The 230,686-nt window shown below is 68.8% G+C and carries 192 protein-coding genes, 4 tRNA genes and 4 pseudogenes (1 of these 200 running past the window's edge); 87 read left to right on the top strand and 113 right to left on the bottom strand.

Features of this window, described 5'->3' with window-relative positions; genetic code table 11:
* Nucleotides 1–7 precede the first annotated feature (7 nt).
* Nucleotides 8–1,231, bottom strand: coding sequence for a cytochrome c peroxidase (locus QNA08_RS01665; RefSeq protein ID WP_283738937.1), 1,224 nt, complete (start codon nt 1,229–1,231; stop codon nt 8–10).
* A gap of 146 nt (nt 1,232–1,377) precedes the next feature.
* Nucleotides 1,378–2,280, bottom strand: a complete 903-nt coding sequence (locus QNA08_RS01670) for a hypothetical protein (RefSeq protein ID WP_283738938.1) — start codon at nt 2,278–2,280, stop codon at nt 1,378–1,380.
* 134 nt (nt 2,281–2,414) lie between these two features.
* Here QNA08_RS01670 and QNA08_RS01675 point away from each other — a divergent pair, with 134 nt between their 5' ends.
* On the top strand, nt 2,415–3,071 hold the full coding sequence (locus QNA08_RS01675; RefSeq protein ID WP_283738939.1) for a Fe2+-dependent dioxygenase: 657 nt from the start codon (nt 2,415–2,417) through the stop codon (nt 3,069–3,071).
* 13 nt (nt 3,072–3,084) lie between these two features.
* Here the strand turns inward: QNA08_RS01675 and QNA08_RS01680 are convergent, their stop codons facing one another.
* Nucleotides 3,085–4,299 (bottom strand): MFS transporter, encoded by a 1,215-nt coding sequence (locus tag QNA08_RS01680; protein WP_283738940.1) that lies wholly within the window; start codon nt 4,297–4,299, stop codon nt 3,085–3,087.
* A gap of 248 nt (nt 4,300–4,547) precedes the next feature.
* On the opposite strand from QNA08_RS01680, the gene QNA08_RS01685 reads away from it, so the two are divergent.
* Nucleotides 4,548–4,925: a glyoxalase superfamily protein gene (locus QNA08_RS01685; protein ID WP_283738941.1), complete on the top strand. Its 378-nt coding sequence runs from the start codon at nt 4,548–4,550 to the stop codon at nt 4,923–4,925.
* A gap of 306 nt (nt 4,926–5,231) precedes the next feature.
* Here the strand turns inward: QNA08_RS01685 and parC are convergent, their stop codons facing one another.
* Both parC and recO read right to left on the bottom strand, forming a co-directional pair.
* Entirely contained in the window at nt 5,232–7,478 is a 2,247-nt protein-coding gene (parC, locus tag QNA08_RS01690) for a DNA topoisomerase IV subunit A (protein WP_283738942.1), read from the bottom strand.
* Nucleotides 7,479–7,705: 227 nt separating this feature from the next.
* Nucleotides 7,706–8,437: a DNA repair protein RecO gene (gene recO / locus QNA08_RS01695; RefSeq protein ID WP_283738943.1), complete on the bottom strand. Its 732-nt coding sequence runs from the start codon at nt 8,435–8,437 to the stop codon at nt 7,706–7,708.
* Nucleotides 8,438–8,597: 160 nt separating this feature from the next.
* Here recO and QNA08_RS01700 point away from each other — a divergent pair, with 160 nt between their 5' ends.
* The gene (locus QNA08_RS01700) at nt 8,598–9,230 is read left to right on the top strand and encodes a pyridoxamine 5'-phosphate oxidase family protein (RefSeq protein ID WP_283738944.1); all 633 of its coding nucleotides are present in this window, start codon (nt 8,598–8,600) and stop codon (nt 9,228–9,230) included.
* Between the two features lie 20 nt (nt 9,231–9,250).
* On the opposite strand, the gene era is transcribed toward QNA08_RS01700, so the two are convergent.
* From era to QNA08_RS01725, 5 genes are all read right to left on the bottom strand, one after another.
* Entirely contained in the window at nt 9,251–10,189 is a 939-nt protein-coding gene (era, locus tag QNA08_RS01705; protein WP_283738945.1) for a GTPase Era, read from the bottom strand.
* Nucleotides 10,182–10,895, bottom strand: coding sequence for a ribonuclease III (rnc, locus tag QNA08_RS01710; RefSeq protein ID WP_283738946.1), 714 nt, complete (start codon nt 10,893–10,895; stop codon nt 10,182–10,184). The genes era and rnc overlap by 8 nt, the downstream gene beginning before the upstream one ends.
* Before the next feature lie 4 nt (nt 10,896–10,899).
* Nucleotides 10,900–11,670, bottom strand: coding sequence for a signal peptidase I (gene lepB, locus QNA08_RS01715; protein ID WP_283738947.1), 771 nt, complete (start codon nt 11,668–11,670; stop codon nt 10,900–10,902).
* Nucleotides 11,671–11,761: 91 nt separating this feature from the next.
* Entirely contained in the window at nt 11,762–12,184 is a 423-nt protein-coding gene (gene acpS / locus QNA08_RS01720) for a holo-ACP synthase (RefSeq protein ID WP_283738948.1), read from the bottom strand.
* Nucleotides 12,181–12,942: a pyridoxine 5'-phosphate synthase gene (locus QNA08_RS01725; RefSeq protein ID WP_283738949.1), complete on the bottom strand. Its 762-nt coding sequence runs from the start codon at nt 12,940–12,942 to the stop codon at nt 12,181–12,183. The genes acpS and QNA08_RS01725 overlap by 4 nt, the downstream gene beginning before the upstream one ends.
* Nucleotides 12,943–13,241: 299 nt before the next feature.
* Here QNA08_RS01725 and rpsF point away from each other — a divergent pair, with 299 nt between their 5' ends.
* The 10 genes from rpsF to purF all read left to right on the top strand — a co-directional run bounded on the left by rpsF (nt 13,242) and on the right by purF (nt 23,742).
* Entirely contained in the window at nt 13,242–13,709 is a 468-nt protein-coding gene (rpsF, locus tag QNA08_RS01730) for a 30S ribosomal protein S6 (protein WP_283738950.1), read from the top strand.
* 2 nt (nt 13,710–13,711) lie between these two features.
* Nucleotides 13,712–13,951 (top strand): 30S ribosomal protein S18, encoded by a 240-nt coding sequence (rpsR, locus tag QNA08_RS01735; protein ID WP_283738951.1) that lies wholly within the window; start codon nt 13,712–13,714, stop codon nt 13,949–13,951.
* A 188-nt stretch (nt 13,952–14,139) separates the two neighbouring features.
* The gene (locus tag QNA08_RS01740; RefSeq protein ID WP_283738952.1) at nt 14,140–15,114 is read left to right on the top strand and encodes a DUF2232 domain-containing protein; all 975 of its coding nucleotides are present in this window, start codon (nt 14,140–14,142) and stop codon (nt 15,112–15,114) included.
* A 29-nt stretch (nt 15,115–15,143) separates the two neighbouring features.
* The gene (gene rplI, locus QNA08_RS01745; protein ID WP_283738953.1) at nt 15,144–15,707 is read left to right on the top strand and encodes a 50S ribosomal protein L9; all 564 of its coding nucleotides are present in this window, start codon (nt 15,144–15,146) and stop codon (nt 15,705–15,707) included.
* Between the two features lie 142 nt (nt 15,708–15,849).
* Complete coding sequence (locus QNA08_RS01750) at nt 15,850–17,103, top strand: cyclopropane fatty acid synthase (RefSeq protein WP_283738954.1); 1,254 nt, start codon at nt 15,850–15,852, stop codon at nt 17,101–17,103.
* Nucleotides 17,104–17,276: 173 nt separating this feature from the next.
* Nucleotides 17,277–18,767 carry a replicative DNA helicase gene (locus QNA08_RS01755; protein WP_283738955.1) on the top strand — a complete coding sequence of 497 codons (1,491 nt, stop codon included), beginning with the start codon at nt 17,277–17,279 and terminating at the stop codon, nt 18,765–18,767.
* Nucleotides 18,768–18,813: 46 nt separating this feature from the next.
* Entirely contained in the window at nt 18,814–19,962 is a 1,149-nt protein-coding gene (gene alr, locus QNA08_RS01760) for an alanine racemase (protein ID WP_422679833.1), read from the top strand.
* Nucleotides 19,963–19,965: 3 nt separating this feature from the next.
* The gene (gene radA, locus QNA08_RS01765) at nt 19,966–21,384 is read left to right on the top strand and encodes a DNA repair protein RadA (protein WP_283738956.1); all 1,419 of its coding nucleotides are present in this window, start codon (nt 19,966–19,968) and stop codon (nt 21,382–21,384) included.
* A gap of 90 nt (nt 21,385–21,474) precedes the next feature.
* Nucleotides 21,475–22,182, top strand: coding sequence for a CvpA family protein (locus QNA08_RS01770; protein ID WP_283738957.1), 708 nt, complete (start codon nt 21,475–21,477; stop codon nt 22,180–22,182).
* Between the two features lie 66 nt (nt 22,183–22,248).
* Nucleotides 22,249–23,742, top strand: a complete 1,494-nt coding sequence (purF, locus tag QNA08_RS01775) for an amidophosphoribosyltransferase (RefSeq protein ID WP_283738958.1) — start codon at nt 22,249–22,251, stop codon at nt 23,740–23,742.
* Nucleotides 23,743–23,805: 63 nt separating this feature from the next.
* On the opposite strand, the gene QNA08_RS01780 is transcribed toward purF, so the two are convergent.
* Complete coding sequence (locus QNA08_RS01780) at nt 23,806–24,468, bottom strand: L,D-transpeptidase (protein WP_283738959.1); 663 nt, start codon at nt 24,466–24,468, stop codon at nt 23,806–23,808.
* A gap of 45 nt (nt 24,469–24,513) precedes the next feature.
* Nucleotides 24,514–24,936, bottom strand: a complete 423-nt coding sequence (locus QNA08_RS01785; protein WP_283738960.1) for a hypothetical protein — start codon at nt 24,934–24,936, stop codon at nt 24,514–24,516.
* Nucleotides 24,937–25,273: 337 nt separating this feature from the next.
* On the opposite strand from QNA08_RS01785, the gene QNA08_RS01790 reads away from it, so the two are divergent.
* A complete protein-coding gene (locus QNA08_RS01790) occupies nt 25,274–26,023 on the top strand; it encodes an SDR family NAD(P)-dependent oxidoreductase (RefSeq protein ID WP_283738961.1) in 750 nt (249 codons plus the stop codon).
* Nucleotides 26,024–26,049: 26 nt separating this feature from the next.
* Here the strand turns inward: QNA08_RS01790 and der are convergent, their stop codons facing one another.
* From der to QNA08_RS01805, 3 genes are all read right to left on the bottom strand, one after another.
* Nucleotides 26,050–27,414 (bottom strand): ribosome biogenesis GTPase Der, encoded by a 1,365-nt coding sequence (gene der / locus QNA08_RS01795; RefSeq protein WP_283738962.1) that lies wholly within the window; start codon nt 27,412–27,414, stop codon nt 26,050–26,052.
* Between the two features lie 31 nt (nt 27,415–27,445).
* Nucleotides 27,446–28,105, bottom strand: a complete 660-nt coding sequence (locus QNA08_RS01800; RefSeq protein WP_283738963.1) for a tetratricopeptide repeat protein — start codon at nt 28,103–28,105, stop codon at nt 27,446–27,448.
* A gap of 172 nt (nt 28,106–28,277) precedes the next feature.
* Nucleotides 28,278–28,913 (bottom strand): LysE family translocator, encoded by a 636-nt coding sequence (locus QNA08_RS01805; protein WP_283738964.1) that lies wholly within the window; start codon nt 28,911–28,913, stop codon nt 28,278–28,280.
* Nucleotides 28,914–29,048: 135 nt separating this feature from the next.
* On the opposite strand from QNA08_RS01805, the gene QNA08_RS01810 reads away from it, so the two are divergent.
* Nucleotides 29,049–29,804: an AraC family transcriptional regulator gene (locus tag QNA08_RS01810; protein WP_283738965.1), complete on the top strand. Its 756-nt coding sequence runs from the start codon at nt 29,049–29,051 to the stop codon at nt 29,802–29,804.
* Between the two features lie 10 nt (nt 29,805–29,814).
* Here QNA08_RS01810 and panB read toward each other — a convergent pair whose 3' ends face one another.
* Nucleotides 29,815–30,687 (bottom strand): 3-methyl-2-oxobutanoate hydroxymethyltransferase, encoded by an 873-nt coding sequence (panB, locus tag QNA08_RS01815; protein ID WP_283738966.1) that lies wholly within the window; start codon nt 30,685–30,687, stop codon nt 29,815–29,817.
* Between the two features lie 11 nt (nt 30,688–30,698).
* A pseudogene (locus tag QNA08_RS01820) lies at nt 30,699–31,279 on the bottom strand (NnrU family protein).
* Between the two features lie 243 nt (nt 31,280–31,522).
* Between QNA08_RS01820 and QNA08_RS01825 the strand changes: the two are divergent.
* Complete coding sequence (locus QNA08_RS01825; protein ID WP_283738967.1) at nt 31,523–31,897, top strand: hypothetical protein; 375 nt, start codon at nt 31,523–31,525, stop codon at nt 31,895–31,897.
* The gene (locus QNA08_RS01830) at nt 31,870–33,372 is read left to right on the top strand and encodes a methyl-accepting chemotaxis protein (RefSeq protein WP_283738968.1); all 1,503 of its coding nucleotides are present in this window, start codon (nt 31,870–31,872) and stop codon (nt 33,370–33,372) included. The genes QNA08_RS01825 and QNA08_RS01830 overlap by 28 nt, the downstream gene beginning before the upstream one ends.
* 43 nt (nt 33,373–33,415) lie before the next feature.
* Here QNA08_RS01830 and QNA08_RS01835 read toward each other — a convergent pair whose 3' ends face one another.
* Nucleotides 33,416–34,879 (bottom strand): catalase, encoded by a 1,464-nt coding sequence (locus QNA08_RS01835; protein WP_283738969.1) that lies wholly within the window; start codon nt 34,877–34,879, stop codon nt 33,416–33,418.
* A gap of 121 nt (nt 34,880–35,000) precedes the next feature.
* Between QNA08_RS01835 and QNA08_RS01840 the strand changes: the two genes are divergently transcribed.
* Nucleotides 35,001–35,924, top strand: a complete 924-nt coding sequence (locus QNA08_RS01840; protein WP_283738970.1) for a hydrogen peroxide-inducible genes activator — start codon at nt 35,001–35,003, stop codon at nt 35,922–35,924.
* Between the two features lie 10 nt (nt 35,925–35,934).
* Here QNA08_RS01840 and QNA08_RS01845 read toward each other — a convergent pair whose 3' ends face one another.
* The 5 genes from QNA08_RS01845 to bioB all read right to left on the bottom strand — a co-directional run bounded on the left by QNA08_RS01845 (nt 35,935) and on the right by bioB (nt 39,808).
* A complete protein-coding gene (locus QNA08_RS01845; RefSeq protein ID WP_283738971.1) occupies nt 35,935–36,810 on the bottom strand; it encodes an MBL fold metallo-hydrolase in 876 nt (291 codons plus the stop codon).
* A gap of 134 nt (nt 36,811–36,944) precedes the next feature.
* The gene (locus QNA08_RS01850; protein WP_283738972.1) at nt 36,945–37,187 is read right to left on the bottom strand and encodes a hypothetical protein; all 243 of its coding nucleotides are present in this window, start codon (nt 37,185–37,187) and stop codon (nt 36,945–36,947) included.
* Nucleotides 37,184–38,053, bottom strand: a complete 870-nt coding sequence (locus tag QNA08_RS01855) for a sulfurtransferase (protein WP_283738973.1) — start codon at nt 38,051–38,053, stop codon at nt 37,184–37,186. The genes QNA08_RS01850 and QNA08_RS01855 overlap by 4 nt, the downstream gene beginning before the upstream one ends.
* 318 nt (nt 38,054–38,371) lie before the next feature.
* Nucleotides 38,372–38,719, bottom strand: coding sequence for a hypothetical protein (locus QNA08_RS01860; protein ID WP_283738974.1), 348 nt, complete (start codon nt 38,717–38,719; stop codon nt 38,372–38,374).
* Between the two features lie 102 nt (nt 38,720–38,821).
* Entirely contained in the window at nt 38,822–39,808 is a 987-nt protein-coding gene (gene bioB, locus QNA08_RS01865; RefSeq protein ID WP_422679834.1) for a biotin synthase BioB, read from the bottom strand.
* A gap of 326 nt (nt 39,809–40,134) precedes the next feature.
* Between bioB and QNA08_RS01870 the strand changes: the two genes are divergently transcribed.
* From QNA08_RS01870 to QNA08_RS01920, 11 genes are all read left to right on the top strand, one after another.
* Nucleotides 40,135–41,328 carry an 8-amino-7-oxononanoate synthase gene (locus QNA08_RS01870; protein ID WP_283738976.1) on the top strand — a complete coding sequence of 398 codons (1,194 nt, stop codon included), beginning with the start codon at nt 40,135–40,137 and terminating at the stop codon, nt 41,326–41,328.
* Entirely contained in the window at nt 41,325–41,951 is a 627-nt protein-coding gene (bioD, locus tag QNA08_RS01875; protein ID WP_283738977.1) for a dethiobiotin synthase, read from the top strand. Before QNA08_RS01870 ends, bioD begins: the two co-directional genes overlap by 4 nt.
* A gap of 12 nt (nt 41,952–41,963) precedes the next feature.
* Nucleotides 41,964–43,250, top strand: coding sequence for an adenosylmethionine--8-amino-7-oxononanoate transaminase (locus QNA08_RS01880; protein WP_283738978.1), 1,287 nt, complete (start codon nt 41,964–41,966; stop codon nt 43,248–43,250).
* Nucleotides 43,247–44,233: a beta-ketoacyl-ACP synthase III gene (locus QNA08_RS01885; RefSeq protein ID WP_283738979.1), complete on the top strand. Its 987-nt coding sequence runs from the start codon at nt 43,247–43,249 to the stop codon at nt 44,231–44,233. Before QNA08_RS01880 ends, QNA08_RS01885 begins: the two co-directional genes overlap by 4 nt.
* Before the next feature lie 124 nt (nt 44,234–44,357).
* The gene (locus tag QNA08_RS01890; RefSeq protein WP_283738980.1) at nt 44,358–45,038 is read left to right on the top strand and encodes a GntR family transcriptional regulator; all 681 of its coding nucleotides are present in this window, start codon (nt 44,358–44,360) and stop codon (nt 45,036–45,038) included.
* 405 nt (nt 45,039–45,443) lie between these two features.
* Nucleotides 45,444–47,915: a nitrite reductase large subunit NirB gene (nirB, locus tag QNA08_RS01895; protein WP_283738981.1), complete on the top strand. Its 2,472-nt coding sequence runs from the start codon at nt 45,444–45,446 to the stop codon at nt 47,913–47,915.
* Nucleotides 47,916–47,926: 11 nt separating this feature from the next.
* On the top strand, nt 47,927–48,265 hold the full coding sequence (gene nirD / locus QNA08_RS01900; protein WP_283738982.1) for a nitrite reductase small subunit NirD: 339 nt from the start codon (nt 47,927–47,929) through the stop codon (nt 48,263–48,265).
* A gap of 55 nt (nt 48,266–48,320) precedes the next feature.
* On the top strand, nt 48,321–51,011 hold the full coding sequence (locus QNA08_RS01905) for a nitrate reductase (RefSeq protein ID WP_283738983.1): 2,691 nt from the start codon (nt 48,321–48,323) through the stop codon (nt 51,009–51,011).
* A gap of 100 nt (nt 51,012–51,111) precedes the next feature.
* Nucleotides 51,112–52,368, top strand: coding sequence for a nitrate/nitrite transporter (locus QNA08_RS01910; protein ID WP_283738984.1), 1,257 nt, complete (start codon nt 51,112–51,114; stop codon nt 52,366–52,368).
* 144 nt (nt 52,369–52,512) lie between these two features.
* Entirely contained in the window at nt 52,513–54,213 is a 1,701-nt protein-coding gene (locus QNA08_RS01915; protein WP_283739300.1) for a bifunctional protein-serine/threonine kinase/phosphatase, read from the top strand.
* Between the two features lie 48 nt (nt 54,214–54,261).
* Complete coding sequence (locus QNA08_RS01920; protein ID WP_283738985.1) at nt 54,262–55,101, top strand: uroporphyrinogen-III synthase; 840 nt, start codon at nt 54,262–54,264, stop codon at nt 55,099–55,101.
* Between the two features lie 32 nt (nt 55,102–55,133).
* Here the strand turns inward: QNA08_RS01920 and QNA08_RS01925 are convergent, their stop codons facing one another.
* Complete coding sequence (locus tag QNA08_RS01925; RefSeq protein WP_283738986.1) at nt 55,134–55,868, bottom strand: VIT1/CCC1 transporter family protein; 735 nt, start codon at nt 55,866–55,868, stop codon at nt 55,134–55,136.
* 216 nt (nt 55,869–56,084) lie between these two features.
* On the opposite strand from QNA08_RS01925, the gene QNA08_RS01930 reads away from it, so the two are divergent.
* Nucleotides 56,085–56,483 carry a DUF3775 domain-containing protein gene (locus QNA08_RS01930; RefSeq protein ID WP_283738987.1) on the top strand — a complete coding sequence of 133 codons (399 nt, stop codon included), beginning with the start codon at nt 56,085–56,087 and terminating at the stop codon, nt 56,481–56,483.
* A 9-nt stretch (nt 56,484–56,492) separates the two neighbouring features.
* Here QNA08_RS01930 and QNA08_RS01935 read toward each other — a convergent pair whose 3' ends face one another.
* Both QNA08_RS01935 and QNA08_RS01940 read right to left on the bottom strand, forming a co-directional pair.
* Nucleotides 56,493–57,857: a nicotinate phosphoribosyltransferase gene (locus tag QNA08_RS01935; RefSeq protein ID WP_283738988.1), complete on the bottom strand. Its 1,365-nt coding sequence runs from the start codon at nt 57,855–57,857 to the stop codon at nt 56,493–56,495.
* A 128-nt stretch (nt 57,858–57,985) separates the two neighbouring features.
* Nucleotides 57,986–58,447 carry an NUDIX hydrolase gene (locus tag QNA08_RS01940; RefSeq protein ID WP_283738989.1) on the bottom strand — a complete coding sequence of 154 codons (462 nt, stop codon included), beginning with the start codon at nt 58,445–58,447 and terminating at the stop codon, nt 57,986–57,988.
* 108 nt (nt 58,448–58,555) lie between these two features.
* Here QNA08_RS01940 and QNA08_RS01945 point away from each other — a divergent pair, with 108 nt between their 5' ends.
* The 4 genes from QNA08_RS01945 (at nt 58,556) to QNA08_RS01960 (ending at nt 61,896) form a co-directional block, all read left to right on the top strand.
* Nucleotides 58,556–59,380, top strand: coding sequence for a universal stress protein (locus tag QNA08_RS01945; RefSeq protein ID WP_283738990.1), 825 nt, complete (start codon nt 58,556–58,558; stop codon nt 59,378–59,380).
* 206 nt (nt 59,381–59,586) lie between these two features.
* Nucleotides 59,587–59,949: a GYD domain-containing protein gene (locus QNA08_RS01950; RefSeq protein WP_283738991.1), complete on the top strand. Its 363-nt coding sequence runs from the start codon at nt 59,587–59,589 to the stop codon at nt 59,947–59,949.
* 60 nt (nt 59,950–60,009) lie between these two features.
* Nucleotides 60,010–60,600, top strand: a complete 591-nt coding sequence (locus tag QNA08_RS01955) for a malonic semialdehyde reductase (RefSeq protein ID WP_283738992.1) — start codon at nt 60,010–60,012, stop codon at nt 60,598–60,600.
* 84 nt (nt 60,601–60,684) lie between these two features.
* Nucleotides 60,685–61,896 (top strand): low temperature requirement protein A, encoded by a 1,212-nt coding sequence (locus QNA08_RS01960; protein ID WP_283738993.1) that lies wholly within the window; start codon nt 60,685–60,687, stop codon nt 61,894–61,896.
* 52 nt (nt 61,897–61,948) lie between these two features.
* On the opposite strand, the gene QNA08_RS01965 is transcribed toward QNA08_RS01960, so the two are convergent.
* Nucleotides 61,949–63,151, bottom strand: coding sequence for an amino acid aminotransferase (locus QNA08_RS01965; RefSeq protein WP_283738994.1), 1,203 nt, complete (start codon nt 63,149–63,151; stop codon nt 61,949–61,951).
* A gap of 201 nt (nt 63,152–63,352) precedes the next feature.
* On the opposite strand from QNA08_RS01965, the gene QNA08_RS01970 reads away from it, so the two are divergent.
* Complete coding sequence (locus tag QNA08_RS01970) at nt 63,353–66,184, top strand: AMP-binding protein (RefSeq protein WP_283738995.1); 2,832 nt, start codon at nt 63,353–63,355, stop codon at nt 66,182–66,184.
* Nucleotides 66,185–66,292: 108 nt separating this feature from the next.
* On the top strand, nt 66,293–67,261 hold the full coding sequence (locus QNA08_RS01975) for a dihydrodipicolinate synthase family protein (protein ID WP_283738996.1): 969 nt from the start codon (nt 66,293–66,295) through the stop codon (nt 67,259–67,261).
* Nucleotides 67,262–67,283: 22 nt separating this feature from the next.
* Here the strand turns inward: QNA08_RS01975 and QNA08_RS01980 are convergent, their stop codons facing one another.
* Nucleotides 67,284–67,868: a dihydrofolate reductase family protein gene (locus tag QNA08_RS01980; RefSeq protein WP_283738997.1), complete on the bottom strand. Its 585-nt coding sequence runs from the start codon at nt 67,866–67,868 to the stop codon at nt 67,284–67,286.
* Nucleotides 67,869–67,880: 12 nt separating this feature from the next.
* Entirely contained in the window at nt 67,881–68,594 is a 714-nt protein-coding gene (locus tag QNA08_RS01985) for a hypothetical protein (protein ID WP_283738998.1), read from the bottom strand.
* Nucleotides 68,595–68,959: 365 nt separating this feature from the next.
* On the opposite strand from QNA08_RS01985, the gene xth reads away from it, so the two are divergent.
* Entirely contained in the window at nt 68,960–69,745 is a 786-nt protein-coding gene (gene xth / locus QNA08_RS01990) for an exodeoxyribonuclease III (RefSeq protein ID WP_283738999.1), read from the top strand.
* Between the two features lie 39 nt (nt 69,746–69,784).
* Here xth and QNA08_RS01995 read toward each other — a convergent pair whose 3' ends face one another.
* Together QNA08_RS01995 and QNA08_RS02000 are read right to left on the bottom strand one after the other, a co-directional pair.
* Nucleotides 69,785–70,636, bottom strand: a complete 852-nt coding sequence (locus tag QNA08_RS01995) for a FecR family protein (protein ID WP_283739000.1) — start codon at nt 70,634–70,636, stop codon at nt 69,785–69,787.
* 230 nt (nt 70,637–70,866) lie between these two features.
* Nucleotides 70,867–71,742 (bottom strand): FecR family protein, encoded by an 876-nt coding sequence (locus QNA08_RS02000; protein ID WP_283739001.1) that lies wholly within the window; start codon nt 71,740–71,742, stop codon nt 70,867–70,869.
* Between the two features lie 189 nt (nt 71,743–71,931).
* Here QNA08_RS02000 and QNA08_RS02005 point away from each other — a divergent pair, with 189 nt between their 5' ends.
* Entirely contained in the window at nt 71,932–74,145 is a 2,214-nt protein-coding gene (locus QNA08_RS02005; RefSeq protein WP_283739002.1) for a CHASE2 domain-containing protein, read from the top strand.
* Between the two features lie 4 nt (nt 74,146–74,149).
* Here QNA08_RS02005 and QNA08_RS02010 read toward each other — a convergent pair whose 3' ends face one another.
* The 8 genes from QNA08_RS02010 to QNA08_RS02045 all read right to left on the bottom strand — a co-directional run bounded on the left by QNA08_RS02010 (nt 74,150) and on the right by QNA08_RS02045 (nt 85,223).
* Nucleotides 74,150–74,986, bottom strand: a complete 837-nt coding sequence (locus tag QNA08_RS02010) for a tetratricopeptide repeat protein (protein WP_283739003.1) — start codon at nt 74,984–74,986, stop codon at nt 74,150–74,152.
* Nucleotides 74,973–76,703 carry a dihydroxy-acid dehydratase gene (gene ilvD / locus QNA08_RS02015; protein WP_283739004.1) on the bottom strand — a complete coding sequence of 577 codons (1,731 nt, stop codon included), beginning with the start codon at nt 76,701–76,703 and terminating at the stop codon, nt 74,973–74,975. The genes QNA08_RS02010 and ilvD overlap by 14 nt, the downstream gene beginning before the upstream one ends.
* Nucleotides 76,704–77,173: 470 nt before the next feature.
* Entirely contained in the window at nt 77,174–78,787 is a 1,614-nt protein-coding gene (locus QNA08_RS02020; RefSeq protein ID WP_283739005.1) for an alkaline phosphatase D family protein, read from the bottom strand.
* A gap of 84 nt (nt 78,788–78,871) precedes the next feature.
* Nucleotides 78,872–81,586 carry a valine--tRNA ligase gene (locus QNA08_RS02025; RefSeq protein ID WP_283739006.1) on the bottom strand — a complete coding sequence of 905 codons (2,715 nt, stop codon included), beginning with the start codon at nt 81,584–81,586 and terminating at the stop codon, nt 78,872–78,874.
* Nucleotides 81,587–81,743: 157 nt separating this feature from the next.
* Nucleotides 81,744–82,352, bottom strand: coding sequence for a PopZ family protein (locus QNA08_RS02030; RefSeq protein ID WP_283739301.1), 609 nt, complete (start codon nt 82,350–82,352; stop codon nt 81,744–81,746).
* Between the two features lie 488 nt (nt 82,353–82,840).
* Complete coding sequence (locus QNA08_RS02035) at nt 82,841–84,226, bottom strand: TolC family outer membrane protein (RefSeq protein ID WP_283739007.1); 1,386 nt, start codon at nt 84,224–84,226, stop codon at nt 82,841–82,843.
* 214 nt (nt 84,227–84,440) lie between these two features.
* Entirely contained in the window at nt 84,441–85,112 is a 672-nt protein-coding gene (locus tag QNA08_RS02040; RefSeq protein ID WP_283739008.1) for a protein-L-isoaspartate O-methyltransferase family protein, read from the bottom strand.
* A gap of 37 nt (nt 85,113–85,149) precedes the next feature.
* Nucleotides 85,150–85,223, bottom strand: a tRNA-Cys gene (locus QNA08_RS02045).
* Nucleotides 85,224–85,355: 132 nt separating this feature from the next.
* Between QNA08_RS02045 and QNA08_RS02050 the strand changes: the two genes are divergently transcribed.
* Nucleotides 85,356–85,431 (top strand) — tRNA-Asn (locus tag QNA08_RS02050).
* 392 nt (nt 85,432–85,823) lie between these two features.
* On the opposite strand, the pseudogene QNA08_RS02055 reads toward QNA08_RS02050, so the two are convergent.
* Nucleotides 85,824–86,118, bottom strand: a pseudogene (locus tag QNA08_RS02055) (IS110 family transposase); the annotation flags it as partial.
* A gap of 446 nt (nt 86,119–86,564) precedes the next feature.
* Here QNA08_RS02055 and QNA08_RS02060 point away from each other — a divergent pair.
* The 6 genes from QNA08_RS02060 to sseA all read left to right on the top strand — a co-directional run bounded on the left by QNA08_RS02060 (nt 86,565) and on the right by sseA (nt 98,097).
* The gene (locus tag QNA08_RS02060) at nt 86,565–87,599 is read left to right on the top strand and encodes a helix-turn-helix domain-containing protein (protein WP_283739009.1); all 1,035 of its coding nucleotides are present in this window, start codon (nt 86,565–86,567) and stop codon (nt 87,597–87,599) included.
* Nucleotides 87,569–89,554, top strand: a complete 1,986-nt coding sequence (locus QNA08_RS02065) for a ShlB/FhaC/HecB family hemolysin secretion/activation protein (RefSeq protein WP_283739010.1) — start codon at nt 87,569–87,571, stop codon at nt 89,552–89,554. The genes QNA08_RS02060 and QNA08_RS02065 overlap by 31 nt, the downstream gene beginning before the upstream one ends.
* Before the next feature lie 17 nt (nt 89,555–89,571).
* Nucleotides 89,572–95,184, top strand: coding sequence for a YDG domain-containing protein (locus QNA08_RS02070; RefSeq protein ID WP_283739011.1), 5,613 nt, complete (start codon nt 89,572–89,574; stop codon nt 95,182–95,184).
* Between the two features lie 89 nt (nt 95,185–95,273).
* The gene (locus QNA08_RS02075; protein ID WP_283739302.1) at nt 95,274–95,756 is read left to right on the top strand and encodes an invasion associated locus B family protein; all 483 of its coding nucleotides are present in this window, start codon (nt 95,274–95,276) and stop codon (nt 95,754–95,756) included.
* Nucleotides 95,757–96,473: 717 nt separating this feature from the next.
* Complete coding sequence (locus QNA08_RS02080; RefSeq protein ID WP_283739012.1) at nt 96,474–97,190, top strand: alanyl-tRNA editing protein; 717 nt, start codon at nt 96,474–96,476, stop codon at nt 97,188–97,190.
* A gap of 43 nt (nt 97,191–97,233) precedes the next feature.
* On the top strand, nt 97,234–98,097 hold the full coding sequence (gene sseA / locus QNA08_RS02085) for a 3-mercaptopyruvate sulfurtransferase (protein WP_283739013.1): 864 nt from the start codon (nt 97,234–97,236) through the stop codon (nt 98,095–98,097).
* 125 nt (nt 98,098–98,222) lie between these two features.
* Here sseA and QNA08_RS02090 read toward each other — a convergent pair whose 3' ends face one another.
* From QNA08_RS02090 to QNA08_RS02110, 5 genes are all read right to left on the bottom strand, one after another.
* Nucleotides 98,223–98,726: a hypothetical protein gene (locus QNA08_RS02090; protein WP_283739014.1), complete on the bottom strand. Its 504-nt coding sequence runs from the start codon at nt 98,724–98,726 to the stop codon at nt 98,223–98,225.
* Nucleotides 98,727–99,128: 402 nt separating this feature from the next.
* Nucleotides 99,129–99,908 (bottom strand): amino acid ABC transporter ATP-binding protein, encoded by a 780-nt coding sequence (locus tag QNA08_RS02095; protein ID WP_422679845.1) that lies wholly within the window; start codon nt 99,906–99,908, stop codon nt 99,129–99,131.
* 30 nt (nt 99,909–99,938) lie between these two features.
* On the bottom strand, nt 99,939–101,099 hold the full coding sequence (locus QNA08_RS02100) for an amino acid ABC transporter permease (protein ID WP_283739015.1): 1,161 nt from the start codon (nt 101,097–101,099) through the stop codon (nt 99,939–99,941).
* 10 nt (nt 101,100–101,109) lie between these two features.
* Nucleotides 101,110–102,291, bottom strand: coding sequence for an amino acid ABC transporter permease (locus QNA08_RS02105; protein WP_422679846.1), 1,182 nt, complete (start codon nt 102,289–102,291; stop codon nt 101,110–101,112).
* Between the two features lie 444 nt (nt 102,292–102,735).
* Complete coding sequence (locus QNA08_RS02110; RefSeq protein ID WP_283739017.1) at nt 102,736–103,752, bottom strand: amino acid ABC transporter substrate-binding protein; 1,017 nt, start codon at nt 103,750–103,752, stop codon at nt 102,736–102,738.
* Nucleotides 103,753–104,089: 337 nt separating this feature from the next.
* On the opposite strand from QNA08_RS02110, the gene metC reads away from it, so the two are divergent.
* Complete coding sequence (metC, locus tag QNA08_RS02115; protein ID WP_283739304.1) at nt 104,090–105,289, top strand: cystathionine beta-lyase; 1,200 nt, start codon at nt 104,090–104,092, stop codon at nt 105,287–105,289.
* A gap of 64 nt (nt 105,290–105,353) precedes the next feature.
* Here metC and QNA08_RS02120 read toward each other — a convergent pair whose 3' ends face one another.
* The 12 genes from QNA08_RS02120 to arsC all read right to left on the bottom strand — a co-directional run bounded on the left by QNA08_RS02120 (nt 105,354) and on the right by arsC (nt 114,240).
* Entirely contained in the window at nt 105,354–105,701 is a 348-nt protein-coding gene (locus tag QNA08_RS02120) for a lipid-A-disaccharide synthase N-terminal domain-containing protein (RefSeq protein WP_283739018.1), read from the bottom strand.
* Nucleotides 105,701–106,441 (bottom strand): glycosyltransferase family 2 protein, encoded by a 741-nt coding sequence (locus QNA08_RS02125; protein ID WP_283739019.1) that lies wholly within the window; start codon nt 106,439–106,441, stop codon nt 105,701–105,703. The genes QNA08_RS02120 and QNA08_RS02125 overlap by 1 nt, the downstream gene beginning before the upstream one ends.
* A 132-nt stretch (nt 106,442–106,573) precedes the next feature.
* Entirely contained in the window at nt 106,574–108,286 is a 1,713-nt protein-coding gene (locus QNA08_RS02130) for an ArnT family glycosyltransferase (protein ID WP_422679835.1), read from the bottom strand.
* A gap of 115 nt (nt 108,287–108,401) precedes the next feature.
* Nucleotides 108,402–108,478: transfer RNA gene (locus QNA08_RS02135), tRNA-Arg, on the bottom strand.
* A 24-nt stretch (nt 108,479–108,502) separates the two neighbouring features.
* Entirely contained in the window at nt 108,503–108,808 is a 306-nt protein-coding gene (locus QNA08_RS02140) for an ETC complex I subunit (RefSeq protein ID WP_283739020.1), read from the bottom strand.
* A gap of 43 nt (nt 108,809–108,851) precedes the next feature.
* Nucleotides 108,852–108,928, bottom strand: a tRNA-Pro gene (locus QNA08_RS02145).
* A 94-nt stretch (nt 108,929–109,022) separates the two neighbouring features.
* Entirely contained in the window at nt 109,023–109,496 is a 474-nt protein-coding gene (locus QNA08_RS02150; protein ID WP_283739021.1) for a DUF192 domain-containing protein, read from the bottom strand.
* Nucleotides 109,496–110,125 (bottom strand): cold-shock protein, encoded by a 630-nt coding sequence (locus tag QNA08_RS02155; protein ID WP_283739022.1) that lies wholly within the window; start codon nt 110,123–110,125, stop codon nt 109,496–109,498. The genes QNA08_RS02150 and QNA08_RS02155 overlap by 1 nt, the downstream gene beginning before the upstream one ends.
* Before the next feature lie 138 nt (nt 110,126–110,263).
* Complete coding sequence (locus QNA08_RS02160) at nt 110,264–110,983, bottom strand: SIR2 family NAD-dependent protein deacylase (RefSeq protein ID WP_283739306.1); 720 nt, start codon at nt 110,981–110,983, stop codon at nt 110,264–110,266.
* Nucleotides 110,984–111,181: 198 nt separating this feature from the next.
* Nucleotides 111,182–111,826, bottom strand: coding sequence for a bifunctional 4-hydroxy-2-oxoglutarate aldolase/2-dehydro-3-deoxy-phosphogluconate aldolase (gene eda / locus QNA08_RS02165; RefSeq protein ID WP_283739023.1), 645 nt, complete (start codon nt 111,824–111,826; stop codon nt 111,182–111,184).
* A 267-nt stretch (nt 111,827–112,093) separates the two neighbouring features.
* Nucleotides 112,094–113,587 (bottom strand): glucose-6-phosphate dehydrogenase, encoded by a 1,494-nt coding sequence (zwf, locus tag QNA08_RS02170; RefSeq protein WP_283739307.1) that lies wholly within the window; start codon nt 113,585–113,587, stop codon nt 112,094–112,096.
* Nucleotides 113,588–113,841: 254 nt separating this feature from the next.
* A complete protein-coding gene (gene arsC, locus QNA08_RS02175; RefSeq protein ID WP_283739024.1) occupies nt 113,842–114,240 on the bottom strand; it encodes an arsenate reductase (glutaredoxin) in 399 nt (132 codons plus the stop codon).
* On the opposite strand from arsC, the gene QNA08_RS02180 reads away from it, so the two are divergent.
* Both QNA08_RS02180 and QNA08_RS02185 read left to right on the top strand, forming a co-directional pair.
* Nucleotides 114,239–115,252, top strand: a complete 1,014-nt coding sequence (locus tag QNA08_RS02180; protein WP_283739308.1) for a heparan-alpha-glucosaminide N-acetyltransferase — start codon at nt 114,239–114,241, stop codon at nt 115,250–115,252. The genes arsC and QNA08_RS02180 overlap by 2 nt on opposite strands.
* A gap of 431 nt (nt 115,253–115,683) precedes the next feature.
* The gene (locus tag QNA08_RS02185) at nt 115,684–116,295 is read left to right on the top strand and encodes a transglutaminase-like cysteine peptidase (protein WP_283739025.1); all 612 of its coding nucleotides are present in this window, start codon (nt 115,684–115,686) and stop codon (nt 116,293–116,295) included.
* Between the two features lie 103 nt (nt 116,296–116,398).
* Here QNA08_RS02185 and QNA08_RS02190 read toward each other — a convergent pair whose 3' ends face one another.
* The 7 genes and pseudogenes from QNA08_RS02190 to puuE all read right to left on the bottom strand — a co-directional run bounded on the left by QNA08_RS02190 (nt 116,399) and on the right by puuE (nt 125,059).
* On the bottom strand, nt 116,399–117,448 hold the full coding sequence (locus tag QNA08_RS02190) for a TRAP transporter substrate-binding protein (protein ID WP_283739026.1): 1,050 nt from the start codon (nt 117,446–117,448) through the stop codon (nt 116,399–116,401).
* Nucleotides 117,449–117,567: 119 nt separating this feature from the next.
* Nucleotides 117,568–119,019 carry an aldehyde dehydrogenase gene (locus QNA08_RS02195; protein ID WP_283739027.1) on the bottom strand — a complete coding sequence of 484 codons (1,452 nt, stop codon included), beginning with the start codon at nt 119,017–119,019 and terminating at the stop codon, nt 117,568–117,570.
* A 50-nt stretch (nt 119,020–119,069) separates the two neighbouring features.
* Entirely contained in the window at nt 119,070–120,782 is a 1,713-nt protein-coding gene (locus QNA08_RS02200) for a thiamine pyrophosphate-requiring protein (protein WP_283739028.1), read from the bottom strand.
* A 35-nt stretch (nt 120,783–120,817) separates the two neighbouring features.
* The gene (locus tag QNA08_RS02205) at nt 120,818–121,321 is read right to left on the bottom strand and encodes a MarR family winged helix-turn-helix transcriptional regulator (RefSeq protein WP_283739029.1); all 504 of its coding nucleotides are present in this window, start codon (nt 121,319–121,321) and stop codon (nt 120,818–120,820) included.
* Between the two features lie 497 nt (nt 121,322–121,818).
* Nucleotides 121,819–122,244, bottom strand: a complete 426-nt coding sequence (locus QNA08_RS02210; protein ID WP_283739030.1) for a c-type cytochrome — start codon at nt 122,242–122,244, stop codon at nt 121,819–121,821.
* Between the two features lie 90 nt (nt 122,245–122,334).
* Nucleotides 122,335–123,606 (bottom strand): allantoate amidohydrolase, encoded by a 1,272-nt coding sequence (locus QNA08_RS02215; RefSeq protein WP_283739031.1) that lies wholly within the window; start codon nt 123,604–123,606, stop codon nt 122,335–122,337.
* Nucleotides 123,603–125,059, bottom strand: a pseudogene (gene puuE, locus QNA08_RS02220) (allantoinase PuuE). Before puuE ends, QNA08_RS02215 begins: the two are co-directional and overlap by 4 nt.
* Nucleotides 125,060–125,343: 284 nt before the next feature.
* On the opposite strand from puuE, the gene uraH reads away from it, so the two are divergent.
* The 9 genes from uraH to QNA08_RS02265 are packed head-to-tail and all read left to right on the top strand — an operon-like array spanning nt 125,344 to nt 136,357.
* Complete coding sequence (gene uraH / locus QNA08_RS02225) at nt 125,344–125,724, top strand: hydroxyisourate hydrolase (protein ID WP_283739032.1); 381 nt, start codon at nt 125,344–125,346, stop codon at nt 125,722–125,724.
* Nucleotides 125,725–125,759: 35 nt separating this feature from the next.
* Nucleotides 125,760–127,244, top strand: a complete 1,485-nt coding sequence (xdhA, locus tag QNA08_RS02230) for a xanthine dehydrogenase small subunit (protein WP_283739033.1) — start codon at nt 125,760–125,762, stop codon at nt 127,242–127,244.
* Complete coding sequence (xdhB, locus tag QNA08_RS02235; RefSeq protein ID WP_283739034.1) at nt 127,237–129,597, top strand: xanthine dehydrogenase molybdopterin binding subunit; 2,361 nt, start codon at nt 127,237–127,239, stop codon at nt 129,595–129,597. The genes xdhA and xdhB overlap by 8 nt, the downstream gene beginning before the upstream one ends.
* The gene (xdhC, locus tag QNA08_RS02240) at nt 129,594–130,520 is read left to right on the top strand and encodes a xanthine dehydrogenase accessory protein XdhC (RefSeq protein WP_283739035.1); all 927 of its coding nucleotides are present in this window, start codon (nt 129,594–129,596) and stop codon (nt 130,518–130,520) included. The genes xdhB and xdhC overlap by 4 nt, the downstream gene beginning before the upstream one ends.
* Nucleotides 130,469–132,040, top strand: a complete 1,572-nt coding sequence (locus tag QNA08_RS02245; RefSeq protein WP_283739036.1) for an ABC transporter ATP-binding protein — start codon at nt 130,469–130,471, stop codon at nt 132,038–132,040. The genes xdhC and QNA08_RS02245 overlap by 52 nt, the downstream gene beginning before the upstream one ends.
* On the top strand, nt 132,030–133,115 hold the full coding sequence (locus QNA08_RS02250; RefSeq protein ID WP_283739037.1) for an ABC transporter permease: 1,086 nt from the start codon (nt 132,030–132,032) through the stop codon (nt 133,113–133,115). The genes QNA08_RS02245 and QNA08_RS02250 overlap by 11 nt, the downstream gene beginning before the upstream one ends.
* The gene (locus tag QNA08_RS02255) at nt 133,115–134,038 is read left to right on the top strand and encodes an ABC transporter permease (RefSeq protein ID WP_422679847.1); all 924 of its coding nucleotides are present in this window, start codon (nt 133,115–133,117) and stop codon (nt 134,036–134,038) included. The genes QNA08_RS02250 and QNA08_RS02255 overlap by 1 nt, the downstream gene beginning before the upstream one ends.
* A gap of 44 nt (nt 134,039–134,082) precedes the next feature.
* Nucleotides 134,083–135,162 (top strand): BMP family ABC transporter substrate-binding protein, encoded by a 1,080-nt coding sequence (locus QNA08_RS02260; protein ID WP_283739039.1) that lies wholly within the window; start codon nt 134,083–134,085, stop codon nt 135,160–135,162.
* Nucleotides 135,163–135,217: 55 nt separating this feature from the next.
* Nucleotides 135,218–136,357: a cysteine desulfurase family protein gene (locus QNA08_RS02265; protein WP_283739040.1), complete on the top strand. Its 1,140-nt coding sequence runs from the start codon at nt 135,218–135,220 to the stop codon at nt 136,355–136,357.
* Here the strand turns inward: QNA08_RS02265 and QNA08_RS02270 are convergent.
* Entirely contained in the window at nt 136,335–137,246 is a 912-nt protein-coding gene (locus QNA08_RS02270) for a LysR family transcriptional regulator (protein WP_283739041.1), read from the bottom strand. The genes QNA08_RS02265 and QNA08_RS02270 overlap by 23 nt on opposite strands.
* Nucleotides 137,247–137,406: 160 nt before the next feature.
* Between QNA08_RS02270 and QNA08_RS02275 the strand changes: the two genes are divergently transcribed.
* The 7 genes from QNA08_RS02275 to QNA08_RS02305 all read left to right on the top strand — a co-directional run bounded on the left by QNA08_RS02275 (nt 137,407) and on the right by QNA08_RS02305 (nt 146,041).
* Entirely contained in the window at nt 137,407–138,621 is a 1,215-nt protein-coding gene (locus QNA08_RS02275) for a urate hydroxylase PuuD (RefSeq protein ID WP_283739042.1), read from the top strand.
* Nucleotides 138,622–138,642: 21 nt separating this feature from the next.
* On the top strand, nt 138,643–139,983 hold the full coding sequence (guaD, locus tag QNA08_RS02280) for a guanine deaminase (protein ID WP_283739043.1): 1,341 nt from the start codon (nt 138,643–138,645) through the stop codon (nt 139,981–139,983).
* Nucleotides 139,984–140,073: 90 nt separating this feature from the next.
* Nucleotides 140,074–140,862 (top strand): IclR family transcriptional regulator, encoded by a 789-nt coding sequence (locus QNA08_RS02285; protein ID WP_283739044.1) that lies wholly within the window; start codon nt 140,074–140,076, stop codon nt 140,860–140,862.
* 288 nt (nt 140,863–141,150) lie between these two features.
* Nucleotides 141,151–142,926: a glyoxylate carboligase gene (gene gcl / locus QNA08_RS02290; RefSeq protein ID WP_283739309.1), complete on the top strand. Its 1,776-nt coding sequence runs from the start codon at nt 141,151–141,153 to the stop codon at nt 142,924–142,926.
* 26 nt (nt 142,927–142,952) lie between these two features.
* Nucleotides 142,953–143,738 carry a hydroxypyruvate isomerase gene (hyi, locus tag QNA08_RS02295; protein WP_283739045.1) on the top strand — a complete coding sequence of 262 codons (786 nt, stop codon included), beginning with the start codon at nt 142,953–142,955 and terminating at the stop codon, nt 143,736–143,738.
* 45 nt (nt 143,739–143,783) lie between these two features.
* Complete coding sequence (gene glxR, locus QNA08_RS02300) at nt 143,784–144,692, top strand: 2-hydroxy-3-oxopropionate reductase (RefSeq protein ID WP_283739310.1); 909 nt, start codon at nt 143,784–143,786, stop codon at nt 144,690–144,692.
* Nucleotides 144,693–144,802: 110 nt separating this feature from the next.
* On the top strand, nt 144,803–146,041 hold the full coding sequence (locus QNA08_RS02305; RefSeq protein WP_283739311.1) for a glycerate kinase type-2 family protein: 1,239 nt from the start codon (nt 144,803–144,805) through the stop codon (nt 146,039–146,041).
* Nucleotides 146,042–146,087: 46 nt separating this feature from the next.
* Here the strand turns inward: QNA08_RS02305 and QNA08_RS02310 are convergent, their stop codons facing one another.
* Complete coding sequence (locus QNA08_RS02310; RefSeq protein ID WP_283739046.1) at nt 146,088–147,686, bottom strand: CYTH and CHAD domain-containing protein; 1,599 nt, start codon at nt 147,684–147,686, stop codon at nt 146,088–146,090.
* Nucleotides 147,687–147,774: 88 nt separating this feature from the next.
* Nucleotides 147,775–149,931: a beta-glucosidase BglX gene (bglX, locus tag QNA08_RS02315; RefSeq protein ID WP_283739047.1), complete on the bottom strand. Its 2,157-nt coding sequence runs from the start codon at nt 149,929–149,931 to the stop codon at nt 147,775–147,777.
* Between the two features lie 297 nt (nt 149,932–150,228).
* On the opposite strand from bglX, the gene QNA08_RS02320 reads away from it, so the two are divergent.
* Both QNA08_RS02320 and QNA08_RS02325 read left to right on the top strand, forming a co-directional pair.
* Nucleotides 150,229–151,509: a glucoamylase family protein gene (locus QNA08_RS02320; RefSeq protein WP_283739048.1), complete on the top strand. Its 1,281-nt coding sequence runs from the start codon at nt 150,229–150,231 to the stop codon at nt 151,507–151,509.
* A gap of 79 nt (nt 151,510–151,588) precedes the next feature.
* Nucleotides 151,589–153,025 carry a glycoside hydrolase family 15 protein gene (locus QNA08_RS02325; RefSeq protein ID WP_283739049.1) on the top strand — a complete coding sequence of 479 codons (1,437 nt, stop codon included), beginning with the start codon at nt 151,589–151,591 and terminating at the stop codon, nt 153,023–153,025.
* Between the two features lie 39 nt (nt 153,026–153,064).
* Here the strand turns inward: QNA08_RS02325 and QNA08_RS02330 are convergent, their stop codons facing one another.
* The 4 genes from QNA08_RS02330 to QNA08_RS02345 form a co-directional block, all read right to left on the bottom strand.
* Nucleotides 153,065–154,966, bottom strand: coding sequence for an ABC transporter ATP-binding protein/permease (locus QNA08_RS02330; RefSeq protein WP_283739050.1), 1,902 nt, complete (start codon nt 154,964–154,966; stop codon nt 153,065–153,067).
* A gap of 424 nt (nt 154,967–155,390) precedes the next feature.
* Nucleotides 155,391–156,887, bottom strand: coding sequence for a mannose-1-phosphate guanylyltransferase/mannose-6-phosphate isomerase (locus QNA08_RS02335; protein ID WP_283739051.1), 1,497 nt, complete (start codon nt 156,885–156,887; stop codon nt 155,391–155,393).
* A 111-nt stretch (nt 156,888–156,998) separates the two neighbouring features.
* Nucleotides 156,999–158,462: a polysaccharide biosynthesis/export family protein gene (locus tag QNA08_RS02340; protein ID WP_283739052.1), complete on the bottom strand. Its 1,464-nt coding sequence runs from the start codon at nt 158,460–158,462 to the stop codon at nt 156,999–157,001.
* A gap of 39 nt (nt 158,463–158,501) precedes the next feature.
* A complete protein-coding gene (locus tag QNA08_RS02345; protein WP_283739053.1) occupies nt 158,502–159,374 on the bottom strand; it encodes a glycosyltransferase family 2 protein in 873 nt (290 codons plus the stop codon).
* A 495-nt stretch (nt 159,375–159,869) separates the two neighbouring features.
* Here QNA08_RS02345 and QNA08_RS02350 point away from each other — a divergent pair, with 495 nt between their 5' ends.
* Nucleotides 159,870–161,081, top strand: a complete 1,212-nt coding sequence (locus QNA08_RS02350; protein ID WP_283739054.1) for a glycosyltransferase — start codon at nt 159,870–159,872, stop codon at nt 161,079–161,081.
* Nucleotides 161,082–161,117: 36 nt separating this feature from the next.
* Here QNA08_RS02350 and QNA08_RS02355 read toward each other — a convergent pair whose 3' ends face one another.
* Both QNA08_RS02355 and QNA08_RS02360 read right to left on the bottom strand, forming a co-directional pair.
* Nucleotides 161,118–162,254, bottom strand: a complete 1,137-nt coding sequence (locus QNA08_RS02355; protein WP_283739055.1) for a glycosyltransferase family 4 protein — start codon at nt 162,252–162,254, stop codon at nt 161,118–161,120.
* A 29-nt stretch (nt 162,255–162,283) separates the two neighbouring features.
* Nucleotides 162,284–163,483: a glycosyltransferase family 4 protein gene (locus QNA08_RS02360; RefSeq protein ID WP_283739056.1), complete on the bottom strand. Its 1,200-nt coding sequence runs from the start codon at nt 163,481–163,483 to the stop codon at nt 162,284–162,286.
* A gap of 346 nt (nt 163,484–163,829) precedes the next feature.
* On the opposite strand from QNA08_RS02360, the gene QNA08_RS02365 reads away from it, so the two are divergent.
* Entirely contained in the window at nt 163,830–164,120 is a 291-nt protein-coding gene (locus QNA08_RS02365) for a hypothetical protein (RefSeq protein WP_283739057.1), read from the top strand.
* A gap of 50 nt (nt 164,121–164,170) precedes the next feature.
* Here QNA08_RS02365 and QNA08_RS02370 read toward each other — a convergent pair whose 3' ends face one another.
* Complete coding sequence (locus QNA08_RS02370; RefSeq protein WP_283739058.1) at nt 164,171–164,950, bottom strand: sugar transferase; 780 nt, start codon at nt 164,948–164,950, stop codon at nt 164,171–164,173.
* A gap of 501 nt (nt 164,951–165,451) precedes the next feature.
* Nucleotides 165,452–166,390 carry an aminotransferase class IV gene (locus QNA08_RS02375; protein WP_283739059.1) on the bottom strand — a complete coding sequence of 313 codons (939 nt, stop codon included), beginning with the start codon at nt 166,388–166,390 and terminating at the stop codon, nt 165,452–165,454.
* A 481-nt stretch (nt 166,391–166,871) separates the two neighbouring features.
* Here QNA08_RS02375 and QNA08_RS02380 point away from each other — a divergent pair, with 481 nt between their 5' ends.
* From QNA08_RS02380 to QNA08_RS02390, 3 genes are read left to right on the top strand one after another with little or no spacing between them, the layout of a single operon-like run.
* A complete protein-coding gene (locus tag QNA08_RS02380) occupies nt 166,872–168,383 on the top strand; it encodes an oligosaccharide flippase family protein (protein WP_283739060.1) in 1,512 nt (503 codons plus the stop codon).
* A gap of 23 nt (nt 168,384–168,406) precedes the next feature.
* Entirely contained in the window at nt 168,407–169,450 is a 1,044-nt protein-coding gene (locus QNA08_RS02385) for a GNAT family N-acetyltransferase (RefSeq protein WP_283739061.1), read from the top strand.
* Between the two features lie 14 nt (nt 169,451–169,464).
* Nucleotides 169,465–170,859, top strand: coding sequence for a polysaccharide pyruvyl transferase family protein (locus tag QNA08_RS02390; RefSeq protein ID WP_283739062.1), 1,395 nt, complete (start codon nt 169,465–169,467; stop codon nt 170,857–170,859).
* Between the two features lie 459 nt (nt 170,860–171,318).
* Here QNA08_RS02390 and QNA08_RS02395 read toward each other — a convergent pair whose 3' ends face one another.
* Nucleotides 171,319–172,347 carry a glycosyltransferase family 2 protein gene (locus QNA08_RS02395; protein ID WP_283739063.1) on the bottom strand — a complete coding sequence of 343 codons (1,029 nt, stop codon included), beginning with the start codon at nt 172,345–172,347 and terminating at the stop codon, nt 171,319–171,321.
* Nucleotides 172,348–172,799: 452 nt separating this feature from the next.
* Here QNA08_RS02395 and QNA08_RS02400 point away from each other — a divergent pair, with 452 nt between their 5' ends.
* From QNA08_RS02400 to QNA08_RS02410, 3 genes are read left to right on the top strand one after another with little or no spacing between them, the layout of a single operon-like run.
* Nucleotides 172,800–173,816: a glycosyl hydrolase gene (locus QNA08_RS02400; protein WP_283739064.1), complete on the top strand. Its 1,017-nt coding sequence runs from the start codon at nt 172,800–172,802 to the stop codon at nt 173,814–173,816.
* 52 nt (nt 173,817–173,868) lie between these two features.
* The gene (locus tag QNA08_RS02405; RefSeq protein ID WP_283739065.1) at nt 173,869–174,936 is read left to right on the top strand and encodes an NAD-dependent epimerase/dehydratase family protein; all 1,068 of its coding nucleotides are present in this window, start codon (nt 173,869–173,871) and stop codon (nt 174,934–174,936) included.
* Complete coding sequence (locus QNA08_RS02410; protein ID WP_283739066.1) at nt 174,936–176,312, top strand: DUF4910 domain-containing protein; 1,377 nt, start codon at nt 174,936–174,938, stop codon at nt 176,310–176,312. The genes QNA08_RS02405 and QNA08_RS02410 overlap by 1 nt, the downstream gene beginning before the upstream one ends.
* Nucleotides 176,313–176,352: 40 nt before the next feature.
* Here the strand turns inward: QNA08_RS02410 and rfbC are convergent, their stop codons facing one another.
* On the bottom strand, nt 176,353–176,898 hold the full coding sequence (gene rfbC, locus QNA08_RS02415; protein WP_283739067.1) for a dTDP-4-dehydrorhamnose 3,5-epimerase: 546 nt from the start codon (nt 176,896–176,898) through the stop codon (nt 176,353–176,355).
* Nucleotides 176,899–177,485: 587 nt separating this feature from the next.
* Here rfbC and QNA08_RS02420 point away from each other — a divergent pair.
* The 3 genes from QNA08_RS02420 to QNA08_RS02430 are packed head-to-tail and all read left to right on the top strand — an operon-like array spanning nt 177,486 to nt 180,236.
* Nucleotides 177,486–178,778 carry a class I SAM-dependent methyltransferase gene (locus QNA08_RS02420; RefSeq protein WP_283739068.1) on the top strand — a complete coding sequence of 431 codons (1,293 nt, stop codon included), beginning with the start codon at nt 177,486–177,488 and terminating at the stop codon, nt 178,776–178,778.
* Entirely contained in the window at nt 178,775–179,572 is a 798-nt protein-coding gene (locus QNA08_RS02425; RefSeq protein WP_283739069.1) for a glucose-1-phosphate cytidylyltransferase, read from the top strand. Before QNA08_RS02420 ends, QNA08_RS02425 begins: the two co-directional genes overlap by 4 nt.
* A gap of 10 nt (nt 179,573–179,582) precedes the next feature.
* The gene (locus tag QNA08_RS02430; protein WP_283739070.1) at nt 179,583–180,236 is read left to right on the top strand and encodes a PIG-L deacetylase family protein; all 654 of its coding nucleotides are present in this window, start codon (nt 179,583–179,585) and stop codon (nt 180,234–180,236) included.
* On the opposite strand, the gene QNA08_RS02435 is transcribed toward QNA08_RS02430, so the two are convergent.
* From QNA08_RS02435 to QNA08_RS02445, 3 genes are all read right to left on the bottom strand, one after another.
* Nucleotides 180,223–181,671, bottom strand: coding sequence for a hypothetical protein (locus QNA08_RS02435; RefSeq protein ID WP_283739071.1), 1,449 nt, complete (start codon nt 181,669–181,671; stop codon nt 180,223–180,225). The two genes, QNA08_RS02430 and QNA08_RS02435, sit on opposite strands and share 14 nt — an antisense overlap.
* A gap of 131 nt (nt 181,672–181,802) precedes the next feature.
* Nucleotides 181,803–184,046 (bottom strand): GNVR domain-containing protein, encoded by a 2,244-nt coding sequence (locus QNA08_RS02440; RefSeq protein ID WP_283739072.1) that lies wholly within the window; start codon nt 184,044–184,046, stop codon nt 181,803–181,805.
* A gap of 197 nt (nt 184,047–184,243) precedes the next feature.
* Nucleotides 184,244–185,023, bottom strand: coding sequence for a response regulator transcription factor (locus tag QNA08_RS02445; protein WP_283739073.1), 780 nt, complete (start codon nt 185,021–185,023; stop codon nt 184,244–184,246).
* A gap of 700 nt (nt 185,024–185,723) precedes the next feature.
* Here QNA08_RS02445 and QNA08_RS02450 point away from each other — a divergent pair.
* On the top strand, nt 185,724–186,617 hold the full coding sequence (locus QNA08_RS02450) for a hypothetical protein (protein WP_283739074.1): 894 nt from the start codon (nt 185,724–185,726) through the stop codon (nt 186,615–186,617).
* 79 nt (nt 186,618–186,696) lie between these two features.
* Here the strand turns inward: QNA08_RS02450 and petA are convergent.
* The 7 genes and pseudogenes from petA to QNA08_RS02485 all read right to left on the bottom strand — a co-directional run bounded on the left by petA (nt 186,697) and on the right by QNA08_RS02485 (nt 193,212).
* Nucleotides 186,697–187,258, bottom strand: a pseudogene (gene petA, locus QNA08_RS02455) (ubiquinol-cytochrome c reductase iron-sulfur subunit).
* Between the two features lie 183 nt (nt 187,259–187,441).
* Entirely contained in the window at nt 187,442–187,777 is a 336-nt protein-coding gene (locus QNA08_RS02460) for a cytochrome C oxidase subunit IV family protein (RefSeq protein ID WP_283739075.1), read from the bottom strand.
* Nucleotides 187,778–187,788: 11 nt separating this feature from the next.
* Nucleotides 187,789–188,496, bottom strand: a complete 708-nt coding sequence (locus QNA08_RS02465) for a heme-copper oxidase subunit III family protein (protein WP_283739076.1) — start codon at nt 188,494–188,496, stop codon at nt 187,789–187,791.
* An 85-nt stretch (nt 188,497–188,581) separates the two neighbouring features.
* A complete protein-coding gene (locus QNA08_RS02470) occupies nt 188,582–189,247 on the bottom strand; it encodes a cytochrome c oxidase subunit 3 (protein WP_283739077.1) in 666 nt (221 codons plus the stop codon).
* A gap of 93 nt (nt 189,248–189,340) precedes the next feature.
* Nucleotides 189,341–191,122, bottom strand: a complete 1,782-nt coding sequence (gene ctaD / locus QNA08_RS02475; RefSeq protein ID WP_283739078.1) for a cytochrome c oxidase subunit I — start codon at nt 191,120–191,122, stop codon at nt 189,341–189,343.
* 87 nt (nt 191,123–191,209) lie between these two features.
* Complete coding sequence (locus QNA08_RS02480) at nt 191,210–192,040, bottom strand: cytochrome c oxidase subunit II (RefSeq protein ID WP_283739079.1); 831 nt, start codon at nt 192,038–192,040, stop codon at nt 191,210–191,212.
* A gap of 737 nt (nt 192,041–192,777) precedes the next feature.
* The gene (locus tag QNA08_RS02485; protein ID WP_283739080.1) at nt 192,778–193,212 is read right to left on the bottom strand and encodes a CBS domain-containing protein; all 435 of its coding nucleotides are present in this window, start codon (nt 193,210–193,212) and stop codon (nt 192,778–192,780) included.
* Nucleotides 193,213–193,624: 412 nt separating this feature from the next.
* Here QNA08_RS02485 and QNA08_RS02490 point away from each other — a divergent pair, with 412 nt between their 5' ends.
* The 4 genes from QNA08_RS02490 (at nt 193,625) to QNA08_RS02505 (ending at nt 198,109) form a co-directional block, all read left to right on the top strand.
* On the top strand, nt 193,625–194,359 hold the full coding sequence (locus QNA08_RS02490; protein WP_283739081.1) for a hypothetical protein: 735 nt from the start codon (nt 193,625–193,627) through the stop codon (nt 194,357–194,359).
* Between the two features lie 151 nt (nt 194,360–194,510).
* A complete protein-coding gene (locus tag QNA08_RS02495) occupies nt 194,511–196,931 on the top strand; it encodes a transketolase (RefSeq protein ID WP_283739082.1) in 2,421 nt (806 codons plus the stop codon).
* Nucleotides 196,932–197,176: 245 nt separating this feature from the next.
* Nucleotides 197,177–197,590 (top strand): DUF4864 domain-containing protein, encoded by a 414-nt coding sequence (locus tag QNA08_RS02500; RefSeq protein ID WP_283739083.1) that lies wholly within the window; start codon nt 197,177–197,179, stop codon nt 197,588–197,590.
* A gap of 93 nt (nt 197,591–197,683) precedes the next feature.
* Nucleotides 197,684–198,109 carry a DUF4864 domain-containing protein gene (locus QNA08_RS02505; protein ID WP_283739084.1) on the top strand — a complete coding sequence of 142 codons (426 nt, stop codon included), beginning with the start codon at nt 197,684–197,686 and terminating at the stop codon, nt 198,107–198,109.
* Here QNA08_RS02505 and tgt read toward each other — a convergent pair.
* The 6 genes from tgt to gyrA all read right to left on the bottom strand — a co-directional run bounded on the left by tgt (nt 198,084) and on the right by gyrA (nt 205,198).
* On the bottom strand, nt 198,084–199,244 hold the full coding sequence (gene tgt, locus QNA08_RS02510) for a tRNA guanosine(34) transglycosylase Tgt (protein ID WP_283739085.1): 1,161 nt from the start codon (nt 199,242–199,244) through the stop codon (nt 198,084–198,086). The genes QNA08_RS02505 and tgt overlap by 26 nt on opposite strands.
* Before the next feature lie 86 nt (nt 199,245–199,330).
* Nucleotides 199,331–200,455 carry a tRNA preQ1(34) S-adenosylmethionine ribosyltransferase-isomerase QueA gene (queA, locus tag QNA08_RS02515; RefSeq protein WP_283739086.1) on the bottom strand — a complete coding sequence of 375 codons (1,125 nt, stop codon included), beginning with the start codon at nt 200,453–200,455 and terminating at the stop codon, nt 199,331–199,333.
* Nucleotides 200,456–200,698: 243 nt separating this feature from the next.
* Nucleotides 200,699–201,169: a peptidylprolyl isomerase gene (locus tag QNA08_RS02520; RefSeq protein ID WP_283739087.1), complete on the bottom strand. Its 471-nt coding sequence runs from the start codon at nt 201,167–201,169 to the stop codon at nt 200,699–200,701.
* Nucleotides 201,170–201,242: 73 nt separating this feature from the next.
* Nucleotides 201,243–201,806, bottom strand: a complete 564-nt coding sequence (locus QNA08_RS02525; RefSeq protein ID WP_283739088.1) for a peptidylprolyl isomerase — start codon at nt 201,804–201,806, stop codon at nt 201,243–201,245.
* A gap of 33 nt (nt 201,807–201,839) precedes the next feature.
* Entirely contained in the window at nt 201,840–202,340 is a 501-nt protein-coding gene (gene coaD, locus QNA08_RS02530) for a pantetheine-phosphate adenylyltransferase (RefSeq protein WP_283739089.1), read from the bottom strand.
* A gap of 98 nt (nt 202,341–202,438) precedes the next feature.
* Nucleotides 202,439–205,198 carry a DNA gyrase subunit A gene (gyrA, locus tag QNA08_RS02535; protein ID WP_283739090.1) on the bottom strand — a complete coding sequence of 920 codons (2,760 nt, stop codon included), beginning with the start codon at nt 205,196–205,198 and terminating at the stop codon, nt 202,439–202,441.
* Nucleotides 205,199–205,600: 402 nt separating this feature from the next.
* Between gyrA and QNA08_RS02540 the strand changes: the two genes are divergently transcribed.
* Nucleotides 205,601–206,227: a MarC family protein gene (locus QNA08_RS02540; protein WP_283739091.1), complete on the top strand. Its 627-nt coding sequence runs from the start codon at nt 205,601–205,603 to the stop codon at nt 206,225–206,227.
* Between the two features lie 73 nt (nt 206,228–206,300).
* Here QNA08_RS02540 and QNA08_RS02545 read toward each other — a convergent pair whose 3' ends face one another.
* Together QNA08_RS02545 and ssb are read right to left on the bottom strand one after the other, a co-directional pair.
* On the bottom strand, nt 206,301–207,449 hold the full coding sequence (locus QNA08_RS02545; RefSeq protein WP_283739092.1) for a M20 family metallopeptidase: 1,149 nt from the start codon (nt 207,447–207,449) through the stop codon (nt 206,301–206,303).
* Between the two features lie 359 nt (nt 207,450–207,808).
* Nucleotides 207,809–208,324, bottom strand: a complete 516-nt coding sequence (gene ssb / locus QNA08_RS02550; protein WP_283739093.1) for a single-stranded DNA-binding protein — start codon at nt 208,322–208,324, stop codon at nt 207,809–207,811.
* 241 nt (nt 208,325–208,565) lie between these two features.
* Between ssb and uvrA the strand changes: the two genes are divergently transcribed.
* From uvrA to trmFO, 3 genes are all read left to right on the top strand, one after another.
* A complete protein-coding gene (uvrA, locus tag QNA08_RS02555) occupies nt 208,566–211,493 on the top strand; it encodes an excinuclease ABC subunit UvrA (protein ID WP_283739094.1) in 2,928 nt (975 codons plus the stop codon).
* A gap of 435 nt (nt 211,494–211,928) precedes the next feature.
* Nucleotides 211,929–212,084, top strand: coding sequence for a DUF1127 domain-containing protein (locus QNA08_RS02560; protein WP_283739095.1), 156 nt, complete (start codon nt 211,929–211,931; stop codon nt 212,082–212,084).
* A 137-nt stretch (nt 212,085–212,221) separates the two neighbouring features.
* The gene (gene trmFO / locus QNA08_RS02565; protein ID WP_283739096.1) at nt 212,222–213,637 is read left to right on the top strand and encodes a methylenetetrahydrofolate--tRNA-(uracil(54)-C(5))-methyltransferase (FADH(2)-oxidizing) TrmFO; all 1,416 of its coding nucleotides are present in this window, start codon (nt 212,222–212,224) and stop codon (nt 213,635–213,637) included.
* Between the two features lie 35 nt (nt 213,638–213,672).
* On the opposite strand, the gene QNA08_RS02570 is transcribed toward trmFO, so the two are convergent.
* From QNA08_RS02570 to yajC, 5 genes are all read right to left on the bottom strand, one after another.
* Entirely contained in the window at nt 213,673–214,551 is an 879-nt protein-coding gene (locus QNA08_RS02570; protein WP_283739097.1) for a phytoene/squalene synthase family protein, read from the bottom strand.
* Between the two features lie 49 nt (nt 214,552–214,600).
* Nucleotides 214,601–214,990, bottom strand: a complete 390-nt coding sequence (locus tag QNA08_RS02575) for an Mth938-like domain-containing protein (protein ID WP_283739098.1) — start codon at nt 214,988–214,990, stop codon at nt 214,601–214,603.
* A 25-nt stretch (nt 214,991–215,015) separates the two neighbouring features.
* Nucleotides 215,016–215,963 carry a protein translocase subunit SecF gene (gene secF / locus QNA08_RS02580; RefSeq protein ID WP_283739099.1) on the bottom strand — a complete coding sequence of 316 codons (948 nt, stop codon included), beginning with the start codon at nt 215,961–215,963 and terminating at the stop codon, nt 215,016–215,018.
* Nucleotides 215,964–215,977: 14 nt separating this feature from the next.
* Entirely contained in the window at nt 215,978–217,591 is a 1,614-nt protein-coding gene (secD, locus tag QNA08_RS02585; RefSeq protein ID WP_283739100.1) for a protein translocase subunit SecD, read from the bottom strand.
* A gap of 82 nt (nt 217,592–217,673) precedes the next feature.
* A complete protein-coding gene (yajC, locus tag QNA08_RS02590) occupies nt 217,674–217,949 on the bottom strand; it encodes a preprotein translocase subunit YajC (protein ID WP_283739312.1) in 276 nt (91 codons plus the stop codon).
* 255 nt (nt 217,950–218,204) lie between these two features.
* Between yajC and QNA08_RS02595 the strand changes: the two genes are divergently transcribed.
* The gene (locus QNA08_RS02595; protein ID WP_283739101.1) at nt 218,205–219,116 is read left to right on the top strand and encodes an ATP-binding protein; all 912 of its coding nucleotides are present in this window, start codon (nt 218,205–218,207) and stop codon (nt 219,114–219,116) included.
* A 99-nt stretch (nt 219,117–219,215) separates the two neighbouring features.
* On the opposite strand, the gene QNA08_RS02600 is transcribed toward QNA08_RS02595, so the two are convergent.
* The 13 genes from QNA08_RS02600 to argS form a co-directional block, all read right to left on the bottom strand.
* Nucleotides 219,216–220,160 carry a M23 family metallopeptidase gene (locus QNA08_RS02600; protein ID WP_283739102.1) on the bottom strand — a complete coding sequence of 315 codons (945 nt, stop codon included), beginning with the start codon at nt 220,158–220,160 and terminating at the stop codon, nt 219,216–219,218.
* A 413-nt stretch (nt 220,161–220,573) separates the two neighbouring features.
* The gene (locus QNA08_RS02605) at nt 220,574–221,272 is read right to left on the bottom strand and encodes a protein-L-isoaspartate O-methyltransferase family protein (protein ID WP_283739103.1); all 699 of its coding nucleotides are present in this window, start codon (nt 221,270–221,272) and stop codon (nt 220,574–220,576) included.
* The gene (surE, locus tag QNA08_RS02610; protein WP_283739104.1) at nt 221,253–222,014 is read right to left on the bottom strand and encodes a 5'/3'-nucleotidase SurE; all 762 of its coding nucleotides are present in this window, start codon (nt 222,012–222,014) and stop codon (nt 221,253–221,255) included. Before surE ends, QNA08_RS02605 begins: the two co-directional genes overlap by 20 nt.
* A gap of 4 nt (nt 222,015–222,018) precedes the next feature.
* The gene (gene serS / locus QNA08_RS02615) at nt 222,019–223,302 is read right to left on the bottom strand and encodes a serine--tRNA ligase (RefSeq protein WP_283739105.1); all 1,284 of its coding nucleotides are present in this window, start codon (nt 223,300–223,302) and stop codon (nt 222,019–222,021) included.
* A gap of 55 nt (nt 223,303–223,357) precedes the next feature.
* A complete protein-coding gene (tatC, locus tag QNA08_RS02620) occupies nt 223,358–224,146 on the bottom strand; it encodes a twin-arginine translocase subunit TatC (RefSeq protein WP_283739106.1) in 789 nt (262 codons plus the stop codon).
* Nucleotides 224,143–224,727, bottom strand: a complete 585-nt coding sequence (tatB, locus tag QNA08_RS02625; protein WP_283739107.1) for a Sec-independent protein translocase protein TatB — start codon at nt 224,725–224,727, stop codon at nt 224,143–224,145. Before tatB ends, tatC begins: the two co-directional genes overlap by 4 nt.
* 74 nt (nt 224,728–224,801) lie before the next feature.
* Nucleotides 224,802–225,053: a twin-arginine translocase TatA/TatE family subunit gene (locus tag QNA08_RS02630; protein ID WP_283739108.1), complete on the bottom strand. Its 252-nt coding sequence runs from the start codon at nt 225,051–225,053 to the stop codon at nt 224,802–224,804.
* Between the two features lie 74 nt (nt 225,054–225,127).
* On the bottom strand, nt 225,128–226,327 hold the full coding sequence (locus QNA08_RS02635) for an ABC transporter ATP-binding protein (RefSeq protein ID WP_283739109.1): 1,200 nt from the start codon (nt 226,325–226,327) through the stop codon (nt 225,128–225,130).
* Nucleotides 226,328–226,339: 12 nt separating this feature from the next.
* On the bottom strand, nt 226,340–227,050 hold the full coding sequence (gene scpB, locus QNA08_RS02640; RefSeq protein ID WP_283739110.1) for an SMC-Scp complex subunit ScpB: 711 nt from the start codon (nt 227,048–227,050) through the stop codon (nt 226,340–226,342).
* Nucleotides 227,047–227,880: a segregation and condensation protein A gene (locus QNA08_RS02645; RefSeq protein ID WP_283739111.1), complete on the bottom strand. Its 834-nt coding sequence runs from the start codon at nt 227,878–227,880 to the stop codon at nt 227,047–227,049. Before QNA08_RS02645 ends, scpB begins: the two co-directional genes overlap by 4 nt.
* A gap of 45 nt (nt 227,881–227,925) precedes the next feature.
* On the bottom strand, nt 227,926–228,945 hold the full coding sequence (gene nagZ / locus QNA08_RS02650; RefSeq protein ID WP_283739112.1) for a beta-N-acetylhexosaminidase: 1,020 nt from the start codon (nt 228,943–228,945) through the stop codon (nt 227,926–227,928).
* Nucleotides 228,946–228,994: 49 nt separating this feature from the next.
* Nucleotides 228,995–230,551, bottom strand: coding sequence for an SPOR domain-containing protein (locus tag QNA08_RS02655; RefSeq protein WP_283739113.1), 1,557 nt, complete (start codon nt 230,549–230,551; stop codon nt 228,995–228,997).
* Between the two features lie 125 nt (nt 230,552–230,676).
* On the bottom strand, nt 230,677–230,686 hold the end of the coding sequence (argS, locus tag QNA08_RS02660; protein ID WP_283739114.1) for an arginine--tRNA ligase. It continues 1,751 nt past the right edge of the window; only the last 10 of its 1,761 coding nucleotides appear in the window; the start codon falls outside the window, past its right edge; the stop codon is at nt 230,677–230,679.

Genomic DNA, 230,686 nt, shown 5'->3' on the forward strand with positions numbered 1-230,686 from the left:
CTTGTGGTCACTCGGCGCGGCTCACCTCGACGGTGAGCCGCATCTGCGGATGGATGCCGCAGGTGACCGTATAGAACCCAGGCTCGCCGAAGGTGAGCACCACCTTGTCGCCCGGTTCCTGCGCAGCCGAATTGTAGGCGAGCCGCGGGTCGTCGACGCGCACGTTATGGGTGCGCGTGTCATCATTGACAATGGTGAGCCCCGTGCCGGCCACGAGCCTGATGCTGCCGGGGGCGAAGGTCTTGTTCTTCTGGCTCACCGTCGTCGCGCTCACGCCCGGCTCCGGCGCGCTCGCCTGCACGGTCGGCGGCAGGCTCGCGGCACGCGGCGGATCGTCGCTCGACAGGGCGTTGAGGAAGGCGACCAGCTGCGCGCGCTCCTCCGCCGTCAGGGAGAGGCCGCGCGGCAGGTCGGCCGAGAGCGTCGGCCGATCCCGCACCCCGCTCACGTAATGGTCGACGACCTCCTCCAGCGTGGCGAGCGAGCCATCGTGCATGTAAGGGGCCGTCCAGGCGAGCTCCCGCAGGCTCGGCGTCTTGAAGGCGTGGTCGGCGGCGGCGAGCCCGAGGATCGCCCCACGCCCCTTGTCCTCGCCGGCCAGGCCGATGTCGTGGAACGCCTCGTCCGTGAAGCGCCATCCGGAGTGGCAGGAGACGCAGCCGGCCTTGCCGGTGAAGAGACGGAAACCGGCCAACTCCTCCGAGGTCAGGGCGCCGTCGTCGCCTTTCACCCAGTGGTCGAAGCGCGTTTCAGGGGAAACGAGCGTGCGCTCGAAGGCGGCGAGTGCCGCGAGCAGGTTGTCTTCCGACACCTGCGGCCGCTCGGGGAACGCCGCGGCGAAGGCCGTGCGCATGGTGGCGTCGGAACTGACTCCGGCCACAGCCTTCGTGACGGTCGACCCCATCTCGAGCGGGTTCTCGATGGGCCCGCGCGCTTGCTCCTCGAGACTTGCGGCGCGCCCGTCCCAGAAGAGTGTGCGTCCCCAGGCGAGGTTCCAGAGCATCGGCGTGTGCCGCGCCAGCGGCGTGCCGGCGATTCCCTTGCCCAGCGCTACGCCGTCGGCGAAGGACAGCTTCGAATCGTGACAGCTCGCGCAGGACAGGAGGCCGTTGGCGGAGAGCCGAGGATCCTCGAAGAGCCGCCGCCCCAGTTCGATGCGGGCCGGCGACAGGTCCGCCGCATCAGCGACCGGCACACTCGCCGGCCGCGCGAAGGCGGCGCGCCACGCCAAGAGGTCTTCCGGTACGACGTCCTTGTCCCCCGATCGGGCGGGGGGCACGCCCGCGACCGCCGCGCTCAGGGCGAGCGCCAAGGCTGCCCGGCGGACCGACGTCCGCCGGGCGTGCGCCGTTGCCGATAAAGGAACAGCCCTGTTGGTCACATCAGTCGGCCGGCGTGGAGCTCGACCTTCGAGATGCCCGAGAGCACGGACGCGACATCCTTGGCAGGCTTCTTCGGCGGCACGGCCGCCGGCCAGGCCTGCTTGAGCTCGGCGAGGTCCGCCTTGAGCGACTTGAATGCCTCCGCGTCCTTCTTCTGCAGATCAGTGGAGATGCCGTCGAGCAGCCTCTCGGCGTACCAGACGAAGCCGCGCGAATCCTGATACTCGACGGTCTCCCTGATCTTGTTGCCGTCGACCGCGGCCTCATACTCGTGGCCGGCAGTGCCGAGAAGCTCCAGCACCGTCTCCACCGTGAGACGGGTATAGTCGTCGGACTTCGCCTTGACCGCGGCCTCGGCAGCGGTAAGGCGCTGGTCGACGGCCTTGAGGGCGCCCTCGTAGGCGTCCTTGTTCTTGGCCTTGACCGTCTGCGCCAGAGCCTTGAGGGCGGCGGCGAAGGGGGCGACGCCGTAGGTCTTCAGGTCTCCCTGGATGTTGCCGTAGATCTCCTCGGCCGGGTGCAGGAAGTGCACCATGGCGTCGTTCCACTTGCCCTCCTTCACCAGCTCGTCGCCGACGAGGAGATGCCCGCGGATGAGCGCAAGATTGTGGTTGAACTGCACGGCGGGGGCGACGCTCGCCTTCTTGCCGCCTTCGCCGCCCTCACCCTCGCCTCCGGCCGCCGCCGCCGTCTTCACGGCGCCGTGGCCGGCATGATCCGCGTTCGCCGCGAACCGGAGGCGCGCATCCGCCTTGTTGCCGGCGGACGCGACGAGTGCCGCCTCCGGCGTGCGAGCCGAGACCTGACCCGCCTCCAGTGCGGCCGCACTCGCCGCGCCGCCACCCACCATCGCCGCGGCGCCGAGGCCGAGCCAGATCTTCCTGCGCTTCATCATCATCTTTCTGCCCCCGAGAGACCTTGTCGCGTTGTTCAAGACGGTGCAGTTTCAAATTATTACAACTTGAAACTTTAAGTATTTTCAGCCACTTAGCTACCTGATACGCGCAGGTAAGGTCAACGCCGGCGGATCCCATGCTCATCACCATCGCAAACGTCCTGTCGCAGGAAGACGTTATCGAACTGCGCGACAAGCTCGCCGCCCTCCGCTTCGAGGACGGGCGCGCCACGGCGGGTTGGGGCGCCAAGCTCGTCAAGGCCAACCAGCAGATGCGCGACGGGGTGACCGCGCGGCTCCTGCGCGAAGAGGTCGCGGCCAAGATCCGCGGCCATGCCGTCTTCGACCTCGCCGTGCGCCCAAGGGCGCTCACCCCGCTCCTCTTCAGCCGCTACGGCGTCGGGGACGCCTATGGCACGCATGTGGACAATCCGATGATGGACGGGCTGCGCACCGACGTGTCCTTCACCCTCTTCCTCAGCGATCCCGAGAGCGACGACGGCGGCGAACTCGTCATCGAGACGCCAGCGGGCGAGGATGCGGTCAAGCTGCCCGCCGGCCATCTCGTCGCCTATCCCTCCACCACCCTGCACCGGGTGGCCGAGGTGACCCGGGGCGAGCGGCTCGTCGCCGTGGGCTGGGCGCAGAGCCACATCCGCGATGCCGCCCGACGCGAGCTGCTCTTCGATCTCGACACCGCTCGCCGGCGCCTGTTCGACCGCCACGGAAAGACCGAGGACTTCGACCTCCTGGCGAAGACCTCGGCCAATCTGATGCGCATGTGGGCGGAGTAACACCCGCCCAGGTTCACGCGACCACCGGCTCCGGCATTGCCCGCAGGCGCGCCAGCGCCGAGGTCGCAATGGCAGCGAAGGACAATGCGAACCCCGCGAAGACGAGCCCGACGGCTGCATCGAGCCCGAATGACGAGGCCACGAGGCCGCCGGCGAGCGCGCCGAGCGGCCGCACGCCGTAGATCGCGACCTGGATCGTCGCCCCGACGCGGCCGAGGAGGCCCGCCGGCGTCACAAGCTGGCGCAGGCTGGTCTGGCAGATGAGCCAGCACATCGGACCGAAGCCGATGAGGAATTCGGCCGTCGCCATCCCTGCGAACCCGGCCCCGCGCGGGGCGAGCCAGACGAGAAGGGCCGCGACGACCGAGACGGCCGGCCCGCCGAGGAGGACGAGGTTCGGCGACAGCCGGGAGAGAAGGACGGGCGCGCCGAGGGCGCCGGCGACGAGGCCGATGCCGTAGGCCGACTGCGCGAGCCCCGTCGTGCGCGCGTCGAAGCCGAGACGGTCGAGCGCGAGGGGAACGAATACCGCCGTCAGGGCGAAGAAGGCGAAGTTCCAGAACACCGCGCAGAGCACGATGGCGCGCAGGTAGGGATGGCCGGCGACGAAGCGGGCCCCCTCGCCGATGGCCGTGAGGATCGGCAGCCGTTGCGCCGCATCGATGACGGTGGCCTGCCCGGGCAGGCGCGCGGCCGTGCCCGCCGCAAGAGCCGCCGAGCAAGCGGCGAGCGCATAGCCGAGATTGGGGCTTCCCGCCTGTGCGAGGAAGCCGACGAGCGCGGGCGCCGCGAGCGTCACGATCGCGCGGGCGAACTCCACGGTCGCATTGGCGCGCGCGAGATCGCCGCGAGGCACGAGCCCCGGCAACCAGGACTGCGTCGCCAGCACGAAGACCACGGTTCCGCTCGCCGCGAGGAAGGTCGCAAGGCCGAGCCCGGCGATGCTGCCCGCAACCGCGGCAATGGCCACAGCCGTGAGGATCGCGACCATGATCGATTGCGAGGCAATCAGGATCGTCCGCTTGCTCAGCGCGTCGACCAGGATGCCGGCCGGAAGCGAGACCAGGAGCCAGGCGAGGCTCTGCAGGGCCACCAGCGTTCCGACGGTGGCCGGCCCCGCGGCGAGGAGGAGCACCGCCGACAGCGGCAGGGCTGCGAGGGCGAGCTGATCGGCAGCATGGGCGCCGGCCGAGGCGAGAGCAATGGAGCGAATGGGCGTCGAGGACATGTGCGGTCACCGGGAGATCCAGGGTCCGCACGTTTCCGCATGCGCCCGTTCCCGCCCACCCGTTTCCTCCGATGGGGGCATCGCCTGCAGACCCGCATCGCAGACCCGGCGGGACCTGTCATTTCCGGGCGACGACGACCATGCTAGAGAGAGTACGTGAGCACCGTCTCATCGAGCGTCCCAGGAGGTCGCCGTGGCTGCCGCACCGTCGGGGGCCGATGTCTCGGCCTCCCAACGGAACCCCTGCCATGAGCGACATTCCTGCTCACACGATCCGCTTCGGCCGGATCGCCGCCACGCTGCCCGTCCGGGATATGGACCGTGCCCAGACCTTCTATGTGAACGTGCTCGGCTTCCGCAAAGTCTTCGAGAATGGAAATCCCGTCGGCTTCGCCATCCTGAAGAAGGACGAGGCGGAGCTCCATCTCACGCTGCAGCGCGACCATGCATCCGCGCCCTTCAACGTCGCGCATCTGATGGTCGATGACGTGGATGCCCTCCATGCGCTTTGCCAGCGCGAGGGCCTGCGCATCGTCAAGGGCATCCGCGACAAGGACTATGGCCTCAGAGCCTTCGTCCTCGAAGACCCGGACGGCAACCGCATCGACGTCGGCCAGCCGATCTGAGGGCCTTCAGGGACCGGGAAGGTCCGGAGGGCCCTGCACGCGTTTGCGTCGACCGCTCGCGCAGCCCGAGCAGTTCCGAGATCGGTCAAGAAGGCATGGCCGGGCCCCCCGGCCATCCCGGTTGCCGAGGCGCGGCCAGGACGCACGGGCTGTTCGTCCAGCATCGAATCGACGACCGGAACAGGGGCAGGCAGAAGGGATGGGCCGACCAGTCCCCGACCTTCTCGGGAACCAGCGCCGCGCGCCGGAGACAGGGGGCGGGCAGATTGACGGGCTGCGGCCTGCGCACGGCGTGCCTGCCGCGACCTACCCGCCGAACTTGTTGTTCTTCGGGAAGCCCTTGGGCGGCAGGCGGCCGGCGTCGGCACGGTTGCCGAGCCAGTCCGTGAGATCACCCGCCGCCACCGTCCAGGTGCGGTCGGAGGTGTCCTTCCAGGTCAGGCCGTCGGCGAGGCGGAAGACCTTGGCGTCGGACATGCCGCCGTCCTTGTACTTCTGCAGGCGCACGCCGCGGCCGCGGCCCATCTCGGGCACCTGGACCAGCGGGAAGACGAGGAGCTTGCGGTTCTCGCCGATGGTCGCGACGTGGTCCCCCTCCGCCGGCACGCAGAGAAGCGCCGTCGTCCTGTCGTCCATGTTGAGGACCTGCTTGCCCTTGCGCGTGTTGGCGACGACACTCTCGGCCGGCACGACGAAGCCGCGGCCTTCCCTGGTGGCGACGAGCAGCTTCATCTCAGGCCTGTAGGGGAAGGCCGTGACGATGTCCGCCCCCTCGTCGAGATCGGCCATGAGGCGCACGGGATCGCCGAAGCCGCGGCCGCCCGGCAGCTTCGAGGCGTCGAGGGTGAAGATCTTGCCGTTGGTGGCGAGCACGAGGATCTTCGCCGTCGTCTCCGTGTGGAAGGAGAGCTTCAGGGCGTCGTCGCCCTTGAACTGCAGCGACGAGAGGTCCTGCACGTGGCCCTTGAGCGCCCGGATCCAGCCCTTCTCCGACAGGACCACGGTGATCGGCTCGCGCTCGACCATGGCCGCCGTCAGGTCGATGTCGCCGTTGTCAGGAGCCTCAGCGAAGACCGTGCGCCGCTTGCCGAGCGGCGTCTCCGGCCCGAAGGTCTTCTTCACCTCGCGGATTTCCCAGGCGACCGTCTTCCACTGCCGGTCCTCGGAAGCGAGCAGCGTCTCGATCTCGCCCTTCTCCGCGGTGAGCTGGTCGAACTCCCGGCGCAGCTCCATCTCCTCGAGCTTGCGCAGGGAGCGCAGGCGCGTGTTCAGAATGGCGTCGGCCTGCACCTCGGTGAGCGCGAAGACCGTCATGAGCTCGGCCTTCGGCTCAGCCTCCTCGCGGATGATCTTGATCACCCGATCAAGGTCGAGATAGACGATGAGCAGGCCGCCGAGGACTTCGAGCCGTTTCTCGATCTCGCCCAGGCGGTAGCGCGAACGCCGCTGCAGCACCACGCGGCGATGGTCGAGCCATTCGCGCAGGGCCTCGGCAAGGCCGAGCACCTTCGGCACCTGACCGGCCGTGAGCACGTTCATGTTGAGCGGCACGCGCGCTTCGAGCTCGGTGAGCTTGAAGAGCGTCTCCATCAGCAGCGCGGGATCGACCGTGCGCGAGCGCGGCTCAAGCACGATGCGGATATCCTCGGCCGACTCGTCGCGCACGTCGGCGAGAATCGGCAGCTTCCTCTCCTGCAGAAGCTCGGCGATCTTCTCGATGAGCCGGGCCTTGGCGACGCCGTAGGGGATCTCGGTGACGACGGCGACCCAGGTGCCGCGGCCCGTCTCCTCCCTGGTCCACCGGGCGCGGGTGCGGAAGGAGCCGCGGCCGGTGCGGTAGGCCTCGGCGATGCTCTCGCGGCTCTCGACGATGACGCCGCCGGTGGGGAAATCCGGCCCCTGGACGAAATGGAGGAGCTGGTCGGACGTCGCCCTGGGATGCGACACGAGATAGAGCGCCGCATCGCAGAGTTCCGCCACATTGTGCGGCGGGATAGACGTCGCCATGCCGACCGCGATGCCCTGCGAACCGTTGGCGAGCAGGTTCGGGAAGGCCGCCGGCAGGACGATCGGTTCTCTGTTGGCCTCGTCGTAGGTCTCGCGGAAATCGACCGCGTCCTCGTCGATGCCCTGCAAGAGAAGGCGCGCGACCTCGGTCATGCGCGCTTCGGTGTAGCGCATGGCGGCGGCGTTATCGCCGTCGATATTGCCGAAGTTCCCCTGCCCCTCGATGAGGGGGTAGCGCTGGGCGAAGTCCTGCGCGAGGCGCACGAGGGCGTCGTAGATCGCCTGGTCGCCGTGCGGGTGGAACTGACCCATGACGTCGCCCACGACGCGGGCCGATTTCTTGAAGGCGGCGCCGGGGTCGAGCCGCAGGAGGCGCATGCCGTACAGGATACGCCTGTGCACCGGCTTCAGGCCGTCGCGTGCGTCGGGCAGCGCCCGGTGCATGATGGTGGAGAGCGCATAGGCGAGGTAGCGCTCCTCGAGCGCCGCCTTCAGATTGACGTTCTCGACGCCGTCCCCGGACGGCGGATCGACCGGCTTGCCCATGCGCGTCGTCTATCCCCTCTCGCTGGCGGAACGGATAGCGAACCAACCTCCCCGGCGCAAGCACGGCTGGCGCCCGCCACGCCCTCAGCGAGTGCTGCCGGTGATGATGTCATCGTCGGCGTCGCTCGCCGGCCGAGCCTGTCCGCCATCCGTGGCGGTGACATATCGCCCGATCTCGCACGAGGCGGGCAACCCAAGATTGGGATAATGTGCCTTGTGCGCAGCCCTCAACCCTCCGACCGAAGCGCGAGGTCCACGAAGCGGGCCCGCGCCTCGGGCAGGGAGAGGCCGCGCGGCTCGAAGACGCGGCGATTCAGGAAGAAGCCGGTCAGTGCGAAGCCCGCGGCGATGTCCGGCGGCGTGGGGGGCGCGAGCACCGGGCCCTCGCGCAGGAAGGCGGGCAGGGCGAGCAGCTTGTCCCTGTAGGGTTCGCCTGCAGCCGCCGAAACGGCGCGCCCGGACCTGGGCGAGACGTAGACGAGCTCCTGCGTCGCGCCGGTGGCGGCGCATTCACCGAGATCGAGCCCGAAGCCGAGCTCGGCGAGCATGGCGAGCTCGAAGCGCGCCATGAGCGCGGGGGCGATGTCGGGATCGTCGAGCTTGTCGACGAGGACGCTCAGTGCCTCGAAGATCGGCGGATGCGGATCGCGCTCGGGCAGAAGACGCAGCAGCGCCGTCAGATTGGCGAGCCCGTAGAGCGCCAGCGCAGAATCGATGAAGCGCGCGGCGCGCATCTCGGAGCCTTCGATGGCGAAATGGCCGAGATGCTCCTCGATGCGGGCGCGCCAGGCGACGGTCACGCCGTTGCCGGGCTGCAGGGCCGGCTGCAGCCGCGAGGACCGGCCGCCCCGCACGAGGCCGAGGTGGCGCCCGTGGTCGCGCGTCATCAGTTCAAGGATGACATTCGCCTCCCCGTGCCGCTTCACGCCCAGGATGATGCCGTCGTCACGCCACTCCATGGTCGTCCATGCCGCAGCCTCTCCCCCTCGCGCTTCGGCCCCGACGAGCGATAGGATGCCGCCCTCGTCCTGTCGAGCGGTCCCGTGCAGCCGGGCTGGGCGCTGCCCGAGGCGCGGGCAAATCCGGGTGCGACCCTTTTATTGCGCGGAGGAGATTGGGATGGGCGCTGACGACGCGGATGTGGATACGGTCACGAGCCTCGGCGGGCTGCGGCGCATCTATGCCGCACCGCGGGAGGTCATCGAGAAGAAGCGGCTCGCCCGGCTCGACGCCCACGCCCGAGCCTTCATCGCCCATTCGCCCTTCCTCGTGCTCGCCACCGCGGACGCCCAGGGCCGCGCCGACGCCTCCCCGCGCGGCGACAGGCCGGGTTTCGTCAAGGTATTCGGCGATACGACGCTGGAGCTCCCCGACAGACCCGGCAACAATCTGATCGACTCGTTGCGCAACATCCTCGCCAACCCGAGGGTCGGCCTCGTCTTCCTGGTGCCCGGCCGCGACGAGACCCTGCGCGTCAACGGCCGCGCCCGCATCCGTGCGGGACGGGAGACGCTGGAGCGGCACGCGGTCGACGGCAAGCTGCCGCGCAGCGTCCTCGAGATCACGGCGGAGGAGGTCTACTTCCATTGCGGCAAGGCGCTGATCCGCTCGAGACTCTGGGAGCCCGAGGCGCAGGCGGGGGCCGAAGCGCTGCCGAGCCTGGGCCGAATCCTCGCCGACCAGATCGCGGGCGAGAACGCCGAGGCGCTGGAGAAGGGGCTGCGGGAATCCTACGAGAAGCGGCTCTACTGAGCCGCGCCCTTCGGGGCCCGTCAGCGCCCCTTCGGGAATTCGAGCCCCATCTCCCGATAGCGCTCCGGATCGTCGCCCCAGCGCTCGCGCACCTTCACGAAGAGGAAGAGGTGCACCTTGGCTTCGGCGACCTCAGCGATTTCGGCGCGGGCTGCCGAGCCGATGGCCTTGATCGTCTGGCCGGCCTTGCCGAGCACGATCTTCCGCTGGCTCTCGCGCTCGACGAAGATCGTCTGCTCGATGCGCACGGAACCATCCGGCAGTTCCTTCCACTGGTCGGTCTCGACCGTGGAGGCATAAGGCAGCTCGTCGTGCAGACGCTCGAACAGCTTCTCGCGCGTGATCTCGGCCGCCAGCATGCGCAGCGGCGCATCCGAGATCTGGTCCTCGGGGTAGAGCCAGGGCCCCTTGGGCATGAAGCCCGCGAGCTTGTGCAGCAAATGCGGGACGCCATCGCCGTTGGCGGCCGCGATCATGAAGGTCTCGTCGAAGGCAAGCCGGGCGTTGAGATCGGCCGCGAGCTTCAGGAGCGAGGAGCGTTCGACGAGGTCGATCTTGTTGAGAATCAAAATCTTGCGCTGCTTCAGCTCGGGCAGTTTCGCAAGAATGCGCTCGCTCTCCTCGTCGAGCCCCCGACGGGCATCGACGAGCAGGCACACGACATCCGCGTCGCCCGCTCCGCCCCAGGCTGTCGTCACCATGGCGCGGTCGAGGCGGCGCTTGGGCTGGAAGATGCCGGGCGTGTCGACAAAGACGATCTGGGCCGTCCCCTCCATCGCGATGCCGCGCACGAGGGCGCGCGTCGTCTGCACCTTGCGCGAGACAATGGAGACCTTGGTGCCGACGAGCGCGTTGATGAGCGTCGACTTGCCGGCGTTCGGAGCGCCGATGAGCGCGACGAAACCGCACCGGGTTTCCGCCGTCGCTTCCCGGGCGGCGGTGGTCGAATCGTCAGCCATGACTGTCAGCTTTCCAGATGCCTTCACGCTGCAGGAAGCCGGCGGCGGCGGCCTGCTCCGCCACGCGCTTGGAAGCGCCCTCACCCACGGCGTCGGCCAGTCCCTCGACCTTCACGGCGATGCGGAACATCGGTGCATGGTCGGGCCCCGACCGCGTCACGAGATCGTAGGTCGGCGCCGGCAGGCCCCGCCCCTGCGCCCATTCCTGCAACGCGGTCTTCGCGTCGCGGAGCGGCCGGCGGGGCGCATGCATGCGCTCGGTGAAGGCGCGCTCCACGACGCCCCTCGCCGCCCCGTAGCCGCCGTCGAGGAAGACCGCGCCCACGATCGCCTCGCACACGTCGGCAAGGATCGCCCGGTTGCGCCGCCCGCCGGAGGCGACCTCACCGTCGCCGAGCTTGAGATGCGGGCCGACTTCCCAGGCGGTGGCGACTTCGGCGCAGCTCTCCTTGCGCACGAGTTCGGCAAGGCGCCGCGAGAGCTCGCCCTCCTCCGCACTCGGGAAGGCGGCGAAGAGCATGTCCGACACGCATAGCCCGAGCACCCGGTCGCCGAGGAATTCGAGGCGCTGATAGGTGCGCGTCTTGTCCGAATGCACCGCGCTGACATGCGTCAGCGCGCGCTCGAGCAGATCCGCATCGGCGAAACGATGGCCGATCCTCGCTTCCAGAAGCGCCCGATCGGGCGCACGGCGTCTGGCGCTCATCGCCTTACTTCACCGGTGTGAACAGGCGGCTCCAGCGCACTGTCCACGGCCATTCCCACACCTTCCAGCCCGACGCGCCCTCGTCGATCGAGAAGAAGATGATCTCGGCCCGGCCGACGAGATTCGCGAAGGGGACGTACCCGACCGAGCTCTCATCGCGGCTGTCGGTGGAATTGTCGCGGTTGTCGCCCATCATGAAGTAGTGGCCGGGAGGCACCTTGTAGACGTAGGTGTTGTCCCAATAGCCCCTGTCGCCGTCGCGCTCGACGATGACGTGGCTGACGCCGCCGGGAAGCGTCTCGCGGTACGCCGGGACTTCGACATCGCGCCCCCAGGCGTCCTGCGACCGGTAATTGCCGATGCGCTCGCGCTTCACCGGCTGGCCGTTGATGTGCAGGACGCCGTCGATCATCTGCACGGTGTCACCCGGCAGGCCGATGACGCGCTTGATGTAGTCGGTCGAATTGTCCTTCGGCAGCTTGAAGACGGCGATGTCGCCGCGCTTCGGCTCCGACGCCCAGACACGCCCCGACAGTGGCGCCAGACCAAAGGGGAAGGAGTAGCGCGAATAGCCGTAGGAATATTTCGAGACGAAGAGATAGTCGCCGATGAGGAGCGTCGGAATGAGCGAGCCGGAAGGGATGTTGAACGGCTGGAACAGGAAGGTGCGCACCACGAGCGCGATGAGGAGCGCCTGGATGACGACTTTGACCGTCTCGAGGACCCCGCCCTCGGATGTCTTCTTGGCGCTCTGGTCCACGCGGGCTCGCTCCATGGGAAAAACTTCCTTGCCGGTTTCTTCCGGCCTCGCGAGGGTCTAGCCGATGCCGTGAGGCGCCGCAACGCATGCGGCCGCCACGGCCCCCTCAGGTGGGGGCTTGCCCTCCCCGCGGCAACGGTCGCGCCTCGATGACGACGAAGGCCTGCGCGATCGGCGGATCGTCGGTCAGCGTCACATGCACGACCGCCTCGTGCCCAGCGGGCGTCAGCGCTTCCAGCCGGGCGAGCGCGCCGCCGGTCAGCCGCATCGTCGGCCGGCCGCCCGGCAGGTTCACGACCTCCATGTCGCGCCAGAAGACGCCATGGCTCATGCCGGTGCCGAGCGCCTTGGCGCAGGCCTCCTTGGCGGCGAAGCGGCGGGCGTAGGAAGGGGCGCGCGCGGCCCGGCGGTCACTCTTCAGCCGCTCGCCCTCGGTGAAGACGCGATGCGTGAAGCGTTCGCCGAAACGCTCCAGCGAGCGGGCGATGCGCGTGATGTCGCACAGGTCGGAACCGATGCCGATGATCATGGGTCGCGGGCCGCCCTTCTCCCCTCCTCCATGGCCGCGCGCATGGCGGCGATGGACGCCTCGAGCCCCACGAAGATGGCCTCGCCGATCAGAAAATGCCCGATGTTCAGTTCGACGATCTGCGGAATCGCGGCGACGGGCCCGACGGAGCCGGTCGTCAGGCCGTGCCCCGCGTGGATCTCGAGGCCGCAGGCCGCGCCGTGCGCCGCGGCGCGGCGCAGGCGTTCGAGCTCGCCGGCGACGCGCTCGGCCTGCCCCTCGATCACCGCCTCGCAATAGGTGCCGGTGTGCAGCTCGACGACGGGGGCGCCGAGCGCGGCGGCAGCCTCCATCGCCCGCTCCTCCGGTTCCACGAACAGCGATACGCGGATGCCTGCATCCTTGAGCCGGGCGATCACCGACGGCAACTGCGCCCGCGCGCCGACGATGTCGAGGCCGCCTTCGGTCGTGCGCTCCTCGCGCTTTTCCGGCACGAGGCAAGCGGCGTGTGGTCGGGTGGCGAGCGCGATCTCCACCATCTCGGGCGTGGCCGCCATCTCGAAATTGAGCGGGACGGAGAGTTCAGCCTTGAGGCGGGCGATATCGTCGTCACGAATGTGGCGACGATCCTCGCGCAGATGCGCCGTGATGCCGTCCGCGCCAGCCCTGACGGCAAGGTGAGCCGCCTGCACGGGATCCGGGTGGGCGCCGCCGCGCGCGTTGCGCACGGTTGCCACATGGTCGATGTTCACGCCGAGTCGCAGGGGGGAAAGTGCCATGGCCGTCAGCTCCTGAGCCTTCCGCCGGATGTAGAGGAAGCGGGGCGCCGGCGCCAGAGCGCATTGCCCGGCGGCAAAGGCTTGCCTTTCCGGCGCCGAGAGCGTATGGACGCGGCCTCGCGTTCGCTCCGGCCGGGGGCTGAACGGACGGCGGTTCGCCCGAGCGGCGGCCGCAGGGCCATCAGGTCCGACGTCCCGTGTCTCCGCCTTCGAACATTCCGCTCGGGCCTTGGCGACGAGGCTCGAAGGGCTTGGCGCCGCTGCGAACGCTGATCGAGAACGCAAGGAAAAGGCCACACATGCCTCTCTATGAGCACGTGTTCCTGGCGCGCCAGGACGTGACCTCGCAGCAGGTCGATGCCCTCGTCGAGCAGTACAAGGGCGTCATCGAGGCGAACGGCGGCAAGGTCGAGAAGACCGAGTACTGGGGCGTGAAGTCCCTCGCCTATCGCATCAAGAAGAACCGCAAGGCCCATTTCACGCTCCTCAACATCGACGCTCCGCACCCGGCGGTTGCCGAGATGGAGCGCCAGATGCGCATCAACGAGGACGTGCTGCGCTTCCTGACGGTGCGCGTCGAGGAGCTCGAGGCCGGTCCCTCGGCCATGATGCAGAAGCGTGACCGCGACGACCGCGGCGAGCGTGGCGAGCGCGGCTTCGGCGGCGACCGCGGCTTTGGTGGCGGCCGCTTCGGTGGCGACCGCGGCCCCCGCGGCGACCGCCGTCCGCGTGACGTTGCCGGCGACTCCGCCTCGGAGGAGAACTGACCATGACGACCGCTGCTCCCCGCCGCCCCTTCTTCCGCCGCCGCAAGACCTGCCCGTTCTCGGGCGTCAACGCGCCGAAGATCGACTACAAGGACACTCGCCTGCTCTCGCGCTACATCTCCGAGCGCGGCAAGATCGTGCCCTCCCGCATCACGGCCGTCTCGGCCAAGAAGCAGCGCGAACTCGCCCAGGCGATCAAGCGCGCCCGCTTCCTCGGCCTGCTGCCCTACGTGATCAAGTGAGGCCGGCGCCCCGCGATTGCGCCGAGGCGATGTCCGGGGTACTGACCTAGAGAACGGTCCGGGCGGGCGCCGCCCGGGCATTCCGACGCGAAACGTCGCCTCCCGGACCACCGCCAAGGCCGGGGGGTATGTTGGGGCGGGCCCCGATCCGCCTCTAACCCTGCAGGAAGCAGCGGGACAGCAGGACGATGACGACGATCCTTGCAATCGGCACCGGAGCGGGCCTCGTCTCGGCCCTCCTGTTCGCAGTGGTGATCACCGGATCGCCGCTGGCCGTTCTCCTGTCTTACATTGCGCCGCTGCCCGTCCTCATCGCCGCGCTGGGCTGGAACCACCGGGCCGGAATCGTCGCGACCGCCGCCGGCGCCCTCGCGACGGCCTTCGCCTTCAGCCTCACCGCCGGCGTCACCTTCGCACTCGGCGTCGGCATTCCCGCCTGGTGGCTCGCCTATCTCGCGCTGCTCGGCCGTCCGGCGAGCGCGGGCGAAGTCGAGTGGTACCCGCTCGGGCGCCTGCTCGGCTGGATCGCCGCGGTCGCCGCACTGGTCACGCTCGCCGGCGCCCTTGCCCTCGGCGGCAGCTACGACAGCTATCTCTCCACCATGCGCCAGGCGGTCGAGACGATCCTGAGTGGCCGTCCCGGCGCGCCCGCCAGCGGAACGACCGAACTGCCCGGCGGCATGCCGATGGCCGACCTCGTCAGGATCATCGTTGCCCTGGTGCCGATCATGACCGCGGCCTCCCTGGTGCCGATGCTCGCCGCCAATCTGTGGCTCGCGGCCAAGGTCGTGTCCGTCTCGGGCCGGCTGCCGCGGCCCTGGCCCTCGATCCCGGATCTCGCACTGCCGCGCGAGGCCCTGCCGGCGCTCGCCGTTTCCATCGTGGCGGCACTCGTCGCCGACGGCTTCCCCGCCCTGTTCGCCCAGGCGTTGGCGGGGGCGCTCAGCACCGCCTTCGCCCTGCAGGGCCTGGCGACCGTGCATGCGCTGACGCGCGGCAAGACGAGCCGCGGGGCGCTCCTCGGGGCCGTCTACCTGCTCGTCGTCGTCTTCCTCGTCTGGGTGCTGCCACTGCTCGCGCTCGGTGGCATCGCCGAAGCCCTCTTCCGCCTGCGTGAGCGGTGGGGAGAAGGACTGCCCCGCTCGCGCGACCTGACATCCTGAACGATCCGAACCGACAAAGGAGAACCACCATGGAAGTGATCCTGCTCGAGCGCGTCGCCAAGCTCGGCCAGATGGGCGAGACCGTCCGCGTCAAGGATGGCTTCGCCCGCAATTTCCTGCTGCCGCGCGGCAAGGCCCTGCGCGCCACGAAGGCCAACAAGGAGCGCTTCGAGGCCCAGCGCGCCCAGCTCGAGGCCCGCAACCTCGAGCTGAAGAAGGAGGCCGAGGGCGTGGCCGCCAAGCTCGACGGCGAGAGCTTCGTCGTCATCCGCCAGGCCGGTGAGACCGGCGTGCTCTACGGCTCGGTCGCGGCGCGCGACGTCGCCGAGACGCTGACCGCGGGCGGCTTCACGGTCGGCCGCAACCAGATCGTCCTCAACGCGCCGATCAAGACGCTCGGCCTGCACAACGTGCCGGTCAGCCTGCACCCGGAGGTCGAGGTGAAGGTGACGATCAACGTCGCCCGCAGCCCCGAGGAGGCCGAGCGCCAGGCCCGCGGCGAGGCCGTCACCACGCGCGAGGAGTTGAGCCTCGACGATCTCGGCCTCGAGGTGGGCGCAGCCCTCGCCGAGTCGGCGGAAGGCGAAGCCTGATCTCTCGCATCCCGCAGCTCATGCGTTTCGTGACGGGCGCCGTTTCGACGGCGCCCGTTGCTTTTTGGCCTGCCCGTTCCATATCTTCTTACCGATGCCGGGTGCCGCCCCGAAGCGGCATCGCCCAGAGACGGAGCGGCCCATGGAGGGTTTGCTGCGGTTCGTGCTCGGTCGGCTGATCGGCCGGGGAACGCTTGATGTGGCGGTCGGGGCCGGACGGCCCTTTCGCGTGGGCGACGGGACAGGCGAGCCGCTGGCTGTTCGTCTGTCGGGACGGCGTGCGGCCCTGCGCCTGATGCTCAATGCCGATCTCGCCTTCGGCGAACTTTACATGGACGGCGACCTCGCGGTGGAGCGTGGCGACATCGCCGACGTCATCACCCTCGCCATGACCAATCTCAGGGACTTCCGCCCCAACCTGCCGATTCGCCTGGCGCGCTCCTGGCGAACCGCGGTTCGCTTCCTGCAGCAGCGCAACGTCGCGCGCCGCGCGCGCCGCAACGTGGCGCACCACTACGATCTCGACGGGCGCCTCTACACGTTGTTCCTGGACGCCGACCGTCAGTATTCCTGCGCCTATTTCGAAACGCCCGACCAGAGCCTCGACGATGCCCAGCTCGCCAAGAAGCGGCATATCGCGGCCAAGCTCCTCGTCGAGCCGGGCCAGCGCGTCCTCGACATCGGTTCGGGCTGGGGCGGTCTGGCGCTCTACCTTGCGGAACGCTGCGACGCACGCGTCACCGGCATCACGCTGTCCACCGAGCAGCTCGCCGTGGCGCGCAACCGGGCCAAGGAGCGGAAGCTGCAGGATCGCGTCGATTTCCGCCTCGAGGACTATCGCCACGTGACGGACAGGTTCGACCGCATCGTCTCCGTCGGCATGTTCGAGCACGTCGGCGTGCCCTACTACCGGACCTTCTTCGACACGGCGGCGCGCCTGCTCACCGACGACGGCGTGATGCTCCTGCACTCCATCGGCCGCATGGGCGAGCCGGGCGCGACCAACCCGTGGATCGCCAAGTACATCTTCCCCGGCGGCTACATCCCGGCCCTGTCGGAGGTGCTGCCGGCGATCGAGAAATCGGGCCTCGTCGTCACCGACATCGAGATCCTGCGCCTGCACTATGCCGAGACCCTGAAGGCCTGGCGCGAGCGCTTCCATGCCCGGCGCGAGGAGGTGCTCGCCCTCTACGACGAGCGCTTCTTCCGCATGTGGGACTTCTATCTCGCCGCCTCGGAGATGTCGTTCCGGCACGACGGCATGATGGTCTTCCAGATCCAGCTCGCGAAGCGTCAGGAGGCTGTGCCGCTGACGCGCGATTACATCGGCGCGCGCGAGAACGCGCTCAGGGCGCGCGAGGGCCACCGGCCGGATCTGCGGCTCGCGGGCGAGTAGTCCACCCCGGGGGCGTGACCGGCGCGACACGGTCAATCCGGGTGGCGGCACGGCTGTCAAAGTTTCGTTAACCCTGTGAATCATGGGTGCGCCGGCCGGGCTCGCGCAGGCCATGCGCCGTTCCGCCGGGGCGGCATGCTAGGCTCGCCACATCCGGAATCACGGTTCAGCGAATGTCGTCCGCCAACTCCCTCGTCGCGCGCTTCGAGACGGGGCACGAGCCCGAATATCGCCAGGCTCCCGCCAATATCGACGCCGAGCAGGCCCTGCTCGGCGCCGTCCTCGTCAACAACGAGGCCTATTTCCGCGTGTCCGACTTCCTGGCGCCGGAGCATTTCCACGAACCGGTGCACCGGCGCATCTTCGAGGTGGCGACCGCCCTGATCAAGGCGGGCAAGATCGCCACGCCGATCACGCTCAAGACCTATCTCGGCGACGCCGACCTCGGCGGCGTGACCGTGTCGCAATATCTGGCGCGGCTCGCGGCCGAAGCGACCACCATCATCAACGCCGAGGACTACGGGCGCACGATCCACGACCTCGCGGTGCGGCGCAACCTGATCAGCATTGGCGAGGACCTCGTCAACACGGCCTACGACGCGCCGGTGGAATCCTCCCCGCGCGACCAGATCGAGGAGGCCGAGCGCAAGCTTTATGCCCTTGCCGAGACCGGCCGCTACGACGGCGGATTCCAGCGCTTCGCCGACGCGCTGACGGCGGCGATCGACGTCGCCGCCGCCGCCTACAAGCGCGAGGGCAAGCTCTCCGGCATCGCCACCGGCCTCATCGACCTCGACCGGCAGATGGGTGGCCTGCAGCCCTCCGACCTCATCATCCTCGCGGGCCGCCCGGCCATGGGCAAGACCTCGCTCGCCACCAACATCGCCTTCAACGTCGCCAGGGCCTACCGCGGCGAGAAGCAGCCTGACGGCTCGACGAAGACGGTGAATGGCGGCATCGTCGGCTTCTTTTCGCTCGAAATGTCGGCCGAGCAGCTCGCCACCCGCATCATCGCCGAGCAGTCGGGCGTACCCTCCTACAGGATCCGCCGTGGCGACATCCGCGAGGAGGAGTTCTACAAGGTCACCGAGGCGGCACGCGAAATGCAGATGCTGCCCTTCTACATCGACCAGACGGGTGGCCTCTCCATCGCCCAGCTCGCCGCCCGCGCGCGCCGCCTGAAGCGCCAGCGCGGCCTCGACCTCCTCGTGGTCGACTACCTGCAGCTCCTCTCGGGCTCACAGAGGAAGGGCGACAACCGCGTCCAGGAACTCACCGAAATCACCACGGGCCTCAAGGCACTCGCCAAGGAGCTCGCGGTTCCGCTCATCGCACTCTCGCAGCTCTCCCGCCAGGTGGAAGCGCGCGACGACAAGCGGCCGCAGCTCGCCGATCTGCGCGAATCAGGCTCCATCGAGCAGGACGCCGACGTCGTCATGTTCGTGTATCGCGAGGAATACTACCTGAAGAACAAGGAGCCGAAGCCCGGCACGGAAGAGCATTTCAAGTGGCAGACGGAGATGGATCAGGCACACGGCAAGGCAGAGGTGATCATCGGCAAGCAGCGTCACGGCCCCACAGGCACCGTGCAGCTCTCCTTCCAGGCGGACGTGACGCGCTTCGGTAACCTCGCACAGGAAGACCATCTGCCCGAACAGATGTAATGATCGCGCCAGCAAGGTCCCATCAGACGCGAAGCTGAGAGCCGCATTGACCCACGTCCTCGATCTGCCCCCGCCCGCAACGAGCATCCCCGAGGCCGAGGCCGGCGGCATCCTGACCATCGACCTCGCGGCGCTCGCCGCCAACTGGCGCCTCCTGCGCGACCGGGCGAGAGGTGCCGAATGCGCGGCGGTCGTGAAGGCGGATGCCTACGGCATCGGCATCGAGGCCGCCGTACCGGCGCTGTTCGCTGCCGGCTGCCGCACCTTCTTCGTGGCGCATCTGCAGGAGGCGACGCGGGCGCGCGCCGTCTGCCAGGACGCGACGATCTACGTGCTCAACGGCCTCCTCGTCGGAACGGCGCCGGCCTATGCGACGCATGGCCTGCGGCCGGTCCTCGGCTCCCGGGAGGAGATCGAGGAGTGGGCCGCCTTCTGCCGCGCGGCGGGACGGAGGCTCCCGGCCGCAGTTCATGCCGACACGGGCATGAACCGCCTCGGCCTCAGGGCGGAGGAAGCAGCCGCCCTGGCCGCCGAGGGAGCCCTGCCGGATTTCGAGCCGGCGCTCCTCATGAGCCACCTCGTCTCCGCCGACGAGCCGGACCATCCGGTCACGGCACGGCAGATCGCCGCTTTCCTCGCCCTGCGCGAGCGCTTCCCCGGGGTGCCGGCCTCGCTGTGCAACTCCTCGGGCATCTTCCTGCGCCTGCAGCCACATCTCGACCTGGTGCGCCCGGGCTACGCCCTCTATGGCGGCAATCCGATGCCAGGGGCCGACAATCCGATGCGCCCGGTCGTGCATCTCGCCGGCCGCATCATCCAGCTGCGCTGGGCTGCCGACGGAGAGACGGTCGGCTACAACGCCCACTGGACGGCGCAGGGCCGGCGGCGGATCGCCACCATCTCGGTCGGCTATGCGGACGGCTACCTGCGCGCCGCCAGCGCCACCAACCTGAAGGCCGGCGGCGAGGCCGTGGTGGCAGGGGTCCGCTGCCCCTTCGCCGGTCGCGTGTCCATGGACCTCATCACCATTGACGTGAGCGGCGTGCCCGAAGACAGCATCGCGCGCGGCGACCTCGTGACGCTGATCGGCGACGGTATCGGCATCGACGAGGTGGGCGCCCGCTGCGGCACCATCGGCTACGAGGTGCTGACGAGCCTCGGACGGCGCTACGCGCGCCGCTACGTCGGGTCCTGACGCGTGGCGCGCCGTGGCCCCACCTTCGTCTGCCAGAGCTGCGGCGCCGTCTACGGTCGCTGGCAGGGCAAGTGCGACGCCTGCGGCGCCTGGAACAGCCTCGCCGAGGAGGCGGCCGAAGCGCCCCTGCCCGCGGCAGGCGCCGTGCGCGCGGCGGGGCGCGTCAAGGGGCGCATCTTCGCCCTCGAGGGGCTGAAGGGCGACAGCCGCGAGGCGCCACGCGTCGCCTCGGGCATCGGCGAACTCGACCGGGTGACCGGCGGCGGCTTCGTGCACGGCTCCGTCATCCTGATCGGCGGCGATCCGGGCATCGGCAAGTCGACCCTGCTGATGCAGGCCTGCGCCGCGCTTGCGCGGCGTGGCCTCCGCGTCGCCTACATCTCGGGCGAGGAGGCGGTGGCGCAGGTGCGCCTGCGCGCCGAACGGCTCGGCCTCGCCGACGCTCCCGTCGAGCTGGCGGCCGAAACCAATGTCGAGGACATCGTCGCCACGCTGTCGCAGGGCGCGACGCCGCGGCTCGCCGTCATCGACTCGATCCAGACGATGTGGACCGGCACGGTCGAGGCTGCGCCCGGCACGGTGACCCAGGTGCGCGGCAGCGCGCAGAGCCTCATCCGCTTCGCCAAGACGAGCGGCACGGCCATCATCCTCGTCGGCCACGTCACCAAGGACGGGCAGATCGCTGGCCCGCGCGTCGTCGAGCACATGGTGGACGCGGTCGTCTCCTTCGAGGGCGACAGCGGGCATCACTTCCGCATCCTGCGCGCCGTCAAGAACCGCTTCGGCCCGACGGACGAGATCGGTGTCTTCGAGATGACGGGCCGGGGCTTGTCGGAGGTACCCAATCCCTCCGCCCTCTTCCTCGCCGGGCGCGACCTCTCCGCCCCGGGCACGGCCGTTTTCGCCGGCATGGAGGGCACCCGGCCGCTGCTTGTCGAGATCCAGGCCCTCGTCGCGCCGACCTCGCTCGGCACACCGCGACGCGCCGTCGTCGGCTGGGACCCGGCGCGTCTGTCCATGGTGCTCGCCGTGCTCGAGGCCCACGGTGGCCTCAAGCTCGGCATGCACGACGTCTATCTGAACGTCGCCGGCGGCCTGCGCATCGCGGAGCCGGCAGCCGACCTTGCCGCCGCGGCGGCGCTCGTCTCCTCGCTCGCCGGGGTGCCCCTGTCGCCCGAGACCGTGCATTTCGGCGAGATCGGCCTCTCCGGTGCCATCCGCCCGGTGGCGCAAGCCCCGGCCCGGCTGAAGGAGGCGGCGAAGCTCGGTTTCGCCCGCGCCGTCGCCCCCCCGACGGCGCGCGAGCCGGGCGATGCGCCGCCGCTCGCGCTTGCCGGTGTCGGCCACATCACCGACCTTGTCGCCGCCATCGCGGCGACCGCGCCGCGGGCGCGGCCCGTCTTGCGGCAGGCGGACAGGTGACGCAGCGGTTAACGCGAGCTATACACCGGGCGCCGCCGCTCGATGCGGGCGGCGCCTCGATTCCGTCCTGAGCTGCAGGCCGCGTCCTCCATGCCCGTTGCGCTTCTCGACCTCATCGTCCTCGGCATCGTGCTGATTTCGGCGCTGCTCGCGGCGGTTCGCGGCTTCACCCGCGAGGTGCTCGCCATCGCGTCCTGGGCGGTCGCCGCCGTGGCGGCGCTCGTTCTGCATCCTTACGCACTGCCCTACGTCCGCGAGCACATCTCCAACGCCAATATCGCGCTCGCTGTGGCGATCGCCGCCATATTCCTGGTGACGCTCGTCGTCGTCTCCTTCATCACCGTGCGGCTGTCGGACATCGTGCTCGATTCGCGCATCGGCGCGCTCGACCGCACGCTCGGATTCCTGTTTGGCGCGGCGCGCGGCCTCCTGATCTGCATCGTCGGCTTCATGTTCTTCAACTGGCTCGTGCCGGAGAAGATGCAGCCGGAATGGGCGCGCAACGCCCGGGCCCGCCCCTTCCTGCAGGCGAGCGGCGATCGCCTGATGGCGATGTTGCCCGACGACCCCGAAAGCACCATCTTGCAGAAGCTGAAGCGGCCGAAGACGGACGGGGAGCCGTCCGAGCCGCCCGCCGAAGCGGAGCCGCGCGCCCCCGGCACATCGCCGGCGACACCGGGTCAGCGTTCGGACAACGGCACGCGGCCGGGTTACAATCAGGCCGACCGGCGGGGGCTCGAGCAGCTCGTCGGCGGCACGGCCAGGGGACATGTGCAAGGGGCTGCGACCCAACGGTGACGGCAACCCGCCTTCGGCGAGTGCTGCGCGACGGATGACGGTGGTGGGCGACCGTCGGAGGAGGCCATGGCCCGCGAGGCGGGCGATGGCGAGGTGCTTGCGAGCGAGACGATGAACGAGTTCGATCTGGACGGCGATACGCTGCGCGAGGAGTGCGGCGTTTTCGGCATTTTCGGCCATCCCGACGCGGCGGCGATCACCGCCCTCGGCCTGCACGCCCTGCAGCACCGCGGACAGGAGGCGGCCGGTATCGTCTCCTTCGACGGCAAGCGTTTCCATTCCGAGCGCCGTCATGGCCTCGTCGGCGACAATTTTTCCGACCGCAGCACCATCGAACGCCTGGCCGGCTCGGTCGCCATCGGCCACGTGCGCTATGCCACCACGGGCGAGACCGTCCTGCGCAACGTGCAGCCGCTTTTCGCCGAACTCGGCGGCGGCGGGTTCGCCGTGGCCCACAACGGCAACCTGACCAATGCGCTGACGCTCAGGCGCGAGCTTGTACGGGACGGTGCCATCTGCCAGTCGACGAGCGATACGGAGGTCATCCTCCATCTCGTCGCGCGCAGCCGGCGCACGCGCTTCGTCGACCGCTTCATCGACGCGCTGCGCCAGATCGAGGGAGCCTATTCCTTCGTCGGGCTGACCAACAAGAAGCTCGTCGGCGCGCGCGATCCGCTCGGCATCCGCCCGCTGGTGCTCGGCGAGCTCGACGGCCGCTACATCCTCGCCTCCGAGACCTGCGCGCTCGACATCATCGGCGCGCGTTTCATCCGCGATGTCGAGAACGGCGAGATCGTGGTCATTTCCGACACGGGGCTCGAATCGATCAAGCCCTTCCCGCCGCAGCCAATGCGGCCCTGCATCTTCGAGTACATCTATTTCGCCCGGCCGGATTCCATCGTCCACGGCCGCAATGTCTATGAAGTGCGCAAGCGCATGGGCGCGGAACTCGCGCGCGAGGCGCCCGCCGCGGCCGACGTGGTCGTGCCCGTGCCGGATTCCGGCGTGCCGGCGGCCATCGGCTATGCGCAGAGCTGCGGCATTCCCTATGAGCTCGGCATCATCCGCAACCATTATGTCGGCCGCACCTTCATCCAGCCGACGCAGTCGGTGCGCGAGCTCGGCGTGCGCATGAAGCATTCCGCCAACCGCGGCGCCGTCGCCGGCAAACGCATCGTCCTCGTCGACGATTCGATCGTGCGCGGCACGACGTCGGTGAAGATCGTGAAGATGATGCGCGATGCAGGGGCTACGGAGGTGCACTTCCGCATCGCGAGCCCGCCGATCGCCTATCCCGACTACTACGGGATCGACACGCCGGTGCGCGAGAAGCTGCTCGCCGCCACGCACAGCCTCGAGGAGATGCGCGCCTATATCGGGGCCGATTCCCTCGCCTTCCTGTCGGTCGACGGCGTCTATCGCGCCGTCGGCTACGAGGGCCGGGACCCGGTATGTCCGCAGTTCACCGACCACTGCTTCACTGGCGACTATCCGACACCGCTGACCGATATCAGCGGCGAGGCGACGCCGCAGGTGTCGCTGCTCGCCGAGGCAGGCTGAGGCGGCTCCCAAGAGTGCCCCCGGCCCGCCTCCGCGGGCCGGGGGCTTTTTCCTGCAGTTCTCTCAGATCACGAGGACGCGCGTGCCGACCGGCACGCGTTGGTAGAGGTCCATGACCTCGTCGTTCATGAGGCGCACGCATCCCGAAGAGACGGCCTGGCCGATGGAAGCCGCCTCCGAGGTGCCGTGGATGCGATAGAGCGTGTCCCGGCCGTTCTGATGGAGATAGAGCGCACGCGCGCCCATCGGGTTGTCGATGCCGCCGGCCATCATCAGCGGCAGTTCCGGCTGGCGCTTGCGCATGTCCGCCGGCGGATACCAGTTCGGCCACACGGCCTTGCGCGCCACGTCGGCGCGTCCGGACCATGAGAAACCCTCGCGCCCGATGCCGCAGCCGTAACGCAGCGCCTGCCCTCCCTCGAAGACGAGGTAGAGGAAGAAGTTGTGCGTGTCGACGACGATGGAGCCGGGCCGCTCCCTCCCCTCGTAGGCGACGAGCTGGCGCCGGTAGATCGGATCAAAGGGCTCGGCATTGGCAGCGAGATGAAGCGCCTGGGCGTCGAGCGCCTTGTGGTCGATGGCAGCAAGAGCCGCCGGGGCGGACAATGCCAGGCTCGCCGCCGGCAAGGCCGCCAGGGCGGAACATTTGAGGAAAAGTCTGCGATCGAGCGTCATGATGGTCCTGTCGAAGGAATGGCCCGACGGCGCCTCGGCGCGAGCGCGCACGAGCGACCATCGTTGCCGGGTGCGGGATGGGTCGGTGGGGACGGGTCAGCCGCGCAGCGGCCCCTTCGGCGGTTCGAGCGGCGGCGACCGATCGGCCGACGGCGGCATGGCCGCGGCCCTCGCCGGCGCGAGGCGCATCGCCCCGCTGCCAGGCGCGCAAGCGGGAGCGGTCGGCAGGATGCCGTGCAGGCAGGGCCGCTTGTCACCCGCCGGCGCAGGTAACGTCTCGCCCCTCTCCGCGGCGTCGGCCGAGAGCGCGAAAACGTGCTCCGTCGCGGCGACGATGGCCGCCGCGCGGGCTGTGCTGCCCGCGATCACATAAGCCTTGCCGAGGCCAAGGCCGAGGACGAGCGCGATGCTGATCGCCACCGCCAGCAGACGGCGCCGCGCAAACCAGGCCGCTGCCCCGGCGGAGCGCGGCGTGCGGCGCAGGGATCGCAGGCTCGCAGCACCAAACATCTTGCGCACTCTCTCGACCATCCGCTGCCGGCGCCGAGCGGGAGCGGCATGAAAATAGCCATAACATCAACAACTTAGGCACGATCCCCGGCTCGCGAGCACCGAGGCTGAGCGGCGGCTCGCATCCGGGCCGGGCACCGGCTTGCCCGCCGCGGGGTTTGCTCGCACGGGATGAGAGTGAATCGCGACGCAATGGGGCAAATTTGGGCAGGCACCGCGGTATCATATGCATTCCCGGCGCCTGTTGCCGATATCACACAGTCCCGTGCCTCACGGCCCTCGCCTCGGCCTCCCGGAGGTGGTAGGTCGAGCGCCGGCCCTTTCCAGAAGAGCAAGCAGTCCCGCAATGTCCCGACCTCTCGACGAACGCATCGCCCTGGTCACCGGCGCGTCCCGCGGCATAGGCCGCGCCGTGGCACTCGAACTCGCGCGGGCAGGCGCCCATGTCATCGCGCTCGCCCGCACGGTGGGTGCCCTGGAAGAGCTCGACGACGATATCCGGGCGGTCGGCGGCCAGGCGACGCTCGTTCCTCTCGATCTGAAGGACTACGAGGCGCTCGACCGCCTGGGTGCGGCGATCTACGAGCGCTGGGGCAAGCTCGACGTCTTCGTGGCGAACGCCGGCATCCTCGGCAGCCTGTCCCCGATCGGCCACATCGACCCGAAGACGTGGGACGACGTCATGGCCATCAACGTGACGGCGAACTGGCGCCTCGTCCGCTCGCTCGACCGGCTGCTGCTCGCTTCGGACGCCGGCAGGGCGGTGTTCCTGTCCTCGGGGGCAGCGCACAGCTGCCGCGCCTACTGGGGCCCCTACTCCGCCTCCAAGGCCGCGCTGGAGGCCATCGCCCGCACCTACGCCGAGGAAACCCGGACGACCCCGGTGCGCGTCATGATCGTCAATCCGGGGCCGTTGCGCACCGCCATGCGGCGCTCGGCCATGCCGGGCGAGGACCCGATGACGCTCAGGACGCCTGAGGAACTCGCCCCGCGCATCCTGGAGCTCGTGACGCCGGCCTGGAAGGACAGCGGCCTCATCTACGATTTCCCGCAGGATGCGCTGCTGCGCCCGCAGATGCCCGTCCCCGTCGCGTGACGGACGCCCCGCCCTGCCCGCGCGCCTCAGCGCCGCTCGCCCTTGTCGTAGGGGTTCTTGCCCATGCGCAGCGCGAGCCGGATCGGCACGCCGGGCAGGTCGAAGGCTTCGCGCAGGCCGTTGACGAGGTAGCGCGTGTATGATTTCGGCAGGGCGTCGAGCTGGTTGCCGAAGATGGCAAAATGCGGCGGCCGGCTCTTCACCTGGGTCATGTAGCGAATCTTGATGCGCCGGCCGGCCACGGCCGGCGGCGGGTGCATCTCCAGCACGTCGCCGAGCCAGCGGTTGAGCTGCGCCGTCGCGATCCTCCGGTTCCAGACGTCGTGAGCCTGCAGGACGGCCTGCATCAGGCGGTCGACGCCCTCGCCCGCGAGCCCCGAGACGGGCACCACCTCGACGCCCTTGACCTGCGCGAGGAGGCGTGAGGCCTCCTCCTTCAATTCCTTGAGCAGGCCGGGCTTGTCGGCGACGAGGTCCCACTTGTTGAGGCCGACGACGAGCGCCCTGCCCTCGCGTTCGACAATATCGACAATCGTCAGGTCCTGCTTCTCGAAGGGAATGGTGGCGTCGAGCAACACCACGACCACCTCCGCGAAGCGCACGGCCCGCAGGCCGTCGGCGACCGAGAGCTTCTCGAGCTTGTCGTCGACGCGCGCACGCTTGCGCATGCCGGCGGTATCGAAGAGCTTCACGGCACGCCCGCGCCACTTCCAGTCGAGCGAGATGGAATCACGGGTGATCCCCGCCTCGGGCCCCGTGAGCAGCCGTTCCGCACCCACCATGCGATTGATCAGGGTGGACTTGCCGGCATTGGGCCGCCCTACGATGGCGACGCGGATGGGACGATCGGCCTCCACCCCGTCGGTCTCCTCGCCGGCTTCCTCCGCATCGTCCGGCTGGGGCAGCACAGCGGCGAGCGCATCGTAGAGCTCCCCCATGCCCTCCCCGTGCTCGGCGGAGATCGGCACCGGATCGCCCAGGCCGAGGGCGAAGGCCTCATAGGCGCCTTCGATGCCGCCGCGCCCCTCCGCCTTGTTGGTGAGGAGAATGACCGGCTTGCCGGAGCGCCGCACGAGATCCGCGAACTGGCGGTCCATCGGCGTCAGGCCGGCGCGCGCGTCCACGACGAACAGCACCACGTCCGCTTCCGAGATCGCGGCCTCGGTCTGCGCACGCATGCGGCCGACGAGGGTGGTCTCGTGCGCGTCCTCGAGCCCCGCCGTGTCGACGATGGTGAAGGCCAGGTCTCCGAGCCGCGCCGCGCCCTCCCGGCGGTCGCGCGTGACGCCCGGCCGGTCGTCGACAAGCGCCAGCTTCTTGCCCACGAGGCGATTGAAGAGCGTCGACTTGCCGACGTTCGGGCGGCCGACGATGGCGACGACTGGAGCCATGGAAAACGTGCCTGACCGGCCTTTGGCCGGTTTACTGCTTCGTGACGGGGCCGCCGCGCACGAGGCCGAGATAGATCTCGGCCCGCTGACGCAGACTGCCCTGGGTTTCGCGATCCGCGACGATCTGGTCGAACCAGCGACCGGCCGCCTCGTAGTCGCCGGCCTTCAGCGCGGCGAGGCCGAGGAGTTCGCGAGCCGAGTGGCGCCATGCGCTGGACGGAGCCGCCAGCGGCTCGAGCTTGGCCGACACCGCCCTGGGGTCGAGGCCGTCGAAGCGCAGCATGACGGCGCGCAGGCGTGCCAGATCCTGCAGAAGACCGCCAACCGTCGTGTCAGCCGCCAGCGCGTCGAAGGCCGCGGCTCCCGCCTCGGGATCGCGCTTGCCAACCTCGGCGGCGAGGCGGAAGCGGGCCAGGGTGCGGTAGCCGTTCGGCGCGTCCTTGGCGACGGCCTCCAGTGTGCGCTCGGCCTCCTCGCCCTTGCCGTCGCGGGCCAGCGTCAGGGCTTCCTCGAAGCGCGCGCCGGCGGCCTCGGCCTTCTGCGTTTCGCGATGCTGCCAGTAGCGCCACGCGCCTGTGGCGATGACGAGGAGGATCGCCAGGCCGATGACGATGTTGCCGTACCGGGCCCAGAGCGCGGCTGCCTTGTCGCGCCGCAGTTCCTCGTCGATTTCGCGAAAGATGTCGGTCATCGAGCCGTCAACCGCTGCCCCGCGCCTGGCGCGGATGAATTTCGTCCGGACGGTCGCCTAGCACAGTCACCGCCCAAAGGCGAGCGTCCTTGCCCCCTCTCCTCACCGCGTGGCCAGCGCGGGAGCGATCCGCCAGCCATTCGGCGAGGCACGACGTTCTCGCAAGGCGGGCTCAGAATGACAGCAAGCCGACCTGCACCGCCGTGGTGACGACGAGGAGCGTGGCGAGCGCCACGTGTACGGCCCTCGCTCCGACCGGGCTGCGCAAGATGCGCGCCAGAGAGGTGCCCACCAGCAGCCAGGCGATGTGGATGGCGACGATCATCGCCGTCAGGACAGCCGTCTTGACGACGGCATCGAGCGTTGCGGCACCGTCCACGACGCCCGTGCCGGTGAAGACGGCAGTGATGGCGAACCAGGCCTTGGGATTGGCAACGGCGAGCAGAAAGCCGCCGGTGAAGGACGGTGCCGAAAGGTTCGCGCCCGCTTCAGCCAGCGGAGGCGCGGTGGCGATCCTGAACGCCAGATAGAGGATATAGGCGGCCGAGGCCGCGACGAGCACCGGTGCGACCTGGGGCAAGGCCTGCAGCAGGGCGACGACGCCGGCGGCGATGCCGAGCAACACTGTCGTCGTGCCGGCGACGAGGCCACTCACATAGCCCAGGGAGCGGCGAAAGCCGAAGGCCGCACCGACCGCCGTAACGCTGATGGTCGAAGGTCCGGGACTGCCCATGACGATGCTGGCCGAAAGCACGAGCGGCGGAAGGGCATGCCAGGCCTCCGACGGCAAGGCCCCCTGTTCGATCATCGGTTTTCCCCTATTTTTCGCGATGTCGCAGAAAGGCTATTGCGAGGCGGGATGCCGCGTCTTGAACGGCTGTGCGGGCAGGCTGGCTGTGCGAACCGCATCAGGATCGCCGGCGGCGCTGCGGGCATAGAGCGTATGGAGGCCCATTTTTACGGGCGGGCCTATGCGCCGCACCGGCACGACACCTACGCCATCGGCATCACGCTTTCGGGCGTGCAGAGCTTCCGCTACCGGGGCGAACAGCGGTACAGCCTGCCCGGCCAGTGCCATATCCTGCACCCGGACGAAGTGCACGACGGCAGCGCCGGTACCGAGGCGGGCTTCGGCTACCGCATCGTCTACATCGACCCGGGCCTCGTGCGGGAGGCGCTCGGGGGCGGCGCGCTGCCTTTCGCATGCGAGCCCGTCGTCGATGTGGCACGCCTGCCGCCGGGCTCGGTCCAACAGATCTGGGATTTCGATCGCGCCGTCGACGAAGCCGAGCGCACCGACATCACGGTTGCGGCCCTTGCGGTGCTGGCCCCCCTCTCCCTGGGAGCCGAGACATCACCCGGCCCGCTCGCCCTGCCGGCGCTGGCGCGCGTGCGCGAGGCGATCGCCGTCGCACCGGCGCGACGTCTTTCGCTGGAGCGGCTCGAACACCTCTCCGGCCTCGACCGCTGGACCCTGGCGCGCCAGTTCCGCGCCGCCTACGGCACCAGCCCCAGCCGTTTCCGGACGATGCGGCAGCTCGACGAGGTGCGCCGCCTGTTGAGGGCCGGCACGCCACCCGCCGAAGCCGCGCTCGCCGCCGGCTTCGCCGACCAGAGCCACATGACGCGACATTTCAAGAGCGCCTACGGCATGACGCCGGTGCGATGGCTGGCTGCCGTGACGGCGCGTCGTCGGTGAGTGCAATCCGCTACTCGGCCCTCGTGCCCTTCTCGCCGTCGTGGAGGCCCTGTTCGGGACCGCTGGGGCGGGGGCCGCCGTAAGTGTGCGCAGCGGACGGGAAAGCGCGGGCGCGTACCTCGGCAGCGTAGGACCCGACGGCCTCGCCGACGGCCCGCCCGAGCTCGGCGTAGCGCTTCACGAATCTCGGCACCCGCTCGCTCAATCCCAGCATGTCCTCGAGCACGAGGATCTGGCCGTCGCAGGCGGCGGAGGCGCCGATGCCAATGGTGGGTACCGCAAGCGCGCGCGTGATGTCCGCCGCCAGAGGCTCGGCCACCGCCTCTATCACGACGCAGAAGGCCCCCGCCTCCGCCACGGCGCGGGCATCGGCCGCAATAAGCTGCCGCTCGGCTTCGTCCCGCCCGCGCGCGCGGAAAGAGCCGAGCTGATTGATCGCCTGCGGGGTGAGGCCGACATGGCCGATGACGGGCACGCCGCGCGCGACGAGAAACCGGATCGTCTCGGCCATGCCCACGCCCCCCTCGAGCTTCACGGCCGTACAGCCCGTCTCCTTCAGCACACGCGCGGCCGTGCGGAAGGCAGCCTCGGGACTCTCCTCGTAGCTGCCGAAGGGCAGGTCGACGGCAACGAGCGCCCGGCGCGAGCCGCGCACCACCGCCTGGCCCTGCAGGATCATGAGGTCGAGCGTCACGGGCACCGTGGACTCGAGCCCCTGCGCCACCATGCCGAGGGAATCCCCGACGAGCAAAATGTCGCAATGCGGATCGACGAGCCGCGCCATGTGGGCGTGGTAGGCCGTGAGCGCCACGATGGGTTCTCCACCCTTGCGGGCGCGGATGTCGGGCACGCTGACGCGGCGGATATCAGCCGAAACGGACATGGGGGCCCCCTTTACCCGATGACCGGCACGCCGATGAGAAGGGGGTGCAGCCATCGCACGATGGCGGCATAGGCGACCACTCCCACGACGACCGCAATCACGTCGTTGCGCACACCGCCATAGGGAATGGGCAGCCCGCTCGGCTCGTCCGGCGCTTCACCGCGATGCGGTCGACGATGGCCCAGACGAGGAAGGCCCCGAAGAGGACGATCGAGCCGACGTCACCATTGGCGAGCAGATGGGCCGCGGCCCAGATCTTGATCGCCGCCAGCATGGGATGCTTCAGGCGCTGCCTGATCTCCCCCGGGACATAGGCTGCGACCAGCAGGATCATGGCCGGCAGCATCAGCGCCAGGGCCAGATGCCGCGTCCACACCGGGGGATCCCAGACGGCGACGTAGCCGGCGGCGCGATAGCGTCCGTAACCCCAGACGATCAGGACGAGCCCGACGGCCGAGACCAGCGAGAAGAGGATCTTGTATGTCCCTTCGCCAAGGCGGCCGACCAGCGTGGCGCGCGCGCCCCGCGCCATGACGAGGCTATGGGACAGGAAGAAGACGACGAGGCCGAGAAGCAGAATCGTCATGAGCATGCCGTGTCCGTGGAACGGGTCCAGACAGTCTGCGAAGGCGCGCCCGGATGCAAGGCGGTACCCGCATACGCCCTGGTCCGACTGGGGATCACGAGCTCGTGAAGCTGCCACAACCTCTGCGAGCTATGAAGAATCGAAACATCTTCAGGCGTTGTTAAACCGCGGCCCACACTCTCGACGGGCTCCAGAGCGTTCCTGGCACTCGGCGTCGTCTCCGTCGCCCGAGACGGCGGGAAGCGGCGGATGACGGCGAGAGAACAGGCCATGACACATCGCGAGCGGCTTGAGGTGAGCCTCGCATGCGTCGCCTTCGCCCTCGGTCTCGCGGCCGTCGTCGTCCTTCCCTCTGATCCGACGGAGGTGGCGGTTGTCGCCGGCCCCTTCGCCCCGCGGGGCGAAGCAGTCCGCATTGCGGTGGCGGCCGGTGGCCTTCTCGTGCGCGACGGCGGTTTCCAGGCGGTCGTCATCACCCGTGGCAACGGAAGCGATTTCGTCGGGCGCCTGCGCGCGGCCGGGGCATGGCTCGTGCTCGATCCGCGCGTGGTCGCCGGTTGTTCCGGCATTTCAAGGATCATCGCCAGGGGATGGACATGCAGGCTCTCGACGATCTGCGCTTGAAGTTCAGCCGCGTGTTGATCGTCTGGATCTGGATCAACGCACTCGTCATCCCCATCATCGCCGTGCTACGCGGCGTCACGCCTGTTTCTACCGTCGCACCCGTCGGCTTCGGCTTCGCCGTCGTCACCACGCTGCTGTGGCGCCGGGCCCCGATCGGGGCGGCGACGCGCATCGTCTCGAGCCTTGCTTTGGCCGGCTACGCGGCACTCGCGCTGTATGGATTCGCGCGGAGCGACCTGCAGATGGACGTCCACATGTACTTCTTTGCCATGCTGGCCTTCACCGCCGGCTGGTGCGACTGGCGTCCGCTGGTGGCCGAAGGCACGGCCATCTCCTTGCACCATCTCGCTTTCAACTACCTGCTGCCGGCGGCCGTCTTTCCCGGGCAGAGCGAACCGGGCCGCGTCCTGCTGCATGCATTCCTCGTGTTCATCCAGGTCATCGCGCTCGTCTGGCTGTGCCAGCGGCTGCGCGAGGCTTTCATCGCCACCGAGACCGCGATGCGCGAGGTCACCATCGCCTCCGAGATGGCGCGACGCGCCGAGGAGCGTCGCCAGCAGGCCGAGGCCGAGGCCGAGCGCGGAGCCGAGATCGCACGGCTCACCTCCAGGTTTCGCCACGACGTCGACCGCCTTCTGCACTCGGTGGTTTCGGACATGCGCTGCATGGACATGACGGCCCAGGGGCTCGCCGCCATCGCCCGCGAGACGGCCACCCGCGCCACCGGACTGTCGAACGCGTCTGACCGCATGGCCGTGATGGTCGGCGAGGCGTCGACGAGTGCCGAGGGCCTCAATGCCGTGGTGCGCGAGGTCACCGGCCGCGTCTGCCATACGACGGACATCCTCAGGCACGCGCGCGTCACGGCGCAGGATACGAACGCCTCCGTGGGCCACCTGTCGGCCGAGACGGAACGCATCGGCGAGGTGGTGCAGATGATCCGGGCCATCGCCGACCAGACCAATCTCCTCGCCCTCAACGCCACGATCGAGGCGGCGCGGGCCGGCGACGCGGGGCGCGGCTTCGCCATCGTCGCGAGCGAGGTCAAGTCGCTCGCCACCCACACGGCGCAGGCGACCCATGACGTGGCGCAGCGCATCGACGCCGTGCGGACTTCGAGCGAGACCGCCGTGGGCGCCATTCGCGTCATCGCCGGGACCGTGGACGAAGCCGCGGCGTCGATGACTCAGATCGCCGGCAGCCTGCACACCCAGGACGCCTCGGCCGAGAACATCGTGCAGTCGATCCGGACGGCGACGAACGAGACGGAGGTCGTCGCGCAGGATGCGACGGCCCTCGAAAGGGCCGTTGCACGCATGACCGTCGTCGCCGAACGGGTGCTCTCCACCTCGAGCTGCGTGACCCGCGCCACGGAGGAGCTCAATCAGCACATCGAGCAGTTCCTCGGGCGGATAAGGCCCGTCGCGGCGCTCGTCGACGTCCCCGTGGAAACGGACGGCCAGGCTGCGGCCTGAGGCCCGCCGAAGCCCGCCAGGCCGCCCGCCGAGCTGGCCGCGCCTATTCCGCAGCGGCGGCGAGCGTCGCGGGATCGAGCCCCATGCGCCGCGCGACCCCTTCCCCGTAGGCGGGATCGGCCTTGTGGAAATGCGCGATCTGGCGGCGCACGATGTGCTCGGGCACGCCGGCCATGGCGACCGCGATATTGTCGATGAGTTGCCGCCGCTGGTCCGCAGTCATGAGGCGGAAGAGATCGCCGGCCTGGGTGTAGTCGTCGTTGCCCTCGCGATGGTCGTAGCGATCGGCGTCGCCCGAGATCTTCAGGGGAGGCTCGGCGAAGCGCTCGTCCTGAGCTGGACCGCCGACGGAGTTCGGCTCGTAATAGGCGTCCGGATTGGCGGGCCCGTCGAGCCGCATGGCGCCGTCGGCGTGATAGGCATGCACCGGGCAGCGCGGCCGGTTCACCGGGATCTGGTGGTGGTTGATGCCGAGCCGGTAGCGGTGGGCGTCCGCATAGGAGAAGAGCCGCGCCTGCAGCATCTTGTCCGGCGAGAAGCCGACGCCGGGAACGATGTTGGCGGGCGTGAGGCCGGCCTGTTCCACCTCGGCAAAATAGTTCTGCGGATTGCGGTTGAGCTCGAGGATGCCGACCTCGATCAGCGGGTAGTCGGCGTGCGGCCACACCTTCGTCAGGTCGAAGGGATTGTAGCGGGTCTTCTCGGCATCCGTCTCCGGCATCACCTGCACGCAGAAGCGCCAGCGCGGATAATCGCCGCGCTCGATCGCCTCGTAGAGATCGCGCTGGGCGGATTCGCGGTCCTTGCCCACCACGGCTTCCGCCTCGGCATTCGTCCAGGTGGCGATGCCCTGCATCGACTTGAAGTGGAACTTCACCCAGAAGCGCTCGCCCGCGGCATTGATGAAGGAGAATGTGTGCGAGCCGTAGCCGTTCATCTGGCGATAATTCTGCGGCAGGCCGCGATCCGACATGAGGATCGTCACCTGATGCAGGCTCTCCGGCGACAGCGACCAGAAATCCCACATGGCCGTCGGCGAGCGCAGATTCGTGCGCGGATGGCGCTTCTGCGTGTGGATGAAGTCTGGGAACTTCAGCGGATCGCGCACGAAGAATACCGGCGTGTTGTTGCCGACGATGTCCCAGTTGCCCTCCTCCGTGTAGAAGCGCAGGGCGAAGCCGCGCACGTCGCGCTCGGCGTCCGCCGCTCCCCGCTCGCCGGCAACGGTGGAGAAGCGCAGGAAGGCCTCGGTCGTCTTGCCGACCTCGGCGAAGACTCTCGCCTTCGAGTAGCGGGTGATGTCATTGGTGATGGTCAAGGTGCCGTAGGCGCCGGAGCCCTTGGCGTGCACGGTGCGCTCGGGGATGCGCTCGCGGTTCTGGTGGGCGAGCTTCTCAAGGAGCTGGAAATCCTGCAGGAGCACCGGCCCGCGCGGCCCCGCGGTGAGCGAATTCTGGTTGTCTGCGACCGGAGCGCCGTTGGCAGTGGTCAACATCGGCCTGGACATCGGCTCTTCTCCCTTCCTGAGCGGGATTCGCATGGCGGTATCGATGTCCACATTGGAATGGTGACAGACAATAAGGTCCAATCGGATTGCCTTGGCCTCTCGATCAGATAATCTGATCTTCATGATCACGATGCGGCAGTTGCGCTATTTCGAGGCCCTTTCGCGCCATCGCCATTTCGGCCGCGCGGCCGAGGAATGCGCCGTCACGCAGCCGGCCCTGTCGATGCAGATCCAGGAGTTCGAGGCGGCGCTCGGCACGCCCCTCGTCGAACGGCGGCGCGGCGAGGCGCAGATCACGGAGGTCGGGCAGGAGGTGGCGCGTCGCGCCCGCGACATCCTCGCCGAGGTGCGCGATCTCGCCGAATATGCCCGAGCGGCGAGCGGCGTGCTCGCCGGCCCCTTCGCGCTCGGGGCCATCCCCTCGGTCGCGCCCTATCTCCTGCCGACCGCCCTGCCGCGCATCCGCGAGAGCTTTCCGGCGCTCGAACTGGCCCTGCGCGAAACGCAAACGGCGACCCTCGCTGGCGAGCTTCTGGGCGGCCGTCTCGATGCGATCCTCGTTTCGCTGCCGATCGACCACCCGGATCTCGAGACGATGCCGCTGTTCGAAGATGTCTTCCTGCTCGCCGCGCGGGCGGACAGCCGCCTGGCCCGGGCCGGCCCGGTGGAGCCCGCGCTGCTCGGGGGGGAGCGCCTCCTTCTGCTCGAAGAAGGGCATTGCCTGCGCGATCAGGCGCTCGCCTATTGTGGAGGGGTCTCCGCGTCGGCACGCGAACAGTTCGGCGCGACGAGCCTGTCGACCGTCGTGCAGCTCGTTGCCAACGGCTATGGGGTGACGCTCGTGCCGGAGATCGCCGTGCCGGTTGAAGTGGCGGGCGATGCCCGCGTCGCCCTCGCCCGGTTCGGCGCGCCGCAGCCGCAGCGCGTCATCGGCCTCGCCTGGCGCAAGAGCTCGCCGCGTACGCGCGACTTCGCCGCGCTCGGCGAGGTCATCGCCGCGGCCGGCCGCGCGGTCGTGGCCGAGGCCCGGGTGGCACAAGCCTGAGCCGCGGCCCTCAGGGCTCGAGCGAGACCGGGATCTTCAGGTAGTGAATGCCGTCGCGTTCGGGCGGCGGCAGCTTGCCGGCACGGATGTTGACCTGGATCGACGGCAGCAGGAGGAGCGGCGTCGGCAGCGTGGCATCGCGCCTCTCGCGCATGGCCACGAATTCCTCCTCCGTAACGCCCGCATGAACGTGTACGTTCTTGGCCCGCTCCTCGGCGACTGTCGTTTCCCAGGCGAAATGGTCCCGACCGGGGGGTTTGTAGTCGTGGCACATGAAGAGCCGCAGGTCGTCCGGCAGGGACAGGAGCCGCTGGATGGAGCGATAGAGCGCCCGTGCGCTGCCGCCGGGAAAATCGGCCCTAGCAGTCCCGTAGTCGGGCATGAACAGGGTGTCGCCGACGAAGACCGCGTCGCCGATCCGGTAGGACACGCAGGCCGGCGTGTGCCCCGGCGTATGGATGACCTCCACCTCGATCGCCCCGAGCAGGAAGCGTTCGCCATCCTTGAAGAGATGGTCGAATTCGCTGCCGTCGCCGCTGACGTCCAAGGCGTTGAAGACGGGGCGGAAGATCTTCTGCACGTCGCGGATATGCTCGCCGATCCCGACCTTGGCGCCCGTCTTGAGCTTGATGTAGGGGGCCGCCGACAGGTGGTCGGCATGCGCGTGGGTTTCCAGCACCCAGGCGACGGAGAGGCGCTTCGCCTCCGCCGCCTTCAGGATCGCGTCGGCCGACCGGCTCGAGCCGCGGCCCGTGCGGTGGTCGAAGTCGAGCACCGGATCGATCACGGCGGCCACGCGCATGCCGGGATCGTGGACGAGATAGCTCACCGTGTTGGTCGCCTCGTCGAAGAACGCCTCGATCTCGGGCCTGGCAAACGTGGTCATGATCCGAATCCCCAACCGACCCGGACGGCTTGCCGAGCCGGTCGCCCGCCTGCGGGTCGGGGCCCCGCCCGCCGCCTCGGAGCGCCGTTCGCTCCGCGCCACGGCGCCCCGGCAGCGAACCAGCCGGCCGCGGTTCAGCCGACGTCGACGATGCGGGTGCGCGACAGCCGCTCCCGCGCCTTGTCGAGCGCCTTCGCCTCGGCTTCTTCCCGGGTTGCGCCCTCGCCGCGCGCGATGCGCGCGCCGGGGCTCACGTTGTCCACCTCGCAGAGAAAGTGCTCGCCGAGACGGTAGGACACGACGCCGACCGCCCAGCCGGCGAGCGCATCGTGCCGGCGTCGATAGTCCTGCGGGCGTTGGACGGACCGGGTGCTCATGCGGCCCCCGTGCCCATGCGCTCGGGGCCCCGCTCGACGGGCGCGCGCACCATGTTGCCCCACTCGGTCCAGGAGCCGTCGTAGTTCTTCACGTCCTTGAAGCCGAGCAGGTACTTGAGCGCGAACCACGTGTGGCTCGACCGCTCGCCGATGCGGCAGTAGGCGATCGTCGGCCTGTCGGCCGTGACGCCCTTGCCCCCGTAAAGCGCGGCGAGTTCGTCCGCCGACTTGAAGCTGCCGTCCTCGTTGCAGGCCTGGCCCCAGGGTATGTTCTTCGCGCCCGGGATATGGCCGCCGCGCTGGCAGGTTTCGGGCAGGCCGGGAGGCGACAGGATCTTGCCGGTGAACTCGTCGGGGCTGCGCACGTCGACCAGGGCGCAGCCGTCGGCCTCCAGGGCGCGCTTGACGTCCGGCAGGAAGGCCCGCAGCGAGAAGTCGGGCTCCATGGCGCGGTAGGTGGCCCCGGCCACCTTGGGCACGTCGCTCGTCAGCTCGCGTCCTTCCGCGAGCCATTTCTTGCGTCCGCCGTTCATCAGGCGCACGTCGTCGTGACCGTAGATCTTCATCTGCCAGAGCGCCCAGGCGGCGAACCAGTTGTTGTTGTCGCCGTAGAGAATGACGGTGGTGTCGTTGCCGACGCCGGATTCAGCCATCAGCCGCTCGAAGGCGTCCTTCGGGATGATGTCGCGCTCGACGGTGTCGCAGAGCTGCGTCGTCCAGTTCCAGGCGATGGCGCCCGGCACGTGGCCCTGGTCATAGGCCGTGGTGTCGACGTCGACCTCGACGAGGCGCAGACCGGGATCGGCCGCGTGCTCGGCAACCCAGGCCGTCTCGACGAGCATTTCAGGATGAGCATATTCGGACATGCCACGCCTCCCGTACTGACCCGATGTCTGGGATCAGGCGGCGCCGGCCACGAACGGGAAAGACGCTTCACCCCGCGGCCGTTCCGTCTATTTCCATGCCTTCATGCCCCTCGGCCCGCGGGAGGTGACTCTAGCACCGAGCAATGGCCGGTTGGAGTCGCTAGTGCCGCGCAAACCGGCCGCTCCCGTCGAGCCAGGTCCCGGGCGGGCGGCGCCGGCGTGAGCGCAGGCGCAAGCGAGTTCCCCGTCCTTCCCGCTCCCTCCCCCGCGGCCCCGCGCGCAGCGGGCCGTGGATCATGGCCGCCGAGGTGCACGCCGCTAGGCCGAACAGGCGTAGGCGAACTCGTGCTGCATCGGCGAGACCTCGGCCTGGCTCGTGACATGGCACTTCTCGCCGATCTGCTTCTCCACGACGAGCCTAGCCCGGGTGGCGAGCGGCTGAGTCTCGCCCGCGGCGCAGGCGGCATAGGCCATCTCGCTGATGAGGTAGGGCACGACCACCGCTTTCTTCGCCTTCGCGTCGTTGTAGACCATGTAGCCGTCGTGGCATTCGAGCTGCACACTGCTGTACGGCAGCGCAAGGTAGTCGATCGAGGGCCTTGACGAGCAGCCGAGGGCCACCAGGCAGGCGGCGCTCGCGAGGCAGGGCTTGAGAACGCGGGCCATGCAAGCATGGTCCGGCAGGCCCGGAGCCCGGTCAAGCGGTCCCGAGGCGCACGGCCGCGCCGTCCGACCCTTCATGCCGCGAAGACCGCCCGGCGCGTCCGGTCAGGCCCGGCCGTTCCCTGTCCTCATGCCAAGGCGGGCGAGGAGGTCCGCGTCGCGCTGCCGCTCGGGGTTCTTCGTCGTCAGCAGGATGTCGCCAAGGAAGATCGAGTTCGCCCCGGCGAGGAAGCAGAGCGTCTGCAATTCGTCGCTCATGTACTGCCGTCCCGCCGAGAGGCGGATGACGCTCCTCGGCAGCATGAGGCGCGCCAGCGCGACGAGCCGCACGAAGGCGATCGGGTCCGGGCGCTCCGCCTGCGCCTTGACGGGCACGCCGTCGACCTCGTTCCAGAGGTTGAGCGGCACACTCTCGGGGTGCTCCGGCAGACTGGCGAGAAGGAGCAGCATGCCGACGCGGTCGTCCTGCCCCTCTCCAAGCCCGACGATGCCGCCACAGCACACCTTGAGGCCTGCCGCACGCACGTTGGCGAGAGTTTCGAGCCGATCGTCGAGCGTGCGGGTGGTGATGATCTCGGCGTAGTACTCCGGCGAGGTATCGACGTTGTGATTGTAGTAGTCGAGCCCGGCGTCCTTCAGGCGGCCGGCCTGCTCGGGCGTCAGCATGCCGAGCGTGGCGCAGGTCTCCAGGCCGAGCGCCTTCACCGCTGTGACCATGGCCGCTACCCGCTCCAGATCGCGGGGTTTCGGGTTGCGCCACGCGGCCGCCATGCAGAAGCGGGCGGCGCCTGCGGCCTTGGCGGCTGCTGCGGCCGCAAGCACGGCATCCTGGTCCATCAGGCGCGTCGCCTTCACGCCCGTGCGATAGTGCGCGCTCTGCGAGCAGTAGCCGCAATCCTCCGGGCAGCCGCCCGTCTTGATGCTGAGGAGGCTCGCCGTCTCGACCCGGGTGGCATCGAAATGTCGGCGGTGGACCTGCTGCGCCGCAAAGAGCAGGTCAGGAAGCGGCAGGGCATGCAGCGCCTCGGCCTCGGCGCGCGTCCAATCGTGGCGCGCCTCTTCATGTTGGATCGGCCCTTCGGTTCGGGTCATCTCGGTCATCTCCATGAGGCCTCGCCAGGCTGGGGTTTCGATCGCCCTAGAATAATAGATAATTATTCACAGCGATCTATTTTTCGCGCACAATCGCGATGCATATCAACTGCAAACGCGAGTGTCTTGCACTATTATAATAGATTATCTATTAAATCCTCTTGCGTAGCACCCTGCGAGACCCTAGCCTCCTCGCGGCTGGGCCTGGCCCCTCATCGGCGAACCTCGCCGGCAAGGAGCCGCAACGAGCGGCCATGACCAGACCACGCCGCGCGGCCCGCCCACCTTCCGGGCGGCCTGAGCACCCTCTGCGACATGGATCCGCCATGCACGAAGCACCCGCCGTCGCATTCGCAGCCACCGAAGCCCCGCACCGAAGCGCGCGGCCGCTCGCACGCATCGAGGCGACGTTGCGCGGGCTCGCCCGCAAGGGGCGGCAGCGGGAGCTCGCAGCCGCCGACGGGGTGGACTTCACCTCCAACGACTATCTCGCCCTTGCCCACTCGGCGCGCCTGACGGATGCGGCGCGCGACGCGCTGGCGCGCGGCGTGCCGGTCGGCGCCGGCGGCTCGCGCCTCCTCAACGGCAACCACCCCGAGCACGCGGCGCTGGAGGCCGAGGCGGCCCGCTTCTTCGGGGCCGAGAGCGCCCTCTTCTTCGGCTCGGGCTACGCCGCCAACCTCGCCCTTTTCGCAAGCCTGCCGCAGCGGGGCGACCTCGTGGTGCACGACGCCCTCGTGCATGCGAGTGCGCGCGACGGCATCAGGGCAGGGCGAGCGGAAGCCCACGAAGTGCCTCACAACGACGCGGCCGCCGTCGACGAGGCCATCCGCCGCTGGCGCGCCGCAGGCGCCACGGGTACGCCCTGGATCGCGGTCGAAAGCCTCTACAGCATGGATGGCGACCGCGCGCCGCTCGACGACCTGTGGGCCGTGGCCCGGCGGCACGATGCCATGCTCGTCGTCGACGAAGCCCACGCGACGGGCGTGCACGGGCCGCTGGGCCGGGGCCTCGCCACCCATCTCGAAGGGCAGGAGCAGGTGATTACCCTGCACACCTGCGGCAAGGCGCTGGGGGCGAGCGGCGCGCTCGTCCTCGCGAGGGCGACCGTGCGTGACTACCTGATCAACCGCGCCCGCCCCTTCGTCTATGCCACCGCCCCCTCCCCGCTCATGGCGGCGGTCGTGCGCGCGGCGCTCGTCGCGCTCGCCGAGGAGCCGGAACGCCGGGCACGCCTCGCGGCCCTCGTCGACATCGCCAACCGGACGCTCTCCGCACGCCTCGGCCTGCCAGAGAGCGGCTCGCAGATCCTGCCCGTCGTCGTGGGCGACAACGGCCGGGCCGTCCACCTCGCCGCGCGCCTGCGGCAGGCAGGCTTCGACGTGCGCGCCATCCGCCCCCCGACGGTGCCCGAAGGCGGCGCGCGGCTGCGCATCACAGTGACGCTCCATGCCGACGAGGCAGCGATCGCAGGCCTGTTCGACGTGCTCGGCGCGGCCATCGCGGAGGGCCGGCCGTGACGGAGCGCTTCGTGATCGCCGGAACGGACACGGGCGTCGGCAAGACGATCCTCGCCGCCGCGCTCGCATCCGCGCTCGGTGCCGCGTACTGGAAGCCGATCCAGTCCGGCCTCGACGGAGAGAGCGACAGCGAGGCCGTGTGCCGCCTTGGCGGGCTTTCCCCGGAGCGGATCGTGCCGGAGGCCTGGCGCCTCACCACGCCCGCTTCCCCCCACCGCGCGGCGGAGATCGACGGCGTCGCCATCACGCCGGAGCGGCTGCAGCCGCCCGTGGACAAAGGCCGCCTCGTCATCGAGGGAGCCGGCGGGGTGCTCGTGCCAATCACGCGCTGCGTCACTTTCGCCGATGTCTTCGCCCGCTGGCACCTGCCGGTCGTCCTCGTGGCGCGCACCACGCTCGGCACGATCAATCACAGCCTCCTCTCCATCGAGGCCCTGCGGTGCCGGGATGTGCCCCTTCACGGCATCGCCTTCGTCGGCCCCCCGGCCGCCGACAGCGAGCACACCATTGCCGAAATGGGGGGCGTGCGCCGGCTCGGCCGCCTGCCCGTGCTCGACCCGCTCACCCCGGCAACGCTCGCGGCCGCCTTCGCCACGCATTTCGACGCGACCAACTTCCTCTGAACGGCAACCGACATGACAGTTCCGAAGGCCCCGCTCTGGCATCCCTTCACCCAGCACGCCACCGAGCCCGTTCCGCTCCCCGTCGCGCGCACGGAAGGCGCATTCCTCGTCACGGAAGACGGACGGCGTATCCTCGATGCCATCTCGTCCTGGTGGGTGATCACCCACGGCCACCGGCATCCCGCGATCGCCGCCGCGATCCGCGCGGCGACGGAGCGGCTCGACCAGGTGATCTTTGCCGGGTTCACGCACGAGCCGGCGGAACGGCTGGCAGAGGCCCTCGTTCGTCTCGCCCCCCCGGGCCTCGCCCGCGTCTTCCTCTCCGACAGCGGCTCCACCAGCGTCGAGGTCGCGCTGAAGATGGCGCTCGGCTATTTCCGCAACATCGGCGCGCCGCGCCGGCGCATCGCCGTGATGGAGCACGGCTACCACGGCGATACCATCGGGGCGATGTCGGTGGGCGCGCGCGGTATCTTCACGGCCGCCTACGAGCCGCTCCTGTTCTCGGTCGACCCCATCCCCTTCCCCGAGGAAGGGCGCGAGCAGGCGACCCTCGATGCTCTCGAGGCCGTCTGCCGCGAGGGCGACACGGCGGCGCTCGTGGTCGAACCGCTGGTGCTCGGCGCGGGCGGCATGCGCACGTACCGCCCCGCCGTTCTCGCCGAGCTGCGGCGCATCTGCACATGCCATGGCGTCCTCCTGGTCGCGGACGAGGTGATGACCGGCTGGGGGCGGACCGGCACGCTCTTCGCCTGCGAGGCGGCGGGGATCACACCCGACATCCTGTGCACGTCGAAGGGGCTCACCGGCGGTTTCCTGCCGCTCGCGGCCACCCTCTGCCGGGAGGAGATCTTCGCCGCGCATCTGTCGAGCGACCGCGGCCGCACCTTCTTCCATTCGAGTTCCTTCACCGCCAACCCGATCGCCTGCGCCGCCGCCCTCGCCAATATCGCGGTGTGGGAGCAAGAGCCGGTTGCCGAGCGGGTCACCCACCTCGCCAGGATGCAAGAGGAGCGCATCGCACGCTTCCGCGGCGATCGCCGCTTCACCGGTGTGCGCCGCACGGGTACGATCGCGGCGCTCGACCTCGCCGTGCCAGACGCCGGCTATCTCGCCGAGGCGGGTCCGCGTCTCAGGGCCTTCTTCCTCGCGCGCAACATCCTGCTGCGGCCCCTCGGCAACGTCATCTACGTGCTGCCGCCCTACTGCGTGACGGGGGCCGATCTCGACCGCATCTACGACGCCGTGGCGGAGGCGCCCGAGGTGCTGGCGGTCAGGTCCGGCGCGGTGGCCGCATGAGTGCCGCGACAAGCCGCATCGTCGGCTTCGGCCACCATGTGCCGCAGCGCCGGGTGGAGAATGCCGAGATCGAGGCGCGGCTCGGCCTTGAGCCGGGCTGGATCGAGCGCCGCACGGGCATCCGCACCCGCCGCCACGCCGCGCCGGACGAGACCCTGAGCGAGCTTGCCGTGCGCGCAGGCGACATGGCGCTCGCGCAGTCAGGTGTCGCGCGTGGTGACGTGGCTCTGACGCTCCTCGCCACCTCGACGCCCGACCACCTCCTGCCGCCGTCCGCGCCGCTCGTCGCGCACCGGCTCGGCCTGAGCCGCTCCGGCGCCGTGGATCTCGCGGGGGCCTGCGCCGGCTTCGTCTATGCGCTCGCCCTGGCCGACGGCTTTGTGCGGGTGCAGGGACGACCCGTCCTCGTCATCGCTGGCAATATGCTCAGCCGGCGCATCGCCCGGGGCGACCGCGCCACCGCCGCGCTCTTCGCCGACGCGGCTGGCGCCGTGATCCTCGCCCCCAGTGCGAGCCCGGACGCAGGCCTTCTCGGCGTCGCGCTCGGCAGTGCCGGAGCACACTACGGCCTCCTCGGCATCGCAGCCGGCGGCAGCGCCCGCCCCTTCGCCCCCGGCATCCCGCCGGAAGAGACCGCGATCGCCATCGGCGACGGGCGCCGGCTGTTCACGGAGGCGGTGCGACTGATGGCGGACTTCGCGCACGAAGCCCTGTCGCGCGCTGGGCTCACGATTGCGGACGTGAGCCGCTGCGTGCCGCATCAGGCCAATGCCCGCATCACCACCGCCCTCGCGCAGGATCTCGGTCTTGACGCGCACAGGATGGTCTCGACCATCGCCGACTACGGCAATTCCTCCGCCGCGACGATCCCCCTGTCGCTGTCGCTTGCGAACCGCGCGGCACCCTTCATGCCGGGCGAGCGCATCCTGCTCACCGCGGCCGGCGCCGGGCTGACGGGCGGGGCAGTAGCGCTCGGCTTCTGACTGTCCGTCGGGGCCCGCCGCGCGCCGCTGATCGGTATTTCCCCGCGCCCGGCAGCGCGCTATCTCGATCGGGCCCAAGCGTTCGCGTCGACAGGGCATGGCAGGGGCCGCGGGACCAAGGCACATGAAGAGAGCGACGGGCGAAGGAGACGACAACCGCACGGTGGCGGAGCGCATCGCGCGGGCGCTCGGGGAGCGCATCGTCGCCGGCGACCTCGCCCCCGACACGCGCCTGAGGCAGGATCGCATCGCCTCGGAATTCTCTGCGAGCCACGTGCCGGTGCGCGAGGCCTTCCGGCGCCTAGAGGCCCAAGGCCTCGTCATCAGCGAGCCGCGGCGGGGCGTGCGCGTGGCGCCCCTCGACATGGCGGCGATCAAGGAGATCGCCGAGATGCGCGCGGCGCTGGAAGTGCTCGCTCTGCGTCACGCGGCGCCGCGCCTCGGGCCCGCGGACCTCGCGCGCGCCGACGCCGCGATCCGGGAGGGCGACGCCGCGCAGAACATCCTCGACTGGGAGACGGCGAACCGCGCCTTTCACCGCGCGCTGACCGCGCCCTGCCGCATGCCGCGGCTGCTCGCCGCCATCGACGAGCTGCAGGTGGCGAGCTCGCGCTTCCTCTTCGTGACCATGAGGCCGACGGGATGGCGGCCGCGCTCCAACACCGACCATCGCCTCATCCTCTCAGCTCTTGAAGAGCGCAATGTCGAGAAGGCGGCGAGCCTCCTCGCCCGCCACATCCAGAGCATGGAGCGCCTTGCCGGCCTGCCGGCGGAAGGTGAGGCCGGCGCCATGGCAGCGCGCTGACATCGCCCCGGCTGCCTGCGCATCTTCTGTGCAGCCTTCTTGAGCATCCTCGCCGGTGCTCATGCATTGGGCGCCTGCCGCCCGTTTGGGCAGACCTTTCGGCACGCACGCCGAGGCTGCCAGCCGCAGGTCGCCGTCCAACCCCCGGCGAAATCGGCCGTTTCGCAAGCGCGAGACGAGCTGGCACGTCAATTGCTGGAAGGCTGTCGGATCAAAGGCGATCCTCCGTCCATCGGAAAGGGGCCCAACGATGGGTCCTCGTCGGATGGCACCGGTTCGCGCGCCCGAGGCGGGGCGGCTGCGGCGGTGCCAAGGTCGCCGTCGGTCCCGTGAGACTAACGCTCCATGTGATCGCCGCCGTGACCCCGTGGCCGATGGATCTGCATCGCACAACGGGGAAACACGATGTCGGAATCGACCTCGCGCATTCACACCGAGCGGCTGGTGGTCGTCGGCAACGGCATGGCTGCGGGCCGCGCGCTGGAGGAACTCTTCGCCAAGGCGCCCGGCCGCTACGCCGTGACGGTGTTCGGCGCCGAGCCGCGCGTGAACTACAACCGGATCATGCTCTCGCCCGTGCTGTCGGGCGAGAAGGCCTTCGAGGACATCGTCATCCATGACGATGACTGGTATGCGCGCCACGCCGTCACCCTGCACAAGGGCAAGACCGTCACGGCCATCGACCGCGACGCCAAGACCGTAACGACGGCCTGCGGTCATATGGAGCCCTATGACAAGCTCCTCATCGCCACCGGCTCGCAGCCGATCGTCATCCCGATCCCCGGCGCCGCCCTTCCCGGCGTCGTCACCTTCCGCGATCTCGACGACGTTGCCGCCATGCAGGCGGCGGCCGGCAAGGGCGGCCGCGCCGTTGTCATCGGCGGCGGCCTCCTCGGCCTCGAGGCGGCGGCCGGGCTCAAGGCAAAGGGCATGGAGGTGACCGTCCTGCACCTGATGCCGACGCTCATGGAACGCCAGCTCGATCCCTCCGCCGGCTACCTGCTGCAGCGGGCGATCGAGGCACGCGGCATCGAGGTGCTGACGCGGGCCAACACCCACGCCGTGCTCGGCGAGGACAAGGTGGAGGGGGTCAGGCTCGACGACGGGCGCGTCATCCCCGCCGACATCGTCGTCATGGCCGTCGGCATCCGGCCGAACGCCGCCCTCGCCAAGGCGTCGGGCCTCGAGGTCAACCGCGGCCTCCTCGTCGACGACGCCATGCGCACGAGCGACGCGGACATCTTCTCCGTCGGCGAATGCGTCGAGCATCGCGGCCAGTGCTACGGCCTCGTGGCACCGCTCTACGAGATGGCGAAGGTCGCTGCCGCCCAGCTCGCCGGCGAGACGGAGGCCGCCTACACGGGCTCCGTCACCTCTACGAAGCTCAAGGTTACGGGCATCGACCTCTTCTCCGCCGGCGACTTCTCGGAGGGTGACGGCAAGGAGGACATCGTCCTGCGCGATCCCTCGCGCGGCATCTACAAGCGCATCGTGCTCGCGGACAACCGCATCGTCGGCGCCGTGCTCTACGGCGAGACCGGGGACGGCGGCTGGTTCTTCGACCTTCTGAAGAAGAGCAGCGACGTCGCGACCATGCGCGACACGCTGATCTTCGGCCAGGCCTATCAGGGAGGGTCCCCCCTGGACCCTACGGCGGCCGTTGCAGCCTTGCCGGATGATGCGGAGATCTGCGGCTGCAACGGCGTTTGCAAGGGTGCGATCGTCACGGCGATCAATGCCAAGGCCTTGACCACACTCGACGAGGTCAGGGCGCATACGAAGGCCTCGGCCTCCTGCGGCCAGTGCACCGGCAAGGTCGAGCAGCTTCTCGCTGCGACGCTCGGTGACGGCTACCGCGCCGCCGCACGCAAGCCGATGTGCAAGTGCACCGACCTGACACACGAGGAGGTGCGCGGCTTCATCCTGGCGAAGTCGCTCAAGTCGATCCCGGCCGTCATGCAGGAGCTCGGCTGGAAGAGCTCGTGCGGCTGCTCCTCCTGCCGGCCGGCACTCAACTACTACCTGCTCTGCGCCTGGCCGACCGAATACGAGGACGACGCGCAGTCGCGCTTCATCAACGAGCGCGTCCACGCCAACATCCAGAAGGACGGCACCTATTCCGTCGTACCGCGCATGTGGGGCGGCCTGACCTCGCCGGCCGAACTGCGCGCCATCGCCGACGTCGCCGAGCGCTACGCCATCCCGACCGTCAAGGTGACCGGCGGCCAGCGGATCGATCTCCTTGGCGTCAAGAAGGAGGATCTGCCGCTCGTCTGGGCGGACCTGAACAAGGCCGGCCTCGTCTCGGGCCACGCCTACGCCAAGGGCCTGCGCACGGTGAAGACCTGCGTCGGCCGGGAGTGGTGCCGCTTCGGCACGCAGGACTCGATGGGCCTCGGCATCAAGCTCGAGCGGCTGCTCTGGGGCTCCTGGACACCTGCCAAGGTCAAGCTCGCGGTCTCCGGCTGTCCGCGCAACTGCGCCGAGGCCACGGTGAAGGACGTCGGCGTCATCTGCGTCGACTCCGGCTACGAGATCCACATTTCGGGGGCCGCCGGCCTGCACGTGCGGCCGACCGACCTGCTCGGCCGCGTCGAGACCGAGGAGGAAGTGCTCGAACACGTCGCGGCGGTGATCCAGCTCTACCGCGAGGAGGCCGCCTATCTCGAGCGCATGTACAAGTGGAGCGAGAAGGTCGGGCTCGAGCGCATCCGCTCCGTGATCATGGACGACCACGCGGCGCGCAAGGCGCTCTACGAGCGCTTCCTCCTCTCCCAAAGCACCATACAGAAGGACCCCTGGGCCGAGCGCGTCGCCGGCGCCGAGGCCCATGAATTCAAGCCCGTCGCGGTGGTCATGCCGCTCGCAGCCGAGTGAGGAGCCCAACCATGAACTCCGTTACGCCGAACTGGGTCGACATCGGACCAGTGGATGCCATCCCGAAGCGCGGCGCGCGCACGGTGCGCACGCCGCGCCGGGAGATTGCCGTCTTCCGCACGGCCGACGACGAGATCTTCGCCCTCGAGAACCGCTGCCCGCACCGCGGCGGCCCGCTGAGCGAGGGCATCGTGCACGGACGCAAAGTCGCCTGCCCCCTGCACAACTGGATCATCGACCTCGAAAGCGGCTCCGCCACCGGGGCGGACGAGGGATGCGCCGACATGATCCCCGTCAAGGTCGAGAACGGCCGGGTCTATCTCGAGCTCGCCATCGCGGTGGCGGCCTGAACCGCGGGCGGAGCGCGAGGCGGAGCGCGAGGCGGAGCAGCGACGAGAGGGTGCGATGGGCGAAACGGCTCGCACGGTGCGAACCACCTGTCCCTACTGTGGCACGGGTTGCGGGGTGAAGGCGCGCGTCGCGCCGGACGGCTCCGTCTCCATCGAGGGCGATCCCGACCACCCGGCCAATTTCGGGCGGCTGTGCGTCAAGGGCGCGGCGCTCGGCGAAACGCTGGGGATCGAGGGCCGCCTGCTCCATCCCGAGATCGGCGGACGTCGCGCGAGCTGGGACGAGGCACTCGATCTTGTTGCCGCACGCTTTGCCGCGACCATCGCGGAGCACGGACCGGATTCAGTCGCCCTCTACCTTTCGGGCCAGATCCTGACCGAGGACTACTACATCGCCAACAAGCTGATGAAGGGCTTCATCGGCACGGCGAACATCGACACCAACTCGCGCCTGTGCATGGCCTCCTCCGTCGCCGGCCACAAGCGCGCCTTCGGCACGGACACCGTTCCCAATGCCTACGAGGACCTCGAGAAGGCCGATCTCGTCGTCCTCGTCGGCTCCAATCTCGCCTGGTGCCATCCGATCCTCTTCCAGCGCCTGTCGGCGGCCAAGGCGGACAGGCCGGGGCTCACCGTCGTGACAGTCGACCCGCGCCGCACGGCGACAAGCGAGATCAGCGACCTGCACCTCGGGCTCGCCCCCGGGTCGGACGTCGCCCTGTTCGCGGGCCTCCTGCGCCACCTGGAGGCCAACGGCCGGCGCGATGCCGACTTCGTCGGCCGACATACGAGCGGCCTCGATGCGGCGCTCGCGGCGGCCGAGCCATGGACCGTTGCCGCCGTCGCCACGACGACGGGGCTCGACGAGGCAGCGGTCGCGCACTTCTACGCGCTCTTCGCCGCCATCGAGCGGGTCGTCACGGTCTATTCGCAGGGCGTCAACCAGTCCTCCGCCGGCACGGACAAGGTCAACGCCATCCTCAACTGCCATCTCCTCACCGGCCGCATCGGCCGGGAGGGCTCCGGCCCCTTCTCGGTGACGGGCCAGCCCAACGCCATGGGCGGGCGCGAGGTGGGAGGGCTTGCCAACCAGCTCGCCTGCCACATGGAGATCGCGGACCCGGCGCACCGCGCACTCGTGCAGGCATTCTGGCAGGCGCCACGCATGGCTGAGCGCCCCGGGCTCAAGGCGGTCGAGCTCTTCGAGGCGGTGGCGCAAGGCCGCGTCAAGGCCGTCTGGATCATGGGCACCAACCCCGTGGACAGCCTGCCGGACGCCGACGCCGTGCGCACGGCGCTCGCCGCCTGCCCCTTCGTCGTCGTCTCGGACGTGATGCGGACGACGGACACGACCGCCCTCGCCCATGTCCTCCTGCCGGCACAAGCCTGGAGCGAGAAGGACGGTACGGTGACCAATTCCGAGCGCCGCATTTCGCGCCAGCGCGCCTTCCGCGCGCCGCCGGGCGAGGCGCGGCCCGACTGGTGGGCGCTCGCCGCCGTGGCGCGCCGGCTCGGCTTCGGCGCCGCCTTCTCGCACGAGAGCGCTGCCGAGATCTTTGCCGAACATGCTGCGCTCTCGGGCCGGGAGAACGGCGGCACGCGCGACTTCGACATCTCGGCGCTCGCCGGCATCGATCGCGCCGGCTACGACGCGCTTGCGCCCTTCCAGTGGCCCTGGCGTGCAGGCGAGGCGGCCACGGCCGAAGCCAAACGCTTCTTCGCCAACGGGCGCTTCTACACGTCCGACGGGCGCGCCCGGCTGGTGCCGACGCCCTTCCGAGCCCCCGCGGCGACGGTGAGCGAGGCCTTCCCCTTCGTCCTCAACACGGGCCGCGTGCGTGACCAGTGGCACACCATGACGCGCACGGGCGTGGCCCCGCGCCTGTCGCAGCACATCGCCGAGCCATACGTCGAGCTCGCGCCCGAGGACGCGGGTGCCCTCGGCATCGCGCCCGCCGCGCTCGTCTCGGTGACGAGCCCGCGCGGCTTGATCGTCGCACGTGCCCTCGTCACCGAGCGGCAGCGGCGCGGCAGCGTCTTCGTCCCCATCCACTGGACAGACCAGTTCGCAGGCAACGCGCGCGTGGACGCGCTCGTGGCACCGGTGACCGATCCGCTCTCGGGCCAGCCGGAGCTGAAGGCCTCCGTTGCACGCGTCGCGCCGTGGCCGGCCACCTGGTACGGCTTCGCCCTTGCGACGCAGCGCCCGGACGACATGCCCGCCGACTACTGGGCCCTGGCGCGGACCGGGCGCGGCTGGCGCATGGAGCTCGCCGGGCTCGACCGGCCGGCCGACTGGGAAGCGCTCGCCCGCGTCCTCCTCGACGACAGGAAGGGCGAGGGCCTCGCATTCGCCAGCTACTGCGACGCGACGGCTGGCGGGTTCCGCGCCCTCGCCATGCGCGACGGGCGCGTGGTCGGGCTGCTGATCGCCGCGCGCGAGCCCGTCACGGCCTCGCGCGACTGGCTGTGCAGCAGCTTCGCGGCCGAAGAGCCGGTGGATGTTCTCGGCTTCCTGGCGGGGCGGCCCGGCGGCGGATGCCGCGACCAGGGCCGCAAGATCTGCGTCTGCTTCGACGTCGGCGCCGCCACGATCGAAGAGGCGATCCGGCGCGAGGGGCTCGGGAGCGTGGACGAGGTCGGCCGGGCGACGGGGGCCGGCACCGGCTGCGGCTCCTGCCGACCCGAGATCTCGACCATCCTGGCGCGGCAGGCCGCGAAGGAGGCCGCCGCCGCCTCCACGTGAGAAGAGCCAGCCGCACAGAGCCCCCGAAACGCTCGGGACGCGCCGCGATCGACGCGGTCGATCAACGATAATTTTCTCAATAAAAACAAGGCATGACAGGATGAACCTCAAGGACTTCAAGAAGGCAGGTCACTGGCCGACGCTGCTCGCGGCCTTCCTGTATTTCGACATCAGCTTCATGGCCTGGGTCGCGCTCGGCCCGCTGATCATCTACATCACCGCGGGCATGAACCTGCCTGTCGAGGACAAGTTCACCCTCGTCGCCATCCCGGTGCTGGCGGGCGCGCTGCTGCGCGTGCCGCTCGGCACGATCGCCGACCACATCGGCTCCAAGCGCACCGGCGTCATCGCGCAGGTCCTCGTCATCCTGGCGACCGCATGGGTTCTCTTCTTCGGCCTCGGCAGCCCGGCAGCCATCGCGATCTTCGGGCTCACGCTCGGGATCGCGGGCGCCTCCTTCGCCGTCGCCCTGCCCCAGGCGAGCCGCTGGTACCCGCCGCATTATCAGGGCGTGGTGATGGGCATCGCCGGCGCGGGAAACATGGGCGTCGTGCTCGACACGCTGTTCGCCCCCTGGCTCGCCGAGACCTACGGCTGGCAGAGCGTGTTCGGCGTCCTGCTCGTGCCGATGATCGCCATCCTCGCCTTCTACATCTTCGCCGCGAAGGACGCGCCCGACGCGCGCAAGCCGGTGTCGTGGGGCGCCTACAAGGCCCTCCTCGGCGATGCCGACAGCCGCTGGTTCATGTTCTTCTACTTCATCACCTTCGGCGGCTTCGTCGGGCTCGCCAACGCCCTGCCCCTCTATTTCACCGTGCACTATCACCTGTCGGGCGTGGCGGCCGGCCTGCTCGTCGCCTTCATCGTCGCCTGCGGCTCCGGCTTCCGGCCCGTCGGCGGCTATATCGCCGACCGGGTGGGCGGCATCCGTACCTTGTCGGTTCTCTTTGCCGTCGTCGCCGCCTGCTACTTCGCCATCGCCACCTTGCCTGCGGGCCCGGCCGGCCCCGCCGACGGCTTCGGGCTTACGGGTCTGCCGGCGGTCGCCTGGACGGCCGTCCTCCTCTTCTCGGTCGGCGTGCTCGCGCTCGGCATGGGCAACGGCGCGGTATTCCAGCTCCTGCCGCAGCGCTTCCGCCGGGAGATCGGCATCATGACCGGGCTCGTCGGCTGCGCAGGCGGCGTCGGCGGCTTCTTCCTCGCCAAGACGCTCGGCGTCGCCAAGGGCATGACAGGAAGCTTCGCCTCGGGCTTCATATTCTTCGGCGTGCTCGCCCTTCTCGGCTTCGCCGGCCTCGCGCTCGTCAAGGCGCGGTGGCGGACGACCTGGGGCGCGGTATCGGGGGCCAGGATCTGAGCCAGAGCGGGATGAGGAAGGGCGGAAACCGGTTTTCCCTCCTATCCCGCTCCAACTTGTTAAGATTGGTCACATTCGCGGCTCTGGATCGGGCCGGTCCAGAGCCGTGAATGTGGTCCGGGAGCGAGGCCTCGGCCCTTGCTGATGCGGGACGACCATAGACTGCGCGTCGACCTCGGCTTCGCAAGCGACGCCGGCAGGCGGGCTGAGAACGAGGACTATATCGGCGCCTGTATGGGGCCGCCCGCCGTCAACATGCGCCACGGCATCGTCGCCGCCGTGGCGGACGGGGTGGGCGGCCACAAGGGCGGCCGCACGGCCTCCGAGCTTGCCGTGCGCACCTTCATCGAAGGCTACTACGCCCAGCCCGAGACACTCGGCGTGCAGCGGGCTGCGGCCCGGGCACTCGAGGCGATCAACGGCTGGATCGCCGCGCAGTCACGGGTCGATCCCGCGCTCGAAGGCATGGGCACGACCTTCACGGCCGTCGTGCTTGCGCGTCGCTCCTGCCACATCCTGCACGTGGGTGACAGCCGCCTCTACCGCCTGAGCGAAGGCCGGCTCGAACGTCTTACGAAGGACCACACGGTCGGTCGCGGCGACTTCGCGCATGCGCTGAACCGCGCCGTGGGTTTCGAGGATGACCTGCGCATCGATCACGCCGTGCACGGCCTGCGCCTGCACGACCGTTTCCTTCTCTGCACCGACGGCGTGCATGGAGCCCTCGCCGACGGGGCGCTCGGCGCCCTCCTCGGCAAGGGAGGCTCGCCCGCCGAGACAGCGCGCAACATCGTGGCTGCAGCAGTCGCGGCCGACGGAAGCGACAACGCCACGGCCCTCGTCATCGACGTCGTCGATCTCCCGCCCGCAGACGAGGCCGAGATATCCCGTCTCGTCTCGTCGCTGCCCATCGGCAAGCTGCCCGAGATCGGCGAGACGGTGGACGGCTTCCGCCTTGACGACATGCTGTCGGACGGGCGCTACAGCCGCCTCTTCCGCGCGACCGATCTCGCCAACGGCGAGCAGGTGGCGCTGAAGTTCCCGCATCCGCGCGTGGCGCAGGAGGCGTCCTATCGCCTCGCCTTCGTCAGCGAGGCCTGGGTGTCGGCACGGGTCAGAAGCCCCTGGATCGGTGAGATCATCGAGGTCGCGCCGGGCCGGCGGACGCGGCTCTACTCGGTCATGCCCTTCTACGACGGCGAGACGCTCGAGCAACGGCTGAAACGGGCACCACCCCTCTCGCTCGCCGAGGGCGCCGAGATCGCCACACGGCTTGCGCGCGCGGTCGCGACCCTGCACCGCTCCGGCATCATCCATCGCGACATCAAGCCCGACAACGTCATCCTCCTCAAATCGGGAGGCCTGCGCCTCGTCGACCTCGGCGTGGCGCGCGTGCCCCGGCTCGAGGATTTCCCCGAGCAGGATATCCCGGGAACGCCGAGCTACATGGCGCCAGAGGTCATCAACGGCAATCCGGGGGACGAGGCCTCCGACCTCTTTGCCCTGGGCGTCACCATCTACCGCGCCTTCAGCGGCGCCTACCCTTACGGCGAGATCGAGCCCTTCAGCCGCCCGCGTTTCGGCAAGCCCGTGCCGCTCACGCGGCACCGGCCCGACCTGCCGGCCTGGATCGACGCGGTGCTGTCGCGGGCGATCGCCGTCAAGCCCTCCGACCGCTACTGCGACGTCATCGAATTCGCCTTCGAGATCGAGAACGGCGCAGCGCGCGCGCGACCATCACCGCCGCAGAGGACGTCGCTCCACGAGCGCAATCCACTCCTCTTCTGGCAGGTGGTTGCGGCGCTCCTCGGCGTTCTGCTGATAATTTCCCTGGCGACACGCTGAGCATGACCGATTCATGATCGAGGCTGACGACGGGCGGAGATGACGCGTATGGCCGGAGCACTGGAGGGACGGCGCATCGTCGTGCCCGAAACGCGGGAACTGGCGCTTTTCGCCAGCATGCTCGAGGAACAGGGCGCCATCGTCGAGCGCTGCCCGATGATCGCGATCCGCGACGTCAGCGATCCGGCCCCCGTCGAGGCCTGGCTGGCACGCTTCTGCGGAGGCAGCTGCGACGATCTCATTCTGCTCACCGGTGAAGGCCTGCGCCGGCTCCTCGGCTTCGTGCGGCGCGCCGGCATGGAGGAGGCTTTCGTCGCGGCGCTCGGCCGCGTGCGGAAGTTCGCCCGCGGCCCCAAGCCGGTGCGTGCCCTGCGCGAGATCGGCCTCAATGCGGAGGTGATCGCCGACGAACCGACCTCGCAGGGCGTCATCGATACCCTGGCGCGCCACAACCTCGCCGGGCGGCGGGTCGGCGTGCAGCTCTACCCCGACAAGGAACACCGCGAACTGCTCGACGCCATCGCGACGGCGGGCGCGACAGCCGATCCGATCCTGCCCTACGCCTATGATCCCGAGGCCGCCGATGCGCGTGTCTTCGCCGTGATAGGAGCCATGGCCGCCGGAGAGATCGACGCCATCGCCTTCACGAGTTCGGGGCAGGTGAGGCGCTTCGTCGAGGTCGCCCGCGCCGCCGGCCGCGAGGCGGACTTGCGTCAGGCCTTTGCATGCACGAGCGTCGCAGCCGTCGGCCCCGTCGTCGAGGAGGAACTGCAGGCCCTCGGCCTTCAGGTCGACATCAGACCGAGCGGGGATCGCTTCTTCATGAAGCCGCTCGTCAGGGCCATGGCGATCGCGTTCGCGGACGGCGACGGCCCGCGCTCCGCCTGAGTGCCACCGCCTCCCTCGCCCGCGGGCTTGCCTCATCCAGCGGCGGTAGGGCCCAGGATCTCCCGCAGGCCGAAGCCCACGAGGAAGGCAAGCGCGGCTGCGCCGAGGCCGATGAGGAAGGTCTCGAGGCCGGAGCGCCACCAGGGAATGACGGACCATCGGCTCTTCGCCGAGCCGATGCCGAAGAAGGTGAGACCGGTGGCAAGGGTCGAGGCCACGAGGCCGCCGCCAACGAGATAGGGAACGAGGGGCACGAGCCCGCAAAGGAAGAAGGCGGCAAAGGTGCTCGCCGCCGCCTTCCACGGCGAGCGGCGGCTGTCGGCGAGCCCGTATTCCTCAACGAGCATGGTGTGGATCCATCCCGGCTCGTTCGCCGTAATCGTCGCCACGATGCGTTCGAGGTCTGCGCCGGCAAAACCCTTCGCCGCGAAGATCTGGCGGATTTCCTCGCGCTCGCCCTCCGGGACGAGCGCCACGTGGCGCCGCTCCACGGCGAGAAGGCGCTCGTACTCCTCCTGTTCCACCTTGGTACCGCTGAAGTTACCCGCCGCCATCGAGAAACCGTCGGCGAGCAGGTTGGCGAGCCCGAGAATCAACACCACGCTCGTCGACAGATTGGCGCCGGCAACGCCCGCGACGACCGCAAAGGTCGTCACCGCGCCGTCGATCCCGCCATAGACCCAATCGCGGATATAGCTCGCCTCCGGTCCGGCGGTGAGCCGCGTGCGGATCTCTTCGGCGCTGTGACCATGTTCGAGCTGGGCCATGACATGTCGCCTCGGCGTGCCTCGGAAGGCCGAGTTTTCTCACCATATCTCGCGAAGACGGCCGGCTGTATGACCGAGCGCAAAGCCTCCAACGGGGCCGCGAAGCCGCCGACGGCCGCGCCGCGAGCCTGCGGTGCCTTCTCTTGCGATGGATCAAATCGCCGGGAAGGAAATGGCGATCAAATTGAAGACGAGGGGCATGCGGGAGTGACGCCCATGCTGACCATTCCGTTGGACACGCTCGCGTTCATCATCGCCAAGGCGCGTGAATACGGCGTCGAGGTTTCCCCCGTCGACGAGGATACGGGTTCCAATCCCACCGACGACGGGAGCCTCGATATCCTGGAGGCAACGCCCGACAACCCTTCCCGTCGGGAGCTTCTGGGCGCCATCCGTGCGCTCAATGAGGACGAGCTCGTCGAGCTTCTCGCATTGACCTGGCTCGGGCGCGGCGACTATGCCGCCGAGGAATGGCCGGCGGCCCTGGAGCAGGCACGCGAGAGACGCGACCGCCGCGAGCCGGACTATCTCGCCGGCACGCCGTTGCTCGCCGACTATCTCGAGGAAGCACTGTCCCAGCTCGGCTATGCGCTCGAGGATCTCGAAGTGCCCTGAGTGAGCGCTCTACGAGGCCGGACGGTTCGACCGCCCCGGTCCGACGGTTTCGCGATCGAGACGCGCGGCGAGTTCGCGCAGGGGCATCGTGATCTCGACCGGATAGGTGAAGGGTTCGAGCCGCCGCAGCGGCTCCGGCAGACGTGCGAGCTCGGCCGCCGCGCGCGCACGCAGCTCGGCGAGATCGGCAGGGTCCGACAAGCGGCGCCCATCGCGCATGACAGGATGCAACAGCGCTTCGCCAGGGTGGCTCTCCCATTCCAGGGCGACGACGTCGCCGCAGGATCGGCCCACCGCGTCACGCCGCCGCCAAACCTGCTTGCGTCCCGGCCAGGTCGCCTTTCCCTCTGAGCGCTTGCGCCGCGGCGTGCCGGCGTATTCCTGCAGTTTGTAGGCGCAGTCGAGGGCGGGCGCATCGACGGCCGTCGTCAGGCTCGTGCCGATGCCGTAGGCGTCGATGGGAGCGCCCTGCCGCGACAATCGCAGCAGTTCCTCCTCGTCGAGCCCACCGCTCGCCACGATGCGCGTCGTGCGCAACCCGCCTTCGTCCAGGATCGCCCGGACCCGGCGGGCATGGCTGCCGAGATCGCCGCTGTCGATGCGTACGCCGCTGATCGGAATGCCCTCCTCGGCAAGGCGAGGCGCGAGCGCAACGACGCGCCGTGCTGCCTCCTCGGTGTCATAGGTGTCGATGAGCAGCACGAGGTTCCTCGGGCGCGACCGCGCGAAGTTCTCGAAGGCCGCCACCTCGCCCGCATGCGCCTGAACGAAGGAATGGGCCATCGTGCCGTAGAGGGGGATGCCGAAGGCGGCGCCGGCCGCCACCGTCGCCGTGCCGGCAAAGCCCGCAATGTAGCTCGCCCGCGCAGCGAGCACGCCCGCCTCCGCGCCGTGCGCGCGTCTCAGGCCGAAATCGACCAGCGCCTTGCCCGGCGCAGCGAGCACCATGCGCGCCGCCTTCGACGCGATGACCGTCTGGAAGTGGATGAGATTGATGAGCCGCGTCTCGACGAACTGGGCCTCCGGCAACGGCGCCGTTACGCGCAGCACGGGCTCGCTCGCATAGAAGACCGTGCCCTCCGGCATGGCGTCCACATGGCCAGTGAAGCGGAACTGCGCGAGATAGTCGAGAAAGTCCGCACCGAAGTCGCCGCGCTCGCGCAGGAAGCGCAGGTCCTCGGGCGAGAAGCGCAGGGTTTCGAGGAAGGTCAGCGCCTGTTCGAGGCCGGCGGCGACGAGGAAGTCCCGTCCCGGCGGCAGCGTGCGTACGAAGAGCTCGAAGACCGCCGTCTCGCCGAGGCCATGCTCGCGATAGGCCGACATCATGTTGAGCTGATAGAGATCCGTGAAGAGTGCGCTTTCACCGCCGAGCATGGCTGCCCCCGGGTGCCCACGCGCCCCGCGCCGCGACGACGGGGCAAACATCTCGCTCCAGATACTACGTATGTACGTCTGGACGATCGGCGCAATGCACATCGCCGATGTCGTGTCCCCGAAGCGGGTCAGCCGCGGCTCAGCGTCTCCAGGCGGTCGATCAGCGGGCGCTGGGCGACGATTATCTTCTCCCGCGCCTCCGCCAGGGGAAACCATGCGGCGCGATCGATCTCGGGGAAGGCGCACATCCGCCCGCTTCCCGGAGGCCATTCCAGCGTGAAAGTGTTGCTGCGCACGGCGCTTACGTCGAGGTCCCCCTCCAGGGCGAAGGCGACAACGCGCTTGCCGCCGGACTGCACGACCCCGCCGAGCGGCGTCAGGCGTCCGGCCGGCACTTGTCCCACTTCCTCCGCGAACTCCCGCCGGGCGGCGGCTTCCGGTGCCTCGCCCGCGCCGCATTCGCCCTTCGGGATCGACCAGGCCCCGGCGTCCTTGTTGCGCCAGAACGGCCCGCCCGGATGGACGAGCAGCAGGAAGAGGCCGTCGCTCCGGCGGCGATACAGCATGATGCCGGCACTCGTCGCGGGCACGGGCCGCCTCCCTTGCGAAAGATCAATGCCGCACGGGCAGTGTTCGCGATTCTACCGGAAATCACGGATCATCGATTGCGCTCCGTCGCCTTGTCCGGGAGAAATGCCATGCTCAAGAACCTCCTTGTACTTTTCAATGCGGACAACGTTGCGGTCGGCCCCTACGCGCTTTCGCTGGCCGCATTGCATCGCGCGCATCTTGTTGTCGCCTCTCCCGTGGTCGATCTGGCGCTCGCGCCCTACATGATCGCGGAAATGCCATCCGCCACCTGGGAATCCCTCCAGCAGGACACCGAACGGACCGTCCGCCGGAGGCTCGATGATTTTGTCAGCCAGGCGAAAGCCATGGGCGTGGAGGCAACCGCCCACGCAATCCCCGTGTCTCTCGGCATGGGGCCCGAACATCTCTGCAGCCGGCTCGCGCGCCATTTCGACCTCACGCTGATCGAGCAGGCGAACCCCGATGTGAAGGGCCTCCAAGGGGAGATCATCGAGGCGATCCTGTTCGAATCCGGGCGGCCGATGCTCGTCGTTCCCTACGTGCACCGGACACCGGCAGCCTTCGACAGGGTGCTCGTCGCCTGGGACGGCAGCGCGCCGGCAGCGCGAGCGGTCAATGATGCTCTCCCCCTGATCACAGGCGCGGCGGAGGTGGAGATCGTGACCGTCGTCGACGGCGGCAAGGAGCCGGAGGACGAGTCCGGCCTCGACGTCGCGCAGCATCTCGCCCGCCACGGTGTCGCGGCCAGGCGCAACCGCCTCACGAGCGCCGGCGATGTCGCGAGCACGCTCCTGTCGCACATGGCCGATAGCGGCACCGACCTCCTCGTCATGGGCGGCTACGGGCATTCGCGCCTCAGGGAAATGATGCTCGGCGGGGCAACGCGCGACATCCTTGCGTCGATGACGGCGCCGGTGCTCATGGCGCACTGACCGGCGCGCCGCGGGCCACCTCCCGACGATGCCCATCAACTGGGCGGGAGCCTGCGTTCTCGCCCCGGGCGCCTCCTCGCGGCCTATGGTATTTTCGAGTGCCACCGGTCGCTGCTGCGAACGCGGGATGACGGCCGGCAAGGCGGCGAAGCCGGTGGCGACGGCAGCGGGGGCGGGCTGGGGCGAAGCATGCGGGAGGAGGCCCCATGGCTCTCTATGCCTTGCAATGCGCCTATGCACCCGTCGGGTGGGCGGCGCTCATCAAAGATCCGCAGAACCGTCTCGAGGCCGTGAGGCCCGTCGTCGAGAGGCTCGGCGGCAGCGTCGTGCACGGATGGCTCACCTTCGGACCCTACGACGTCCTCCTTGTCTGCGAGCTGCCGGACAACGTCAGCGCCGCTGCCCTCTCCATGGCGATCTCGGCGGGCGGCGCAGTCAGGGCCATCGAGACGACGGTGCTCATGACCTTCGACGACGGCATCACCGCGCTCGCCAAGGCGAAGGCCGCCGAATATGCCCCGCCGCCGAGCGAGGTGCCCTATTTCGGGGTGTATCGCGGGCACGGGTGAGCCGAATGCAGAAGGCCGCCCGTTTCTTGCTGACGAGACTGCCAGGCTGAGGAGGCGCCCATGGGAACGCCGCTCGATGATGCCGCACTCGACACCATGTTCCGCACGGCGCGCACGCAGAACCGATGGCTCGACAAGCCGGTCTCGCGGCAGCAGCTCGTTGCCCTCTACGATCTCATGCGCTGGGGACCGACAAGCGCCAACTGCTTCCCCATCCGCATCGTCTTCGTGACGACCACGGCCGCGAAGGAACGCCTGAAGCCGCTCGTCCTCGAAGGCAACCGCGAGAAGGTCATGACCGCGCCCGTGACGGCGGTCATGGGCTACGATACACAGTTCTATGACTGGCTGCCGCGGCTCTTTCCCCATGTCGACGCCCGCGCCTGGTTCGTGGACAAGCCCGACCTCGCCGAGACGACCGCTTTCCGCAACAGCAGCCTGCAAGGCGCCTATCTCATCCTGGCGGCGCGCGCCATCGGGCTCGACTGCGGGCCGATGTCGGGGTTCGACAACGAGGCCGTCGACCGGGAGTTCTTCCCCGGCGGACGCATCAAGTCGAACTTCATCTGCGCCCTCGGCTACGGCGACCCCGCCGGCCTGTTCGACCGGCTGCCGCGACCCGATGTCGACGAGGTGTGCCGCTTCGTCTAGGTGCTGCTGGGCCAGGACCGGTCCCGCCTCGCTGACGGCGCGGGATCCTCCGTGCGCAGGATCGGCAATAGCGGGGACGGCGGCATGGCGCGCGATCATCGGCGAGGCAGTCTTCTGCGGACCAGGGAGGGGGGCGGGCACGGGCGGGTCACCTTCGTCGAGCTGTTCTTCGACCTCGTCTTCGTCTTCGCCGTCACGCAGCTCTCCCACTCCCTGCTCGCGCATTTCACGCTCGCGGGCGCCGCGCAGACGGCGCTGCTCATGCTCGCCGTCTGGTGGGTGTGGATCTACACGTCCTCGGTCACCAACTGGCTCGACCCGGAGACGATTCCCGTCCGCCTCATGCTGTTCGTGCTGATGCTGGCTGGCCTCGTGCTTTCCACGGCGATCCCCAAGGCCTTCGAGACGCGGGGCGCGGCCTTCGCCGCGGCCTACGTGTTCATGCAGGTCGGGCGCAGCCTGTTCATGCTGCGGGCGCTGAAGCCGCACAGCCCGGGCAACTACCGCAACTTCCAGCGCATCACCGCCTGGCTCGTGCTGGCCGGCCTGTTCTGGACGGCGGGCGCCTTCGCCGAGGGCAGCGCCCGTTTCGGGCTGTGGGCCGTCGCGCTCGCCCTCGAATACGTCTCTCCCTCCCTCGGCTTCTGGACGCCAGGGCTCAGCCGCTCGACGACGGCGGACTGGGACGTGGAGGGCGGTCACATCGCCGAGCGCTGCGGCCTGTTCATCATCATCGCGCTCGGCGAATCCCTCCTCGTCACGGGCGCGACCTTCGGCAATCTCGCCTGGGCGCCGGCGACGGTCGCCGCCTTCCTCACCGCCGTCGTCGGCAGCATCGCCATGTGGTGGATCTATTTCGCCATCGGCGCCGAGCGGGCGAGCCGGCTCATCGCCGGCTCGCCCGACCCCGGGCGGCTGGCGCGCCTCGCCTATACCTACATCCACCTGCCGATCGTCGCGGGCATCATCGTCGCCGCAGTGGGGGACGAGTTCACCCTCGCCCATCCCGATCAGCCAACCGACACGAAGACCATCCTCGCCGTGCTCGGCGGCCCGGCGCTCTTCCTCGTCGGCAACCTGCTCTTCAAGCGCGTGACGGCGGGATGGTTTCCCCTCTCCCACCTCGTCGGCCTTGCCCTCCTCGCCGGGCTGGTGCCGCTGTCGTTCTTCATGTCCGCAGCAGCCGCCGGCGCGACAGCGACGATCGTCCTCGTCGTCGTCGCGGTGTGGGAATGGCGGTCACGCGCGCCGCGCCGGGGCGCAACATCGCACGACGCACCCGATGCCAGCGCCTGAAGGTGAGGCTCGAAGGCGCTTCCACCCCGCGAATGATGCCGCGCGTGGACGATCAGCCTCGCAGCGTCTCTCCGGCGCAGCGTCCGAGCGCCTCGACGACCGGCGCGACGTCCTCCAGCGTGAGGCCGGCGACGTTGATGCGCCCGGAGGGGGCGGCGTAGATCGCGTGGTCCCGGCGTAGCCCCTCGACGGCAGCCGGGGTCAGCGGCAGGGTCGAGAACATGCCCTTCTGCCGGGCGATGGCATCGAGCTTCAGGCCCGCGGCCCGTCCTGCGGCGGCGAGTGCCTGGCGCAGGCCGGCGATGCGCGCCCGCATCGTGTCGAGCTCCGCCCGCCACTCCGCGCGCAGTTCCTCGTCCTCGAGCACGAGCCGCGCCGCCGCCGCGCCATGGTCCGGCGGCATGGACCAGAGCACCCGCGCTGCGCTCTCGAGCACGCTCTGCACGACGCGCGCCTCCTCGGCACTCTCCGTCACCACCAGGATCGCGCCGACGCGGTCGCGATAGAGGGCGAAGTTCTTCGAGCAGGACACGCACAGGATCGCCCGCGGCAGCCGCGCCGCGATCCCGCGGGCGGGCGCGAGGTCCTGCTCCAGCCCGTCGCCGAGCCCGTGATAGGCGAGGTCGATCACCGGCACGAGGCCGCGTGCGGAAAGCGCCTTCTCGACGCGGGCCCAGCCTTGCGCGTCGAGATCCGCGCCCGCCGGGTTGTGGCAGCAGCCGTGCAGAAGGACCGCATCGTTCGCCCGCCCCTCGCCGAGTGCCGCGACCATCACGTCCACGAGCACGCTCTGCATCGCCACGTCGAAATAGGGATGGGTCCGGCAGTCGATGCCTGCCGTCGCCATAATGGGCACGTGGTTGGGCCAGCTCGGCGTGCCGACGAAGATGCGCGCGTCGGAAGCCGAACGGCGCACAAGATCGGCCGCGAGCCTGAGCGCCCCGGTCCCGCCCGGGGTCTGAACACCGGCGACCCTGCCCGCCACGACGGCCGGATGGTCGGCACCGAGCACGAGATCGCGGAGCCGCGCGAAGAAGGCGAGGTCCCCGCCCGGCCCGAGGTAGCTCTTCGTCCGCTGCTCCTGCCACAGGCGCTGTTCCGCCTTCTTGACGGCCTGCATCACCGGGGTCTCGCCGCGCTCGTCGCGATAGACGCCGACGCCGAGATCCACCTTGCGCGGACGCGGATCGGCGCGATGCAGGTCGATCAGCGCAAGGAGGGGATCGGGCGGAAGCGGAGAGAGGCTCTTGAACACCGGTTAGGCTCCTTGCTCGTGCATTTTCCTCGGGGGCGAGCGGCCCTCCGCTCCTTCCTCACCTCAGCGCGCGCGGAAAGCAAGGGCGACAGCACGCGGTACGACGGCCCACGTAACGGGCCTGCCGGCGGTACATGACGCAACGGCAAGTGGGCGGTATGATTGTTTTACAGCGGTGATCGTTGCAGCGAGGCACGCGGCATGCCGAGCGCGCCCCCCACTCCCGTGTCGCCCGAAACGGCGCATCTCAGCGACCTCATCCTACGCATCGTCGACGAATTGGTGCAGGAGTCGGGAGCGCGCTGCCCGCCTGCAACCCTCGACAGCGATCTCGACCGCGACCTCGGCTTCGACAGCCTCGGGCGGGTCGAGCTCGTGGCGCGGATCGAGCGCGCCTGCGGTGTGAAGCTCGGCGACGCGGCGTTGACGGTGGCGACACCGGGTGAACTGCTGCGCCTCGCGCTCGCCGGCAGGCCGATGGGTGCACCCGCCTCCCTCGCTCGCGAGGCGGAGCCGCCAGCGGTGGTCGCCGGCGACAACCTGCCGACCGGCGCGACGACACTCGTCGAGGTGCTGGAGTGGCACGCGGGCCGCCATGCACCGCGGGTCTACGCCTATCTCTGCGAGGAGCCGGAGGACGCCACCCCCCTCACCTACGGCGATCTGCACCGGGCCATGCACGAGGTCGCGGCCGGCCTGCTCGCGCGGGGGCTCGAGCCCGGCCAGTCGGTCGCCCTGATGCTCCCGACCGGCCGCGCCTATCTCGAGGCCTTCTTCGGCATCCTCAGGGCGGGCTGCGTGCCGGTGCCGATCTATCCCCCCTTCCGGCCGGCGCAGCTCGAGGATCATCTGAGACGCCACGTCGGCATTCTGCGCAACGCCGAGGCCCGGTTGCTGGTCACGGTGCCCGAAGCGGTGCGCTTCGCGCATCTCCTGCGTGCGCACGTGGAGACGCTGCACGAGGTGGTGACGCCGGACGCCTTGACGCGTCACCCCGCGGGCGTTGCGGCCTGGCCGCCCCTGAAGGCCGAGAACGTCGCCCTCCTGCAGTACACCTCGGGCAGCACCGGCGATCCCAAGGGCGTGGTGCTCAGCCACGCCAATCTTCTCGCCAATCTGCGCGCCCTCGGAGAGCGCATCGAGGTCCGGGCAGACGACGTCTTCGTGAGCTGGCTGCCGCTCTACCACGACATGGGCCTCATCGGCGCGGTGCTCGGCACGCTCTACTATGGCGTACCTCTCGTCCTCATGTCGCCGCTCGCCTTCCTCTCCCGCCCGGTCAGGTGGCTCAAGGCCATCGACCGCTATCGCGGCACACTCTCGGCTGCGCCGAACTTCGCCTTCGAGCTGTGCCTGCGCCACATCACGGACCAGGAGCTCGCCGGGCTCGATCTGAGCTCCTGGCGCCTCGCCGCCAACGGCGCGGAGCCCGTCAGCGCGCGCACGATGCGGCGCTTCGGCGAGCGCTTCGCCCGCTGCGGCCTGCGACCGCAGGCGCTGTCCGCCGTCTACGGCCTCGCCGAATGCTCGCTCGGGCTTGCCCTGCCGAGCCCGGGAGAGGGCGTGCGCACCGACCGCATCGCCCGCGAGGCCTTCATGCGTTCGGGCGTGCCGGAGCCCGTGGCTGCGGACGGGGTCGACGCCATCGAGATCGTCGCCTGCGGCTGGCCGCTGCAGGGGCACGAGATCCGCATCGTCGACGAAGCGGGCCACGAACTGCCGGAGCGGCGGGAGGGGCGGCTCGAATTCCGCGGGCCGTCGGCAACGAGCGGCTACCTGCGCAATCCGGAGGCGACGCGCCGGCTCTTCCACGGGCCGTGGCTCGACTCGGGCGACCTCGCCTACGTGGCCGACGGGCAGGTGTATCTCACCGGCCGCGTGAAGGACGTCATCATCAGGGCCGGGCGCAACATCCATCCGCAGGAGTTCGAGCAGGCCGTCGGCGAGATCGAGGGCGTGCGCCGGGGCTGCGTCGCCGTCTTCGGCAGCCGCGACCCGCGCGACGGCACGGAGCGGCTCGTCGTCGTCGCCGAGACGCGCGAGAGAGGGCGCGAGGCGCAGGCCACCATGGAACGGCGCATCCGCGAGGCGGCCCGCAGCCTCCTCGGCCAACCGCCAGACGCCGTCGTTTTCGTGCCGCCGCACAGCGTCCTCAAGACGTCGAGCGGCAAGGTGCGCCGCGCAGCCGTGCGCGAGCTCTACGAGCGCGGCACGCTCGGCCGCGGCGGAGGGGCCGTATGGTGGCAGATCGTACGTCTCGGCCTCGGCAGCCTCGCCCCGCGCCTGCGCCGCCTCGTGCAGCGTGGCGGCGAGGCGCTCTACGCCGGCTACGCCTGGGCGGCCTTCAGCGCGCTGATCACGCTCGCCTGGAGCCTCGTGGCGCTGCTCCCGGGGCGCGAGCAGTGCTGGGCCGTGTGCCGCGCTGCAGCGCGCCTCCTGAGCCGCTGCACGGCGACGCCCCTCGAGGTCGAGGGGCTGGAGCGGCTGCCGCCCGGACCCTGCGTGCTGACGGTGAACCACGCGAGCTACATCGACGCCCTGGTGCTGACCGCTGCCATCCCGCGCAGCCTCCGTTGCGTGGCCAAGCGCGAGCTCGCCGGCCACTGGCCGGTGAGGGTGCTGCTCGACCGCCTCGGCACCGTCTTCGTCGAGCGGCTCGACCCGCGCGAGAGCGCCGGCGAGGCCGAACGCCTCGTCGACCTCGCGAGCCGTGGCAGCACCCTCGCCTTCTTCCCGGAAGGCACGTTCGATCGACGCTCGGGCCTCAGGCCGTTCCACATGGGAGCCTTCGTCGTCGCGGCCCGGGCCGGACTGCCGGTGGTGCCGGTGGCGATCCGCGGCACCCGCTCCATCCTGCGGGGCGGCTCGTGGTTCCCTCGGCGCGGCCGGCTGCGCGTCGTGGTCGAGGCGCCGCTCCAGCCCGCCGGCGCCGCCTGGCAGGCGGCTGTCAAGCTGCGTGACGCTGCGCGCGCGGCGATCCTGCGCCACTGCGGCGAGCCGGACCTCGGCAACGAGAGCGTCTCCCCCGTCTAGCATGCGCCCGGCGCATCGCCGCCGCGCGAGCAGCCCGCGCCAGGTCCTTGTCCGCAGAGGCGGCGCGAGGGACAAAGGTGCCCGAACCATCAGGGAAGGTCTCGTCGGATGTCGTCGATCCTGCAGCCAGCGGCCCTCAGCAACGCCCGCGGCGTCTATGTCATCGCCCCCACCCCCTTCCACGAGGACGGCCGGATCGACGAAGCGTCCATCGACCGCATGACGGACTTCTACCGCGCGGCGGGCGTCACCGGCATCACCGCGCTCGGGCAGATGGGGGAAGCGCCGAAGCTCGACCAGCAGGAGGCGCTTTCGGTGGCAGCGCGCATCATCGCGCGCGCAGGCGTGCCGGTCATCGTCGGCGTGTCGGCGCCGGGCTTCGCCGCCATGCGCGCGCTCGCCCGCGACGTCATGGAGATGGGAGCTGCCGGCGTCATGATAGCGCCGCCCTCGACGCTCAGGACGGACGACCAGATCGTTGCCTATTACCGCCAGGCGGCCGAGGCGATCGGCACGGACGTGCCCTTCGTGGTGCAGGACTATCCGCTCACCTTCAGCGTCGTCATGACGCCCGGCGTGATCCACCGCATCGTCATGGAGAACCCGTCCTGTGTGATGCTGAAGCACGAGGATTGGCCGGGCCTCGACAAGATCTCGGCCCTGCGCGCCTTCGAGCGCGACGGCTCGATGCGGCACATCTCAATCCTCTGCGGCAACGGCGGCCTGTTCCTCGATTTCGAGATGGAGCGCGGCGCCGACGGCGCCATGACGGGTTATTGCTTCCCTGACATGCTCGTCGACGTCGTGCGCCTCTCGGCCGCCGGCGAGCGCGACGCGGCGCACGACCTCTTCGACGCCCACCTGCCGCTCATCCGCTATGAGCAGCAGCAGGGTGTCGGCCTCTCCGTGCGCAAATATGTGCTGATGCGCCGCGGCATCATCGCCTCCGACGCGCAGCGAAAGCCGGGCGCCGGCCTCTCGGCCGCGGCGCGGGCCGAGGTCGACTATCTCCTCGCCCGCCTGGCGCGCGTCGACGCGCGGGCCGACCTCGCCGACCGCCTCGCGGCGGCCTCCTGAGCCGCCGCGCGCTCCGCCGGCATCAGGGCCTGGTCGCCGCCCTGTCTGGCGCCGGCCGGCGCCAGACGGCGAGCCGCACGTCGGCGACGGAGTCGAGAATGCTCTCCTCCGCCGCGCGCAAGCCGTGCGCGGCCAGCACCGCTTCCACGGTCTGGCCGCGGCTGCAGGCCGAAAAGAGGTGGCGCCCCCCGCCCAGCGTGACGCGGCGCGCGCGAGAGAGGTGGAAGGCGGCATATCCGACCGTCAGGAAGAGATCGTAGACGCCGGTGCCGCCGGGCACCGCCACGCGCCCGCCCCCCGGCAGCACGATGGCGCTCACGCTGCGCCAGGGGGTGCGCCGCGGGTTCCACCACCAGCCGTCGTTTCGCCGCTCGAGCCCCTGCGACGCGGTCGAGACGATGATGCGCCGCCGCCGCCGCAGGTTGGGATAGTGCTCGTGCGCGATGCGGCTCATGACGATAATGTCGGCGCGGTCGAGCTCGCTCTGGAAGTTGAACCAGTCCGCCTCGTTCATCAGCGCGCTCGGCGTGCTGCCGCCCATGTCGGCGATGCGATCGTCGGCGGAAACAATGGCGTAGCCGTGAACCTCGATCGACGCCGTGGGCATGGCCTTTCCCGTTCAGGGGCCCGAGCGCCCCTCCCTCGCGCGGGCCGGAATCACGGCGCCGAGCAGCAGGAACAAGACCACGGCATTGAGCCCGTGCCACAGGAAATGCGTTCCCAAGGTAAACGCCGGGCAGACCGCCCGGTCGATCGAGCGGAAGACGAGCGACAGCACGAGCACCCCACCGGCTGCGAGGAGCCTGTGCCCCGCCTCTCCCGCCAACACGCCTGCGCGCGTCCGCACGAGGCCGCCGACGGTGAGGAGGGCGAGCACGGCGGGAAAATAGTCCGCCGAGCCGTTGACGGGATCGCCGCCGAGGAGCGGCCCGTTCGTCAGGCGCCCCCACAGCTCGACGAAGGCCATGGAACCGAGCTGGAAGGCCGCGGTGAGCGCAAGCGCGCTGCCGGCACGCAGGCCGAGGAAACGCCGCATGGCGAGAAAGAAATAGGCGAGGATGAAGAACGTGATCGGCCCGACATCGGCGAAGAGCGACCAGCGGTTGGCAAAGGTGTGGAAGAGAAAGCTGCCGATGCCGACGAGGATGGTGAGCGCGATGAGGCCGAGGGCGGGCAGGTCGCGCCCGCCCGTCCGCCGCCAGCGCGCGTAGGCGAGCCCGGCGGCGATCAGGAAGAAGACGTTCGAGAGCGCATTCACGGGCTCGGCCCAGAAGCCCGGGTCGAGGCGCTCGCAATAGATGTCGATCGGGCTCCACCAGCTCCTGCCGTCCATGCCCCCTCCCCACCAACCGCGCCCATGCCCGGGTGACGAGACAGGATGACACGACTCGGTGAAGCCGAGGTCACGAGCGCAGGCTCAGCCGCGCCAAGCCGCCGCATCCGCCGGCTCAGGGCGGCAGCGCCCCTCCACAGCCCTCGGTCATGCCCGAGTTCCGCCCACAACTCGCGCAAGTCGGGACCGCACGATCTGCGTGCGAAGGCGTCGCCGGCGCAGCAGCCGCGTCGTTGACCACATGTGCCGGCAGACAGCGGCTCCCGACCACTGTCTTAGGTCCATGCCGTCCACATCCTGTATAAGACTGAGCCGACTACTCTCGCCCGCGGCTGTCGCCCGGCCTCCACCCTCGCGGATTTCCCATGCGCATCGCCACCTGGAACGTCAATTCGGTCAAGCAGCGGCTCGCCCATCTCCTCACCTTCCTCGACGAGGCGAACCCGGACATCGTCTGCCTGCAGGAGCTCAAATGCGTCGACGAGGCCTTTCCAGCGATGGAGATCGAGGCCAAGGGCTACAATGTCGCCGTGCACGGGCAGAAGAGCTTCAATGGCGTCGCCATCCTGTCGAAGCGCCCGCTCGAAGACGTGACGCGCGGCCTGCCAGGGGACGAGAGCGACCAGCAGGCGCGCTATCTCGAAGCGGTGGTGTCGACGGGGAACGGCGGCGCCGTGCGCGTCGCCTCCATCTATCTGCCGAACGGCAATCCCATCGGCACGGAGAAATATACCTACAAGCTCGCCTGGATGGACCGCCTCGCCCGGCACGCGCGGGCGCGTCTGGCGTTGGAAGAGCCCCTCGTGCTCGCCGGCGACTATAACGTCATTCCCGAGCCGCGCGACGCCGCCAAGCCCGAGGCGTGGGTGAATGACGCGCTCTTCCTGCCGGAGACGCGCGCCAGGTTCCGCAGCCTCCTCGCCCTCGGCCTGACCGAGGCGCTGCGCGCCTGCGATGATCGGGGCGGGCTCTATACCTTCTGGGACTATCAGGCCGGCGCCTGGCAGAAGAACAACGGCATCCGCATCGACCACCTCCTGCTCTCGCCACAGGCGGCGGACAGGCTCGGGGGCACGACCATCCACCGCCACCTGCGCGGTTGGGACCAGCCGTCGGACCATGTGCCGGTATCGGTCGAACTCGCGATGTGAGGACGCATCCGGCGACCTCGGGCAGGTGTCCACCGCCCGCTACGGCTTGCCCCCGCTCTGACCGCCCGGGTTGCTTCCCGCTGCGCCCGACGAGCCGCCGGAGCTCGTGCCACCGCTGCTCGAACCGCCGCTGCCCGGGGTCTGGCTCCCCGGTTGCTGGCCGCTGCCGGCCCCCTGGCCTTCCCTTGCACCCTCGCCATTGCCCGCGTCGCTGAAACGGTCGCGCACCGGCACGGCGAGCGGAACGAACGGAGCATCGCCGCCGCGGGGTGCTTGCGCGCAGAGGTCCCGGTTGCCCTGGAGGCAGACATCGGCGAAGTCGAAGGTCTCCGGCCCGCCAGGGCGCGGCGGCGTGGCGCCTCCGGAACGGGTCACATACACAACCTCGCCGGGCTGCTCCACGGTCACGCAGCGTCGGCCGTGCGGGCAGATGGCGATGCGCCCGTCCTGCAGGACGACAGTGAGCCGTGCGCGCTCGACGAGGAAGTCGAAGACCGTGCCGCGCACGCCGATGGTGGCGAGGGGCGTGCGGATGCGATAAGCGCGCGGATCAGAGGCGCCGCTGATCCAGCGGAAGGCGCCGCGCGTTGCATCGACGACGACGGTCGTGGCCGAACGATCGGGATTGTAGACGAAACGGTCGAGCTTGACCGAGGCGGCGGCCCCCATCGACAGGCTCGTCTCGTCGAGGAACAGGAGACGCGCCGCGCTGGCCGCGCCCGTGCGGACGACTTCCTCGGTGTAGAGATCGTCGCCCACGGCGATCTGCCGGTCCCGCCCGGAAACAAGGCCCGACACCTCGCGTTGAACGACGACGGCCGCGCCGATTTCGCTCTCGGCCGCTGCCTCGCTCGCCGCCGCAACCCAGCCGGCGGCCAGGACCGCTGCCAACGATCGTCGGACAGCCCGAGATCGAACACTGCCCGCCGGCCGTTCCCGGCAAAGGAGGCCTGCGGGCCGAAGGACACGGCGTGCCATGCGAGCTGCCCCCCGATGCGCGACGTGTATCGAGCGCTGCCCGCCAGGCCGCCTTCGCCCGTCGAGGCATACTTAACCACCTTAGCGCATCGGACTCGCGGATCAACCGATTGAAAGGGCTGCTGCAGCCTGCCGATCGATGCTCACTGGCGCGGGACGGATTGCGAGCCGCCGAGACCGCGGCCGGGCGGCGGCACCGTCGTGGTGCCGGAAGGGCGGCCTCCGTAGTCGCCGCCGCGCACGCCCGACCCCCTGCCACCGACGAGGCCGGGCAGGATGCCGATGGCAAAGTCGATGACGGGAGCCACCGGCGGTTGCTCGTAGACCGGCGGCTCTTCGACGCGCGCGCGCCGCGGCGGTGGCACGCGATCCTCCGGGACGATGCCCGCCGTCACGGTGCAGAAGGCGCGGCTCGTCGCGCTCAGGCAGCGATTGGCGAAATCCGAGCCGCCGGGGGCGCCGGGGAACGGCCCATCGAACCGGCCGGGGGTCACCGTCACCACCTCTCCCGGGTTGGTCATCATGGCGCAACGGCGCGACCCGTTCGGGCAGACGACGACGGCGCCCTGACGGAGCATGACGACGACGCGCCGCGCCTCGACCAGCAGGTCGAAGACCGTGCCGCGCACGCCGATGGTGGCGAGCGGCGTGCGCACCTGGTAGGCGCGCGGATCGGAGGCGCCGCTGACCCAACGGAAGGCGCCGCGCGTCGCATTGACGACCACCGTCTTCGCCGAGCGGTCCGGATTGTAGACGAAGCGGTCGAGCTTGACCGAGGCGGACGGGCCGATCGAGAGATTGGTCTCGTCGAGAAAGACGAGCCGTGCGGCGCTTGCGTCGGCGGTGCGGATGACCTCGTTGGCGAAGACGCCGTCCCCCTGCGCCACCGCCCTGGCACGGCCGGCGAGGAGGCCCGAGACGTCGTGCTGAACGAGCGACGCCGCGCCGATCCTGCTCTGCGCAACCGCGGGACCGACCACCTGCGACAGGGGCACAAGCGACAGGGAGAAAAGACACAAGACGCTCAATGAAGGACGCATGGCCGAACCCCTCGCCATCGCGGTCCATGCAATATGATAGCACCCGACCGCGCACGCCGTGTAACTTTAGGCAGGGCACACGGCGCGCGCGGTGCCGGTAAGCACATGGCCAGTGAGCATATGGCCCCGCCCGGCCGGGTCGCGCATGCGTCACGGGAGGCTCCAGGAGTGCGGCAGGCAACACGAGAGCCGTCCATCCATGGCGTGCCGCGGCGCCGGCGCCGCCGTGTCGGCGTCGCCCTTCTCTCGGCGCTGCTGCCGGCCGGCCTCGCAGGCCTGCTCATCCTCGCCGAACCGATGCCGGTGCGGGCCCTGCGCGATCTCGTCTTCGACAGCTACCAGCGCCTCGCCCCGCGCCCCTACGATCCGGCTGCTCCCGTGCGCGTCATCGATATTGACGAGGAGTCACTCGCCCGCCTCGGGCAATGGCCCTGGCCGCGCGTGCGCCTTGCCGAGCTCGTCGACCGCCTGCGCGAGGCCGGGGCGGCCGCGATTGCCCTCGACATCCTGCTCGCCGAGCCGGATCGCGCCACGCAAGATGTGACGCCCTCCTCCTCCGCGGATGGCGCGCCCGGCGACGGCGCTCTCTCCGCCGCCCTCGGCAAGAGCCCGACGGTGGTGAGCCTGGCGCTCACCGACATGGCCACCGCCCCACCGCCGGTGAAGGCCGGCCTCGCCGCCGCCGGCGACGATCCCGCGCGCTTCCTGCCGCGCTTCGCCGGGGCGGTCGTCGCACTCCCGGCCTTCGTCGAGGCCGCTCGCGGCATCGGAGCGCTCAACTGGGTGCCCGATCGTGACCTCGTCGTGCGCCGTGTGCCTACGCTTCTATCGGGCGCGGACAGGCCCGTCCCGTCGCTGGCCATCGAGGCGCTGCGCGTCGCGCAGGATGCCTCCACCATCGTCGTCAAGGCCTCGAATGCCAGCGGCGAGACGGGCTTCGGCCAACAGACGGGCGTCACCGCGGTGCGTGTCGGCGAGGTGACCGTCGCGACCGAGCGCGACGGTGGCGTGCGCGTGCGCTATGCGGGCAGCCGGCCCGAGCGCCACATTTCCGCCTGGCGCGTGCTCGACGGCAGTGCGGACCTTGCACCCGTCGCGGGCGCCATTCTCTTCGTCGGCGCGAGCGCGGCAGCGCTCGCCGACGTGCGCGCGACACCGCTCGAAGCCACCGTCCCCGGCGTTGACATCCATGCCGAGTTCATCGAGCACGCCCTCTCCGGCAGCCGCCTGGCACGGCCGGACTACGCCCCGGGCGCGGAGGCGGTGATCACCCTCCTCGCCTGTCTCGCGATCGCGGCCGTCGCTTCCGTCCTTCACCCCCTTGTCGCGGCGCCGGCCCTCATCGCGCTCGCCGGATTGATCGCCGGCGGGAGCTGGATGGCCTTCTCGCGCGCCGAACTCCTCTTCGACCCGACGATGCCGCTCGCCGCCACCACCGCGAGCTTCGGTGCCGCTACGGTCGCCGCGCTGCGTCGGGCGGAAGAGGACAAGCGACGCATCCGCGAAGCCTTCGGGCGATATGTCTCGCCAGCCATTGTCGAGGCGCTTGCGGCCGACCCATCCCAGCTCGCGCTGGGCGGCGAGATCCGCCCCATTACCGTGCTCTTCGCCGACATCCGCGGCTTCACGAGCCGCGCCGAGACGATGCGCGCGGAGGAGGTTGTCTCCTTCCTCAACGCCGTGCACACGCCGCTCGCCGACGAGGTCATGCGCTTCAACGGCACCATCGACAAGTTCATGGGCGACGGCCTGATGGCCTTCTGGAATGCGCCGCTCGACGAGCCGGACCACGTGCGCCAGGCGCTGCGGGCGGCGCTTGCCATGCAAAGGGCAGTCGCCGCGCTCGACGAGCGGCTGCGCGTCGAGGGGCAGGTCGGGGGCGGCCCGCGGCTCGCCGTCGGCATCGGCCTGCACACGGGCCCAGCCTGCGTCGGCAATCTCGGCTCGCTGCGCCGCTTCGACTATTCCGCCGTGGGCGACACGGTCAACACGGCCGCGCGCATCGAGCAGGCCTCCAAGACCTACGGCGTGCCCGTCATCGTGTCGGAGGATGTCGCCCGCCTGACGCCGGAGTGGGGCTATCTGCTCGTGGACAGCGTGCGTCTGCGCGGCCGACAGATCGCGACCCGGCTCTATGCCCTGCACGGCCCCCCCGAGGCCGTGGACGAGAATTTCGCGCGTTTCCGCGCCCAGCACGACGCTGCGATTGAAGCCGCCTTGCAGCGACTCGACGAGGGTTTCGTCAGGCTCGGCGAGGCCGAGCGCCACCCAATGGGCGGACGCTATTCGCGCCTCTACGCCTATCACTGGGAGCAGTTGAAGTCAGCTGGCACACGCGGCGCCGAGCGCGACAGCGGCGCCGGAAAAGAGATTATATTCTAAAGAATTACGGAATTTTCTTGAGCTGTTGCTCCAGGTAAATGAGGGCAGCCTGCCGATCGTTGTCCTTCGCCGCAGCGAAGGCCTTGTCGTGGAGTTCGACGATCCAGGCATCCTTGGTCGGATCGGCCGCATCGCGCGCGATGGTCAGCCACATGAGGCCGCGCGCACTCTGGCGCGGTACGCCCTGCCCGGTCACGAGCAGATGCCCAAGCAGCGCCTGCGCCTGATGGTTGCCCTTCTCGGCGGAGAGATTGAACCAGCGCGCCGCCTGCCGCGGATTCTTCGGCACTCCGTTACCGTCCAGATAAAGGCGCCCCAGATTGTACTGCGCATCCGCGTCGCCGTAGTAGGTGGCGGCGTAGTGGAACATCTCGACGGCGCGCGCCGTGTTGGGCCTCACATAGGTGCCGGAGATACCGTCGAGGAAATAGCCGCCGAGGGCGACGAAGGCGCTCGACACGAAGCGAGCGTTGGGCGAATCCGGGCTCTCATCCGCATATTGATCGGCGATCTTCGAGAAATACTCGAAGGCCTTCAGATCGTCGTGGGCGACGCCGTCCCCCTCGGCATACATGCGGCCGAGCTTCCACAGCGCCAGGGTGTGCCCCTGCGTGGCAGCATATTCGAGCGCGCGCACCGCGCCCGACTTGTCGCCCGCGTTGTAGTCTCGGATGCCGCTGCGGAACGCCTCCTTGACGGACTTGAACGCCTCGAGCGGCGCGCCCGGGGCGACGGGAGCAGCAGCCGGCCGCGCCCCCTCGAAGGCGGCGGCCTGAGCAACCGAAAGGGCGGCGCCGAGGACGAGCCCCGCGCCGTACGCGAGTACACTATATGTCCGCATAGCAGTGCTTTTCGCCGCGGGCGCCCGGATGCGTGACCGCACCGTCCTTGGCCGATCCCACTGTCTGGGCGTACTTCCACAAGGCCCCCGAGCCGTAGTCCGTCTCGCGCGGCTTCCACGCCGCACGACGCCGCGCCAGCTCTTCGTCCGACAGGCGCACGTTCATGGTGCCGGCAATCGCGTCGAGCTCGATGATGTCACCGTCCTGCAGAAGGCCGATGGGACCGCCCACCGCCGCCTCCGGCCCCACGTGGCCGATGCAGAAACCGCGCGTCGCGCCGGAGAAGCGGCCGTCGGTGATGAGCGCCACCTTGTCGCCCATGCCCTGGCCATAGAGGGCGGCCGTCGTCGCCAGCATCTCCCGCATGCCCGGGCCGCCGCGCGGTCCCTCGTAGCGGATGACGAGGACATCGCCTTCCTTGTACCGGCGGTTCTTCACCGCCTCGAAACAGGCTTCCTCGTTGTCGAAGCAGCGCGCCGGGCCGGTGAAGGTGAGCTTGTCCGGGCTCATGCCGGCGACCTTCACGATGGCCCCTTCCGGCGCCAGGTTGCCGCGCAGGCCGACGACGCCGCCCGTCGGAGAGAGCGGCGCGTCGGCCGGGCGCACGACGTCCTGGTCCGGGTTCCATTTCACCGACGCGAGGTTCTCCGCGATGGTGCGGCCGGTGACAGTGAGGCAGTCCCCGTGCAAATAGCCGTGGTCGAGCAGCGTCTTCATGAGGAGCGGAATGCCGCCGACCTCGAACATGTCCTTGGCGACATAGCGGCCACCCGGCTTCAGGTCGGCGATGTAGGGCGTGCGCTTGAAAATCTCGGCGACGTCGAAGAGATCGAACTTGATGCCGCACTCGTGGGCGATGGCCGGCAGGTGCAGGGCGCCGTTGGTGGAGCCGCCGGAGGCCGCGACGACCGTGGCCGCGTTTTCGAGTGCCTTGCGGGTGACGATATCGCGCGGGCGAATGTTGCGGGCGATGAGTTCCATGATCATTTCGCCCGCCGTCATGCAGAACCGGTCGCGGATCTCGTAGGGCGCCGGCGCGCCGGCCGAGTACGGCAGGGCGAGCCCAATGGCCTCGGAGACCGTAGCCATGGTGTTGGCGGTGAACTGGGCACCGCAGGCGCCGGCGGAGGGACAGGCCACCTGCTCGAGTTCGTCGAGGTCGGCGTCCGACATGGCGCCGACCGAATGCTTGCCCACGGCCTCGAAGACGTCCTGAACGGTGACGGGGCGCCCCTTGAAGGTGCCGGGCAGGATCGAGCCGCCGTAGATGAAGATGGACGGCACGTTGAGCCGCACCATCGACATCATCATGCCGGGCAGCGACTTGTCGCAGCCGGCGAGGCCCACGAGCGCGTCATAGCAATGGCCGCGCATGGTCAGCTCGACCGAGTCGGCGATCACCTCGCGCGACACGAGCGACGACTTCATGCCCTGGTGGCCCATGGCGATGCCGTCGGTGACGGTGATGGTGCAGAACTCACGCGGCGTGCCGCCGGCAGCCGCCACGCCCTTCTTCACCGCCTGCGCCTGGCGCATCAGCGCAATGTTGCAGGGAGCCGCTTCGTTCCAGCAGCTCGCCACGCCGACGAGCGGCTGGTGGATCTGCTCCGTGGTAAGGCCCATCGCGTAGAGATAGGAGCGATGCGGGGCGCGCTCCGGACCCTCGGTGACGTGCCGGCTGGGCAGTTTCTTCTTGTCGAAGGTGCGCGCGTCCATGGACCCTGCTTCTCCCGTCGTCCTCGTCCTCGCTCAGCCGCTTTCTGCGGCAAGCCCCGGTGAAATGCCACGCGCGCGTCACCGGACGCAAACAAACCCTTCGCCGCGCTCGACGGACGATCACCTGGCCGTCCCGCCCGCGTCGCACCGCGTAAAGCACAGTGCTTTCAAGAGCTTGCGATGGTATTAAGAGGTGCTCCGGGTTTATGGCGGCTTCGCGGCAGAGCCGGGCCGGTTCCGTGCCGCTTCTGCGATCCTTTTCGGCTGTTGCGCCGATGACACAATTGTGGCGCGGCGGACGCAGCCTAAAGCACTTCCAATCAAGCACTTGCGGACGCACCGTCGAACCGATGCCACGATGCGGCGACGCTCCGCCGAGGTTTCAATTGTGCGCGAGCGGCGCGTGAAGGCACCGGATGGCAGCGAAACGGCCAGCCAACCGGCCGGCCGCTCGCGCCGGGAGCCGCCATTCAGGCATCGAGGAGCCCGCCGCTGCCGCTCTCGACGACGAAGCTGCGGCGCGTCGAGAGGCGGCCGTCGGGCACGCTCACCTTGTCGAGCACCTGGTAGTCGGCCTGCCAGCGCTGCGGCGTCACCACATGACGCATATAGCCGCGCTGGTTGTTGAAGAACTTGATGTGCGGGTCCTGGGTCATGAGAGCGCGGAAGGTGTCGTTGGTATCGAACCCATCTCCGCCCGAGGTGATCGAGGTCGCCACGAACTCGACGCCGAGCGTCGCGGACTTCTCGTCGTCGAAGTTCTTCTTCAGCTCGCCCGCCCAGTTGTTGTGGATGTCGCCTGTCAGCACGACGAGATTGGCAAGCTTCGTCTCCTCAACGGCGGCAAACAGACGGTCGCGGGCCGCGACTGCCCCGTCCCACTTGTCAAGGCTCGGCGCGAAGACCGCCGGATCGGGATCGCGGTCGTTGCGCATGACGATGACCTGCTGGCCGAGCACGTTCCAGCGGGCCTTCGTCTCCATGAAGCCGTCGTGGAGCCAGCGCTCCTGCGTCGCCCCGAGCATCGTGCGGTCGGTGTTGAAGGCCTCCCTGCAATTGGGCTTGACCCCGTCGCCGCAAGGCTGGTCGCTGCGGAAGAGCCGCGTGTCGAGCAGGTTGAAGGAAAGGAGATCGCCGACGGCGAAGCGCCGGTAGGCGAGGATGTCGGGCCCGCGCGGCATCAGCGCCCTGCGCACGGGCATGTGCTCGTACCAGGCCTGGAAGGCCGCGGCGCGGCGCAGGAGGAAGAGCTCGGGCGGCGTATTCTCCTCGGAGCGGTCACCGGCCCAGTTGTTGTCGACCTCGTGGTCGTCATAGCTCATCAGGAACGGCGCCGACGCGTGAGCGGCCTGCAGATCCGGGTCGCTCTTGTAGATCGCGTAGCGGTGCCGGTAGTCGTTCAGCGTGTAGATTTCGTCGGGCTCGCCCGGCATCACGCGCACGACCGGCAAGGCCCGCTCGCCCGGCCGCAGCAGCCGATACTCGTAGATGTAGTCGCCATAGTGGTAGACGAAGTCGAAGCGCTCGCCCGCGATATGCCGCCAGGCGGTGAAATGGCCGTCCTCGTAACGCTGGCAGCCGGCGACGGCGAAACGCAGTTGCCCGAGCGGGGCTCCTGCGGCCGGCAGGGTCCTCGTCCGCCCCACGCGGCTGCGCTCCCCGCCGATGGTGAACTGGTAGAAATAGTCGCGGCCGGCTTCGAGGCCGCCGATCTCGACATGCACGGAATGGCCGAGTTCGGGATGGGCCATCGTCCTGCCCTTCTGCACCACCTGCCGCATGCGTTCGTCGGTGGCGACCGCCCAATCAACCTCCACGGCCTTGCGCGGCATGCCGCCGTTCGGCTCCAGCGGCCGGGGGGCGATCTTGGTCCAGATGACGAAACCGTCCGCCGCCGGATCGCCCGAGGCAATCCCGAGGGCGAAGGGATAGGCCGCGAACACCGGATTGGCCCAGACAGAACCGGCGAACAACCCGCCGCCGGCCGTCACCAGCGCCGACGCGCCGAGACCGCGCAGCAGCGCCCGGCGATCGAGCGTGGCGAAATGATCGATATCGAAACCGTTGCCGAAGCGATGCCCCATGACGCCATCTCCCTGGACCCGCGCCAGGGTAATCGGCGTCGATGACGGACGTCTAACGCGGCCGCAGTACCCGCTGCCGCCCCGTCAGACGAGGCCCTGCAGCCGCCCGAGTGCCTCGTGGATCTTGGCCTGCCGCGCGCCGGCCTCGTCCTTGCGGTCGCGCTGCTCCTCCACGACTTCCTCCGGCGCCCGCGCCAGGAAGTCGGCATTGGCGAGCTTGGCGTCGATCTTGGCGATCTCGCCGTCGAGCTTGATGAGCTCCTTTTCCAGGCGCACACGCTCCGCCGCGAGATCGACGATGCCGCCGAGCGGCAGCGCCGCCACCTCGCCACGCACGATGAGCTGCACCGAGCCATGGGGCGCGGTCTTAGCCGTGGCAATCTCCGAAAGCCGGGCGAGGCGGCGGATCGTATCGCCCCAGCGAGCGACGCGCGCCTCGACCTCGGCCGAAGGACTGACGAGCACGAGAGGCACCTGCGCCCCTGCCGGCACATTCGTCTCGGCCCGCGCCGAGCGCACCTCGGACACGAGATCGACGATCCAGCCGATCTCGGCTTCGGCGGCCGCGTCGCCGAAGCCGTCGACGGCCGGCCACGGCGCGAGCGCCAGGATCGTCTCCCGCGCCGGGCCCTCCTGCCCCTTGATCGCCCACAGCTCCTCGGTGAGGAAAGGCATGAAGGGATGCAGGAGCTTGCACGTCTCGTCGAGCACATGGGCGATGGTCGCCCGTGTCTCGTCCTTGGCCGGCCCGTCCTCGCCCTGCAGCACGGGCTTGGCGAGTTCGAGATACCAGTCGCAGAAGACATTCCAGACAAAACGATAGGCCGCGTTGGCCGCATCGTTGAAGCGGAAGGCCTCGATCGCCTGGGTCACCTCGCGCACGGCGCGCGCGCACTCGCCCAGCGCCCAGCGGTTGAGCGTTCCGGTGACCGCCGCCGGGTCATAGCCCGCGACACGCCTGCAACTGTTCATTTCCGCGAAGCGCGCCGCATTCCAGAGCTTCGTCGCGAAATTGCGGTAGCCTTCGACGCGTTGGGTGGAGAGCTTGATGTCGCGCCCTTGCGCCGCCATCGCCGCCAGGGTGAAGCGCAGCGCATCGGCGCCGTAGCGCTCGATGAGGTGGAGCGGGTCGATGACGTTGCCCTTCGACTTCGACATCTTGGCGCCCTTCTCGTCGCGGACGAGGGCGTGAATGTAGACGTCGCGGAAGGGCACCTCCTCCATGAAATGGAGGCCCATCATCATCATGCGGGCAACCCAGAAGAAGATGATGTCGAAACCCGTGACGAGCACGCTCGTCGGATAGTAGCGCTTCAGCTCCTTCGTCTCGTCGGGCCAGCCCAGGGTCGAGAACGGCCACAAGGCGGAGGAGAACCAGGTGTCGAGCACATCCTCGTCACGCTTGAGTTCCACCGGGCGGCCGTAGTGCCGGGCCGCGGCACTCTCCGCCTCCGCCTCGCTCTGCTCGACGAAGACGTGTCCGTCCGGGCCGTACCACGCCGGGATCTGGTGCCCCCACCAGAGCTGGCGCGAGACACACCAGGGCTCGATGTTCTCGAGCCACTGGAAATAGGTCTTCTCCCAGTTCTCGGGAATGAAGGCGGTCCTGCCATCGCGCACGGCCCGCAGGGCGCGCTCGGCGAGCGGCTTGACATTGACGTACCATTGGTCCGTCAGCCACGGTTCGATGACGACGCCCGAGCGGTCGCCGTGCGGAACGGCATGGACGTGGGGCTCCACCTTCTCGAGGAGGCCGCGCGCCTCGAGCATCTCGACGACGCGCTTGCGCGCGACGGCGCGGTCGAGGCCGTCGAGCGCCAATACCGCGTCGAGATCGGGGCCCGGCGCCGCATCGGCGAGGAAGCCCTCGTTGCCTGCAAGGACCAGCTCCGCCTCGGGGCCGAGGACGTTGACGAGTTTCAGGCCGTGGCGGCGGCCCACCTCGAAGTCGTTGAAGTCGTGCGCCGGCGTGATCTTCACCGCGCCCGTACCCTTCTCCGGGTCGGAATAGACATCGGCGACGATGGGGATGTGGCGCCCGACGAGGGGCAGCACCGCATTGCGACCGACGAGATCCTTGTAGCGCTCGTCCTCCGGGTGGACGGCGACGGCCACGTCACCGAGCATCGTCTCCGGCCGGGTCGTGGCGACGACAATGAAGCGGTCGCTCAGGCCCTCGATCGGATAGCGGATGTGCCAGAGGTGCCCCTTCACCTCGATCTGCTGGACCTCGAGGTCGGAGATCGCCGTCTGGAACTTCGGATCCCAGTTGACCAGGCGCTTGTCCTTGTAGATCAGCCCCTGCCTGTAGAGCTCGACGAACACCTTGAGAACGGCGCGCGACAGCCCTTCGTCCATCGTGAAGCGCTCGCGCGACCAGTCGCATGACGCGCCAAGGCGCCGGAGCTGATTGACGATCGCCCCGCCGGATTCCTCCTTCCACGCCCAGACGCGCTTCAGGAAGGCCTCGCGCCCCATCTCGCGGCGGCCAGGTTCCTGCCGCTCCATGAGCTGACGCTCGACCACCATCTGGGTCGCGATACCGGCATGGTCCGTGCCGGGCTGCCAGAGCACGTCCTTGCCGCGCATGCGCTCGAAACGGCAGAGAATGTCCTGCAGGGTGTTGTTGAGGGCATGCCCCATGTGGAGCGAGCCCGTGACATTCGGCGGCGGGATGACGATCGAGAACGGCTCGGCAGTCGCGCGCTCGGGCCGGCCGGCGCGAAACGCCCCCTCGTCCTCCCAAAGCGTGGAGATGCGCGCCTCGACGGCGGCGGGCTCGAACGTCTTGTCCATCATGCAAACCGGTTTGGAGCGCCGCCTCCGGCGGCGCGATCAGCATCTCGCGCGTAGAAACCGAAGCCGGGCACGGAAGTCAATGACGAGGCCCGAAAACGAACATGCGCGGGACAGTGCCCGCGCATGCCGACGATCCCCGGCCCGAAGCGCAGAACGATCAGAAGCGGCCGCCGCGCGCCACGCGCTCGATCTCGGCGCGCACCAGGCGCTCGACGATCGCCGGCAGGTTGTCGTCCAGCCACCCTTTCAGCATCGGCCGCAGCATGTCCCGTACGAGATCCTCCAGCGTGCGGGCATTGTTGGTGAGGACCGTCGTCGCGAGCGACTGGAAGGCCGATGCAACAGAGGCGCCGGCATTGGCCGACAGCAGGTTGTCGCCTGTGAGGCCGTACGTCTCCACCGGCTGGGCCGGCTGCACCGCCGCGCCGACTTCGGCCAGAGCCTGCACGAGCGGCGCCGCCGGCTGCGGCGCGGCGGCAACCTCGACAGGAGCCGGTTCATCTTCGCGGAAAGTCACATCGTCCTCGGCGGGTTCGGCCGGCTTCGCGGCCTTGGCGGCCTCGGTTGTCAGTTCGGCGAGATCGAGCACCTCGGCCTCGCGCATGTTCACGGCGGCTGCCGCCTCGTCCTGCCGCGCGGCTTCCGGTTGCGCCTTCGCGACATCCTGGTCGTCCGCGATGATGCGGCGAATCGAGGCGAGAATCTCTTCCATGGAGGTATCCGATCCTCGCGGCGCTTCCTGGGGTCTGAGGCTCGCTGAACTCATGCGCTTCACCGATCGTTCCGGAAACCGGGCCGGAGACTCGCCTCCGTACCGCCTGCAAGCAGTATTTCACGGCCTCGAATCGAGGCAAGCATCGCCGCCCGCAGATCACAGGAAAAGAACATCAAGAAAAATGGACGTGCATGGCCTTCCGAGATGAGCAGCACCGCCCGAGATGAGCAGCACCGCAGACCATGCAAGAAGCGGCCCGCGCAGGTGGAAACGGGTCGCCGGCCGCGGGAGAACACACCCGCGCCTCCCGTTGCCCCCGACCGCGATCCTGAAAGCCCCGCAAGCGGTGATCCGCCGCGGAGCCTCCGGCCCGACGATCGTTCCGGACGCGATCACGGCAGAAGACGGGGCGCGGCGGATGTCGCGTCCTTCCGACCGGCCGTGATGCTTCGGGATCGCAGGCGCAGCGGCGCGCTCGGCCATGGGATGACGGCCGATGTTCCCTTGAGGAACCTCTGTCCGTCATCCCGCGGATCGGGTCAGCGGCCGTCCGGCGTCTGCAGGCCGAACCACTTGTCCTTGACCTGCTCGAAGTGACGCTTCGAGTCGTACTCTTCGACCTTGAGCGCCAGCGTGCGCGCCGACAGGCGTCCGACCGCCGCGAGCAACTGGTAGGAGTTCACGACGCGATCCCGCTGAGCCGAGATCAGCGATACGCGCGAGTTGAGGAGCTCCTGCTGCGCGTTGAGCACATCGAGGGTCGTGCGCTGGCCGACCTTCGCCTCCTCGCGCACGCCGTTGAGGGCGATCTCGTTGGCCTCCACCTGTGCCTGGGCAGCGGTGATCTGCGCCTTGGCCGCCTCGAGCGCGCCCCAGGCGGACACCACGGCGGCGCGGACCTGGTCGCGCGTCACGTCGACCTCGAGGCGGCGCTGGCCGGCGGTCTCCTTGGCCTGGCGGGTCCGCGCATAGACCTCGCCGCCCTCGTAGATCGGGATCGTCAGCTGCGCCACGATGGAGGCCGAAGTCCGCTCGTCGCCCGGGGTCTGCACGTCGTAACGCTGCGCCGCGCTCGCCTGCAGGCCGAGCGAGGGATAGAGCTCGCCTTCGACCACCTTGACCTGGATTTCCGCCGCATCGACGCCATGCAGCGCCGCGTGAATGGCAGGGTGCTCCGCCTGGGAGACCTCGATTGCCGCGGGAAGGGTCTTGGGCAGGGCCTTCTCGATCGAACGGCCGGGCGCCAGCTGCTTGGGCTCGACACCGATCACCTGCCGGTAGCGGGCGAGGCTCGACTTGAGATTGGCCTGCGCCAGGCTCTCCTGCGAGCGGGCGCCGGCGAGCCGGGCTTCCGCCTGGGCGACGTCCGTGCGGGTCACCTCGCCGACGTTGAAGCGATCCTGCGTCTGGCGGAGCTGCTCCTGCAGGACTTCGACGTTGTTGCGCTGCAGGTTGAGCGTCGCCGTATCGCGCAGCACGTTCATATAGGCGGTGACGCCGTCAAGCAGGGTGTTCTGCTCGTTGTTGCGCAGCACCTCGCGCTGCCCGAAGACCTGCGATTCGGCCGCGCGGACGGAATTGGACGTGCGAAAGCCGTCGAAGATGTTCTGGTTGAGTGTCACGCCGGCGCCGCGAGGCAGGAAGTCCTCGCTTCCCGTACCCCCTGGCGTTCCGCGCGACGTGACCGTCGAGGCGCCGACGTCGCCGGTCGCGCTCACCCGCGGCCGGTAACCCGACTTGGCGCGCGGCACATTCTCGTCCGTGGCACGGAGCAATGCGCGCTGCGCATTCAGAGTCGGGTTGCCCCCATAGGCCTTCACCAGGGCGCTCTCGAGCGTCTCGGCCAAGGCGCCCTGCTGCTGTGCCCAGCAGGACAGGGATACGACGATCACGCCGCCGAGGAGCTTCTTACGAGCCTTGTTCACCAGTCGCGACACAGCCACCTTCCCTTCGCAGGAAGCAGATCCATGCCCACCTCCGCGCTCGCCATCGTCACATGCCCCACTACGCTCTGCGCGAAGGATAGCGACGGCGTCGAGCAGCGGAAACGGGACGGCGAGTGCTTCGGTACGATCTTTGGAGAAGTGCCGTAAAAATGCGACACTTGCATGTGGGTTTGCCTGACGGCGCCCGCAGGCGTCAGAAGACGAATCCGCCAGGCTTGCGCAGGTCGTCGATGACGGGAGCGACCGCGTCGATGAGCGGGCGCTCGCTGATGACGGAGCCCGCGCGCTGGTAGATGACCGCCTTGGTCGCGCGGCCCTCACCCCGGATGCCAACGAGGCGCCCGCCCTCGGCGAGTTGCTGCAGCAAGGTTTCCGGGCGGATTTCGAAAGTCCCGTTGACGAGAATCACGTCGTAGGGGGCCTTCGCGGCATGGCCCGCCGCCAGCGGCCCCACGACGACGTCGACGGCGCCGGGGGCGAGTTCGTCGAGGAGCGAACGCGCACGCGCTGCCAGCGCCTCGTCTGATTCGAGCGCGGTGACCTCCGCGCCGAGACGGGCGAGAATCAGCGAGGCGTAACCGGTGCCCGCGCCCACGTCGAGCGCCTTCTCGCCGGGCGCCACCTGCAGCGCCTGGACGAGGCGCGCGAGAATCATCGGCGCGAACATCACCCGGTGCGCCGCGCCGCCGCTGTCGGTCACGAGCGGAATCGGCAGGTCGCTGTAGGCGACGGCCTCGCGCCCGGCCGGCACGAAGCGCTCGCGCGGCGCCTCGTCGAAGGCAGCGAGCACGGCATGGTCGGTGACATCGAAGGTCCGCACCTGGCAATCGACCATCATGCGGCGCGCGTGCGCGAAATCGAGCATGGGGCGCTCTCCAAAGGATCGGGTTTGCCGGTGGGATTGGAGGCCTCGCCCGGAATCGAACCGGGGTGCAAGGATTTGCAGTCCTCTGCGTAACCACTCCGCCACGAGGCCTCGCCGCGGCGGTTCATAGCAAAGGGGGGCGGCAGACTGCAACCGTCATCGCGATGTCGCGACCGACCTGTTGATGATCAATACGCCCCCTTGCGCACCCAACGCCCTTGGGCTATCTGACCGCCATCGCGTTCCCCGATAGCTCAGTTGGTAGAGCGTTCGACTGTTAATCGAATGGTCGCAGGTTCGAGTCCTGCTCGGGGAGCCATTTCAGACCGAAACTGCCAACGCCAAGCGCCGCAGTTTCCACTCTAGGCTTCTCGCCAGACGCGACGAGTGCCGGGAGAAGCCGGCTCCGACAGCCTGCTATCCGAATTTCATCCGTTCCGACCTCGGCTCGTTGCACGAGCTGCTGGATGCCGTTCCGGCGGAATGAGCCATCGGTGTCGCGCATCCGTTCCTCTGCCGCCGCCGCGGCCGTACGCAGCGCCTCGGGCGTGACCACGATCCGCTACCTCCTTCGGCCTTCCGCCCGTTCGATGTCCGCCTGGGCTGCATCCCGAATTCTCATCAACTCCGCGATTCGCCCCTTGAGATTGGAATCGGTCAGATCGGCCAACCCGGCCTCGATCGCCTCTTAGAGCCGCGTCAGCTTGTTCTCCGCACATCCCGACGGTCGGTCTTCACGATCGTCGCCGAGAGCGCCGCCTTCACGTGGCGCGCCTCGAGCAGCGCCGCCTCGCAACCGGGCTTCACCAGGGCCGCATGAAGCCATTGCGACAAGGGGCCGGCCTCCGGGCCAACGCGTGCCAGCGGCCCCCAGCCTGCGGAGAAAGCCGGTCAAGGCCTCCGGCTCGCGCGCCACCTTGGCCTTGCACGCGATGCGTCCCGTCGCATCGACGATGCAGAGGCAGCCCTGTTTCAACGACACGTCGATCCCGGCATGATGATTCATGGCGCCCCTCACCGATGCTTGGGGCCGATCCGCGCGAACCCCGGCCAAAACCATCATTCCGAGGGATAGCCGCCTCGTCAGGCTACCACCGGCGGCAGGCCCACTGCAGCATCCAGACTCCATGGTCGCTTCGTCTGATGATCGCAGGCCCTCGCCGGCGCAGACGGCCCGCCAGGGGAGACTGTCGGTCCCTCTCCGCAGCGCACATGACCCTGCCGATGCCTGATAGCCCTTGCTCCTGGCCGGTTCGCCGTGTCACCGGTCGCGCCTTCCTGCGAAGATCGAGAGCTTGCGGGCGGGCGAAGCAAGCACGTTGAGCCACGCAAAACGGGAGGGGCCTGACTCTCGGGAAGCCGCCGGCAATGGCGCTACAGACCAACGGTGCTATAGGCGACCTTGCTAGACGCCGCGAGCAATGTCCAGCTGAACGGAAAGAGTGGTGGGGGATGGGACAGGCAAAGTCGGGGCAGAAGCTGCCCTATTCGTTCATGGACACGAAGGGGATGTCCGCAAAGGAGGCCGGCGCCGCATGGGCGGAGAATATCGGCGTCATGTTCGATACAAAGTATCATGAGTTGCCCTCCGAGGGGTTCCATGCCCATGCGGGCGGGTACATTCTCGGTGAATTGATCATCGGGACCGGGAAGTCCGTCGCCCAGAACTTCGACCGATCGCGCTATCGCATCGGCCGCGACGGGCTGACCCATTACCTTCTGCAATATTACCAGCGCGGCAGTTGCGGCCGGCGAGACGGCGGATCCGGCGATCGAACCAGGCCGGGCGATCTGTTCATCACCGATCTGGCTCAGCCATTGGCGACGGCTGCCAGCGACTTCACCAATCTCAACCTCATTGTTCCGCGCCGACTACTTGCTCCCCTCCTGCAAAGACCGGATGAACACAACACGCGCATCGTTCGGGGCAACAATCCCCTGGTCGAGTTATTCCTCAATCATTTGCAGTCCTTGTTCCGGATGGCTCCCGCCATGACGCAGGACGAGGTCGGGCTGCTGATCCAGCCGACGCTGCAATTGGCTGCGGCGGCGCTCAACGGCACCGCAGACGAGCAGACGCAGGCCGGAGTGGACATCGGCCTCTTCGATGAAGTCTGCCGCCACGTGAACGATCATCTCCTTCATCCGGACCTGTCGGCGGAACAGGTTGCAAGCCGCTTCGGCATGTCAAGGCGCAAGCTCTACTATCTCTTTGAGAAAGTTGGCGGTTTCGTCTCCTATGTGCAGGAGCGGCGCCTCCACCGTGTGCGCATGATTCTTCTCGACCCTGCTCACGCGCACAGGACGATCATGGACATCGCCGAGGAGCACGGCTTCTTGCATCGTCCGGGGTTCATTGCAGCGTTCCGCCGCCTTTATGGCCTGACGCCAGGCGAGATGCGGGCCCTCGCCATGCGGCGCGACACCGAGGCAATCGAATCCGGTGATCATGTCGAGTGGCGCAACTGGATTGCCCGCCTGCGTTAGGCCGGCTGCACGCAACAGAACCTCGGGGCGCCCCGGTTTGCACGCCACGGAACAAGTGCGGGGCCGGCCGTTTCATCGCGTTGCCTTTTCCCGCGCTACCCCCCAATTGCCCACGGCACAGGCTCGGGGCCGGAAGACAGCCATGGGAGATGAGGCTGGGCGGCGGTGCGACGGCGCCTTCCTGGAAAGCCGCCTGCCCCTTGTCTGGGCCTGCCTTTTTCAGGAGGGATGTTTTCGTGCAACGGCGCTCCGGTTTCCTGTGTGTCCTGCTGAGCGGAATCGCCCTCCCTGCCTTGGCACAGGATGCGGGCTCGCTCTTGCGCGAGCGGCAGCGCCAACAGGAATTGCAGCGGCTCGAGCGCCCGCCTGAACCGGAGGCGGACCGGCCGCTGCCGGCACCGAGCAGCCCGCTCGAGCGCGGGGCCACCATTGTCGTCCGTGAAGTGCGCTTCACGGGCAAGGTTGGCCTGCTCGAGGAAGCCGTGCGGGCGCGGATCGCGGCGAGTGCGAAGGGCAAGCGGCTCGGCCTGCAGGGGCTGCAGGCGCTCGCCGACGAGGTGACCGCTGCCCTTCAGAAGAAGGGCCGCTTGCTGGCGCGCGGAATGCTGCCGCCGCAGGATGTCACCGAGGGCGTCGTCATCATTGCGATCGTCGAGGGCGCGCTCGAGCGGATCGAGTTCGAGCGCGGGGCGAATGTCCGCACGCGCGAAGGCCTGCTGCGCGATATCGGCGACGGCCAGATCCGGGTCCATGACGTGACGAAGGCCGATCTGGAATCGGCCCTCCTGCGCATGAACGATCTGCCCGGCGTCACCGCGAAGGCCAGGCTCACGCCGGGATCTGTTCCCAACACCAGCCGGCTCGTCATCGGCGTCGAGCAGGCTCCGATCTTCTCCGCCACGCTCTGGGGCGACAATTCCGGGAGCGCTTCGACCGGCCGGGCAGCAGGCAATGCCCAGGCCAGCCTCACCGACATCACCGGCCATGGCGACCTCACGCGGCTGAGCGGCACCATCTCGGAAGGCCAGCAGTTCGGCCAGGCGGCATTCAGCCTGCCGCTCGGCGCCACGGGCTTCGCGGTCAGCGCCCAATATGGCTATCTCGCCTACCGCAACATCGACAATGTGGGGCGCAGCCTGGACCTCGAAGGCTACGCCCATTTCGCCGGCTTCGGCCTGGACTACAGCCTGATCCGCTCACGCGATTTCAATGTGCGGCTCTCGGGCGGCCTCACCCGGAAGGCGCTCGTCGACAACAGCCTCGCCGGGAGGCTGCAAGACAAGCGCTCCCTCGCCGGAACGCTCGGCATCAACGGCGACATGCGCGACAGCCTGCTCGGTGGCGGGCTGACGAGCTGGTCGCTCGCCTGGACCTTCGGCGATCTCGATCTGTCGCGCGTCCCGGCGGCGCTCGCCGTCGACCAGGCCGGGCTCGGGACGCAGGGCGCGTTCCAGCGCGTCAATGCCTCTCTCTCCCGGCTGCAGGACCTGCCGGGGGATTTTTCCCTGTTCGGGCTGCTCTACGGCCAGTGGGCGAACAAGAACCTCGACTCGTCCGAGGACTTCGCCCTCGGCGGCCCTTATGGCCTGCGCGGCTGGCCCGTCGGCGAAGGCCGCGGCGACATGGGTGTCCTGGGGACGCTCGAGCTGCGCTACGACGCGCCGGTGCCGACGGTCTGGGGCGCGCTGCAGTTCGCCCTCTTCCTCGATGCCGGGCAGGTCTGGGTCAACGAGAGCCGGAACGGCGTGGCGCTCACCACGGCCTGCGGCTGCAACGCCTACAGCCTGGCAAGCGCCGGCCTCTCGGCACGCTGGACGCGGGAGGCATTCAGCCTCGCCGTCACCTGGGCGCACGGGCTCACGGACAATCCGGGCCGTTCCAGCCTCACGGGCGCCAATGCCGACGGCGGCAGGGGGCGCGACCAATTCTGGCTGCGCGGCGCGCTGAAGTTCTGAACCTGCGGGGACGTGTCATGAACAAGGTTCACAAGCACATCTGGTCGAAGACACTGCAGCGGCTCATCGTCGTCCCCGAATGCGCGAAGGGCAGCCAGGGCAAGAAGGGCGGGCGGCGCGGGCCCGCCGTTGCGCTGGCCGCCACCGCCATGTCCACCTTCCCCGCCTGGGCGCAAAACGTCCTGCCCACCGGCGGCCAGGTCGTCTCCGGCGCCGCGACGATCGCCACCAGCGGCAGCGCCATGACGATCAACCAGGCCTCGGACCGGATGATTGCCAATTGGCAAAGCTTTTCCATCGGTGCCGGCAATTCCGTCACCTTCAATCAGCCGGGGGCGTCGTCCGTCGCGCTTAACCGCGTCGTGGGGCAAGCCCCCTCGCAGCTTCTGGGCTCGCTCAATGCCAACGGCCAGGTGTTCCTCATCAATCCCAACGGCGTCGTCATTGGCCAGGGCGCGAGCGTGCAGACTGGCGGCTTCGTCGCCTCGACGCTCGGGATCACGAACGAGGACTTCCTGAAGGGCAACTATCGCTTCACCGGCTCGGGCGGCGCCATCGTCAATCAGGGCAAGGTCAGCGGCAGCGTGGTGGCACTGATCGCGCCGAGTGTCACCAACGAGGGCACGATCAGCGGCAACACGGCGCTCGCCGCCGGCACCGACGTGCTGCTCGATTTCGACGGCGACGGGCTTCTCTCGGTCGAGGTCAAGGCCTCCACCGTCCGGACTCTGGTCGAGAACAAGGGCCTCATCCGGGCCGACGGCGGCACGGCGATCCTCACCGCCAAAGGCGCCTCCGACGCCATGAAGGGCGTCGTCAACAACACAGGCGCCATCCAGGCGCGCACCCTGGCCAGGAAGAACGGGCGCATCCTGCTCCTGGGCGACATGCAGCACGGCGAGGCGCATGTCTCAGGCACGCTCGACGCCTCCGCACCGAACGGCGGCAACGGCGGCTTCATCGAGACCTCGGCCAAGAAGGTGAAGGTCGCCGCCGGCGCCCGGATCACCACAAAGGCGCCCACCGGCCAGACCGGCACCTGGCTCATCGATCCGAACGACTATACAATTGCCGCGTCCGGCGGCGACATCACCGGCGCGGCCCTTTCCGCTCAGCTCGCCAACACCAACATCACCATCCAGAGCGCGAACGGCGCCACCGCCGGCAACGGCGACATCTTCGTCAACGACAGCGTGAGCTGGTCCGCCAACAAGCTGACGCTGTCAGCACATCGCAACATCGTCGTCAATGCGGCGATGAATGCCAGCGGCACGGCGGGGCTGGCGCTCGAATATGGCCAGGGCGCCGCGACGGCGGGCAATACCGCCACCTACACCGTCAACGCGCCCGTCAACCTCGCCGCGACCGGCAGCTTCTCCACCAAGCTCGGCAGCGACGGCACGGTCAGAAACTACACCATCATCACTGATGTCAACGCACTGCAGAACGTCAGAGCCAACATCTCCGGCGATTACGTGCTGGGCAGTGATATCGACGCCTCGGCCACGGCCACCTGGAATTCCGGTGCGGGCTTTGTGCCGATCAATGGCTTCAAGGGGGGCATGCTCGGTTTCACCGGCATCTTCGACGGATTGGGCCATGCGATACACGACCTGAACATCAGATTCACCGACAATGAAAGCGGATTGTTTGGTCGGGTGGGCAGTGGCGGGGTGATCCGCAATGTGGGCCTGATCGGCGGCACCATAACCGGACAATACGATGTCGGGGCCCTGGTTGGCCGGAACGACCTCGGCACGATCAGCAACAGCTATTCGACCGCTTCCGTCGCCGGAACCTCAGCGGTTGGGGGGCTGGTCGGGCATAACGCTCAAGGCACCGTGCAGACAAGTTATTCGTCCGGATCAGTCAGTGCTAGTTCCAATGAAGCCGGCGGCCTGATCGGGCTTAATGTCCGCGGAACGGTCGAAACGAGCTACGCAACAGGCTCCGTCAGTGGCGTCCGCTTTGTCGGCGGGCTGGTCGGTCGCAACAATTACGGCACTATCCGCAATTCCTACGCCAAGGGCAATGTTTCCGCCAGCGATAACATCTATGGCCAGGTCGGCGGCCTTGTGGGCGATAATCTGGGAACCATAGCAAATAGTTATGCCACCGGGGATGTCGCAGTCAATCTGGGCTATTACGTAGGCGCTCTGGTTGGCAATAGCTATAGTGGTACGGTGAGTTCCAGCTTCTGGAAAGTCCAGAGCTGGGGCGCGCGCGGCTGTGGCTCCAGCGACTGCGGCACGGGCTTGACCACGACGCAGATGCAGGATCCCTTCCGTTTCATCGATGCGGGGTGGGACTTCACCAATATCTGGACCCGATCCTACCTCTTCGACAACGACCGCCACATGATGCTGCGTTGGCAGGGCGGCGGCTGGCTCTACGACAGCTTCGTGCGGGTTTCGGGCAACGTTTCCAAGACCTATGGCGGCCCCAATCCTTCCCTTGATCCAGTGGTCACGGCCGCCGGAAAGGTCTCGGTGAGCTTGGGGGGCGCCGTCAGCCCCACGGCAGGCGCCGGGAGCTCTTATGCCTGGACCGACGCGAATGTGCTCTCCTTTTCCGGGGGCGGCAGGACCTATACCGTCATCGGCTCCGGCGGCCTGACCGTCACCAAGGCGCCGCTCACGGTGACGGCGAACAACGCCGCCAGAACCTATGACGGCCAGGCGTTCCCGGGCGGCACCGGCGTCACCTATTCCGGCTTCGTCAACGGCGAGAACGCCTCGGTGCTCGGCGGCAGCCTCGTCTATGGCGGCTCGGCCCTGGGGGCGAAGAACGCCGGAACCTACACCATCACAGCCTCGGGTCTCTCCGCGCAGAACTACGACATCACCTATCTCGGCGGCCAGCTCACCATCAACCCGGCCGCGATCACCGTTTCCACTTCGGATGTGGTGAAGACCTATGACGGCACGACGCGCGCCAACGGCGCTGTCGTCCTCGCCTCCGGACAGCTCTTCGGCACCGATGCCTTGAGCGGCGGCACCTTCGCCTTCGCCGACAAGAATGCCGGCACCAACAAGACCGTCAGGGTCTCGGGTGTCACCGTCAGCGACGGCAACAATGGCAACAACTATGTTGTCAGTTATGCCGACAACACCACCAGCACCATCAACCCCGCCGCGATCACCGTCTCCACGGCGGACGTGGTGAGGACCTATGAAGGCAACAACACGACGACGCCTTTCGGCAGCGGCATGACGACGAATCTTGGCAGGCCCGTCGCCGTCTCCGGCCAGCTCTACGGCACCGACAGCCTGAGCGGCGGCATCTACGCCTTCACCGACAAGAACGCCGGAACGAACAAGTCCGTCACCGTCTCGAACGTCACCGTCAACGACGGCAATGGCGGCAACAATTACATCGTCACCTACGCCGACAACACCACGAGCACGATCAACAAAGCCCCGCTCGAGGTCGCTGTGCATGCCCCTTCGAAGACCTATGACGGCCAGGCGTTCTCGGGCGGCAGCATCTTGACTTATGGCCTGATGCCCGGTGATGATGTTTCCGTCCTGGGCACACCGGTCTTCGGCGGCACGGCGCAGAGCGCAACGAATGCCGGAACCTACACTGTCACGGCATTCGGCTTCTCGCCGCAGAATTACTACATCTTCAGTAATCGATCAGGCACCCTGACCATCAACAAGGCGCCACTGACCGTCACGCTGGGCAGCGATGCCAGGACCTATAACGGGCAGGCTTACAGCGGCGGCAATGGCTGGACCATCGGTGGCTTCGTCAACGGCGAGAACGCCTCGGTGCTCGGCGGCAGCCTCGTCTATGGCGGCTCGGCGCAGGGGGCGAAGAACGCCGGAACCTACACCATCGCCGCTTCCGGCCTGACGGCGCAGAACTATGACATCACCTATGTCAGCGGCCAGCTCACCATCGACAAGGCCGCGCTGACAGTCACCGCCAATGACGCCGCCAGGACCTATGACGGACAGGCGTTCTCGGGCGGCAACGGCGTCCGCTATTCCGGTTTCGTCAACGGTGAGAACGCCTCGGTGCTCGGCGGCAGCCTCGTCTATGGCGGAACGAGCCAGGGCGCGAGGAATGCCGGAACCTACACCCTCACCGCCTCCGGCCTGACATCACAGAACTACAACATCACCTACCTGGACGGCACGCTCACCACCAGCAAGGCGCCGCTCACGGTGACGGCGAACAACGCCGCCAGAACCTATGACGGCCAGGCGTTCCCGGGCGGCACCGGCGTCACCTATTCCGGCTTCGTCAACGGCGAGAACGCCTCGGTGCTCGGCGGCAGCCTCGTCTATGGCGGCTCGGCCCTGGGGGCGAAGAACGCCGGAACCTACACCATCACAGCCTCGGGTCTCTCCGCGCAGAACTACGACATCACCTATCTCGGCGGCCAGCTCACCATCAACCCGGCCGCGATCACCGTTTCCACTTCGGATGTGGTGAAGACCTATGACGGCACGACGCGCGCCAACGGCGCTGTCGTCCTCGCCTCCGGACAGCTCTTCGGCACCGATGCCTTGAGCGGCGGCACCTTCGCCTTCGCCGACAAGAATGCCGGCACCAACAAGACCGTCAGGGTCTCGGGTGTCACCGTCAGCGACGGCAACAATGGCAACAACTATGTTGTCAGTTATGCCGACAACACCACCAGCACCATCAACAGGGCGGTAATTTCCACGATCACCGGCATCTCTGCCGACAAGACCTATGATGGGACAACCGCCGCGACGCTGAACACTGTTGGCGCCGTGTTCAACGGCATGGCCGCGGGCGATCATCTCACCGTCGCCTCGGGCACCGGCGCCTTCAGCGACAAGAATGCCGGAGCGGGCAAGAGGGTGACCATCACCGGCCTGTCGCTCGGCGGGGCGGACGCCGGGAACTACGTGCTGGCCTCGACCACCGCGACGACGACCGCCGAGATCGCACGCGCAACCGCCGCGCTGTCCGGCTTCACGGCCGCCAGCAAGACCTATGATGGAACGACGGCCGCCACGCTTATCAACGCGGGCACGCTGATCGGTGTGCATTCGGGTGACAGCGTGTCCTTCACGCATGGGGCGGCGACCTTCTCCGATAAGAATGCTGGGACGAACAAGACCGTCACGCTGAACGGCGTGACGCTGACAGGCACGGACGCCGGCAACTACATGCTCGCCAGCCCCGCCACGACGACCGCAGACATCGCCAGGGCAGTCATCACGGGGATCAGCGGCATCACCGCGAACAGCAAGTCGTATGACGGAACGACGCTCGCCAAGCTCAACACCGTCGGCGCCCTGTTCTCGGGAGTGTTTCCCGGCGACAACCTTTCCATCGCCTCGGCCGTCGGCCGTTTCGCCGACGCCAATCCGGGGCAGAACAAGCGTGTCGACATCACCTCGATCGTCCTCGGCGGCCCGGACGCCGGCAATTATCGCCTCTCCGGCACGATGGGCCTCACCGCGACGGCGGATATCAATACGGTCATCGCGCCCCCACTCACGCCTCTGCAGATCCGCAGCGCGAGTCTGACCGATGACGACCCCGACGCTCTGGCGCGTGGGATGTTCACGCTCCCCGTGCACGACCTGCTGGCGGCCAACGACGTGGTGATCGACCTCGGCGCTGTCACTGGGCCAACACCTTGACTGAGCCGGATCAGGCGATCCTTCGCGAGAGGAACAAGATGAAGTTGCCCCGTGTGTCGAAGTCGGTGATCTCTCTTCTTGCGGCGGGCATGGCGATAGGCCTTCCGGCCTTTGCCGCGCCGCTGCCCGGGGGAGCGGGATCGCTGGTCGAGACCTACCAGGACTGGGTGGTTGCCTGCCAGGCGCAGAACAACGTCACGACCTGCGTCATGCGGCAGGTGCAGAGCAACGCTCAGACCGGCCAGCATGTCCTGACCGCCGAGTTCCGCAATGCGGCGGATGGAAAGCTCGAGGGCGTCCTGCTCATGCCCTTCGGCCTCGCCCTGGCCCAGGGAGCCGCAGCCAAGATCGACGAAAACGCAACCGGGCTGACGCTCTCCTTCTCCACCTGCATGCCGCAAGGCTGCATCGCGCCCGTCAGTGTGGACGCCGCCACGGCTGGCAAGCTCAGGTCGGGGACGACGCTCAACGTCTCCGCCGCCGCCTTGAATCCGCCTCAACCCGTCCGCTTCAAGGTTTCGCTGAAGGGGTTTTCCTCCGCATTGAGCCGCATCGTGGAACTGACGAAGTGAGCGCCAGGGAGCGGCTCTGGTCGACAAGAGTCGCTCCCAGGCCGGAAGGGCGAAAGCCTTGCCTGCGCTGGCGCGGGTCGCCTCCGTCAGCTGCACCACCATCAGGGACACGACCTCGTTGCGACACGATGCACTCGGAACCTCAGGGATGAGCAACCTCCTTGGATTCCACACCTAGGGCGCATCGCGACTGGCGGCGCGGTAGCGGCCGTAAGCGACCTTGACGAGAAGCCCTTCGTCGCACATTCGCGAAAGATGGCAGCGCGGAACGCCAATGTCGGTCAGGTCCTTTGTGCGCACCTCACCCTTCTGCAGGGCGAGGGCGACAGTGCGTTCTCTCAACGCCGGCCTGGGTCCGCCGGCCTGCCGAATCCGCGCCGCACGGTCGCGATCACGCTTCCGCATCCTGACGGCGGGCTCTGGCGGAGACTTGAGGGGAATATCGCATTCGTGGTTCGCGGTTTCTTTGGTCCCCGGGGAGCCATCCAGAAGGGCCGAGCCCCTGCCCGGCTTCTTGCGTTTCGGCGCCCATCATCCCAGGGACCTTTCGGCGCCCGCAGGCGCCCGGCTGCAGATGCTGCGTTTCGGCACCGTGCTCCGGGCACTTGCGCGATTCCCGGTCTGCAAGCGCGGCGCAGCGGCCGAACGCGGCTTCCCTTGCTATGCGTCGGCTGTCCCCCTACCGTCGGCGCACGATCACAAGGACCTTGAGGAAAGATGCCGGCGACTGCGCTCCTGTTCCGCGACGACGCCTATCTCGAGCACTGCACCGCCACGGTGACGGGCGTCACCGACCGTGGCGGAATCATCGTCGACCGCACAGTCTTCTACGCCCAGGGTGGCGGACAGCCGGGAGACAAGGGCATTCTCGTTCGGGCTGACGGAACCCGGCTGCCCATCGCCACCACCGTCTACGGCGAGGACCGCAGCGATATCGTCCATGTTCCCGAGTCATCCACTCCCCTGCCCTTCGCCGGTGAACCCGTCACCCTCGAGCTCGACTGGCCTGTGCGGCACCTGCGCATGCGCATCCATACCGCGCTCCATCTCCTGTCCGTCGCCCTGCCCTATCCCGTGACCGGTGGCGCCATCGGCGACGGCGAGGGTCGCCTCGATTTCGACATCCCCGAAGCCGGGCTCGACAAGGACGAGATCACGGAGAAACTCAATGCCATGATCGCGACGGACGCGGAGGTGCGCGAGCGCTGGATCACGGACGAGGAGCTCCTCGCCAATCCCGGGCTCGTGAAGACGATGTCGGTGAAGCCGCCGATGGGCACGGGCCGCGTGCGCCTCGTCGAGATCGCCGGGCTTGATCTGCAGCCCTGCGGCGGCACCCACGTGCGCCGCATCGGCGAGATCGGCGCCGTCGCCGTCACCGCCATCGAGAAGAAGGGCAAGCAGAACCGGCGCGTGCGCATCGCCCTCGCCTGATCGGCCGAATGCCCGTCCCCCGCGCCGAGCAACGGATGATACGATGAACCCTTCCCCTCATCTCGTGTCCACGGACTGGCTCGCCGAGCGGCTGAAGGCCCCGGATCTCGTTGTCATCGACGGCTCGTGGTACCTTCCGACCCAGGCGCGCGACCCCGAGGCGGAATACCGCGCGGGCCACATTCCCGGCGCCGTGCGCTTCGACATCGATACGATCCGCGACGCCTCCTCGCCGCTGCCCCACATGATGCCCCGGCCGGAAGCTTTCGCCGCCGCCGTCGGGCAGCTCGGCATCGGCGACGGCATGCGCGTCGTCATTTACGACGGCGCCGGCCTCTTCGCAGCCGCACGTGTCTGGTGGATGTTCCGCACCTTCGGCGCCCGCGATGTCACGATCCTCGACGGCGGCCTGCCGAAGTGGATCGCCGAAGGCCGGCCGCTCGAGGAGGGGGCCGTCACGCGCAGCCCGCGCACCTTTACAGCGCGCCTCGACCACGGCGCGGTGGCGGACATCGCCGACGTCCGCAAGGCGCTCGAGAAGGGGTCGGCCCAGGTCGTCGACGCCCGGCCGGCTGACCGCTTCCGCGGCGAGGCGCCCGAGCCGCGGCCGGGCCTGCGCGCCGGCCATATGCCCGGCAGCCTCAACGTTCCCTTCTCGGAGGTGGTCGCCGACGGCCGCCTGAAGTCACCGGAAGCCCTGAGCGCCGCCTTCGCCGCCGCGGGCGTCGACCTCAACCGTCCGGTCATCACGAGCTGCGGCTCAGGCGTCTCCGCCGCCATCCTCGCCCTGGCGCTGGAAACCACGGGGCGGCCGGTGAAGGCGCTCTACGACGGCTCATGGGCGGAATGGGGCGCGCGCGACGACTGCCCCGTGGCGACAGGCCCTGCTGCCAAGGCTGCCGGCTGACGGCCGCCACGCCCACGCGACCGGTCAGCCTGCAATGGGGCGAAATCGCCCGATTGCAGCAAAGTCGGTCGATATCAATGGCTGGGGCCTGATCCTGCCCAACAAGCGGGATCCACGTCTCGGCATCATGCTCGAGGCGCCTGCGGGCTCGTGCGCCGGTAGGCGCCGAGGACGATGGCGAGCGTGATGATCGCCTCGGCCATGAACCAGGGGCCGACCAGGCGGTCGAAGCCGGTCGCCCCGAGCTCCGTATCGATCAGGCCGTAGACATGGCCCCCGCAGGGACAGCGGTTCTCGACCGTCGCCACAAGGCTCAGCCGTGCCGCCCAGACGAGTTGGAACAGCCCGAGCCCTCCCGTTCCGAGGAGCAGTCGGCGCTGCCCGGCGGCGATCTCGGCCTGCGACAGGGCGAGCCATCCCACCACGAAGAACGGCGCCGAGGCGAAGGCGCCGACAGCCAGCGCCTCCGTCCAGCACTGCGAGCAGCCGGTGATGATCGTCGACACGAAGGCGATCGCGGCGCCGACGACGAGCGCAGCCGTCGCCACGTAGAGGCCGCGTCGTCCGAGCAGGAAGGAAACGGTGACGGCGAGCACGAGGCCGAGGAGGACGACGAAGACGAGGCGCATCGCGGCGACCTTCCGGCAGGTCGGCTACGCCGAAGGTTCGCTTGCCCGCGGCGGCCGTGATCTCCGCGGACGCGGAATCACGCCCGCACCAGCCATTGTGCCCGTTCGGGGCACCCGGCGCGAGGCCCCGTTACCGCAATGCTGTCGCTGGCTGGCGACGGCCGCCAGGGCCCGTCGCTCCAGAACCCGTCGAGCGACGATCGACATGGGCGGGCCCTCGCAAGTGGCTTGCGAACCGCTCCCGGTCACCCGGAATCGGCGCCAGAGGCTGTCCGGATCCGCAGACGATCCCGGTCGGGGTGATGGCTTCGTCCTCGTCGCGCCTTGCGGATCACCCGCATGGGTTCTGCCCCAGGCTCGGCCGTCGGCCGCCCTGAGGCGACGCAGGCACGCCTTGCCCTGTCAGTGCAGGATCTGGCTGAGGAAGAGCTTGGTGCGCTCGTGCTGGGGATGGGCGAAGAACTCGCTCGGCGTGTTCATCTCCACGATCTGGCCGGCGTCCATGAAGATGACGCGGTTCGCCACCTGCTTGGCAAAGCCCATCTCGTGCGTGACGCAGAGCATGGTCATGCCCTCCTGCGCCAGCGACACCATGGTGTCGAGCACCTCCTTCACCATCTCCGGATCGAGCGCCGAGGTCGGCTCGTCGAACAGCATGATCTTCGGGCTCATGCACAGCGAGCGGGCGATGGCCACCCGCTGCTGCTGCCCGCCGGAGAGCTGGCCGGGATATTTGTGCGCCTGCTCCGGGATCTTGACGCGCTTGAGGTAGTGCATCGCCACCTCCTCCGCCTCCTTCTTCGGCATCTTCTTCACCCAGATCGGGGCGAGCGTGCAGTTCTCCAGGATGGTCAGGTGCGGGAACAGGTTGAAGTGCTGGAAGACCATGCCGACATCGCGGCGGATCTCGTCGATGCGCTTCAGGTCGTTGGTCAGCTCCACGCCGTCGACGACGATGCGCCCCTGCTGGTGCTCCTCCAGCCGGTTGATGCAGCGGATCATCGTCGACTTGCCCGAGCCCGACGGCCCGCAGATGACAATCCGCTCCCCCCGCTTCACATGCAGGTTGATGTCCTTCAGCACATGGAACTCCCCGTACCACTTGTGAACGCCGATCATGTCCACGGCGATCTCGGTCTTCAGGGCGACCGGCTTCAGGTGGGCGGGTTTGTCAGCGGTCATGCTCATGGTGGTCGTGCTCATGGTTTTGGCTCACCGTTTCTGTCCGGCCGCAAGGCGTCGCTCGACGGCGAGCGAGTAGCGCGACATGCCGTAGCAGCAGATGAAGTAGAAGATCGCGGCGAAGGCATAGCCCGTCGCCCGGGTGACGGGCGTCGCCCAGGTCGGATCGACCAGCGTGGCCTCGACCGTCTTCAGGAGGTCGAAGATGCCGACGATCGACACCAGCGTCGTGTCCTTGAACAGGCCGATGAAGGTGTTGACGATGCCCGGGATGACGATGCGCAGCGCCTGCGGCAGGATGATGAGGCGCATCATCTGCCAGTAGCCGAGGCCGAGCGACATCGCACCCTCGTACTGCCCCTTCGGGATCGCCTGCAGCCCGCCGCGCACGACCTCCGCCATGTAGGCCGACGCGAAGAGCGCCACGCCGACCAGTGGCCTGAGCAACCTGTCGGGGCTCATGTTCCCCGGCAGGAAGAGCGGCAGCATCGTGTTGGCCATGAACAGCACGGTGATCAGCGGCACGCCACGCACGATCTCGATGAAGATCACGCTGACGAGCCTGACGACCGGCAGCTTGGAGCGTCGCCCCAGCGCAAGCAGGATGCCGAACGGAAGCGAGAAGACGATGCCGACGAGTGACACGAGGAGGGTGACGAGGATGCCGCCCCACAGCGACGTGTCCACGCGCTCGATGTTGAAGGTGTCCGATCCCCTGAGCAGCAGGAAGGAAGCGATGGGGAAGATGACGAAGAAGTAGAACGCTCCGAGGTTGCGCCGCGGCGCATCGAGCCACAGCATCCAGGCGATGCCGACCGCCCCCAGAAGGAACACGATGTTGACGCGCCAGCGCAGGTCGAAGGGGTAGGAGCCGTAGACGAAATAGAAGATCTTCGCCTTCACGTAGGCCCAGCAGGCGCCAACCTCCTGGCCTCCGTCGGCGAGGCAGGCAGTGCGGTCCTGACCGTCCCATACCGCGTCGAAGATGAAGAACTTCGCGAGCGGCGGCACGACCGAATAGACGACATAGAGCGCGATCAGCGTGAGCAGCGCATTCGCGGGGGACGAGAACAGATGTTCGCGCACCCAGGCGATCCAGCCGCGTGCCAATGTCGGCGGAGGCTGCGTGTCGACCGGCGCGGCGCGGACATAGGCCACGGAATGGGCGACGGGTTCGGTTGCAATGGCCATGACCGTGCCCTCACCGTTCGACGATCGCCACGCGGCGATTGTAGATGTTCATGACGAGCGACGTGACGAGGCTGATCGTCAGATAGACGGCCATCGTGATGGCGATAACCTCCACCGCCTGGCCCGTCTGGTTCAGCACCGTGCCCATGAAGACCTGCACCAGGTCCGGGTAGCCGATGGCGACGGCGAGCGACGAGTTCTTGGTCAGGTTGAGATATTGGCTCGTCAGCGGCGGCACGATCACGCGCATGGCCTGCGGGATGACGACGAGGCGCAGCGTCGGCCCGTTGCGCAGACCCAGCGAATGCGCAGCCTCCGTCTGTCCCCTGGAAACGGCCAGGATGCCCGCCCGCACGATCTCGGCGATGAAGGCCGCCGTGTAGGTGACGAGGCCAACGAGCAGCGCCACGAATTCCGGGAAGATCTGCAGGCCACCGGCGAAGTTGAAGCCACGCAGGCTCGGATAGTTGAGCGTGATCGGGCTTCCGGCCGCGAAGAAGGTGACGACCGGCAGGCCAATGATCAGGCCGAGCGCCACAAGGCCGACGGGAAACTGCCGGCCCGTCGCTTCCTGCTGCTTGCGCGCCCAGATGCGGAAGGCGATCGAGCCGGCGATGCCGGCGACGAGCGCCCAGCCGATGAAGCCGGCACCGGCGCCGAACACCGGATCGGGCATGAACAGGCCGCGGTTGTTGAGGTAGAAGCCGGCGCCGAGGTCGAGCGACTGGCGCGGAGGGGGCAGCGGCTTGAGGACCGCGTTGTACCAGATGAAGAGCTGCAGCAGCAGCGGCACGTTGCGGATCATCTCCACATAGACCTTGGCGACCTTGGCCACGATCCAGTTTGAGGAGAGACGCGCGATGCCGACGACGAAGCCGAGGATCGTGGCGAGCACGATGCCGATGGCGGCGACGAGCAGCGTGTTCAGAAGGCCGACGATGAAGGCCTCACCATAGGTCGACGTCGCCGCGCTATAGGCAATGAGCCTCTGGTTGATGTCGAAGCCGGAGGTCGTCGACAGGAAGCCGAATCCGGAGGCGATCTTGGCGGCGCGCAGGTTCTCGATGGCGTTCGAGGCCGCGCTGTAGATCAGAAACGTCAGACCGAGGACGAGGAGGAGCTGATAGGCGAGCCCCCTGACGCGAGGATCGTAGAAGAGCGATCCGCGGGGAGGAGCCGCCGTCTGCGGAATGCTGGACACTGAAGCCCCCTTCCGAACCGAGAAGGACCGTGCAACCGGCTGCACGGATAATACCTGCACGGATCATGCCGCACAGGCACGCTGGGGATGAACGCCCACTAGCGAACGATTGGCAGAGACGAGACTACGGCAGTCGCGCCGGCGAGCAGCTTCACAGTGTCGAGCGCAACAAGGCGGCCATCGGCGAGAGGGTACGTAGAAACGCCGCCCTCCGCCACAGTGCTTGTGGCGTGGATCTGCATCAAGTCTTCCCTTTTTGCCGGACCCCGCGCGGCGGTGCATCCGGACTTAACCCCTGGAGATCTTGTTGTTGCGGGCCGCAACCGACCGCCCATCGGCAGATCGGCGCGAGCCCGGCGGCCCCTTATAGTGCCGACGAAAGAAAAGATAAACCGTCCCGGCCGGGCGGCCGGGACGGATGCAAAGCCAGAGGCTTCAGCGAACCGGTGGCGCGTATTGGATGCCGCCCTTCGTCCAGAGCGCATTCAGGCCGCGCTTGATCTTGAGCTTGGAGCCCTCGCCCACGTTCTTCTCGAAGATCTCGCCGTAGTTGCCGACATGCTTGACGATGCGCACGACCCAGTCGTTCGTCAGGCCGATGGACTCGCCGAACTTGCCCTCGGTGCCGAGCAGCCGCTTCACCTCTGGGTTGTCCGACTTCGCCATGTCCGCGACGTTCGCCTTCGTCACGCCGAGTTCCTCGGCGTTGAGCATGGCGAAATGCGTCCACTTGACGATATCGAACCACTGGTCGTCGCCATGGCGCACGAGCGGCCCGAGCGGCTCCTTGGAGATGATCTCCGGCAGCACGATGTGCTCGTCCGGGCTCGTCAGCTTGAGGCGTTCGGCATAGAGGCCCGAGGCGTCGGTCGTGAAGGCGTCGCACCGCCCGGCGTCATAGGCCTTGACGGTCTCGTCCGACGTGGCGAAGGCCACGACCTCGTACTTGATCTTGTTGGCGCGGAAGAAGTCGGCGAGGTTGAGCTCGGTCGTCGTGCCCTGCTGCGTGCAGACGGACGCGCCGTTGAGCTCGAGCGCCGAGGAGACGCCGAGCTTCTTGCGCACCATGAAGCCCTGGCCGTCGTAATAGTTGACGCCCGCGAAATTGAGGCCGAGCGACGTGTCGCGCGACATCGTCCATGTCGAGTTGCGGACGAGGACATCCACCTCGCCCGACTGCAGCGCCGTGAAGCGGTCCTTGGCCGACAGCGGCACGAACTTGACCTTGGTGGGATCGTCGAAGATCGCGGCCGCGATGGCGCGGCAGAGATCGACGTCGAGGCCGGTCCAGTTGCCCTTGTCATCCGGCACGCCGAAACCGGCGAGGCCGGTGTTCGATCCGCACTGCAGGACGCCACGCTGCTTGACCTGATCGAGCGTCGCGGCCGAGGCCGCGGAAGCCGCGAGGCCGGCAACGACGCCAAAGGCGATCGAAGCGATTGCCCGTTTCATCTTTCTTCGTCTCCCACTCTGTATGCTGTTATTCGCGGCGACCCGGCCGATCGGCAGCCGTCTCTCTCGTCTGGCTGAGCCGCGCGAACATGACCGGCCGGCCTGGCGTCTGAAGGACGATTCGCAATGGACGCCCGCTCGGAGCATCCGCCTCGCGCTTAGCCCCACCGCGCGAACCGAAACGGCACGCCCCGGCATCTCATGCGAGATTGATGCGGTGGTCAAGGGCCGCCTTTGCGTCGCCCTCAGGTTATAATCGAGCCAATTCATAGCCTTGACGAGGTGGCTTCACGCGGGCCAAAGGAGGGGCGACGTGTCCAGCCGGTGGTATCTGCCCATGCGCAAGCTTTCCGATGCCGACCTCGCCCGCCTGCGCGAACGCACGCGCCTTGTCCACGCTGGCCGCAATCCCGAAGAGCAGTTCGGCTTCGTCAACACCCCGGTCTACCGCGGCTCGACGGTGCTCTACCCCTCCGTCGACAAGCTTCTCGACCGCAACGCGCGCTTCACCTACGGCACCAAGGGCACCCCGACCACGGAAGCCCTCGAGACGGCCTGGACGCAGCTCTGCGGCGCGGCCGGCTCGGTCGCGGTTCCCTCCGGGCTTGCAGCCGTGACCCTTGTGCTCACCGCCTATCTGAGCTCCGGCGATCACCTGCTCATGACGGATTCGGTCTATCGGCCGACGCGCCAGTTCTGCGACGGCGTCCTGAAGCGCATGGGCATCGAGACGACCTTCTACGACCCCTCCGTCGGCCGCGGCATCGCCGATCTGATGCGCCCGAACACGAAGATGGTCTTCACAGAGGCACCGGGCTCGCAGTCCTTCGAGATGCAGGACATTCCGGCCATCGCCGAGGTGGCGCACGCCAAGGGCGCCATCGTCGCCATGGACAACACCTGGGCGACGCCGCTCTTCTTCCCGCCGCACGAGCGCGGCGTGGACGTCGCCATTGAGGCCGGCACGAAATATCTCGGCGGCCATTCCGATATCCTGCTCGGCCTCGTCTCCGCCAATGCGCGCGCCTGGCCCGCCCTGCGCGAGACCTTCGAGGCGTTCGGCATGTGCCCGGGCCCCGAGGACGTCTTCCTCGCCCTGCGCGGACTGCGCACGCTCGCACTTCGCCTGAAGGAGGCCGAACACCAGGCCCTCGCCATGGCCGAATGGCTCGCCGCCCGCCCCGAGGTCCAGACCGTCCTGCATCCCGCGCTGCCGACCTGCCCGGGGCACGACATCTGGAAGCGCGATTTCCTGGGGGCGTCGGGGCTCTTCTCGGTCATCCTGAAGCCGGCGCCGCGCCGCGCGGTCGCCGCCATGCTGGATGGCCTGCAGCTCTTCGGCCTCGGCTTCTCCTGGGGCGGCTTCGAAAGCCTCATCATCCCCTTCGACTGCTCGAGCTACCGCACGGCGACGCAGTGGAACCCGGGCGGCCCCGCGCTTCGGCTGCAGATCGGCCTCGAGGACCTCGACGACCTGAAGGCCGATCTCGACGCCGGCTTCGAGCGCCTGCGGCGCGAGGCAGCCGCCGCGGCCTGAGGCTTCGGCGCAGATCGTGGTCACGCCGGGCCGGCACGAGAAAGGAGCCGGCCCCTTTCCGCGGTTACTCGGCCGTGGCGCGCCCCAGGCGGCCGCGCACGCGCCGCTCCCGCTGGATGAGCATCAGGTTGCGCGCGTAGATGAAGATGCTCAGCGACTGGCCGAGAATGATCACCGGCTCGCGCTGGTGAAAGCCGTAGGCGAGCGTGATGAGGCCGCCGCCGATCGAGAAGAACCAGAAGGCGAGCGGCACGACGCTGCGCCCCTCGCGCTCGCTCGCCAGCCACTGCACGATGAAACGCATGGCGAACAGCGCCTGTCCGAACAGGCCGAGCGCGAGCCACAGATCGAAACGCGCAATGAAGACGTCGTAGAGGTAGCCGCCGACATCCTGCGATAACTTGATCAACATCAATTCAGCTCCTCGACGGCCGGCACGCGCCTGCGGCGCGCGATGAGCCACCGCACGCCGACGAGATCCCGGATTCCCACCCACAGCCTGTCGAAGAATCCGTATTTCGACTGCCCGGCCATGCGCGGCCGGTCGACCACATCCACACGAACGATCTCGTAGCCCTCGCGCCGGACGAGCGCCGGCATGAAGCGATGCAACGCATCGAAATAGGGCAGCGCGAGATAGACCTCGCGGTGGAAGGCCTTCAGGCCGCACCCCGTATCGCGCGTGCCGTCCTTCAGGACACGGCTGCGCACCGCATTGGCGATGCGCGACTGCAATTTCTTGAAGCCCGTGTCCTTGCGACCCACCCGCTGGCCCTGGGCCAGCCCGACGCGGGGGCCGCCCGCTTCCAACGCGGCAACGAGCCGCGGGATGAAGGCCGGATCGTTCTGCCCGTCGCCGTCGAGCGTCACGACGATCGGCGCCCTGGCCGCCCGCACGCCCGAACGCACGGCCGCGCTCTGGCCGCAGGATTGCACATGCCGCAGGCGCCGCAGCCAGGGACGCTGAGCCGCGAGACTGGCGAGTTCGGCCGGTGTCGCGTCTGTCGAGCCGTCGTCGACATAGATGACCTCGAAGCCGCCGAGCGCGGCGCAGGCGGCCTCGATCTCCGCGACGAGCGGAGCAACATTGCCGGCCTCGTTCTTCACCGGCACGACGACACTGAGGCGCGGCGGGGCCGCAGGCGAGTTCATGGCATTCATGCTTGACCTTTGCGGGAGCGGCGCACCCTGCTCCAAGGATTCCCTTCTTGCAAGCGGGCCGGCCCGTCCTGCGGCCCCGTTGAATTCCTTCGCCCCGGCCGCCCTCCTGCGGCGCGGATGGGCTTACGGTTTGACGGCATAGACCGCGATGTCGAGCGCGCGACCGCCGTTGATGTTGAAGCCGGGCACCCGCGTCACGAGTGTCGGCGCGAGCCCCGCGCCTGCCGCCTGGGCAGCGAAGGCGCCCTCCTCCCGGCGCTCGACGAAGGCCATGCGGCACCCGCCCTGCCCGAGGAATCGCGCCGCGCCTGCTCCGTCCTCCATGACGAGCTCGGTGCCGACGAGAAAGACGAGGCTCGGCTCGCGGTAGCCGCTTGTCACGAAGGCCGGCGAGGCGCAGTCGAGCGCCCGCGCCACGGCGGCGAGCCGCGGCGAGAGCTGCAGTGAGCGCAGCACCGGCTGCGTCAGGCCGAAGACCGCGACCGACAGTGCGACGGACGCGACACAGCCGAGGAGCGCGGTGCCGATGGCGTCGTCCCGCCGGAAGGCGCTCCACCCCCATACGGCGAACCCGACGGCGACCGCAAAGGCGGGCAAGGCCACATAGGGCAGCGTGCCGTCGAACTTGAGGGCGAAGCCCGCGAGCCCCGCGGCGAGCCCGACGGGGATGAAGGGGATGAGAAGCGCAACGAGGCTCGCTCCCGGGCGCTGCCGGCTGATGGCACCGGCCATCAATGCGCCGGCGGTGAGCATGGCGACGGCGGGATAGAGGGGCAGGACATAATGCGGCAGCTTGGTCGGCACGGCCTCGAAGACGAGCCAGGACGGCACGAGCCAGGCAAGGCAGAAGGCGACCCACGGTTCGCGCCGCGTGCGCCAGACGAAGGGAATGGCGATGGCCGCGAGCGCAGCCACGGGCCAGAAGGTGCCGAAGAAAACGAGGAGATAGAGGCCGGGCGGCCCCCAGTGCTTTTCCTGGCCGCTGCCAACCTTGGCCAGCATGTCCCTGCCCACGGCCTCCTCGAAGAAGGCACCGCCCGTCTTGAGGGCGATGGCAACGAACCACGGCAGCACGACGAGGAGCACGACGACGAGGCCGAGCCCTGGCCGCAGGGCGAGCAGCCAACGCCCGGAACGTTCGCGTACACTGAGCACGAGGGCGGCAAGGCCCGCGATCATCGGCGCGATCGGCCCCTTGATCAGGATCGCAATGGCCATCGCCCCCCAGAACGCGAGGAGTGTCACGGGCCCAGGCTGAGCCTCGCGCCGCAGGTAGACCCGCGCGAGCCCTCCCATAACGGTCACAGAACAGGCCGACAGGAAGGCATCGGTCTTCGCGAGCCGCGCCTCCACGCCGAGGAGGATGGAGGCGCCCATGAAGGCCGCTGCCAGAAAGGCGGCGCGGCGGCCGACGACGCCGAGCGCTGCCCAGTAGGTGAGGAGCACCATGGCGAGCGCGCCGGCGAGCGACGGCAACCGGTAGAGCGCGATCGTCGTGCGCGCCTCCGGCACGCCCAGCGCCTCGGCGGCGGCCACCGTCGCGCTCTGCAGCCAGTAGATGCCGACCGGCTTCTTGTGCCGCGCCTCGTCCTGGAAGCGGATATCGACGAAATCCCCCGTCTCCAGCATCTGCTTCGAGGCCTGGGCGAAGCGCGGCTCGTCGCGGTCCATCGGCTGCAGCGAAGCGAAACCCGGCAGGAAGGCCGCGAGCGACAGGAGAAGGAGAATGGCGAGCGCGCGCGCGTGGCTCGCCTCGACGAAGGCGAGGCAGCGCCCGCTGAAGCCCCGCATCGACGCCCCGAGGGTGCTGCGGCCGTCGTCGGCGATCACGCGCATGAATGGTTCCCGTTTCTGCCACCGGCGCCGGAACCCAACGGCGAAACGCATGGCGATTTGATGGCGATGCCCGCCCACGGACGCCGGCGAGGCGCGGCGGACGCGGCCGAAAACATGGCGACCCCGGCAGGATTCGAACCTGCGACCAACAGCTTAGAAGGCTGCTGCTCTATCCAGCTGAGCTACGGGGCCATGTGCCGCTGCCTGGTGCAGCTGTCAATGTGTCCAGGGGGCGACGCGGCTGAACTTGAAGTTGTCCGAATAGGACATGGGGCGGCGCGCCGGCTCCTTCGGCTCCTCGACGCGGTAGGGGATGCCGTTGCGCGTGGCGTAGGCCACCGCCTCCTCCTTCGTGTCGAACCACAGCTTGACCTGCTGGCGCATGTCGCTCGAGCTCGTCCAGCCCATCAGCGGCTCGACCTCCCGCGGGCGCTCCGGCTCGAATTCCAGGAGCCAGCGCTTCGTCTTCGCCGTCCCGGACTGCATAGCCGTCTTGGCAGGCTTGTAGATGCGTGCGGTCATCGTGCGTCGCGCCGTGTTGCTCAATCCCTACCCTGGTGGAGGCTGGTCGGGGCAGCAGGATTTGAACCTGCGACCCTCTGCTCCCAAAGCAGATGCGCTACCAGACTGCGCTATGCCCCGCCACCACCGGGTGCCTCGATCTCCTAGTGGCTATGCTCCCGCCACGCAAGTGCCGCACCCGCCACCGCGCCCGTCGTCGCCGCGTCCACCCGCGCTACCGGCGGCCGAAGATCGGGTGTTCGACCCTGTCCCCTGGCTTGGCGCCGATGCGCGTCGCGGTTCCCGCATTCAGCTCCAGCACACCGAGCACCGGTTCTCCGGAGGGGATGATGCGTGTCGACATCGGCTCGGTGTGCTCGGCAATGCGGGCGATGGTGCCGTCGGCGCGGATGAACAGCATGTCGAGGGGAATGTAGGTGTTCTGCATCCACATCGACACCGGTTGCACGCTGCCGAAGTCGAACAGCATGCCGCGGTCGGCGGGCAGGTGGCGGCGCTCCATCAACCCCCTCGCCCGCTCCGCCTCGGTGCGCATCACCTCGACGGAAAAGGCGTGCCTGCCCGAAGCGGTGACGACGCCGAGCGTCTCGAGGGATTGCGCCTGCGCCGCGATCGCAGCGAGCCCCACGAGGAGGGCGAGCGCGAGCCCCGCCCACGCCCCGGGCCGGCCGGACCGCGCGCCGCCCATCAGTGCGACGACGGCGCCGCGCCGCCGTCGAGCGGGCGAACCTCGGCCGCCATCAGCCCCTTCGGGCCGTCGCCGTAGCGCACCAGCACCACCTCGCCCGGCTTGATCTCCATCAGGCCGAAACGACGGAGGGTCTCCATGTGGACGAAGATGTCGGGCGTGCCGTCGCCACGCGTCAGGAAGCCGAAGCCGCGCAGCCGGTTGAACCACTTCACCACCGCCCGCTCGAGCCCGCTCGTCGGCACCACGGTGACATGCGTGCGCGCCGGGATCTCCGAGGGGTGGAGCGCGGTCGAGTCGTCCATGGACAGGATGCGGAAGACCTGCAGCCCCCGTGCACGGCGCACCGCCTCGCACACGACGCGCGCGCCCTCGTTGGCGGTCTGGTAGCCGTCGCGCCGCAGCGAGGTCACGTGCAGCAGGACGTCGGGCAGACCGTTGTCCGGGACGATGAAGCCGAAGCCCTTCGCCACGTCGAACCATTTGACGCGGCCTGCGATCTCGACGAGATCGAGCGGCCGCTCCTCCCCCAGCCCGTCGGACGCGACGAGGCCGGCTCGTCCGTTCTGCTCCCCTTGCTGGAGGGGCGCCTTGGGACGAAAATTGCTCGAGCCAAAATCGTCGGACATGGAAACCACCACTCGAATCGCAAAATGCGATTCACGAGGGAAGGATAACATCCGGTTTACGACCGCAAAGCCTCAAACATCAATCTTCCACCAGGACTTCCGCGGGCGATCTAGGCAAAGAAATTGTTGCGCCCCGGTCTATACAACTGCAGATAGTGGCGCGAGCACCGTGCCGATGTCGGCGTTGATGACGAGATCCGCCACGCCGTCGAGAGGTGTCGGCTCGGCATTGACGATGACGAGGCGCGCACCGTTGCGTTTGGCGAGCAAGGGAAACTCCGCCGCCGGATGCACGACGAGGGATGATCCGACCGCGACGACGAGGTCACAGGCGAGCGCGAGCCGCGTGGCGCGCCGCATCGCCTGCTCCGGCATCGCCTGGCCGAAGGAGACGGTCGCGGACTTCACCACGCCGCCGCAGGATCGGCAGGTCGGCGCCCTTCCCGACGCCTCGAACCGCCAGCGCACGTCGGCGAGCTCGTGCCGCGTGCCACAGTCGAGGCAGGTGGCGTAGGTGCCGTTGCCATGCAGCTCGACCACCTTGTCGGCCGGCACGCCGGCTGCCTGATGCAGGCCGTCGATGTTCTGCGTCACGATCGCAGGCATCCGTCCGGCGGCGACGAGCCCAGCCAAGGCCCTGTGTCCGCGCCCGGGCGTGGCGTGGCCGTAGAGATCGTCCATGGCGAACTTCCGGCGCCAGGCCTCGCAGCGCGCCTCCTCGCTCGCCATGAAGAGGTCGAAGGGAATCGGGCTGTTGACTCGCCACGGGCTGCCGGGCGAACGGAAGTCGGGCACGCCGCATTCTGTCGAGATGCCTGCTCCCGTGAAGCCCAGAACAGCGCGCGAACCCGCCACCATTGCTGCGAGCTCGGCGATGTCGGCCTGAAGATCCGCGTCGATCGTCACCGGGCTCGCTCCCCTCGAACGACGGCAGCCGTGCAGATGCCGCATGATCGCCTCAGATAGGCATGCGACCGCCCGCCTGCGAGAGCCCTGCGCGCCGGCTGCCGGCCATCATGCCCCCCTTCCGGCACGCGCACGACGAATGAAAGCGGTTCAGCGCCCGCGAACGGCATCCACCGCCAGGCGTGCTGTCCGCGCCTCGTCGCGAATGACGGCCCAGTCGCGATCGGTGACCGCCTTGGCGGGCGCGAGCCACGTGCCGCCGACGCACATGACGGAAGGCACTGACAGATAGTCGCCGAGATTGGCCGAGGTGACGCCCCCCGTCGGGCAGAAGCGGGTGTCGGGAAACGGGCCGGACAAGGCACGCAGCATGGCGACGCCGCCGGCGAGCTCGGCGGGAAAGAACTTGAGGTTGGTCCGGCCGCAGCCGACCGCGCGCATGACGTCCGAGGCGGTGGCGACCCCCGGCAGCCACGGCATGCCCGCGGCTTCCGCTGCTTCGTGCAGCGCCTCGCTGAAGCCCGGACTTACGGAAGCAAGCGCGCCGGCGTCCCTGACGGCGGCGAACTGCGCCGGGTGCAAGACCGTGCCGGCGATGACGAGCATGTCCGGGCAGGAGCGCGCGATGGCCGCGATCGCCCTCACCCCTGCTTCGGTCCGGAGCGTCAGCTCGATGACGTCGATGCCGCCATCGAGCAGCGCCTGTGCGACGGGAACCGCGGTCTCCGCGTCCGGCACCGTGACCACCGGCACGACGCCACATGCCGCGATGCGCTCCAGAAAGCCGTCCTGCATGCTCTGAACCCTTCCTCCTTGCCCGGCGCCGGTCCTCGCGAGGCCAACACCTGTTGCCGCGGGGTCATCCGCGACGGGAATGATCTCGCGGGCAAATACGTCGAGACGACGGACGGCCCGGGGGCGACCAGCCTGTCGCGGACGGATCCACCCGCATCCGGCGCAGCGATAAACGCGCCGAGGGCACAGTTCAATCGATTTAACAAACATGCCCCGCCGGCAACGCGGAAGGCCGCCGCCGAACGGGGCGACGGCGCCACCTGCCGGTCAGAGCCCACCGTCCGACTCCGCCCAGCTACGGCCTTCACGCTCGATCATGCCGATGGACTGGGACGGGCCCCATCCGCCGGCCTGATAGCGGTGCGGCACGGCGTAGTACTCGTGCCAGCCTTCGACGATGGGGTCGATCCAGCTCCACGCCGCCTCCACCTCGTCGCGACGCATGAACAGCGTCTGGTCGCCGCGGATGACGTCGGTGAGCAGGCGCTCGTAGGCGTCCGGCGTGCGCATGTCGAAGGCCGTCTCGTATTTGAGGTCGAGCGTGCGCGGCACGAGCTTCAGGCGGCCGCTGCCAGGGACCTTCATCATCATCTGCAGCCGCAGGCCGTCGTTGGGCTGCAAGCGGATGATGAGCCGGTTCGCCTCGAGCGCCGTGCGGCTGTCGCGCGCCGGGAAGATCGAATGCGGCACGGGCTTGAAGGTCACCACGATCTCGGAGCAGCGCTCCGCCATGCGCTTGCCCGTGCGCAGGTAGATGGGCACGCCGGCCCAGCGCCAGGTGTCGAGCTCGCAGCGCAGCGCCGCGAAGGTCTCCGTCATGCTCTCGTGGCCGAGTTCCTGCAGGTAGCCCGGCACGGGCCGCCCGTCGACGGAGCCGGCGCCGTACTGGCCGCGCACGGTCTTCGTCAGCACCTCGGAGCCGGCGATCGGGCGCAGCGCGCGCAGTACGCGCACCTTCTCGTCGCGCACCGCGTCGGCGTCCAGCGTGTTCGGCGGCTCGATGGCGAAGAGGCATAGGAGCTGCAGCACGTGGTTCTGCACCATGTCGCGCAGCGCGCCCACCTGGTCGTAATAGCCGGCGCGCTTCTCGAGCCCCACGGTCTCGGCGCAGGTGATCTGCACGTGGTCGATGTCGCGCGACGACCAGGAACGCTCGAACAGGGTATTGGCGAAGCGCAGCACGAGGAGGTTCTGCACCGTCTCTTTGCCGAGATAGTGGTCGATGCGATAGGTGCGCGCCTCCGGCAGCACTTCACCGATCGCGCCGTTGATGGCGCGCGCCGAGCGCAGGTCGTGCCCGAGGGGCTTCTCGAGGATCAGGCGTCCGCCGTTCTCCAGGAGCCCGTGCAGGGCGAGGTTGCGGCCGATGGGCACGAAGAGATCGGGCGGCGTCGACAGATAGAAGGCGCGCACGCGCTCCCCATCCGACAGGACCTTTTCCAGCTCCTTGAAGCTGTCCGGCTCCTTGGCGTCGACGCGCACCGGCACCAGCATGGGCAGGAAGGCGTCGATCTCCCGCTGGCTGAGACCGTCTTCCTTCAGACGCTCGGCGACGAGGCGGGCGAGATCGTCCTCGCTGCCCACGCGGCGCACGACGCCGACGACGCGGCTGCCGGCCGGCAGCACCCCCTCCGCCAGGCGTCGCGCCAGTGCCGGAAAGAGCTTGCGCAGGGCGAGATCGCCGGTCGCCCCGAAGATGACGAGATCGAAGACGGGAACGGGTGTGCGCTCTGGCAGCAACTGCGGGTACTCGATCTGCATGTCCATTGCGCGTGCCCCCCTCTCACCTCGAGGCCCGCCTCGCCGCGTCACCGTCGCCCAGCGAACGGATAATGCGGCGGCGGCGCCCATCCGGATGAATCTGCCGGCATCTTCGCTCCCGCCTCCGCCCCGAGGCAACTGCGTGACGCACGCTTCGCGCGCCCGGAGCACTGGTCTGCTGTCGGCATGCAACAGGCGCCGGCGCCGGAGCCCTCGCGGGCATGTCGGCCCCCGGGTCAGGTCGGAGACGTCCATCAGCCCGCCGCATCCGATCGCGGCAGGGGCAGGATGCGATCGCGTTCCTCCGGCGGACGGCACAGCGCCGCACCCCAGGGCGTCACGACGATGGGGCGGTTGAGCAGGATGGGATGGGCGAGCACGGCCTCGATCAGGTCGTCGTCCGTCGCGTCCGGAGCGTCGAGCCCCAGCTCGTGACAGGGTGTGCCCTTCTCGCGCAGGAGCCCCCGCATCGGCAGCCCCGTGCGCTGTTGCAGCTCGAGGAGCGTCACGCGCGTCGGCGTCTTCAAATATTCGACGACCATCGGCTCGATGCCGGCGGCCTGGATGCGTGCGAGCACTTTGCGCGACGTGCCACAGGCCGGGTTGTGGTAGACCGTGACGGCGACATCCCTCGCCCGCTCCGCCTGCATCATGGCCGTGACCTCCTCGGCACCCCTGAACGCTCCGCCCGCTGACGCCGCACCGACACCGCGCTATGCGATCGTCGACGTGGCTCGCGGCGTCGCGCTCCTTGCGATGGTCGTCTACCATTTCGCGTGGGATCTTTCCTTCCTGCGTCTGATCGAGACCAACATCGTCTCGGAGCCGTTCTGGCGGCTCCTCGCACGCGCCACGGCCGCCTCCTTCCTGGCGCTGGTGGGTGCGAGCCTCGTGCTCGCCCACCGGCGGGGCATCCGCTGGCGCCCCTTCCTGCGTCGCCTCGGCACTGTTGCGCTCGCGGCCGCCGGCATCACGCTGGCCACGCGCCTCACCTTTCCCGACAGTTACATCTTCTTCGGCATCCTGCATTGCATCGCCCTGTCGAGCGTTCTCGCCCTCCCCTTCCTGCGTCTGCCGCTCACCGTTACCGCCACGGCTGCGCTCGGCGCCCTTGCGGCTCCCTCCCTGCTTGCCGCCCCGGTCTTCGACACGCCTGCCCTGCAATGGCTCGGGCTGATGACCTATGCGCCGCGCACCAACGATTACGTTCCCATCTTCCCCTGGTTCGGAGCCGTGCTCTTCGGCATCGTCGTGGCTCGTCTGCTCCTTCAACATGCCGTCGAGACCCGCGCCTTCCTCTGGCGGCCAACCGCAAGGCCCGGGCGGTTCATCGCCTTCGCGGGCCGGCACACGCTCGTCGTCTATCTCCTTCACCAGCCGGTTCTCCTCGGCACGCTCTTCCTGGTCGCCGCGGCTCTCGGACCGAACGAAGCGGCAGAGACGGCTCCCTTCCTGCGCAGTTGCGAAGCGAGCTGCGTCGCGAGCGGCTGGCCGCAGCAGACGTGTGGCCGTTATTGCTCTTGCGTCACGCGCGACCTGAAGACGAGCGGCCTTTGGGCCGACGTGCTGCGCGACCGGCTGGACGACGAGAAGCGCGAGCGCCTCGCCGCCATCACGCACCAGTGCCGGCCCGGAGTGGATGAACTGCCAGGTGAAAGCAAGTGAAACCCGACGCGGCGCCGACCGCGACGCAAGGGAACACGCGGCAAGCGACCGCACCCGACATCCCCACCCCGTACCGAATACTGCACCGACCCAACGGAACACAGAGCCACTCTCCACAACAAGATAAAACAATATAATCGAAATATAAGCGCATAGCCCATATGGTCAAAAACCATACAGAAACAACAATCGATCATGAATGCTTATATTCAAATAATAGACAAATCAAAAAAACAACATATTCCGCCCTAGAAAGATCTGTCGCGAACGCAGACCAATTTTGTCCATGTGAATACTATGATACCTATATCGTTATCGCCCGGACAACGAGGCCCAACCTGGGCCATTAAGGTCCCGTCAATCTCTTTGCCGGAGCATGCCCCCTCGACAACTCGCGCGTTCCCTGCCGTCGATCGAGAGAGGCTGCTGCCTTGAAACCCGCCCATCTCGCAGCGCTTCTCCTCGCGGCAGCCCCCACTGTTCTCGGCAGTTCGGGATCAGTACGCGCCATGGAGACATCGCCCCCCTTCCTGAATGCGATCCGGCCAGCGAGCGCGCCTGTCGGCTTCGGGCCGGCCTGCGCGGCTTACAGGTGGCTGTGCTCGAACGCCCAGGCGGTGGTCCGCTCCCTCGCGCCCCTCAACGACGCCCAGCTCCTCGCGGCGGCCAAGGCGGTGAATGTCGAGGTCAACGCCGCGATCCGCCAGGTCAACGACATCGACAACGTCGGGGTCGGCGAGCAATGGAGCCTGCCCGAGAACGGCACCGGCGACTGCGAAGACATCGCCATGCTGAAGATGAAGCTTCTGCAGGAGCGCGGCATCCCTGCCCGGCTCCTGTCGCTCGCCGTCGTCGTCAAGGATACGAACGAATCGCACGTCGTCCTGGTGCTGCGGACCCAGGCTGGCGACCACGTGCTCGACAACCTGACCAACCGGATCGCCCCATGGGCCGACACCGGATACACCTTCATCAAGATGCAGAACGCCGCCAACAAGCGCCAGTGGGACCTCATCGTCCTCGGTCCCCGCGCCCAGCGCTGAACGTCGGCTCGACGGCAGCGAGCCTCCCCCCGTTCGGGATCATCGCCGCAACGGCGGCCGGCCCTCCGCGCGAGGGGGCCGGCCGCATCATTCCGTTACACGCTCAGGCCTTGTCGTATTTGGCGACGAGCGCCTGCATCTCCTCGACGAGCTTGCCGCCGTCAGTGCCCTTGTCCTTCATCTGCGCAAGCCAGGCATCCGTCACCGGCCGCGTCGCCGCCTTCCAGCGCTCCAGCTCCGAGGCCGGCAGCGTGTAGACAGAATTGCTGCGCCGCTGCACGAGCGCCATCGCCTGCGGCACCATGTCGTCCCAGGCGCGCCCGGCCATGCTGGCGGCCAGCTGGCCGGAATTCCTGTCGAGCACGTCCTTCAGCTCCGCCGGCAGGCTCGCAAATCTTGCCTTGTTCATCGCGAGCAGATGCGTCGACGTGTAGAGCGTCGGCGAGCCCGGAATCTCCGTGTGGAACTTGACGAGCTCGTGGATCTTGAGGGCCGGCACCACCTCCCAGGGCACGAGGCAGCCGTCTAGCACGCCCTGAGCCAGGGACTCCGGCACCTGCGGGATCGGCATGCCGATGGCGTTGGCGCCGAGTGTCTTCAGCGCCTCGCCGGCGAGCCGCGCCGGAAAGCGGATCTTCAGGCCCTTGAGATCCTCCATGGTGCGGATCTCCTTGCGGGCATGGAAGACGTTGCGGTCGTTCGCCCAGACGCAGATCGGGTGCACCTCGTGCAGCTCGTCCTTGAGATGCTTCTCCGAGAATTCCTGGATGGCGCGCGAATTCACGATGCCGCGCTGCGCCCCGATGAAGGGCAGCTCGATCACCTCGATCTTCGGGAAGCGGCCGGGCGTGTTGCCCGGCAGGGTCCAGATGAGGTCGACGACGCCGTCGCGCGCCTGGTCGAAGAGTTGCGGCGGCGTGCCGCCGAGCTGCATCGACGGAAAGATCTGGATCTTCAGCCTGCCGCCGGATTCCGCCTCGATCTTCTTGCTCCACGGCAGCAGGAAATTCTGGTGGGCGTTGGAGGTGGCCGGCAGGAAGTGGTGCAGCTTCAGCACCACGTCGGCTGCCCGCGCCGGGCTTGCACGCAGGACAGCGGGAGCCGCGACGGCGCCGGCGGCGGAACTCAGGAACTGACGACGGTCGATGGCCATGGTTTCCTCTCCTCGCAAGCATGCCGGCCTTGACGGCGGCCGGTCGTTGTCCGGTGTCCTGCGGGCGGAACGGTTCTCCACCTCCGCCCTCCTTCCGCCTGCAGCGCGGGCGGACAGTTTCAGAACGGATATCGCCCCGGCTGCGTCTCGATGGTGATCCAGCGCAGATGGGTGAACTCGGCGATGCCGGCCTTGCCGCCGAAGCGGCCGTAGCCGGACGCCTTGGTGCCGCCGAAGGGCATCTGCGCCTCGTCGTGCACGGTAGGGCCGTTGATGTGGCAGATGCCGCTCTCGATGCGTTTCGCCACGGCAAGCGCGCGCGCGATGTTGCGGCTGAAGACGGCGGATGACAGGCCGTATTCGGTATCGTTGGCGACCCGGATCGCTTCCTCGTCGCTTTTCACGCGCACGACGCAGACGACCGGACCGAAGGATTCCTCCCCGTAGATGCGCATCTCACGCGTTACATGGTCGACGACGGTCGCGGGCATGACCGTGCCCCGGCTCGTGCCGCCGGCCACCACGCGCGCTCCCTTGGCGACCGCATCCGCGATCAGCGCCTCGACGCGCTCCACCGCCTCGCGCCCCACCACGGAGCCGAGGACGACGTCGCCCGAACGCGGGTCGCCCGCCGGCAGCGATGCCGCCTTCGCGGCGAGCTTGGCGACGAAGGCGTCGGCGACGGTCGCGTCGACCACGAGGCGCTCGGTCGACATGCAGATCTGGCCCTGGTTCATGAAGGCGCCGAAGGCGGCAGCCTTCACCGCCTCGTCGAGATCCGCGTCGTCGAGGACGAGAAGCGGCGCCTTGCCGCCGAGTTCGAGCAGGACGGGCTTCAAGTGGCGCGCAGCGGTTTCGGCGATGATGCGGCCGACGCGCGTCGAGCCGGTGAAGTTGATGCGCCGCACCGCCGGATGGGCGATCAGCGCCTCGACCACCGGCCCGGCATCCGCCGGTGCGTTCGTGACGACGTTGACCGCGCCGGCCGGCAAACCCGCATCGCGCAGGATCTCGCCGATGAGGCGGTGCGTCGCCGGGCAGACCTCGGAAGCCTTGAGCACGACGGTGTTGCCGCAGGCGAGCGGCGTCGCCACGGCGCGCACGCCGAGGATGACGGGCGCGTTCCACGGTGCGATGCCGAGAACGACGCCGACCGGCTGGCGCACAGCCATGGCAAGGCAGCCGGGCTTGTCGGAGGGGATGACTTCGCCGGCGATCTGCGTCGTCATCGCCGCCGCCTCGCGCAGCATGTTGGCGGCGAGATGGACGTTGAAGCCCGCCCAGCCGGCGGTCGCCCCGGTCTCGCGTGTCATCAGCGCGACGAAGTCCTGCGTGCGGGCGTCCATCAGCTCGGCGGCGCGCAGGAGGACCGTGCGGCGCGCGTTCGGCCCGAGCGCGGACCAGGCCGGGAAGGCCGCAGCCGCCGCATCCGCGGCCGCGACCGCATCGGCGACGGTGGCAGCCGCCGCCCGCGTGGCCACGTGGCCAGTGAGCGGATCGCGCCGCTCGAAGGTCACGCCGCCGGTCGCGGCGACGTCCTGGTCGGCGATGAGAAGCCCGATGTCGAGCATGCCTTCCTCCTTGTGAGATGGTCGGGACGGGGAGCGTGGCGGGACGGCCGTCACAGGTGCGGCAGCCACATGTCGAGAACGGCGCAGCGCTTCTCGACCCGCACGGCATGAAGGGCGCGGTCGAGCGCCGCCTCGACCTCGTCCGGCCGTCGGACGACTGCGGTATAGGCACCGCCCGCCGCGGCGGCGATTCCGGCGTAGTCCGGCGGCGGGTCGAAGCTCACGCCGATATCGTCGGCGCGGCTTGCGTGGCCGTCCGGATGGACGGCGAGCGTCGAGAGCTTCGGCGATTTCCAGCCGCGGTTGTTGTAGACGACGGTGAGGAACGGCGTGCCGTACCGGCGCGCCATCCAGTGCACGGAGGACGGCACCGAGAACATGTACGAGCCGTCACCGGTCAGCGCCATCACCGTCCGGTCGGGCGCGGCGAGCTTGCCGCCGAGCGCGGCCCCCCCGTTCCAGCCGAGCGAGCCGCCGCCGCTCGTGAACATCGATCCGGGCCGCGTCGGCCTCAGATGGTTGATGATGGTGTGGTAGTTGGAGATGCCCTCGTTGAAGACGAGGGTATGTTCGTCGACACGGGCCCGGATGCAGGCGGTCACATATTCCGGTGTCAGCACGTCGCCGTCCGGCTGTTCCCTGCGCGTCAGTTCATCTCGCCGCGCCTCGTGGAAACGCTGGTAGTGGCTGCGGCGCGCCTCGACGAGGTCGGGCCCGACGGTCGCGTCCGCGAGCTGCTCGTTGAGCTGCCTCAGTGCCGTATGGGCATCGGCCCGGAAGCTGCGCAGGGCGGGAATGTACCAGAGCGGCATCTGGCTCTTCAGCGGATCGACGTCGATGTGGAAGATCCGGGCGTCGGCGCGCGGCCGGCTGACCTGCGGGATCCACGGCACGTCGCTGTCGATGACGAGGACGACGTCGGCCTCGGCGAGCACCGGGTTCTGGCGCGGGTCGTTCCACTGGTTGCCCTGGTAGAGGAGGTCGTCCTGCGGGAAGTTGACGTAGTTCGGCACGGATTCGAGCACGCCGATGCCGAGCCGGCGGCAGAGCCGCGTCAGCTCCTCCACGGCGGCCGGGTTGCGGCCGAGGAACGAGGTGACGACGAGCGGCGTCCTGGCCGTCGTCAGCGCCTCGGCCAGCGCCTCGACGCCGTCGGGCGGCAGCGCCGCGGGGGCAATCGGCCGCCAATGCGCGGGGTCGATGGCCACCGGCTCGACCGCCTGCTCCATCACCTCGCGCGCACCCATGAGATAGACAGGCCCCTTCGGGTCGGAATGGGCGAACTGCATGGCGCGGTGCACGAGCTGCTTGACATTGGCGCCCGTGCGGATCTCGTTGTCGTAGCGCATGTAGCCGCGCACGATGCCGCGCTGGTCGTGCACGTCCTGGATCCACTGGATGAACTCGTTGCGGCTGCCCTTCAGCTCGCCTTCCTGAGTGTAGGGAGATGCGCCGGCGAAGACGAAGATCGGGATGCGGCCCTTGGCGGCATTGTGCACGGCGCCGGCGAGCGCCTGCGTGCCGCATTCGACGTGGACGACGACAGCCTGGGCGCGCCCCGTCACCTGCGCAAATCCGTGAGCGGCGCTCATGGCCACCATTTCGTTCGGGCAGGTGATCAAGCGCGGTACCGCGCGGCCGACGGCCCGCGCCTCGGCGATGGCCTCGACGAGCGCCGGGTGGTCGCTGCCGAGATTTGCAAAGATGTAGTCGACACCGGCTTCCTGCAGCGCCTCGAGCATGGCCGTGCTCGTCGTGTACATGGTTCCGTCCCGTTCTCGTCGCCGTGCCGGCGGGCTCAGCCGAGCGCCGCCGCGATCCGTCTCAGGAGGTTGAGGAATTCAGCCTTGTTCTCACGCCCGACAATCTCGTCGAGCGCGCGATCGTGCGCCGCGGCGTGGCGGGTGAGCTCGGCAAGCACGGCCTCGCCCTCGGGCGTGAGCCGCACGGCGTAGCTGCGCCGGTCTCTTGCGGTCCGCTCACGGGTGATGAGGCCGCGCCGCTCCAGATCGTCGAGCGCCGGCGTCACCGTGGACTTGTCGCGGCCGCTGGCGCGGCCGAGAGCGGCCTGGGTGAGCCCCGGGTTCTCGCGGATCAGCGTCAGCATGGCGAAGCGCTGGGGCTTCAGATCCTCGTCGCCGACGCGCTGGGCGAAGGCGCGGAACGAGGCTTCCTGCGCGAGACGCAGGTGATAGCCGATGTAGTCGGCAAGCGGACCAAGGCGGACCGCCTCCCCCGCCGGCTCCTCGACATCGGCAGCCATGCGCGGCGAATGCGGCTCCCCGCCGCGACGCGACGTCATGCGCTTCACTCCCGCGGTTGTGCGAAATGCGCACAGTGATCTGTTTTTCTTGCAGGTGAAGCTGGCACGCCGCGAGGATGGTGACAAGATGGTTTGCGATCAAACTATACCGCGAGGCCCCCCGGGGCGGGAGCGCGGGCAGTCAGCGCGTGTCGGCCGGCCTCCTGGGGATGAAGCGCAGCATGCCCCGTTCCCGGACAGCCGCCTACGTGGCTGTCGGGACGAGGAGATGAGGTTCGTGCGGGGAACTTCAACGGTCATCCCGGCGCCTCGCGCAGCGAGGAGCCCCGGATCCGGCTTCGACGGACTCGACCCGGGAGACGCGGCGGGTGCCGCGCCTCATCCTTCTCAACCGGACTGGTCTTTGGCTCCCGAAAGACCGCTCACTGCCTCCGGGAGACCGGTGGAGGTTCGCGCGGAAGAGAGCCCTTGCCGCGCCGGAGGCTGTCGCAGGCGGCCCAAGGGGGACGGAATGCGCGAGCCGCGCCGGCGCCGGGTCACTGCACCTTCTTGCCGTCGGGGCCGAACTGCTTGAGATAGGCGATGACGTCGTCGATCTCCCTGTCGACCTTGAGGCCGACGAAGACCATCTTGGTGCCCGGAATCTTCGCCTTCGGGTCCTTGATGTATTCCCGGAAGGTCGCCTCGTCCCAGGTGATGCCGGAATTCTTGTTGGCGTCCGAGTAGGAAAAGCCCTCGATGGTGCCAGCCTTGCGGCCGAAGAGACCGTTGAGCTTCGGCCCGACTGCGTTCTTCGCCGTCTCGCCGACCTGATGGCAGGCGCGACACTTGAGGAACACCTTTTCGCCCGCCGCCGCATCCCCCTCGGCCCGGACGGCGGTCGCGGTCAACGCGGCGAGGGAGAAGCCGGCGAGCGTAAGGCTGGCGAGAGCGAGGCCGGAAAGCCGGATCTGGCGCGACATGGACATCTCCTCTCCATCCGTGGTCCACCGGACATGCGCCGGCAGACCGGCAGGATACCGCATAACCGGGCGGCCCGTGGGCCCGAGGCATCACTTCCGCTCGGCCGCGAAGCTGCGCAGAAATTCGATGAGCACGCGCACCGCAACGTCCGCATCCTCGACGGTCACGGCCTCCGCGGGATTGTGGCTGATGCCGCCGCGGCAGCGCACGAAGAGCATGCCGACGGGAGCGAGCGCCGCCACCGCCATGGCGTCGTGGCCTGCACCGCTCGGCAGACGCCACGGCTGCACTCCCGTCCGGCTGACGGCGGCCTCGAATTGCTTCACGAGCCAGGGGGCGCAGGTCGTCGCAGCCGCGTCGTGCACTCGTTCGAGAGAGACGCCCACCCCCCGCTCGCGAGCGATGCCCTCCAGATTCCTGACGATCTCGTCGATCGCGGCTGCACGATCGGAATCGCGCGGGGCGCGCACGTCGATGGAGAAATGCACCTCGCCGGGAATGACATTGACGGCTCCCGGCCGCGCCTCCAGGCGCCCGACGGTTGCGACGACCTCGGGCCGTGCCCTGCCGCAGCGCTCCACCGCCAGGACCATGGCCGCCGCAGCGGCGAGCGCGTCGCGCCGCAGCTCCATGGGAACGGTGCCGGCATGGCCGGCGGTGCCACGGACGCTGACGGCAAAGCGCGAGGCACCGTTGATCGCCGTGACGACGCCGACGGGCAGCCCCTCCGCTTCCAGCACCGGTCCCTGCTCGATGTGCAGCTCGACATAGGCGAGGACGTCACGGGAATCGCGCCGCGCTTCGCTGATCCGCTCAGGCGCGCAGCCGAAGGCCGCAAGCGCGTCGGCAAGCCGCACGCCGTCGGCATCCCGCGCGTCGAGAGCGGCCCGGTCGAGCACGCCCGCGAGCGCCCGGCTTCCGGTGAGCGTCACTGGAAAGCGCACACCCTCCTCGTCGCCGAAGGCCACGACCTCGACCGCGAAGGGCAGGCGCTCGCTGCGCCGGTGCAATTCCTCGACGGCAGCGACACCGGCAAGTACGCCGAAATTGCCGTCGTACCGGCCGGCGTTGCGCACCGTATCGATGTGCGAGCCCACGAGCACCGCCGGAAGCCCGTCCCGCGCACCCTCGTAGCGGCCGATGACAGTGCCCGCCGCATCCATCCGCGTGGCCATACCGGCGTCGCGCATCCAGCGCGCGAGCTCTTCTGACGCGGCCTTGTGAGCCGGCGACAGGTAGGTGCGCGTCAGCGCCCCCTCCTCCTCCGAAAAGGCCGCGAAGGTATCGAGGCGGGCCATCAGCGCGACCCCGAGTGCGAGCGGCCGAGCCTCGCTGACGATATCGGCGACGTCGAGCGTCATGGCAGCACGTCCTTGAGCCGCAGGAGGGCAATGCGTTCCACCTGCGCGAGGGCGGTCGCGAATTCCTCCTCCCTCGAGTTGCGCAGGCGCGTCTCGAAGGCGGCGAGGATCTCGGCACGCGTCCGGCCCTTCACCGCCATGATGAAGGGAAAGCCGAAGCACTCGGTATAGGCGGCGTTCAGTTTCTGCAGGCGGGCGAATTCCTCCGGCGTGCAGCGATCGAGCCCGGCGCTCGCCTGCTCGGCGGTGGATTCTGCGGTGAGCCTGCCCGCGACCGCGAGACGCCCGGCGAGGTCCGGATGGGCGCAGAGCACGCCGAGCTGCCGCTCGGTCCCCGCGGCACGCAGGACTGCGCACATGGCGGCGTGCAGCCCCTCGGCCGTGTCCTGGGCGGGCGTGATCCCCGCATCCCAGGCGCGCTCGGCGATCCACGGCGAATGTTCGAAGATGCCTCCGAAGCGGGCCACGAAGGCCTCGCGGGCCATGGCGGAAGGGACGGGCGTGCCGGCGGCCGACGCGGGAACGCTCGCGGCACTCATCGGGCAGCCTCCTTGCAGGGGTGGCGCTCGTGCCAGTGGCGCGCGATGTCGATGCGCCGGCAGAACCAGACGCCCTCGTGCCGCTTGGCATGGTCGAGGAAACGCTCGAGGGCAGCGATGCGCCCCGGCCGGCCGACGAGCCGGCAGTGCAGCCCGACCGACATCATGCGCGGCGTCTCCGCCCCTTCGGCATAGAGGGCGTCGAACGTGTCCTTGAGATAGGCGAAGAACTGGTCGCCGGAATTGAACCCCTGAGGCGTCGCGAAACGCATGTCGTTGACGTCGAGCGTGTAGGGCACCACCAGCTGCGGCTTCGCCCCGCTCCTGTCCCAGTACGGCAGGTCGTCGTCGTAGGCGTCAGCGTCGTAGAGGAAACCGCCGTTCTCGATGACGAGACGGCGCGTGTTGGGGCTGGTGCGGCCCGTATACCAGCCGAGCGGACGCTGCCCGCTGACCTGTTCCAGGATCTCGAGCGCCTTGCGCATGTGCTCGCGCTCGGTCTCCTCGCCCACGTACTGGTAGTTGATCCAGCGATAGCCGTGACTCGCGATCTCGTGGCCGGCGTCGACCATGGCACGGATGACCGCCGGATTGCGCTCGGCCGCCATGGCGACGGCGAAGACGGTCAGCGGGATCTTCTTGCGCTCGAAGAGCTTCAGGAGGCGCCAGACGCCGACGCGGGCGCCGTAGTCGTAGAGCGATTCCATGGAGATGTGGCGCACGCCGGTCAGCGGCTGGGCGGCGACGATCTCGGACAGGAAGGCCTCGGATGCTGCGTCGCCGTGCAGCACGCAGTTCTCGCCGCCCTCCTCGTAGTTGAGCACGCACTGCAGAGCGAGCCGCGCCCCGTCCGGCCAGTCGGCCTTCGGCGGATGGGCCCCGTAGCCTATGAGATCGCGCGGATAGTCCCCCACCACCCTCTGCTCCCTGCTGATCGAGCCTCGCGGAAGACTGCTCGCGGAATCTCCCGCCTGCAATGCGCCGCGGCGTGACGCACGGCGTTTGTGCCGGTCACGATAGCGGGCCGGGGGCGTTCCGCCTTTGGAATTGTTTTGAAAGTGTTTCCGCGAGGGGGTCATTGAGCCCGCCGGGGTCTCGCGAAAGCATGGTTCTCGTGATGTGACCGCCCGGAGGCGAGCCGGCAGCAAGACCGGGGCCCCGAGGCGAGGACCCGACAACCGGTCGGGCGGGAGGATCGATGGCTGAGAGCCCGACGCGGCCTGCGGGCCGCCTGACGACGCACGTTCTGGACACGACGCACGGCCGCCCCGGCGCCGACATGGCGGTGGCCCTCTATCGCCTCGGCGACGACGGCGCACGAGAGCGGATCGCGAGTGCCCGCACCAACGCCGACGGCCGCTGCGACGCACCGCTCATGGCCGGGGAGACCATGCGGCCTGGCCGCTATGAGCTCGTCTTCGAGGTCGCAGCCTATTTCCGCGCCTGCAGGGTCGCGCTGCCCGATCCACCGTTCCTCGACGAGGTGAGGTTGCAGTTCGGCATCGCGGAGCCCGGGCAGCACTATCACGTGCCGCTGCTCGTCTCGCCCTTCGCCTACTCCACCTACCGCGGCAGCTGAGCCTTTCGGCCCGCCAGACCCGGCAGGAGACACCGATGCCCGGACCGATGCGCGACCACGTGAGGTTCCTCCTCGGCGACGAATTGCGCGAAATCCGCGACGTCGACCCGACGATGACTGTGCTCGACTGGCTCCGCACCGTCGAGCGCCGCGTCGGCACCAAGGAGGGCTGCGCCGAGGGCGACTGCGGCGCCTGCACGGTGGTCGTCGGGCGGCTGGACGGCGGCAGGCTGCGCCACGAGGCGGTCAACGCCTGCATCCGCTTCCTGCCGACACTCGACGGCTGCCAGCTCCTCACCGTCGAACATCTCAAGGCAGAGGATGGCCGTCTCCACCCGGTGCAGCAGGCGCTGGTCGACCGCCACGGCTCGCAATGCGGCTTCTGCACGCCGGGCTTCGTCATGTCGCTCTTCGCGCTCTATCAGAACGAGGAGCGCCCGACGCCCGAGCGCATCGACGACGCGCTCGCCGGCAACCTCTGCCGCTGCACGGGCTATGCGCCCATCGCCGCCGCGGCCGAGCGCATGTACGAGCTCGGCGCTCCGGCCGACGACCGCTTCTCGGTGCGACGGAACGAGGTGGCGCGACGGCTCGCCGCCCTTGCCGACGAGGCGACTGTCGCCGTCGGCAGGGATGGACGGCGCTTCTTCGCGCCTGCCTCGGCGGACGCCCTCGCCGCGCTCTGTCTGGAGCACCCCGACGCCTGCATCGTGGCCGGCGCGACGGACGTCGGGCTGTGGGTCACGAAGCATCAGCGCGTCCTGCCGACGGTGATCTACACAGGTCGCGTCCGTGACCTGCGCACGATCGTCGACACGGGCGAGGCCCTGTCCATCGGCGCCGCGGTCACCTATGCCGATGCGGCGGCGCCCCTCGCCCGCCTCTACCCCGACGTGGGCGAGCTCGTGCGCCGCATCGGCGCCGAGCAGGTGCGCAACATGGGCACGGTCGGCGGCAACATCGCCAACGGCTCGCCCATCGGCGACGGGCCGCCGGCCCTGATCGCCGCCGGAGCACGGCTCGTGCTGCGCCGCGGCGACGAGCGGCGGACACTGCCGCTCGAGGACTTCTTCATCGCCTACGGCAGGCAGGACCGCAGGCCCGGCGAATTCGTCGAGCGCATCATCGTGCCGAAGCCGAACCCTGCGGATCGCTTCCGCGCCTACAAGATCTCCAAACGTTTCGATCAGGACATCTCCGCCGTCTGCGGGGCGTTCCGCCTGCGGGTCGAGAATGGCCGGGTCGCCGACGTCCGCCTCGCCTATGGCGGCATGGCGGGCACGCCCAAACGCGCGAGCGAGGCCGAGAAGGCCCTTCTCGGCCAGCCCTGGACCGAGGCGAGCGTGCACGCCGCCATGGCCGCGCTCGCCCGGGACTTCACGCCCCTCACCGACTGGCGCGCGAGCGCCGGCTATCGCCAGCGCGTCGCAGCCAACCTTCTCATGAAGCTCTACGTGGAGACGACCGAGCCGTCCGCCGAGACGCGCCTCGTCGGCGACAGGAGCCTTGCCCATGCTTGAGCTCACCCCGGCCGAAAGCCTCCGCCAGGCCGAGCGCATCGAAGGCGCCGTGCATCATGATCGCAGGCACGACAGCGCCCACAAGCACGTCAGCGGCGAGGCCGTCTACATCGACGACATGCCGGAGCCTGCCGGCCTGCTGCACGTCTATCTCGGGCTCGCCTCGAAGGCGCACGCCCGCATCCGGGCGATGGATCTCACGGCCGTGCAGGCAGCCCCGGGCGTCGTGCGCGTCTTCACGGCGGCGGACATCCCTGGCCACAACGACGTCGGCTGCGACGGCCGCGGCGACGAGCCGATGTTCGCGACCAACCTCGTTGAGTTCGCCGGCCAGCCGATCTTCGCCGTCGCCGCGACGACGCGGGACGAGGCGCGCCGCGCCGCCGGGCTCGCCGTGGTCGATTACGAGGAGCTGCCGGCCGTCCTCGACATCGCCGGCGCCCGCCACAAGGGCGAGCTCGTCGTCACCCCGATGCGGCTCGCGCGGGGGGACGCGGCCACTGCCATCGCCGCGGCGCCGCGGCGCATCACCGGCCGCATGAGCATCGGCGGGCAGGAGCACTTCTATCTCGAAGGCCAGATCGCACTCGCCATCCCGGGCGAGGACGGCGAGGTGACCGTCTACTCCTCCACGCAACACCCGAGCGAGGTGCAGCACGTCGTCGCCCATGTCCTCGACCTGCCCTCGGGGGCGGTGACCGTCGAGGTGCGGCGCATGGGCGGCGGCTTCGGCGGCAAGGAGACGCAGGCGAATTTCTTCGCCGCCGTGGCGGCGCTCGTCGCGAGGAAGACCGGGCGCGCGGCAAAGCTGCGCCCCGACCGCGACGACGATATGCGCATCACGGGCAAGCGGCACGATTTCGAGGTCGAGTACGACATCGGCTTCGACGACGAGGGCCGCATTGCCGGCGTCGATTTCACCTTTGCGGCGCGCTGTGGCTATGCCGCCGACCTGTCGGGCCCGGTCACCGACCGCGCCCTCTTCCACGGGGACAACTGCTACTTCTACCCCGCGGTGCACATGCGCTCGGAGCCGCTGAAGACGAACACCGTGTCGAACACGGCCTTCCGCGGCTTCGGCGGGCCGCAGGGCGTGGTGGCGGCCGAGCGCATGATCGAGGAGATCGCGTTCGCGCTGGGCAAGGACCCGCTCGAGATCCGCCGCCTGAACTTTTACGGAACCGCCGACCGCAACGTCACGCCCTACCATCAGACGGTGACGGACAACGTCATCCACGACCTCGTCGCCAGGCTTGCGAGCGACAGCGACTATCACGCGCGCCGCGCCGAGATCCGGGCGTGGAACGCGCGGCGGCGCTGGCAGCGGCGGGGCCTCGCGCTGACGCCGGTGAAATTCGGCATCTCCTTCACCAAGACCGAGGCGAACCAGGCGGGAGCCCTCGTCCACATCTACAAGGACGGCTCCATCCATCTCAACCACGGCGGCACCGAGATGGGCCAGGGGCTCTACACCAAGGTCGCCCAGGTGGTGGCCGAGGAGTTCAAGGTCGACCTCTCCCGCGTCCACATCACCGCGACGACCACGGGCAAGGTGCCGAACACCTCGCCGACCGCCGCCTCCTCCGGCGCGGACCTCAACGGCATGGCGGCAAGAGCCGCCGCGCGCACCATCAAGGAACGGCTCGTCGCTTTCGCAGCCGAGCACTGGCGGGTGGCGCCGGAGGCCGTGCGCTTCCTGCGCAATCGCGTCGCGATCGGCGGGCAGGAGATCCCCTTCCCCGAGCTCGTCCGCGCCGCCTACACGGCGCGCGTCTCGCTCTCCTCGACGGGCTTCTACAAGACGCCCAAGATCCACTGGGACCGCGCCGCCGGTCGCGGCCATCCCTTCTACTATTTCGCCTACGGCGCGGCGGCAAGCGAAGTAGTGGTCGACCTCCTCACCGGCGAATACCGCGTCGAGCGTACCGATATCCTGCATGACTGCGGGCGCTCCCTGAACCCGGCCATCGATCGGGGCCAGATCGAGGGCGCCTTCGTGCAGGGCATGGGCTGGCTGACCACCGAGGAGCTGTGGTGGGATGCCGAGGGCCGCCTGCGCACGCATGCCCCCTCGACCTACAAGATCCCGGCCTGCAGCGACCGGCCGCGCATCTTCGACGTGCGCCTCTACGACACCCCCAACCGCGAGGAGACGATCTACCGCTCCAAGGCCGTGGGCGAGCCGCCCTTCATGCTGGGCGTGTCCGTGTTGCACGCCCTGTCGGACGCCGTGGCGAGCGTCGCCGATTACAGGCTCTGCCCGCGCCTCGACCCGCCGGCGACGCCCGAGAAGGTGCTCGCCGCGATCGAGGACCTGCGCGATCGCGCCGGCAGGGGGAGTGCTGCCTCGTGACCGCGCTCGCGCCGGCGCTCCGCCATCGTCTCGCCGCGGGCGAGCCGACCGTGCTCGTCACGGTCGTCGAGGCGCACGGTTCGACGCCGCGCGAGGCCGGCGCGCGCATGCTCGTCACGGCGTGCGGCACGGCCGGCACCATCGGCGGCGGCCGTCTGGAGTGGGAGGCGCTCGCCAGAGCGCGCGCCCTCATCGCGGCCGGCGAGGCCCGCGCCCGCCTCGACCTGCCGCTCGGACCCGCCCTCGGGCAATGCTGCGGCGGCCGCGTGGCGCTCGATTTCGAGCGCGCCGGCATGCCTACCCTCGCCCGCCTCGAAGACGAGGAGGCGGCTGCTGCCGCAACACTCGCCCGCATCCATGTCTTCGGCGCGGGCCATGTCGGCAAGGCCCTGGTACGGGCGCTCGCGCCCCTGCCCTTCGGCATCGTCTGGGCGGACCCGCGCCCGGAGGAATTCGCACAGGAGCGGTGGGACGGGGTCGAGATCCGCGTCACGGCGAGCCTCGGCGACGTCGTCGCCGAGGCACCGGCCGGCGCCGCCTTCGTCGTCCTGACCCACAGCCATGCGCTCGATTTCGAGGTCGCGGAAGCCGCGCTGCGGCGCGCTGATGCGGCCTATGTCGGCATGATCGGCTCCGCCACGAAGCGGGAGCGCTTCCAACGCTGGTTCCGGGCGCGCGGCAACGACGCGCGGCTGCTCACCCGCTTCGTGTGCCCCATCGGCACGGGGCTCGGCCGCGACAAGCGGCCGGCCGTCATCGCCGCCATGACGGCGCGGGAGCTGCTCGTCGCCCTCGCCGCCTCGTCGAGATCCGACACCCAAGAAGAAAACGTGCCCGCGCCCGCGGAGACACGATCGTCCCGGGAGGAACCATGGTCCAGCACAAGGGAGCCGGCGCTGCCCGCCTCGAGCTGCGCGGCATAACGAAGAGGTTCGGCAGCCTCACGGCCAACGACGCGGTGAGCTTCGCCGTGGCGCCGGGGGAGATTCACGCCCTTCTCGGCGAGAACGGAGCCGGCAAGTCGACCCTGGTCAAGGGGATCTACGGCCTCCTGCAACCGGACGAGGGTGAGATCCTGTGGGACGGACAGGTCGTGCACCCGGCCAACCCGCAGGAGGCCCGCCGTCTCGGCATCGGCATGGTATTCCAGCATTTCTCGCTGTTCGAGGCGCTGACCGTCGTCGAGAACATCGCGCTCGGCATGGAGCGCGGCACCGACCGCAAGGCGCTCGCCGGGCGCATCGCCGAGGTCTCGCGCGCCTACGGCCTGCCGCTCGACCCGCACCGCGAGGTGCATGCGCTCTCCGTCGGCGAGCGCCAGCGGGTGGAGATCGTCCGCTGCCTGCTGCAGAGCCCGAAGCTCCTCATCATGGACGAACCCACCTCCGTACTGACCCCGCAGGAGGCAGACCGCCTGTTCGAGACGCTGCGCCGGCTCGCGCGCGAAGGCTGCTCGATCCTCTACATCAGCCACAAGCTGCAGGAGATCAAGGCGCTGTGCTCGCGCGCCACCATCCTGCGCGGAGGCCGTGTCGTCGGAAGCTGCGACCCGGCCGTCGAGACGGCGCGCAGCATGGCGCAGATGATGATCGGCGCCGAGCTGAAGTCGCTCGCCCGCCGCAAGAGCAAGCCCCGCGCCGAGCCGCGGCTCACCATTGACGATCTGAACCTCCCGGCGGACGGCCCATTCGGCGTGGCGCTCAAGGGCGTGAGCTTCGAGGTGGGGGCCGGCGAGATCTTCGGCATCGCCGGGGTCGCCGGCAACGGCCAGAACGAGCTGACGCAGGCGCTCGGCGGAGAGCGCCAGATCTGGCCGGGCAAGGCGGTGCGCATCGACGGCCGGTCGGTCGGCCATCTCAATGCCGAACGGCGCCGGCTCGTCGGCCTGTGCGGCGTGCCCGAGGAGCGCAACGGCCATGCCGCTGTGCCGGACATGAGCCTTGCGGCGAATGCCCTGCTCTCCGCCCGCAACCGCACCGGCCTCGCGCGCGGCGGCATCATCCGCCGTCAGGCGGCGCACGGCTTCGCGGAGCGCGTCATTCGCGAGTTCGGCGTCAAGGCGCGCGGGGCGGAGGCCGCGGCGCGCAGCCTCTCCGGCGGCAACCTTCAGAAATACGTCGTCGGCCGCGAGGTGCTGCAGACGCCCGACATCCTCGTCGTCGCCCAGCCCACCTGGGGCGTCGACGCCGGTGCCGCCGCCACCATCCATCAGGCCCTATTCAACCTCGCGCAGAACGGCGCGGCCATCGTCGTGATCTCGCAGGACCTAGAGGAACTGCTCGCCATCACCGACCGCCTCGCCGTCATGAATGAGGGCCGCCTGTCGCGGGCACTGGAGACGACCGACGCTACCATCGAGGAGATCGGCCTGCTGATGGGCGGCGCGCACGGCGCGCCCGTGGAAACGACCGCGCAACAGGGGAGCATCCAGAATGTTGCTTAGGATCGAGCCGCGGCCGGAGGTGTCGCGCCCGTTCACCTGCGCCACGCCGGCGATCGCCATGCTGCTTACCGTGGCGAGCGGCTGGCTTCTCTTCCTCGCCCTCGGCCTCGCGCCGGGCGAGACGCTCTACCAGTTCCTCGTCTCGCCCCTGCTCACGTTGAACGGGCTTGCCGAACTCGGCGTCAAGGCGGCTCCCCTCGTCCTCATCGGGGTGGGTCTCGCCATCGGCTTCCGGGCCAATGTGTGGAACATCGGCGCTGAGGGGCAGCTCACCATCGGCGCCATCGCGGCGGGCTGGGTGGCGCTTGCGTTCTGGGGGCAGGAGGGCCTGTGGATCCTGCCCGCGATGTGCGTCGCCGGCATGCTCGGCGGGCTCGCCTATGCCGCCATCCCGGCCTTCCTCAAGACGCGCTTCGACGTCAACGAGATCCTGACGAGCCTGATGCTGACCTATGTCGCGAACCTCGTGCTCAGCGTCCTCGTCTTCGGCCCGTGGAAGGACCCGGACGGATTCAACTTCCCGCAGACGAAGCTCTTCAGCGAGAGCGCCATCCTGCCCATCCTGGTCGAGGGCACGCGGCTCCACCTCGGCGCCCTCGTCGCGCTCGGCGTTGCGGTCGCAGCCTGGCTCCTCCTGAGCCGCACCGTCGTCGGCTTCCAGATCGAGGTCGTGGGCCAGGCGCCGGCGGCGGCGCGTTTTGCCGGCTTCAGCGGCAAGAGGACCGTCTGGCTCACCATGCTGCTCGGCGGCGCCCTCGCCGGTCTCGCAGGCACCTTCGAGGCGGCGGGCCCCATCGGCCAGCTCATCCCGAAGCTCACCCCCGGCTACGGCTTCACGGCGATCATCGTCGCCTTCCTCGGGCGGCTCCACCCGCTCGGCATCGTCGTGGCCGCGCTCGTCATGGCGCTGTCCTACATCGGCGGCGAGAACGCGCAGGTCACCGCCAGCCTGCCGCAGGCGGCCACCGGCGTGTTCCAGGGCATGCTGCTCTTTTACCTCCTCGCCTCCGACTTCCTCGTCCGCTACCGCGTCCGCCTCCTCGCGGCGGAGCGCAAGCTGGTGACCGCGTCATGATCGACACGTTCGTCCTCGTCATCGCCACCGTCGTCGCCGCGGCGACGCCCCTTCTCCTCGCGGCCACCGGCGAGCTCGTCGTCGAGCGTGCCGGCGTGCTCAATCTCGGCGTCGAGGGCATGATGCTCATCGGCGCGGTCACCGGCTTCGCCGTGACGATCGCAAGCGGCCACGCGAGCCTCGGCATCCCCGCCGCGGCGCTCGCCGGCGCCGCGACGGCGCTCGTCTTCGCGGTGCTGACGCTGACCCTTATGGCGAACCAGGTCGCGACGGGTCTGGCGCTCACCATCTTCGGCATCGGCCTCAGCGCCCTGATGGGTGCAAGCTACGTCGGCACGCCCGTCGCGCCGCTGCCGAAGCTCCACCTGCCCGGCCTGAGCGATTTGGCCGTGGTCGGCCCGCTCCTCTTCGGCCATGACGCGCTCGTCTATCTGTCGGTCGCCCTCACCATCGCCGTCGCCTGGTTCCTCAAGCACAGCCACGCGGGACTCGTGCTCCGCGCGGTCGGGGAATCGGCGGAATCGGCCCATTCCATCGGGCATCCGGTGATCGCGGTGCGCTACCTCGCCTGCCTCTTCGGCGGCGCCATGGCGGGCCTCGGCGGCGCCTTCCTCTCCCTCTCCTACACGCCGATGTGGATGGAGGGCATGACGGCCGGGCGTGGCTGGATCGCGCTCGCGCTTGTCGTCTTCGGCGCCTGGCGGCCGTGGCGTGTGCTCGCCGGCGCCTACCTCTTCGGCGGAGTGACCATCCTCGAGCTGCACGTCCAGGGCGCCAACGGCATCGGCCTGCCCCCGCAGGTGTTCAGCATGGCGCCCTATCTCGCGACGGTCGCGGTGCTGACCGTCATCTCGGCCGGCAAGTGGCGCGGACGCCTCAATGCGCCGGCCTCGCTCGGCAAGCCTTTCCGTCCCTCGGTCTGACACAGGGGTCTCGACCGGGGACAGAAACCAGGGAGGAACGAACAATGACCTTTCACATCTCGCGCAGAACCCTGCTCGCCGGCTCCACCGCCACCGCCGCCACGCTCGCGCTGCCGCGCGGCGCACGGGCCGAGGGCCCGCTCAAGGTGGCCTACGTCTACGTCGGTCCCATCGGCGATCACGGCTACAGCTATTCCCACGACCAGGGGCGCAAGGCCGTCGAGGTGAAATTCGCCGACAGGGTGAAGGTCACCTATGTCGAAAACGTCGCCGAGGGGCCGGATTCGGAGCGCGTCATCCGCCAGCTCGCCACCGCCGGCAACGACCTCGTGTTCGCGACCTCCTTCGGCTTCATGAATCCGACGATCCGGGTCGCGAAGCAGTTCCCGAAGGTGAAGTTCGAGCACGCCACCGGCTATCAGAAGGCCTCCAACGTCGCGATCTACAACGCCCGCTTCTACGAGGGCCGCGCCGTCATCGGCACCATCGCCGGCCTGATGTCGAAGACAGGCGTCGCGGGCTACGTCGCCTCCTTCCCGATCCCGGAGGTCGTGATGGGCATCAACGCCTTCACGCTCGCCGCCCGCAAGGTGCGGCCGGACATGAAGGTGAAGGTCATCTGGCTCAACACCTGGTACGACCCGGGCAAGGAGGCGGACGCGGCAAAGGCCCTCATGGACGGCGGCGCCGACGTCCTCGTGCAACACGTCGACAGCCCTGCCACCATGCAGGTGGCGGAAAGCCGCGGCGCCTATGCCTTCGGCCAGGCCTCCGACATGGCCCGCTTCGCTCCGAAGGCTCATCTCACGGCCCTCGTCAACGATTGGGCCCCCTACTATCTGGAGCGGGTGAAGCAGGCACTCGACGGCTCCTGGCAGTCGGGCGACGTCTGGTGGGGGCTGAAGGAGGGAATGGTGAAGCTCGCCCCCTACAATCCCGCCCTGCCCGAAAACGTTCGTGCTGCCGCCGACAAGGTGAAGGCGGACATCACGAGCGGGGCGCTCCACCCCTTCACCGGGCCGATCAAGGATCAGAAGGGTAGTCTGCGCCTCGCCGACGGCCAGCGCATCGGCGACGCCGACCTCCTCAAGATGGACTGGTTCGTCGAGGGCGTGCAGAGCTGAGGCGGACCGTCTCATGCCGCCGTTCCGGCGCGCGGAACGGCGGCCGCGAGGCCGCATGACGACCGTCGAGCCACCCATCTACCTCGACCACCTCGCCTCGACGCCGCTTGATCCGGCTGTGCTCGACGCGATGCTGCCGTGGCTGTCCGCAGCGACCGCGGGCAACCCGCACGCCGCCCATCGGGCGGGCTGGCGCGCGGCCGAGGCGATCGAGGGGGCGAGAGCGGAAGTCGCGGCGCTGATCGGCGCGCGGCCGGGGGAGATCGTCTTCACCTCCGGCGCGACGGAGGCGAACAACCTCGCCCTCCTCGGCGCCACGCCCGGGGGCTGGCCCGTCGCCGTCTCGGCCGTCGAGCACAGGAGCGTGCTCGCCTGCCTGCCGGAGTTGCGGCGGCGCGGCCACGACACCGCGCTCCTGCCCGTCGACCGCCGCGGCATTGTCGATGCCGACCGGTTGGCGCATGTGCTTGCCGCGGGCCCCGCTCTCGTCTCGGTGATGGCGGCGAACAACGAGGTCGGTTCCGTCCAGCCGCTCGGCGACATCGCCGCCCTGTGCCAGCGCAACGGCGCGCTCCTGCACGTCGATGCGGTCCAGTATCTCGCCACGGCCGTCCTCGACGTGCGGGTGCTCGATATCGCCCTGCTCAGCCTCTCCGGCCACAAGCTCTACGGCCCGCCTGGCATCGGCGCCCTCTTCCTGCGCGAGGGCCTGCCCCTCACGCCGCTCCTCCACGGCGGCGGCCAGCAGCACGGGCGCCGCCCCGGCACCCTGCCCACGGCGCTCTGCGTCGGCCTCGGCGCCGCCTGCCGCACGGCGCGAGAGCGGCGTGCCGCCGACGCCGCACGCGTTGCGGCGCTGCGCGACCGCCTCTTTCATCTCCTCGCCGGCGCGATCGACGGCCTGCGCCGCAACGATCCGGGCAAGGACGCCCTGCCCGGCTGCCTGCACGTGAGCCTGCCCGGGCTCGATGCCGCCGACCTCGTCCTCGGCCTGCCCGACCTCGCGATCTCGACCGGGGCGGCCTGCTGGGAAGGCCGGGGCGGGCCTTCGCACGTGCTGGCGGCGATGGGTCTCGCACCGGAGGAGGCGCACGGCAGCCTGCGCATCGGCCTCGGCCGGTTCACGACCGAGCGCGAGGTCGAGCGGGCGGCCACACTCCTTGTGCGAGCGATCAGGGCACGTCCTGCACGTTGACGATCGGGCGCGTGTGCTCGACGAGGAAATCGGAGAAGGCACGCACTTTCGCCGGCAGGAAGCTGCGATGCGGGTAGAGCACGGCGAGCACCACCGGCTCCGGCTCGAACTCGCGCAGGACGACCTTCAACGCCCCGCCGCGCAAGTGCTCCGCGATCTCCCACACGGGCTTGAGCACGATGCCCTGGCCGTCGAGCGCCCATTGCGTCAGGACGTCGCCGTCATCGGCGTCGAAGATGCCGGATACCGGCAGCTTCACGGGCCCGTCGGGCGTGTTGAGCGTCCACTGATATTGCTGCGAGCCGGGAAAGCGCAGCAGCAGGCAGTTGTGGTCGAGGAGATCCTCGGGCTTCTGCGGCGTGCCCCGCGCCTCGAGGTAGGCGGGCGCGGCACAGAGCACGCGCCGGCAGTCGGCGATCTTGCGCACGACGAAGCTCGAGTCACGCAGCACCGCCATGCGGATCGCCACGTCCACCGCCTCGCCGAGCAGGTCGAGCAGGTGGTCGGACAGGCGCAGCCGCAGGTCGACACGCGGGTGGAGCTCGTGGAACTTCGGCACGAGAGGCGCGAGCACCCGGCGCCCGAAGCCGAGCGGCGCGGTGACGCGCAGGCTGCCGGAGGGCACGCCGCTCGCCGTCGCCACGCTCGTCTCCGCCCGCTCCACGGCCTCGACCACTTCGAGGCAATGGCGATAGAAGATCTGCCCGTGCTCGGTCGGCTGCACCTGCCGCGTCGTGCGGTTGAGAAGCCGGACGCCGAGATGCTGCTCGAGCTGCTGCATCCGATGGCTGACCACGGCGGGCGACATGCGCACCTGCCGCCCGGCCGCCGACAGGCTTCCGAGATCGACGACCCGCACGAAGATCCGCATGTTCTCGAGCAGGGACACGGCCCGCACTCCTCCCCTATCTTACTGCCTGATTTGAAAGTCCTGGATTCCGTCCGCCCTTCCCTGCGGCGCCTCGCCTTCTAGGCTTCCCTCTCCAGAAGAATGTTCCCGGCGCCCTGGCGCCGGCATTGAGAAGAACATCTGCCGCGGAGGGGTGAGCATGGAATCGATCGTGTGGGAGTGGATCAACCTCCTGTTGCGTTGGCTGCATGTCATCACCGCCATCGCCTGGATCGGCTCCTCCTTCTACTTCGTCCATCTCGACGCGAGCCTGAGACGCCGCGAGGGTCTGCCGCAAGGGGCCGGTGGCGAAGCATGGCAGATTCACGGCGGGGGCTTCTACCACATGGTGAAATATCTCGTGGCGCCGGCGCGCATGCCCGAGGACCTCACCTGGTTCAAGTGGGAATCCTACGCCACCTGGATCTCGGGCTTCTTCCTGCTCTGTGTGCTTTATTACCGCGGCGCCGACCTGTTCATGGTCGATCCCGCCGTCATGCCGTTGCCGCGCTGGGGTGCCGTGGCGATCAGCGCTGGCGGGCTCGCCGCGGGATGGCTCGCCTATGATCTTCTCTGCCGCTCGCCGCTCGGCCGCAACGACAATCTCCTCGCGGCCGCAGGCTTTGTCGGCCTCGTCGCGGCGGCTTACGGCTTTACGCAGGTCTTCAGCGGCCGCGGCGCCATGCTCCAGATGGGGGCACTCATCGGCACGATGATGACGGCCAACGTCTTCCTCGTGATCATCCCCAACCAGCGCAAGGTCGTGGATGCCCTCATCGCCGGGCGCGAGCCCGATCCCATGCTCGGCAAGAAGGCCAAGCAGCGGTCGATGCACAACAACTACCTGACGCTGCCTGTCCTCTTCCTGATGATCAGCAACCACTACCCGCTCGCCTTCGGCACGCGCTTCAACTGGCTGATCGTCGCGGTCGTCCTCGTCATCGGCGCCTCCGTCCGGCATTTCTTCAACAGCCGTCACGCCGGCAAGCCGACGCCCTGGTGGACCTGGGGCGTCGCGGCGGCGGGCGTCGCGGCGATCGTCTGGCTGTCGACCCTGCCGCCGGCCGCCTCCGAGAAGGTCGCGAGCGCCGAGACCGCGGCGCCCGCAGAGCCCGTCACCTTCGCCCGCGTCGAGGAAATCGTGGTGTCGCGCTGCAGCATGTGCCATGCCCAGACCCCGGTGTGGGAGGGCCTGCCGACCGCACCGCGCGGCGTCCGCCTCGACACGCCCGAGGAGATCCGCCGCCATGCGGGGCTCATCCGCGTGCAGAGCGTCCTCTCGCACGCCATGCCGCCTGGCAACATCACCGAGATCACGGCCGAGGAGCGCCGGGCGCTGGCCGCCTGGACCGCCGACCCCGCCGCCGTGCAGTGACCGCGAAGGAGACCCGTTCGCATGACGCAGCCGTCCACCCCGTCCGCCATCCGCGGCCGCCTGCTGATCTTCCTGGCGCCTCCCGCCGGCGCGGGCGACAGTGCGAGCTATCGCTACATCGCCGACGGACTGGTGACGATCCGCGACGGGCGCATCGCGGCGGTCGGCGAGGCGCGCGATCTCCTCGGCGCCCTGCCCGCCGACACGCGCGTCGACCACCATCCCGACGGCCTGATCGTCCCGGGTTTCATCGATCCCCACATCCACTTCCCGCAGACGCAGGTCATCGCCTCCTACGGCGCGCAGCTCCTGGAGTGGCTGCAGAAATACACCTTCGTCGAGGAACAGCGCTTCGCCGACCCGCACCATGCGGCCGAACAGGCTCGTTTCTTCTTCGACGAGCTGCTGCGCAACGGCACGACGACGGCAACCGCCTTCTGCTCGGTGCATCCCGCATCCGTGGATGCCTTCTTCGCCGAATCCGAGCGCCGCGGCATGGCCATGATCGCCGGCAAGGTGATGATGGACCGCAATGCCCCGCCGGCGCTGACCGACACGGCCGAGACGGGCTATGAGGACACGAAGGCGCTGCTCGCGAAATGGCACCGCCGCGGGCGCCAGCGCTACGCCATCACGCCGCGCTTCGCCATCACCTCGACGGAGGCGCAGCTCGAGGCGACCGCCGCCCTTGCCCGCGAGTTCCCGGACAATCACATCCAGACGCATCTCTCCGAGAACCTCGCCGAGATCGAGACCGTGCGCTCGCTCTTTCCCTCGGCCAGGGGCTATCTCGACGTTTACGACCGCTACGGCCTGCTCGGCCCGCGCACCCTCCTCGGCCACAGCATCCACCTGACCGACGGCGAGCGGCGACGCATGGCGGAGACGGGTTCCGTCGCCGTCTTCTGCCCGACCTCGAACCTCTTCCTCGGCAGCGGCCTGTTCAATCTCGACGGCCTCATCCGCCAGACGCCCGCCGGCCGTATCGCCCTCGCCACCGACGTCGGCGGCGGCACGAGCTTTTCCATGCTGCGCACGGCGGGCGAGGCCTACAAGGTTCTGCAGCTCAATGGCCGCAGCTTCTCGGCACTTGAGGCCTTCCACCAGATGACGGCCGGCAATGCCGCCGCCCTCGGCCTCGCCGACGAGGTCGGCACGCTGGCGCCCGGCCGCTATGCCGACCTCGTCGTGCTCGACGCGCGCGCAACGCCGGCGATGGCCAACCGCATGCAGCGGATCGACGGCGATCTCGAGGAGGAGCTCTTCCTCCTCATGACGCTCGGCGACGACCGCGCCGTGCGCGCCACCTACGTCCAGGGCCGCCTGGCGCACGCCCGCGACGGCGTGGCCGGAGCGGCCTGAGCCGGGCGCCTGCTTCCACGGGCGTTCACGCGAAGGCTCGAACCGGAATACCGACGGGCCTTTCCGCAATCGATCGTTCGGGAGGAGACGATGATCGAGACGACCGCCGCCAACATGGCCCCACCGGCGGAGGAACGTGCGGGACAGGTGCGCGCGCTCGTGCGGGCGCTGCGCATCCTCAACACCCTCGCGACGCGCCCCGAGGGACTGTCCCTCACCGAGATCGCAAGGACGACCGATCTGTCGCCCGCCACCGCCCATCGGCTGCTCACCACCCTCGAGCAGGAGCATTACGTGCGCTTCGAGCAGGGGGCGCGACGCTGGGCCGTCGGCCTTCAGGCCTATCTCGCCGGCGCGGTCTATGCCGACTCGCGCGGCTTGCGCCGGCTGGCGGCGCCGCACATGCGGGCGCTGCTCGACGTCTCCCACGAGACCGTCAATCTCGCTGTCGAGGAGCACGGCACGCTCGTCTATCTGCATCAGATCGGCGAACGCGGCAGCGGCCTCGCAGCCTCGGTACCCCTCCCCCTGCATGGTTCGGGAGTAGGCAAGGCGATGCTCTCCGCCCAGGCGGACGGGGTGCTCGCCGGACTCCTGCCAACGCTGCGACTGACGCCGCTGACAGCAAAGACCGTGGCGGACCGGCGCCGCCTGCACGACCAGATCCTGGAGGCACGCGGCCAGGGCTATGCCGTGGACGACGAGGAGCACGTTCCTGGCATGCGCTGCGTCGCGGCCGCCGTGCTCGGACGTCGGGGCCGGCCGGTGGCAGCGCTCTCCGTCTCGGGACCCAGCGAACGCATGCCCCCGGAGCGGATCGCCGCGCTCGGCACCCTGGTCCGTGAAGCCGCCAACGCCCTGACGGGCAAGCTCGCGTAGCGGCTTGCCGAGGCCCGACGCCGCCTTCGCCGGCGCGGCCCTCGGTCCGCCCGCGCGACGATCCAGTTTGTCGAGAACGATCACATTTGCGGCCTTGGATCGCTTCGATCCGAGGCGTGCGCCATTTGAGAACGCCGAGGGCCGGGCGCAGGAATTTCACAGAGTGAAATAAGCCTCATCGTTTCACGATTTTCACATGGAGAAAACTGCACGTGAAAAGGAACAATACGGGCTGCAATACGAACAGATATCGGCATGATCTCCGATGAATACAGGGAGGAGGTCATCATGGCCAAGATGACGGCGGCGCAGGCGGCCGTACTGGTGATGGAGCGCGAGGGCATCACCGATGCCTTCGGCATTCCGGGTGCCGCCATCAATCCGCTCTATGCCGCCCTGCGGGCGCGGAGCACGATCCGCCACTATCTCGCCCGTCACGTCGAGGGTGCCTCGCATATGGCGGAGGGCTACACGCGCGCCAGGGCCGGCAATATCGGCGTCTGCATCGGTACGTCGGGCCCGGCCGGCACCGACATGATCACCGGCCTCTACTCGGCCTCGGCCGATTCGATCCCCATCCTGTGCATCACCGGCCAGGCGCCGCGAGCGCGCCTCCACAAGGAGGACTTCCAGGCCGTCGACATCGAGGCGATCGCCCGGCCCGTGACGAAATGGGCGGTGACCGTGCGGGAGCCTGCGCTCGTGCCGCGCGTCTTTCAGCAGGCCTTCCATCTCATGCGTTCGGGCCGTCCCGGGCCGGTGCTCATCGACCTGCCCTTCGACGTGCAGGTCGCCGAGATCGAGTTCGACATCGACACCTACGAGCCTCTGCCGGTCTACAAGCCGCGGGCGACGCGGGCGCAGATCGAGAAGGCGCTCGCCATGCTCGCCGAAGCCGAGCGGCCGCTCATCGTCGCCGGCGGCGGCGTCATCAATGCGGATGCGTCCGATCTCCTGGTGGAATTCGCAGAGATCACGGGCGTGCCCGTCATCCCGACCCTCATGGGCTGGGGCGCGATTCCTGACGACCACCCCCTCATGGCCGGCATGGTCGGCCTGCAGACGAGCCACCGCTACGGCAACGCCACGCTGCTCGAATCCGATTTCGTCCTCGGCATCGGCAATCGCTGGGCGAACCGCCACACCGGCTCGATCGAGACTTACACGAGGGGCCGCAAGTTCGTGCATGTCGACATCGAGCCGACGCAGATCGGGCGCGTCTTCGCCCCCGACTACGGCATCGTCTCGGACGCCGGCGCCGCTCTCGCCCTCTTCGTGGAGGTGGCGACGGAACGGAAGGCGGCGGGGCGCCTGAAGGACTACGGCGCTTGGGTCGCGGCCTGCCGCGAGCGCAAGCGCACGCTCCTGCGCCGCACGCATTTCGACAACGTGCCAATCAAGCCGCAGCGCGTCTACGAGGAGATGAACAGGGCGATCGGCCGCGACACGACCTATGTGACGACGATCGGCCTGTCGCAGATCGCCGCCGCCCAGTTCCTGCATGTCTACCGGCCGCGCGGCTGGGTCAACTGCGGCCAGGCCGGGCCCCTCGGCTGGACCGTGCCGGCGGCCCTCGGCGTCCGCGCGGCCGACCCCCATCGCGAGATCGTCGGCATCTCCGGCGACTACGACTTCCAGTTCATGATCGAAGAACTCGCGGTGGGCGCGCAGTTCAAGCTGCCCTATCTGCAGATCCTCGTGAACAACTCCTACCTCGGCCTCATCCGCCAGGCGCAGCGCAATTTCGACATGGACTACTGCGTGCAGCTGTCCTTCGACAACATCAACGCACCGGGCCTCGACGGCTATGGCGTCGACCACGTGGCGGTGGCGGAAGGGCTCGGCTGCAAGGCGATCCGCGTGCGCGAACCCGGCGAGATCGGCCCGGCCATCACCCAGGCCCGCGCCTGGATGCAGGAGTTCAGCGTGCCGGTGATCGTCGAGATCATTCTGGAGCGCGTCACCAACATCGCCATGGGCACCGAGATCGACAAGGTCGTCGAGTTCGAGGACCTCGCCGACAGCCCGGCCGACGCGCCGACCGCGCTCGCCCTTCTCGACTGATCCCTTCGCCGAACCAGGAAACAGCGATGCCCAGATTCGCGGCCAATCTCACGATGCTCTACGGCGAGCACGCCTTTCCCGACCGCTTCGCCGCCGCGGCGAAGGACGGCTTCACGGGGGTCGAATATCTCTTCCCCTACGACCATCCGCCCGCAACGCTCGCCGCGCGCCTCAAGGACAACGGCCTCGTCCAGGTGCTGCACAACCTGCCGGCAGGCGACTGGGCGCGCGGCGAACGCGGCATCGCCTGCCTCGAAGACCGCGTCCCGGAGTTCCGCGACGGCGTCGATCGGGCAATCGAATACGCGAGCGCCCTGGGTTGCGCCCAGGTCAATTGCCTCGCCGGCGTCCTGCCCGCCGGAGCGTCGACCGAGACGGCTGCCCGGGTCTTCGTCGAGAACCTCGCCTATGCGGCCGGGAAACTCGGCAAGGCCGGCATCCGCCTGCTGATCGAGCCGATCAACACCCGCGACATCCCGGGCTTCTTCCTGACGAACACGGCCCAGGCGCTCGCGGTCATGGACGAGGTCGGCTCCGACAACCTCTTCCTGCAGTACGACGTCTATCACATGCAGATCATGGAGGGCGACCTCGCGCCGACCATCGAGCGTAACCTTGCGCGCATCGCCCATGTCCAGCTCGCCGACAATCCGGGCCGCCACGAGCCCGGTACCGGGGAGATCAACTACCCCTTCCTCTTCGCCCATCTCGACCGGCTCGGCTACGCCGGCTGGATCGGCTGCGAATACAAGCCGAAGGCCGATACCGCCTCCGGCCTCGGCTGGATGGCCCCCTGGCGGGCTGCCGCGTGAGGCCCTCGCTCTCCTCAGATCCTCGCTCAAGACAGGGAAGGAAACATCATGAAGGTCGGTTTCATCGGTCTCGGCATCATGGGAACGCCCATGGCCGGACACCTCGCCGAGGCGGGCCACACGCTCTTCGTGCATGACGTCAAGCCCGTTCCGGCCGAGCTCGCGGCGAAGAAGGACGTCAGCGCCGTCGCGAACGGCGCGGAGGTTGCCCGCGCGGCCGACGTGATCATCGTCATGGTGCCGGACACGCCGCATGTCGAGGCCGTGCTCTTCGGCAAGGGTGGCGTCGCCGAGGGGCTCGCTCCCGGCAAGATCGTCGTCGACATGAGCTCGATCTCCCCCATCGAGACCAAGCGCTTCGCGGCCCGGATCAACGCGCTCGGCTGCGACTATCTCGATGCGCCGGTCTCGGGCGGCGAGGTGGGCGCCCGCGCCGCTTCCCTCACCATCATGGTGGGCGGGCCCGAGCGCGCCTTCGCCACCGTGAAGCCGCTCTTCGAGCGCATGGGCAAGAACGTGACCCTCGTCGGCGGCAACGGCGACGGCCAGACGACGAAGGTCGCCAACCAGATCATCGTGGCGCTCACCATCCAGGCGGTCGGCGAGGCGCTGCTCTTCGCCTCCAAGGCAGGCGCGGACCCGGCCAAGGTGCGGCAGGCGCTCATGGGGGGCTTCGCCTCCTCGCGCATCCTCGAGGTGCATGGCGAGCGCATGATCAAGCGCAGCTTCTCGCCGGGCTTCCGCATCGAACTGCACCAGAAGGACCTGAACCTCGCACTTACGGGAGCGCGGGCACTCGGCCTCTCGCTGCCCAACACCGCGACCTGCCAGGAGCTGTTCAATACCTGCACCGCACACGGCGGTCGCGGTTGGGACCATTCGGCGCTCGTGCGGGCGCTGGAAATCATGGCAGGCCACGAAATCGGCGGCGAGCAGGCGGCGCAGGCGGCCTGACGCTCCGCTCTCCCCGCCCCTGCGCGGCGCGGGCGGCACTTCCCGCCACGCCGCGCCAGCCCGAGGCGAACGAGGCATCGCACGTGTCACCGGACGAACTGCTCAAGGCCATGTTCCGCGCCGCCCTCGCCGCCGTGACGGCCGAGACGCGCATCCCCCCGGCCCTGCCCGCACCACCGAAGGGCCGCACGGTGGTGGCCGGGGCCGGCAAGGCTGCCGCTGCCATGGCGCGCGCCGTCGAGCGACGCTGGACGGGCCCCCTCTCGGGCCTCGTCGTCACGCGTTACGGCCACGGGGCGGCGACCGAGCACATCGAGGTCGTGGAGGCCGCCCATCCCGTGCCCGACGACACGGGCCATCGCACCGCGGAGCGCATACTGGCGCTCGCCGGCGATCTCGGGCCGGACGATCTCCTGCTCTGCCTCGTCTCGGGCGGCGGCTCCGCCCTGCTCGCCCTGCCGGCACCCGGCATCAGCCTCGCCGACAAACAGGCGGTGTCACGGGCGCTGCTGAAGAGCGGCGCCGACATCGCCGAGATGAACTGCGTGCGCAAACATCTTTCCGCCATCAAGGGCGGGCGGCTCGCCGCGGCGGCCCACCCGGCGCGCGTCGTCAATCTCGTCGTCTCCGACGTGCCGGGCGACGATCCCGCTGTCATCGCGAGCGGGCCGACGGTCGCCGACCCGACCACCTTCGCCGAGGCGCGGGCCATCCTCGCCAGGTACGGCATCGACCCGCCCCCTTCGGTGCGCGCCCATCTCGAGGCCGCGTGGGAGGAGACGCCGAAGCCCGGCGATCCGCGGCTCGCCCGCGTCGAGACCCGCATCATCGCCCGCGCGCAGGATGCGCTCGAGGCGGCTGCCGCCATCGCCCGGGGCGAGGGGGTCACGCCCCTCATCCTCGGCGACGCGATCGAGGGCGAAGCGCGCGAGGTGGCGCGCGTGGCGGGCGGCATCGCGCTGCAGACGGCGCGCCATGGCCAGCCCCTGCCGGCGCCGGCCGTGCTCCTTTCGGGGGGCGAGACGACGGTGACGGTGCGCGGGCGTGGTCGCGGCGGCCGCAATGCCGAGTTCCTGCTGTCGCTCGCGGTCGCGCTCGGCGGCCACCCGGCGATCCATGCCATCGCCTGCGACACCGACGGCATCGACGGCTCGGAGGACAACGCCGGCGCCCTGCTCTTCCCCGACAGTCTCGCGCGCGCCGCGAAGCTCGGCCTCGATCCCCGCGGAATGCTCGCCGACAACGACGGCTACGGCTTCTTCTCCGCGCTCGGCGATCTCGTCGTTACGGGCCCGACGCTGACGAACGTCAACGACTTCCGCGCCATCCTCGTCGACCGGACGTGCTGACCGCCGTCCGGAGCCGGCCGGCAGCGACATGCACGCATCACGCCCGCTACCAGAAGGTCGGGATGTCGCGAAAGCCGCGCCACCGCCGCCTCAGCTTCCTCTCGCAGGCGGCCGCCTCGTGCATATGCCAGCCGACGACGGCACCGATCGCTTCGTGGAACTGCGGCGACATGCTCTCCGATCCGATTCCGCCGAGCAGTTCCCGCGTGGTGGCCGCGTCGTTGTAGCGTCCCATGACGTCCTGCAAGCGCGACAACGCCGACAGATAGGGCTTCGTCTTGCGCTGGTTGGCGTAGAGAGGCGCAAAAAAATCAGCGGCATAGCGAAGCTTCTTGAGAGCGAGCCTCAGCTCGTGCCGCTCCTCCGGGGTCATGCGGCCGAAATGCGCCCCGCGCTTCAGCACCCTGCGGTGCTGGCGGGCCAGGATGTCGGCGGCGGGGCCCGTGCAAGGCTCTGACAACAGGGCGATCGCCTCTCCGGGAAGGCCGTTGCGCCAGCCGCGATGCTCGATCCACGATCCGAGCGAGAGTACGAAACGCGTGTATCGCACATCGGCGAGCGCTTCGGCGACCGCTGCACGGCCCTGCGCCCTGTGCCGCTCCGCCGCAACGCGCAGATCGGAAAGGTCGAAACCGCATGCCGCGGCCGGCGCCGGCAGCAGGTCGGCGATGAATACATCCCAGTTGCGGGCGGGCGCGAGAACCCTCGTCAGCCACTTCGCCTCGGCCGCAAGCGGCGCGATGTCGGGCGACGGCAGCGCCTTCCGAAAGAGCGACAGCAGGGTGCGCAGACGGCGCAGCGCCACCCGCATCTGGTGCACGCCTTCCGGGTCTCGCCCATCCTCGGCCGCCGCGTGATTGGCGACAAGATGGTGATGGCAGGCGCCGAGGAGCGCGGCGAAGGCGCTCTCCATGCTCTCCCCGGCGGTGATGGCCGGGCTTGCGGCCTTCGCCCAGGCGGGCGGCCGGTCGAGCACCATCGCATAGCCGCGGTGGGCCTTGCTCAGGGTGCTGAGGCGCAGCGGCGCCCGCTCCAGGAGATCGAGCCCCAGACCATAGAGCGCTGCTGCCTCACCGGCCTTCAATTCGAGCTCGAGCTCGTAGAGCCCCTCTCGGCGCCCGTTCGCCTCGACCATGCCCTCGTCGAAGGCGACTTCGATCAGGGAGCCGGCATAGGCGACCGTTCTCGTCCGTCGTCGCACCTTGGTCGTGACGGTGGGCGCGAGCGCGGCACCGGCAATCACCTCGCGGCATGCCATGGCTTGGGGCGCCGGCAGCCGGGCGAGATCGGGCATCGCGCCGTCGAGCGGCGCCTCCCATTCGCCGCGCACCAGCGGCTGGCCGGCCACGGCCGTCGACTTCAGGGTCTGGACGTAGCGGCGGCCGATGCGGCGGACCCTGAGCGTCAGTCCGTTCCGGAACAGCGCGCAATCGGGCGTGTCGTAATAGACGCTGTTCAGCCGCCGTGTCGCCTCCGCGTCACGCGCATTCCGGGCGACGGACGGCACCTCGCGCAGCACAGCCAGGTCGGCCTTCGACGCCAGAAGCTTGAGCTCGATTTCCGACGAGGCGACCTGCGCCACCTCGCCCAGCCCCTCGTGCCTGTCCGCAGCAGCGGCACCCCTTGCCCTCGTCTTCAATGCCACGTCCCGCCTGCTGCACCTGCGCGCCGAGCGCAATGATATGGACCGCACGCGGCGAGCGGAAGTCCGACGGTGGCGAGCGCAGCGCGCCTCAATCGCCGACGACGCTCAGCGAGGCTTCCAGGAGGCGCTCCGGATCGGCTGCCGGACCGACGTAGACCTTGAAGGCCCCCGGCTCGAGACGCGGCTTGAGGTCAAGGTCGAGGAAGGCGAGGTCATCCACCGGTAGAATCAGGTGCAGGACCTGCCGTTCACCCGGCGCCAGCCGGACCTTCGCCATCCCCTTCAGCTCCAGGACAGGCCGCGCGACGCTCGCCACGAGGTCGTGCACGAAGAGGAGCACCGTCTCCTCACCGTCGACCGGCCCTTCGTTGGCGACCGTCACAGCGACGGTGACCCTGTCGTGGGGGCCTGCCACGGCCGGAGCCACCTGCAGGTCGGACAACGTGAATCGGGTGTAGGAGAGCCCGTGACCGAACGGGAAGAGCGGCGCCGCCGGGGCATCGATATACTTGCTGGAATATCGCTCCGCCGGGTCGGCGGGCCTGCCCGTTCGACGCTGGCCGTAGAAGATCGGGATCTGCCCGGTGTCCACGGGCCAGGACAGCGGCAGGCGGCCGCTCGGATTCCAGCGCCCGGTCAGCACGTCCGCGACGGCGTGGCCCGCCTCGCTGCCGAGGAACCACGTGGCAAGCACGGCATCTGCCCGGGCGATGAGCCAGGGCACCATCAGCGGCCGGCCAGACGAGAGCAGCGCGACCACGGGGCGGCCGACGGCGAGCACCGCCTCCGCGAACTGCCGTTGCCGGCCGGGCAGGTCCGGCTGCGCGCGGCTCGCCGCCTCGCCGCTCATCTGCGCGCCCTCCCCGAGGCAGAGCACGACGACCTCCGCCGCCCGACAGGCCGCGAGAGCCTCCTCGATCATGCCGCGCGTCTCGCCGCTGTCGACCTCGACTCCGGCCGCGAAGACGACCTCGCATTGCGGCAGCGCCGCCCTGAGCCCGGCCACCATGGTCACGGCGCGGGCCGGGTCGCCCGCCCCCGCCCATGGGCCGAGCATGTCGGCGGCTGCCATGGCGAGCGGACCGACGACGGCGATGCGGCGGAGATCGCGCGCGAGCGGCAGCACACCGTTGTTCGTCAGGAGAACGATGGAGCGGCGCGCGACATCGCGCGCCAGGGCGCCACGGGACGCGGCCCCCGCGGCCGCGCCCGCGGCGGATCCGCGTCGATAGGGATCGTCGAAGAGCCCGAGGCTCTCCTTGAGCTGCAGCACCCGCCGCACTGCGGCGTCGATCGCCCCCATATCGACCCGCCCGCGCTCAAGCGCCGGCACAAGTCCCTGCGCATAGGCCATGCCCATCATGTCGATGTCGACACCGGCCGCGAGCGCCAGGGCCGCCGCCTCGGCGAGATCCGCCGCGACGCCGTGCACCACGAGCTCGGCGACCGCCCCATGGTCGCTGACGACGACGCCCTCGAAGCCCCAGCGCTCGCGCAGGAGGCCACGCAGGAGGGTGGCGTTGGCGCTCGCGGGTGTGCCGGCGAGATCGGAGAAGGCGGGCATGACCGCGGCCGCACCCGCGGCGACGGCCGCCCGGAAGGGCGGCAGGTACACCTCGTGCAAAGCGCGGTCCGAAATGTCGACGGAGGCATAGTCGCGCCCGGCGGTCACGGCGCCGTAGGCGCCGATGTGCTTTGCCGTGGCTGCGAGGCTGCCCGCGGAGGCGAGGTCCCCTCCCTGAAAACCGCGCACCTTGGCCTCGGCGAAGAGGGCGGCAAGGACAGGGTCTTCGCCCGGGCCCTCTGCGATCCGCCCCCATCGCGGGTCCCGCGACACATCGAGCATGGGGGCGAAGGTGAGCGCGATGCCGTCGGCGGCAGCTTCCAGCGCCGCCTCTCGAGCCGTCCGTTCCCATGCCGCAGGATCGAAGAGCGCCGCCTCCGCCAGCGGAATGGGAAAGATGGTGCGATGGCCGTGCAACACGTCGAAGGCCAGGAGCAGTGGCACGCCGAGGCGCGTCTCCTCGACGGCAAGGCGCTGGATGGCACGGGTTTCGTCCGCACCCCATATATTGAGCAGGCTGCCGATACGCCCGGCCCGGATTTCGGCGCGGATGTCGACCGACTTGTTCGGCCCGGTCTCGCTCCATCCGAACGAGACCATGGTCAGTTGCCCGATCTTCTCCTCGAGCGTCATCGCAGCAAGAAGCGCCTCGATGCGCTTCATTCCGTTCCGTTGCGCCATGGCAGCCGATCGCCCCTCGCATCGTCGCGATCCGCCTCATCCAAGTCTCCATGTCGAGGCGATCACATTGCGGAGCCCGCCGCGCGACCTTTCGCGGGTGAGGCAGTATCATAATGCTGCAGGTTGGCGGACCGGAGTTCAAATGGCTCTGAACGCGCGAATGCCCGGGGCGGTGGCGTCCCTGCCGGCAGGGACGCCCAGAGGAACGCGCGCAGGAGCATGGGCGTTTCTGCCAGATGCCGAGCCCTGCCGCAGTCGCGGGGCTGGTGCTTGAGCCGTCTAGTCGGAGGCGATCCGATGGTGACCTTCTCGGATGTCGATGCGGTCTCGCAAGACGTTGTCACGCCGGCGGACATCGAGCTGCTGGACCTCGTGCAGCGACAGAACTTCCGCTACTTCTGGGACGCAGCCCATCCCGTGAGCGGCCTGGCGCTCGACCGTCTCGGCGAGCCGCCTCAGCCCACGAAGGATCTCGTTGCCGTGGGTGGCTCGGGCTTCGGCATCATGGCGATCGTCGTCGCGACGGAAAGGCAGTGGATCTCGCGCGCCGACGCCGTCGAGCGCCTGCGCGCGATGGTCGACATCCTCGACCGGGCGCCCTGCTATCATGGCGTGTTCCCGCATTTCATGGACGGCCGCACCGGTGCGACCATTCCCTTCAGCCGCAAGGACGACGGCGGCGACATCGTCGAGACCTCCTTCCTTTGTGCCGGCCTGCTCTGCGCCCGCCAGTACTTCGACGGCGATACGGCGGCCGAGATCGAGCTGCGGCGCCGCATCAACGTGCTGTGGGACGGGGTCGAGTGGAACTGGCATACGCGTGGAGGGCGCAACGTGCTCTACTGGCACTGGAGCCCCAACAACGGCTGGAGCCTCGACCACGAAATCCGCGGCTGGAACGAGTGCCTGATCACATACGTCCTGGCTGCGTCCTCCCGGCATCATGCCATCGACCCGGCGGTGTATCACCGCGGCTGGGCGGAGAGCCGCAACTTCATGAACCGCCGCACATATTACGGCATCGAGCTGCCGCTCGGCGTCGAGTACGGCGGTCCGTTGTGCTTCGCCCACTATTCGTTCCTGGGCCTCGATCCGCGCGGCCTGCGCGACCGTTATGCCGACTATTGGGACCAGAACGTCCGGCACACGCTGATCAATCGCGAGCACTGCCTGCGCAATCCCAACAAGCACAAGGGCTACGGCCCTGCGTGCTGGGGGCTTACCGTCAGCGACGACCCGCAGGGCTATCTCGTGCACGCGCCCTACAGCGACCGGGGCGTCATCGCGCCGACGGCGGCGCTCGCGAGCCTGCCCTATACGCCGGGCTTCTCCGTCCACGCGCTACGCCACTTCTTCCACGATCTCGGCGACAGGATCTGGGGTGACTACGGCTTCACCTCCGCCTTCAGCGAGGGCAAGAACTGGTATTCGCGCGTCTATTTCGCCCTGGATCAGGGGCCGGTCATCGCGATGATCGAGAACTACAGGACCGGCTTGCTCTGGCGCCTGTTCATGAGCTGCCCGGAAGTGCTCGAAGGCCTCGCACGTCTCGGGTTCGAGAGCCCCTACCTCGATTGAGCGCGAGCCCAGCGGCCGGCTCGCGAGGCAAGGAACGGCTGGCACGATGGTTCCTGCGGACCCCGCATTCGATGCATGGATGGCGGAGGAATATGCCGTCGCGACGACGGCCATGCTCCGCAGCGTCTCGCCGACCGGCCTGGTGCGCGTCAGAGATGCGTTTGGCCAGGTGATCGCGCCGAAGCGCGGCAGCGTCGTCGCCTCGCCGGCCCCCGGCTTCTACGACCCGAATCCCGACTACTTCTTCCACTGGTTGAGGGACTCGGCGCTTGTCATCGATGCCCTGCTCCTCCTCATCGCCGAGGGCTCCGTATCAAGGGATGCTCTCAGCCATGTCGACGATTTCGTCGCCTTCAGCCTCGCGCTCGGGGCGCTCGATGGCGCGGAGCTGGCGCAGCGGCGGGATTACCGCGACAAGGTCGCCCCACAATTCCAGAAATATCTTAGAACCGAGGAAGAACTTGCTGCAGTGAGTGGAGAATCCATTCTCGCCGAGACACGCTTCAACCCTGACGGAACGCTTGATGTCATCCGCTGGTCGCGCCCTCAGCACGACGGTCCCGCCCTGCGCGCCCTGACCGTGATGCGGCGCGAGGCGATGGCACCGGCTCCGGCGGCTGGTTGCCGGCGCGCCATGGCCGACCTCCTGCGTGCCGACCTCGATTTCACCTGCCGGCACTGGCAGGACCCCTGTTTCGACCTGTGGGAGGAGGTCTTCGGCCATCACTACTACACGCGACGGGTGCAGGCCGCCGCGCTCGCGGCGGGAGCGGCCTGGGCCGCAGCGCTCGGCGACCGGCACCGCAGCGCGCGCTACCGCACGGCCGCCGACGCGCTCGGCGAAGCGCTCGCGGGCCACTGGAAGGCGGACGCAGGCTGCTACGCCGCCCACCTCGGGCGGACGGAGGCGGACGGCGGGCCGGGTGCCGACCCCGACATCGCCGTCGTGCTCGCGGTGCTGCACGCGAAAGCGGATGCGGACGCACACAGCATCAGCGATCCCGGGGTGCAGGCCACCCTCGCGCGCCTGGAGGCGATCTTCGCCGGCGACTATCCGATCAACCGCACCGCCGATGGGGCTCTCGCCCCGGCCATGGGACGCTATCGCGGCGACATCTATGGAAGCGGCGGCGCCTACTACTTCGCTACTCTGGCGGCAGCCGAATTCTACTATCGCCTCGCGGCTGCTGTAAGGGGCGGACGGCCGATCCGGGCAACGCGCGACAACGCCGTCTTCCTCGAGCGGATGCCCGGCTTCCCACGCCTTGCGCCCGAGCGCGAGCTCGGTTCGACGACGGACGAGCGGCGCGCCATGGTCGCGGCACTTCTCGCCAAGGGAGACCGCTTCATGGCGACGGTCCGCCGCTACACGCCGGCCTCGGGCGAGCTGTCCGAGCAGTTCGACCAGTGCACGGGGGAGCAGACCTCGGCCAAGGACCTCGCCTGGAGCTATGCGGCCTTCATCACCGCCTGTGCGGCCCGCAGCCGCCTGCTGCGGCTCATGGCAACGGCCTGATCGGCCTGCCGCGCGGCGGTCGGCAGGCGCGAGGTGCCCTCAGTCCTCCGGCACGCGCGTCCCCTGCAGCAGTTTCGAGAGCCAACCCGGTTCGGCGGGCTCCGGCCGGCGCTTCAGGACGACGCCCCCCTCGGGCATCTTTCGCAGATGCAGGGCGCGCGTGTGAAAGGCCTCGAGGCCGGGGCGATGGCCGATGGAGAGCACGGTGGTGCTGGCGAGTTCGCCCTGGAACAGCGACAGGAATGAGGCCTGGCTTTCTTCGTCCAGCGCCGATGTCGCCTCGTCCATGAAGACCCAGGCAGGCTTGTGCAGGAGCAAGCGGGCAAAGGCCACACGCTGCTGCTGGCCGAGCGACAGCTTCCTGTCCCAGCGCTCCACCGCGTCGAGATCGTCGAGGAAGTCGCCGAGACCGCAACGCACCATGGTCCGGCGCACCTCGCGGTCGTCGAATGCATCGGGCGAGGCCGGATAGCATACCGCCGCACGCAGCGTGCCGAGCGGCAGGTAGGGCCGTTGCGGCAGGAACATCATCTCGCCGGTGGGCGGCGTCTGGATGACCCCCTCGCCCCACGGCCACAGGCCGGCAATGGCGCGGAAGAGCGTGCTCTTTCCCGCTCCGGAATCCCCGGTGATGAGCACCCGCTCGCCGCGTCGCACCTCGGCCGTCGCCTCATCGATGATGGCGGTGCCGTCGTTGAGCGCGAGAGACAGGTGCTCGAAGGCGAGCAGGCCCTGGGGATGGGGCACGATGCGGATGCGGCTGTGGGCATCATGCGTCGCATCGAAGTCGCGCGCGGCGTCGCGGAAGGTCGCGACCCTGACCACGGCCGACCGCCAGTCGGCGATGCGCGGGAAATTGTCGACGAAGTAGCGCAGCGCCTGCTGCACCTGGGTAAATGCGCCGACGACCATCATAAGCTCGCCGAACGACAGTTGCCCGCTGAAATAGCCGGGCGCTGCCGCCAGTATGGGCACCACGATGGCGAGCCAGCCATAGCCGGAGGTGATCCACGTCAGGCGCGACAGGGCGCCCGACAATCGCCGCATGGCGCGCAGCACCGCCGAGACGTTGCGATCGAGATTGCGACGTTCGTCGCGCTCGCCGGCATAGAGGGCGACGCTCTCGGCGCACTCGTTGACGCGGATCAGGGCGAAGCGCAGCTCGGCCTCGCGCGCGTACCGTTCGGTGTTGAGGCGGATCAGCGGCCGGCCCACGAGCCAGGTGAGGCCGGAACCCGCGAGCGCGTAACCCACGGCCACCCACACCATGTAGCCCGGTATGACGACGCTCCTGCCCCCGATGGTGAAGGTCGCCTCGGAGGACAGCATCCACAGCACGCCGATGAAGCTGAGGAGCAGGAGGATCGAATTGAGCATGCCGACGCCGATGTCGGTGGTGAGCTCGGCAAAGAGACGGCTGTCTTCCTGCATCCGCTGGTCCGGCGCCGCCGCCGCCGGGCCGGCGAAGCCGAGCTGATAGGCCCGGCCCGGCACGAGCCAGGCGTCGAGGAGGATCTGCGTCACGCGCTCCCGGACACGGATCTTGAACATCTCCTGCAGCCATGTCTGCGCCACGATGAGCACGAGGAGAACGCCGACGATCATGAGGAAGACGATGAGCTGCCACAGGAAGGCCTCGCCATCCCTCCTGTCCAGCGCGTCGAAGAAGGCCCCGTTCCACTGGTTGAGGCGCACCTGCCCCACCATGTTGCTCATCAGCACGAGAAGGATGCCCGCGCCGAGCCACAGGATCGGCCAGCCCTGGCCGCCGCGCAGCATCTCCCTGAACAGATTGGCGAGTTCGCTCAGCATGCCGCGGCGCGCATCCGGCATGCGCAGCTGCGCCCTTGCCGCCGCGCGCTGGATGCCGTTCGCCTCCGTCGGGCGTGCGGCGAGAGCGGCCTGTTTCTCCACGCCCGTCGTCGCGGCGGGCGGTTGCACGGTGTCGGCTGGCGATCTGATCTCTTTCAGGCCCATGGCAGGAGACGCGCCGGCTCGCCGTCATGCGCACCGGCGGTGGCCGGTGCGCCGACCAAAGTCTCCCGGCTCGACCTCGGACGCCCGAGCCGGATCACCCCTTCAAAGGCTAGCACGTGCCTGCGGGCCTTGTACCGGGCGGCGTCCCGTCGGCTCCGCCCATGGCTGCCGGTTAACGCAATCGTGTCCCGATGTGCGGGCCAAGGGCGCGGCGGGAATGCCGTCTGCGATCCGCGCGCGGACGTGGCCCGCGCGCCGGCGCCGAGGTCACGGGCGCGCAGGAGCCCCTCGGCTCGCGTCGACCGTCCGGCGGCCGATGCGGACAGGCGGATCGACATATCGCCGCGGCGAACGGAGCGGCTGCAGGCCGCGAGCCGCCCCGCCTTCGTCACTCCCGGGCGTAGATGTCCTCGAAGCGCACGATGTCGTCCTCGCCCAGATAGGGGCCCGACTGCACCTCGATGAGATTGAGCGGCAGCTTGCCCGGGTTCTCGAGCCGGTGCACGCAGCCGAGCGGCAGGAAGATCGACTCGTTCTCGCGCAGAAGCAGCGTCTCGTCGTCGCGCGTGACGAGCGCGGTGCCGTTGACGACCACCCAGTGCTCGGCCCGGTGATAGTGCTTCTGCAGGGATAGCTTGGCACCGGGTTTCACGGTGATGCGCTTCACCTGGAAGCGCTCGCCCGTATGGATCGACTGGTAGAACCCCCAGGGCCGGTGCACGCGCGGATTCTGGGTGGCCGCCTCCCGGCCATCCGCCCGGAGCCGCTCGACGAGCCTCTTGATGTCCTGGTCACGGCTCTTGCGGGTCACGAGCACCACGTCGGGCGTGGCGACCACCACGAGGTCCTCGACGCCGAGGGCAGCGACGAGCTGCCCCTCACCGCGCAGGTAGCAGCCGCGCGCCTCCTCGGCGACGACGTCGCCGACCATGACGGTGCCGTCCGGGTCCTTGGCGCCGATCTCCCACAATGTGGACCAGCTGCCGATGTCGGTCCAGCCGAAGCACGCCGGAACCACGACGGCGCGGTCCGTCCGCTCCATGACGGCGTAATCGATGGAGATGGCGCGGCAGGCCGCGAAGGCGTCCTTGCCGAGGCGCACGAAGTCGAGATCACGCGCACTCACTGCCAGGGCCTCGCGGCAATGTTCCAGGATGTCGGGAGACAGGCGCTCCAGCTCGCCGAGGAAGGCCCCAGCCGGGAGGAGGAAGATGCCGCTGTTCCAGAGATAGTCGCCCGAGGCGACATAGCGCTGCGCGGTCGCCCGGTCGGGCTTCTCGACGAAGTCGGCGACCTGGCGCACGCGCGCGGCGTCGGCGCAGGGCTCTCCCGCGCGAATATATCCGTAGCCGGTGGCTGGCCCGGTCGGCGCGAGGCCGAAGAGCACGAAGCGGCCCCGGCGCGCCGCGTCGAGGCCCTCGTCGACCGCCTGCCGGAAGGCCGTGACGTCGGTGACGACGTGGTCGGCCGGCATGAGCAGGATGACGGCCTCCGGGTCCGCCTGCACGGCCATCAGCGCAGCCACGGCGGCCGCCGGCGCCGTGTTGCGTCCCGCCGGTTCGAGCACGATGGTCGGGTCGGCGATGCCGAGCGCCCGCAGCTGTTCCGCGATGACGAAGCGATGCTCGGCGTTGGCGATGACCATGGGGCGGGCGAAGACCGCCGGATCGCAGGCGCGCAACGCCGTCTGCTGCAGCAGCGTCCGCTCGCCGACGAGGGGGAGAAGCTGTTTCGGATAGGCCTCGCGCGAAAGGGGCCAGAGGCGCGTTCCGTTTCCTCCGGACAGGAGCACCGGCACGATCCGCCCCCCCTCCAGGCCGGCCGATGCCGGACGGGTCGCAACGGTTCCCTGGTCGACGCTCTGGTCCTGTGGGCGCTTGAGCATGGCCGGTACTCCTCGAGCCGGAAGGTCGAACGCCGCGATGACGTCCCACTTGCACGGACGGCCCCGCGGGACATGCGGCGTCGCCGCGCCTCGCCATGGTGCCCGCCGCCGCTATCTTGTCTCAACACGCCCCTCCCCGCGCAGGGCGGCTTCGGTCTCGCTGCCGGCCGGCGCGGCGGACAGGCCCGGCCCGGTTGGCCTCGCCGGCTGCAGCCGGTCGGTGTCGAGCGGCAGCCGCACCCGGAGGATATCGCCCGGCTGCATGGACGTCGTCTCGGTGACGTCCGTCTCGCGCATCTCCTCGCCGACGCGGCGCACGATCGAATAGCTCGGCTCCGCGCGCGCACTACGGGCCCGGTCGGCGAGCATCTGCGGAGCGGAGACCTCGGATTCGAACATCAGCTTCTGCGCGGTATCGGTTCGATGCGTCAGCTCCTCGATCTTCGCCTGCGTCTGGCGCAGCTCGACGACGACCTCGTTGCGCCGCTTGTTGCGCAGTTCCAGGATCGCCATGTCCGTCTTGTTCGTTTCCTGCTGGGCCCGCAGGATCGAGGTGCCTACGCGCAGCTTGTCGCCTTCGATCTGGGCGAGGGTGCGCTCAAGCGACAGTTGCCGGGGCGCGATCGCAAGCCCCCGGTCGACCAGCGAGCCCACGCTCTGCAGCTCCTTCTGGATCAGCTTGAGCTGCCGATCCTCGGTCTCGAGCTGGGCCCGCAGCGACACGAGTTCCTTCTGCAGGAAATCCTTGAGTTGCATGAGCGTCTCGACCTGCGTCCGCAGGGCTTCGCGGCGTGCGGTGAAGATCAGCCGCTCCTGCTCCATGAGCTGCGCGACGAGGGGATGGGCCTGCTGGGTCAGAAGATCTTCCGGAAAGGCGATCGTCTCGCTCTCGTTGAGCTCGGCCTCGAGCCTCGCCCGGCGTGCCACCATCGCCCGCATGTCAAGGCCGAGGAGGCGCAGGTCGCCCCGCGCCGTGATCGCTTCCCGCTCGAGGCGCATGAGACCGATGTCGGTCGTACGCTGCAGCCCGCCGGCGATGGCCACCGCCTGCAGCACCGTCAGCCCGGGGCGATAGGGATATTCCCCCGGTCGATCCACCTTGCCGGTGACGAAGAAGGGGCGGAACTGCACCACCTCCACCGACGCGTCGGGACGCTCGACGAGGCCCACCTTCGCCTGCAGGCGCTCGGCGATCGCCTTGGCGAGTTCCGAGGTCGCGAGTCCCGCCGCCGGGATCGATCCGACGAGCGGCAGGTCGATGGCGCCGCCCGCCCCGACGGTGTACTCGCCGTTGAGCGCGGTCCACTCGAACACCTCGCCCTTGAGCGCCCGCCATTCGTTGACCTTGATGCGCAGCTTGTCCTGCGGACCGAGCCGGTGCTCGGCCCCGGGGTCGGCCCACGCCAGTCCGCCCGCAAGCATCGCGAGGCCGAGGGCGAGAGCCCGCGCGGCAAGGAAGCGACGCCGCGGCGCGCGCCGGTCGGGCGGCGCGCCCGGCCTCGCGATCTGAGACACGGCGGCCGCCCGCCGGTTCATGCCGACCGGAGGCCCGTTCTCGCGCTGCGGCTGCCTCATGTTCGCGCTCCCATGCGGCTCACGCGGGGTGAATGCCGCTCACAGTTGCAGGATGTGCTCGGGCTCGATCCGCCCTCTCGCGACGTGATAGAGGCCGAGAAGATTGCCGCGCAGACGCCCGCGACGGTCGACATAGGGTTCGGGTCGGAGGCTGCGCAGGATGTTGGCCGCGATGTTGCGGCTCATGAGTTCGAGGCCGAAACCCATGCCCATCGTGCCCTTGCGCATCAGATAGATGGGGTTGACGACCTGAGAATAGCCGAGGCGCAGGCCGCTGCCCTTGCCCGTCTTGAGGCCGAGGTGAACCCCGATGAGCGTGCTGACGGCGACGACCCGCCCGCGCCGGCGCAACTGCCCGGTGAAGTCGATGTCCTCCTGCCAACCGTAGAGCACCAGCCGCTCGTCGAAGCGCAGGTCGCCGATCTGCGCCGCCCGGATCGACATGTTGCAGCCGTAGGCGCCGGGATGATCGACGATCTCGCGTTCGGGCGGGCAGCCGTCCTCGGCCCGCCGCAATGCGGCGAGGCCCTCCTCGAAGGAGAGGCCCTGCGTGCGGGCGCCGTCGGCGACGACCCGCCCCATGACAACCGCCCAGTCCGGGTTCCCGGCGAATTCCGTGACGACCTTCTGCAGATAGTCGTGGGCCGGCAGGAAATCGTCGTCGAAGAAGGTGATGATGTCGAAGCGCGGGAGCACGCAGGACAGCGCGCGGTTGCGCTGCGCGCACAGGCCGGTCGCTCCGAACACGTGGGACACCCTGAGACGGGTGAAGGTCTGCGGCTCGACGTGCGTCTCGTCCGGAGCGGAAACGATCACCTCGTCCGGCAAGCGGCGCTGATGCTCGAGGTGCGCGAGCGTCTTGCGGAGGATATTGCCCCGGCCGAGCGTTGGAATGATCACCACGAGCTTCATTCTCGGACCTGCCCGGAACCTTCGCCTTCGGGCGGCGACGCGCGCCGCGGATCGCGCTCGCCGCGACGCAGGCTGCCGCGCGGCCGGCAGTCGTTCTCGGGCCACAGCCTACCGTGGCGGGGCCGGCCCGGTGAGGACCGATTAAGATCGAACGCCTTCAGCGAAGTGAACTAAGCTGTTCGACACAGGACGACGGAAGAAGAATGCGACGCTAGCCCAAGACGATCGTTGAGCAACCGCATGTACCTCTTAAGGCTGAATCGCGGGCGCCGGGTACTTCCTTTGCTCGCCTTGTGAGGGCGGTGACCCGCCTGAACAATCGCGACATCTGCAGCGCGCGAGCGGGGCGGCCACGTGAACGAGATGGGTCAGCGGAGGCGAAACCGCCAGGGTTCACGCCCTCGCCCATATCCTGCGGACGACCCCGTGGTGAGCCCTCTCCGCGCCCCGGTGGCACAGCCCCGCACTCGCGCCGCGCCGGCGGCACGGCAGGACTTGCTGGGGGCTTCGAACACGGCAGCCGAGACATGTGCGCCGGATGTCAGCGTCGCGATCGTCCACGACTGGTGCCCGGCCTTCCGGGGCGGCGAGCGCGTGCTGTCCGAGCTCTGCCGTCTCTTCCCGGCCGTCGATGTGTTCACGCTGTTCGACTTCCTGCCGCCCGATGTCAAGGCGGACCATTTTGCCAACGCAACCTTCCACACCTCGCCGGTCAACCGCCTGCCCAAGGTCGAGAAGTTCTACCGCTCCCTCTTCTTCCTCTGCCCCTTCCTCATCGAGCAGTTCGACGTCACCGGCCATGATGTCGTGATCTCGTCGTCGGCCGCCTTCGCGCGCGGGGTCCTCACGCGCCCCGACCAGCCGCATCTGTGCTATGTCCACAGCCCGATCCGCTACGCTTGGGACGAGCAGTTCTCCTACCTCGCGCAGGGGCGCCTCGGCTTCGGGCCGATGGGGCTCCTCTTCCGCTACCTCCTGCACAACCTGCGCACCTGGGACACGCGGACGGCGCACGGGCCCGACGTGATGCTCGCCAATTCGACCTATGTACGTGCGCGCATCCGGCACATCTATGGTCGGGACGCCGAAGTCGTCTTCCCGCCGGTTGCGGTCGACGAGTTCGACCTGGTGGTGGACAAGGACGACTATTACGTCACGGCGTCCTTCCTCGCGCCCTACAAACGGACGGACCTCGTCATCCGGGCCTTCGGCGCGATGCCGCACCGGCGCCTCGTCGTCGTGGGCGAGGGACAGCAATCCAGGACGCTGCGCGCCCTGGCAGGCCCCAATGTGTCGTTCACGGGCTATCTGCCGAGACGCGACTACATCGCGATGGTGGCGCAGGCGCGGGCGCTCGTCTTCGCCGGCTGCGAGGACTTCGGCATCGCCCTCGCGGAGGCCCAGGCCTGCGGCACGCCGCTCATAGCCTTCGGCCGGGGCGGCGCGCGCGACATCGTGCGGCCGTTCGGTGCCGCCGACGCGCCGACGGGCATTCTCTTCGAGCATCAGACGGTCGCCGCAATCGTCGAGGCCGTCGAGCATTTCGAGGGGAACCGGCGGTCGATGGCCCCCGAGGCCTGCCGGCAGAACGCGCTGCGCTTCTCCGCCGACCGCTTCCGCCGCGAGATCCGCGAGGCGTTCTTCAGGACGCTCGCCATCCATGGCACCGGCGCCCCCCTCGCCTCGTCGCCACGCATGCCGCGATGACGCGGAGCGCTCTCCGATCATCACGGCACGGCGCGCTCAGGCTTCGACGAGCTGCCTCGCCGACGTGGTGAAACCGTCGGCCTGGGCCATCAGCCGCAGATAGAGCTCCGCCGAGGCCCGCCAGGAGAAGCGCGTGGCCTGATCGCGCCCCTTGCGCACGAGGTCAGCGCGCAGGCTCGGCCGTGCCCGCAGGGCGAACAGCGCCTCGCTCCACTCCTCCGGAGCGGTCGGCGACGCATAGAGCGCCGCCTCGCCGCAGACCTCGGGCAGGCTCGCCCGATCGGAGGTCACCACCGGGCAGCCGAGCGCCATCGCCTCAAGCGGCGGCAGGCCGAAGCCTTCCGTGAGCGAGGGAAAGGCGAGGCACAGGCAATCCCCGAGGAGCGCCGCGAGTTCCCCGTCCGAGAGGGGGCCGAGCCAAAGGACATTGCCCGGGGTCTCGCCAGGCGCGCCGCGCCTGAAGACGCGCGCGGCCACCCGCCCGACGACCGCGATCCGCAAGCCGGCGACGGCGAGACGGTCCGCCAGACCGCAGATCAGGTCGAGATTCTTGTGGCGAGCGGCACTGCCGATGACGACCACGGTGTCGGGGCCGGCTGCCGCTCGCGTGACAGCTGAATGCCGCGGCCGCCAGCGCAGGACGTGTTCGTGACCGTCCGGCACGATCGTGATCTTGTCGCGCGCGGCGACGCCGTGGCGGGCGAGCTGATCGGCGGAAAATGCTGAAACCGTCGCCACCTGGTTGGCGACCCGGCCGATGACCGGCAGCAAGGCGCGGTAGGCCGTGCGAAACCGCCAGGAATAGCTGTCCGGGCAGATGAAGGTATTGGCGTCGTGGATGCACACGATCTGCCTGCGCCGCGCGACCGGGCCCGTGTTGCACAGGCTGACGATCCCGCCGCACGCGAGCGAGGGCAGTTCGAGCTGCTCCCAGACGTGGCCGCCGAACCGCCCGACCGAGCGCATGCGCACGGCGCGCAGCTCGGGCCAGTCCGCCCCGCTGCCCGCTGTTGCGTTCGCCGGCACGAGGATCTCGACGACGAGATCGCGGGCGAGCGCATGCCCCTCGCACAACAGTTCGTCCATGGCGCGCAGGATCTCACGGGCGTAGCGCTGAACACCGGTGATGCTCTGCGTGAGGAACCTGCCGTTGATCGTCCAGTACCGGCGCATGGAGGTACCTCTCGGAGGTCGCTGCCTGGCTAGCCGACGGCCCTGCGCCCCGGCGACGGCTCCTGCCGCTCGCGTGGGTCCGGCCTCTCCCTGATGGGAGCGAGCCCGGCCGGCCTGCGAGGCCAGCCGTCCGCCTCGGCCATCAGTTCGAGGTACTGCTCGGCGATGGTGCGCCAGGAATAGCGCTCGGCGCGGGCGAGCCCCCGCAGGACGAACTCCTCACGAAGGACGCGGTCGCGCCGCAGCCGGTCGATCGCGGCGATCCACGCAGTCGGCTCGTCCGGCCCGGCGTAGAGGGCCGCATCGCCGTAGATCTCGCGCAGGCAGGGCACGTCGGCGCTCACCAACGGGCAGCCGAGTGCCATCGCCTCGATGCCGGGCAGCCCGAAGCCCTCCGTGCGCGACGGGAAGAGGAAGCAGAGGGCGTCCCGCAGAGCGCGGCCGAACTCCTCGTCGTCGATGCGCCCGAGAAGGCGCAGGTTGCGGGGAGGCCCGCGTCCCTCGATGGCGAAGGCCGCGGCGTCGAACCGGCCGGCCACGTGGATGTCCAGGCCCATCTCGTCGAGCCCATCGGCGAGCCGCCAGAGAAGCCCCGTGTTCTTGTGCCGATGGGCGCGGCCGAGCCCGAGCACGAAGGGGCGGTTCCCCGCCGCGCGCGCCGCGATGCGATGGGAGCCCCAGCGCTTTGCATGTTCGTGGCCGTTATAGGTCACGACGATCTTGTCTTCGGGCGCGACACAGAACTGCACGAGTTGGTCGCGCGAGAATTCGGAGACGGTGGTGATGGTGTGGCAGCGCTGCCCGAGCAGCGGCAGGATGATCCTGTGCGCCAGCCGGAAGATGAGGCTGTAGCTCTCGGGCGAGGTCCACGTGTTGAGATCGTGGATGCAGACGATCTGGCGCATGACCGACACGGGTGCCAGGTTGCAGAAGCTGAGAAGGCCGCCCCGTACGCGGAACGGCAGTTGCACCTGCACCCAGAACTGCGGCAGCCGGGGGCTCCTGAATTCCGCGAGCTGTTCGACCGCGAGGGCACGCAGGGGCAACGGCTCGCGCAACGCTCGCGGAATGACGAGCGTCACGGCGAGGTCCTGCGCCAGGGGATGACCTTCGGCGACCAGGGTGTCGAGCGCCACCGTCACCTCCCGGGCGTACCGGGCAACGCCGGTAGGCTCCAGGGCCGTGAAGTCGCCGTTGATCGTCCAATGTCGCACTGGATGGCGCGTCATGGCTCCCCCGTTGGACGGCGGCGCCGGCGCAGGAAAGGCCGGGCCGGCCGCAGCGTAGGGCCGACCGGGCGGCATCCGCCTGATCGGGCTGCGGAACTCCAGCGGCCATCATCCTATGGAGCGCCTCGGCACGCGCGCTCTCCATAAGTGCGTCCCTCGTCCGCAAATGGGAGATCGACATGCGCCCTTAGGACGGCCGGTCTCCCCTCCGGAGGCCGAACGGCGCCCAGCCCAACAATTAACGCATTGCTCATCAAAGCAGTTGAGGATCGTCGCGGATCGGTCGGGCCCACCCGGGAGCGGCCACCGGGGCTTTCGTCGCGCCATCAGAAGGAGCCCGCTCCCCGTGCCCTGGATCTTCGCAGCCTCGAGCGTCGCCGGTCTCGTTCTCGGATGCCTCTACCGGGCGCCCGCGCTTCTGGCTGCGATGATCGCCGCGGCGATGCTCACCATCGGCATCGGCATGGCGTCCTCCTGGCCTTTCCGCCTGACCGCTCTTGCTGCGCTCGGCGCGCTTGCCTGCCTGCAGATCTCCTATCTCGTCGGCCTCGCCGTCAGCACGCTGGTCCATCGTGCGCGGCGCGGCACACGGCCGGAGGCAGGGCTGACCCTCGGTCAGGACCGGCACCATCCGTAGGCCGGAGGGCCGACGGGGGCCGGCGTGCGCCGAAGCCGCGCGATGCCTCGTCAGCAACTGCCGTCACATTTCATGACGACGAATATGGTCTTGAGCAGGATGGCGAAATCGGTCCGCAGCGACCAGTTGCGCACATAGTCGACGTCCATGGCCACGCGCTCGCCATAGGAAAGGCGGCTCCTGCCGCTGACCTGCCAGGCTCCGGTCAGCCCCGGCTTCGCCGCGAGATAGTCGGCGGCATGGGGACCATAGCGCTCGAGCTCGTCGGCCATGATCGGGCGGGGACCGACGCAGCTCATCTCGCCGCGCAGCACGTTGACGAGCTGGGGTAGCTCGTCGAGGCTCGACCGGCGCAGCATGTAGCCCAGCGTCGTCACGCGCGGGTCACGCTGCAGCTTGCGCGTAGCCAGCCACTCCCGCATCGCCTCGGGGTCGTTGGCGAGATGGCGTTGCAGGATCTCCTCCCCGTCGGGGACCATTGTCCGCAGCTTGTAGCAGTCGAAGACCCGCCCGTCGTAGCCGACGCGCCGATGCGCGAAGATGGCCCCGCTGCCGGTCGACAGCCTGATGAGCGCCATGAGCAGCAGGATCAGCGGCGCAGCGAGAGTGAGCGCAACGAGCGCGATGACGATGTCGACGGCCCGCTTCTGCCATCCGCCGACCGGCCCGCGCGCGCCGCCAGGAGGACATGCCTCGGCGCGGACGAGTCCCGGGCCGGTCGCCGCCGCGCCTGCCGCTTCCGCGACAGCGAGAGCGCCGGCCGGAGAGACGGCCGACGAAGTTGGAGATGCAGGGCCGGCGGCGGGCCGCAAGGCAACCGCATCGGACACGGGCCAGCCGGCATCCGTCGCCGGACCGGAAAGGAGAGGCCTGCCGCCGCGGCCGACGCGGCGGCCCTGCACAAGGGCGGCCGGGCGGCCGTTGGCGCGGATCACGTCGGAGCGGAGGGCGCCGTCGCCGGCCGTTCGCAGAGGCTGCGCGCGTGCCGGCTCGTCCTGCGCCATTTGTCGGCCGTAGCCTGTTTGCGCAGCGCTCCGGCCCGCGGTCGAACGCCCGGAAATGGTCATGCGGCTTCCGCCTTCAGCAATGCCCAAGGCCAGATCGGAGCGCTAGTGTCCGGTCATCGGCCGGCGGCCAACAAGCTTCGAAAAGGGCGTAGCCAGACCTTCGGAATGCGCCGCGGTTCGCCGCTAAGGCGTAGTCCGGCTCCTTCGACGCGCGGCCCGTGGCACATCCCCTCGCTCCCGGACGTGCATCGGCAGAGGCTCGGCGACAGGGGCAGCAGAGCGTGGGGCGGACGGCGGCGATCCCTCAAGGACGGGAGGACATGATCAGCGGACGGCGTCGACGGCGTAGTGCCGGCACGACAGGTCGAGCCCCGGATGCGGTCGCTCCCCGGCGGCCGCGGCAAGATAGCGTTCCGCGAGCGCGCCGAGGACAGGTGCCTCGCCGAAAGGCTGGCCGTCGATCGACGAGATCAGGAGCAGGTCGTTGAGCGTCCCGACGAAAGCCATCTCGTCCGCGATCAGCAGTTCGGTGCGGTCGATCGGGCGCCGCGTGAAGGGAATGCCCATGCTCTCGCAAAGCGAGGCGACGATGTCGACTGTGATGCTCTCGAATGCCCCTTCCCAGCTCGGCGGCGTCAGCACATGGCCGTCGCGCACGATGACAACTGCGCTGCCGATGGCCTCCGCCACCCGCCCGTGCTGGTTGAGCAGCACCATCTCCGGATAGCCGCGGTCTCGACCCTCGATCTTCGCGAGCCGCGCCACCTGATAATTGGTGCTCGTCTTGATGCGGTAGGGCAAGGCCGCGTCGGTCGCGCGCTGCCAGATGCTCACGCCCGTGGCGATGGGCGCGGGCTGGCCCTTCGGATAGTGATAGGCGGTGAGCACCAGATCGGACACGGTGCCGACGCCCCAATGCCCCTCCGTCACGTAGAGGGTCGCGCGGATCCACATGTTGCGATGCGGCTCGCACAGGCGCTCGACCAGACCGTGGCACGCATCGGTGAAGTCCTCGAGGCTCATCGTGAAGGGAATATGCAGGAGCTTCGCCGACCGCCCGAGACGACGCCAGTGCCTCTCGATCGCAAGGATGCCGAAGCTTCCGTCAGGCTGCCAGAAGCCCTTCAGGCCCTCGAAGACATTGAGGCCCCTCACGACGGCCTCGCTGGAGATGTGGAAGACGGCTTCTTCCCACAACCGGATCGCGCCATTGAAGAAAACCCACTTGGGCTTCTGCAGCTGGGTTGGCGTCTTCGCTTCCATCTTCGTTTCCAGAAATCAGAATACGATCACAGACATCACGGTACAGAAAGTAATTTTGTCCATAATACGAGCCCTGTCGATGACATAAGATGCAAAACAATCGAAAGATGGTGGCAAATACCTCTTTGAGCATATCGCCTAGACCGTCAGGCAGCTTGACGTTCCCAGCCCCGTCAGCCGACCCTCTTGGTGACCGGCAAGAGGGCGCAGGAATTCGCGGTCGATCGGAAAGATCCTCGGTTTTTCAAGAAGTTCGCGTGTCCGGGCGGCAGAGCGCGGCAACCGGCCCGCACGGCGCGTTCGCATGGCGGCGGTCATGCCGGTCGCGCATCGCTCATCGGCACCGGTCGCCATCCTTCGCCTCGCCAGCTTCGCGGCCTCATCCGCCAGCACCGCCCGCGACGCGGGAAACGATTGCCGGCGGGCGCCTCCGTGAAGCCGCGAGCGGAGCGAACGGCGCCAGACGGAGGTTTGAGGAACAATGACCGCGATCAGACGGGCCCTCATCGTCACCTCCGCCGAGCGCTATCTGAACAGCGCGGTCAATTTCCTGCTCATCGCTGCCGTGTCGCGTCTCCTCACTCCCGAGGAGATCGGCGTTTCGGTCATCGGCGCCACCATCTTCGGCTTTGCCGAGGTGCTGCGCGACATTCCGAGCAACTATCTCGTCCAGAAGGCCGATCTGACGCGCGAGGACGTCCGCACCACCTTCACCCTGCTCGCGCTCGTCTCGCTGATGTTCGCCGGTGCTCTCACGGCGACATCGGCATGGATTGCCGGCATCTACGAGGAAGCGCATCTTCAGCTCTACCTGCAGGTGCTCGCCTTCGCCTTCCTTCCAGGCGCCTTCGAGCGGCCGGTGACGGCGCTGCTGCGCCGCGACATGGCCTTTCCGCAGGTCGCGGTGGCGAATGTCGCGCGTGTGGCCGTCAACGGCGTCGTCACCGTCGGCCTCGCGCTCCTCGGCTTCAGCTACATGAGCTTCGCCTGGGCCGCGCTTGCCGGTGGCCTGACGGCGGCGGCGCTCGCGATCCGCTTCGGCGGCAGGCGGTGGATCTTCATGCCTCTCTTCAGCAACTGGAGAGCCGCCGTCAGATTCGGCGGCTCCTACAGCGTCGCCGTGCTGCTCGCCACCCTTTACGACCTGCTCCCCTACGTCCTGCTGAGCCGCCTCCACCGATTGGAGGACGTCGGATTCTACAATCGCGCCCGCATGTTGAGCCTGCTGCCGCACAAGCTCATTCTCTCGAGTTTCGATCCCGTCGCGCTGCCGGCGCTGGCGGCCGAAGCCCGGGCCGGACGGGAGCTCAAGCAGCCCTATCTCAACGCGATCACCCATATCACCGTGGTGCAATGGCCGGCCTTGCTCGTCCTCACCATCCTCGCCCATCCCGCCATCGCACTGCTCTACGGGCCGCAATGGATCGAGATCGTCCCCCTCGCGCAGATCATTGCCGCAGCGATGCTGCTGTCCTTCACGGGCGGCCTCAATGCACCGGTCCTCATCGCGGTTGGCGCCCTTCGGGACCTCGCGATGGCGTTCCTCATCTGCCTGCCCATCTCGGGCGCCATCGTCACGGCTTCCGCGTTCTTCGGCACGACGGCCCTGGCGCTGAGCATGTTCGTCACAGTACCGCTCAACGGCTACGTGACACAGCGCGTCATCCGCCGCCACGTTCCCTATGCCTGGAGCGAGCTGGGCGGGGCCGTGTGGCCAAGCGCCCTCGTCGCTCTGTGCAGCGCCGCGGGGCCGCTCGCCCTCATCGTCGTCAACGGCCTTCGCTTCGATCTGTCGCTTGGCGCTGCGGTGATCGCCGCGATCCTCGCGGCGGCCGGCTGGCTCGCCGGGCTGCGCCTGACGCGCCATCCGATGCTCGACGAGCTCCTCCAGGTGGCGGACGGCCTGCGACGGAGCGACCGGGCGGAAGAGGCAGCACGGGCCGGCACGCGGATCCTGAGGTGGCACCACGCCTCGCGCCCCCGTTCCAGCTGAGGCCGCCCCGGCAGAAGCATGACATGAGCGAGATCGCGGGTCCCGATCACCTGGCAGAAATTGCGGCGAGCCGCTGCCCCGGTCGCCGCCAGCTCCGCGTGAGCCAGTTCGACGATTGGCATCGCGACCTCGACGACGCTCTCCGGATCCTGCCCGCTACACCTGATTGCCCACCTGACCTCCTGCGGCTCCTCGCGGCGAAACGAGGCGTCGAGGCGAAGCGCACGGCGCTCGTCCTCGACGGAGGCATCCCCGTCGCGGTTCTTCCCCTGTGCCGGACGGGCTGGGCGAGCTGGCGGCCGGTCACGCATTACGTCGTTCCCGGGCAGGTCCTGCCGGCCGAGCCCGGTCGCCTCATCGAGGCGGTCGAGGCGCTCAACCTCACCGTCAGCCTGGCATTCTGGCGCTCGCCCGAACCGCTGCCGGCCGGCCCCCGCATCCGCGGCCTCCTGTCGAGCCCGACGCGCGGCATGAGCTTCGCGGAAGACTTCGTGGCCTTCTGGAAGACATCGCACCTCTGGACGGCCCTGCGCGGCGCACGCAACCGCTGCAAGGACCTGCCCCTCGCGATCAACGCTCCGGGCGCCGCCCGCTGGGTGATCGTCAACTGGGCCGAGAAATGGGGCGTACCCGCCGGGGAACGCGAGGATCGGCTCGCGGCCGCGGACTATCTCGAAGGATCAGGCAAGCACTTCACGCTGACCCTGTCCGACAGGGGGCGCATGGTGGCCGGCATCACCTGTGTGGTGCACGAGGGCGAAGCCGTGGCCCACTGCAGCTTCCGCTACCCCGAATACAAGTACCACCAGGTCGGCAACCACATCCTGCGCCTCCTCTTCGAGTGGGCGCGGGATGCCGGCCTGAACGGCATCGATATCGGCAGCGGCTTTGCCTACAAGGCGCGCTTCGCGCCCCTGCGCGGCGTCAAGCACGAATTCACCGTCACCGCCTCCCTGCCGAAATACCATTTGCAGCGCGCCGTCAGCGCCGCCCGCGCCGGGGCGCGCCGCTGGCTCGCCGGAGCGCCGCCCAAGGCCCCCGGCAATGCCGACGACACGATGGATTAGGGGGAGGATGCCCGATGTCGTCACGGCGCACCTCTGTCACCGCGTTCTTCCGGCGTCCGTTTGGTGTACGGACGCGGCAACCGGATGCACATGAACTCGCCAGAGCAGAGCGAGCCACCGGTACACACCCCGGTCACCCGGCGGCCCTGGGCCCGCACGTTGCCCTCTTCGGCAATTTCGGCACCGGCAACCTGGGCAACGACGGATCGCTCGAGGCGATGCTGATCGCCTTGCGCGAGCTGAGGCCCGATCTGCGGCTCACCTGCATCTGCCCCGGACCGGAGCGGGTGCGCGAGGACCATCACCTGCGCGCCCTGCCGATGGATTGGCCGCGCCCCGATCGCGGCCTTGTCCACCTTGTCAACAAGGCGCTGGGCAAGCTGCCCGGCAAGCTCGTCGACCTTGTTCAGACGCTCCGGCAGACGAAGGGTATCGATGCCCTCGTCGTACCCGGCACCGGCCTCCTCGACGATACGGGCGAGCGCCCCTCGGGCATCCCCTATGCGCTGTTCCGAGCCTGCTTCGCCGCCCGGATCCGCGGAGCGAAGGTGGCCTTCGTCAGCGTCGGTGCCGGCTCGATCAGGCATCCCCTCAGCCGCTGGCTGCTGAAACGGGCGATCGGTCTCGCGCACTACCGCTCCTTCCGCGACACCCTGTCCAAGGAATGCCTGGCGCGGATAGGCTGCACCTGCGACGCCGATCCCGTCTATCCGGACATCGCCTTCCGGCTGCCCTCCCCGCCTCACGGGGCCCGGCGCGAGGGGGCGCCCCTCACCGTAGGGCTGGGGGTCATGGCCTATGGGGGCTGGCGGGACGAAGCCGAGAGCCGGGCCATCTACCGGACCTATGTCGGCAAACTCGTGCAGTTCGTCCTGTGGCTCCTCGATCGCGGCCATCGCGTCCGCCTCCTCATGGGGGAGACCAGAGACCAGCGGGCGGTCGACGATCTCGTCGCGGCGGTCACGGCGAAGCGCCCCGTGCTCGCCGCAGCCTGGCTCGAGGCGGAGCCCGCGCGTTCGCTGCACGAACTCATGCGCCAGATCGCCGAGACCGATATCGTCGTCGCGACCCGCTTCCACAATATCATCTGCGCCTTGAAGCTCGGCCGCCCGACGGTGTCGCTCGGCTATTCGCCGCGGCACGACGCCCTCATGGAAGACATGGGCCTCGGCGCATTCTGCCAGCATGTCGAAACCTTCGACGTCGCGGCGCTCGTCGACCAGTTTGCCCGTCTGCTCGCCCGCCGCGGCGACTGCGAGCGCTGTCTCGCCGAGAGAAACCGCGCCTACGAGGAGCAGCTTCGGCGCCAGGACGGACTGTTGGCCGCGACCCTGTTCGCCCTCCCGGAGAAGGCGGCGTCCAGCCGCCAGGGACAACGGTCAGCGAGTTGCTCGCGCCACCGAAAGTGATCGCGCCGCTCAAGAGGCGATGTTTCGGTCGAGCCCGGTTGCGATGCGGCCTCCGCACCCTCGAGCAGCCATTCGTCATGTCGACTGACCCATGGAGGTCCGCCGGCGAAGACCTCATCCCTTCCAACTGTGCTTCTCGTCGCAACGGTCGTCATCGCCATCCGGGCCGGGGCTCGCGACAACCTCCTGCGCCGGGGCTCGAAGTCAGGAGTCCGAACGATCCCGGGCAGGTCGCGCGCCGGTGCAAATATCATCGGGGCCCCGAATAGGAGGACCTCTTCGCTGCCTCTCGGCGACGGGCGTGATGCATGCAGGGTCGGCCCGCAGAGTGGGACGCGCCGATGAGCGCCCGCCGCCTGCATCGGACTGGAAGAACGCCTCCATCCGTTCGACGACCGGGCTCTCTTCCCACTGGACCCATGGGCAGTCGGCAGTGAACGCCGTGAGGCCGCAGACGGGTCAGGGGTGCCGGCCCGCCGCGAACAGACGCCGCGCACGCCGGGCGAGATAGGGCATGAGCTGCCTCCAGGTCCAGGCGAGCCCCCAGCGATGCACCGGTACGGTGCGGAACACGTGGGCGACGATCATGCGCGCCGTGGACCAGTGTCCGGCCCTGAGGAAGACGGCCGCGGTCATCATGTAGTCCGCCACCTTGCTCATGATCCTGTCGCGTACTTCCGCCTCGCTCAGGACCTTCGAACGGGCGAGGCGTTCCGCCAGCATCGTCACGACCTTGAGGTCGGTCTCGACGAAGATGCTCTTGGCGATGGGGTTCTTGAGCACCTGCTGCGTGTGCCGCCTGATCTCGACGAGCGGCTCGTCGATGAAGCCGACGGGGTGCCGCTCCTGCAGCCGGACCATGAGCTCGTAATCCTCCACGTTCGGCCAGCGGTCGGGGTTCCTGCGGCTCAGGTCGCGCATGCCGCCCGCCTCGCGCCAGCGCTCGCGCGGCACGAACAGGCCCGACGTGCTCATCAGACAACCCTTGAGGAATGAAACCCTGTCGGCCTCGGCTCCCGACAGGATGGGGGGCCCTTCGAACAGGGGCTTCGTCTCGAGCGGCGCCCCGCGCTCGTCGATGTCGACATGGCTCGTGAAGATGTAGCCCACCTCGGGGTGGGCGCAGAAGAAGCGCCACCCCCGCTCCAGGCAGTCGGGTCGCATCACGTCGTCGGGGCACATCAGCTTGATGAGCCGCCCCTTCGCCTGCGCGCAGAGGGCGTTGACATTGTTGAGCCAGCCGTTGCGCGTATCACGGCAGATGATGACAAGCCGCGGATCGTCGTAGCGGCCGAGGAGCGCGCGGCTGCTGTCGGTCGACGCATCGTCGACGATGAGGAATTCGAAACTGGCGTGGGTTTGGGCGAGCGCGGCGTCGATGCAGGCCGGCAGCCAGTGCCTCTCGTTGTAGGCCGACATGACGATGCTGATGTCGGGCGCCGGCCGCTGCAGCGGCGCCGCCTCGAGTTCCACGGCCGGTCCGTCCATTCCCAGATGCCTCGCCTGCCAGGGCAGTTCCACCCGCGCGAACCGACGGCGCCCGCAAGGCCGCGCGCAGGAACGCCGCATTGCCGAAATGCTGCATGCCGTCTCGACATGCCGAAAGCTCCTCCGGCCGGACGGCAGGTCCCGGCGTCGCGGGGCGGCCGCGGCAGAACCGGAACCACGGTCCATCTTAGCGAGGCCCGCCGATCGGAGAACGACGCCATGCGGCGTATGCACCGACGCCGGCTACGCCCTAGTGGGCAGCCCTGTAAGGCTTTTTGGGCAAGCGCGGCGGGCCGCCGCTTGGCCTACTCTTGGTCGCGAGCGCGGTGAGCCTCGCCCGGTCGCTGCGATCGCGGCCTTTCCTGCAACCGATGCGGCTGCGGCCGCCCGGTTTCCCCCCGACCGCTGCCGGCCACCGACACAGACACCGCGCCCTGCGAAGAGGTGAACCGATGCCCGGTCTCCGCAGCATGGGACGCATCATCTGCATCGTCGCCGGATGCGCTGTTGCGCAGATCCTGCCGGCGCGCGCCGATCTCATGTGGGGCGTGAACGGGCACCCGCTGAACTCCTATCCCGGCGTCTCCTTCGAGCGGCAGCTCGATCTCGTCAGGGACCTCGGCGCCAGATCCTACCGCGTGGACGTCGGCGACACCGGCAGGATGGAGCCGCTCGCCCGGCTCGTCGAAGCGGCGCGGCCGCGCGGCATCGAGATCCTGCCCATCCTCATTCCGCCCGTCTCGCTCGAACGCGAGCCCGCCGCCGACATCTACCGCAAGTCATACGACTTCGCCCGCGCCTTCGCCGAGCGTTTCAAGGACGACATTCCCGTCTGGGAACTCGCCAACGAGCTCGAGAACTACGCCCTCATCAAGCCCTGCGAGATCAGGGACAACGGCACGAAATATCCGTGCGAGTGGGGCCCGCCCGGCGGCCTGTGGCCGCTCGACTACAGCGGCCCGCGCTATGCCAAGGTTGCAGCCGTCCTGCGCGGCCTCTCCGACGGCGTGCGCGCAGCCGCCCCGGCCGCCAAGCGCGCCCTCGGCACGGCCGGCTGGGGCCACATCGGGATTTTCGAGCGCCTGCGGCAGGACGGGATCGAATGGGACATCACCGTCTGGCATCTCTACGGCGAGGACCCGGAATGGGCCTTCAAGGAACTCGTCAAATACGGCAAGCCCATTTGGGTGACGGAGTTCAACCATCCGTACGGCAGCGCCCGGGCGGGCGAGCAGGCGCAAGCCGAGGGCCTCGAGAAATGGATGCAGAGGCTGCGCGCCCTGTCGGACCGGTACCGGGTGGCGGCGGCGCATATCTACGAACTCCTTGACGAGTCCTACTGGGGCGAGAGCTTTGAGGCCCACATGGGCCTCGTCCGGCTGGAGAAGGACCCGGCCGGCGGCTGGCGCGAGGGAGCGCCGAAGGCCGCCTACGACGCCGTCAAGCGCACGATCGGAGCCCTGCCGTGAGACGGCCGGCCCACCCCGTCATCGCCCCATCTTCATCAAGGGAGTGTCTGACATGAAGGTTCTGGTCACCGGCCACCAGGGCTACATCGGCACCGTGATGGTGCCGATGCTCCTCGCCGCGGGGCACGAGGTCACGGGTTGCGACAGCAACCTCTACGAGCGCTGCACCTACGCCGGCGGCGGCACCATGGCCGAGGTGCCCGCCATCCGCAAGGACGTCCGGGATGTGGCGCCGAGCGACCTCGCCGGGTTCGACGCGGTCATCCATCTGGCGGCGCTGTCCAACGACCCCCTCGGCGACCTCAATCCCGACATCACCTATGCCATCAACCATCGTGCGAGCGTCCGCCTCGCCGAGCTCGCCAGGAAGGCCGGCGTGCGACGCTTTCTGCTCGCCTCCTCCTGCAGCAACTACGGCCTCGCGGGCGAGGGGCTGGTCGACGAGACGGCCGCCCTGAACCCCGTGACCCCCTACGGGCAGTCGAAGGTCTGGGCCGAGCGTGACATCGCGGCCCTCGCCGGCGACGGCTTCTGCCCGACCTATTTTCGCCCGGCGACCGCCTACGGCCTGTCGCCGCGTCTGCGCTTCGATATAGTGCTGAACAACCTCGTCGCCTGGGCCGTGACCAGAGGACTGATCTACCTGAAGTCGGACGGTACGCCCTGGCGACCCATCGTCCATGTCGAGGACATCGCGCGGGCCTTCCTCGCCGGCCTTCACGCGCCGGAGGAGAAGGTCTTCAACGAGGCCTTCAACGTCGGGCAGACGCGCCACAACTACCGCATCCGCGAGATCGCCGAGGTGGTCGCCGGGGTCGTGCCCGGGTGCCGCCTCGAGATCGCGCCCGAAGCCGGGCCGGACAAGCGTTCCTATCGCGTGAACTTCGACAAGATCGCCCGCGTGCTCCCGGAGTTCCGGCCGCAATGGGACGTGCGCCGCGGCGCCGAGCAGCTCTATGTCGCCTATCGCGCCTCGCGCCTCACGCTCGAGGAGTTCGAGGGGCCTCGCTATCAGCGCATCAGCCACATCAAGATGCTCATGAGCGCTGGCATCCTCGACGCGGAGCTGCGCCATACGGCGCGCGAGACAGCGCGGCCGGTCGCGTCGGCGGCCGAGTGATGGGCGCGCATCCGCACGCCAGCGTGCCCCAGACGGGCAGCGCCTCCTTCGGCGGCCTTCCCGCAGAGCCCGGCATCGGCGAGGAGATCTTCGCCCTCGCCGCGGAAATCTACCCCATCTGTCGCAGCATCACGGGCGACGGCGTGCGCGAGACCCTCGCGCACCTGGCGCGGCACATCGGCCTGACGGTGCACGAAGTTCCGACCGGAACCAGGGTGTTCGACTGGACCATTCCGCGCGAATGGGTGATCCGGGACGCCTATATCAAGAACGCTGCCGGCGAGCGGGTCCTCGACTTCCGCGTCTCGAACCTGCACGTCCTCAACTACAGCGCCCCCGTGTGTGCGCGCCTGCCGCTTGCGGAATTGAAGCAGCACATCTTCACCCTGCCCGACCAGCCGGATCTCGTTCCCTATCGCACCTCCTACTACGCCGAGCGATGGGGCTTCTGCATGGCCCATAACCGGCTCGCGGACCTGCCAGACGGGCTCTATGAGATCGTGATCGACGCCGGCTTCAGGGACGGCAGCCTCACCTACGGGGAATATCTGCATCGGGGCGAGACGGACGAGGAATTCCTTCTCTCGGCGCACATCTGCCACCCTTCGCTCGCCAACGACAACTGCTCGGGCCTGGCGCTCCTCGCGCACCTCGCCAAACGTCTCGCCGGCCTTCGCACGCGCTACAGCTATCGCTTCCTGTTCGCCCCCGGCACGATCGGCGCGATCGCCTGGCTCGCGCGCAATGAACATCTCGTGCCACGCATCCGGCACGGGCTCGTCGTCTCCTGCGTCGGCGATGCCGGCGGGCCGACCTACAAGAAGAGCCGCCGCGGCGACGCCGCCATCGACCGCATCATGACGCACGTCCTGCGCCATGCCTCGCCCGCGCCGAACATCCTCGACTTCTTCCCCTACGGCTATGACGAGCGGCAATATTGCTCGCCCGGCTTCGACCTGCCCGTGGGCCTCTTCCAGCGCAGCCAGTTCGCAACGTTCCCCGAGTACCACACCTCCGCCGACAATCTCGACTTCATCAGGCCGGAACACCTCGCCGCCTCCTATCGGATGCTGGCGACGGCGCTCGACATCGTGGAGAGCGACGCCCTGTTGCGGAACACCATGCCCCGTTGCGAGCCGCAGCTCGGCCGCCGCGGCCTCTATGCGGCGATCGGTGGCGACAGCGCGGGCCCGCAGGCCAGCATGGCCCTCCTCTGGGTCCTCAATCTCGCCGATGGTCGCCACTCGCTGCTCGACATCGCCGAGAGGGCAAACCTGCCCTTCCTCATCGTCCGCGAGGCGGCGCAGCGCCTCCAGGAGAAGGGATTGCTCGTGCCCGTCGACGCGTGCGCCGCGGGCGAGGCGCGGCCTCTCTAGGCGACTGCCGCGTGCGTGCACGCCCCGGCCGGCCTCGTCCTCACGACGGGGGGGGGGCGCCCGAAAAGTCCGGCCATGCCCGGTCCTTGTCCGAGATCATGGTGACGGCAAGCGGCCAGTCGATGGCGAAGGCGGGATCGTTGTAGCGGACCCCGCTCGCCGCCTGCGGCGCGTAGAACGCCGAAATGAGATAGCCCACGTCGCAGTTGTCGCAAAGGCTCTGGAAGCCGTGGGCGAAGCCCTCGGGAATATAGAGCTGGTAGCGATTGTTCGCGGTGAGCTCGAAGCCCTGCCAGCACCGGAAGGTGGGCGAGGCCGGCCGGAGGTCGACGATCACGTCCCAGATCGCGCCCCTGAGACAGGTCACGACCTTCGTCTCGCCATGGGGCGCGCGCTGGAAATGCATGCCGCGCAGCGTCCCCTTGGCGTTGGAATGCGACATGCTGTGCTGGACGAAGGTGGTCTGCAGGCCGTGCACGGCATATTCGCGCACGCAGAAGGTACGTGCGAAGAAGCCCCGTTCGTCCTCGACGGGCGTCGGCTCGATCAGCCATGCACCGGGCAGGCTCGTCTTCTCGAAGCGCATCGGCCGGCTCCCGCGGGCGTTCTCCGGTCTCTCCGAAGTGAAATACAGGCCTGACATGTTTGACCAGGTTGATTGCCCCATCTGATCGGCGATCACCCGGGCGGACGATCGTCGTTGCGCGGATCGTCGCGCGGGCACGGGCGGCGTCCCTGTAACGGGTCATTGTCTGGTGCGGCCATGCGCGCCAACAACTTCCGCAAAAGGCGTATGCCGAGGCGCACGCCGGCCTTGCGCCTACCACCATGCGGCGGCGGCCGTTCCCGATGCCTCCCCCGAGGGAGGGGTGGATCGTGGCGCGATGGCTCTCCTCTAGCCCCAACGGGCGATGGCGGCTCTCCGCTCGAACATCTCTGCAGGACCTTCGATCCAGCTAATCTCGGGAGGCAGGTCACAGCCGGCTCGGAGCGTCCGCCGTGGTGCGGCTCGCGCCTGCCGGCAGCGCCCCTGGAGCAATGACCGATCGAGGCCGATCGATCATCGCAACCAGTTCATTCACAGGGGAGCGTCTTCGCCCGCGCGGACCTCCGGTTCGTCGCCGAACCGGCGCCCGCGACGGCGGCAGGCGCTCCAGAGGGGATGCGGCAGGCATGAACGTTCAAGCGACCGCCGCGTCGCGGGAGGTCGACCTCCCGCCCGCCGGCTTCTGCCGTCTCTGCGGCGCAGGGCTCAGGCACACCTTCGTCGACCTCGGCATGTCACCGCTGTGCGAGAGCTACCGCACCCCGGACGAGCTCGATGCCATGGAGCCTTACTTTCCGCTGCACGTGCTCGTCTGCGACGACTGCTTCCTCGTCCAGCTCAAGGAATACGTCAGTCCCGAGCATATCTTCCGGGAGTACGCCTATTTCTCGTCCTATTCGACGAGCTGGGTTGCGCACGCCAAGACCTATTGCGACATGATCGTGCCGCGGCTCGGGCTCGGCCCCGACAGCCTGGTGGTCGAGCTCGCGAGCAACGACGGCTATCTGCTCCAGCATCTCCTGCCGCGCGGCATTCCCGTCCTCGGCATCGAGCCCGCGGCCAATGTTGCAAAGGTCGCGGCCGAAAAGGGCATTCCCACCCGCGTCGAATTCTTCGGCGTGGCACTCGCAAGGCAGCTGGTCGCCGAGGGCCGGCAGGCCGACCTGATCGTCGGCAACAACGTGCTGGCCCAGGTGCCCGACCTCAACGACTTCGTCGCCGGCATGCGCCTGCTGCTCAAGCCCGAAGGCCTGATCACCCTCGAGTTCCCGCATCTCGAACGGCTGATGGCGGAGAACCAGTTCGACACGATCTATCACGAGCATTTTTCCTATTTCTCGCTCATCACGATCGAGCGCATGGCGACCCGCCACGGCCTGAAGCTGATCGACGTGGAGGAGTTGCGCACCCATGGGGGCTCCCTGCGCGTCCACCTCGCCCATGCGGGCAGCGCTTTCGCGCCCGGCCGGCGCGTCTCCGAGCTCATCGCCCGCGAGGAGCGGCACGGCTTCCGAGAGCTCGCGACCTACGCGACCTTCGCCCCGCGCGTTCAGCGCGCGAAACGCCGGCTGCTTGCCTTCCTCATCGGCGCCAAGGAGGCCGGGCGGACGATCTGCGGCTACGGCGCGCCCGGGAAGGGCAACACGCTTCTCAACTATTGCGGCATCGGGACCGACTTCCTCGCCTTCACGGTCGACCGCAACCCCTACAAGCACGGCCGCTTCACCCCGGGCATGCACATTCCCATCCACCCCGTGGCGGCCATCGACGCGGCCAGGCCCGACTACATCCTGATCCTGCCCTGGAACCTGCGGCAGGAGATCATCGACCAGATGCGTCACGTCGCCGACTGGGGCGGAAGGTTCGTCGTCCCCATCCCCGAGTTGACCGTCATCGACCCCAGGGAGCTGCGCCCATGAAAGTCGTGCTTTTCTGCGGGGGCCTGGGCACCCGGATCCGCGAATATTCCGAAAGCATCCCGAAGCCGATGATCCCGATCGGCCATCAGCCCATCCTCTGGCACGTCATGCAGTACTACAGCCAGTACGGGCACCGGGACTTCGTCCTGTGCATGGGCTACAAGGCCAACATCATCAAGGACTTCTTCCTGGGCTACCGGCCGCAGGCCTTCGCCGACTGCGTCGTCTCCAACTACGGCTCGAAGGTCGAGCTCCTGGGCGAGCCACAGGAGGACTGGCGCGTGACCCTCATCGACACGGGCATCTGGCGCAACATCGGCGAGCGCCTGTGGGCCGTGCGCGACCACGTGCGCGGCGAGCGGATCTTCCTGGCCAACTACAGCGACGGGCTGACCGACGTGAACCTCGACGACATGGTCGAGCGCTTCGAGAGGAGCGGCAAGCTCGCCTGCTTCCTCGCCATCCGTCCACCCCTCACCTACCACCTTGCCGACATCGACCGCGACGGCCGGGTGCGCGAGTTCCGCACCTCCGACCGCTCGGAGATCTGGATCAACGGCGGTTATTTCATCATGCGCCCCGCGATCTTCGACTACATGAACGAGGGCGAGGAGCTGGTCGTGGAGCCCTTCCAGAGGCTCATCGAGGCCGATCAGCTCATGGCCTACAAGCACGAGGGCTTCTGGCGCTCGATGGACACCCTGAGGGACCGCCAGGTGCTCGAGGACATGGTCGAGCACGGGCAGATGCCTTGGCGGCTGGCCGACGGTGTCGCCATGAAGCACCGTGCCTGAGCCCGCGCCCATGCGCGTCTGGAAGCTGGCCCAGCCGGGAGAAAGACTCTCAGTCCTCTGCCTCGGGGCCCACTCCGACGATATCGAGATCGGTGCCGGGGGCACGCTCCTCGCCTGGATCGCGGCGGGCGTCGCGCTCGACGTGCACTGGTGCGTGCTCAGCGCCCCGGGCCCGCGCGCTGCGGAGGCCCGGACCTCCGCCGCCGCCTTCCTCGCCGGCGCCGCGAACGCGCACATCGAGATCGCGGACTTCAAGGATGGCTATTTCCCCTACGAGGGGGGCGGGCTCAAGCTCTGGATCGAGAGCCTGAAGGCGCGCGTGAGGCCCGACGTCATCCTGACGCACCGGCACGACGACGCCCACCAGGACCACCGCGAGCTGTGCCGCCTGACCTGGAACGCCTTTCGCGACCACCTCATCCTCGAATACGAGATCCCCAAGTGGGACGGCGACATGGGCCGACCGAACCTCTACGTGGCGCTGCCCGATGCCGTCGTCAAACGCAAGATCGAGCTCCTCCTCGCCCATTTCGGCACGCAACGCTCGAAGGACTGGTTCGATCCGGAGACCTTCCGCGGCCTTGCCCGCCTGCGCGGCATGGAGTGCCGTGCCCCCGAGCGTTATGCCGAGGCGTTCCTGCTGCGCAAGGCTAGGCTCGGCTGAGTCCGGTGAGGTCGGATCGCGCCCGGTCGAGCCTGGCAAGGTCGCGCCGCGCGATTCCTTCCCGCCGCACCTTCTCCCGGCAGGCGAGAACCACGGCGAGCGCGATGAAGAACAAGAGGCCGGGGTCGGCGCTGCCGCCGCTGATCGTGGCCGCGAGCAGCGTCACGAGGGCACAGGCGCGGACGCTGTCGTGCAGGGCGACGACGGCTGGATCAACCGATGCGGCAACGGGCCGCTGGATCCGCCGGCAGAGCACGGCAAGCAGCGTGACGACCATCAGTGATCCGATGAAGCCGAGCTGAGACAACACCGCGACCGGCCAGCTCGACGCCCTGGAGCTGCCAAAGCCGATGCCGAGCCCGCCGGTGTCGAGGAACGACTGGATACTCCGCTGGTTCCAGTAGATCCGCTCCCGCCCCGACCCGGAGGCCGCCTTGTCGACCACCATGGTCTCGAGAAGGCGCAGGAAGGGCTCAAAGAGGCGCTCGTTGTACAGATAGACGGCGAGGATGCCGGCGATGGCGAGTGTGAGCACGCCGATCACCTGCAAATCCCTGTGCGAGAGCCGCCCGACGAGGGCCGATCGCACGATCGAGGCGACAACGGGCACGGCGACGGCCGCGCCGCCCACATAGGCAGTGCTCGACGTGGACAGGATGAGAAGCGTGAGTGTCGCGAGCGTCAGAAAGAGCGCGATGCGCGAGCCCGTCGCCCGCCAATAGGTGAAGACGAAGGCGAGGCAAGCGAGCGAGGCCGCGGCGAAGGCCGAGGCCTCCGAATAGCCGCCCACGATGCGCCAGAAGCCTTCCGCCGCCCTGTCGGTCATGAACGCATAGCCGGCACTGCGGATCGGCAGGAGCACATCCCCCATCCCGACCATCTTGCCCGCGAGATCAAGCACGCCCATGCCAACGTGGAGTGTGGCCCACAGGAGGAAGCCGCGGCGCACGGCGTCGAGCGCCCCCTCGCCCCTCAGGCAGATGCCGAGCGCCAGGAACGTGACCGCCCCGAGAGCGAAGTAGCCCGTCTGGGAGATGTTGCCCGACACGGGGGCGAGCGGCACCTCGAGCACCCGCTCGAGCGCACGGGAGGGCACGAAGGCGCTCGTCTGTCCGGCGAACAGGCGCGGCAGGATGTAGGCTCCGATGAAGGCATAGGCCGTCAGGCCGACTATGACCCAGGCGACGCGCTGGCGCGCGAACAGCCGCGAAAGCTCGTGCAGGGCGTCGCGCCGCAGGGCGACCGCCAGCGCGAGCAGCATGGCGAACGGAGTGTAGACAAGCGGCGTCGAACCACCGAGGGCGTTGAGCGTCACGATGGCAGTCGAGCCGAAGGCGAGCGAGGCGACGAGAGCGACAAGGTGGGGTGCCCCGAACTGTCGGCTCAACAGGAGGAGGCATGCCCCGATGAGAATTCCGGCGACCGACACCTGCATGTCTCGCACCCCACAGCGGTTCCTCCTGCCGGCAGACCCTCGTCCTGGCCGGTTGAGGGCCGGGCCCGACCACGGCTCCGCGCGGTGGTCCGCACGCCGGAGCGGCCCCCGGCCCCGCCGGCCTTCGCGGGTCAGGGATAGTAGGGCGTATATTCCGGCTGCTGGGCGCGCACCGCCCGCGCATCCGCCTTGTTGATCACGGCGCCGAGCACCCGCGCGCGCGCCGAGCCGAGGCTCTGCATGGCGCTGGCGACGGCACCGACGGGCGTCCTGCCCCATTCGGCGATGAGGACGATGGCGTCGAGCAGCGGGCTCACAGCTCGCGCATCCACGGTCGGAACGAGCGGCGGCAGATCGACAAGGATCGAATCGTAGGAGCCGCGCAGCTCCTCGAGCAGCAGCGTCATGCATTCGGAGCCCAGAAGGTCCGCTGAATGGGCGATTGGATCGGCGCAGACCACCGGCATGAAATGCAGGCCGGAAGCCGCGTCGACCACGATGAGATCGTGAGGCTTCACGCCGCGCAGCGCCTCGATCAGGCCGCCGCGCGCCTGCGGCGCCAGGGCGCGTGTCAGCGTGGCGTTGCGCACGTCCGCATCGACGAGAAGCACCTTGACTCCGCCCATCGCATAGAGCCGCGCCAGGTTGCTTGCCAGCGTGCTCTTGCCCTCGCCCGGGGAGGACGAAGTGATGCCGATGCATCGCAGGGCCTTCGTGTGGTTGGCAATGCTGATCGACGTCTTGACCCCACGCAGCGCATCGCTGAAGCGCGAGAAGGGAAAGGCTTCCACCTCGGTCAGGAACGACGTCGGCTGCGTGCGCACGAAGCGCCTGACGCCGGCGAGGAGAGGGCCGCCATTGCGCCAAGGCCGCCGTTCGTCGTCACCGCGCACGATGCGCGGCACGAGCCCCAGGCATTCCACGCCGACCTCGTTCCTGATCTGGTCCGCCGCCTGGACGCTGCGGTCGAGACCATGCCGGACGAGGGCGAGACCCACGCCACCCAGGGCGCCGACCAGCGTCGCCAGAGCCATGACCAGCCCCGTGCGCGGATAGCTCTTGCCGAGCGGCTTCGTCGCCTCGGTGATGACCCTGGTATTGGCGATGGGGAAGGACTGCCGCTGGGTGGACTCGGTGAATTGCTGCAGGAAGCTCTCGTAGATGCGGCGATAGGTCTGCGCGCTCGTCTCGAGTTCGGTAAGCTTGATCTGGGCCCGCCGGCTGGCGGCGGTCTCGCGCACGAGCCGCGCCAGTTCGGCATCGACGCTCTCCTCGCGCGCCTTGGCGATCTCGTAGTCGCTCTTGTAGGTCTCCCCGATGCGCTGCAGTTCCTGGGACATGGCCCGCTGGAAGTCCTGCATCTCGCTTCGCAGATTGGCCGCCGCCGGATGGTCGCGCCCGTAGCGCTTGGCGAGTTCCGCCTCGCGGGTCTCGGCGTCGAGGTAGCGCACCCTGAGCCCATTGATGACCTGGTTGCCGAGCACTTCGACGACGGCCGCATCGGGAAATCCGGAAGCGAGAATCTCCTCGATGCGGGTGAGCCGGGCCCGCGCATCGGCCGTTCTGGCGCGGGCGAGGACGAGCTGGCTGTTGAGCTCGGACAGGCGCTGATCGTCGAGGAGCCCGCGCGTGCCGACGTCGACGATGTTGTGCTCGGCCTTGAACTGCTGCACCGCGCGGGCCGCGAGCTGCATCTGGTCGCGCAGTTGGACCAGGCGCTCCTCGAGCCAGTCGCCACCGCGCCGCGCGGCCTCGGCCCGCGCCTCGAGCTGCTCGCGGATATAGGCATCGGTCGTGGCGTTCACGACGCGGGCCGCCTTCTCCGGGTCGGCCAACGTCATCGACACCTCGATGACATGGGACAGGCCGACGCGCCGGACATCGAGGCTGTACTCGAAGGCGGAGACCGCAAGCCGCGATCGCTCGTATTCGGTCGGCGGCTCGTCGTCGTCCGACCAGCCGATCCACGCCAGAAGCTGGCCCAGCCGCCCCTTCCGGCCCTGGAACTCCGGATCGCTCTTGAGGTGCAGCGCATCGATCACACGCGTCACCACCGCCTCGGAACGGATGACGGCGATCTCGCTCTCGACCTGTGCGTTGTCGAGCGACAGGTCGACCTCACGGAGCTGCTCCCGGAACAACTGAGCCGAGCGCGGATCGATGAGCAGCTGCGCGCGCGCCGTGTACATGGGCACGCTTGTGCGAACGTAGAGCACGGCGACCGCGAGCGCGGCGACGGTGCAGAGGACGATCGTGCCGAGGTAGCGCCGCACGAAGGCGGCGAGCTCCGCCGTGCTGAAGTGGGGCTGGTCCGACCTCGCATCGGGGAAGCCCTGGTCTTCCCCCGCTCTCAGTCTCGTCGCGCGCTCTAGCATGCTCGAAGTCCCCGGAAGGAGGGTCGCTGGTGAGGCGCCTCGGCGGGCTTGCACCGGGGCGCGGCCCGTCGCGAGACCGGGAGCGGTCCGTCCGACGTGATCGGAAGGCGCCCGCAGGAGGATGAAATCAGAAACCGGTCCCGCGCCGCGCTCGCGCCACCTGCAGCGAGCGGTGCTCCGGACCGCGAGGCCCCATGTCAGCTGCCGTCGATGTCGGCGAAGATGTCGTTCGTCTTGTAGGCGACTTCGGTGCGGCTGCGCGCCTGGAGCTTCTTCATGATGTTGCGGACATGCACCTTGACCGTGCTTTCCCGCATGTTGAGCTCGTAGGCGATCCGCTTGTTCGCCTTGCCTTGCCGCAGCGCCTTGAGAACCGCCGCCTGGCGCGCCGTGAAACCGCCGCACGCCCCGTCGGGGGACGGCAGCGTTTCCTTGATGGACCGCCGCCAGGACAACAGGCTGCTCGCCGGCACGTAGGTGCCGCCGGCCCTGACCAGATGCATCGCCTCAACGGCAACGTCGATCGTCACGCTCGTGGGGATGTAGCCCCGAGCCCCCTTCTCCAGCGCGGTCAGGATCTGCTCCGCATCCTCTACATCCGACAAGAGAATCGTCGGCACGGAGCTCGACAGTCGCGAAAGCGCCTCCACATCAGGATCGGCAGACCCGACCGTCCTTTTTCTGGTAACGCAGAGAACGACAATATCGACGGACTTCTTGTCGATTGCAGAATTTTGCCACTCATCAACAGTCGAATAACTTAATACATGCATGTCACTTGCTGACGCTTCGAGCGATCTAGCAAGACATTCTCTTGACAATATCCGCTGGTCTATCAATACGACAGTGAACTGCCGAGAATGGCATTTATCCAACACGACTTCCGTCGTATCATTTTCATTCACATCGACAGCGCCCTTTTGTCCAAAGGCGGCGGTGGCGGGACCGACATCCCGATGATTGTCCAAGTATGTCATGATCGCCATCCTTTATGGTTATCGAAACATTACTTTGTGATGATAGCAAGCATGCACAACCCACTGTCCTTAGATCATCTGATGTAGCTTTTGCGGAAGAACCGCGATGGTCGGATTATGGACAGGCGCCGGGCCCGGAGCCGCCGGCGCGTCCCGCGGCGCGCTCGGCCGGCGCAAATTCTTTTGCCGGCATGGTTTTTCACCATGCGTCCCGTCCGAGCCGACGACTGCCCGCGCGCCGAGCCGCGCGATCACATGGCGGTGAGCGCCGCCGCCGGCGCCGGGCGGCGCCCGCCCGATCCGTGGCCGTCGCGGCCTATCCGGACACGCTTTCGCGCCCGGCAGGGCGTCCGCGGCAACAACGTCGGACCCGCCGCGCCCTCCCTGGCGGCATCGATCGCCTGCCCGAGAGCCCCGGCGCATATCGATGGCCATGGGCCACCGGCAAGGGTTCAGGCAGCGGCGTGTGACGGATGAAGCGCCATCGACCGGAAGGCGGGTGCCCCCGGCCGAAGTCGACGCGCACTACGGCCTTTGCGGTCGTTTTCCCGCCTTTGCCCGACGCCTAACCTGTCCTGGTGCGGACGGCCGCCTCTCCCCGCGCGGCCGGCCTGCACGCGGTACGGCGGGCCGAGGCGCGACCGCGATGCCGTGGAGCGACCACATGTGGAATGCGCTCGCCACGTCCTGGAGGTCCGCGGTGGCGCTCCGGCCCGCACCGAGGGAAACGCAGGCCGTCTGGGGGGACGGCATCGTCGACCAGTCGCTCACCGACCTCTGGCGGCCCTGCGGCTGGACGGATGTCGGCGAGGATGAGTTGATCTTCTTCCTGCCCGCGCTCGCCCACTCCGACCTGCCGCGGGACGGCGGGTCCGCAGGCCCCGTGCGGCATCTGCGACGCGCGCTGGCCGCCCGGCTCCATTGGACGGCCTGCCGCCTTGCGCAGACCGATGCCCCCCGTGCGCCCGCGACGATTGAGGCCCTCGAGGCCATCGGGGCGAGCGGAGCCGTGACGATGCTCGACCCGGCTGGTGCCTGGGAGGAATGCCGGGCCGCCTTCCTCGCCCTCTACGGCCCCTGCCGCCGGGAGGACCTGATCGCTCCTCGCAGGGCGAGGATGACGGCCAGGGGGCGCGTGCTCGCACTGGCTTGGCAGGACGAGGAGTGGAGGCGCGAACTCGCTGTTCTGCGCGCCTTGAACGCGCTTCTCGAGCACGCGACGCGCCTGTCCGGGATGCACGGGCCAGACGAAGAGCGGCCATGTCCCGACGTCGCGCTGTCCGAAGCGCTGACGGCCGCCATCCATGCAAGCTTCAATGTCGCCTACGTCTGCCGGCAGTACGCCTGCCTGCAGGAGCTGTTCACGGCGGGCGCCTGGCTCTGCCTTCTCGTCCGGGGCCGGTCGGCGCTCCTGCCGCCGCAAGTCGCCGCGCCCCTCCTCGACATCCTCACCGGGCCGCGCGACGCCTGCCGGGAGACGATCGACGCGGCATCCGCGGCTGCGGCCGGAGGCTCGGCCGGCCTGCTGAGCCGGGCCCGGCACGTTTGCGCGCGCGGCGTTCCCGCCCTCGTGCACCCACGCCGCCTGGCCTGAGGACCGAAGCAGAGACCCATGTGCTTACGCCAGCGCTGCCTGTCCGGCGCTCCGCTGCAAGGCGCTCATTCGTCCCACCTCACCCGATGACGACGCGCCGATCATCCAGGAAGGTATAGGGCGGCACGACGAGGTTGCGCGGCGCCGGACCACGGCGCACCCGCCCCCGATGCATCGTAGAGCGATCCGTGGCAGGGGCAGAACCAGCCCTCGTATTCACCCCGTGGATCACCGGATTTCTGCCCGAGGGGAATGCAGCCGAGATGCGTGCAGACCCCGACCATGATCAACCACTCCGGCCGCTGCACCCGCTGCGCGTCCGGCTCCGGGTCGAGCAGCCCGGGACTGTCGTCGTCCGCCCGCGCCCGCTTGATCTCCTCGGGGGTGCGGCGGGCGACGAAGACCGGCCGCCCGCGCCACCGTACCGTGATGCGCTGCCCCGGCTCGATCGGCGCGAGGTCGATTTCGGTGGTGGAGAAGCTGATGACATCAGCCGACGGGTTCATGTTCGCGATAAAGGGCCAGAGGGCAAAGCCCGTGCCCACGACCGCCATCGTCCCCGTAGCGAGAAACAGGAAGTCGCGACGTGTCTCCTCGCCCGTGCCCGTTTCGGAAGGGCTGGTTGCGCTCTCGACCGTCATGGCTCCAACTCCTGCGGCCGATGCTCATCATCGCGCGGCTGCCCGACGTGCCGCCCGCCTGCCGACGGCAGTCGCCGTCGCGGCGAGCCGGCCCCGCGGATCAGGGCCGCGTTCCGCGACGCCTCGCCCCGGTCCGCCCCTCTCGAACCGGGGCGAGCAATGACTTCATCATAATAGACCAGCTCACTGGCCGGCGGCGAAAAACGTCACCCGCGTGAGCAGCGTATAGTCGGCCTCGAACACCATGATGCCGACAAAGACGAGCACCAGCGTCGGCGGCAGCAGGATCGCGTAGATCAGGGCCAGCCGCTCCCACGCCATGTGCATGAAGACGGCGACGATGAGCCCGGCCTTCAGCATCATGAAGAGGAGGATGAGGGACCACCTCAGGTAGCCGTGGAGGCCGAAATAGTCGACGAGGTAGGAGAACGTGCTGAGGATGAAGAGCCACCCCCAGACCACGAGGTAGAGCTTGATCGGGTGCTGCTGCCCGTGGGCATAGGTCCTTGCCTGCGACATGGGCTCCCTCCTCACCAGAGGTAGAACAGGGCGAAGATGAACACCCAGACGAGATCGACGAAGTGCCAGTAGAGGCCCATGATCTCGACGATCTCGTAGTTGCCCTTGCGGCTGGTGAAGAACCCTCGCCTCTCGCGATCGAAATCCCCCCTGAGCACCTTGCGCGCGATGATGGCGAGGAAGATGACGCCGATGCTCACGTGCGTGCCGTGGAAGCCGGTGATGAGGAAGAAGCTCGAGCCGAACTGGGGGGCGCCCCAGGGATTGCCCCAAGGCCGCACGCCTTCGACGATCAGCTTCGTCCATTCGAAGGCCTGCATACCGACGAAGGTCGCGCCGAGGGCCGCAGTGAGGAGCATCAGCACGGCGGTCTTCACGCGGTCGCGGCGATAGCCGAAGTTGACGGCCATGGCCATCGTGCCGCTGCTGCTGATGAGGATGAAGGTCATGATGGCGATGAGGATGAGCGGCATCTTCCTGTCGCCGATCGTCAGGGCGAAGACCTCGCTGGGATTGGGCCACGGCACGATCGTCGACATGCGCACCGTCATGTAGGAGAGCAGGAAGAGGCCGAAGATGAAGGTGTCGCTCAGGAGGAAGATCCACATCATGGCCTTCCCCCAGGAGACGTTCTTGAACGCCCGCTGATCCCCCGACCAGTCGGCGACGATGCCGCGCCAGCCGGAGGGACGGACGATCGCTTCTTGCACCTTGTTCATCGCCTTGTTCCCCGTCTGCCCGCCTCTCTCCACCATTCGCCCCCGGGGCGCCGGGCCGGGGGGCGCGGGAGCGGCGGCAAATGGTTCAGGTCGCGAGCAGCAACGCGAACAGAACGAGCCAGACCCCGAGCAGGAAGTGCCAGTAGGTGGCGCAGAGCTCCACGCTGAGCAGCACCTCCTCCGCGCGCCCCCCGCGCCAGGCCTTCGCCGTTGTCCGGCCGAGGGCGACAAGGCCGCCTGCGAGATGCAGGCCGTGCACCCCGGTGATCAGGTAGAAGAAGGCGTTCGCCGGATTGCTCGCGAGGAAGTAGCCCCCCGCCGCAAGCTGCTGCCAGGCCCAGAGCTGCCCCGCCAGGAACAGGAGGGCCGAGGCGCCTCCCGCCAGAAGGCCGGTCTTGACCGCCCCGATGTCTCCTCCCGCCGCCGCGGCCCGCGCCCGGTGCAGGGCGTAGCTGCTCACGACCAGCACGCCCGTGTTGAGCCACAGCACCCGCGGATCCGGGAGAGGCCGCCAGTCCCCCATGTGCATGCGCATGAGATAGGCGCTGGTGAAGAGGGCGAAGAGGATGCCGACCACGGCGAGAAACACGACCAGGCCGACCTTGGCGGCCGGCAGGGCCGGTTCGGCCTGACCCGGCAGATGGGCCACCGGGCCCTCCTCCAGCCAGGGCTTGGCCGTGAGCCGCTGCTGGGACAGCCACCAGGCCACGACGATCGCGATCACGGCCAGGAAAAGGACTGTGGCACTCACGACCGAGATCCCCTTCAGCTCACCTCGTCGCCTGACGCCGGACCGGTTCTCCCCGCGGAAATTGCCTCGGCTCGGCGCGCCGGGCGCGCCCCGTCAGGCCGGAGCGCCCTCGCGCGCGCCCGCTCGTGCGACCACGGGCTGGTTCTGCGGCACGAAATCCTCTTCGGCCCCCGGCACGCTGTAGTCGTAGGCCCAGCGATAGACGACCGGCAGCTCCTTGCCCCAGTTGCCGTGCGCAGGCGGTGTTTCCGGCGTCTGCCATTCAAGCGTCGTCGCCTTCCAGGGATTGCCGCCGGCCTCCTTGCCCCGGACCAGGCTCCACGCGAGGTTGAACAGGAAGACGAGCTGCGCCGCGCCGACAATCAGCGCCACGATCGTGATGAAGGCGTTGAGCGTCCCGACCGAAGGCGTGTTGAAGGCCGCCTCGCCGAGTTCGTGGTAGCGCCGCGGCACACCGACGAGACCGAGATAGTGCATGGGGAAGAAGATGGCGTAGGCCCCGAGGAACGTGATCCAGAAATGCAGCTGGCCCAGGGCCTCGTTCAGCATCCGCCCGGTAACCTTCGGATACCAGTGGTAGATGGCCCCGAAGATCACGAGAATGGGAGCAACCCCCATCACCATGTGGAAATGCGCGACGACGAACATCGTGTCGGACAGGGGCACGTCCACGACCGCATTGCCAAGGAACAGCCCCGTGAGGCCGCCGCTGATGAAGGTCACGATGAAGCCGAGGGCAAACAGCATGGGCACGGTCAGATGGATGTCACCGAGCCACAGGGTAAGCACCCAGTTGTAGACCTTGATCGCCGTCGGAATGGCGATGATGAGCGTCGTGGTCGCGAAGAAGAACCCGAAATACGGGTTCATGCCGCTGACGTACATGTGGTGGGCCCACACCACGAAGCTGAGGGCGCCGATGGCCACGATCGCCCACACCATCATCCGGTAGCCGAAGATGTTGCGCCGTGCGTGCGTGCTGATGAGGTCGGAGACGATGCCGAAGGCCGGCAGGGCGACGATGTAGACCTCCGGATGGCCGAAGAACCAGAACAGGTGCTGGAACAGGATCGGGCTGCCGCCGCCATACTGCAGCTGCTGCCCCATCTCGACGAGGGCCGGCATGAAGAAGCTCGTGCCCAGCACCCGGTCGAACAGCATCATGACGGCCCCGACGAACAGCGCCGGGAAGGCCAGCAGCGCCATGACGCTCGCCGTGAAGATGCCCCACACCGTCAAGGGCATGCGCATCAGCGTCATGCCGCGGGTGCGTGCCTGGAGCACCGTCACGACGTAGTTCAGGCCGCCCATGGTGAAGCCGACGATGAAGATGATCAGGGAGGCGAGCATCAGGATGATGCCCCAGTCGCGCCCCGGTGTGCCCGAGAGAATGGCCTGCGGCGGATAGAGGGTCCAACCGGCGCCCGTCGCTCCGCCCGGCACGAAGAAGCTCGCGACGAGGACGAGCACGGCGAGGAGATAGACCCAGTAGCTCAGCATGTTCACGTAGGGGAACACCATGTCCCGGGCCCCGACCATCAGCGGGATGAGATAGTTGCCGAAACCTCCCAGCAGGATGGCGGTGAGCAGGTAGATCACCATGATCATGCCGTGCATCGTTATGAACTGATAATAAGCATTCGCATCAATGAATGAAAAGACACTCGGAAAACCGAGCTGCAATCGCATCAGCCACGACAATACGAGAGCAACGAGCCCGATCGACAGCGCCGTGAGCGAGTACTGTATGGATATGACCTTGGCGTCTTGGCAAAAGACGTACCTCGTCACCCAGCTCTTCGGGTGATAGAGCTCCATATCCTCGACTTCGGCGGGCGGAACGGCCCCGACTGCGCCAAGCGTGCCGTCGACCATCGGAATCTCCTTCCCGCGCTTGTCCCGGACGGCTGCATGCGCGCGTGCCGGTGTGCGGATCAATTTCTCCCGAGGTTCTCCAACAATTTAGTCCGTAAGCCTGGGACTTTCCACCTTGGGGCCAAGCCCCGCCGACGAGCGCACGAAGGTCGGCTGCTGCTCCAGCCAGGCCTGGTAGTCGCTCTCGTTCTCGACGACGACGGAGCCGCGCATCTGCGGATGCCCCACGCCGCACAGCTCGGCGCAGAGAGCCTCGAAGGTTCCGGTTCTCGTGGGCGTGAACCAGAAGTAGGTCACGGCGCCTGGCACCATGTCCATCTTGGCGCGGAATTCGGGCACGTAGAAATCGTGCACGACGTCCAGGGAGCGCAGCAGGACCTTGACCGGCTTGCCGACGGGCAGGTGCAGTTCACCGCCTTCGACCACGACATCGTCCTGCCCGTGAGGGTCGCTCGGGTTCAGCCCCAGGGGATTGTCGGAACTCACGTTGCGGATGTCGGACGTGCCGAGCCGGCCATCCTTGCCGGGCAGGCGGTAGCTCCACTGCCACTGCTGCCCCACGATCTCGATGACGGAGGCGCCCTCCGGCACCGTGACGAACTGCTTCCACACGAAGAGGCCGGGCGCCAGCATGGCCGCCACGCCCACGCCGGTGATGATGGTGAGCCACCATTCGAGCCGCTTGTTTTCCGGCTCATAGGCCGCTCGCCGCCCCTCCTGATGGCGGAAGCGGAACAGGCAATAGGCCATGAACAGAACCACGGCGACGAAGACGACGCCCGTGATCCAGAAGGTGATGATGATCGTGTTGTCGATATAGCCCCAGTTCGAGGCGATCGGTGTCCACCACCACGGGCTGAGCACATGGAACAGCACCGAGCCGACCGCGATCAGGACCAGTATGAGCGCGATAGCCATTTCCGACCATCCCTGCCCGCGAGAGACATGGACACGCTTCGAAAGGCCATACCTTCAAGAATGAGCGTCAATACAGATCTTATGCGTCATCCGAAGCGGTCGAACCGGCCGCCCCATGCCCTCGTCGACCCATCAGCGCTTCGACCGGGTACATCGGCCCATGGCCCGTTGAGCACATTCGCCCGTTGAGCACATTCGGTCTTGTGGCGGCCACCTCGATGCGGTCCGCCCCGGGGCCTCGCGCCGCATTTCGCGCTCAGTCCGGCCGTGCCGCGCCATTCACCGCAGCCGCGCCAATGATAGCATGGCGACAAGGAGAGAAAACTACCAGCCCATCGACTTTGGAACCCGCTATTCAGCACATTACCATGATTAGGCGCGACCAAGCACGCTGTCAATATTCACGTCTATTTGCTTGCCACCTACTTTGATCATGGCGAATTCCGCTTGACGCGGCATCGACAGAAACCTGTCACTGCGCGCCTCGCGCAGGCTCATGTTTCGGCGGGAGGCCTGTCACAGGCAACTGCCCGCCCGCACCAGGGGGGACGGCACCGCAGATCACTTGCGAAGCCTGGCACGACATTCAATCGCGGTAGCGGCGCCGTATCCCGGCGCCGCCGCGCGACCCACAATTTCTGCGTGGTTGCGTCGGATCGGGACGCGACCCCGCGTCTTATTCGTCATCCGAGCGCGATCTCATCACCGAAGCGATATCCGCCTCAGGAGGATCGTCTCTAATGCGCCACCTGGCGCGAGGCGTCGCGCCCGGCCAGCCGGGATACCTCCGGGAAGAGATCCGGCGGGCATTTCAGGGCGAGATCGGACAGGGACAGGACGCCGATCATCCTCTTCTGCCGGCTCAGCACCGGGAAGTGATGGATCTGCTTCTCTTCCATGCGATGGACGGCATCACTGATGTCTTCGTCGTCGAAGCACCAGGTAATGCCCTTCGTCATCACGTCCCGCGCCTTCGTGGTCTTCGGATCGGCGCCGTCGGCGACCGCGCGGCAGCAGATGTCCCGGTCGGTGAGCATCCCGATCAGCCGATCGTTCTCCCCCACCGGAAGACATCCGATGCCCCGGTCACGCATCTTGCTGGCGGCATCGACCAGCGAGACATCGGGTGTAATCCACTCCACTTGCGGTGTCATGACTTCACGAACCAGCATGACGACCTCCCTTTGCGAGCGGCCCCCCGTCCCATGCGTCCATCCCGGCGGAAACACCCCGGCGGCAGGGCGAGCCCCCCAAAAGGAACCACATGCGCGACAAGACCGTAGCGCATCTCGGACGTTCCGCCAACGCGACCTAAACAGCCGTCTTTCGGCGCGGGCCCGGCAGCACCTGCGGGAATCCGCAACGAAACATCCCAGTGGGAGAAATCAACCAATCAGCACAATCACAGGTTGCTCCATGTGGACAAATGCGGTAGAAAGGCACCGTTCTCGGCCAAGCTGGGAACATTCATGACTAACCACAACATTGTCGGATCCAGGCGGACTCAAGACCCCCTCGAAAAATTACAGAACTCAATTCGATGAGCCTCGTCGGTTCCGGCATGCAATGCCGGAGGCATTCGCCATGGGCAATTGGGACAATGGGCAGGTCGCCAGCCTCACACCGGGCGCCACGCTCTCGTGTGTCGGCACGATTCAGAACGAGTGCAACGCGATCTTCCTCTACAATTCCGCCGGCGTGGACCACGATACCACGGTCTATGTGACCGGCCCGAACCAGCAGCAACCCCTGCCTGTCGTCGTACCGGGAACCACCGGCAACAACGGCTTGGCGTCGCTGGTGCTCTTCGACGGCACGCTGACCAATTCCATCAGCGTCGCGATGCCGTCCACCGCCCCGAAGGGCTCGTCCGTGCAGGCGTGGATCGGCAGCCTCGGCTTCCCGATCGGCGGCGGCGGGCTGGATAACCAGCAGCTCCAGGCCAACGGCCAGAAGTACAATTTCAGCAAATACGACAGATACTATTTCGTGCCGCAGAGCCATTGGTACTCGATGGTCATTCAGAGCAATATCAACCAGTTCTACTCCGTCATGTTCATGGGAGCTTCGCTGACAGTGTTCTGCGTCAACCCGGGACCTAACGCGCAGGCAAACGTCTATTTCTTCGACGACAAGATCAAGCAGCTCTACAAGTTCGTGGCGGCCCCGCCGACCTCGCCGCAGACGATCACCCAGTCCATCTTCGGCAACGGCGGCCAGTACGTGATCATCAATGCCGGCAGCGGCCAGGATACGCAGACCGCGACCATCTCGCTGCAGAGCCTGCAGATGCCGGCCCAGCTCAAGACGGCTGTCTGAGCCGAAGGCCACGCAACACCCCTCCGTGCGACCGCAAGCGCGGCCCGCCCGCACGACACGGGCGGGCCGCGGCCTCTTGAGGCGTCGCCCCTTTGGTGGATTGCGCAGGTGGCCTCGCGCGCCCTAACCTTCCGGCGCACGAGGACCTCCCATGACGCACGCCGACTTCCGCCTGCCCTATCTCGCCGCTCTCGAACGCAAGGCCCTCTGGCTGTCCACCTGGACGATCCACAACGCCAACCACGTGCGGCCGAACGTCGACGGCCTCAAGGTCGGCGGCCACCAGGCCTCCTCCGCCTCGCTCGCGACCATCATGACGGCGCTCTATTTCGCCGTGCTGCGCCCGGAAGACCGGGTGGCGGTGAAGCCGCACGCGAGCCCGGTGTTCCACGCCATCCAGTACCTTCTCGGCAACCAGACGCGCGAGAAGCTCGAGACCTTCCGCGGCTACAAGGGCGCCCAGTCCTATCCCTCGCGCACCAAGGACGTGGACGACGTCGACTTCTCGACCGGTTCCGTCGGCCTCGGCGTGGCACAAACGCTGTTCGCGAGCCTCGTCCAGGATTACGTCAAGGCGCACGGTTGGGCGGCGGACCGGCGCGAGGGCCGCATGGTCGCCCTCGTCGGCGACGCGGAGATGGACGAGGGCAACATCTTCGAGGCCCTGCTCGAGGGTTGGAAGCAGGGCCTGCGCAACTGCTGGTGGATCGTCGACTACAACCGCCAGAGCCTCGACGCCGTCATCCGCGAAGGGCTCTACGCCCGCTTCGAGGCGCTGTTCACCGCCTTCGGCTGGGAGGTCGTGACGCTCAAGTACGGCTCGCTGCTGGAGGAGGCATTCCGCGAGCCGGGCGGCGACCGTCTGCGGGAGTGGATTGACCGCTGCCCGAACCAGCTCTACTCGGCGCTCACCTTCCAGGGCGGCGCCGCCTGGCGCAAGCGCCTCCTCGACGAGATCGGCGACCAGGGCCCCGTGACGCAGCTCATCGGGCGCCGCTCCGATGAGGAGCTCGCCCGGCTGATGACCAACCTCGCCGGCCACGACCTGCCTTCGCTGCTGGCCGCCTTCGAGGCGGCGCAGAGCCATGACCGGCCGGTCGTCTTCATCGCCTACACGATCAAGGGCTTCGGGCTGCCGCTCGCCGGCCACAAGGACAACCATGCGGGCCTCCTCACCCCGGCGCAGATGGAGGGCTTCCGCAAGGCGATGGGCGTGCGCCCCGGCCACGAATGGGACCGGTTCGAGGGCCTCGACCTGCCGGAGGCCGATCTCCAGCGCTTTCTCGACCGCGTCCCCTTCAATGCGCAGGGATCGCGGCGGCTGGCCGCATCACGGGTCGCCGTCCCGGCCGACCTCGCCCTACCGCACCAGCCGGCACTCTCCACCCAGCAGGGCTTCGGCCTCATCCTCAACGAACTCGCTCGCTCCGATCACGCTCTCGCCGGGCGCATCGTGACGACCTCGCCGGACGTCACGGTCTCGACCAACCTCGGCCCCTGGGTGAACCGGCGCGGCCTCTTCGCCCGCCAGGCGATGGCCGACCTCTTCCGCAAGGAGCGCATTCCATCGACCTTCAACTGGGAGTTCTCGCCGCAGGGCCAGCACATGGAGCTCGGCATCGCCGAGATGAACCTGTTCATCCTGCTCTCGGCGCTGGGGCTGTCGCATTCCCTCTTCGGCGAGCGGCTTCTGCCCATCGGCACGCTCTACGATCCCTTCATCGCCCGGGGTCTCGATGCCCTCAACTACGCCTGCTACCAGGATGCGCGCTTCATCCTGGTCGCCACGCCCTCGGGCCTGACGCTGGCACCGGAGGGCGGCGCCCATCAGTCCATCGCCACCCCACTCGTCGGCATGGCGCAGGACGGGCTCGCCGCCTTCGAGCCGGCCTTCGTCGACGAGCTCGGCGTCATCCTGCGGTTCGCCTTCGACTACCTGCAGCGCGACGGGGAGGCAGGCGGACCGGAGGAGCGGGACGTCGAGGAAAGATCCTGGCTGCGCGACGAGACCGGGGGATCAGTCTACATGCGCCTCTCGACCCGCACGATCGAGCAGCCGCAGCGCGCCATGTCGCCCGAGCTGGCGCGGAACATCGTCAACGGGGCCTATTGGCTGCGCAAGCCGGGACCGAATGCGGACATCGTGGTCGCCTATGCGGGCGCGGTGGCGCCGGAGGCGATCGAGGCGGTCGGACTCATGGCCGAGGACAGGCGCGACGTCGGGCTCCTTGCCGTCACCTCGGCGGACCGGCTCAATGCTGGGTGGACGGCGGCCCAGCGCGCCCGCGAGCGCGGTCTCGTCCACGCCCGCAGCCATATCGAGCGTCTCATCGCCGACGTGCCACCCCATTGCGGCATCGTCACCGTGCTCGACGGCCACCCTGCAACGCTCGCCTGGCTCGGCTCCGTTCGCGGCCATCGCGTCCGGCCGCTCGGCGTCGAGCATTTCGGCCAGACCGGGACGCTCGCCGACCTCTATGGGCACTACGGGCTCGATGCCAACGCCATCGTCGCGGCCGCGCAGGCCCTCGTGCCCGGCCGGCCGATCCGGCATCTGAGAGCCCTGCCCTGACGCCCTGCAACAGGGCGGACCGCGTGGCGAACATGGTCACGATGTCGCGACATGCGCCGTGGCGCAGGCCGCGGCAAGCCAAGCCGGAGCGTGTTTAGATCACCCGAGGTAATCAAGCCCGTGGAACACCCGGGCCGCCTGGAGGTTTACTGGAGGTGCTGGCGCGCACCTCCGGCCGCAGGCCGAAGACGTAGCATCGCATTGTCGGCTGCCGGTGAGGCGCTGCCTGCAAAGGACGAACGACGATGCGCGGCCTTGCTCTTCCCCTCACGATCGCCCTCGCGGTCTCGCCCGCGAGCGCGATGGAACAGGCCGACAGCCTCGCCGTTCGGGTTGCCATCGAACAGCAGATGACCGCCTTGCAGCGCGACGACGCGCAGGCCGCCTTCGCCGCTGCCGCCCCCCAGCTGCGGCAGCAGTTCGCGGACAGCGAAAGCTTCATGCGCATGATCCACGAGCAGTTTCCGGTCATCGCACGGCCGCAGATCGTCTCCTTCGGAGACCTGCGCCACACGTCCTATGGTCTGGCGCAACTGCTCAATCTGGTCGACGAGCGCGGAGAGCCGTGGATCGCCCTCTTCCTGATGGATCGCGGCGAGGACGGCGTCTGGCGGGTCGCCAATGTCGTGACCGTACGCCTGCCCAGCCTGCCGGCGTAACGAAGTCTTGAGCGGATCTGAAAACGGCCGAGAGATCGGACTATATTCTCTCATGGAGATAATTTTCTCCACGAGAGTGCGCGGGAGGCCGCCATGCGTGCCCCCATCCTGGACATCGCCGCTACGATCCCGGCGCTTGTCGCCGTTCAGACCTGCCCGACACCGGCGCAATCGGCGGATCGAGAGGACGTGCGGCTCCTCATCGAGGCGCAGATCGCAGCCTTCCAGCGGGACGACGCCGCGGCAGCCTTTTCCCTCGCCTCGCCGGGAATTCGCGAGCGATTCAGCGATCCCGACACGTTCCTCATGATGGTGCGGCTCAATTACCACGCCGTCTATCGCCCGAAGCTCGTCTTCTTCGCGAACTATCGCGAGGTCGACCAGGGAGCGCTCCAGAGTGTACGCATCGTCGACGAGGAGGGCGACGGCTGGCTCGCCATCTTCCAGCTCGAGCGCGTGGAAGGCGCATGGGCCGTCGCCGGCTGCATCCTCATCAAGATGCCGAGTGAACGAGCGTAGCGGGCTCCCCTTGCCCGTCCTCCCCGCGCGCCCAGCCCTGCTTCGTCTCGGCGATGAAGTCGTCCAGACGTCCCTCGGCGATGGCTTTGCGCAAGCCCGCCATCAGGTCCTGGTAGTAGGCGAGATTGTTCCAGGTGAGCAGCATCATCCCGAGGATCTCGCCGGCCTTCACGAGATGGTGCAGATAGGCGCGGGAGTAGGTATTGGCCGCAACGCAACCCGAGTCCGGGTCGAGCGGCCGGGGATCTTCCGCATGCTTCGCATTGCGCAGATTGACCTTGCCGAACCGCGTGTAGGCGAGGCCGTGACGCCCGGCACGGGTCGGCATCACGCAGTCGAACATGTCGATGCCACGCCGCACCGCCTCGACGATATCGTCCGGCGTACCGACGCCCATGAGATAGCGCGGCTTGTTTGCGGGCAGCTCCGGCACGACGACGTCGAGCATGCGCAGCATGACGTTCTGCGGCTCGCCCACGGCGAGCCCGCCGACGGCGTAGCCCTTCAGATCCATGTCGACGAGCGCCCTGGCGCTCTCGACGCGCAGGCGCTCCACCGCCCCGCCCTGGACGATGCCGAACACCGCCCGTTCCGGCTGCTCGCCGAAAGCCACCCGGCATCGCTCCGCCCAGCGCAGCGACAGCCGCATCGCCCGCTCGGCCTCCTCATCCGAACAGGGCAGTCGCACGCATTCGTCGAGCTGCATCTGGATGTCGGCGCCGAGCAGGCCCTGGATCTCGATCGACCGCTCCGGCGTGAGTTCGTAGGTCGAGCCGTCCAGATGCGACTGGAAGGTGACGCCCGTCTCGTCGATCTTGCGCAGCTGGGCCAGCGACATGACCTGGAACCCGCCGGAATCCGTGAGGATCGGATAGGGCCAGTTCATGAAGCGGTGCAGTCCGCCGAGCGCGGCCACGCGCTCCGCCCCCGGGCGCAGCATCAGGTGGTAGGTGTTGCCGAGCACCACGTCGGCGCCGAGCGCCTTCACCTGCTCGGGATACATCGCCTTGACCGTCGCCGCCGTGCCAACGGGCATGAAGGCCGGTGTGCGGATGACGCCGCGCGGCATGCGGATCTCGCCGGTGCGGGCCGTGCCGTCCGTCCTGACGAGGGAAAAGGTGAAGCGCTCGCTCATGCATGGCCCCTGGCGACCCGGCTCGGCGGACAACTCCTATCCGTTAGGCCGGATTGTCTGATAAGTCATTGATCCTATGAACCAATTCACCCTGATATGGGGATCCCGTCGGGCTGCCCGCCTTCGCCCGGGGCGCGGAACAGGAGCCCCGCGTCCCCATAGGAATAGAAGCGATAGCCGTTGTCGATCGCGTGGCCGTAGGCCTGCGTCATGACATCGATGCCGCAGAAGGCGCAGACGAGCATGAACAGCGTCGAGCGCGGCAGATGGAAATTCGTCATCAGCACGTCGACGGCCCGGAAGCGATAGCCTGGCGTGATGAAGATGTCGGTGTCGCCGCTCCAGGCCGCGAAGCTGCCGTCGGGTCGCGCGGCGCTTTCGAGGAGGCGCAGGCTGGTGGTGCCGACGGCGACGATGCGTCCGCCGCTCGCGCGCGCCGCGTTCAGCACCTCGGCCGTGGCGGCGTCGATCATGCCCCATTCGGCATGCATCTTGTGCTCGGACGTGTCCTCGCCCTTCACCGGCAGGAAGGTGCCGGCTCCCACGTGCAGGGTGACGAAGCGGCACCCGATGCCCCGCGCCTCGAGGCGGCGGAACAGGTCGTCCGTGAAATGCAGGCCCGCGGTCGGCGCGGCGACGGCGCCCTCGTGGCGCGCATAGACCGTCTGATAGTCATGCAGATCCGCCGCGTCGTCCGCGCGTTTCGAGGCGATGTAGGGCGGCAGCGGCATGTGGCCGATGCGCGCGATGGCCTCGTCGAGCACCGGGCCCGCAAAGGCGAAGCGCAGCATCACCTCACCGGCCTCGCCCCGCTCCTCCACCTCGGCGTCGAGGGCCCCCAGGAGGCAGGCCGTGCTTTCGGCATCCTCGCCGAAGCGGATGCGGTCGCCGACCCCGAGCCGCTTCGCGGGCCGCGCGAAGGCGCGCCACCGGTCTGCCGCCTCGCGCTTGTGCAATGTCACCTCGATGCGCGAAACGTTCTCCCCGCGGGCCCGCAGGCCGACGAGCCGCGCGGGAATGACGCGGGTGTCGTTGAGCACCAGCACGTCCCCGGGCGCGAGCAGATCCGGCAGATCGCGTACGACGCGGTCGTCGAGCCGGGGCGTGGCGTCAGGCCGCACGACGAGCATCCGCGCTGCGTCGCGCGGATGCACCGGGCGCAGGGCGATGCGGTCCTCGGGCAGGTGGAAATCGAAGAGGTCGACGCGCATGGCCTATCGGGATTGATGACGGCACGCTTTTGGCGTGACCGGCCGCGTCGGGTCAACCGCCCGCGGGTTCGCCGGCGCTCGATGCTGCGTCCCGCGCAGTCCGGCGGGGGCGCATGCCGATGCGCGGCCATCCGGTAGCCGGGTCGACGAGAATCGCGGCCCCGGCGGGGGACGGCGACGCCGCCGGCCCGGGCGGGCGGCGCGCTCACACCGTTGCAGCGCTGCAGGTGCCGGCGGCGCGTCTCAGGCGACGTCCGCGGCCACGCGCATGGAGATGATGCTGTCGGGATCGCGCACGGGCTCGCCGCGCTTGACCTTGTCGACATTCTCCATGCCTTCCACCACCTTGCCCCACACCGTGTACTGCCGGTCGAGGAAGCGGGCGTCGTCGAAACAGATGAAGAACTGCGAATTGGCCGAATGCGGATATTGCGTGCGCGCCATGGAGCAGGTGCCACGCACATGCGGCTCGGTGTTGAACTCGGCCTGGAGGTCCGGCAGGTCCGAGCCGCCGGTGCCGGTGCCGTGCGGACAGCCGCACTGCGCCATGAAGCCCTCGATCACGCGGTGGAAGACGATGCCGTCGTAAAAGCCGCGACGCGCGAGCTCCTTGATGCGCTCGACATGCCTGGGGGCGAGATCGGGGCGCAGCTCGATGACGACGCGGCCCTTGGTCGTCTCCATGATGATCGTGTTTTCGGGATCGGTCGCCATCTCTGTCTCTCCTGGTCACTCGCGCCATCCCGCGCCGTCGCCGGACGGCGGACATGAGATGACGAAGCCTCTCTTACTTCGCGTCGGCCGCGAGCTGCATCTTCACGATCTTGTCGGGATTCTTGACCATGCCGTTGGCGGCCTTGTCCCCCTTCTTGATCTTGTCCACCACCTCCATGCCGGAAGTCACCTCGCCGATGACAGTGTACTGGCCGTTCAGGAACGAGCCCTCGGCAAACATGATGAAGAACTGTGAATTGGCCGAGTTCGGGTCGCTCGCGCGCGCCATGCCGACCGTGCCGCGCTTGAAGGGCTCCCGTGAGAACTCGGCGGGCAGGTTCGGCAGATCGGACTTGCCGGTGCCCGTCCCCGTGGGGTCGCCCGTCTGGGCCATGAAGCCTTCGATCACACGATGGAAGCCGACGCCGTCGTAGAAGCCGCGCTTCGTCAGCGTCTTGATCTGCTCGGCGTGTTTCGGCGCGAGATCCGGCCTCAGGTGGATGGTGACGCGACCATCCTTGGTATCGAGGTAGATCGTGTTCTGCGGGTCGGCCTTCGCAGCCTGGGCCATCGCCGGGGCGACGGCGGCCGCCGCCAGGGCGGCACCGAGGGCGAGCGCGATCGTCAAACGCTGCATGGAATGTCCTTCTCCACGGAATGTCGCACCGCCTCAGCGGCGCGCGAATTTTTCCCGAAGCCGGGCGGCGACTGCGCCCGGCACGAAGCGCGAGATGTCGCCGCCCATCGCCGCTATCTGGCGCACGAGCGTGGCGGTGATGGGGCGCACCATGGGGGAGGCCGGCAGAAACACGGTCTGCACGTCGGGCGCCATCACCTCGTTCATGCCCGCCATCTGCATCTCGTAGTCGAGGTCGGTGCCGTCGCGCAGCCCGCGGATGAACAGCGTGGCCCCGGCGCGGCGCGCCGCGTGCACGGCGAGATCGTCGAAGGTGATGACGTCGAGGGCGGTGTTCGTTTCCCTCGCGATCGGCGTGCAGGCCTCGTTGAGCATATCGGCCCGCTCCTCGGCGGTGAACAGCGGCGCCTTGCCGGGGTGGATGCCGATGGCGAGCACGAGCCTGTCCGCGAACCGGCAGGCGTTGCGGATGACGTCCAGATGCCCGTTGGTGACGGGATCGAACGAGCCGGCGTAGAGGGCGGTGCGCGTCATGCTCAAGCCTTAACCGGTCGCCTCGGGAAGGGCAATTTGCGGGCGGTGGCCCCCTCCCGTCGGAGAGGGCCATGACGGGGTGGCGCAGGGCGCGCGGCTCAGGCCTCTGCCTCGCCGCCGTCTTCGTCGTCGCCCTCCTCGCTGATGCGCTCCACGGAAACGACGTGCTCGTCATCGGCTGTGTTGAAGATGATGACGCCCTGCGTGGCACGCCCGACGACGCGGATGCCGTCGACCGGGCAACGGATGAGCTGGCCGCCGTCCGTGACCAGCATGATCTGGTCCGTGTGCTCCACGGGGAAGGAGGCGACGAGCGCGCCGTTGCGCTCGTTCACCGCCATGGCGACGATGCCTTTGCCGCCGCGTCCGGTGACGCGGTACTCGTAGGCCGACGTGCGCTTGCCGTAGCCATTGGCCGAGAGCGTGAGCACGAACTGCTCCGCCGCGCCGAGGGCGGCGTATCTGTCCTGGCCGAGCGCGATCTCGCTCGTCACCTCGGCGTCGGCCTCGGCGGCAGCCGTCTCCTCGGCGCCCTCCCCGTTCGCCTCGCCGGTGACGGCTCGCCGCGCCGCGCTCGCGAGCCTGAGATAGGCCGCACGTTCGTCGGCGGTGGCCTCCACGTGGCGCAGGATCGCCATCGAGATCACGCTGTCGCCGCTGGCGAGGTTGATGCCGCGAACGCCGGTGGAATCGCGTCCCTTGAAGACGCGCACCTCCGGCACCGCGAAGCGGATGCACTGCCCGCCGGCCGTCGTCAGCAGCACGTCGTCGTGCTCGGTGCAGATCTGCACGTCGACGATGGCGTCGCCCTCGTCGAGCTTCATCGCGATCTTGCCGGCGCGGTTCACCTGCACGAAGTCGGACAGCTTGTTGCGCCGCACGCTGCCGCTCTTCGTGGCGAACATCACGTCGAGCGTCCCCCAGCTGGCCTCGTCCTCCGGCAACGGCATGATCGTGGTGATGCGCTCGCCCTGTTCGAGCGGCAGCATGTTGACGAGGGCCTTGCCGCGCGCGTTGGGAGCCGCGAGCGGCAGGCGCCAGACCTTCTCCTTGTAGACCTGGCCGTGCGAGGAGAAGAACAGCACCGGCGTATGCGTGTTGGCGACGAAGAGGCGCGTGACGAAATCCTCGTCGCGCGTCTGCATGCCGGAGCGTCCCTTGCCGCCGCGCCGCTGCGCCCGGTAGGTCGTGAGCGGCACGCGCTTGATGTAGCCGGCGTGGGACACGGTGACCACCATGTCCTCGCGCTGGATCAGGTCCTCGTCCTCGACGTCCGCCGCCCAATCGAGGATCTCGGTGCGGCGCGGCATCGCGAAGGCAGCCTTCACCGCACCGAGTTCGTCCTTGACGATGCCGAGGATGCGCACGCGCGAACGCAGGATGTCGAGATAGTCCGCGATCTCCGCGGCGAGCTTGTTGAGCTCCTCCGCCACCTCGTCGCGACCGAGCGCGGTGAGCCGCTGCAGGCGCAGGTCGAGGATGGCGCGGGCCTGCGTTTCGGACAGGTGGTAGGTCCCGTCCTCGTTCACGCGGTGGCGCGGATCGTCGATGAGCGCGATCAGCGGCGCCACGTCCCGCGCCGGCCAGGCGCGCGCCATCAGCGCCTCGCGCGCAGCGTTCGGATCGGGCGCCGTGCGGATGAGGTGGATGACCTCGTCAATGTTCGCCACTGCGATCGCGAGGCCGACGAGCACGTGGGCGCGATCGCGTGCCTTGCCGAGCAGGAACTTGGTGCGCCGCGACACGACCTCCTCGCGGAAGTCGACGAAGGCGCGGATCATGTCGGAAAGGGCAAGGAGCTCGGGCCGCCCGCCGTTCAGCGCCACCAAATTGGCGCCGAAGGTCGTCTGCATCGGCGTGTAGCGGTAGAGCTGGTTCAGCACGACGTCGGCCACCGCATCACGCTTCAGCTCGATGACGATGCGCATGCCGTCGCGGTCGGATTCGTCGCGCAGGTCGGCGATGCCCTCGATGCGCTTGTCGCGGACGAGCTCGGCGATCTTCTCGATGAGCGAGGCCTTGTTCACCTGATACGGGATCTCGGTGACGATGATCGCCTCGCGGTCCTTGCGAATCTCCTCCACCGTGCTCTTGGCGCGCATCACGATGGAGCCGCGCCCGGTGGCATAGGCCGAGCGGATGCCGGCCCGCCCGAGAATGGCGCCGGCGGTCGGAAAATCGGGGCCTGGGACGATCTCGATCAGCTCGTCGAGCCCGATCTCGGGATTGTCGATATAGGCAACGCAGGCGTCGACGATCTCGCCGAGATTGTGGGGCGGGATGTTGGTCGCCATGCCGACGGCGATGCCACCGGCGCCGTTCACGAGAAGGTTCGGGAAGCGCGCCGGCAGGACCGACGGCTCCTTCTCGGTGTTGTCGTAGTTGTCCTGGAAATCGACGGTATCCTTGTCGATGTCCTCGAGGAGTTGCATCGCCGCCTTGGCGAGGCGCGACTCGGTGTACCGCATGGCCGCCGGCGGATCCCCGTCGACCGAGCCGAAATTGCCCTGCCCGTCGACGAGCGGCAGGCGCATGGAGAAGTCCTGCGCCATGCGCACGAGGGCGTCGTAGATCGACTGGTCGCCGTGCGGGTGGTACTTACCGATGACGTCGCCGACGATGCGCGCCGACTTGCGGTAGGGCTTGTCCGGCGTGTAGCCGTTCTCGTTCATCGAGAAGAGAATGCGCCGGTGCACCGGCTTCAGGCCGTCGCGCACGTCCGGCAGGGCGCGGCTCACGATCACGCTCATGGCGTAATCGAGATAGCTGCGCTTCATCTCGTCGGTGATGGAGACGGGCTTGATGTCGGTGCCGGGATGGCCGGAGCCGGCCGTCGGCTTGTCGTCGTCGTTCGCCAAGTTTCTCGTCCGGAGTCGTTCGTACGACGGGGTCGAAGGGGAGGTTTCGGTCTAGCCCATCTCGGCGCAAAAGGCCATAGTCCAGACGCCCCGGCGCACCGACGATTCATGAGCCGTGCCAGATACTTGGGCCGGCGCGTCATTTCGCGGCCGTGCGGTCTCGGCCCGATCCCGCCCAATCGGCGCCGCATCGGCGACTCGACCACCGGCTGCGTCGGAAGGCTTCTCGCCCCACGCCCCCGCCCGCGATCACCGGCCGTCGGCGCGCGCGACGGGGACGGATGGCAGTCTTGCCCCGCCGGGCTTGTGGCAACGGGGCCATTGGCGACGCATGCCCTTCCCGCCGCCTGCACGACGCGGCATCATGCCCGCAGGCCGACGCGTTGTGGGAGGGGGTGGCCGGTGCTCGACTTTCTGGCCTCGACGCTGGTGACGCTCCTCGTCACGCTGGACCCGCCCGGCCTCGCCCCGATCTTCCTGAGCGTCACGCGCGGCATGACGGCGGCGCAGCGGCGGGCGGTTGCCGTACGCGCCTGTCTCATCGCCTTCGGCATCATGGCCTTCTTCGGCTTCGGCGGCGATGCGCTGCTCGCCGCGCTCGGCATCGGTCTGCCGGCCTTCCGCATCGCCGGCGGCCTGCTGCTCTTCTGGATCGCCTTCGAGATGGTCTTCGAGCTGCGCACAGCCAGGAAGGCGGAGACGGCGGAGACGGCCATCACCAAGGATCACATTCACAATGTGGCGGCCTTCCCCCTCGCCATCCCGCTGCTCGCGGGCCCCGGCGCCATCACGGCCACGATCCTGCTCGCCGGACGCGCCGCGGGCGACCCCTGGAAGCTCGGCATCCTCCTCGCCACCGTCGCGGCGGGGCTCCTCTCCTGCCTCGTCGTCTTCTTCCTGGCACAGCCCATCTCGCGCCTCCTCGGCACAACGGGCAACATCGTCCTGACCCGCCTCCTCGGCGTCATCCTCGCGGCGCTCGCCGTCCAGTTCGTCATCGACGGCGCGCTGGCCATCGCGCGAGGCTGACAGCGCCCGACAATAAAAAATCGCCGCGCCTCGAGGCGCGGCGGCATGTGCAGGCGAGCCCTTCGGACGCGGATCAGGCGAGCGTCTCGAGCAGGCGCTCCATCAGGCGCGCGCGCGGCACGAGCGACGAGATGAGCCCGTATTCGTGCAGCGTATGCGCACCGTCGCCGTCGATGCCGAGGCCATCGAGTGTCGGCACGCCGAGCGCGGCGGTGAAATTGCCGTCTGCACCACCGCCCGTCATCGGCGAGTCCTCGAGCTCGAAGCCGATATCGCGGGCGAGGCCCTGGGCATGGACAAGCAGCTGCTCGATCTCCGGCGTCTTGGTATAGGGCGGGCGGTTCATGCCGCCCGTCACGCTCACCTTCACGTCCGGGTCGACCGCCTTCAGCGCCAGGATCGCGGCCGCCGCCGCCTCGCCGTCGGCGACATTCGTCACGCGCAGGTCGACCGAGAAATAGGCGTGGTGCGGAATGACGTTGGGAGCAGTGCCGCCCGACATGAGTCCGACCGTCGTCGTGATGCCGCGCGCATAGTCCGTCAGCCCCTCGACGGCGAGGATCTGGCGCGCGGCCTCGCGGATGGCGCTGCGCCCGTCCTGGTGGCGCGCGCCCGAATGCGCCGGGCGGCCCGTGACATGCACCTCGAAGCGCCCGACGCCCTTGCGCGCGGTGACGATCTTGCCGCCGTCGCGCGCCGGTTCGGTGACGAGCGCGAAGGCCGCACGCCGCGCCTCGTCCTCGATCAGCTCGCGCGTCGTCGGGCTGCCGATCTCCTCGTCGGGCGTGAAGAGGAAGGTCATGGGCAGCCGCGCGCCGTCGCGCGCCGCCACGCGCTTGAAGGCCTGCAGGGCGAGAAAGGCGCCGCCCTTCATGTCGTAGACACCGGGCCCGTAGAGACGGTCGCCGTCGCGGCGCAGCGGCAGCGGGCCGTCGATGGTGCCGAGCGGATGCACGGTATCGACATGCGACATGACGAGAATGCCGCGCGCATCGCGCTGCGGACCGGCGCGCACGACGAGCGTGTCACCGAGGCCGTTCCTGCCCGGCAGACGCTCCAGTCCCACCGGCAGCCCGTCGAATTCCTGGGCCACGAGGTCGAGCATGCGATTGACCGCCGCGGTCTCCCGCGTGGGGCTCTCCGCCAGGATCCAGCGCGACAGCCCCTCGACCATCGATGCCTCGTCGAGATCCTCCTCGACGGCCAGTTCGCACACCGCCATTGCCTTGTTTCCTGTTCCAGACCACCGAACACGGCCCGGCTACGGCGCCGAAAGCCCGCGCTCTTCCCAGGTCCTGCCAGACGCGTCCGAACCGGCCGAACAGGACCGCCCTGTGCCGCCGCGCCCTTCGCATCCATCCGGCGGCACGATGCCGCCCGTCGGGCTCCCCCCTCCGCGCGACATCGACGCCATTGGATAGCACCATCGGCTGAAGGCGACCTGAACGGCCGCAGCCGCGGTGCCGCGGAAGCGCCGCCCACGGGCACGCAACGCTTATATGTCACGGCTGGAGGGGCGAAAAGATAGTCGGCGCAATGCAGCGCCCCGCGCCCCGGGGGCGCCGTCGCGGCGGCTGAGGCTCAGAACGGAATGTCGTCGTCGAGGTCGTTCGGGAATTTCGAACCGCCGGAAGCGGCGGCCGGCCGCCGCTCCATCGGCGAGGAGCGGCCGAAGTCGCCGCCACGACCGCCGCTGTAGCCGAGGGATCCGCCCTCCTCCTCCCCGGCGAGATCGCCGCCGCCGTTGCGGCTGTCGAGGATGGTGAGCTCGCCGCGGAAGCGCTGCAGCACGACCTCCGTCGTGTAGCGCTCCTGGCCGTCCTTGTCCTGCCACTTGCGCGTCTGGAGCTGGCCTTCGATATAGACCTTCGAACCCTTCTTCAGATACTGCTCGGCGACGCGCGCCAGGTTCTCGTTGAAGATCACGACGTTGTGCCACTCGGTGCGCTCGCGCCTTTCGCCGGAGGCCTTGTCGCGCCAGGTTTCCGACGTGGCGATGCGCAGGTTGACGACCGGCTCGCCCGAATTCAGCCGCCGTGTCTCGGGGTCGCGCCCGAGATTGCCGACCAGAATGACCTTGTTCACGCTACCGGACATGCCGACCTCCTGCTGCCGTGCCGAACCTTAAACCAGACTGCCCCCGGACGTCGAAACCTGCAGGAGCCGAGCAGGGCTCCATTGTCCACAGTTGCTTGGTTTTATGTTCCCGATATGTTCTTATCGTGACGACTCGCCGCGCACAAGTCGCCGCACTCTCATGTCAACAGTTGTCAGCAGGGCGGGCATAAGAGCGATCGTCTCGCGCCTGCCGGCGGACGAACGACCACAGAAGTGAGCCATGGCATCGATCGACGATCTGTTCGACCGCGGACATGAAGCCGACGCCGACGCGCGCGTCATCGCCGTCCGCGGCGCGCGCGAGCACAATCTGAAGAATATCGACCTGGTGATCCCGCGGGATCGGCTGGTCGTGTTCACCGGTCTGTCGGGCTCGGGCAAGTCCTCGCTCGCCTTCGACACCATCTATGCCGAGGGCCAGCGGCGCTACGTGGAATCCCTGTCGGCCTATGCCCGGCAGTTCCTGGAGATGATGCAGAAGCCGGACGTCGACCAGATCGACGGCCTGTCGCCCGCCATCTCCATCGAGCAGAAGACGACGTCGAAGAACCCGCGCTCCACCGTCGGCACGGTCACCGAGATCTACGACTACATGCGCCTGCTCTGGGCGCGCGCCGGCGTGCCCTACTCGCCGGCGACCGGGCTGCCGATCGAGAGTCAGACGGTGAGCCAGATGGTCGACCGGGTGCTCGCCCTGCCGGAGAAGACGCGCCTCTATCTCCTCGCGCCGGTGGTGCGCGGCCGCAAGGGCGAATACCGCAAGGAGCTCGCCGATTTCCTGAAGCGCGGCTTCCAGCGCGTGAAGATCGACGGCAGCTATTACGAGATCGACGACGCGCCGGCACTCGACAAGAAGCTGAAGCACGACATCGACGTGGTGGTGGACCGCATCGTGGTGCGCCCCGACATCGCCTCGCGCTTGTCCGAATCCCTCGAGACGGCGCTCGAACTCACCGACGGCATCGCGGTGGTCGAATATGCCGACGAGACGGACGTGAAGGGGGCGCCCAGGCGCACCGTCTTCTCCTCCAAATTCGCCTGCCCCGTCTCGGGCTTCACCATCCCCGAGATCGAGCCGCGCCTGTTCTCCTTCAACAACCCGCACGGCGCCTGCCCGGCCTGCGATGGCCTGGGCAGCGAGATGCGCATCGATCCCGACCTCGTGGTGCCGGACGAGACGCAGACGCTCCGCGGCGGCGCCATCGCGCCCTGGGCGAAGTCCACCTCGCCCTACTACGGCCAGACGCTCGAGGCGCTTGGCCGGCACTACGGCTTTGCCGTCACGAGCCGCTGGGCGGACCTGCCCGAGAAGGCGCGGCAGGTCATCCTCTACGGCACCGGCGACGAGGCCGTGCGCTTCGCCTATGACGACGGTCTGCGCTCCTACGAGGTGAAGAAGCCCTTCGAGGGCGTCGTCAACAACCTGCAGCGCCGCTGGAAGGAGACCGAAAGCGACTGGGCGCGCGAGGAGATCAGCCGCTTCATGGGCGAGACGCCCTGCGCCGCCTGTGGCGGCCATCGTCTCAAGCCGGAGGCGCTCGCCGTCAAGATCAACGGCCTGCACATCGGCGAGGTCGGGCAGATGTCGGTGCGCGAAGCGCTCGCCTGGTTCGAGGCCGCGCCGCAGCACATGTCCGCGAAGCAGAACGAGATCGCCGGCCGGATCCTGAAGGAGATCCGCGAACGGCTCGTCTTCCTCCTCGATGTCGGCCTCGACTATCTGACCCTGTCACGGTCGTCCGGCACGCTTTCGGGCGGCGAGAGCCAGCGCATCCGCCTCGCCTCCCAGATCGGCTCGGGCCTCACGGGCGTCCTCTATGTGCTCGACGAGCCGTCGATCGGGCTCCACCAGCGCGACAACGACCGTCTCCTGCAGACCCTGAAGCGGCTGCGCGACCTCGGCAACACGGTCATCGTCGTCGAGCACGACGAGGACGCGATCCTGACCGCCGACCATGTGGTCGACGTCGGCCCGGGCGCCGGCATCCACGGCGGGCGCATCGTCGCCCAGGGCACGCCGGCGGACATTCTCGCCAATCCGAAATCCCTCACGGGCAAATATCTCAAGGGCGAGCTCAGCGTACCGGTGCCGGCCAAGCGGCGCAGGCCGCAGAAGGGCCGCATGCTCAGGCTCGTCGGGGCGCGCGGGAACAACCTGAAGGACGTCACCGTCGAGATCCCGCTCGGCACCTTCACCTGCATCACCGGCGTGTCGGGGGGCGGCAAGTCCACCCTCATCATCGACACGCTCTACAAGGCGGTGGCGCGGCGCCTCAACGGCGCCATCGAGCACCCCGCCCCCTTCGACCGCATCGAGGGCCTCGAACATCTCGACAAGGTCATCGACATCGACCAGTCGCCGATCGGCCGCACCCCGCGCTCGAACCCGGCCACCTATACCGGGGCCTTCACGCCGATCCGCGAGTGGTTCGCCGGCCTGCCCGAGGCCAAGGCGCGCGGCTACCAGCCGGGGCGCTTCTCCTTCAACGTCAAGGGCGGGCGCTGCGAGGCCTGCCAGGGCGACGGCGTCATCAAGATCGAAATGCACTTCCTGCCGGATGTCTACGTCACCTGCGACGTCTGCCGCGGCAAGCGCTACGACCGCGAGACGCTGGAAGTGAAATATCGCGAGAAGTCCATCGCCGACGTGCTCGACATGACGGTCGAGGAGGCGAAGGAGCTGTTCAAGGCGGTGCCGGCCATCCGCGACAAGATGGAGACGCTCGCGCGCGTCGGCCTCGACTACGTCAAGGTCGGCCAGCAGGCCACGACGCTGTCGGGCGGCGAAGCGCAGCGCGTCAAGCTGTCCAAGGAGCTCTCCAAGCGCGCCACCGGCCGCACGCTCTACATCCTCGACGAGCCGACCACGGGGCTGCACTTCCACGACGTCGCCAAGCTCATGGAGGTGCTGCACGAGCTCGTCGAGCAGGGCAATACCGTCGTCGTCATCGAGCACAATCTCGAGGTCATCAAGACGGCCGACTGGATCATCGACATGGGGCCGGAAGGTGGCGACGGCGGCGGCACCATCGTGGCGCAGGGCACGCCCGAGGACGTGTGCAAGGTCGCCGCGAGCTACACCGGCCGTTATCTCAAGGAGGTTCTGGCGCGCCGCCCCCTGCGCAAGAGGACCGAAGCGGCGGAATGACGGCCTCGCCGGCGGCCGCTCGCCCGCGGCATGCGGGAGCAAGAGCGCTCATGCTTGAGTACCCCTGCGCCGCTGGCAGCCAACTCCCCTCGCCCCGTGCCTGCCCCGCCCCCGGCTGACGGCGAGCCACCGGCAGCCGGGGCCTCGTGCTGCCTGACGGCCCCTGCAACCCACCGGCGGAACCCTTCGCATGTGCAGCAATGCAGGCCGTCAGGGTGCCCTGAGATCAAGGCATCGCCGAAGGAACAGGCAGATCCGTGCCTCGATTCTTAACCGTTTGCCAACGCGTTATGCACGGCGTGCGGGGCTGACATACGATCTTCCCGCTCCTCAGCGTGCGCTGCCGCACATATATGCTGCACCGCAACAACTAATGTGTGTCCAGTTCGGCGGGGCCAACGGGAACCGGCCCGGCCGCAAGAATAGGAGAGCCCCATGTTCGTGTCCTACATTCTCGCCAAGATCAAAGCGTACCTTCGCTACCGCGAGACCGTCCGCGAGCTGTCGCGTCTGTCCGACCGCGAGCTCAACGACCTCGGCATCTCGCGCTGGGACATTCCCTTCGTCGCGAAGCGGCACGCCAGCGCCTGACACCCACCCGTCAGCGCCGCCTGATCGAAACGCCCGCCGCTTCGGCGGGCGTTCGTGTTCGTGGACCCTTCCTGCCCTGACGGAGAGCGTCCACGCATCCGCTTGACGCCCGCCGGCGCGGCGGACACATAAGCAGCATGACGCACAAACCCGTTCACGTCGTCGGCGGCGGCCTCGCCGGCTCCGAAGCTGCGTGGCAGCTCGCGCAGGCGGGCATTCCCGTCGTGCTGCACGAGATGCGGCCGCAGGTGATGACGCCGGCGCACAAGACGCAGGGGCTTGCCGAGCTCGTCTGCTCCAATTCATTCCGCTCCGACGATGCCGAGACGAATGCGGTCGGCCTCCTGCATCAGGAGATGCGCCGCCTTGGCTCGCTCATCATGGCCAAGGGCGACGCGCACCAGGTGCCCGCCGGCGGCGCTCTCGCGGTCGACCGCGAGGGCTTCTCGGAGGCCGTCACGGCCGCGCTCGCGGGCCATCCGCTCGTCACCATCGAACGCGGCGAGATCGCCGGCCTGCCACCCGAGGACTGGGATTCGGTCATCGTCGCGACCGGCCCCCTCACCTCGCCGGCCCTCGCCGAGGCCGTGCTCGGCCTGACCGGCGAACGGGCGCTCGCCTTTTTCGATGCCATTGCCCCCATCGTCTATCGCGACTCGATCGACATGCATGTCGCCTGGGCCCAGTCACGCTACGACAAGGCGGGCCCGGGAGGTACCGGCGCCGACTACATCAACTGCCCGCTGACGAGGGATCAGTACGAGGGCTTCGTGCGCGCCCTCCTCGACGGTGAGAAGACCGAATTCCACGAGTGGGAGAAGGACACGCCCTATTTCGATGCCTGCCTGCCGGTCGAAGTCATGGCCGAGCGCGGCCCCGAGACGCTGCGGCACGGGCCAATGAAGCCCGTCGGCCTCACGAACCCGCACCAGCCGGACGTCAAGCCCTACGCCGTCGTCCAGCTCAGGCAGGACAATGCGCTCGGCACCCTGTTCAACATGGTCGGCTTCCAGACCAAGCTGAAATATGCCGAACAGGTGCGGATCTTCCGCACGATCCCGGGCCTCGAGAAGGCGGAATTCGCCCGCCTCGGCGGGCTTCACCGCAACACCTTCCTCAACTCCCCCAAGCTGCTCGACCGCACGTTGCGCCTGAAGGCCGCGCCGCGCCTGCGCTTCGCCGGCCAGGTCACCGGCTGCGAGGGCTATGTGGAGAGCGCGGCGGTCGGTCTCATCGCCGGGCGCTTCGCCGCGGCCGAGCGGCTCGGCCGGCCCCTCTCCCCGCCACCCGCCACCACGGCGCTCGGTGCGCTTCTCAACCACATCACCGGCGGTCATATCGAGACGATCGACACCGGGCCCCAGTCCTATCAGCCGATGAACGTCAACTTCGGCCTCTTCCCGCCGCTCGCGCGGGCGCCGAAGGGTGAAGGCGGCAAGCGGCTGCGCGGCAAGGAGAAGACGCTCGCCAAGAAACGTGCGCTCACCGACCGCGCCCGCGCCGATCTCGCCGCCTGGATCGAGGGCGGCGAAGGCCGCGCGGCCGCGGAGTAGATCGAGCGGCCGATCCCCGTACCCTGCTGCGCGCCTCAGGCGAAACGGCGCGCGGCGCGCCAGAGAATCCACTGCTTGCGCCATTGCGGCAGGTCGACCACCATGCGGAAGGGGTCGTAGTCGCGCCGCTCCATCCGCGCGAGATAGGCCGGAACGAGCGCGAGCGGCAGGAGAGCGGCGCGCACCGCCATCGGCAACGCTGGCAGGAGCGCGGCCGCCTGCTCGTAGTGGCCTCGAGCCGCCAGCCGCATCTCGCCGAGCGCGGCCGCGAGGCCCGGGCCGCCCCGCCCTGAGACAACGTCGTCGCGCGTCACGCCAGACCGGGCGAGCACGTCCATCGGCACGTAGAGCTGCCCCCGCGCCGCATGCCAGGGAAAGGCGCGCAGGAGCCCGGTGATGGCATAGGCGACACCTGCGTGACCGGCGGCATCCGCCGGCCCGGAATCGGCCCCGTCAGCGAGCACGAGGCTCGCGAGCCGCATGAGGGCCGACGAGGTCTCGCCGCAATAGCCCTCCAGGTCACCCAGGCTCGGCATCGGGTCGTCGTAGAGGTCGAAGACGCGCGCGTCGACGAGATCGCGGAACGCCTGCACCGGCAGCCGATACCGCGCAATGGTCGCCATGAGGGCCGCCGCCACCGGATGCGCGGCGGTCCCTCCCAGGGGCCCTTGGCCCAAGGCATCGCGCCACCACTGCAGGCGGACCTCGCCCGGCATCGGATCGCTGACGACTTCGCGCACGCGCGCGATCTCGTGGCTGAAGGCATAGATCGCGAAAAGATGCGGGCGCTTGTCGGCGGGCGCGAAGAGCGTGGCGAAATACCGGTCGCGATCGCCGTCCCGCACCAGCCCCTCGCAGTGCGCATAGGCCCAGGCAAGGGCGCCATCAGCGCTGGGGCTGTCGCTCGTCGTCATGCAAAGCTCCGAGTCCGGCAGGCGAAGGCGGCTGCGCCCGCCGCCCGCGTCAGGCGACGGCGATGAGCGCCGCCGCCACCCGGCGCCCCTCCGCCAGCAGGACGTTGTAGGTACGCGCCGCCGCCCCGGTGGGCATTACTTCGAAGGCGATGCCCGCCTCGCGCAGGCTCCAGCGCAAGGGCTCGGAGAGCGGCACGAGATCCTCCCCCGTCCCCACGAGGAGGAGCTCGATCATCGCCGCCTCGGCAAGCACGTCCGCGAGGTCGGCACGCGTCAGCGCCCGCCCGTCGGTCGCGGCCCAGGCCTTCATGCCCGACGGCAGGGCGAGCATTGAGCCGCGATGCGACATCTCGGCGAAACGGAAGCCGCCGTTGCCATAGGCGTCGATGCCGTGGCGCCCCGGCAGGAAACCCTCGTAGCGCCGCCCCTCGCTCGTCATGCCGCAATCCCGGCCGGTCACTCGTTCAGGGCGCCACCCGCGCGGGCTTCTCGCCGGCCTTCGCCACCGCCTCGCCCTCCCGGAAGCGCACGCCGATGTAGATCAGGATGGGCGAGGAGATGAACATGGCCGAATAGGTGCAGACCAGCACGCCGAACAGCATGACCTGGGCGAAGCCCTGGATCGCCTGCCCGCCGAACCAGACGAGCGCAAGCAGCGACAGCGCCGTGGTCGTCGCCGTCATGGCCGTGCGCGACAGTGTCGAGTTGATCGACAGGTCGAGCAGCTCCTCGACGGGCAGGGTCTTGTACCGGCGCAGAAGCTCGCGCGTGCGGTCGAAGACGACGACCGTCTCGTTGAGCGAGTAACCCACGATGGTCAGGATCGCCGCGATCGAGGTCATGTTGAACTCGATCTGCGTGATGAGGAAGAAGCCGATCGTCAGCACGATGTCGTGCAGCGTGCCGATGATCGACGCGACCGCGAGCTGCGCCTCGAAGCGGAACCAGAGATAGGCGAGCACAGCGATGATCGACAGCACGATGCCGATGGTGCCCGTCTGGACGAGTTCGCCAGACACGCGCGGTCCCACGGTCTCGACGCGGCGGAATTCGTACTGCCCCTCGAGGGCGGCGCGGGCATTGCGCACCACCTCGCTCTGCGCCGCCTCGCCGCCGGGCTGCAGCGGGACGCGCAGGGACAATTCGCCGGCGCTGCCGAACTCCTGCACCTCGACCTCGCCTTCGCCGAAGCCGTGGGCGGCCTGGCGCACGGCGGCGATGTCGGCCTTGCCCGACTTCGCCTGCAGCTCGATGAGCGTGCCACCCTTGAAGTCGATGCCGTAGTTCAGGCCGACGGACAGGAACAGGATCACCGTGGCGATCGAGAACAGCGCCGACAGAGGGTAGCTGAAGCGGCGGAACCGGACGAAACGGATCTTGGTGCCGTCGGGAACGATGCGAAGCAGACGCACGCGCTTGTCTCCGATCAGAAAGGAATGCTCTTCGGGCGTGCCCAGCGGTACCAGAGCCCGATCATCATGCGCGTCATCGTCACCGCCGTGATCACCGTCGTCAGGATGCCGAGGATGAAGACGACGGCGAAGCCGCGCACGGGTCCCGATCCGAGGAAGAACAGGATCAGCGCCGCGATGAACATCGTACTGTTGGAATCGAAGATGGTGGCGAAGGCGCGCTCGAAACCCGCCTCGATGGCCGAGACGATGGACCGCCCGGCGTGCGCCTCCTCGCGGATGCGCTCGTAGATGAGCACGTTGGAATCGACCGCCGTGCCGATGGTCAGCACGATGCCGGCGATGCCGGGCAGGGTGAGCGTGGCCCCCAGGATGGACATGAGGGCGAAGATGAACACCACATGCACGATGAGCGCGATGTTGGCGAAGAGGCCGAACAGGCCGTAGGTCGCGAACATGAACAGGACGACGAAGATGGTCGCCACATAGGTCGCGAGCTTGCCCGCCTGGATCGAATCCGCCCCCAGGCCCGGCCCCACCGTGCGCTCCTCGACCACCGTGAGCTTGGCAGGCAGTGCACCGGCGCGCAGCAGCACGGCGAGGTCGTTCGCCTGCTGCACCGTGAAGCGGCCGGAGATCTGGCCGGAGCCGCCCGTGATGGCCGTCTGCACGACCGGAGCCGAGACGACCTCGTTGTCGAGCACGATGGCAAGGCGCCGCCCCACGCCCTCGCTGGTCGCCTGGCCGAAGCGCTGGGCGCCGCGCACGTTGAAGCGGAAGTTGACGATCGGCTCGTTCGTCTGCTGGCTGAAGGCCGGCTGCGCATCGACGAGGTCCTCACCCTCGACGATGACCCGGCGCTCGACCGGGATTTGCTGTCCGCCCGCGTCGCGCGAAGGCATCATCTCGACATCGGCCGAGCTGGTGCCCGGCTCCGCGACGAAGCGGAACTGCAGCTTCGCCGTCTTGCCGAGGATCTCCTTGAGGCGCTGCGGATCCTGCAGGCCCGGCACCTGGACGAGGATGCGGTCGGCCCCCTGGCGCTGGATGCTCGGCTCGGTCGTGCCCATGGCGTCGACGCGGCGGCGCAGCACCTCGATCGCCTGGGCGACGGCCCGGCGGACGCGATCGACGAGGCCCGGCTCGGTCAGCGTGAGCTGCACCAGCCCGTCCGCCCCCTCCGTGACGTCGATCGTCGCGAGGCCGGTCTGGCCGATCACCGCATTCGTGATGGGCTGGGCCAGCTCACGCAGCTTGGGCATGAGCTTGTCGCGGTCCGCCTGGTTCGGCACGCGCAGCTGCACGCCCCGCGGCATGACACCGATGCCGCCCTGCGGCGCCACGCGCGTCTCGCGCAGGATGCGCCGCACGTCGTCGCGCAGAATATTGACCTGGGTGCGCGTGAGGTCGTTGACGTCCACCTCGAGCACGACGTGCGAACCACCCTGCAGGTCGAGGCCGAGAACCACGCCCTTGTGCGGCACGATCCACGACGGCAGCCACGCCGGGATCGACGCCTCGATGGCCTTGCGCGCATCGGGCGACAGAAGGTTGGGCGCAGCGAAGAGGAAGCCCAACAGCGTGAGCAGGAGGATCGAGACGACCTTGGCGGTCGAGAAACGCAGCATCGCGGAGCGGCCTCGAACTTGTCTGAAGCGGCACCGGTCGGATCGCGGACGCGACCTCGGCCCGGCGCATCGGTTCGCAACCTCAGCCCTTGACGGGCTCTGTCTTGGTGCGCACGTCGGAGATCATCGCACGCACGAGGCGCACCTTCACGCCCTCTGCGATCTCGACCTCGAGCTCGTTGTCGTCGATGACCTTCGACACCTTGCCGACGAGCCCCCCCGAGGTGACGATTGTGTCGCCGCGCCGCACGTTCTTGATCATCTCCTGATGGCTCTTCACCCGCTTTTGCTGCGGGCGAATGATCAGGAACCACATGATGACGAAGATCAGAACGAACGGGATGAGCTGAATGAGCATATCGCCGCCGCCGGCGGGTGCCGCGGCCTGGGCGAAGGCTGGCGTGATCACGGATGATCCTCCGGTGAAGCGCGGCGCCGTCGGCAACGGCCGCAGCGCCGTAGGGTTTCGAAAGTGGCGCGGACTATAGCGACGGGCCCGACGAAATCAAATGGCGGGCAGGCTCTGGCTGCAATGGACCACAAGCCTTTGAGCCACTAAGGAGCAGAGGCTCGCGCCCCCCGCGCGGATCGCGTCCGAGGAGAGCACGCCGACATGTCGAAGCCCGAGCCCTTTCCCGAATCCGGATCCACCTCGCAGGATGCAGTCGCGGCTGCCCTGACGCGCATCGCCGCGGCGCTGGAGCGGCTCGCGCCCCCACTGCCGGCGGCGCCCGACCTGACGGTGGCCGACGCCTTCGTCTGGCACCCGAAGCCGGCGCGCCTCACCCCTGTGCCGCGCGTCAATCGCGTGGAAATGGTGCTGCTGCGCGGTATCGACCGCATGCGCGACACGCTCGCCGAGAACACCGAGCGCTTCGCCAGAGGCCTGCCGGCGAACAACGCCCTCCTCTGGGGCGCCCGCGGGATGGGCAAGTCCTCCCTCGTCAAGGCTGTGCACGCCGAGACCAACAAGCGTCTCGCTGCCGGCAACTCCTATCGGCCGCTGAAGCTCGTCGAGATCCACCGCGAGGACATCGAGAGCCTGCCCGATCTCATGGCCATCATGCGCGCCGACACGCACCGCTTCGTCGTCTTCTGCGACGACCTGTCATTCGATGCGGACGACACCTCCTACAAGTCGCTGAAGGCCGTGCTGGAAGGCGGCATCGAGGGGCGGCCGGCCAACGTCGTGTTCTACGCCACCTCGAACCGCCGGCACCTCCTGCCGCGCGACATGATGGAAAACGAGCGCTCCACCGCGATCAATCCGGGCGAAGCGGTGGAGGAGAAAGTCTCGCTGTCCGACCGCTTCGGCCTGTGGCTCGGCTTCCACAAGTGCAGCCAGGACGAGTATCTCGACATGGTCTTCGGCTATGCGGCCCACTACGGCCTGGAGCGCGACCGAGATGCGCTGCGCGCGGAAGCGTTGGAGTGGGCGACGACGCGTGGCGCGCGGTCCGGCCGCACCGCCTGGCAGTTCGTGCAGGATCTCGCCGGGCGCCTCGGCAAGAGCCTCGACGCCTGATTCCGCACGGCCGGCGATGAGCGAAGGGCGCGACGGCTCTTGCAGCCGCCGCGCCCCCCGTCGATCAGCACAGGGTCTCGAGGCTGATCGTATCCCGTTTCACATGCCGGCGAGGTGCGGCACCGGGTCGACCGGAGTGGAGCCGCGACGCAGCTCGAAGTGGAGCTGCGGTGAGGAGACGTTGCCGGTCTGGCCCGACCTGGCGATGACCTGCCCGCGCTTGACCTTCTCGCCCCGCTTGACGGTGATCTCGCCATTGTGGGCATAGGCCGACACCCAGCCGTCATCGTGACGGATGAGGACCAGATTGCCGTAGCCCTTCAACTCGTTGCCGGCATAGGCGACGGTGCCGCCCTCCGCCGCCTTCACCGGCGTGCCCTCGGGCACGGCGATGTTGATGCCCTCGTTGCCGCCCTTGCTGAACCCGGAGATGACGCGGCCGCGGGCCGGCCAGCGGAACTCGGGCCCCGAGGCCGCGGACGGAGCAGCCGCGGCAGGCTCCTCCTTGGCGATGCTCGCGGTCTGCTGCGGCTCCGCCGGGGACAGGGCCGCTACCTTCTGATCCTTCGCCGCCGGCGCCTTCTCCGCGATGGGCTGCTTGGCCGGCTGAGGCTGAGCCTGCTGCGCCGGCGGCTTGCCGGGCGCAGCCGCCGGTTTCGGCGCCTCGCCGGGAGCGGCTGCCACCGCTGTCTTGCCCGGCGATTTCACCGGCGCGGGCATCGTCGCGACGGGCTCCGCTTTGGCCGGCTTGGCAACGGCGGGCTGCACGCCCTGGGTGAATCGCATCTGCGGCTGGGCCGGCGCCGCGGAGGGAGCGGTAGCTACCGTCTGCTGGCCGGCCGCATTGTAGACCGGAATGACGATCTGGCTGCCGGGTTTCACCTGCGCCGGGTTCGACAGGCCGTTGGCGGAGAGGATCGCGGCCGCCGGAACACCGTAGCGGTTGGAGATCGAGGCAAGGCTGTCGCCGGTGCCGACGAAGATCGGGGTTCCGCCCTGCGCGCTCCATCCGACCTTGCCGCCCGTCACAGGCGCGGGGCTCACGGGTGCGGCGGCCTGCGGAGACAGGTTCGGGAGCGGCGCGCTCGCGACCGGACGCACGGGCTGCGGCGCGGGCAAGGGCTGCGCCTGCACCGGGGGCGTCGGGGCGCGATTGATGCTGCCGGTCGCGACCGGATCCGCCTGCGACGAGGAGAAGGGGCTGGAAAAGGGATTGTCGACAAAACGCAGTGCGTCGGAGCTGCACCCGGCGGCGACGCTCGCGATGAACCCGACAGCGGCGACGCGCCGGAATACGCCAGACGGCAAGCACTCAACTCGAACACGCATCGACCCACCCACACGCACGCAAGGTCCATGCGGCCGATTAAAACGGGATTCAGGTTAAGCAAGCGTTGCCGAGGGCGCCGCAGGTGGAATTTCGATTCACCGTGTCGGCTGTGGGCCGCGGCGACCGGCTACAGGGCCCGCGCCGTACCCTCGACCAGCGGCGGCAGACGGATGATGCCCTTCTGATGCTCGACGAGCTCACCTTCGGCTGTCCGTTCGATCGAAACAAGCCGCGGCTGATCCCCGATGATGCGGGCCGCGACCATCCGGCCGCCGGGCGGCAGGGCCGCGAGCACCCCCTTGGGCAGGCCGGTGATCGTGCCGTTGAGCAGGATCCGGTCGAACAGCCCGCTCATCGCGCCGACGGCGAAACCGTCGCCGGGCATGATGCGCACCTGGCGCAGGCCGAGTGCGGCGACGCGTTCACTCGCGGCGAGCGCCAGCGTGCGGAAGCGCTCGACGGACACGACCTCGCGCCCGAGCCGACCGAGCACCGCCGAGACATAGCCCGAACCCGTGCCGACCTCGAGCACGCGGTGATGCGCCTCGACGCCCAGGGCCACCAGCATCGTGGCGATCGTCGCCGGTGCCGTCATCGTCTGCCCGCAGGGCAGCGGCAACGAGACGTCGGCGCGGGCGAGATCGGCGAAGCGCCGCGGCGCGAAAAGATCACGCGGTACGGTCTCCATGGCCCGCAGCACGCTGGTGTCGCGAATGCCGCGCTCGCGCAGGTTGAGGAGGAACGCGACCGTCTCCTCGGCGCCGGTGGCGGGACCCGCGCCGTCGTTCGGCGGAGCTGCGGCGGGGCTATCCGAAGAGGCGCGCATAGCGCGTCATCGTGGGCTCGTGCGTCAGGTCGAGTTCGAGCGGGGTCACCGAGATGCGACGGTCGGCGATCGCCCACAGATCCGTGCCGTCACGCGGGCTCGGCTTGCCGCGGGCAAAGGCCAGCCAGTAGTAGGGATTGCCGCGCCCGTCGACGCGATCGTCGACCTTGAGCAGTGCCATGTCGCGGTGCCCCTGGGCAGTCACGGCGATGCCCTGCACCTCGGCTGGATCACAATCGGGGAAATTGACGTTGACGAGGACGCCCGGGTCGATCCCCGCCTCGAGCAGCTTGCGCACGACCTCCGGCGCATGCGTTTCGGCGCATTCCCACCTGATTCCGGCGCGGCCGCCGGCGCCGTAGGCCTGCGACAGGGCAATGGACGGCACGCCAAGGATCGTCCCCTCCATCGCGCCGGCCACGGTGCCCGAATAGGTCACGTCCTCGGCGACGTTCTGGCCGCGATTGACGCCCGACAGGACGAGGTCGGGCAGCACGTCCTTCATCACGTGGCGGATGCCCATGATGACACAATCCGTCGGCGTCCCCTTCACGGCGTAATGCTTGTCGCTCACTTCGCGCAAGCGCAGCGGATCGTTGAGCGACAGCGAATGCGACACCCCGCTCTGGTCCGTCTCCGGGGCAATGATCCACACGTCGTCGCACAGGGTGCGGGCGATGCGCTCCAGCACTTTCAGCCCGGGGGCATGGATGCCGTCGTCGTTGGTGATGAGGATGCGCATCGGGTCAGGCCGCCTTCTCGATTCGCGTGATGCCGCCCATGTAGGGCTCGAGGACGGGCGGCACGGTCACCGAGCCATCCTCGTTCTGCCATGTTTCCATGACGGCGATGAGCGCGCGGCCCACCGCCGTGCCCGAACCGTTGAGCGTGTGCACGAAGCGCGGGGCCTTGCCGTCCTTCGGGCGGTAGCGGGCATTCATGCGCCGGGCCTGGAAATCGGTGCAGACCGAGCAGCTCGAGATCTCGCGATAAGCCCCCTGCCCCGGCAGCCACACCTCGATGTCGTAGGTCTTGGCCGAGGCGAAGCCCATGTCGCCGGTGCACAGCGTCACCACGCGGTAGTGCAGGTCGAGCTTGCGCAGCACGGCCTCGGCGCAGGCGAGCATGCGCTCGTGCTCGTCGGCCGACTGCTCCGGCGTCGTGATCGAGACGAGCTCCACCTTCTCGAACTGGTGCTGGCGCAGCATGCCGCGCGTGTCCTTGCCGGCGGCGCCGGCTTCCGAGCGGAAGCACGGTGTCAGCGCCGTCAGGCGCATCGGCAGCTCGTCCTCGCTCACGATGCTGTCACGCACGAAGTTGGTCAGGGTCACTTCTGCGGTCGAGATCAGCCAGCGCCCGTCGGTGGTGCGGAACAGATCCTCCTCGAACTTGGGCAACTGGCCGACGCCGAAGACGGCCGGGTCGCGCACGAGGAGGGGCGGGTTGACCTCGGTATAGCCGTGTTCGGTGGTGTGGAGATCGAGCATGAACTGCCCGAGCGCGCGCGACAGGCGGGCGAGACCGCCCTTGAGCACGGTGAAACGCGAACCAGAGAGCTTCGCCGCCGTCTCGAAATCCATGAGGCCCGAAGCCTCGCCGAGTTCGAAGTGCTGTTTCGGCTGGAAGGAGTAGTTGCGGCGGACGCCGTGATTGTGCCGCTCGACGTTGCCCATCTCGTCCTCGCCGATGGGAACGTCCGGCTTCGGCGTGTTCGGGATGGCGGCGAGCGCCGCGTCAAGCTCGGCGATCGCTACGCGCTCGGCTTCCTCGGCAGCCGGAATCTCTTCCTTGAGCTTCGCCACCTCGGCCATCAGGGCCGCGGCGCGGGTCTCGTCCTTGGCCTTCTTCGCCTCGCCGATCTCCCGCGACAGGCTGTTGCGCCGCTCCTGCGCCATCTGCAGTGAGGCGATGGCCGCCCGGCGCTTCTCGTCGATGGCGATGAGGCGCTCCGACAGGGGCGCAAGCCCCCTGGCCTTCAGGCCGCGGTCGAAGGCTTCGGGATTGTCGCGGATGAGGCGGATGTCGTGCATGGCTGTCGCGGGATCGCCGACGGGAAGCCGGCGATCCGTCGCGATCCTTGCGCGATCAGTCCGCCGCGCGCGCGGCCTCGGCTTCCGCGCGCTTCTTCTCGGCCATTCGGACGGAGAAGATGGAAAGCTCGTAAAGGAGCAGGGTCGGCAGGGCAAGCGCGAGCTGGCTGATCACATCGGGCGGCGTCAGCACGGCCGCGACGATGAAGACGACGACGATGGCATAACGCCGCTTCTCCTTGAGGAACTGGCTGTCGACGAGGCCCGCCCGCCCCAGCAGCGTCAGGATGACGGGAAGCTGGAAGCAGATGCCGAAGGCGAAGATGAGCGTCATGATGAGCGACAGGTATTCGCTCACCTTGGGCAGGAGCTGAATCGCCGCCTGACCCGCCTCGGCCGCCTGCTGTTGGCCGATGGAGAAGCGCATGACCACCGGCATGGCGAAGAAATAGACGACCGCCGCGCCGAGAAGGAAGAACACCGGCGTCGCCACGAGATAGGGCAGGAAGGCCTCGCGCTCGTTCTTGTAGAGCCCAGGTGCGACGAACTTGTAGATCTGTGTGGCTACGACCGGAAAGGACAGGAAGGCAGCCCCGAAGACCGCGATCTTGATCTGCGTGAAGAGATATTCGAGCGGCGCCGTGTAGATGAGGCGCACGTCCGCCCCCTCGCCCGCAGCATAGACATAGGGCCAGACGAGGATGTTGTAGATGTACTTCGCGAAGGCGAAGCACAGGAAGAACGTCACGACGAAGGCCAGCATCGACTTGATGAGCCGCGAGCGCAGCTCGATCAGATGCTCGATGAGGGGGGCCTTTGTCGCCTCGATGTCCTCGTAGCTCATGCCGAAGCCCCCTCGCCCGGCGTCTGCTCTTCAGTATCGGCCGCCTTCTTCGTGCGGCGGCGCGCGGGCTGGGGAGCCGTCTCCGCGGCTGGTGCATCGACCGATGCCGCTTCAGCGTCGGCCTCGATCTTGGGCGCGGCCTTGCGCCGCGGTTTCGGCTTCGGCTGTGCTTCGGCAGCCGCAGCAGCAACGGTCGCGTTGACGTCCGGCGGCGCCGGCAGGTCGGGCGCAGCGATCTCGACGGACGCGGCTGCGGCCGCCGTCGCTTCGCCCGCCGCAGCAGGCGCGGCGGGAGAATCGGACGGCTTCGATTCGACGGCGCTGCGGATTTCGTTGCGCACGGTCTCGATCGGATTGAAGCTCGCGGCCTCGTTCAGGCTCTCGACGTTCTTCTTGATCTCGTCGAGCTCGGCCTCGCGCATGGCCTCGTTGAACTGCGCCTGGAACTCGCCGGCCATGCGGCGCAGATTCGCCGTCGCCTGCCCCACGGTGCGGAGCACTTTCGGCAGGTCCTTCGGCCCGATGACCACGAGCGCGATCGCGCCGATGAGGAGCAGTTCGCTCCAGCCGATATCGAACATGATGGGCTCTATGGCAGGCGCTGCACGACGTCCGGCATTCCCGGCCGGCCGTCACCAAACCGAACGGTGGAGGTTCAGCCCGCCTTGCGCTCGCCGGCCTCGGTCTGCACCCCCGTCGGATTACCCGGCTGGTGTTCGATGGTCTTGACGGGGTCGGCCGGCGGCGTGGTCGTCGACGCGGGCGCCTCGTCTTCCGACATGCCCTTCTTGAAGGCCTTGATGCCCTTGGCCACGTCGCCCATCAGCTCGGAGATCTTGCCGCGTCCGAAGAGCAGCAGGACGATCACGCCGACGACGATCCAGTGCCAGATGCTTGCACCACCCATAACTCATGTCTCCAGGCGCTCGACGGGAGCGCGTCCTTCCGGTGCCGTCAGGCCCCTCCACGTTCGGGCAGAACCTAGGCGCCTGCCGCGGCGAAAACAAGAACTTCGTCCGGCATCACCTCGACGCCGACGTCCTCGCCCACCGCGGCTTCGTAGCACTCCCGGACCCGCGCGTGCAGCGGCTTGTCGAGCCCGGCCGCCACGACCTCGACGAGATCGACCTCGCCCAGGAAGCAGCGCGAGATCACCCGCCCCGCCGCACCGATGCCGGAGGGCATGATGCGGATGCCCTGCGGCCGGATACAGACGACCGCTTCCGTCCCCTCGGAGAGGCCCGGGGCTGCGAACGCGCCGAGCGGCGTGTCCACCCTTCCGGACTGGACGATGGCCTTTATCTCGTTGAAATCGCAGAAGAAACGCGCCGCGAAAAGAGATTGCGGCCGCCGGTAGAGCTCCTCGGCGGTGCCGCCCTGCACGATGCGGCCGGCGCGCATCAGAACGATGCGATCGGCGATGCGCATGGCCTCCTCGGGGTCGTGCGTGACGACGACGGCGGTGGCGCCGGTCTCGCGCAGGAGCGCCACCGTCTCCTCGCGCACACCGTCGCGCATGCGCCGGTCGAGATTCGAGAAGGGCTCGTCCATGAGCAGGATGCCCGGGCGCGGCGCGATCGCGCGCGCAAGCGCCACCCGCTGCTGCTCGCCGCCCGAGAGCATGTGCGGGTAGTCGTCGGCGTAATGGCCGAGGCCGACGCGCGCGAGCGCGCGGCTCGCCGCCTCCTCGGCCTCCGGCGGCGGCAGGCGCTTCAGGCCGAACATGACGTTCTGCAGGATCGTCAGATGCGGAAAGAGCGCATAGTCCTGGAACATGAGCCCGACGCCGCGCTGCTCGGGCGGCACGAAGCGGCTTGGCCCTGCCACCTCGCGCCCGTCGAGCACGACCCGCCCCTCGACGGGGCGTTCCACGCCCGCCGCGATGCGCAGCAGCGTCGTCTTGCCGCAGCCTGAATGGCCGAGAAGACACAGGATCTCGCCCGGGGCGACGGTGAGCGACACCCCATCGAGGGCGACGACCTCGCCGAAGACCTGCCGGATTCCCTCGAGGCCCAGCGCCGAGGGGATCGCCGCCCCGGCCGTGCCGCGCTGGCCCCAGTCGAGCCAGCGCCACGGGGGCCGCCGGTCGGTACGGCCGCCTGCCGGCGCCCCTCCGCCGCCGGGCGAGGCGACACGGGCACGCCGTCCCAGGGCGTGAGTGCGGGAAGAAGCATCGTTCATCGAAAGGTTCCGCTACCGCTCGTCCGACATGTCGAGCGGCTCGCCCATCTCGGCAACCCTCTCGGCTTCGAGAATCGTGAATAAATCCTCCTCGAGAGGCTCCTCGTCCTCGCGCAGGGTCGGGTCGTCGCTCGGCAGCGGCACCACCGTGCCCGGCGGCAGGCGCCCGGAGAGAAAGCCCGCCCCCTTGAGCTCGTCGAGCCCGGGCAGGTCGTCGATCGCCTCGAGGCCGAAATGGGAGAGAAAGCTCGGCGTCGTGCCGTAGGTCACCGGCCGGCCCGGGGTGCGCCTTCGCCCGCGCAGACGCACCCAGCCGGTTTCCATGAGCGCATCGAGCGTGCCGCGCGAGGTGGCGACGCCGCGGATGTCCTCGATCTCGGCGCGGGTGACGGGCTGGTGATAGGCGATGATGGCGAGCGTCTCGAGGGCGGCGCGCGAAAGCTTCCTCGGCTCCACGACCTCGCGCGCGAGCACGAAGGCGAGATCCGGCGCCGTGCGGAAGACCCATCCCTCCGCCACGCGCTGGAGATTGACGCCGCGTGCCGCATAGAGCGTCTCGAGCCGCGCGAGCACCGCCCGCAGATCCGTACCTTCCGGCAGCCGGCCGGCAAGGTCCTCCTCGCGCACGGGCTCGCGCGAGGCGAAGATCAAGGCCTCCGCGATGCGCAGCGCCTCCGCGAAGGCCTGCGCGTCGCGGGCGATGCTTTCCACCGTCGCGCTCATCGCTTCTCCTCCCCCGCCGAAGGCCGTGGCGGCATGCCCGCCGCACCACCATCCCTGCGTCGCACCCAGAGGGGCCCGAAGGGCTCGTCCTGGTGAAGGTCGAGAATGCCCTCGCGCGCCATTTCGAGAGTTGCCGAAAGGGCCGACGCGCGCACGGTCCTCCGCATGTTCGGCCGGGCGACATAGGTCGTCAGGTAGTCGTCGAGCGCCGTCCAGTCCCGTGCCTCGCCGACCAGTCGCTCGAGCGCCTCGCGCGCTTCGATCAGCGACCACACGAAACGCTTGTGCAGCGTCACGCGGGCGTTGGCCTGCTTCTGCCGCTGATGTGCATAGGCCGTCAGAAGATCGTAAAGCGTCGCCTCCCACTGCGGCCGCTCCAATACCGCCACGGGTTCCGGCCGCCCGCGCGCGAACACGTCCCGGCCGAGCTGCGGCCGGTCGGACAGGCGCTTCGCCGCGGCGCGGATGGCCTCAAGCCGGCGCAGGCGGAAGGCAAGCGCTGTGGCGAGATCGGAGGCGCTCGGCTCGTCGCCGTCCCTGGGCGGCTCGGGCAGGAGCAGGCGCGACTTGAGATAGGCGAGCCAGGCGGCCATGACGAGATAGTCGGCCGCGAGCTCGAGCCGGGTGCGTCGCGCCTCCTCGATGAACTGCAGATACTGCTCGGCGAGCGCCAGGACCGAGATGCGATGCAGGTCGACCTTCTGGCGGCGGGCGAGCTCGAGAAGAAGGTCGAGCGGGCCCTCGAAACCGTCCACGTCGACGATCAGCGCGGGCTCGCCCGCACCGCGCTCGGCGAGGTCGGCGTCCTCGAAGGGAAGCTCGGCGGCCATCGGCTGTCCGTCCCCGGTCCTGTCGTCTCGCCCAGCTTCCGCCCGTCAGGCGGCCGCCGCAAGCGCCGCGTCGAGGCGCGCGCGGGCTTCCACAGGATCGAAGGGCTCAGGCAGATGCCGGATGCGGGCGAGCGCCGCCTCGGCCCGCCGCTTCGCCTTGCCGGCGAGCGCGGGCGCAACCTCCGCCACCGCACGCATCTCGGCGAGGTCGCCGTTGCAGTGGAGCACCACGTCGCAGCCGCCGGCAAAGGCCGCCCGGGCCCGTTCGGCAATCGTGCCCGACAGCGCGTTCATCGACAGATCGTCGCTGATGATGAGGCCGTCGAAGCCGATGTGCTCGCGCACGATGCGTCGCAGCACGACGCGAGAGGTCGTCGCCGGGCGCCGCGGGTCGATCGCGGTGTAGACGACATGGGCCGACATGGCGAGCGGCAGGTCGGCCAGGACGCGGAAGGGCAGGAAATCGCGCGCCTCCAGGGAGGCGAGCGGCGCATCGACCACGGGCAGGGCATGGTGGCTGTCCGCCCCCGCCCGCCCGTGACCGGGGATATGCTTCATCACGGGCAGCACGCCGCCGGCAATGAGCCCCTCCGCCGCCGCGCGGCCGAGAACGGCGACGCTCTCGGCATCCTCGGCATAGGCGCGGTTGCCAATGACGTCGTGTGCGCCCGGCACCGGCACGTCGAGCACCGGCAGGCAGTCGACCGTGATGCCCACGGCCGTGAGATCGTGCGCCATGAGCCGCGCCCCAAGGCGCGCCAGCTCCCGCCGCACGAGCGGGTCGTTCACCGCCACGCGCCCGTAGGCACGCCCTGCCGGATAGGCGGGCCAGTGCGGAGGCCCGAGACGCTGCACGCGCCCGCCCTCCTGATCGACGAGCACGGGTGCGTCGGCCCGCCCGACCGCCTCGCGCATGGCGCTCGTCAGCCCGCGCAGCTGATCGGGACTCTCGACATTGCGCTTGAAGACGATGAATCCCCAAGGGTCGGCGTCCCTGTAGAACGCTCTCTCCTCCGGGGTCAGCACGGGGCCCCGGGCGCCCACAATGAAAGCGCGGATCGTCATGACGATCCGCGCTTAAGCGGGCGCCTCGCGCCGGTCAAGGTGAGCGCCGTCAGTTGCGCGCCACGAAGCACTGCCCACCGGCGGCCTGCAGCTTGGTGCAGAGCACGGTCGCATCCTCGCGCGACATCGGCCCGACGCGCAGGCGATAGATGGTGCGGTCGCCGACCTCCACCTTGCGGACCAGCGGCTTGTGGCCAGCGAGATCGGGATGTTTGCGCTGCAGGGCGGCGAAAGTGCTGCGCGCCTCCGCTTCGCTGCCCGGCGCGGCAAGCTGCACGGCGAAGGCACCGGCAGCGCCTGCAGGAGCCGCGGCAGAGGTCGCGGCCGTCACCTCCGGCTCGCCGGTCGTGGCTTGCAGCGCGGCGTTCGCCACGCGGCGCGGCTGGGCGGCCTGCGGCGAGATCGACAGCGGAGCGCCGACCGCCTCGGCCGCACGGGCGGGGGCGGCCACCTGGGGCTTGGGCGCAGCGGTCTGGGTCACGGGAGCGGCCGCCGGCGTGGTGCCCGCCGGCTTGGGCTGCGTGGCCGCCGCCGGCTTCGGCGCAGCCGGCGCCGCCGAAGCGTCGGACACGATGGTGCCATCCGGCCGGACGGACACGGTCTTCACCCGCTTCGGCTCACCAAGCGCCGCTGCCGCCGGGCTCGTGGGCTGCGGCGGGCTCGGCACCGGCACGGCGGCGGCGCCCTCGCCGGGGAGCGCGGCGAGCGCCACGTCCCGGCGGATCGCCTGGGCCACGTCCACCGGCTGCTCCTCCCGGCTCACGACCTTGCTCTGGGCCGGGACATCTTGGCCGATCTTCTCGTAGATCTGCTGGTTCTGGTTCGGGATCTCGACGCCGCCCGGATTCTGCGGCTGAACCTTCGCGGGCTCGTTGTCGGCCTTGATCACGGGCGGCTCGCCGCTGATGGTTCCGCCCGATCCGCCCCGCAAGGCGAACACGCCGGAGACGCCAATGACGGCGATGCCGAGCACCGTCGCGACGGCAATGAGCCCCTTGCGCGAGCGGCGCGGCTCGAGCGGCACGAAGTCGGACTCGCCCGCCTCGTCGGCATAGGGCTGGCCGTCGCCCCGCGCGTCGTAATAGGGATCGTACCGGTCCGCATAACCGGCCTGTGCCCCCTGGGCATAGGCCTGGTAATCCTCCGCCTGCGCTCCGTAGCCGCGCTGGTCGACCGACCACTGGTCGACCTCCGCCCCACCGCCGCGCCCGGCATAGGGGGATGCGGCATAGTCGTCCACGGGCTCGAAGCGCCGGTCGCGCAGATCGAGATGCCCCCCTGGCGGCTGCACATAGGGCTTCTCGGTGAACGGACCACGCAAGCCCAGATCGTCGAACTGCCCTCCTGCGGACACAGCTCCTGCCCCAGAGGCAGTATCCGGCAGCAAGGGGGCAGCTTGGAGCCCGATGCGCGCCCCCGCCACCGGCTTCGCCTGCCGGTCGGCGGACAGGATCGCGCGGAAGGGGTCGTCCTGTCCGACGATGCGGGCGAGTTCGGCCAGCGGATCCTCCTGCCGGGTCGGTCGCGCCGACGCGGGAACCTGCTTCAACTCACGCTCGATCTCCTCAAGATCGAGAGCAAGGCGGGACTTGGTCGAGTCGTGCATGGCGCAGTCCGAACTCTGGCGCCAGCCGCAACCACGACGTGACGCACGCAACAGACGCAACGCCAAGCCTACGACCTCTTTCGGTTGCGGGCGACCTGTTTTTCAGGGTGCCACGCGGGCCGCGCTCAGCGCATC

Origin of the sequence: Chelatococcus albus, assembly GCF_030067675.1 — a bacterium.
In the GTDB taxonomy this organism is placed as follows: Bacteria; Pseudomonadota; Alphaproteobacteria; order Rhizobiales; family Beijerinckiaceae; genus Chelatococcus_A; species Chelatococcus_A albus.

Bases quoted from the DNA above. Each gene is read 5' to 3' on its own strand.
- QNA08_RS01670 (WP_283738938.1), bottom strand. From the start codon at position 2,280: ATGATGATGAAGCGCAGGAAGATCTGGCTCGGCCTCGGCGCCGCGGCG.
- QNA08_RS01675 (WP_283738939.1), top strand. From the start codon at position 2,415: ATGCTCATCACCATCGCAAACGTCCTGTCGCAGGAAGACGTTATCGAA.
- QNA08_RS01680 (WP_283738940.1), bottom strand. From the start codon at position 4,299: ATGTCCTCGACGCCCATTCGCTCCATTGCTCTCGCCTCGGCCGGCGCC.
- QNA08_RS01685 (WP_283738941.1), top strand. From the start codon at position 4,548: ATGAGCGACATTCCTGCTCACACGATCCGCTTCGGCCGGATCGCCGCC.
- parC (WP_283738942.1), bottom strand. From the start codon at position 7,478: ATGGGCAAGCCGGTCGATCCGCCGTCCGGGGACGGCGTCGAGAACGTC.
- recO (WP_283738943.1), bottom strand. From the start codon at position 8,437: ATGGAGTGGCGTGACGACGGCATCATCCTGGGCGTGAAGCGGCACGGG.
- QNA08_RS01700 (WP_283738944.1), top strand. From the start codon at position 8,598: ATGGGCGCTGACGACGCGGATGTGGATACGGTCACGAGCCTCGGCGGG.
- era (WP_283738945.1), bottom strand. From the start codon at position 10,189: ATGGCTGACGATTCGACCACCGCCGCCCGGGAAGCGACGGCGGAAACC.
- rnc (WP_283738946.1), bottom strand. From the start codon at position 10,895: ATGAGCGCCAGACGCCGTGCGCCCGATCGGGCGCTTCTGGAAGCGAGG.
- lepB (WP_283738947.1), bottom strand. From the start codon at position 11,670: ATGGAGCGAGCCCGCGTGGACCAGAGCGCCAAGAAGACATCCGAGGGC.
- acpS (WP_283738948.1), bottom strand. From the start codon at position 12,184: ATGATCATCGGCATCGGTTCCGACCTGTGCGACATCACGCGCATCGCC.
- QNA08_RS01725 (WP_283738949.1), bottom strand. From the start codon at position 12,942: ATGGCACTTTCCCCCCTGCGACTCGGCGTGAACATCGACCATGTGGCA.
- rpsF (WP_283738950.1), top strand. From the start codon at position 13,242: ATGCCTCTCTATGAGCACGTGTTCCTGGCGCGCCAGGACGTGACCTCG.
- rpsR (WP_283738951.1), top strand. From the start codon at position 13,712: ATGACGACCGCTGCTCCCCGCCGCCCCTTCTTCCGCCGCCGCAAGACC.
- QNA08_RS01740 (WP_283738952.1), top strand. From the start codon at position 14,140: ATGACGACGATCCTTGCAATCGGCACCGGAGCGGGCCTCGTCTCGGCC.
- rplI (WP_283738953.1), top strand. From the start codon at position 15,144: ATGGAAGTGATCCTGCTCGAGCGCGTCGCCAAGCTCGGCCAGATGGGC.
- QNA08_RS01750 (WP_283738954.1), top strand. From the start codon at position 15,850: ATGGAGGGTTTGCTGCGGTTCGTGCTCGGTCGGCTGATCGGCCGGGGA.
- QNA08_RS01755 (WP_283738955.1), top strand. From the start codon at position 17,277: ATGTCGTCCGCCAACTCCCTCGTCGCGCGCTTCGAGACGGGGCACGAG.
- QNA08_RS01770 (WP_283738957.1), top strand. From the start codon at position 21,475: ATGCCCGTTGCGCTTCTCGACCTCATCGTCCTCGGCATCGTGCTGATT.
- purF (WP_283738958.1), top strand. From the start codon at position 22,249: ATGGCCCGCGAGGCGGGCGATGGCGAGGTGCTTGCGAGCGAGACGATG.
- QNA08_RS01790 (WP_283738961.1), top strand. From the start codon at position 25,274: ATGTCCCGACCTCTCGACGAACGCATCGCCCTGGTCACCGGCGCGTCC.
- der (WP_283738962.1), bottom strand. From the start codon at position 27,414: ATGGCTCCAGTCGTCGCCATCGTCGGCCGCCCGAACGTCGGCAAGTCG.
- QNA08_RS01800 (WP_283738963.1), bottom strand. From the start codon at position 28,105: ATGACCGACATCTTTCGCGAAATCGACGAGGAACTGCGGCGCGACAAG.
- QNA08_RS01805 (WP_283738964.1), bottom strand. From the start codon at position 28,913: ATGATCGAACAGGGGGCCTTGCCGTCGGAGGCCTGGCATGCCCTTCCG.
- QNA08_RS01810 (WP_283738965.1), top strand. From the start codon at position 29,049: ATGGAGGCCCATTTTTACGGGCGGGCCTATGCGCCGCACCGGCACGAC.
- panB (WP_283738966.1), bottom strand. From the start codon at position 30,687: ATGTCCGTTTCGGCTGATATCCGCCGCGTCAGCGTGCCCGACATCCGC.
- QNA08_RS01825 (WP_283738967.1), top strand. From the start codon at position 31,523: ATGACGGCGAGAGAACAGGCCATGACACATCGCGAGCGGCTTGAGGTG.
- QNA08_RS01830 (WP_283738968.1), top strand. From the start codon at position 31,870: ATGCAGGCTCTCGACGATCTGCGCTTGAAGTTCAGCCGCGTGTTGATC.
- QNA08_RS01835 (WP_283738969.1), bottom strand. From the start codon at position 34,879: ATGTCCAGGCCGATGTTGACCACTGCCAACGGCGCTCCGGTCGCAGAC.
- QNA08_RS01840 (WP_283738970.1), top strand. From the start codon at position 35,001: ATGATCACGATGCGGCAGTTGCGCTATTTCGAGGCCCTTTCGCGCCAT.
- QNA08_RS01845 (WP_283738971.1), bottom strand. From the start codon at position 36,810: ATGACCACGTTTGCCAGGCCCGAGATCGAGGCGTTCTTCGACGAGGCG.
- QNA08_RS01850 (WP_283738972.1), bottom strand. From the start codon at position 37,187: ATGAGCACCCGGTCCGTCCAACGCCCGCAGGACTATCGACGCCGGCAC.
- QNA08_RS01855 (WP_283738973.1), bottom strand. From the start codon at position 38,053: ATGTCCGAATATGCTCATCCTGAAATGCTCGTCGAGACGGCCTGGGTT.
- QNA08_RS01860 (WP_283738974.1), bottom strand. From the start codon at position 38,719: ATGGCCCGCGTTCTCAAGCCCTGCCTCGCGAGCGCCGCCTGCCTGGTG.
- bioB (WP_422679834.1), bottom strand. From the start codon at position 39,808: ATGACCCGAACCGAAGGGCCGATCCAACATGAAGAGGCGCGCCACGAT.
- QNA08_RS01870 (WP_283738976.1), top strand. From the start codon at position 40,135: ATGCACGAAGCACCCGCCGTCGCATTCGCAGCCACCGAAGCCCCGCAC.
- QNA08_RS01880 (WP_283738978.1), top strand. From the start codon at position 41,964: ATGACAGTTCCGAAGGCCCCGCTCTGGCATCCCTTCACCCAGCACGCC.
- QNA08_RS01885 (WP_283738979.1), top strand. From the start codon at position 43,247: ATGAGTGCCGCGACAAGCCGCATCGTCGGCTTCGGCCACCATGTGCCG.
- QNA08_RS01890 (WP_283738980.1), top strand. From the start codon at position 44,358: ATGAAGAGAGCGACGGGCGAAGGAGACGACAACCGCACGGTGGCGGAG.
- nirB (WP_283738981.1), top strand. From the start codon at position 45,444: ATGTCGGAATCGACCTCGCGCATTCACACCGAGCGGCTGGTGGTCGTC.
- nirD (WP_283738982.1), top strand. From the start codon at position 47,927: ATGAACTCCGTTACGCCGAACTGGGTCGACATCGGACCAGTGGATGCC.
- QNA08_RS01905 (WP_283738983.1), top strand. From the start codon at position 48,321: ATGGGCGAAACGGCTCGCACGGTGCGAACCACCTGTCCCTACTGTGGC.
- QNA08_RS01910 (WP_283738984.1), top strand. From the start codon at position 51,112: ATGAACCTCAAGGACTTCAAGAAGGCAGGTCACTGGCCGACGCTGCTC.
- QNA08_RS01915 (WP_283739300.1), top strand. From the start codon at position 52,513: ATGCGGGACGACCATAGACTGCGCGTCGACCTCGGCTTCGCAAGCGAC.
- QNA08_RS01920 (WP_283738985.1), top strand. From the start codon at position 54,262: ATGGCCGGAGCACTGGAGGGACGGCGCATCGTCGTGCCCGAAACGCGG.
- QNA08_RS01925 (WP_283738986.1), bottom strand. From the start codon at position 55,868: ATGGCCCAGCTCGAACATGGTCACAGCGCCGAAGAGATCCGCACGCGG.
- QNA08_RS01930 (WP_283738987.1), top strand. From the start codon at position 56,085: ATGCTGACCATTCCGTTGGACACGCTCGCGTTCATCATCGCCAAGGCG.
- QNA08_RS01935 (WP_283738988.1), bottom strand. From the start codon at position 57,857: ATGCTCGGCGGTGAAAGCGCACTCTTCACGGATCTCTATCAGCTCAAC.
- QNA08_RS01945 (WP_283738990.1), top strand. From the start codon at position 58,556: ATGCTCAAGAACCTCCTTGTACTTTTCAATGCGGACAACGTTGCGGTC.
- QNA08_RS01950 (WP_283738991.1), top strand. From the start codon at position 59,587: ATGGCTCTCTATGCCTTGCAATGCGCCTATGCACCCGTCGGGTGGGCG.
- QNA08_RS01955 (WP_283738992.1), top strand. From the start codon at position 60,010: ATGGGAACGCCGCTCGATGATGCCGCACTCGACACCATGTTCCGCACG.
- QNA08_RS01960 (WP_283738993.1), top strand. From the start codon at position 60,685: ATGGCGCGCGATCATCGGCGAGGCAGTCTTCTGCGGACCAGGGAGGGG.
- QNA08_RS01970 (WP_283738995.1), top strand. From the start codon at position 63,353: ATGCCGAGCGCGCCCCCCACTCCCGTGTCGCCCGAAACGGCGCATCTC.
- QNA08_RS01975 (WP_283738996.1), top strand. From the start codon at position 66,293: ATGTCGTCGATCCTGCAGCCAGCGGCCCTCAGCAACGCCCGCGGCGTC.
- QNA08_RS01980 (WP_283738997.1), bottom strand. From the start codon at position 67,868: ATGCCCACGGCGTCGATCGAGGTTCACGGCTACGCCATTGTTTCCGCC.
- QNA08_RS01985 (WP_283738998.1), bottom strand. From the start codon at position 68,594: ATGGACGGCAGGAGCTGGTGGAGCCCGATCGACATCTATTGCGAGCGC.
- xth (WP_283738999.1), top strand. From the start codon at position 68,960: ATGCGCATCGCCACCTGGAACGTCAATTCGGTCAAGCAGCGGCTCGCC.
- QNA08_RS02010 (WP_283739003.1), bottom strand. From the start codon at position 74,986: ATGCGGACATATAGTGTACTCGCGTACGGCGCGGGGCTCGTCCTCGGC.
- ilvD (WP_283739004.1), bottom strand. From the start codon at position 76,703: ATGGACGCGCGCACCTTCGACAAGAAGAAACTGCCCAGCCGGCACGTC.
- QNA08_RS02020 (WP_283739005.1), bottom strand. From the start codon at position 78,787: ATGGGGCATCGCTTCGGCAACGGTTTCGATATCGATCATTTCGCCACG.
- QNA08_RS02025 (WP_283739006.1), bottom strand. From the start codon at position 81,586: ATGATGGACAAGACGTTCGAGCCCGCCGCCGTCGAGGCGCGCATCTCC.
- QNA08_RS02030 (WP_283739301.1), bottom strand. From the start codon at position 82,352: ATGAGTTCAGCGAGCCTCAGACCCCAGGAAGCGCCGCGAGGATCGGAT.
- QNA08_RS02040 (WP_283739008.1), bottom strand. From the start codon at position 85,112: ATGCTCGATTTCGCGCACGCGCGCCGCATGATGGTCGATTGCCAGGTG.
- QNA08_RS02060 (WP_283739009.1), top strand. From the start codon at position 86,565: ATGGGACAGGCAAAGTCGGGGCAGAAGCTGCCCTATTCGTTCATGGAC.
- QNA08_RS02070 (WP_283739011.1), top strand. From the start codon at position 89,572: ATGAACAAGGTTCACAAGCACATCTGGTCGAAGACACTGCAGCGGCTC.
- QNA08_RS02075 (WP_283739302.1), top strand. From the start codon at position 95,274: ATGGCGATAGGCCTTCCGGCCTTTGCCGCGCCGCTGCCCGGGGGAGCG.
- QNA08_RS02080 (WP_283739012.1), top strand. From the start codon at position 96,474: ATGCCGGCGACTGCGCTCCTGTTCCGCGACGACGCCTATCTCGAGCAC.
- sseA (WP_283739013.1), top strand. From the start codon at position 97,234: ATGAACCCTTCCCCTCATCTCGTGTCCACGGACTGGCTCGCCGAGCGG.
- QNA08_RS02090 (WP_283739014.1), bottom strand. From the start codon at position 98,726: ATGCGCCTCGTCTTCGTCGTCCTCCTCGGCCTCGTGCTCGCCGTCACC.
- QNA08_RS02095 (WP_422679845.1), bottom strand. From the start codon at position 99,908: ATGACCGCTGACAAACCCGCCCACCTGAAGCCGGTCGCCCTGAAGACC.
- QNA08_RS02100 (WP_283739015.1), bottom strand. From the start codon at position 101,099: ATGGCCATTGCAACCGAACCCGTCGCCCATTCCGTGGCCTATGTCCGC.
- QNA08_RS02110 (WP_283739017.1), bottom strand. From the start codon at position 103,752: ATGAAACGGGCAATCGCTTCGATCGCCTTTGGCGTCGTTGCCGGCCTC.
- metC (WP_283739304.1), top strand. From the start codon at position 104,090: ATGCGCAAGCTTTCCGATGCCGACCTCGCCCGCCTGCGCGAACGCACG.
- QNA08_RS02120 (WP_283739018.1), bottom strand. From the start codon at position 105,701: ATGTTGATCAAGTTATCGCAGGATGTCGGCGGCTACCTCTACGACGTC.
- QNA08_RS02125 (WP_283739019.1), bottom strand. From the start codon at position 106,441: ATGAACTCGCCTGCGGCCCCGCCGCGCCTCAGTGTCGTCGTGCCGGTG.
- QNA08_RS02130 (WP_422679835.1), bottom strand. From the start codon at position 108,286: ATGCGCGTGATCGCCGACGACGGCCGCAGCACCCTCGGGGCGTCGATG.
- QNA08_RS02140 (WP_283739020.1), bottom strand. From the start codon at position 108,808: ATGACCGCACGCATCTACAAGCCTGCCAAGACGGCTATGCAGTCCGGG.
- QNA08_RS02150 (WP_283739021.1), bottom strand. From the start codon at position 109,496: ATGGGCGGCGCGCGGTCCGGCCGGCCCGGGGCGTGGGCGGGGCTCGCG.
- QNA08_RS02155 (WP_283739022.1), bottom strand. From the start codon at position 110,125: ATGTCCGACGATTTTGGCTCGAGCAATTTTCGTCCCAAGGCGCCCCTC.
- QNA08_RS02160 (WP_283739306.1), bottom strand. From the start codon at position 110,983: ATGGTGGCGGGTTCGCGCGCTGTTCTGGGCTTCACGGGAGCAGGCATC.
- eda (WP_283739023.1), bottom strand. From the start codon at position 111,826: ATGCAGGACGGCTTTCTGGAGCGCATCGCGGCATGTGGCGTCGTGCCG.
- zwf (WP_283739307.1), bottom strand. From the start codon at position 113,587: ATGCAGATCGAGTACCCGCAGTTGCTGCCAGAGCGCACACCCGTTCCC.
- QNA08_RS02180 (WP_283739308.1), top strand. From the start codon at position 114,239: ATGGCCGTGACCTCCTCGGCACCCCTGAACGCTCCGCCCGCTGACGCC.
- arsC (WP_283739024.1), bottom strand. From the start codon at position 114,240: ATGATGCAGGCGGAGCGGGCGAGGGATGTCGCCGTCACGGTCTACCAC.
- QNA08_RS02190 (WP_283739026.1), bottom strand. From the start codon at position 117,448: ATGGCCATCGACCGTCGTCAGTTCCTGAGTTCCGCCGCCGGCGCCGTC.
- QNA08_RS02195 (WP_283739027.1), bottom strand. From the start codon at position 119,019: ATGCTCGACATCGGGCTTCTCATCGCCGACCAGGACGTCGCCGCGACC.
- QNA08_RS02200 (WP_283739028.1), bottom strand. From the start codon at position 120,782: ATGTACACGACGAGCACGGCCATGCTCGAGGCGCTGCAGGAAGCCGGT.
- QNA08_RS02205 (WP_283739029.1), bottom strand. From the start codon at position 121,321: ATGACGTCGCGTCGCGGCGGGGAGCCGCATTCGCCGCGCATGGCTGCC.
- QNA08_RS02210 (WP_283739030.1), bottom strand. From the start codon at position 122,244: ATGTCGCGCCAGATCCGGCTTTCCGGCCTCGCTCTCGCCAGCCTTACG.
- QNA08_RS02215 (WP_283739031.1), bottom strand. From the start codon at position 123,606: ATGACGCTCGACGTCGCCGATATCGTCAGCGAGGCTCGGCCGCTCGCA.
- uraH (WP_283739032.1), top strand. From the start codon at position 125,344: ATGGCTGAGAGCCCGACGCGGCCTGCGGGCCGCCTGACGACGCACGTT.
- xdhA (WP_283739033.1), top strand. From the start codon at position 125,760: ATGCCCGGACCGATGCGCGACCACGTGAGGTTCCTCCTCGGCGACGAA.
- xdhB (WP_283739034.1), top strand. From the start codon at position 127,237: ATGCTTGAGCTCACCCCGGCCGAAAGCCTCCGCCAGGCCGAGCGCATC.
- QNA08_RS02245 (WP_283739036.1), top strand. From the start codon at position 130,469: ATGGTCCAGCACAAGGGAGCCGGCGCTGCCCGCCTCGAGCTGCGCGGC.
- QNA08_RS02250 (WP_283739037.1), top strand. From the start codon at position 132,030: ATGTTGCTTAGGATCGAGCCGCGGCCGGAGGTGTCGCGCCCGTTCACC.
- QNA08_RS02260 (WP_283739039.1), top strand. From the start codon at position 134,083: ATGACCTTTCACATCTCGCGCAGAACCCTGCTCGCCGGCTCCACCGCC.
- QNA08_RS02265 (WP_283739040.1), top strand. From the start codon at position 135,218: ATGACGACCGTCGAGCCACCCATCTACCTCGACCACCTCGCCTCGACG.
- QNA08_RS02275 (WP_283739042.1), top strand. From the start codon at position 137,407: ATGGAATCGATCGTGTGGGAGTGGATCAACCTCCTGTTGCGTTGGCTG.
- guaD (WP_283739043.1), top strand. From the start codon at position 138,643: ATGACGCAGCCGTCCACCCCGTCCGCCATCCGCGGCCGCCTGCTGATC.
- QNA08_RS02285 (WP_283739044.1), top strand. From the start codon at position 140,074: ATGATCGAGACGACCGCCGCCAACATGGCCCCACCGGCGGAGGAACGT.
- gcl (WP_283739309.1), top strand. From the start codon at position 141,151: ATGGCCAAGATGACGGCGGCGCAGGCGGCCGTACTGGTGATGGAGCGC.
- hyi (WP_283739045.1), top strand. From the start codon at position 142,953: ATGCCCAGATTCGCGGCCAATCTCACGATGCTCTACGGCGAGCACGCC.
- QNA08_RS02305 (WP_283739311.1), top strand. From the start codon at position 144,803: ATGTTCCGCGCCGCCCTCGCCGCCGTGACGGCCGAGACGCGCATCCCC.
- bglX (WP_283739047.1), bottom strand. From the start codon at position 149,931: ATGGCGCAACGGAACGGAATGAAGCGCATCGAGGCGCTTCTTGCTGCG.
- QNA08_RS02320 (WP_283739048.1), top strand. From the start codon at position 150,229: ATGGTGACCTTCTCGGATGTCGATGCGGTCTCGCAAGACGTTGTCACG.
- QNA08_RS02325 (WP_283739049.1), top strand. From the start codon at position 151,589: ATGGCGGAGGAATATGCCGTCGCGACGACGGCCATGCTCCGCAGCGTC.
- QNA08_RS02335 (WP_283739051.1), bottom strand. From the start codon at position 156,887: ATGCTCAAGCGCCCACAGGACCAGAGCGTCGACCAGGGAACCGTTGCG.
- QNA08_RS02340 (WP_283739052.1), bottom strand. From the start codon at position 158,462: ATGAGGCAGCCGCAGCGCGAGAACGGGCCTCCGGTCGGCATGAACCGG.
- QNA08_RS02345 (WP_283739053.1), bottom strand. From the start codon at position 159,374: ATGAAGCTCGTGGTGATCATTCCAACGCTCGGCCGGGGCAATATCCTC.
- QNA08_RS02355 (WP_283739055.1), bottom strand. From the start codon at position 162,254: ATGCGCCGGTACTGGACGATCAACGGCAGGTTCCTCACGCAGAGCATC.
- QNA08_RS02360 (WP_283739056.1), bottom strand. From the start codon at position 163,483: ATGACGCGCCATCCAGTGCGACATTGGACGATCAACGGCGACTTCACG.
- QNA08_RS02375 (WP_283739059.1), bottom strand. From the start codon at position 166,390: ATGGAAGCGAAGACGCCAACCCAGCTGCAGAAGCCCAAGTGGGTTTTC.
- QNA08_RS02380 (WP_283739060.1), top strand. From the start codon at position 166,872: ATGACCGCGATCAGACGGGCCCTCATCGTCACCTCCGCCGAGCGCTAT.
- QNA08_RS02385 (WP_283739061.1), top strand. From the start codon at position 168,407: ATGAGCGAGATCGCGGGTCCCGATCACCTGGCAGAAATTGCGGCGAGC.
- QNA08_RS02390 (WP_283739062.1), top strand. From the start codon at position 169,465: ATGTCGTCACGGCGCACCTCTGTCACCGCGTTCTTCCGGCGTCCGTTT.
- QNA08_RS02395 (WP_283739063.1), bottom strand. From the start codon at position 172,347: ATGGACGGACCGGCCGTGGAACTCGAGGCGGCGCCGCTGCAGCGGCCG.
- QNA08_RS02400 (WP_283739064.1), top strand. From the start codon at position 172,800: ATGCCCGGTCTCCGCAGCATGGGACGCATCATCTGCATCGTCGCCGGA.
- QNA08_RS02405 (WP_283739065.1), top strand. From the start codon at position 173,869: ATGAAGGTTCTGGTCACCGGCCACCAGGGCTACATCGGCACCGTGATG.
- QNA08_RS02410 (WP_283739066.1), top strand. From the start codon at position 174,936: ATGGGCGCGCATCCGCACGCCAGCGTGCCCCAGACGGGCAGCGCCTCC.
- rfbC (WP_283739067.1), bottom strand. From the start codon at position 176,898: ATGCGCTTCGAGAAGACGAGCCTGCCCGGTGCATGGCTGATCGAGCCG.
- QNA08_RS02420 (WP_283739068.1), top strand. From the start codon at position 177,486: ATGAACGTTCAAGCGACCGCCGCGTCGCGGGAGGTCGACCTCCCGCCC.
- QNA08_RS02425 (WP_283739069.1), top strand. From the start codon at position 178,775: ATGAAAGTCGTGCTTTTCTGCGGGGGCCTGGGCACCCGGATCCGCGAA.
- QNA08_RS02430 (WP_283739070.1), top strand. From the start codon at position 179,583: ATGCGCGTCTGGAAGCTGGCCCAGCCGGGAGAAAGACTCTCAGTCCTC.
- QNA08_RS02435 (WP_283739071.1), bottom strand. From the start codon at position 181,671: ATGCAGGTGTCGGTCGCCGGAATTCTCATCGGGGCATGCCTCCTCCTG.
- QNA08_RS02440 (WP_283739072.1), bottom strand. From the start codon at position 184,046: ATGCTAGAGCGCGCGACGAGACTGAGAGCGGGGGAAGACCAGGGCTTC.
- QNA08_RS02445 (WP_283739073.1), bottom strand. From the start codon at position 185,023: ATGACATACTTGGACAATCATCGGGATGTCGGTCCCGCCACCGCCGCC.
- QNA08_RS02460 (WP_283739075.1), bottom strand. From the start codon at position 187,777: ATGTCGCAGGCAAGGACCTATGCCCACGGGCAGCAGCACCCGATCAAG.
- QNA08_RS02465 (WP_283739076.1), bottom strand. From the start codon at position 188,496: ATGAACAAGGTGCAAGAAGCGATCGTCCGTCCCTCCGGCTGGCGCGGC.
- ctaD (WP_283739078.1), bottom strand. From the start codon at position 191,122: ATGGTCGACGGCACGCTTGGCGCAGTCGGGGCCGTTCCGCCCGCCGAA.
- QNA08_RS02480 (WP_283739079.1), bottom strand. From the start codon at position 192,040: ATGGCTATCGCGCTCATACTGGTCCTGATCGCGGTCGGCTCGGTGCTG.
- QNA08_RS02485 (WP_283739080.1), bottom strand. From the start codon at position 193,212: ATGCTGGTTCGTGAAGTCATGACACCGCAAGTGGAGTGGATTACACCC.
- QNA08_RS02490 (WP_283739081.1), top strand. From the start codon at position 193,625: ATGGGCAATTGGGACAATGGGCAGGTCGCCAGCCTCACACCGGGCGCC.
- QNA08_RS02495 (WP_283739082.1), top strand. From the start codon at position 194,511: ATGACGCACGCCGACTTCCGCCTGCCCTATCTCGCCGCTCTCGAACGC.
- QNA08_RS02500 (WP_283739083.1), top strand. From the start codon at position 197,177: ATGCGCGGCCTTGCTCTTCCCCTCACGATCGCCCTCGCGGTCTCGCCC.
- QNA08_RS02505 (WP_283739084.1), top strand. From the start codon at position 197,684: ATGCGTGCCCCCATCCTGGACATCGCCGCTACGATCCCGGCGCTTGTC.
- tgt (WP_283739085.1), bottom strand. From the start codon at position 199,244: ATGAGCGAGCGCTTCACCTTTTCCCTCGTCAGGACGGACGGCACGGCC.
- queA (WP_283739086.1), bottom strand. From the start codon at position 200,455: ATGCGCGTCGACCTCTTCGATTTCCACCTGCCCGAGGACCGCATCGCC.
- QNA08_RS02520 (WP_283739087.1), bottom strand. From the start codon at position 201,169: ATGGCGACCGATCCCGAAAACACGATCATCATGGAGACGACCAAGGGC.
- QNA08_RS02525 (WP_283739088.1), bottom strand. From the start codon at position 201,806: ATGCAGCGTTTGACGATCGCGCTCGCCCTCGGTGCCGCCCTGGCGGCG.
- coaD (WP_283739089.1), bottom strand. From the start codon at position 202,340: ATGACGCGCACCGCCCTCTACGCCGGCTCGTTCGATCCCGTCACCAAC.
- QNA08_RS02545 (WP_283739092.1), bottom strand. From the start codon at position 207,449: ATGGCGGTGTGCGAACTGGCCGTCGAGGAGGATCTCGACGAGGCATCG.
- ssb (WP_283739093.1), bottom strand. From the start codon at position 208,324: ATGTCCGGTAGCGTGAACAAGGTCATTCTGGTCGGCAATCTCGGGCGC.
- uvrA (WP_283739094.1), top strand. From the start codon at position 208,566: ATGGCATCGATCGACGATCTGTTCGACCGCGGACATGAAGCCGACGCC.
- QNA08_RS02560 (WP_283739095.1), top strand. From the start codon at position 211,929: ATGTTCGTGTCCTACATTCTCGCCAAGATCAAAGCGTACCTTCGCTAC.
- trmFO (WP_283739096.1), top strand. From the start codon at position 212,222: ATGACGCACAAACCCGTTCACGTCGTCGGCGGCGGCCTCGCCGGCTCC.
- QNA08_RS02570 (WP_283739097.1), bottom strand. From the start codon at position 214,551: ATGACGACGAGCGACAGCCCCAGCGCTGATGGCGCCCTTGCCTGGGCC.
- QNA08_RS02575 (WP_283739098.1), bottom strand. From the start codon at position 214,990: ATGACGAGCGAGGGGCGGCGCTACGAGGGTTTCCTGCCGGGGCGCCAC.
- secD (WP_283739100.1), bottom strand. From the start codon at position 217,591: ATGCTGCGTTTCTCGACCGCCAAGGTCGTCTCGATCCTCCTGCTCACG.
- yajC (WP_283739312.1), bottom strand. From the start codon at position 217,949: ATGCTCATTCAGCTCATCCCGTTCGTTCTGATCTTCGTCATCATGTGG.
- QNA08_RS02595 (WP_283739101.1), top strand. From the start codon at position 218,205: ATGTCGAAGCCCGAGCCCTTTCCCGAATCCGGATCCACCTCGCAGGAT.
- QNA08_RS02605 (WP_283739103.1), bottom strand. From the start codon at position 221,272: ATGCGCGCCTCTTCGGATAGCCCCGCCGCAGCTCCGCCGAACGACGGC.
- surE (WP_283739104.1), bottom strand. From the start codon at position 222,014: ATGCGCATCCTCATCACCAACGACGACGGCATCCATGCCCCCGGGCTG.
- serS (WP_283739105.1), bottom strand. From the start codon at position 223,302: ATGCACGACATCCGCCTCATCCGCGACAATCCCGAAGCCTTCGACCGC.
- tatC (WP_283739106.1), bottom strand. From the start codon at position 224,146: ATGAGCTACGAGGACATCGAGGCGACAAAGGCCCCCCTCATCGAGCAT.
- tatB (WP_283739107.1), bottom strand. From the start codon at position 224,727: ATGTTCGATATCGGCTGGAGCGAACTGCTCCTCATCGGCGCGATCGCG.
- QNA08_RS02630 (WP_283739108.1), bottom strand. From the start codon at position 225,053: ATGGGTGGTGCAAGCATCTGGCACTGGATCGTCGTCGGCGTGATCGTC.
- QNA08_RS02635 (WP_283739109.1), bottom strand. From the start codon at position 226,327: ATGAACGATGCTTCTTCCCGCACTCACGCCCTGGGACGGCGTGCCCGT.
- scpB (WP_283739110.1), bottom strand. From the start codon at position 227,050: ATGAGCGCGACGGTGGAAAGCATCGCCCGCGACGCGCAGGCCTTCGCG.
- QNA08_RS02645 (WP_283739111.1), bottom strand. From the start codon at position 227,880: ATGGCCGCCGAGCTTCCCTTCGAGGACGCCGACCTCGCCGAGCGCGGT.
- nagZ (WP_283739112.1), bottom strand. From the start codon at position 228,945: ATGACGATCCGCGCTTTCATTGTGGGCGCCCGGGGCCCCGTGCTGACC.
- QNA08_RS02655 (WP_283739113.1), bottom strand. From the start codon at position 230,551: ATGCACGACTCGACCAAGTCCCGCCTTGCTCTCGATCTTGAGGAGATC.